General features: G+C 55.3%; 234 protein-coding genes, 4 tRNA genes and 6 pseudogenes (2 of these 244 cut by a window edge). 161 read left to right on the forward strand and 83 right to left on the reverse strand.

Going from position 1 to position 226,147, the window contains the following annotated elements; genetic code table 11:
* The 3 genes from AB1748_RS08290 to AB1748_RS08300 form a co-directional block, all read left to right on the forward strand.
* Positions 1 to 437, forward strand: the 3' portion of a protein-coding gene (locus AB1748_RS08290) for an extensin family protein (RefSeq protein ID WP_111138574.1). It extends 259 nt beyond the left edge of the window; the window shows 437 of its 696 coding nt (coding positions 260-696); the start codon falls outside the window, past its left edge; the stop codon is at positions 435 to 437.
* 1,162 nt (positions 438 to 1,599) lie between these two features.
* Positions 1,600 to 2,322 carry a transcriptional regulator SdiA gene (sdiA, locus tag AB1748_RS08295; protein WP_111138575.1) on the forward strand — a complete coding sequence of 241 codons (723 nt, stop codon included), beginning with the start codon at positions 1,600 to 1,602 and terminating at the stop codon, positions 2,320 to 2,322.
* A 120-nt stretch (positions 2,323 to 2,442) separates the two neighbouring features.
* Positions 2,443 to 3,054 (forward strand): acyl-homoserine-lactone synthase, encoded by a 612-nt coding sequence (locus tag AB1748_RS08300; protein WP_111138576.1) that lies wholly within the window; start codon positions 2,443 to 2,445, stop codon positions 3,052 to 3,054.
* A 38-nt stretch (positions 3,055 to 3,092) separates the two neighbouring features.
* Here the strand turns inward: AB1748_RS08300 and AB1748_RS08305 are convergent, their stop codons facing one another.
* Complete coding sequence (locus AB1748_RS08305; protein WP_111138577.1) at positions 3,093 to 3,317, reverse strand: DUF2594 family protein; 225 nt, start codon at positions 3,315 to 3,317, stop codon at positions 3,093 to 3,095.
* A gap of 431 nt (positions 3,318 to 3,748) precedes the next feature.
* Here AB1748_RS08305 and uvrY point away from each other — a divergent pair, with 431 nt between their 5' ends.
* The 6 genes from uvrY to AB1748_RS08335 all read left to right on the forward strand — a co-directional run bounded on the left by uvrY (position 3,749) and on the right by AB1748_RS08335 (position 7,290).
* A complete protein-coding gene (gene uvrY, locus AB1748_RS08310) occupies positions 3,749 to 4,408 on the forward strand; it encodes a UvrY/SirA/GacA family response regulator transcription factor (protein ID WP_111138578.1) in 660 nt (219 codons plus the stop codon).
* Positions 4,401 to 6,233, forward strand: coding sequence for an excinuclease ABC subunit UvrC (gene uvrC / locus AB1748_RS08315; protein ID WP_111138579.1), 1,833 nt, complete (start codon positions 4,401 to 4,403; stop codon positions 6,231 to 6,233). The genes uvrY and uvrC overlap by 8 nt, the downstream gene beginning before the upstream one ends.
* Positions 6,234 to 6,302: 69 nt before the next feature.
* Entirely contained in the window at positions 6,303 to 6,851 is a 549-nt protein-coding gene (pgsA, locus tag AB1748_RS08320) for a CDP-diacylglycerol--glycerol-3-phosphate 3-phosphatidyltransferase (protein ID WP_111138580.1), read from the forward strand.
* A 152-nt stretch (positions 6,852 to 7,003) separates the two neighbouring features.
* Positions 7,004 to 7,079: transfer RNA gene (locus AB1748_RS08325), tRNA-Gly, on the forward strand.
* Positions 7,080 to 7,119: 40 nt separating this feature from the next.
* Positions 7,120 to 7,193 (forward strand) — tRNA-Cys (locus AB1748_RS08330).
* A 10-nt stretch (positions 7,194 to 7,203) separates the two neighbouring features.
* A tRNA-Leu gene (locus tag AB1748_RS08335) sits at positions 7,204 to 7,290 on the forward strand.
* A gap of 111 nt (positions 7,291 to 7,401) precedes the next feature.
* Here AB1748_RS08335 and AB1748_RS08340 read toward each other — a convergent pair.
* Positions 7,402 to 7,659 (reverse strand): hypothetical protein, encoded by a 258-nt coding sequence (locus tag AB1748_RS08340; RefSeq protein ID WP_111138581.1) that lies wholly within the window; start codon positions 7,657 to 7,659, stop codon positions 7,402 to 7,404.
* Positions 7,660 to 7,867: 208 nt separating this feature from the next.
* Here AB1748_RS08340 and AB1748_RS08345 point away from each other — a divergent pair.
* Together AB1748_RS08345 and AB1748_RS08350 are read left to right on the forward strand one after the other, a co-directional pair.
* A tRNA-Leu gene (locus AB1748_RS08345) sits at positions 7,868 to 7,943 on the forward strand.
* A 594-nt stretch (positions 7,944 to 8,537) separates the two neighbouring features.
* Positions 8,538 to 8,735, forward strand: a complete 198-nt coding sequence (locus AB1748_RS08350; protein ID WP_111138582.1) for a DUF6404 family protein — start codon at positions 8,538 to 8,540, stop codon at positions 8,733 to 8,735.
* Positions 8,736 to 8,773: 38 nt separating this feature from the next.
* On the opposite strand, the gene AB1748_RS08355 is transcribed toward AB1748_RS08350, so the two are convergent.
* The 4 genes from AB1748_RS08355 to AB1748_RS08370 all read right to left on the reverse strand — a co-directional run bounded on the left by AB1748_RS08355 (position 8,774) and on the right by AB1748_RS08370 (position 12,377).
* The gene (locus AB1748_RS08355) at positions 8,774 to 10,279 is read right to left on the reverse strand and encodes a SulP family inorganic anion transporter (RefSeq protein ID WP_199559962.1); all 1,506 of its coding nucleotides are present in this window, start codon (positions 10,277 to 10,279) and stop codon (positions 8,774 to 8,776) included.
* Between the two features lie 141 nt (positions 10,280 to 10,420).
* The gene (locus AB1748_RS08360; protein WP_111138583.1) at positions 10,421 to 10,681 is read right to left on the reverse strand and encodes a biofilm/acid-resistance regulator YmgB/AriR; all 261 of its coding nucleotides are present in this window, start codon (positions 10,679 to 10,681) and stop codon (positions 10,421 to 10,423) included.
* Positions 10,682 to 11,074: 393 nt separating this feature from the next.
* A complete protein-coding gene (locus tag AB1748_RS08365; RefSeq protein ID WP_111138584.1) occupies positions 11,075 to 11,482 on the reverse strand; it encodes a DUF2000 domain-containing protein in 408 nt (135 codons plus the stop codon).
* 46 nt (positions 11,483 to 11,528) lie between these two features.
* Complete coding sequence (locus AB1748_RS08370; protein WP_293773950.1) at positions 11,529 to 12,377, reverse strand: AraC family transcriptional regulator; 849 nt, start codon at positions 12,375 to 12,377, stop codon at positions 11,529 to 11,531.
* A gap of 145 nt (positions 12,378 to 12,522) precedes the next feature.
* Between AB1748_RS08370 and AB1748_RS08375 the strand changes: the two genes are divergently transcribed.
* The 23 genes from AB1748_RS08375 to AB1748_RS08485 all read left to right on the forward strand — a co-directional run bounded on the left by AB1748_RS08375 (position 12,523) and on the right by AB1748_RS08485 (position 31,910).
* On the forward strand, positions 12,523 to 12,954 hold the full coding sequence (locus AB1748_RS08375) for a MarR family winged helix-turn-helix transcriptional regulator (RefSeq protein WP_111138586.1): 432 nt from the start codon (positions 12,523 to 12,525) through the stop codon (positions 12,952 to 12,954).
* 2 nt (positions 12,955 to 12,956) lie between these two features.
* Positions 12,957 to 14,639 (forward strand): MFS transporter, encoded by a 1,683-nt coding sequence (locus AB1748_RS08380; protein WP_111138587.1) that lies wholly within the window; start codon positions 12,957 to 12,959, stop codon positions 14,637 to 14,639.
* The gene (locus tag AB1748_RS08385; protein ID WP_111138588.1) at positions 14,636 to 15,730 is read left to right on the forward strand and encodes an HlyD family secretion protein; all 1,095 of its coding nucleotides are present in this window, start codon (positions 14,636 to 14,638) and stop codon (positions 15,728 to 15,730) included. The genes AB1748_RS08380 and AB1748_RS08385 overlap by 4 nt, the downstream gene beginning before the upstream one ends.
* Entirely contained in the window at positions 15,727 to 17,109 is a 1,383-nt protein-coding gene (locus tag AB1748_RS08390; protein WP_367396234.1) for an efflux transporter outer membrane subunit, read from the forward strand. The genes AB1748_RS08385 and AB1748_RS08390 overlap by 4 nt, the downstream gene beginning before the upstream one ends.
* Before the next feature lie 269 nt (positions 17,110 to 17,378).
* Positions 17,379 to 17,765: a hypothetical protein gene (locus AB1748_RS08395; protein WP_111138590.1), complete on the forward strand. Its 387-nt coding sequence runs from the start codon at positions 17,379 to 17,381 to the stop codon at positions 17,763 to 17,765.
* Positions 17,766 to 17,986: 221 nt separating this feature from the next.
* Entirely contained in the window at positions 17,987 to 18,718 is a 732-nt protein-coding gene (locus AB1748_RS08400) for a beta-ketoacyl synthase chain length factor (RefSeq protein ID WP_111138712.1), read from the forward strand.
* Positions 18,711 to 19,511 (forward strand): 1-acyl-sn-glycerol-3-phosphate acyltransferase, encoded by an 801-nt coding sequence (locus AB1748_RS08405; RefSeq protein ID WP_111138591.1) that lies wholly within the window; start codon positions 18,711 to 18,713, stop codon positions 19,509 to 19,511. Before AB1748_RS08400 ends, AB1748_RS08405 begins: the two co-directional genes overlap by 8 nt.
* Before the next feature lie 13 nt (positions 19,512 to 19,524).
* Positions 19,525 to 19,782, forward strand: coding sequence for a phosphopantetheine-binding protein (locus AB1748_RS08410; RefSeq protein ID WP_111138592.1), 258 nt, complete (start codon positions 19,525 to 19,527; stop codon positions 19,780 to 19,782).
* A 16-nt stretch (positions 19,783 to 19,798) separates the two neighbouring features.
* Positions 19,799 to 20,053, forward strand: coding sequence for an acyl carrier protein (locus tag AB1748_RS08415; protein WP_111138593.1), 255 nt, complete (start codon positions 19,799 to 19,801; stop codon positions 20,051 to 20,053).
* Between the two features lie 7 nt (positions 20,054 to 20,060).
* A complete protein-coding gene (locus tag AB1748_RS08420; protein ID WP_111138594.1) occupies positions 20,061 to 20,624 on the forward strand; it encodes a hypothetical protein in 564 nt (187 codons plus the stop codon).
* Positions 20,621 to 21,940, forward strand: coding sequence for an AMP-binding protein (locus AB1748_RS08425; protein ID WP_367396235.1), 1,320 nt, complete (start codon positions 20,621 to 20,623; stop codon positions 21,938 to 21,940). Before AB1748_RS08420 ends, AB1748_RS08425 begins: the two co-directional genes overlap by 4 nt.
* On the forward strand, positions 21,927 to 22,274 hold the full coding sequence (locus AB1748_RS08430) for a hydroxymyristoyl-ACP dehydratase (RefSeq protein ID WP_111138596.1): 348 nt from the start codon (positions 21,927 to 21,929) through the stop codon (positions 22,272 to 22,274). Before AB1748_RS08425 ends, AB1748_RS08430 begins: the two co-directional genes overlap by 14 nt.
* The gene (locus tag AB1748_RS08435) at positions 22,268 to 23,977 is read left to right on the forward strand and encodes a glycosyltransferase (RefSeq protein WP_111138597.1); all 1,710 of its coding nucleotides are present in this window, start codon (positions 22,268 to 22,270) and stop codon (positions 23,975 to 23,977) included. The genes AB1748_RS08430 and AB1748_RS08435 overlap by 7 nt, the downstream gene beginning before the upstream one ends.
* The gene (locus AB1748_RS08440; protein ID WP_367396236.1) at positions 23,970 to 24,383 is read left to right on the forward strand and encodes an acyl-CoA thioesterase; all 414 of its coding nucleotides are present in this window, start codon (positions 23,970 to 23,972) and stop codon (positions 24,381 to 24,383) included. The genes AB1748_RS08435 and AB1748_RS08440 overlap by 8 nt, the downstream gene beginning before the upstream one ends.
* A complete protein-coding gene (locus AB1748_RS08445) occupies positions 24,377 to 24,985 on the forward strand; it encodes an outer membrane lipoprotein carrier protein LolA (RefSeq protein ID WP_111138599.1) in 609 nt (202 codons plus the stop codon). Before AB1748_RS08440 ends, AB1748_RS08445 begins: the two co-directional genes overlap by 7 nt.
* Positions 24,972 to 27,278, forward strand: coding sequence for an MMPL family transporter (locus AB1748_RS08450; RefSeq protein ID WP_367396237.1), 2,307 nt, complete (start codon positions 24,972 to 24,974; stop codon positions 27,276 to 27,278). The genes AB1748_RS08445 and AB1748_RS08450 overlap by 14 nt, the downstream gene beginning before the upstream one ends.
* On the forward strand, positions 27,275 to 27,847 hold the full coding sequence (locus tag AB1748_RS08455; protein WP_293773970.1) for a DUF3261 domain-containing protein: 573 nt from the start codon (positions 27,275 to 27,277) through the stop codon (positions 27,845 to 27,847). The genes AB1748_RS08450 and AB1748_RS08455 overlap by 4 nt, the downstream gene beginning before the upstream one ends.
* Entirely contained in the window at positions 27,844 to 28,998 is a 1,155-nt protein-coding gene (locus AB1748_RS08460) for a beta-ketoacyl-[acyl-carrier-protein] synthase family protein (RefSeq protein WP_367396238.1), read from the forward strand. Before AB1748_RS08455 ends, AB1748_RS08460 begins: the two co-directional genes overlap by 4 nt.
* Entirely contained in the window at positions 28,995 to 29,471 is a 477-nt protein-coding gene (locus AB1748_RS08465) for a 3-hydroxy-fatty acyl-ACP dehydratase (protein ID WP_111138603.1), read from the forward strand. The genes AB1748_RS08460 and AB1748_RS08465 overlap by 4 nt, the downstream gene beginning before the upstream one ends.
* Positions 29,468 to 30,199, forward strand: coding sequence for a 3-ketoacyl-ACP reductase FabG2 (locus AB1748_RS08470; RefSeq protein WP_367396239.1), 732 nt, complete (start codon positions 29,468 to 29,470; stop codon positions 30,197 to 30,199). The genes AB1748_RS08465 and AB1748_RS08470 overlap by 4 nt, the downstream gene beginning before the upstream one ends.
* On the forward strand, positions 30,199 to 31,431 hold the full coding sequence (locus AB1748_RS08475) for a beta-ketoacyl-ACP synthase (RefSeq protein WP_111138605.1): 1,233 nt from the start codon (positions 30,199 to 30,201) through the stop codon (positions 31,429 to 31,431). The genes AB1748_RS08470 and AB1748_RS08475 overlap by 1 nt, the downstream gene beginning before the upstream one ends.
* A gap of 124 nt (positions 31,432 to 31,555) precedes the next feature.
* Positions 31,556 to 31,699, forward strand: a complete 144-nt coding sequence (locus AB1748_RS08480; protein WP_167498268.1) for a hypothetical protein — start codon at positions 31,556 to 31,558, stop codon at positions 31,697 to 31,699.
* Between the two features lie 37 nt (positions 31,700 to 31,736).
* Positions 31,737 to 31,910, forward strand: coding sequence for a hypothetical protein (locus AB1748_RS08485; protein ID WP_199559963.1), 174 nt, complete (start codon positions 31,737 to 31,739; stop codon positions 31,908 to 31,910).
* On the opposite strand, the gene AB1748_RS08490 is transcribed toward AB1748_RS08485, so the two are convergent.
* Entirely contained in the window at positions 31,898 to 33,061 is a 1,164-nt protein-coding gene (locus tag AB1748_RS08490; RefSeq protein WP_293773976.1) for a beta-glucosidase, read from the reverse strand. The genes AB1748_RS08485 and AB1748_RS08490 overlap by 13 nt on opposite strands.
* A gap of 152 nt (positions 33,062 to 33,213) precedes the next feature.
* Here AB1748_RS08490 and AB1748_RS08495 point away from each other — a divergent pair, with 152 nt between their 5' ends.
* A complete protein-coding gene (locus AB1748_RS08495; protein ID WP_111138607.1) occupies positions 33,214 to 34,674 on the forward strand; it encodes a phospholipase D family protein in 1,461 nt (486 codons plus the stop codon).
* A gap of 174 nt (positions 34,675 to 34,848) precedes the next feature.
* Here the strand turns inward: AB1748_RS08495 and mdoC are convergent, their stop codons facing one another.
* Positions 34,849 to 35,982, reverse strand: a complete 1,134-nt coding sequence (gene mdoC / locus AB1748_RS08500) for a glucans biosynthesis protein MdoC (protein ID WP_111138608.1) — start codon at positions 35,980 to 35,982, stop codon at positions 34,849 to 34,851.
* Between the two features lie 267 nt (positions 35,983 to 36,249).
* On the opposite strand from mdoC, the gene AB1748_RS08505 reads away from it, so the two are divergent.
* The 3 genes from AB1748_RS08505 to AB1748_RS08515 all read left to right on the forward strand — a co-directional run bounded on the left by AB1748_RS08505 (position 36,250) and on the right by AB1748_RS08515 (position 40,694).
* Complete coding sequence (locus tag AB1748_RS08505) at positions 36,250 to 37,785, forward strand: glucan biosynthesis protein G (protein ID WP_199559964.1); 1,536 nt, start codon at positions 36,250 to 36,252, stop codon at positions 37,783 to 37,785.
* Positions 37,778 to 40,327 carry a glucans biosynthesis glucosyltransferase MdoH gene (gene mdoH / locus AB1748_RS08510; RefSeq protein ID WP_111138609.1) on the forward strand — a complete coding sequence of 850 codons (2,550 nt, stop codon included), beginning with the start codon at positions 37,778 to 37,780 and terminating at the stop codon, positions 40,325 to 40,327. The genes AB1748_RS08505 and mdoH overlap by 8 nt, the downstream gene beginning before the upstream one ends.
* A gap of 127 nt (positions 40,328 to 40,454) precedes the next feature.
* On the forward strand, positions 40,455 to 40,694 hold the full coding sequence (locus AB1748_RS08515; protein WP_111138714.1) for a YceK/YidQ family lipoprotein: 240 nt from the start codon (positions 40,455 to 40,457) through the stop codon (positions 40,692 to 40,694).
* Here the strand turns inward: AB1748_RS08515 and AB1748_RS08520 are convergent.
* The 3 genes from AB1748_RS08520 to AB1748_RS08530 form a co-directional block, all read right to left on the reverse strand.
* Entirely contained in the window at positions 40,685 to 41,086 is a 402-nt protein-coding gene (locus AB1748_RS08520) for a MysB family protein (protein ID WP_111138610.1), read from the reverse strand. The two genes, AB1748_RS08515 and AB1748_RS08520, sit on opposite strands and share 10 nt — an antisense overlap.
* A 131-nt stretch (positions 41,087 to 41,217) precedes the next feature.
* On the reverse strand, positions 41,218 to 41,484 hold the full coding sequence (locus tag AB1748_RS08525; protein WP_111138611.1) for a hypothetical protein: 267 nt from the start codon (positions 41,482 to 41,484) through the stop codon (positions 41,218 to 41,220).
* Positions 41,485 to 42,013: 529 nt separating this feature from the next.
* Entirely contained in the window at positions 42,014 to 42,937 is a 924-nt protein-coding gene (locus tag AB1748_RS08530) for a Kdo(2)-lipid IV(A) acyltransferase (protein ID WP_111138612.1), read from the reverse strand.
* Between the two features lie 253 nt (positions 42,938 to 43,190).
* Here AB1748_RS08530 and AB1748_RS08535 point away from each other — a divergent pair, with 253 nt between their 5' ends.
* Positions 43,191 to 44,240, forward strand: a complete 1,050-nt coding sequence (locus tag AB1748_RS08535) for a rhodanese-related sulfurtransferase (RefSeq protein WP_111138613.1) — start codon at positions 43,191 to 43,193, stop codon at positions 44,238 to 44,240.
* A gap of 39 nt (positions 44,241 to 44,279) precedes the next feature.
* Here the strand turns inward: AB1748_RS08535 and AB1748_RS08540 are convergent, their stop codons facing one another.
* The 9 genes from AB1748_RS08540 to grxB all read right to left on the reverse strand — a co-directional run bounded on the left by AB1748_RS08540 (position 44,280) and on the right by grxB (position 50,656).
* On the reverse strand, positions 44,280 to 44,855 hold the full coding sequence (locus AB1748_RS08540) for a YceI family protein (protein WP_111138614.1): 576 nt from the start codon (positions 44,853 to 44,855) through the stop codon (positions 44,280 to 44,282).
* Position 44,856: 1 nt separating this feature from the next.
* Entirely contained in the window at positions 44,857 to 45,432 is a 576-nt protein-coding gene (locus AB1748_RS08545; protein ID WP_367396240.1) for a cytochrome b, read from the reverse strand.
* 296 nt (positions 45,433 to 45,728) lie between these two features.
* Positions 45,729 to 46,841, reverse strand: a complete 1,113-nt coding sequence (gene solA / locus AB1748_RS08550; RefSeq protein WP_293773987.1) for an N-methyl-L-tryptophan oxidase — start codon at positions 46,839 to 46,841, stop codon at positions 45,729 to 45,731.
* A gap of 94 nt (positions 46,842 to 46,935) precedes the next feature.
* Positions 46,936 to 47,187, reverse strand: coding sequence for a biofilm formation regulator BssS (gene bssS, locus AB1748_RS08555; RefSeq protein WP_111138617.1), 252 nt, complete (start codon positions 47,185 to 47,187; stop codon positions 46,936 to 46,938).
* Positions 47,188 to 47,429: 242 nt separating this feature from the next.
* Entirely contained in the window at positions 47,430 to 47,702 is a 273-nt protein-coding gene (locus tag AB1748_RS08560; RefSeq protein WP_111138618.1) for a hypothetical protein, read from the reverse strand.
* 144 nt (positions 47,703 to 47,846) lie between these two features.
* Positions 47,847 to 48,092, reverse strand: a complete 246-nt coding sequence (dinI, locus tag AB1748_RS08565; protein WP_111138619.1) for a DNA damage-inducible protein I — start codon at positions 48,090 to 48,092, stop codon at positions 47,847 to 47,849.
* A gap of 62 nt (positions 48,093 to 48,154) precedes the next feature.
* Complete coding sequence (gene pyrC, locus AB1748_RS08570) at positions 48,155 to 49,198, reverse strand: dihydroorotase (RefSeq protein WP_111138620.1); 1,044 nt, start codon at positions 49,196 to 49,198, stop codon at positions 48,155 to 48,157.
* A 133-nt stretch (positions 49,199 to 49,331) separates the two neighbouring features.
* Positions 49,332 to 49,895 carry a lipoprotein gene (locus tag AB1748_RS08575; protein WP_367396241.1) on the reverse strand — a complete coding sequence of 188 codons (564 nt, stop codon included), beginning with the start codon at positions 49,893 to 49,895 and terminating at the stop codon, positions 49,332 to 49,334.
* A 113-nt stretch (positions 49,896 to 50,008) separates the two neighbouring features.
* The gene (gene grxB / locus AB1748_RS08580; protein ID WP_293773993.1) at positions 50,009 to 50,656 is read right to left on the reverse strand and encodes a glutaredoxin 2; all 648 of its coding nucleotides are present in this window, start codon (positions 50,654 to 50,656) and stop codon (positions 50,009 to 50,011) included.
* A 275-nt stretch (positions 50,657 to 50,931) separates the two neighbouring features.
* On the opposite strand from grxB, the gene rimJ reads away from it, so the two are divergent.
* The 4 genes from rimJ to murJ all read left to right on the forward strand — a co-directional run bounded on the left by rimJ (position 50,932) and on the right by murJ (position 54,759).
* Positions 50,932 to 51,525: a ribosomal protein S5-alanine N-acetyltransferase gene (rimJ, locus tag AB1748_RS08585; protein WP_367396242.1), complete on the forward strand. Its 594-nt coding sequence runs from the start codon at positions 50,932 to 50,934 to the stop codon at positions 51,523 to 51,525.
* 13 nt (positions 51,526 to 51,538) lie between these two features.
* Positions 51,539 to 52,177, forward strand: coding sequence for a DUF480 domain-containing protein (locus AB1748_RS08590; protein WP_111138624.1), 639 nt, complete (start codon positions 51,539 to 51,541; stop codon positions 52,175 to 52,177).
* A gap of 1 nt (position 52,178) precedes the next feature.
* A complete protein-coding gene (locus AB1748_RS08595; protein WP_111138625.1) occupies positions 52,179 to 53,099 on the forward strand; it encodes a Gfo/Idh/MocA family protein in 921 nt (306 codons plus the stop codon).
* A gap of 121 nt (positions 53,100 to 53,220) precedes the next feature.
* Entirely contained in the window at positions 53,221 to 54,759 is a 1,539-nt protein-coding gene (murJ, locus tag AB1748_RS08600; RefSeq protein WP_367396243.1) for a murein biosynthesis integral membrane protein MurJ, read from the forward strand.
* 61 nt (positions 54,760 to 54,820) lie between these two features.
* On the opposite strand, the gene flgN is transcribed toward murJ, so the two are convergent.
* From flgN to flgA, 3 genes are all read right to left on the reverse strand, one after another.
* On the reverse strand, positions 54,821 to 55,252 hold the full coding sequence (flgN, locus tag AB1748_RS08605) for a flagellar export chaperone FlgN (protein ID WP_111138627.1): 432 nt from the start codon (positions 55,250 to 55,252) through the stop codon (positions 54,821 to 54,823).
* A gap of 5 nt (positions 55,253 to 55,257) precedes the next feature.
* Entirely contained in the window at positions 55,258 to 55,560 is a 303-nt protein-coding gene (gene flgM, locus AB1748_RS08610) for a flagellar biosynthesis anti-sigma factor FlgM (protein ID WP_111138628.1), read from the reverse strand.
* Positions 55,561 to 55,664: 104 nt separating this feature from the next.
* Positions 55,665 to 56,324, reverse strand: a complete 660-nt coding sequence (flgA, locus tag AB1748_RS08615; protein WP_111138629.1) for a flagellar basal body P-ring formation chaperone FlgA — start codon at positions 56,322 to 56,324, stop codon at positions 55,665 to 55,667.
* A gap of 154 nt (positions 56,325 to 56,478) precedes the next feature.
* On the opposite strand from flgA, the gene flgB reads away from it, so the two are divergent.
* From flgB to flgL, 11 genes are all read left to right on the forward strand, one after another.
* Entirely contained in the window at positions 56,479 to 56,892 is a 414-nt protein-coding gene (gene flgB / locus AB1748_RS08620; protein ID WP_128085685.1) for a flagellar basal body rod protein FlgB, read from the forward strand.
* A 2-nt stretch (positions 56,893 to 56,894) separates the two neighbouring features.
* A complete protein-coding gene (gene flgC, locus AB1748_RS08625; protein ID WP_111138631.1) occupies positions 56,895 to 57,299 on the forward strand; it encodes a flagellar basal body rod protein FlgC in 405 nt (134 codons plus the stop codon).
* A 12-nt stretch (positions 57,300 to 57,311) separates the two neighbouring features.
* On the forward strand, positions 57,312 to 57,983 hold the full coding sequence (flgD, locus tag AB1748_RS08630) for a flagellar hook assembly protein FlgD (RefSeq protein WP_111138632.1): 672 nt from the start codon (positions 57,312 to 57,314) through the stop codon (positions 57,981 to 57,983).
* A gap of 26 nt (positions 57,984 to 58,009) precedes the next feature.
* Positions 58,010 to 59,266 (forward strand): flagellar hook protein FlgE, encoded by a 1,257-nt coding sequence (gene flgE, locus AB1748_RS08635; RefSeq protein WP_111138633.1) that lies wholly within the window; start codon positions 58,010 to 58,012, stop codon positions 59,264 to 59,266.
* A gap of 20 nt (positions 59,267 to 59,286) precedes the next feature.
* Positions 59,287 to 60,042, forward strand: coding sequence for a flagellar basal body rod protein FlgF (locus AB1748_RS08640; protein ID WP_111138634.1), 756 nt, complete (start codon positions 59,287 to 59,289; stop codon positions 60,040 to 60,042).
* A 17-nt stretch (positions 60,043 to 60,059) separates the two neighbouring features.
* Positions 60,060 to 60,842 carry a flagellar basal-body rod protein FlgG gene (flgG, locus tag AB1748_RS08645; RefSeq protein WP_009090877.1) on the forward strand — a complete coding sequence of 261 codons (783 nt, stop codon included), beginning with the start codon at positions 60,060 to 60,062 and terminating at the stop codon, positions 60,840 to 60,842.
* A 60-nt stretch (positions 60,843 to 60,902) separates the two neighbouring features.
* Positions 60,903 to 61,613, forward strand: a complete 711-nt coding sequence (locus AB1748_RS08650) for a flagellar basal body L-ring protein FlgH (RefSeq protein ID WP_111138635.1) — start codon at positions 60,903 to 60,905, stop codon at positions 61,611 to 61,613.
* A gap of 9 nt (positions 61,614 to 61,622) precedes the next feature.
* A complete protein-coding gene (locus tag AB1748_RS08655; RefSeq protein WP_111138636.1) occupies positions 61,623 to 62,732 on the forward strand; it encodes a flagellar basal body P-ring protein FlgI in 1,110 nt (369 codons plus the stop codon).
* Positions 62,732 to 63,691, forward strand: a complete 960-nt coding sequence (flgJ, locus tag AB1748_RS08660; RefSeq protein WP_111138637.1) for a flagellar assembly peptidoglycan hydrolase FlgJ — start codon at positions 62,732 to 62,734, stop codon at positions 63,689 to 63,691. The genes AB1748_RS08655 and flgJ overlap by 1 nt, the downstream gene beginning before the upstream one ends.
* Positions 63,692 to 63,814: 123 nt before the next feature.
* Positions 63,815 to 65,464 (forward strand): flagellar hook-associated protein FlgK, encoded by a 1,650-nt coding sequence (gene flgK / locus AB1748_RS08665; RefSeq protein WP_111138638.1) that lies wholly within the window; start codon positions 63,815 to 63,817, stop codon positions 65,462 to 65,464.
* Positions 65,465 to 65,478: 14 nt separating this feature from the next.
* A complete protein-coding gene (gene flgL, locus AB1748_RS08670; protein ID WP_367396244.1) occupies positions 65,479 to 66,447 on the forward strand; it encodes a flagellar hook-associated protein FlgL in 969 nt (322 codons plus the stop codon).
* A 302-nt stretch (positions 66,448 to 66,749) separates the two neighbouring features.
* Here flgL and rne read toward each other — a convergent pair whose 3' ends face one another.
* Positions 66,750 to 70,172: a ribonuclease E gene (gene rne / locus AB1748_RS08675; RefSeq protein WP_367396245.1), complete on the reverse strand. Its 3,423-nt coding sequence runs from the start codon at positions 70,170 to 70,172 to the stop codon at positions 66,750 to 66,752.
* A 573-nt stretch (positions 70,173 to 70,745) separates the two neighbouring features.
* On the opposite strand from rne, the gene rluC reads away from it, so the two are divergent.
* Positions 70,746 to 71,702 (forward strand): 23S rRNA pseudouridine(955/2504/2580) synthase RluC, encoded by a 957-nt coding sequence (gene rluC, locus AB1748_RS08680; RefSeq protein WP_367396246.1) that lies wholly within the window; start codon positions 70,746 to 70,748, stop codon positions 71,700 to 71,702.
* An 11-nt stretch (positions 71,703 to 71,713) separates the two neighbouring features.
* On the opposite strand, the gene AB1748_RS08685 is transcribed toward rluC, so the two are convergent.
* The gene (locus AB1748_RS08685; RefSeq protein ID WP_111138643.1) at positions 71,714 to 72,301 is read right to left on the reverse strand and encodes a nucleoside triphosphate pyrophosphatase; all 588 of its coding nucleotides are present in this window, start codon (positions 72,299 to 72,301) and stop codon (positions 71,714 to 71,716) included.
* Positions 72,302 to 72,441: 140 nt separating this feature from the next.
* Between AB1748_RS08685 and yceD the strand changes: the two genes are divergently transcribed.
* The 14 genes from yceD (at position 72,442) to ptsG (ending at position 84,650) form a co-directional block, all read left to right on the forward strand.
* Positions 72,442 to 72,963, forward strand: coding sequence for a 23S rRNA accumulation protein YceD (gene yceD, locus AB1748_RS08690; RefSeq protein WP_111138644.1), 522 nt, complete (start codon positions 72,442 to 72,444; stop codon positions 72,961 to 72,963).
* A 14-nt stretch (positions 72,964 to 72,977) separates the two neighbouring features.
* Entirely contained in the window at positions 72,978 to 73,148 is a 171-nt protein-coding gene (gene rpmF, locus AB1748_RS08695; RefSeq protein ID WP_003849870.1) for a 50S ribosomal protein L32, read from the forward strand.
* A gap of 25 nt (positions 73,149 to 73,173) precedes the next feature.
* Positions 73,174 to 74,214, forward strand: coding sequence for a phosphate acyltransferase PlsX (plsX, locus tag AB1748_RS08700; protein ID WP_367396247.1), 1,041 nt, complete (start codon positions 73,174 to 73,176; stop codon positions 74,212 to 74,214).
* Positions 74,215 to 75,168, forward strand: coding sequence for a beta-ketoacyl-ACP synthase III (locus tag AB1748_RS08705; RefSeq protein WP_098050954.1), 954 nt, complete (start codon positions 74,215 to 74,217; stop codon positions 75,166 to 75,168).
* A 16-nt stretch (positions 75,169 to 75,184) separates the two neighbouring features.
* Positions 75,185 to 76,117, forward strand: a complete 933-nt coding sequence (fabD, locus tag AB1748_RS08710; protein ID WP_111138646.1) for an ACP S-malonyltransferase — start codon at positions 75,185 to 75,187, stop codon at positions 76,115 to 76,117.
* A gap of 10 nt (positions 76,118 to 76,127) precedes the next feature.
* On the forward strand, positions 76,128 to 76,862 hold the full coding sequence (gene fabG / locus AB1748_RS08715; RefSeq protein ID WP_111138647.1) for a 3-oxoacyl-ACP reductase FabG: 735 nt from the start codon (positions 76,128 to 76,130) through the stop codon (positions 76,860 to 76,862).
* Between the two features lie 154 nt (positions 76,863 to 77,016).
* Positions 77,017 to 77,253 (forward strand): acyl carrier protein, encoded by a 237-nt coding sequence (acpP, locus tag AB1748_RS08720; RefSeq protein WP_003849865.1) that lies wholly within the window; start codon positions 77,017 to 77,019, stop codon positions 77,251 to 77,253.
* An 86-nt stretch (positions 77,254 to 77,339) separates the two neighbouring features.
* On the forward strand, positions 77,340 to 78,581 hold the full coding sequence (gene fabF, locus AB1748_RS08725) for a beta-ketoacyl-ACP synthase II (protein WP_111138648.1): 1,242 nt from the start codon (positions 77,340 to 77,342) through the stop codon (positions 78,579 to 78,581).
* Between the two features lie 91 nt (positions 78,582 to 78,672).
* Positions 78,673 to 79,488: an aminodeoxychorismate lyase gene (pabC, locus tag AB1748_RS08730; RefSeq protein ID WP_111138649.1), complete on the forward strand. Its 816-nt coding sequence runs from the start codon at positions 78,673 to 78,675 to the stop codon at positions 79,486 to 79,488.
* Positions 79,485 to 80,504, forward strand: a complete 1,020-nt coding sequence (gene mltG, locus AB1748_RS08735) for an endolytic transglycosylase MltG (protein ID WP_367396248.1) — start codon at positions 79,485 to 79,487, stop codon at positions 80,502 to 80,504. Before pabC ends, mltG begins: the two co-directional genes overlap by 4 nt.
* Complete coding sequence (tmk, locus tag AB1748_RS08740) at positions 80,494 to 81,126, forward strand: dTMP kinase (RefSeq protein ID WP_367396249.1); 633 nt, start codon at positions 80,494 to 80,496, stop codon at positions 81,124 to 81,126. The genes mltG and tmk overlap by 11 nt, the downstream gene beginning before the upstream one ends.
* On the forward strand, positions 81,126 to 82,115 hold the full coding sequence (gene holB / locus AB1748_RS08745; RefSeq protein ID WP_111138652.1) for a DNA polymerase III subunit delta': 990 nt from the start codon (positions 81,126 to 81,128) through the stop codon (positions 82,113 to 82,115). Before tmk ends, holB begins: the two co-directional genes overlap by 1 nt.
* An 18-nt stretch (positions 82,116 to 82,133) precedes the next feature.
* On the forward strand, positions 82,134 to 82,925 hold the full coding sequence (locus tag AB1748_RS08750) for a metal-dependent hydrolase (protein ID WP_111138653.1): 792 nt from the start codon (positions 82,134 to 82,136) through the stop codon (positions 82,923 to 82,925).
* A 291-nt stretch (positions 82,926 to 83,216) separates the two neighbouring features.
* Entirely contained in the window at positions 83,217 to 84,650 is a 1,434-nt protein-coding gene (gene ptsG / locus AB1748_RS08755) for a PTS glucose transporter subunit IIBC (protein WP_367396250.1), read from the forward strand.
* Between the two features lie 54 nt (positions 84,651 to 84,704).
* Here the strand turns inward: ptsG and AB1748_RS08760 are convergent, their stop codons facing one another.
* Complete coding sequence (locus AB1748_RS08760) at positions 84,705 to 85,844, reverse strand: glycoside hydrolase family 105 protein (protein ID WP_367396251.1); 1,140 nt, start codon at positions 85,842 to 85,844, stop codon at positions 84,705 to 84,707.
* Positions 85,841 to 87,442, reverse strand: coding sequence for an MFS transporter (locus tag AB1748_RS08765; RefSeq protein ID WP_111138656.1), 1,602 nt, complete (start codon positions 87,440 to 87,442; stop codon positions 85,841 to 85,843). The genes AB1748_RS08760 and AB1748_RS08765 overlap by 4 nt, the downstream gene beginning before the upstream one ends.
* A gap of 359 nt (positions 87,443 to 87,801) precedes the next feature.
* On the opposite strand from AB1748_RS08765, the gene hinT reads away from it, so the two are divergent.
* From hinT to AB1748_RS08825, 12 genes and pseudogenes are all read left to right on the forward strand, one after another.
* Positions 87,802 to 88,152 carry a purine nucleoside phosphoramidase gene (hinT, locus tag AB1748_RS08770; RefSeq protein ID WP_111138657.1) on the forward strand — a complete coding sequence of 117 codons (351 nt, stop codon included), beginning with the start codon at positions 87,802 to 87,804 and terminating at the stop codon, positions 88,150 to 88,152.
* Positions 88,153 to 88,170: 18 nt separating this feature from the next.
* Positions 88,171 to 88,539 carry a YcfL family protein gene (locus tag AB1748_RS08775; RefSeq protein WP_111138658.1) on the forward strand — a complete coding sequence of 123 codons (369 nt, stop codon included), beginning with the start codon at positions 88,171 to 88,173 and terminating at the stop codon, positions 88,537 to 88,539.
* A gap of 11 nt (positions 88,540 to 88,550) precedes the next feature.
* Positions 88,551 to 89,150: a penicillin-binding protein activator LpoB gene (gene lpoB / locus AB1748_RS08780; protein WP_111138659.1), complete on the forward strand. Its 600-nt coding sequence runs from the start codon at positions 88,551 to 88,553 to the stop codon at positions 89,148 to 89,150.
* A gap of 16 nt (positions 89,151 to 89,166) precedes the next feature.
* Entirely contained in the window at positions 89,167 to 89,949 is a 783-nt protein-coding gene (gene thiK / locus AB1748_RS08785; RefSeq protein ID WP_367396329.1) for a thiamine kinase, read from the forward strand.
* A 39-nt stretch (positions 89,950 to 89,988) separates the two neighbouring features.
* A complete protein-coding gene (gene nagZ, locus AB1748_RS08790) occupies positions 89,989 to 91,029 on the forward strand; it encodes a beta-N-acetylhexosaminidase (RefSeq protein WP_293774036.1) in 1,041 nt (346 codons plus the stop codon).
* A 40-nt stretch (positions 91,030 to 91,069) separates the two neighbouring features.
* Positions 91,070 to 91,612: an alpha/beta hydrolase YcfP gene (ycfP, locus tag AB1748_RS08795; protein WP_111138661.1), complete on the forward strand. Its 543-nt coding sequence runs from the start codon at positions 91,070 to 91,072 to the stop codon at positions 91,610 to 91,612.
* A 212-nt stretch (positions 91,613 to 91,824) separates the two neighbouring features.
* Positions 91,825 to 93,129, forward strand: coding sequence for an NAD(P)/FAD-dependent oxidoreductase (locus AB1748_RS08800; RefSeq protein WP_111138662.1), 1,305 nt, complete (start codon positions 91,825 to 91,827; stop codon positions 93,127 to 93,129).
* A 581-nt stretch (positions 93,130 to 93,710) separates the two neighbouring features.
* A complete protein-coding gene (locus tag AB1748_RS08805; protein WP_367396252.1) occupies positions 93,711 to 95,420 on the forward strand; it encodes a ShlB/FhaC/HecB family hemolysin secretion/activation protein in 1,710 nt (569 codons plus the stop codon).
* A 39-nt stretch (positions 95,421 to 95,459) separates the two neighbouring features.
* On the forward strand, positions 95,460 to 106,046 hold the full coding sequence (locus tag AB1748_RS08810; protein WP_367396253.1) for a hemagglutinin repeat-containing protein: 10,587 nt from the start codon (positions 95,460 to 95,462) through the stop codon (positions 106,044 to 106,046).
* The gene (locus AB1748_RS08815) at positions 106,046 to 106,525 is read left to right on the forward strand and encodes a hypothetical protein (RefSeq protein ID WP_367396254.1); all 480 of its coding nucleotides are present in this window, start codon (positions 106,046 to 106,048) and stop codon (positions 106,523 to 106,525) included. The genes AB1748_RS08810 and AB1748_RS08815 overlap by 1 nt, the downstream gene beginning before the upstream one ends.
* A gap of 238 nt (positions 106,526 to 106,763) precedes the next feature.
* Positions 106,764 to 108,065 (forward strand): annotated as a pseudogene (locus AB1748_RS08820) (VENN motif pre-toxin domain-containing protein); the annotation flags it as partial.
* Positions 108,066 to 108,837: 772 nt separating this feature from the next.
* Entirely contained in the window at positions 108,838 to 109,380 is a 543-nt protein-coding gene (locus AB1748_RS08825) for a hypothetical protein (RefSeq protein ID WP_367396255.1), read from the forward strand.
* A gap of 55 nt (positions 109,381 to 109,435) precedes the next feature.
* Here the strand turns inward: AB1748_RS08825 and AB1748_RS08830 are convergent.
* Positions 109,436 to 109,636 (reverse strand): annotated as a pseudogene (locus tag AB1748_RS08830) (SymE family type I addiction module toxin).
* Here AB1748_RS08830 and AB1748_RS08835 point away from each other — a divergent pair.
* The 7 genes and pseudogenes from AB1748_RS08835 (at position 109,635) to AB1748_RS08865 (ending at position 116,761) form a co-directional block, all read left to right on the forward strand.
* Positions 109,635 to 110,477, forward strand: a complete 843-nt coding sequence (locus AB1748_RS08835) for an HNH/endonuclease VII fold putative polymorphic toxin (protein ID WP_367396330.1) — start codon at positions 109,635 to 109,637, stop codon at positions 110,475 to 110,477. The pseudogene AB1748_RS08830 and the gene AB1748_RS08835 overlap by 2 nt on opposite strands.
* On the forward strand, positions 110,467 to 111,087 hold the full coding sequence (locus AB1748_RS08840) for a hypothetical protein (RefSeq protein ID WP_367396256.1): 621 nt from the start codon (positions 110,467 to 110,469) through the stop codon (positions 111,085 to 111,087). The genes AB1748_RS08835 and AB1748_RS08840 overlap by 11 nt, the downstream gene beginning before the upstream one ends.
* A 212-nt stretch (positions 111,088 to 111,299) precedes the next feature.
* Positions 111,300 to 112,343, forward strand: coding sequence for a VENN motif pre-toxin domain-containing protein (locus tag AB1748_RS08845; RefSeq protein WP_367396257.1), 1,044 nt, complete (start codon positions 111,300 to 111,302; stop codon positions 112,341 to 112,343).
* A gap of 463 nt (positions 112,344 to 112,806) precedes the next feature.
* Positions 112,807 to 113,070 (forward strand): hypothetical protein, encoded by a 264-nt coding sequence (locus AB1748_RS08850; protein WP_128086896.1) that lies wholly within the window; start codon positions 112,807 to 112,809, stop codon positions 113,068 to 113,070.
* A 925-nt stretch (positions 113,071 to 113,995) separates the two neighbouring features.
* Positions 113,996 to 114,343: a hypothetical protein gene (locus AB1748_RS08855; protein WP_367396258.1), complete on the forward strand. Its 348-nt coding sequence runs from the start codon at positions 113,996 to 113,998 to the stop codon at positions 114,341 to 114,343.
* A gap of 58 nt (positions 114,344 to 114,401) precedes the next feature.
* A pseudogene (locus AB1748_RS08860) lies at positions 114,402 to 115,736 on the forward strand (VENN motif pre-toxin domain-containing protein); the annotation flags it as partial.
* Positions 115,737 to 116,395: 659 nt separating this feature from the next.
* On the forward strand, positions 116,396 to 116,761 hold the full coding sequence (locus AB1748_RS08865; protein WP_182505102.1) for a hypothetical protein: 366 nt from the start codon (positions 116,396 to 116,398) through the stop codon (positions 116,759 to 116,761).
* 49 nt (positions 116,762 to 116,810) lie between these two features.
* On the opposite strand, the gene AB1748_RS08870 is transcribed toward AB1748_RS08865, so the two are convergent.
* On the reverse strand, positions 116,811 to 117,044 hold the full coding sequence (locus AB1748_RS08870) for a SymE family type I addiction module toxin (protein ID WP_367396259.1): 234 nt from the start codon (positions 117,042 to 117,044) through the stop codon (positions 116,811 to 116,813).
* A gap of 1,025 nt (positions 117,045 to 118,069) precedes the next feature.
* Between AB1748_RS08870 and AB1748_RS08875 the strand changes: the two genes are divergently transcribed.
* Together AB1748_RS08875 and AB1748_RS08880 are read left to right on the forward strand one after the other, a co-directional pair.
* Complete coding sequence (locus AB1748_RS08875) at positions 118,070 to 118,633, forward strand: Ail/Lom family outer membrane beta-barrel protein (protein WP_293769524.1); 564 nt, start codon at positions 118,070 to 118,072, stop codon at positions 118,631 to 118,633.
* A 282-nt stretch (positions 118,634 to 118,915) separates the two neighbouring features.
* Positions 118,916 to 119,116 (forward strand): hypothetical protein, encoded by a 201-nt coding sequence (locus tag AB1748_RS08880; protein ID WP_293769526.1) that lies wholly within the window; start codon positions 118,916 to 118,918, stop codon positions 119,114 to 119,116.
* Here AB1748_RS08880 and AB1748_RS08885 read toward each other — a convergent pair.
* Positions 119,113 to 119,807 (reverse strand): IS1 family transposase gene (locus AB1748_RS08885; RefSeq protein ID WP_140917190.1). Its coding sequence is split into 2 segments (ribosomal slippage): positions 119,113 to 119,564 and positions 119,564 to 119,807, totalling 696 coding nucleotides; the frame shifts between segments, so codons are not numbered across the junction. The genes AB1748_RS08880 and AB1748_RS08885 overlap by 4 nt on opposite strands.
* Before the next feature lie 199 nt (positions 119,808 to 120,006).
* Between AB1748_RS08885 and AB1748_RS08890 the strand changes: the two genes are divergently transcribed.
* Together AB1748_RS08890 and AB1748_RS08895 are read left to right on the forward strand one after the other, a co-directional pair.
* Entirely contained in the window at positions 120,007 to 120,561 is a 555-nt protein-coding gene (locus AB1748_RS08890) for a hypothetical protein (protein WP_367396260.1), read from the forward strand.
* 33 nt (positions 120,562 to 120,594) lie between these two features.
* Entirely contained in the window at positions 120,595 to 120,960 is a 366-nt protein-coding gene (locus AB1748_RS08895; RefSeq protein WP_128086981.1) for a hypothetical protein, read from the forward strand.
* A gap of 198 nt (positions 120,961 to 121,158) precedes the next feature.
* Here the strand turns inward: AB1748_RS08895 and AB1748_RS08900 are convergent.
* A protein-coding gene (locus AB1748_RS08900; protein WP_140917190.1) for an IS1 family transposase occupies positions 121,159 to 121,853 on the reverse strand; the annotation gives its coding sequence in 2 pieces (ribosomal slippage) (positions 121,159 to 121,610 and positions 121,610 to 121,853; 696 coding nt in all).
* Positions 121,854 to 121,982: 129 nt separating this feature from the next.
* On the opposite strand from AB1748_RS08900, the gene AB1748_RS08905 reads away from it, so the two are divergent.
* Together AB1748_RS08905 and AB1748_RS08910 are read left to right on the forward strand one after the other, a co-directional pair.
* A complete protein-coding gene (locus AB1748_RS08905) occupies positions 121,983 to 122,276 on the forward strand; it encodes a hypothetical protein (protein ID WP_367396261.1) in 294 nt (97 codons plus the stop codon).
* 408 nt (positions 122,277 to 122,684) lie between these two features.
* Entirely contained in the window at positions 122,685 to 123,227 is a 543-nt protein-coding gene (locus AB1748_RS08910) for a glycine zipper 2TM domain-containing protein (RefSeq protein WP_111138716.1), read from the forward strand.
* Positions 123,228 to 123,351: 124 nt separating this feature from the next.
* Here AB1748_RS08910 and mfd read toward each other — a convergent pair whose 3' ends face one another.
* The gene (gene mfd, locus AB1748_RS08915; protein WP_367396262.1) at positions 123,352 to 126,795 is read right to left on the reverse strand and encodes a transcription-repair coupling factor; all 3,444 of its coding nucleotides are present in this window, start codon (positions 126,793 to 126,795) and stop codon (positions 123,352 to 123,354) included.
* A 225-nt stretch (positions 126,796 to 127,020) separates the two neighbouring features.
* Complete coding sequence (locus AB1748_RS08920) at positions 127,021 to 127,230, reverse strand: hypothetical protein (protein WP_111138670.1); 210 nt, start codon at positions 127,228 to 127,230, stop codon at positions 127,021 to 127,023.
* A 249-nt stretch (positions 127,231 to 127,479) separates the two neighbouring features.
* On the opposite strand from AB1748_RS08920, the gene lolC reads away from it, so the two are divergent.
* The 4 genes from lolC (at position 127,480) to cobB (ending at position 131,599) form a co-directional block, all read left to right on the forward strand.
* Positions 127,480 to 128,679 (forward strand): lipoprotein-releasing ABC transporter permease subunit LolC, encoded by a 1,200-nt coding sequence (gene lolC, locus AB1748_RS08925; RefSeq protein WP_111138671.1) that lies wholly within the window; start codon positions 127,480 to 127,482, stop codon positions 128,677 to 128,679.
* Positions 128,672 to 129,376: a lipoprotein-releasing ABC transporter ATP-binding protein LolD gene (lolD, locus tag AB1748_RS08930; protein ID WP_128085105.1), complete on the forward strand. Its 705-nt coding sequence runs from the start codon at positions 128,672 to 128,674 to the stop codon at positions 129,374 to 129,376. The genes lolC and lolD overlap by 8 nt, the downstream gene beginning before the upstream one ends.
* Positions 129,376 to 130,620: a lipoprotein-releasing ABC transporter permease subunit LolE gene (gene lolE / locus AB1748_RS08935; RefSeq protein WP_111138673.1), complete on the forward strand. Its 1,245-nt coding sequence runs from the start codon at positions 129,376 to 129,378 to the stop codon at positions 130,618 to 130,620. The genes lolD and lolE overlap by 1 nt, the downstream gene beginning before the upstream one ends.
* A gap of 145 nt (positions 130,621 to 130,765) precedes the next feature.
* Positions 130,766 to 131,599, forward strand: a complete 834-nt coding sequence (cobB, locus tag AB1748_RS08940; RefSeq protein WP_293769539.1) for a Sir2 family NAD+-dependent deacetylase — start codon at positions 130,766 to 130,768, stop codon at positions 131,597 to 131,599.
* A gap of 136 nt (positions 131,600 to 131,735) precedes the next feature.
* On the opposite strand, the gene potD is transcribed toward cobB, so the two are convergent.
* The 5 genes from potD to AB1748_RS08965 are packed head-to-tail and all read right to left on the reverse strand — an operon-like array spanning position 131,736 to position 135,778.
* Complete coding sequence (gene potD / locus AB1748_RS08945) at positions 131,736 to 132,779, reverse strand: spermidine/putrescine ABC transporter substrate-binding protein PotD (protein ID WP_111138675.1); 1,044 nt, start codon at positions 132,777 to 132,779, stop codon at positions 131,736 to 131,738.
* An 11-nt stretch (positions 132,780 to 132,790) separates the two neighbouring features.
* Entirely contained in the window at positions 132,791 to 133,564 is a 774-nt protein-coding gene (gene potC / locus AB1748_RS08950) for a spermidine/putrescine ABC transporter permease PotC (RefSeq protein WP_367396263.1), read from the reverse strand.
* Positions 133,561 to 134,412: a spermidine/putrescine ABC transporter permease PotB gene (gene potB / locus AB1748_RS08955; RefSeq protein ID WP_111138717.1), complete on the reverse strand. Its 852-nt coding sequence runs from the start codon at positions 134,410 to 134,412 to the stop codon at positions 133,561 to 133,563. Before potB ends, potC begins: the two co-directional genes overlap by 4 nt.
* Complete coding sequence (gene potA, locus AB1748_RS08960) at positions 134,405 to 135,520, reverse strand: spermidine/putrescine ABC transporter ATP-binding protein PotA (RefSeq protein WP_111138677.1); 1,116 nt, start codon at positions 135,518 to 135,520, stop codon at positions 134,405 to 134,407. Before potA ends, potB begins: the two co-directional genes overlap by 8 nt.
* Before the next feature lie 15 nt (positions 135,521 to 135,535).
* Positions 135,536 to 135,778, reverse strand: coding sequence for a hypothetical protein (locus AB1748_RS08965; RefSeq protein WP_367396264.1), 243 nt, complete (start codon positions 135,776 to 135,778; stop codon positions 135,536 to 135,538).
* 53 nt (positions 135,779 to 135,831) lie between these two features.
* On the opposite strand from AB1748_RS08965, the gene pepT reads away from it, so the two are divergent.
* A complete protein-coding gene (gene pepT / locus AB1748_RS08970) occupies positions 135,832 to 137,061 on the forward strand; it encodes a peptidase T (RefSeq protein ID WP_111138678.1) in 1,230 nt (409 codons plus the stop codon).
* A gap of 66 nt (positions 137,062 to 137,127) precedes the next feature.
* Here pepT and AB1748_RS08975 read toward each other — a convergent pair whose 3' ends face one another.
* The 8 genes from AB1748_RS08975 to rluE all read right to left on the reverse strand — a co-directional run bounded on the left by AB1748_RS08975 (position 137,128) and on the right by rluE (position 144,980).
* Positions 137,128 to 138,252, reverse strand: coding sequence for a cupin domain-containing protein (locus AB1748_RS08975; RefSeq protein WP_111138679.1), 1,125 nt, complete (start codon positions 138,250 to 138,252; stop codon positions 137,128 to 137,130).
* A gap of 57 nt (positions 138,253 to 138,309) precedes the next feature.
* Positions 138,310 to 139,770: a two-component system sensor histidine kinase PhoQ gene (gene phoQ, locus AB1748_RS08980; protein WP_111138680.1), complete on the reverse strand. Its 1,461-nt coding sequence runs from the start codon at positions 139,768 to 139,770 to the stop codon at positions 138,310 to 138,312.
* 2 nt (positions 139,771 to 139,772) lie between these two features.
* The gene (gene phoP / locus AB1748_RS08985; RefSeq protein WP_111138681.1) at positions 139,773 to 140,441 is read right to left on the reverse strand and encodes a two-component system response regulator PhoP; all 669 of its coding nucleotides are present in this window, start codon (positions 140,439 to 140,441) and stop codon (positions 139,773 to 139,775) included.
* 104 nt (positions 140,442 to 140,545) lie between these two features.
* Positions 140,546 to 141,916, reverse strand: a complete 1,371-nt coding sequence (gene purB / locus AB1748_RS08990) for an adenylosuccinate lyase (protein ID WP_367396265.1) — start codon at positions 141,914 to 141,916, stop codon at positions 140,546 to 140,548.
* A gap of 44 nt (positions 141,917 to 141,960) precedes the next feature.
* Positions 141,961 to 142,602: a high frequency lysogenization protein HflD gene (gene hflD / locus AB1748_RS08995; protein WP_111138683.1), complete on the reverse strand. Its 642-nt coding sequence runs from the start codon at positions 142,600 to 142,602 to the stop codon at positions 141,961 to 141,963.
* Between the two features lie 42 nt (positions 142,603 to 142,644).
* Positions 142,645 to 143,757 carry a tRNA 2-thiouridine(34) synthase MnmA gene (gene mnmA / locus AB1748_RS09000; protein ID WP_367396266.1) on the reverse strand — a complete coding sequence of 371 codons (1,113 nt, stop codon included), beginning with the start codon at positions 143,755 to 143,757 and terminating at the stop codon, positions 142,645 to 142,647.
* Positions 143,758 to 143,799: 42 nt separating this feature from the next.
* Positions 143,800 to 144,273 carry an NUDIX domain-containing protein gene (locus AB1748_RS09005; RefSeq protein WP_111138685.1) on the reverse strand — a complete coding sequence of 158 codons (474 nt, stop codon included), beginning with the start codon at positions 144,271 to 144,273 and terminating at the stop codon, positions 143,800 to 143,802.
* A 44-nt stretch (positions 144,274 to 144,317) separates the two neighbouring features.
* The gene (gene rluE, locus AB1748_RS09010; RefSeq protein ID WP_111138686.1) at positions 144,318 to 144,980 is read right to left on the reverse strand and encodes a 23S rRNA pseudouridine(2457) synthase RluE; all 663 of its coding nucleotides are present in this window, start codon (positions 144,978 to 144,980) and stop codon (positions 144,318 to 144,320) included.
* A gap of 104 nt (positions 144,981 to 145,084) precedes the next feature.
* On the opposite strand from rluE, the gene icd reads away from it, so the two are divergent.
* Positions 145,085 to 146,335: an NADP-dependent isocitrate dehydrogenase gene (gene icd / locus AB1748_RS09015; RefSeq protein ID WP_367396267.1), complete on the forward strand. Its 1,251-nt coding sequence runs from the start codon at positions 145,085 to 145,087 to the stop codon at positions 146,333 to 146,335.
* Positions 146,336 to 146,458: 123 nt separating this feature from the next.
* Here icd and AB1748_RS09020 read toward each other — a convergent pair whose 3' ends face one another.
* The 10 genes from AB1748_RS09020 to AB1748_RS09065 form a co-directional block, all read right to left on the reverse strand.
* A complete protein-coding gene (locus AB1748_RS09020) occupies positions 146,459 to 147,583 on the reverse strand; it encodes a phage integrase Arm DNA-binding domain-containing protein (RefSeq protein ID WP_367396268.1) in 1,125 nt (374 codons plus the stop codon).
* Positions 147,567 to 147,836: an excisionase gene (locus AB1748_RS09025; protein ID WP_367396269.1), complete on the reverse strand. Its 270-nt coding sequence runs from the start codon at positions 147,834 to 147,836 to the stop codon at positions 147,567 to 147,569. Before AB1748_RS09025 ends, AB1748_RS09020 begins: the two co-directional genes overlap by 17 nt.
* 23 nt (positions 147,837 to 147,859) lie before the next feature.
* Positions 147,860 to 148,207 carry a hypothetical protein gene (locus tag AB1748_RS09030; protein ID WP_367396270.1) on the reverse strand — a complete coding sequence of 116 codons (348 nt, stop codon included), beginning with the start codon at positions 148,205 to 148,207 and terminating at the stop codon, positions 147,860 to 147,862.
* The gene (locus AB1748_RS09035; protein ID WP_367396271.1) at positions 148,207 to 148,629 is read right to left on the reverse strand and encodes a hypothetical protein; all 423 of its coding nucleotides are present in this window, start codon (positions 148,627 to 148,629) and stop codon (positions 148,207 to 148,209) included. The genes AB1748_RS09030 and AB1748_RS09035 overlap by 1 nt, the downstream gene beginning before the upstream one ends.
* A complete protein-coding gene (locus AB1748_RS09040) occupies positions 148,629 to 148,973 on the reverse strand; it encodes a hypothetical protein (RefSeq protein WP_367396272.1) in 345 nt (114 codons plus the stop codon). Before AB1748_RS09040 ends, AB1748_RS09035 begins: the two co-directional genes overlap by 1 nt.
* A gap of 9 nt (positions 148,974 to 148,982) precedes the next feature.
* On the reverse strand, positions 148,983 to 149,387 hold the full coding sequence (locus AB1748_RS09045) for a hypothetical protein (RefSeq protein WP_367396273.1): 405 nt from the start codon (positions 149,385 to 149,387) through the stop codon (positions 148,983 to 148,985).
* Complete coding sequence (locus tag AB1748_RS09050) at positions 149,384 to 149,827, reverse strand: hypothetical protein (RefSeq protein WP_367396274.1); 444 nt, start codon at positions 149,825 to 149,827, stop codon at positions 149,384 to 149,386. Before AB1748_RS09050 ends, AB1748_RS09045 begins: the two co-directional genes overlap by 4 nt.
* 10 nt (positions 149,828 to 149,837) lie before the next feature.
* A complete protein-coding gene (locus AB1748_RS09055) occupies positions 149,838 to 149,996 on the reverse strand; it encodes a DUF1317 family protein (RefSeq protein ID WP_008925097.1) in 159 nt (52 codons plus the stop codon).
* 416 nt (positions 149,997 to 150,412) lie between these two features.
* A complete protein-coding gene (locus tag AB1748_RS09060) occupies positions 150,413 to 150,568 on the reverse strand; it encodes a hypothetical protein (protein ID WP_176442671.1) in 156 nt (51 codons plus the stop codon).
* Positions 150,569 to 150,698: 130 nt separating this feature from the next.
* The gene (locus tag AB1748_RS09065) at positions 150,699 to 151,343 is read right to left on the reverse strand and encodes a LexA family protein (RefSeq protein WP_367396275.1); all 645 of its coding nucleotides are present in this window, start codon (positions 151,341 to 151,343) and stop codon (positions 150,699 to 150,701) included.
* A gap of 99 nt (positions 151,344 to 151,442) precedes the next feature.
* On the opposite strand from AB1748_RS09065, the gene AB1748_RS09070 reads away from it, so the two are divergent.
* From AB1748_RS09070 to AB1748_RS09105, 8 genes are all read left to right on the forward strand, one after another.
* The gene (locus AB1748_RS09070; RefSeq protein WP_089414382.1) at positions 151,443 to 151,652 is read left to right on the forward strand and encodes a Cro/CI family transcriptional regulator; all 210 of its coding nucleotides are present in this window, start codon (positions 151,443 to 151,445) and stop codon (positions 151,650 to 151,652) included.
* Between the two features lie 28 nt (positions 151,653 to 151,680).
* The gene (locus AB1748_RS09075; protein WP_367396276.1) at positions 151,681 to 152,229 is read left to right on the forward strand and encodes a YmfL family putative regulatory protein; all 549 of its coding nucleotides are present in this window, start codon (positions 151,681 to 151,683) and stop codon (positions 152,227 to 152,229) included.
* Positions 152,230 to 152,415: 186 nt separating this feature from the next.
* Positions 152,416 to 152,583, forward strand: a complete 168-nt coding sequence (locus tag AB1748_RS09080; RefSeq protein ID WP_367396277.1) for a DUF4222 domain-containing protein — start codon at positions 152,416 to 152,418, stop codon at positions 152,581 to 152,583.
* Between the two features lie 3 nt (positions 152,584 to 152,586).
* The gene (locus AB1748_RS09085) at positions 152,587 to 153,480 is read left to right on the forward strand and encodes a conserved phage C-terminal domain-containing protein (protein ID WP_367396278.1); all 894 of its coding nucleotides are present in this window, start codon (positions 152,587 to 152,589) and stop codon (positions 153,478 to 153,480) included.
* A 12-nt stretch (positions 153,481 to 153,492) separates the two neighbouring features.
* Positions 153,493 to 153,927, forward strand: coding sequence for a PerC family transcriptional regulator (locus AB1748_RS09090; RefSeq protein ID WP_367396279.1), 435 nt, complete (start codon positions 153,493 to 153,495; stop codon positions 153,925 to 153,927).
* Positions 153,911 to 154,045, forward strand: a complete 135-nt coding sequence (locus AB1748_RS09095; protein WP_367396280.1) for a hypothetical protein — start codon at positions 153,911 to 153,913, stop codon at positions 154,043 to 154,045. The genes AB1748_RS09090 and AB1748_RS09095 overlap by 17 nt, the downstream gene beginning before the upstream one ends.
* Positions 154,042 to 155,373: a ParB/RepB/Spo0J family partition protein gene (locus tag AB1748_RS09100; protein ID WP_367396281.1), complete on the forward strand. Its 1,332-nt coding sequence runs from the start codon at positions 154,042 to 154,044 to the stop codon at positions 155,371 to 155,373. Before AB1748_RS09095 ends, AB1748_RS09100 begins: the two co-directional genes overlap by 4 nt.
* Before the next feature lie 531 nt (positions 155,374 to 155,904).
* The gene (locus AB1748_RS09105) at positions 155,905 to 157,380 is read left to right on the forward strand and encodes a hypothetical protein (RefSeq protein WP_367396282.1); all 1,476 of its coding nucleotides are present in this window, start codon (positions 155,905 to 155,907) and stop codon (positions 157,378 to 157,380) included.
* 632 nt (positions 157,381 to 158,012) lie between these two features.
* On the opposite strand, the gene AB1748_RS09110 is transcribed toward AB1748_RS09105, so the two are convergent.
* Both AB1748_RS09110 and AB1748_RS09115 read right to left on the reverse strand, forming a co-directional pair.
* Positions 158,013 to 158,243, reverse strand: coding sequence for a hypothetical protein (locus AB1748_RS09110; protein ID WP_367396283.1), 231 nt, complete (start codon positions 158,241 to 158,243; stop codon positions 158,013 to 158,015).
* Positions 158,244 to 158,309: 66 nt separating this feature from the next.
* On the reverse strand, positions 158,310 to 159,323 hold the full coding sequence (locus tag AB1748_RS09115; RefSeq protein WP_367396284.1) for a hypothetical protein: 1,014 nt from the start codon (positions 159,321 to 159,323) through the stop codon (positions 158,310 to 158,312).
* 307 nt (positions 159,324 to 159,630) lie between these two features.
* On the opposite strand from AB1748_RS09115, the gene AB1748_RS09120 reads away from it, so the two are divergent.
* The 7 genes from AB1748_RS09120 to AB1748_RS09150 all read left to right on the forward strand — a co-directional run bounded on the left by AB1748_RS09120 (position 159,631) and on the right by AB1748_RS09150 (position 164,908).
* Positions 159,631 to 160,530 (forward strand): hypothetical protein, encoded by a 900-nt coding sequence (locus tag AB1748_RS09120; protein ID WP_367396285.1) that lies wholly within the window; start codon positions 159,631 to 159,633, stop codon positions 160,528 to 160,530.
* Positions 160,531 to 160,762: 232 nt separating this feature from the next.
* On the forward strand, positions 160,763 to 161,479 hold the full coding sequence (locus tag AB1748_RS09125) for a phage antirepressor KilAC domain-containing protein (RefSeq protein WP_367396286.1): 717 nt from the start codon (positions 160,763 to 160,765) through the stop codon (positions 161,477 to 161,479).
* Positions 161,476 to 162,492 carry a DUF968 domain-containing protein gene (locus tag AB1748_RS09130; protein ID WP_367396287.1) on the forward strand — a complete coding sequence of 339 codons (1,017 nt, stop codon included), beginning with the start codon at positions 161,476 to 161,478 and terminating at the stop codon, positions 162,490 to 162,492. The genes AB1748_RS09125 and AB1748_RS09130 overlap by 4 nt, the downstream gene beginning before the upstream one ends.
* 21 nt (positions 162,493 to 162,513) lie before the next feature.
* A complete protein-coding gene (locus AB1748_RS09135) occupies positions 162,514 to 162,942 on the forward strand; it encodes an antiterminator Q family protein (protein ID WP_367396288.1) in 429 nt (142 codons plus the stop codon).
* A gap of 772 nt (positions 162,943 to 163,714) precedes the next feature.
* Positions 163,715 to 164,068 (forward strand): phage holin, lambda family, encoded by a 354-nt coding sequence (locus tag AB1748_RS09140; protein ID WP_367396289.1) that lies wholly within the window; start codon positions 163,715 to 163,717, stop codon positions 164,066 to 164,068.
* Complete coding sequence (locus AB1748_RS09145; protein WP_367396290.1) at positions 164,052 to 164,477, forward strand: lysozyme; 426 nt, start codon at positions 164,052 to 164,054, stop codon at positions 164,475 to 164,477. Before AB1748_RS09140 ends, AB1748_RS09145 begins: the two co-directional genes overlap by 17 nt.
* A complete protein-coding gene (locus AB1748_RS09150; RefSeq protein ID WP_367396291.1) occupies positions 164,474 to 164,908 on the forward strand; it encodes an Rz lytic protein in 435 nt (144 codons plus the stop codon). The genes AB1748_RS09145 and AB1748_RS09150 overlap by 4 nt, the downstream gene beginning before the upstream one ends.
* 368 nt (positions 164,909 to 165,276) lie before the next feature.
* Here AB1748_RS09150 and AB1748_RS09155 read toward each other — a convergent pair whose 3' ends face one another.
* Together AB1748_RS09155 and AB1748_RS09160 are read right to left on the reverse strand one after the other, a co-directional pair.
* Complete coding sequence (locus AB1748_RS09155) at positions 165,277 to 165,579, reverse strand: hypothetical protein (protein WP_367396292.1); 303 nt, start codon at positions 165,577 to 165,579, stop codon at positions 165,277 to 165,279.
* Positions 165,580 to 165,891: 312 nt separating this feature from the next.
* Positions 165,892 to 166,176 carry a hypothetical protein gene (locus AB1748_RS09160; RefSeq protein WP_367396293.1) on the reverse strand — a complete coding sequence of 95 codons (285 nt, stop codon included), beginning with the start codon at positions 166,174 to 166,176 and terminating at the stop codon, positions 165,892 to 165,894.
* Positions 166,177 to 166,367: 191 nt separating this feature from the next.
* Here AB1748_RS09160 and AB1748_RS09165 point away from each other — a divergent pair, with 191 nt between their 5' ends.
* The 25 genes from AB1748_RS09165 (at position 166,368) to AB1748_RS09285 (ending at position 185,672) form a co-directional block, all read left to right on the forward strand.
* Entirely contained in the window at positions 166,368 to 166,706 is a 339-nt protein-coding gene (locus tag AB1748_RS09165; protein ID WP_367396294.1) for an HNH endonuclease, read from the forward strand.
* A 172-nt stretch (positions 166,707 to 166,878) separates the two neighbouring features.
* Entirely contained in the window at positions 166,879 to 167,343 is a 465-nt protein-coding gene (locus AB1748_RS09170; RefSeq protein ID WP_029519569.1) for a phage terminase small subunit P27 family, read from the forward strand.
* Positions 167,297 to 169,042 carry a terminase large subunit gene (locus AB1748_RS09175; protein WP_367396295.1) on the forward strand — a complete coding sequence of 582 codons (1,746 nt, stop codon included), beginning with the start codon at positions 167,297 to 167,299 and terminating at the stop codon, positions 169,040 to 169,042. Before AB1748_RS09170 ends, AB1748_RS09175 begins: the two co-directional genes overlap by 47 nt.
* Positions 169,042 to 170,373, forward strand: coding sequence for a phage portal protein (locus AB1748_RS09180; RefSeq protein WP_367396296.1), 1,332 nt, complete (start codon positions 169,042 to 169,044; stop codon positions 170,371 to 170,373). The genes AB1748_RS09175 and AB1748_RS09180 overlap by 1 nt, the downstream gene beginning before the upstream one ends.
* A gap of 3 nt (positions 170,374 to 170,376) precedes the next feature.
* A complete protein-coding gene (locus AB1748_RS09185) occupies positions 170,377 to 171,222 on the forward strand; it encodes a head maturation protease, ClpP-related (protein ID WP_367396297.1) in 846 nt (281 codons plus the stop codon).
* A 12-nt stretch (positions 171,223 to 171,234) separates the two neighbouring features.
* Entirely contained in the window at positions 171,235 to 172,446 is a 1,212-nt protein-coding gene (locus AB1748_RS09190; RefSeq protein ID WP_367396298.1) for a phage major capsid protein, read from the forward strand.
* A gap of 42 nt (positions 172,447 to 172,488) precedes the next feature.
* The gene (locus AB1748_RS09195) at positions 172,489 to 172,788 is read left to right on the forward strand and encodes a hypothetical protein (RefSeq protein ID WP_367396299.1); all 300 of its coding nucleotides are present in this window, start codon (positions 172,489 to 172,491) and stop codon (positions 172,786 to 172,788) included.
* A 9-nt stretch (positions 172,789 to 172,797) separates the two neighbouring features.
* Complete coding sequence (locus tag AB1748_RS09200) at positions 172,798 to 173,127, forward strand: head-tail connector protein (RefSeq protein ID WP_367396300.1); 330 nt, start codon at positions 172,798 to 172,800, stop codon at positions 173,125 to 173,127.
* A gap of 1 nt (position 173,128) precedes the next feature.
* The gene (locus AB1748_RS09205; protein ID WP_367396301.1) at positions 173,129 to 173,518 is read left to right on the forward strand and encodes a phage head closure protein; all 390 of its coding nucleotides are present in this window, start codon (positions 173,129 to 173,131) and stop codon (positions 173,516 to 173,518) included.
* Positions 173,511 to 174,017: a hypothetical protein gene (locus tag AB1748_RS09210; protein ID WP_367396302.1), complete on the forward strand. Its 507-nt coding sequence runs from the start codon at positions 173,511 to 173,513 to the stop codon at positions 174,015 to 174,017. Before AB1748_RS09205 ends, AB1748_RS09210 begins: the two co-directional genes overlap by 8 nt.
* Positions 174,014 to 174,574: a hypothetical protein gene (locus AB1748_RS09215; protein WP_367396303.1), complete on the forward strand. Its 561-nt coding sequence runs from the start codon at positions 174,014 to 174,016 to the stop codon at positions 174,572 to 174,574. Before AB1748_RS09210 ends, AB1748_RS09215 begins: the two co-directional genes overlap by 4 nt.
* A 3-nt stretch (positions 174,575 to 174,577) precedes the next feature.
* The gene (locus AB1748_RS09220) at positions 174,578 to 174,766 is read left to right on the forward strand and encodes a DUF2635 domain-containing protein (RefSeq protein WP_346463429.1); all 189 of its coding nucleotides are present in this window, start codon (positions 174,578 to 174,580) and stop codon (positions 174,764 to 174,766) included.
* Positions 174,766 to 176,262: a phage tail sheath subtilisin-like domain-containing protein gene (locus tag AB1748_RS09225; RefSeq protein ID WP_367396304.1), complete on the forward strand. Its 1,497-nt coding sequence runs from the start codon at positions 174,766 to 174,768 to the stop codon at positions 176,260 to 176,262. Before AB1748_RS09220 ends, AB1748_RS09225 begins: the two co-directional genes overlap by 1 nt.
* Entirely contained in the window at positions 176,262 to 176,618 is a 357-nt protein-coding gene (locus tag AB1748_RS09230; protein ID WP_367396305.1) for a phage tail tube protein, read from the forward strand. The genes AB1748_RS09225 and AB1748_RS09230 overlap by 1 nt, the downstream gene beginning before the upstream one ends.
* Complete coding sequence (locus tag AB1748_RS09235) at positions 176,615 to 176,884, forward strand: phage tail assembly protein (protein ID WP_033756071.1); 270 nt, start codon at positions 176,615 to 176,617, stop codon at positions 176,882 to 176,884. The genes AB1748_RS09230 and AB1748_RS09235 overlap by 4 nt, the downstream gene beginning before the upstream one ends.
* Before the next feature lie 141 nt (positions 176,885 to 177,025).
* A complete protein-coding gene (locus AB1748_RS09240; RefSeq protein ID WP_367396306.1) occupies positions 177,026 to 179,044 on the forward strand; it encodes a phage tail tape measure protein in 2,019 nt (672 codons plus the stop codon).
* A 56-nt stretch (positions 179,045 to 179,100) separates the two neighbouring features.
* Positions 179,101 to 179,451 (forward strand): hypothetical protein, encoded by a 351-nt coding sequence (locus AB1748_RS09245; RefSeq protein WP_367396307.1) that lies wholly within the window; start codon positions 179,101 to 179,103, stop codon positions 179,449 to 179,451.
* A gap of 55 nt (positions 179,452 to 179,506) precedes the next feature.
* A complete protein-coding gene (locus tag AB1748_RS09250) occupies positions 179,507 to 180,916 on the forward strand; it encodes a DNA circularization protein (protein WP_367395378.1) in 1,410 nt (469 codons plus the stop codon).
* The gene (locus AB1748_RS09255) at positions 180,913 to 181,983 is read left to right on the forward strand and encodes a phage baseplate assembly protein (protein WP_367395379.1); all 1,071 of its coding nucleotides are present in this window, start codon (positions 180,913 to 180,915) and stop codon (positions 181,981 to 181,983) included. Before AB1748_RS09250 ends, AB1748_RS09255 begins: the two co-directional genes overlap by 4 nt.
* A gap of 20 nt (positions 181,984 to 182,003) precedes the next feature.
* Positions 182,004 to 182,540, forward strand: a complete 537-nt coding sequence (locus AB1748_RS09260; protein ID WP_367396331.1) for a phage baseplate assembly protein V — start codon at positions 182,004 to 182,006, stop codon at positions 182,538 to 182,540.
* Entirely contained in the window at positions 182,537 to 182,950 is a 414-nt protein-coding gene (locus AB1748_RS09265; protein ID WP_367395380.1) for a phage GP46 family protein, read from the forward strand. The genes AB1748_RS09260 and AB1748_RS09265 overlap by 4 nt, the downstream gene beginning before the upstream one ends.
* Positions 182,943 to 184,010: a baseplate J/gp47 family protein gene (locus tag AB1748_RS09270; RefSeq protein WP_367395381.1), complete on the forward strand. Its 1,068-nt coding sequence runs from the start codon at positions 182,943 to 182,945 to the stop codon at positions 184,008 to 184,010. The genes AB1748_RS09265 and AB1748_RS09270 overlap by 8 nt, the downstream gene beginning before the upstream one ends.
* Positions 184,001 to 184,582, forward strand: coding sequence for a YmfQ family protein (locus tag AB1748_RS09275; protein WP_367395382.1), 582 nt, complete (start codon positions 184,001 to 184,003; stop codon positions 184,580 to 184,582). Before AB1748_RS09270 ends, AB1748_RS09275 begins: the two co-directional genes overlap by 10 nt.
* Before the next feature lie 2 nt (positions 184,583 to 184,584).
* Positions 184,585 to 185,421 carry a hypothetical protein gene (locus tag AB1748_RS09280; protein WP_367395383.1) on the forward strand — a complete coding sequence of 279 codons (837 nt, stop codon included), beginning with the start codon at positions 184,585 to 184,587 and terminating at the stop codon, positions 185,419 to 185,421.
* Complete coding sequence (locus AB1748_RS09285; RefSeq protein ID WP_367395384.1) at positions 185,421 to 185,672, forward strand: hypothetical protein; 252 nt, start codon at positions 185,421 to 185,423, stop codon at positions 185,670 to 185,672. Before AB1748_RS09280 ends, AB1748_RS09285 begins: the two co-directional genes overlap by 1 nt.
* Here the strand turns inward: AB1748_RS09285 and AB1748_RS09290 are convergent.
* Entirely contained in the window at positions 185,664 to 186,473 is an 810-nt protein-coding gene (locus AB1748_RS09290) for an FkbM family methyltransferase (protein WP_367395385.1), read from the reverse strand. The two genes, AB1748_RS09285 and AB1748_RS09290, sit on opposite strands and share 9 nt — an antisense overlap.
* A 763-nt stretch (positions 186,474 to 187,236) precedes the next feature.
* Here AB1748_RS09290 and AB1748_RS09295 point away from each other — a divergent pair.
* The 3 genes and pseudogenes from AB1748_RS09295 to AB1748_RS09305 form a co-directional block, all read left to right on the forward strand.
* A pseudogene (locus AB1748_RS09295) lies at positions 187,237 to 187,404 on the forward strand (isocitrate/isopropylmalate family dehydrogenase); the annotation flags it as partial.
* A 1,839-nt stretch (positions 187,405 to 189,243) separates the two neighbouring features.
* The gene (locus AB1748_RS09300) at positions 189,244 to 189,939 is read left to right on the forward strand and encodes a TetR/AcrR family transcriptional regulator (RefSeq protein ID WP_367395386.1); all 696 of its coding nucleotides are present in this window, start codon (positions 189,244 to 189,246) and stop codon (positions 189,937 to 189,939) included.
* 39 nt (positions 189,940 to 189,978) lie between these two features.
* Complete coding sequence (locus AB1748_RS09305; RefSeq protein WP_367395387.1) at positions 189,979 to 191,031, forward strand: LacI family DNA-binding transcriptional regulator; 1,053 nt, start codon at positions 189,979 to 189,981, stop codon at positions 191,029 to 191,031.
* On the opposite strand, the gene AB1748_RS09310 is transcribed toward AB1748_RS09305, so the two are convergent.
* Together AB1748_RS09310 and AB1748_RS09315 are read right to left on the reverse strand one after the other, a co-directional pair.
* Positions 191,021 to 191,365, reverse strand: a complete 345-nt coding sequence (locus tag AB1748_RS09310; protein ID WP_111138690.1) for a helix-turn-helix domain-containing protein — start codon at positions 191,363 to 191,365, stop codon at positions 191,021 to 191,023. The genes AB1748_RS09305 and AB1748_RS09310 overlap by 11 nt on opposite strands.
* A gap of 205 nt (positions 191,366 to 191,570) precedes the next feature.
* Positions 191,571 to 192,167 (reverse strand): hypothetical protein, encoded by a 597-nt coding sequence (locus tag AB1748_RS09315; RefSeq protein ID WP_367395388.1) that lies wholly within the window; start codon positions 192,165 to 192,167, stop codon positions 191,571 to 191,573.
* Between the two features lie 1,285 nt (positions 192,168 to 193,452).
* Between AB1748_RS09315 and AB1748_RS09320 the strand changes: the two genes are divergently transcribed.
* The 3 genes from AB1748_RS09320 (at position 193,453) to AB1748_RS09330 (ending at position 195,372) form a co-directional block, all read left to right on the forward strand.
* On the forward strand, positions 193,453 to 193,650 hold the full coding sequence (locus tag AB1748_RS09320) for a hypothetical protein (protein WP_128085120.1): 198 nt from the start codon (positions 193,453 to 193,455) through the stop codon (positions 193,648 to 193,650).
* A gap of 161 nt (positions 193,651 to 193,811) precedes the next feature.
* Entirely contained in the window at positions 193,812 to 194,009 is a 198-nt protein-coding gene (locus tag AB1748_RS09325; RefSeq protein ID WP_128085132.1) for a hypothetical protein, read from the forward strand.
* Between the two features lie 292 nt (positions 194,010 to 194,301).
* Positions 194,302 to 195,372: a glycosyltransferase family 9 protein gene (locus tag AB1748_RS09330; RefSeq protein WP_367395389.1), complete on the forward strand. Its 1,071-nt coding sequence runs from the start codon at positions 194,302 to 194,304 to the stop codon at positions 195,370 to 195,372.
* Here AB1748_RS09330 and AB1748_RS09335 read toward each other — a convergent pair.
* The 7 genes from AB1748_RS09335 to AB1748_RS09365 form a co-directional block, all read right to left on the reverse strand.
* A complete protein-coding gene (locus AB1748_RS09335; RefSeq protein WP_128085121.1) occupies positions 195,303 to 195,641 on the reverse strand; it encodes a DUF1493 family protein in 339 nt (112 codons plus the stop codon). The two genes, AB1748_RS09330 and AB1748_RS09335, sit on opposite strands and share 70 nt — an antisense overlap.
* Positions 195,641 to 196,702, reverse strand: a complete 1,062-nt coding sequence (locus AB1748_RS09340) for a glycosyltransferase family 9 protein (RefSeq protein WP_367395390.1) — start codon at positions 196,700 to 196,702, stop codon at positions 195,641 to 195,643. The genes AB1748_RS09335 and AB1748_RS09340 overlap by 1 nt, the downstream gene beginning before the upstream one ends.
* 359 nt (positions 196,703 to 197,061) lie before the next feature.
* Positions 197,062 to 197,232 carry a hypothetical protein gene (locus tag AB1748_RS09345; protein ID WP_167498249.1) on the reverse strand — a complete coding sequence of 57 codons (171 nt, stop codon included), beginning with the start codon at positions 197,230 to 197,232 and terminating at the stop codon, positions 197,062 to 197,064.
* A gap of 160 nt (positions 197,233 to 197,392) precedes the next feature.
* The gene (locus tag AB1748_RS09350; RefSeq protein ID WP_111138696.1) at positions 197,393 to 197,641 is read right to left on the reverse strand and encodes a YqjD family protein; all 249 of its coding nucleotides are present in this window, start codon (positions 197,639 to 197,641) and stop codon (positions 197,393 to 197,395) included.
* A gap of 363 nt (positions 197,642 to 198,004) precedes the next feature.
* Positions 198,005 to 199,015, reverse strand: a complete 1,011-nt coding sequence (locus AB1748_RS09355; RefSeq protein ID WP_111138697.1) for a Ppx/GppA phosphatase family protein — start codon at positions 199,013 to 199,015, stop codon at positions 198,005 to 198,007.
* Positions 199,016 to 199,038: 23 nt separating this feature from the next.
* Positions 199,039 to 199,596, reverse strand: a complete 558-nt coding sequence (locus AB1748_RS09360; protein WP_111138698.1) for a hypothetical protein — start codon at positions 199,594 to 199,596, stop codon at positions 199,039 to 199,041.
* A gap of 61 nt (positions 199,597 to 199,657) precedes the next feature.
* Complete coding sequence (locus AB1748_RS09365) at positions 199,658 to 199,987, reverse strand: hypothetical protein (RefSeq protein ID WP_293769578.1); 330 nt, start codon at positions 199,985 to 199,987, stop codon at positions 199,658 to 199,660.
* 213 nt (positions 199,988 to 200,200) lie between these two features.
* On the opposite strand from AB1748_RS09365, the gene AB1748_RS09370 reads away from it, so the two are divergent.
* From AB1748_RS09370 to AB1748_RS09380, 3 genes are all read left to right on the forward strand, one after another.
* The gene (locus tag AB1748_RS09370; protein WP_111138700.1) at positions 200,201 to 200,380 is read left to right on the forward strand and encodes a hypothetical protein; all 180 of its coding nucleotides are present in this window, start codon (positions 200,201 to 200,203) and stop codon (positions 200,378 to 200,380) included.
* 185 nt (positions 200,381 to 200,565) lie between these two features.
* On the forward strand, positions 200,566 to 200,949 hold the full coding sequence (locus AB1748_RS09375; protein WP_367395391.1) for a hypothetical protein: 384 nt from the start codon (positions 200,566 to 200,568) through the stop codon (positions 200,947 to 200,949).
* A gap of 13 nt (positions 200,950 to 200,962) precedes the next feature.
* Positions 200,963 to 201,376, forward strand: coding sequence for a GNAT family N-acetyltransferase (locus tag AB1748_RS09380; protein WP_367395392.1), 414 nt, complete (start codon positions 200,963 to 200,965; stop codon positions 201,374 to 201,376).
* On the opposite strand, the gene AB1748_RS09385 is transcribed toward AB1748_RS09380, so the two are convergent.
* A complete protein-coding gene (locus AB1748_RS09385; RefSeq protein WP_367395393.1) occupies positions 201,377 to 202,039 on the reverse strand; it encodes an MBL fold metallo-hydrolase in 663 nt (220 codons plus the stop codon). It lies immediately after the preceding gene.
* Between the two features lie 22 nt (positions 202,040 to 202,061).
* Positions 202,062 to 202,985, reverse strand: coding sequence for a muramoyltetrapeptide carboxypeptidase (gene ldcA / locus AB1748_RS09390; RefSeq protein ID WP_367396332.1), 924 nt, complete (start codon positions 202,983 to 202,985; stop codon positions 202,062 to 202,064).
* 164 nt (positions 202,986 to 203,149) lie between these two features.
* Here ldcA and emtA point away from each other — a divergent pair, with 164 nt between their 5' ends.
* Positions 203,150 to 203,779 (forward strand): membrane-bound lytic murein transglycosylase EmtA, encoded by a 630-nt coding sequence (gene emtA, locus AB1748_RS09395; protein WP_111138705.1) that lies wholly within the window; start codon positions 203,150 to 203,152, stop codon positions 203,777 to 203,779.
* A gap of 10 nt (positions 203,780 to 203,789) precedes the next feature.
* Here the strand turns inward: emtA and AB1748_RS09400 are convergent, their stop codons facing one another.
* On the reverse strand, positions 203,790 to 204,746 hold the full coding sequence (locus AB1748_RS09400) for a sugar-binding transcriptional regulator (protein ID WP_111138706.1): 957 nt from the start codon (positions 204,744 to 204,746) through the stop codon (positions 203,790 to 203,792).
* A 556-nt stretch (positions 204,747 to 205,302) separates the two neighbouring features.
* Between AB1748_RS09400 and AB1748_RS09405 the strand changes: the two genes are divergently transcribed.
* Genes AB1748_RS09405 through AB1748_RS09415 form a run of 3 tightly spaced genes read left to right on the forward strand, consistent with a single transcriptional unit; the run spans position 205,303 to position 208,623 of the window.
* Positions 205,303 to 206,133, forward strand: a complete 831-nt coding sequence (locus AB1748_RS09405; RefSeq protein WP_111138707.1) for a transketolase — start codon at positions 205,303 to 205,305, stop codon at positions 206,131 to 206,133.
* The gene (locus AB1748_RS09410; protein ID WP_111138708.1) at positions 206,126 to 207,070 is read left to right on the forward strand and encodes a transketolase family protein; all 945 of its coding nucleotides are present in this window, start codon (positions 206,126 to 206,128) and stop codon (positions 207,068 to 207,070) included. Before AB1748_RS09405 ends, AB1748_RS09410 begins: the two co-directional genes overlap by 8 nt.
* A 2-nt stretch (positions 207,071 to 207,072) precedes the next feature.
* On the forward strand, positions 207,073 to 208,623 hold the full coding sequence (locus tag AB1748_RS09415; protein WP_367395394.1) for an FGGY family carbohydrate kinase: 1,551 nt from the start codon (positions 207,073 to 207,075) through the stop codon (positions 208,621 to 208,623).
* 128 nt (positions 208,624 to 208,751) lie between these two features.
* Here AB1748_RS09415 and AB1748_RS09420 read toward each other — a convergent pair whose 3' ends face one another.
* Both AB1748_RS09420 and AB1748_RS09425 read right to left on the reverse strand, forming a co-directional pair.
* A complete protein-coding gene (locus AB1748_RS09420; protein ID WP_367395395.1) occupies positions 208,752 to 209,882 on the reverse strand; it encodes a mechanosensitive ion channel family protein in 1,131 nt (376 codons plus the stop codon).
* 95 nt (positions 209,883 to 209,977) lie between these two features.
* Positions 209,978 to 210,712 (reverse strand): flagellar brake protein, encoded by a 735-nt coding sequence (locus tag AB1748_RS09425; RefSeq protein ID WP_111138718.1) that lies wholly within the window; start codon positions 210,710 to 210,712, stop codon positions 209,978 to 209,980.
* A 208-nt stretch (positions 210,713 to 210,920) separates the two neighbouring features.
* Between AB1748_RS09425 and AB1748_RS09430 the strand changes: the two genes are divergently transcribed.
* Entirely contained in the window at positions 210,921 to 211,169 is a 249-nt protein-coding gene (locus tag AB1748_RS09430; RefSeq protein WP_009090782.1) for a GlsB/YeaQ/YmgE family stress response membrane protein, read from the forward strand.
* Positions 211,170 to 211,236: 67 nt separating this feature from the next.
* Here the strand turns inward: AB1748_RS09430 and AB1748_RS09435 are convergent, their stop codons facing one another.
* Complete coding sequence (locus AB1748_RS09435; protein WP_367395396.1) at positions 211,237 to 213,336, reverse strand: TonB-dependent siderophore receptor; 2,100 nt, start codon at positions 213,334 to 213,336, stop codon at positions 211,237 to 211,239.
* Positions 213,337 to 213,529: 193 nt separating this feature from the next.
* Positions 213,530 to 215,215 carry an alpha,alpha-trehalase TreA gene (gene treA / locus AB1748_RS09440; RefSeq protein WP_367395397.1) on the reverse strand — a complete coding sequence of 562 codons (1,686 nt, stop codon included), beginning with the start codon at positions 215,213 to 215,215 and terminating at the stop codon, positions 213,530 to 213,532.
* A 207-nt stretch (positions 215,216 to 215,422) separates the two neighbouring features.
* Between treA and ghrA the strand changes: the two genes are divergently transcribed.
* The 3 genes from ghrA to AB1748_RS09455 all read left to right on the forward strand — a co-directional run bounded on the left by ghrA (position 215,423) and on the right by AB1748_RS09455 (position 218,127).
* Complete coding sequence (gene ghrA / locus AB1748_RS09445) at positions 215,423 to 216,364, forward strand: glyoxylate/hydroxypyruvate reductase GhrA (RefSeq protein ID WP_367395398.1); 942 nt, start codon at positions 215,423 to 215,425, stop codon at positions 216,362 to 216,364.
* 39 nt (positions 216,365 to 216,403) lie between these two features.
* Complete coding sequence (locus tag AB1748_RS09450; protein ID WP_367395399.1) at positions 216,404 to 217,141, forward strand: phosphatase; 738 nt, start codon at positions 216,404 to 216,406, stop codon at positions 217,139 to 217,141.
* A gap of 821 nt (positions 217,142 to 217,962) precedes the next feature.
* Positions 217,963 to 218,127, forward strand: a complete 165-nt coding sequence (locus tag AB1748_RS09455; protein WP_158527497.1) for a hypothetical protein — start codon at positions 217,963 to 217,965, stop codon at positions 218,125 to 218,127.
* A gap of 503 nt (positions 218,128 to 218,630) precedes the next feature.
* On the opposite strand, the gene AB1748_RS09460 is transcribed toward AB1748_RS09455, so the two are convergent.
* Both AB1748_RS09460 and AB1748_RS09465 read right to left on the reverse strand, forming a co-directional pair.
* A complete protein-coding gene (locus tag AB1748_RS09460; protein WP_111141736.1) occupies positions 218,631 to 219,023 on the reverse strand; it encodes a hypothetical protein in 393 nt (130 codons plus the stop codon).
* Positions 219,024 to 219,027: 4 nt separating this feature from the next.
* On the reverse strand, positions 219,028 to 220,455 hold the full coding sequence (locus tag AB1748_RS09465; RefSeq protein WP_111141726.1) for a PAAR domain-containing protein: 1,428 nt from the start codon (positions 220,453 to 220,455) through the stop codon (positions 219,028 to 219,030).
* 629 nt (positions 220,456 to 221,084) lie between these two features.
* Here AB1748_RS09465 and AB1748_RS09470 point away from each other — a divergent pair.
* Positions 221,085 to 221,416 (forward strand): annotated as a pseudogene (locus AB1748_RS09470) (hypothetical protein); the annotation flags it as partial.
* Between the two features lie 10 nt (positions 221,417 to 221,426).
* Here AB1748_RS09470 and AB1748_RS09475 read toward each other — a convergent pair.
* Complete coding sequence (locus AB1748_RS09475) at positions 221,427 to 221,834, reverse strand: hypothetical protein (RefSeq protein WP_367395400.1); 408 nt, start codon at positions 221,832 to 221,834, stop codon at positions 221,427 to 221,429.
* A 329-nt stretch (positions 221,835 to 222,163) separates the two neighbouring features.
* On the opposite strand from AB1748_RS09475, the pseudogene AB1748_RS09480 reads away from it, so the two are divergent.
* Both AB1748_RS09480 and AB1748_RS09485 read left to right on the forward strand, forming a co-directional pair.
* Positions 222,164 to 222,334 (forward strand): annotated as a pseudogene (locus AB1748_RS09480) (phosphatase); the annotation flags it as partial.
* A gap of 28 nt (positions 222,335 to 222,362) precedes the next feature.
* Positions 222,363 to 222,929 (forward strand): molecular chaperone, encoded by a 567-nt coding sequence (locus tag AB1748_RS09485; protein ID WP_293769632.1) that lies wholly within the window; start codon positions 222,363 to 222,365, stop codon positions 222,927 to 222,929.
* 1 nt (position 222,930) lies between these two features.
* Here the strand turns inward: AB1748_RS09485 and AB1748_RS09490 are convergent, their stop codons facing one another.
* Together AB1748_RS09490 and AB1748_RS09495 are read right to left on the reverse strand one after the other, a co-directional pair.
* Entirely contained in the window at positions 222,931 to 224,310 is a 1,380-nt protein-coding gene (locus tag AB1748_RS09490) for a CoA transferase (protein WP_367395401.1), read from the reverse strand.
* Positions 224,311 to 224,355: 45 nt separating this feature from the next.
* Complete coding sequence (locus AB1748_RS09495; protein ID WP_111141716.1) at positions 224,356 to 225,240, reverse strand: DMT family transporter; 885 nt, start codon at positions 225,238 to 225,240, stop codon at positions 224,356 to 224,358.
* Positions 225,241 to 225,412: 172 nt separating this feature from the next.
* On the opposite strand from AB1748_RS09495, the gene AB1748_RS09500 reads away from it, so the two are divergent.
* Positions 225,413 to 226,141, forward strand: coding sequence for a glutamine amidotransferase (locus AB1748_RS09500; protein ID WP_367395402.1), 729 nt, complete (start codon positions 225,413 to 225,415; stop codon positions 226,139 to 226,141).
* On the opposite strand, the gene AB1748_RS09505 is transcribed toward AB1748_RS09500, so the two are convergent.
* On the reverse strand, positions 226,129 to 226,147 hold the final stretch of the coding sequence (locus tag AB1748_RS09505) for a class I SAM-dependent methyltransferase (protein ID WP_293769644.1). 545 nt of this gene lie beyond the right edge of the window; only the last 19 of its 564 coding nucleotides appear in the window; its start codon lies off the right edge, out of view; the stop codon is at positions 226,129 to 226,131. The two genes, AB1748_RS09500 and AB1748_RS09505, sit on opposite strands and share 13 nt — an antisense overlap.

The raw sequence follows: 226,147 nt of genomic DNA on the forward strand, positions 1-226,147 counted from the left end.
GCCAGCCGCTGCGGATTCAGAAACTGGGCCCGGTCAGCCTGAGCAGCAGTTTTCTGGCGAGCTGCCCGATGGCAGTGGCCAGCACCATGTATGCGCTGCGCAGCCGCCAGCAGACGCTCCGCGATATGCACAGTCCCCTGGTCCGGATCACCCATGTGGGCAGCTATGCCTGCCGTAATATCTACCATCGCGCGCAGGGACGACGCAGCGAACATGCCACCGCCGATGCCGTGGATATCACTGGCTTTCAGCTGGCGGATGGTCAGCGGCTGGAGGTCGGTCGTCACTGGCAGCAGCCGGCAGAGAAAGCGGCGATGCTGCATACGCTCTGGCGCGGAGGCTGTGAGGTCTTTGGTAATGCGCTGGGGCCAGACTATAACTCTGCGCACGCCTCACATTTTCATCTGGGCATGCGTGGTACAGGCTACTGCCGCTGAATCATCAGAAAGGATAAAGAACGGCGCTGATTTAATATTGACCGGACCAGCAGAAATAAAACCTCTGAATGATGGCCGTTCATCCTGCCTGACTTCATTCTCATCGGGGCAATGAGAAGGGGGAGCATGAAGGTGGTTATTTTTAGTGCCAGTTAATTTAACAGGAAAGTGCTGGCGGGCTAAACAAATTGATCAGATTTTCTGCATATTCCGATTGCGCCTGCGGCCAGCCGGATGAAATTATTTCAGAACAGCAGACGCGTGAATTAAGCTAAATTAATTGTTTATTTAAAAGGAATCGCTAAGAAATAAAAGGCGGTGTTTCCTGTGGAAAAATTATTCGCAAATGTGCCCGTAATGTGACTATCTTTAAAGTACTTTCTTTGACCGGAATAGCGCCAGTAAAGGCGTTGCTACCGTCGTGAATTGTGATCTCAGGCACATATTGCGGGCGGCAAGCTGAATTAAGTCAAATCAGGATGGGCGTGGCACTTTTCTGCAAATCAGATTATCCGTAGAGTAAAAAAAAGTATGGGTGCAGCTGGAGAGACAGGATGATACGCACTGGCGCGAAGAATAGCCTGTCACGCAGCCTGATTAAATAGCCAGCGATAACGCCAGCCATTCACTGCGGAAGCTGAGTCACTGGCGTCGTGTAAAACCGCCGGGGGCGCGGGCGGACAGCTATTCTCTCTCTGCCCGACGGAACGCTGCCCCGGCTGCAAAACAGAATGCGCTCACTGTCATCTGACTTAAGTCTTATTTCCTGATAAAAAATAGGTGGGTCATTCCCGTTACCGTTTCGCTTATCACGCCATAATTAACGCTTTGTTTACTCTTTATTTACCCAACAGGCGCATCCTTATACGCTATTTTCACAGGTAGTTTCAGGCTCAGGATTTTTTAAACAGCACTGGCAGGGATTGAAATCCTATCAGAAAAATCTTATTCTTTTAGGGTCATTGAAATTGCTGTGATCGGCCTCACATTGTACTGGCAGGGGCGGGTTTTCACTTCCTTATCACGGTGAAAGGTTAAATGTGCTGCAGAAGCGACGGCTTTGCGCCAGGAATAATTTAATCTTCTTCTGGTCATTTATTTTAACGGATGAATTCAACTGAATAACCCTGTAAGGGCGAGTGAAAAAAAACGCTGAGGCAATATGAGCACTGAAAACTATTTCGCCTGGCGAAGTGAGGTGAAAAAACAATTTCAGGCAGTAACGCTTTCTTCTGAACTGAAAACGTTACTGCAACACTTTACTGAATCTTTAGGCTTCGACTATTTTGCCTTTCTGATTCAGCATCCGGTGCCTTTTACCCGGCCGCGTATTCATTTGCATAGCACCTATCCCCGGCTCTGGGTAAAGCGTTATGAAAAGCAGAATTACTACGCTGTCGACCCGGTGCTCACATTATGTCAGCAGCCGGGCAGGGGGATGGCCTGGTCGAAAGAGCAGTTTGCTGACGCTGGCAACCTGTGGGATGAGGCGAGAGAATATGGGCTGCTGAGCGGTTTTTCGTGCTCTGCAATGGCACCAAATCGCGTCATTGGTATATTATCTATATCATCGAAACAGTCCATTCCTCTCCAGCTCTGTCATGCTGAGCTTGAGGTAAAACTACATCTTTTAGCGGAACTAAGCCTGGATACGCTGGAACGCATCCGCGATGATGCCATGATGGTATTGAAGAACGAGTTTAGTCAGCGTGAGCTGGAAATTCTGAAATGGACAGCCGAAGGGAAAACGGCGGCCGAAATTTCACTGATTTTATCTATCTCCGAACATACCGTTAACTTTCATCAGAAAAATATGCAAAAGCGTTTCAATGTTTCCAATAAAACGCAAATTGCCTGCTATGCAGCGGCAATCGGACTGATTTGAACTTAAACAACTGCCACTTTTAGCAGTTCCTTTGTTTGGATCAGTTGTCTACCCTGCGCCGGGACTTTGCCGGGCTGGCGCAAAGAATTCACAGCAACATGGGGATGTCAGAGGCGCATAATGAAAATAGTGCAAACGCAGTTAAAGGATATGCCATCCTCATTACTGGCCGAACTGGGCAGCTACCGTTACAGCGTCTTTGCGCGCGGCGAGGGGTGGTCTATTCCTCCCCGCCTCAGTACGCCAGGCCAGGAGTATGACCGCTACGATCGTTCAGACGTCACCTGGCTGATCGCCTGGAATGCCCGCTTCGGGATTAGTGGCTGTGCGCGTCTGATGCCGTGGTTCGAACCTGAACAGAGCGAAGGCATCGTATTGCCGTTCAGCCATGAGAAAGTGTGGGAGATGTCGCGCTTCTCAGCCCGGCTGGAAGTGGATGCTGAGCTGCCGCTCAATATTCTCTGGCACGCAGTACAGCTGGCAGAACTGAACGGCATGGAATATATCATCAGTTCGGCCACGCCGATGCTGGAGAAGATGTTTGAGCAGCATCAGGTGGTTTACGAACCGCTGACGCCGGGGCTCATTCTGTCGGAAGATAATCTGTTTGCGATCCGGATTCCGGTGGTCCAGCCTGCGCTGGCCGAGAAGTATCGTGGAACACGGCGTTTCAGCCCGGAAGAGGTGCTGCCGACGCTGGGTGTGTCGGTAAACTGGCAGGCACATAACTGACGAATTTGCCCCCGTCGCGGGGGGCAACATGCTTACTCTTACTGGCGGTAAGCGGTTTTAATCTGTTTGATGGTATTGCTGAACACTTCCGCCTGCGGCTTATCGCCCAGCGTCTGCACATAGCGTTCCATGTTAATAATGACTTTTCCGGCATCAGCCTGACCCATACCTTTGAGGATAAGGGTGATCATCATCTTCAGACCCGCGATTTCATCCGATAATTTCTGGGCTTCCTGCGAAGTGGCAAAATCTTCATCGCTCATGAGTTTCTCCTTGGTGAATGACAACGTAGCGGCTCACTGTCCGTACAGCAAAGCGTGAGTATATCACAGGGGCATGAAGTTGCTGACGCAACGGCTTCGCTTTGCCTTAAATAGCTGGTTTGTCCAGTGCAATTAATCAATCTCTGAAAGTAATTACTGCCGCATCAGGCTGAGTGACTGCACCGACTTATCCGACCAGCGTCCGTTATAGAATATGATTAATCTGCTGATATACAGCAGGTTATCATTTTATTAAGCGGGCTGATTAGTTGTAAGAAAAGTCTGTTCAGGCGCCTGACGCCTGTTCGCCGTTAATCATGTAAAGCGTCCACTGTTTTACTTTGTTGATGTGCTTTTAAGGGAAAAGCGGGTATGATTACCTCTTGCAATCGTGAATTGCTTCCTCTTTTTTGGCCTCTGGAGTTTTCCCGTTGATCAGTGTGCTTCTTGTTGATGACCATGAACTTGTCCGTGCTGGTATCCGTCGCATCCTTGAGGATGTTAAAGGTCTGGCCGTGGTCGGAGAGGTGAATTGTGGCGAGGATGCGGCAAAGTGGTGCCGGACCAACCAGGTCGATGTGATCCTGATGGACATGAACATGCCGGGTATCGGTGGGCTGGAAGCGACGCGCAAAATTGTGCGCTATAACCCCGATATCAAAATCATCATGCTGACCATTCACACGGAAAATCCGCTGCCTGCTAAAGTAATGCAGGCGGGTGCCGCAGGCTACCTGAGTAAAGGGGCCGCGCCGCAGGAGGTGATCAACGCCATCCGCTCAGTGAACGCCGGGCAGCGTTACATCGCATCGGACATCGCTCAGCAGATGGCGCTGAGTCAGATTGAGCCGCAAAAAGCGGAATCCCCCTTCAGCTGTTTGTCGGAAAGGGAATTGCAGATTATGCTGATGATCACCCGTGGACAAAAGGTGACGGAAATTTCCGAGCAGTTAAATCTCAGTCCTAAAACCGTTAACAGTTACCGCTACCGGATGTTCAGTAAGCTGAATATCAGTGGCGACGTCGAGTTAACGCATCTGGCCATTCGACATGGCCTTTTCAATGCGGAGCCGTTAATCAGTAGTGAATGACGTTTTTGATTCTAAAGCCTTTCTGAGTACGGTAACCAGCAAGCCCGGTGTTTACCGCATGTATGACGCCTCAGGCACTGTCATCTATGTGGGTAAAGCCAAAGACCTGAAGAAGCGTCTGACCAGCTACTTCCGCACCCAGGTCGGCAGCCGCAAAACCGAAGCGCTGGTCAGCAATATCCAGCACATCGATGTCACCGTTACCCATACCGAAACCGAAGCGCTGCTGCTTGAGCATAACTACATCAAGCTCTATCAGCCGCGCTATAACGTGCTGCTGCGCGACGATAAATCTTACCCCTACATCTTTCTGAGCAGCGATACCCATCCGCGGCTGGCGATGCACCGTGGCGCAAAACATGCCAAAGGGGAGTACTTTGGTCCGTTTCCCAACGGCTATGCGGTGCGCGAAACCCTGGGGCTGCTGCAAAAAGTCTTTCCTATCCGTCAGTGTGAAAACAGCGTCTACCGCAATCGCTCCCGGCCCTGTCTGCAGTATCAGATAGGCCGCTGTCTGGGGCCTTGTGTGGCGGGTCTGGTCAGCGAAGAGGAGTATGCGCAGCAAACCGATTACGTGCGGCTGTTCCTGGCCGGTAAGGACGATCAGGTCCTGAACCAGCTGGTGAAACGCATGGAAGAGGCCAGCGTTGGCCTGCGCTTTGAAGAGGCGGCGCGACTGCGCGATCAGATTCAGGCGGTGCGCCGCATCACCGAGAAGCAGTTTGTCTCGAATCAGGGCGATGACCTGGATGTGATGGGCGTAGCCTATGAGGCAGGCATGGCCTGTCTGCATGTACTGTTTATCCGTCAGGGCAAGGTGCTGGGCAGCCGCAGTTACTTCCCGAAGGTGCCGGTGGATACCGACCTGGCCGAAGTCGTGCAGACCTTTGTCGGGCAGTTCTACCTGCAGGGCAGCGAGGCACGCACGCTGCCGGGTGATATCCTGCTGGACTTCACGCTGCCGGAGCGCGAGCTGCTGGCCGAGTCGCTCAGTGAACTGGCGGGGCGGCGGGTAAACATTCAGAGCAAGCCGCGCGGCGACCGCGCCCGTTACCTGAAGCTGGCGCGCACCAACGCTGCGACGGCGCTGACTACCCGGCTGTCACAGCACTCGACTATCCATCAGCGGCTGATGGCACTGGCGGAGTTTCTTGAGCTCGACAAAATCAAGCGCATGGAGTGTTTCGATATCAGTCACACCATGGGTGAGCAGACTATCGCCTCCTGTGTGGTGTTTGATCAGAACGGACCGCTGCGCGCCGATTATCGCCGCTACAACATCACCGGTATCACGCCGGGCGATGACTACGCTGCTATGAATCAGGTGCTGCGACGCCGTTATGGTAAGGCGATTGAAGAAGATAAGATCCCGGATGTGATTCTGATCGATGGCGGTAAAGGCCAGCTGGCCCAGGCACTGCAGGTTTTCGCCGAACTGGATGTGCCCTGGGACAAGAGCCGGCCCATTCTGCTGGGCGTTGCCAAAGGCAGCGATCGTAAAGCGGGACTGGAGACGCTGTTCTTCGAAGCGGAAGGTGAGGGCGTTTCCTTGCCGCCTGATGCCCCGGCGCTGCATGTGATTCAGCATATACGTGACGACGCTCACAACCATGCAATTTCGGGCCACCGTAAAAAACGGGCCAAAGTGAAGAACACCAGCGCACTGGAAAGCATCGAAGGGGTGGGGCCAAAACGGCGTCAGCAACTGCTTAAGTACATGGGGGGCCTGCAACCGCTGCTGAATGCGTCGGTGGAGGAGATCGCCAATGTGCCCGGTATCTCGCACGCGCTGGCAGAAAAAATATACTACTCCCTGAAACACTAGCATTGAAACAGGGGGGGCAATGTAGGAACATAGGACAAATTCTACCTATATCCAGACAGTTACCGGCATATGCAATTAAACATCCCGACGTGTCTCACCCTGTTTCGAGTCGTGCTCATTCCGTTCTTTGTGCTGGCTTTCTATCTGCCGTTTTACTGGGCGCCGCTCGCGACCGCCTTAATCTTTGTTTTTGCAGCCATCACTGACTGGTTTGATGGCTTTCTGGCGCGCCGCTGGAAGCAGACGACACGCTTTGGGGCCTTTCTGGATCCGGTTGCCGATAAAGTGATGGTGGCGATTGCGCTGGTGCTGGTGGCCGAATACTTCCACGCCTGGTGGATTACGCTGCCCGCCGCGACCATGATTGCGCGCGAGATTATCATTTCTGCACTGCGTGAGTGGATGGCGGAGATTGGCAAACGCAGCAGCGTATCGGTTTCCTGGATTGGTAAAGTCAAAACCACTGCGCAGATGTTCTCCCTGTTTGCGCTGTTGTGGCGTCCTGATGCCACCGTTGTGGCCGTCGGCGTCGTCGCATTGTACATTGCTGCCGTGCTGACATTCTGGTCGATGTTCCAGTATCTGAGTGCCGCGCGTGGCGATTTGCTCGAACCGTGATCGATACGATTTAAAAAGCAGCAAACGGACGGATTGTGAGGATAATTTTATTGACTCAATCCGTCAGGTCAGTAGAATGCAACGCATCGAAAGGCAGCGAGTCTGCCAGAAGATAAGTAAAATCAGCAGGTTCGAAGAAAGTGCTGAAATTTGCGGGAATAGCTCAGTTGGTAGAGCACGACCTTGCCAAGGTCGGGGTCGCGAGTTCGAGTCTCGTTTCCCGCTCCAGATTCGCAGGTCAGGTTAGCCTGGCGGCACATCAGTTTAAGGCGCGTTGGCAGAGTGGCTATGCAGCGGATTGCAAATCCGTGTACCTCGGTTCGACTCCGGGACGCGCCTCCAGTTACACCCTGCCCGGGTGGTGAAATCGGTAGACACAAGGGATTTAAAATCCCTCGATCGTAAGGTCGTGCGGGTTCAAGTCCCGCCCCGGGCACCATATCGATTTACCTATAAAATCAATGATAAGCAGTGTCGTAAGCCGCCCCATAAGAGGCGGTTTTTTTGTGCCTGTTGTCAGATACCGCAATCCCTCTCAACGGCATTCTGTTCAGCCGCGCGAACTGAATACCAGCTCTTCATCTGTCTCACTCACCAGCACCATCTTTTGCGCCTCGCCGCTGGAGGAGACAAACGTCACTTCATTACCGATGCTGAGCGTATCGAACGCCTCCGTAGACTGTATCTGCTTCTGGATCTCCAGCACCATCCGTGATGTGAAGGGTTTTTCATTTACCTTATCAATATGATAGCTGGCGGTAAAATTGAGCTCAGGCTGATCAACGACGTAAAATTGTCCTGAAGGCATAGTTTGTACCTCGCGATAAAAGTGGCCTGACATTCTGGCCGGAACAGGTTGCCTTAAACGTAAGGTTAGCTGAATTATCACGCTGCACGGCTACCGCATATGATTTTTGCTTCCGGGTGCAGGGGGAAAAATAGCTGCCGCTTGCGCTTGCCTGTCCGGGGAGTAGCGCTACCCTTAACAGTAACGGTTGCCTTTTCAGGCACGCTGACTGGGCATGGTATAAAGGTATTACTGCAACTCAGAATGAGTTGACGATGCGGGTTCAATTCCTGCTGCCCGGTCCACTTCCTGCCTCCGGTCTCGAAGTGCACCCACTGGCATCCGGTTGTGTGTGCATTGCGGTTCAGACCGGCTTCGGCGACCCGAAACAGGGCTGAAAACGGCAACTTTTCCCTGATCGTCAGGCTTTGGGTTGCTGTCATACAGCATGTGAATCTTTATATTCCGATTTATCAGCGGCATTACCCTTCCAGGCCAGCCTGACATGCAGGCTGGCTGAGGTACATCAGGCCTGCGGTTGTCCTGACGGGGTCATGGTGCCGGGTGCGCCAGGCGGTGGTGGTGGTGGTGCGTCTTTACCTGGCGGTGGCGGCGGGGGAGCGTCTCTCCCTGGTGGAGGCGGCGCACAGGCGGTGAGGGTTGCAAGAATAGCCAGTGTGGATAACAGATAAGCCGTACGTTTCATCATATTTCCCTGATCGGTTAAGCGGAGCGTTAAGTATAGATAAGCGCCATAAAATCGCCTGAAACCGATGTGACCGCTGACAATCAGGAAAATCAGTCACGAATATTTTGAAACGCCTCGCAACTCACACACATTACCCATGCGTTTCACGATGGCCCGCGTTAAGGTAGCGCTTCATTTTAGAGGAGACGTTATGAATGGCATGATGAAGTTCGTCCGCGGCTGGCTGGTGTTCTCTGTTCTGTGGGGCGTATTCATGTGGTTTATGTCATGGCAGGCGCAGGGCAAAGAGCCCGGTCTGGCTGTTCTGAGCAGTCTCTACGCCGGCTTAATCTATCAGGCGTTGATCACGATGGTGGGCCGCTACCGGGCACGGCGGCAACAGGCGTAATCTGTTCTGCTGCCGGACCGGCAGCAGAACAGCCTCATTTAACCAAAGTTACCGGTCAGACGCTGATGAAAGTCGGTGCTGCGCGGATCCAGACCCTCAATCACCACTTCTGCACCATAACGCTGATAGCGATACTCAATGCCATCCAGCGCCGCGACACTGGAGGCATCCCAGATCTGCGCATGAGTCAGATCGATCGTCACCTTTTTTGGATCGTGGGCATAATCGAAATGCTCGAACAGATCGTTGCTGCTGGCAAAAAAGAGCGGGCCGCGCACCACATAGCGCACCGATTTGCCATCTGCGCTCAGCTCGCGTTCCGCATGGATAACATGGGCAATGCGGCGGGCAAACAGCAGCATGGCGAGAATCACGCCAGCCAGCACGCCCAGCGCGAGGTTCCCGGTCCAGACCGTCACCGCGACCGTCAGCACCATAATCAGCGTTTCGGACCACGGCATACGCTTCAGGGTAGCGGGCTGCAGGCTGTGCCAGTTTACGGTTTTCACGGCCACAACCATCATAATCCCGGCCAGCACCACCATCGGGATCTGCGCCATAATCTGGCTCAGCCCGGTCACCAGCAGCAGCAGAACCAGGCCAGCCGCAACCGTCGACACCCGACTGCGCGCCCGACCCAGCTCCACATTGACGATGGTCTGACCGATCATCGCGCAGCCGGCGATCCCGCCATAGAAGCCCGCCAGAATATTGGCGATCCCCAGCCCCCAGGATTCGCGACGCTTGCTGGATGGGGTGTCGGTCAGATCGTCCACCAGTTTAGCGGTCAGCAGAGACTCCATCAGGCCGACAAAGGCGATACTCAGCGCGGTGGGCCAGATAATCAGCAGCGTCTGAAGATTCAGGGGCACCAGCAGGCTATTGAAGCCCGGCAGACCCGGACTCATCGATCCCTCATCGCCGACATTCGGCATACGATAGCCCATCAGCAGGGCCACGGCCGTCACCACCACAATAGCGACCAGCGGAGAGGGAATACTCTTTATCAGCCGTGGCAGCAACAGCACGATAGCCAGCGTGACGGCAAAGAAAATCCAGACCAGTGAGGATTGCCCCCAGACGTGCGGCACCTGAGCAAAGAAGATCAGCACGCCGAGCGCATTCACAAACCCCAGCATCACGGAGCGGGGAATATAGCGCATCATGCGCGCCAGGCCTGCCACGCCAAACAGGATCTGAATCACGCCGCCCAGTACCACGGCGGGCAGAATATATTCCACGCCGTGCTGATGCACCATCGGGCCGATAACCAGCGCCACCGATCCGGCGGCCGCCGTCACCATCGCCGGACGGCCACCCAGAATCGACAGTGTCAGGCAGAGCACGACAGAGGCGATCAGGCTGACTTTCGGGTCCACGCCCGCGATGACGGAAAAGGAGATGACTTCAGGGATGAGGGCCAGCGCCGTAATCACCCCGGCCAGGCATTCGCGCGTCAGCAGCGCAGGCGAACGCAGAACGCGCCCCACGCTGATATCACCAGCCACAACCTCAGTTGCGGCCTTATCATTGGATTGAGTCATAAAGATTGCAGGCTCTTGAGTTATTTTGCTCCCGCGCGAGGGGCGGGAAAATAGTAATAGCAGGTGAGAGGCAGATATTACCGGGCGTGCAGGAAAGATACCAGAAAAAGGCGAACGACTCCCTCCGTGGAATCACTGTTATTACAATGAAAAATCGTCCGGCGTTTTGTGAACCACCAGGTCGAGCAGCTGCCGGTAGACATCCAGTAACGCCCGGTCACTTTCCAGCTCCAGCCGGTGAATCAGCTTTGAAATAATGGCTTTGTTATTCACGGGCATGCCGGACTGCAGGATTTCTGCAATCACAATACCCAGGGTTTCCATCTCGCTGGCAGGCCGGCTGGCCGCAGCATTAAAATAATCGGAAATTTCTTTTTCAGTCCGGGGAAGACTATCTTGCATGTGTAATCCCTTCAGAACAGCCCGATTCCGGTTCGGATGTCAGGACAAAAGCGATCAAAAAAACCATCACATGGACAGATGCGATGGTGCCAGCCCGGAAAGCGAGCAGATAAAAATAGCCTCTGAAGGTGGAAATCCACTGACACCTTCAGAGGCGACGCAAGTGCATCATTCGTTACAGAGTCGCATAACAACTCGTGGTAATAAAGTTATACAATGAACCCCAATCTGTACAATCGGATCCTTTGGCTAAACGTGCTATTTTTCACTTTTCAGCAGCTTATAAAGATTATTCCGAAACAAAATCTGTACAAATAACCTATACAAGCGGCCTGGCTGAATGGGCAGACGGGGAAAAAACAGGAAACCCTGTCCTGTTTCCCGCCGGCAATATCAGCTGAAAAGCGCCAGTCTGGCCGTCAGCTTACGCAGGGCTTTTTTCTCACCGACAAGGGCTATACCCAGCAGACGCCATTGCTCCCGCGGCTGCGTCCGCAGCACGTCGCGTAAGGCCTGATAGTCGGTGGTGGTCTGACCCGCTTGCGGAAACAGCACCAGATCATAATCAGCCTGTTCGCAGGCTGCCCGCAGGGCATCCAGCTGCGGGTCGCTGGCGACCAGTACCGGAATACCGGTGGTGATCAGGCCGGGAGAGGAGCGAATCGCCGCATCCTCCAGAGGCTGGCCCACCAGCGACGGGTGTCGCTGTCCCAGGGTTAAGGCCATCACGGCTGCCGCGTTGGCGGCTTTACCGGGTGTCAGTATGCTGTTGAGTATCATCACACATCTGAGGTCCTGCATTACGCATCTCCTGTCCGAAAGGAAAAAACGTAGTGTGTCAGGAGGCTTAACCGGGGTCTGGAAGATTTGTGCAGGCGTGCTGATAACGCGCAGGCGACAGCTGGCAGGCACGCTTAAACCAGCGGCCCAGGTGACTCTGATCGGCAAAGCCCAGCGCGGCGGCTACATCGGCAACGGGCTCGCCCTGTGCCAGCCGACGACGCGCCTGACTCAGCCGCCACTGCACCAGCCAGGCGTGCGGGGGCAGTCCCCAGTGCGCCCGGAACAGGCGTGACAGCCGGAAACGATCCACCTGCAGGTGATGCGCCATCTGCGCCAGACCGGGGTTATCCGCATGATAAGCAATCAGCCAGTCACGCGCCTGCAGCGCCAGCCGGATATCCTGATCCTCAGGCTGGACCGGCCGGAACGCCTGGCGGTGCGGGGAGAGCAGTGCCGCGAGCCGATCGAGCGCCGCCTCTTTGATCAGGGCAGGGTGGTTGTGCCACAGGGCATCGAACGCATGCCAGACCGCATAAGCCAGCGGACGGTCGTCGCGCAATGTAGTGGCAAAATGTAGCTCAGGGTCGGCGACCCCGTCGGACGTGAGCGGAGGCAGGTGCTGCGCGATCTGCTGGGGCGAGAGATAGAGCATCCGGTAGGTGAAACCACTGTCATTGATGGCATCCCCGTCATGCAGCTCTTCCGGCTCCAGCATAAAGACCGTGCCGGGCCGACTCTGATGCTGTTTGCGTCGCGAATGAAACTGCTGTACACCTTGTTCGGTCACGCCAATCAGGTAGCTGTCGTGCCAGTGAGGATCGTAGGCGTGGCCGGTAAAATGGGCACGCAGCGCCTCGATACCGCTCGCGGCATCCCGGCGCAGGTCAACCCAGTTTGCTGATGGCTTTGGCATGGTATCCGGCTCCCGGTTGCGGTCTCTGGACATTCTGCCGCGATACACTAATTTTTAACAGATCGGACGCTTTTCATTCGCGGATCGCTTTGCGTATAATAACGTCCATACTCAATTAGATATCTTACTATTAGGCTGCTAACATTTGTCTCAGCATACACGTACCTTTACCCACTTACTGCATCTGACCGCGCACGCCTGGCGCCTGGCGGTCGATCGTCACCTTAAAGATAGCGGCCTGAGCATGAGCAGCTGGATGGCTATCGGACTGATCGCCAGCGAACCACAACGGATGACCCAGACCGAACTGGCGCAGATGCTGGGGCTGGAAGATGCCAGCATGGTGCCGCTGGTCGATCGGCTGGTGAAACAATCTCTGCTGATGCGGGTCCAGCCGCCAGAGGATCGCCGCAAACGTCATCTGGTGCTGACTGAAAAGGGCAACGAAGCGTTCGCCAGAGTGAAAACAGAGGCTGATGCACTGCGAACCGAAATGCTGGCGGATATCGACCCTGAAGATCTGGCCGTCACCGAGCGCGTTCTGCAACAACTGCTGAGTCGTATGGGAAGCATGTAACAGTGGCAAAGCGAAATCCCTACGCTGCACGCGAGTGGTTGCCGCACGAAAAACCGATGCTGCCAGGTTCACCTTCGACCCCGCTGCATCCGATGCCAAAACGACTGGCATTTGGCCTGATTGGCCTGCTGATTTCGCTGACCGGTGCGCTGAGTAACGCGCTGGTCACGGCCAATCTGGTCAATCTGCAGGGGACGTTCGCGGCCTGGTCAAATGAGATTGCCTGGCTGCCCGCAGTTTACGTGATGGGCAATATCTCCATCAACCTGCTGCTGGTGAAGTTCCGTCAGCAGTTTGGCCTGCGGGTCTTTACCGAAGCGTTTCTGGTGCTCTATGTGCTGGTGGCGTTTTTCCATCTGTTTGCCAACGACCTTAGCTCCGCAATTATCGTGCGCACCGCCCACGGCATGGTGGCGGCGGCGCTCAGTTCGCTGGGGATCTACTATCAGGTGCAGGCGTGGCCCGCGAAACATCGTCTGAAAGCGCTGGTCATTGGCCTGACAGTGTCGCAGCTGGCGATCCCGCTGGCTCGCCTGTTCTCCTCCGAACTGCTGCAGCTCAACGAGTGGCGCGGTCTCTACCTGTTTGAACTCGGTCTGGCGCTGATTGCGCTGGGCGGGGTGCTGCTCGTCAAGCTGCCGCCCGGCGATCGCATCAAAACCTTTGAAAAGATGGATTTCGTCACCTTTGTTCTGCTGGCTCCCGGTATGGCGTTGCTGTGCGGCGTCCTGACGCTGGGGCGTATTGAGTGGTGGTTTACCACGCCGTGGCTGGGGATCTGTACCGCCATCGCCCTGACGCTGATCGTCGCGGCTATCGTCATTGAGCACAACCGGCGCAACCCGCTGATCAACACCCGCTGGCTCAGCAGCGGCATGATGGTGCGGCTCGGCATCGTAATGATTATGATCCGTATCGTACTGGCCGAGCAGAACACCGGCGCGGTCGGTTTTCTGCAGCAGATCGGCCTGCAGAACGATCAGATGCGCGGCCTGGCGCTGGCGATCATTGCCGGGGTGATCGTGGGTATCGCCGCCAGTGCGCTGACCATCAAACCTGACCGCCTTAACTGGCCGATTGTTGTCTCGCTGGTGGTGATGATTATTGCGTCGCTGATGGATGCGCAGTCCAGCCCGCTGACCCGCGCCACTGAGATGTATTTCAGTCAGTTTTTGCTGGGGTTCAGCAGCGCCTTTTTTATGGCGCCCGCCATGCTGATGGGGATCGGCAGCGTGGTGACGCAGCCAAAAAATCTGGTGAGCTTCGTGGTGCTGTTTGGCATGAGCCAGAACCTCGGCGGGCTGATTGGCTCGGCGATCCTCGGCACGTTTCAGGTCTGGCGTGAGAAGTATCACTCCAGCCTGCTGGGCGATCAGCTTTCACTGCTCGACCCCAACGTCACCGAACGCCTCAGCCAGTACAATGCCCTGTTTCATTCGCAGGTGGGCGACGACGTACTGCGCGGCGCGCAGAGCACCAGCCAGTTGCAGACGGTGGCCACGCTGCAGGCCAACGTCCTCGCCTATAACGACACTTACCTGTTAACCGCCGCGCTGGCACTCATTACCCTGATGTGGGTGATCTGGCGTTTAACCCGGCGTCGTTACCTCGACTGGCGTCAGGCACAATTTAACCTGCGTGAGCAGCAGATGGCCGCATTACAGGAATCAACGGAGAAACAATGAGTCAGCAGGATGAGCTTCAGGCGGCCGAACGCGAACGCGCCAATCGCCGCCGTATTCTTTCCATCGCCGCAGGCAGCGGCATCGTCGTCATTGGCGTACTGGTCATTCTCTATGCCTGGCAGCTCTGGCCTTTTACCAGCGCCATACAGAGCACCGAGAACGCCTATGTGCGCGGTCAGGTGACGTTTATCAGTCCGCAGGTCAATGGCTATCTCACGTCGGTAGAGGTGATCGATCTGCAGCCGGTGAAAAAAGGGCAACTGCTGATGACGATTGATGACCGTATCTATCGCCAGCGGGTGCATCAGGCGCAGGCGCAGCTGGCGATGAAGCAGGCGGCACTCAACAATAACCTGCAACAGCGTCGCAGCGCAGAAGCCACTATTCAGAGCAACAAGGCGGCGCTGGAGAATGCCAGAGCGCAGGCGCTGAAGAGCGGCTTTGACCTGAAGCGCGTCGAAAACCTTGCGGCAGATGGCTCGCTGTCGGTGCGCGAGCGCGATGCAGCCCGCGCCGCCAGCGCCCAGGCGCAGGCGCAGGTGCGTCAGGCCGCCGCCCAGATCGCTGTGGCTGAGCAGAACCTGCAAACCGTCATCGTCAACCGTGGTGCGCTGGAAGGTGACGTCGCCAGCGCCCGTGCCGCGCTGGAGCTGGCGGAGATCGATCTGGCGAATACCCGGATCACCGCGCCCGATGACGGTCAGCTCGGCCAGCTGTCGGTGCGCACCGGCGCCTACGTCACCGCCGGAACACGTCTGACCTCCGTGGTGCCGAATAACAAATGGATCATCGCCAATCTGAAAGAGACCCAGCTCGCGCATATTCGCCCCGGCCTGCCGGTAAGCATCCGGGTCGACGCCCTGGATGGCAAACGCTTTAACGGTCAGGTGGAATTTATCTCGCCAGCGGCCGGATCAGAATTCAGCGCCATCTCACCGGACAACGCCACCGGTAACTTCGTCAAAATCGCCCAGCGGATCCCGGTTCGTATCCGCATCCATGATCAGGATATGTCGCAGCTGCGTCCCGGGATGTCGGTGGAAGTGGATATCGACACCGCCGCGCAGCCCGCCGCAGAGGGGGCGCCATGAGGCATCGCACGCTTATCGCCGTGGTTACTCTCCTGCTGTCGGGCTGCGCGACCCAGGTTGAGAAGGCACCCGCCTCGCTGCTGATCCCTGAGGCCTGGCGCGGTCAGGTCGGGCCGTCAGCCGCGCCCGAGGCGGAGTGGTGGCGCGCGTTTCATGATGAGAATCTCAACCGTCTGGTCACTCAGGCGCTGCGCAACAATCCCGATATTCTCACGGCGCGATCGCGGGTGGATCAATACCGCGCCCAGCTGCGCGCAGCAGAGGGCGATAACTTTCCCAGCCTGAGCGCCGGGGTGGCCGCAACCCGTGAGCGCACACTCTCCTCGGTAACAGGCCAGCCGTATGAAACTGATATTTTTCAGGGGCTGCTGAAGGCGAACTACGATGTCGATCTCTGGGGCGCACGCAGCAGCAGCATCACGGCGGCGCAGGCAACCCTGGCGGCACAGCAGGCGGCCGCCTCTGCTGCCGAGCTGACGATCGCCAGTTCGGTGGCGTCCGGCTATTTCAACCTCTGCGCGCTGGATGAGCAGCTGCGGGTCACCGAGGCGACGCTGGCCAGCCGCAGTAATTCACTGAAGCTGGCCCGGCGTCAGTTTGAAACCGGCTACACCTCCCGGCTGGAGTGGATGCAGGCGGCATCGGAGTACCAGTCGGCCAGCGCCCAGCTGCCGCTGCTGCAGCATCAGATCGCCCGGCAGGAGAATGCCCTCAGCATCCTGGCGGGTATGAATCCGCGTAGCATCGCCCGCCGTCAGCAGTTTGACCTGATCTCACCGCAGCCGATGCCGTCGCTGCTGCCCTCTGCGCTGCTTAATCGTCGTCCGGATATCGTTCAGGCGCAGCGCCAGCTGCTGGCGGCTGATGCCAGCCTCGCCTCGTCGCAGGCGAAACTGCTGCCGGGCCTGAATCTCACTGCCACCGGCACCCTGCAGAGTTCAGTGCTGCATCAGCTCGCGGACAATCCGTTCCGGCTCTGGAGCGTGGGGGGAAGCATCCTTGCGCCGCTGCTGAACCGTGAAGCGCTGACGGCGCAGGTCGATGTTTCTATGGCGACGCGAAATCAGGCGCTCTATGGCTATGAAAAAGTGGTGCGAAACGCTTTCTCTGAGGTCAGTGATGCCGTGGACGCCATCAGGCAGCGTGAAGTGCAGCTGAAGGCGTTGCAACAGCAGGAAAGTTATGTGAAGGAGGCGCTGCGCATTGCCCGTAACCGCTATCAGAACGGCTACGCCTCCTACCTGGATGAACTGGACGCGCAGCGCACCCTGTTTTCGACCCAGCTGAACCTTGTGACGGTGAAAAGCGATCTGCTGCTGGCGCAGATTGACCTCTACCGCGCGCTGGGCGGTGGCTGGAAAGCCACGCCAGCGTCATAACCTTTCAGGCCGTTCCAGCCGCAACCAGAGTACCGGAGGCGGGAGCGGCCTCCACGCTGTCGCGACGATGGCGCAGCTTCCCCCGATTCCGATCCCCTGAATAAGCCCCAAAAACCCACGCAGACTTCTGCTTACCTGTCTTTACATTCGATGGTATCATGCGCGGGTTTTTTACCAGCCAGACGGAAAAGCGCACAAAAAGCTAAAGTTGCGCGCGGCGAGATATCCGTTTAACTCACTGATATTTTTGATAAAAGAAGGGAATCACGATGAACAAAAAAATGTTTCTGACGCTGGCAACGGTCGCGGTGTTACTGACTGGCTGTGCGCGTACTGCGCCGATTCATAACGTGAATCAGACCCTGACGCAGCGCTACAGCGACAATCAGATGAAAACGGCCATTATCGAAGCGGGTGTAGGCCGCAAATGGGTGATGACACCGGTTTCACCCGGCGTTATTAATGGCCGACTGGCTCAGCGTGATTTCGTGGCGACAATCCGGGTTTCGTACACCAGCCAGAACTACCGCATCGATTATGTCAGCAGCGAAAACCTGAAAGCCGGACAGGGTCAGATCCACAACAATTACAATCGCTGGATCGCCAATCTGGACCAGGATATTCAGCTGCGTCTGTCCGCACTGGCGGCCCGATAACGGCGTTACCGTCACGCTGTGTTGCCGTCAGGGCCCCGGCGTATAACGTTCGCCGCGCACCGGCCGATAAATCAGATGAGCTGCTATTGCTGAACCTTCAGGTAACCCTCTACCGTGAAGCCCGAGGCGGCCGCCGGTCGGGCAGCGCAGATCTGACGGGCTGAGCCGGGCGATCACCCGATGAACGCCGCCACCACATGCATGACGAAAAGAGTGTTGAGATGAGACTCACTTACTCGCTGGTCGACTGGCAGGCGCTGGCTCCCGGATTACACGGAAGCCAGGCCTGGCAGGACTGGGCGCAACAGGGCGCTGCGATCGATCCCGCAGGGGCGATCGCGAAGCCGCAGTTTTTACCGATGATGACGGCGCGTCGTCTGAGCGGTGGCAGTCGTGCGGCGGTAGAGTGCGGGCTGGCGCTGCTGGCGCGTCAGCAGGTTGACGCGATCGTGTTTACCAGTCGTCACGGTGAACTGGAGCGTAATCTGCGCATCCTCACCAGCCTGGCGGATCAGCAGCCGATGTCACCTACGGATTTCGCGATGTCGGTCCACAATTCTGCGGTCGGCAGCCTCACCATTGCGGCGAAAGCGCCGCTGGTCTCGACCTCCATCGCCGCAGGCATTGATTCCTTTCAGCAGGGGCTGGTTGAAGTCAGCGCCCTGCACCAGGCGGGCTATCAGCAGGTGCTGCTGGTCGATTTTGACGGCATCGTACCTGACTACTATCTGCCGTGGCTGGCGGATCACTCTGTGAACGTTCCCTATGCGGTGGCGCTGCTGCTGCGAGCGGGGGATGAGCTGCACTGCACGGGCCAGGCGGCAGCCGACACGGTGCCGTCGCAGGGATTGCCGCAGAGCCTGGCGTTTCTGCAGCAGTGGCTGGCGGGTTCGCCCGCCTTTTCTCTGTCGGGCGAACGCCTGACCTGGCACTGGAGGAGGCACGATGGCTGACTGTTCATCCTCTGCAGCGGGCAGGGGCAGCCGCCTGAACTACGCCTGGCGACTGGTGATGACGGCGGTAAGTTTTACGCTGTTTGGCCTCGGCGGACTGCTGCTGTCGCTGCTGGGTTTTAACCTGTTGTTGCTGGTTCAGCGCAATTCGCTGCGTCGCCGCCTGCTGGCGCGTCGTGCCATCGCCTTCAGCTTTCGCTGCTTTCTGCGTTTCTGCCGCATGACCGGGGTCTTTGACTACCGCATTGAAGGCGTCGGAGCGTTGCAGCAGGATCGCGGCTGTCTGATCGTCGCCAATCATCCGTCATTGATCGACTATGTGATGATCGCCTCCGTATTGCCGGAGATGGATTGTCTGGTCAAAGCCGATCTGCAAAAGAATCCGTTTGTGCGTGGGGTGATCCGTGCCGCGGACTACCTCATCAACAGTGAGGCTGAGACGCTGCTGCCGGACAGTCAGCGGCGACTGGCGCGCGGCGACACAATCCTGATCTTTCCGGAAGGGACCCGCACCCGCTATGGCCAGCCGCTGACGCTGCAGCGCGGAGCCGCCAATATTGCGGTGCGCGCCGGATGCGATCTGCGCGTGGTACACATTACCTGCAGCCAGCGTATGCTCGACAAACAGAGCCGCTGGTTTCAGATCCCGCCGGTTAAACCGCTGTTTACCGTGCGGGTACAGCATAAGATCGACAGTCAGTCGTTTTTTGAAAGTAACCCCGATGCGCAGCCGCTGGCCGCGCGTCGCCTGACCCGCCATTTACAGCAGGCGCTGGTCCCCGAGAACAGGTAAGACGAAAACCGGTATGGATGTATTAATTAACGATATCAAACAGATGATTATCGACACGCTGAATCTTGAAGATCTCAGCCCCGACGATATTGAAACCGACGCCGCGCTCTTTGGCGACGGGCTGGGGCTCGACTCGATTGATGCCCTGGAACTTGGCCTGGCCGTGAAAAACCGTTACGGCGTGGCGCTGTCTGCGGAGAGTGAAACCCTGCGTGCTCACTTCTTCTCTGTTGCGACGCTGGCCGCGTTCGTCAACCAACAGCGAGGCTGAAAGCGGAGATAACATTATGATGAATAAAGATGAAATCTATCAGGAAGTGGCCTCGCTGCTGACCAGCCTGTTTGAGATCGCGCCCGAGGATATTCAGCCTGAGGCACGTCTCTATGAAGATCTGGAACTCGACAGCATCGATGCCGTCGATATGATCGTTCACCTGCAAAAACGGACCGGCCGCAAAATCAAGCCGGAAACCTTCCGCGCGGTACGTACCGTGCAGGATGTGGTGGATGCGGTTGAACAACTGATGCGCGACGAAGCCTGATCCTGCCGTGCCTGCCGCCATACTTCGCCTGCTGAATCTGCTTACGCTGCTGGTCTGGCCGCTGCTGGTCTGGCTGGCCCTGACGCAGCCGCACTGGCAGGGACTCTTCTGGCTGCTGGCGCTGCTGTTTGGTCTGCGCTGGCTGCAGCTGCGTCGTCAGCACCATGCGATGGGGGCCGTGATGGGCTGGCTGGCGCTGCTTGGCGCGCTGCTCTGCGCCAGCAGCCAGCTACTGCGCGCACAGCATCTGCTGCTCTGGTATCCGGTCGCCGTTAATCTGGCGCTGCTGCTGGTCTCTGGCGGCTCCCTCTGGCGCGGAATGCCGCTGGTGGAGCGCATTGCACGGCTGCGTGAGCCCGATCTGCCTGCGGCGGCCGTGCGCTATACCCGCCGCGTGACACAAATCTGGTGTCTCTTTTTCATGGCCAACGGCAGCATGGCGCTGTTCACCTGCCTGTGGGGCGATCTGCGGCTCTGGACGCTGTGGAACGGCGGCATCAGTTACCTGTTAATCGGCCTGCTGATGGGCGCGGAATGGTGTGTCCGGCAGCGCGTGAGGCGCAAAGAGTGAGGGTAGCGACGTGGCTGACCGGCTCCGATCGCGAGGTCGCCTGGCGCGGCGATCGGCCTCTGATGCTGAGCAGCATGCACCGTCAGGTCGTGGCGCTCAGTCAGCGGCTGGCGGCCCGGCCCGGCACGCACTGGGCGCTCTGTTTTGATGACAGCTACCGCTTCTGCGTGGCGCTGTTAGCCTGCTGGTATGCCGGTAAAACGCCGGTGATGCCGGGCCACTGTCGCGCCGCCCTGCTGGAGGAGATGCAGGAGCAGCTTGATGGGGTGGTGTGCGATATGCCGCTGGCGGTGACCCTGCCGCAACTGGCGTGGGACGACGCCGAAGCGTCGGGGGCGCTGCCGCCGCTGCCTGAACGCGCAGAGCTGGTACTGTTTACCTCGGGATCGACCGGCACGCCGCGGCAGGTGGTCAGAACGCTGGCGGCGATGGAGCAGGAGAGCCACTGGCTCAGCACACTGTGGGGCGCGCGATTACCGGGCTGCCGGGTCATCGCCTCGGTCAGCCATCAGCATCTCTACGGCTTATCCTTCCGGCTGTTTCTGCCCATGATGCTCAGGCTGCCGTTTGCCGCCCAGCCGATCTTCTATGGCGAACAGCTGGCCGAGCTGCCGCGTGACGGGCGTTATCTCTTCGTCAGCAGCCCGGCCTTTTTGTCGCGGCTGGATGATGCGCTCGCCGCGCCCGTCTGTGAACGGATTATCTCTGCCGGCGGTGTGCTGCCCTGCGCCGATGCGCAACAGGTCTGGCAGCGTTTTGGCTGCCCGGTCAGTGAGATCTACGGCAGCACCGAAACCGGCGTGCTGGCCTGGCGTGTCTGCGATCGGCCGGCGCCGTCCTGGCGTGCGTTTCCTGAGGTCAGACTGGCGCAGACCGCCCCCGATCGCTGGCAGGTCTGGTCGCCGCTGATCGGCAAGGCCAGCGGGCTGCCGCTGGATGACCGCATCCAAATGGAGCCGGACGGCGGTTTCCGGCTGGCAGGTCGGCACGATCGCATCGTCAAAATCGGTGATAAGCGCCTCTCACTGAGTGAGATAGAGCGCCGTCTGCTCAGCCTGCCGGAGGTCACCGATGCGGCGGCGCTGGTGGTCACCCGTCATGAACGTCAGGCGATAGGCGTGGTGCTGTCGCTGAACACACCGCTGGATGATGCGGCACTGCACCGGCGCAGGCAGGAGTGGAAGCGGCAGCTTCAGCACTGGCTGGAACCGCTGGCGATGCCGCGTTACTGGCGGGTTGTCCCGGCCATTCCTGTGACGGCGCAGAGCAAACGCGCCTGGCCGCAAATAGAGGAACTTTTTCATGTTACCGATTGAACGCAGCCGACAGCAGCAGGGTGACAGCGTGATGCTGACCCTGCAGGTGGAGGCCGGACTGTTCTGGTTCCAGGGCCACTTCACGGACCTGCCAATTCTGCCTGGCGTGGCCCAGCTCAACTGGGTGATGCACTATGGGGTGTCGCTGCTGGCACCCGGTAAACACTTTTCCGTGATGGATAACATCAAATTTCAGCAGCCGGTGCTGCCCGACTCGCTGCTGCAACTGCGTCTCGACTGGGATGCAGAGAAATCCCGGCTGAGCTTCCGCTACAGCCTGCTGAAGGCGGAGGGCGAGCAGATCGCCAGCAGCGGGAAGATCCAGCTGTGTTAAACACGACCTTCTCGCCCTGCGTGGTGATCCCCTGCTACAACCACGGCGCGATGATGGCGTCGGTGATAGCGCGGCTGGCTCCTTTTAATCTGCCGGTGATCGTCGTGGATGACGGCAGCGATGCGGCCACCCAGCTTCAGCTGGCGACGCTGCACGCGCCGCAGCTCAGCCTGCTGCGGCTGGAACGCAATCAGGGCAAGGGCGCGGCGGTGATCCACGGTCTGCGGGCGGCGGCGGCGCGCGGCTTTACCCATGCGGTGCAGCTGGATGCTGATGGCCAGCATCAGGCAGAGGATCTGCCGCTGATGCTGGCGGAAGCGGCACGCTATCCTGACGCGCTGATCTCCGGCCAGCCGCTCTATGACGACTCGATCCCGAAATCCCGCCTGTATGGTCGCTATATCACTCACTTCTGGGTCTGGATCGAAACCCTGTCGCTGTCGATCCGTGACAGCATGTGCGGCTTCCGGGTCTATCCGCTGGCGGCGACGCTGGCGCTGTGTGACCGCCGGGCCATCGGCCAGCGCATGGATTTCGACACCGAGATCATGGTGCGGCTCTACTGGCAGGGCACCCGCAGCCGCTTTATCCCGACCCGCGTCACCTATCCGGCGACCGGCCTGTCGCACTTCGATGCGCTCTACGACAATCTGCGGATCTCCTGGATGCACACCCGGCTCTTTTTCGGCATGCTGCCACGCCTTCCCCGTCTGCTGGCGATGCGTAAGCCGCCCGCGCACTGGTCGGTGGAAAGTGAACGTCGCGGGCAGGGGGGATTGCGCTTTATGCTGGCGGTCTATCGCTACGGCGGGCGGCTGCCCTTTACGCTGCTGCTCTGGCCGGTGGTGGCGGTCTACTGGCTCAGCGGGCAGCGTGCACGGCGCGCCTCCCGGCAGTGGCTGGCGCAGGTCACCACGGCCGCGCAGCAGCAACAGGTTTCACTGCCGCCCCGGCTCAACAGCTACCGTCATTTTCTGCGCTTCGCCGGGGCGATGCTGGATAAAGTCGCCAGCTGGCGGGGCGATCTGCGCTGGGGCCGGGATATCGACTTTGCACCGGGCGCAGAAGCGGTGATCCGCGCACCCTCGCCACAGGGTAAGCTGATCCTCGCCTCCCATCTCGGCGACATCGAAGCCTGCCGGGCCATGGCGCAGCAGGTCAGCGGGCTGGTGATTAACGCCCTGGTCTTCACCGACAACGCCCGGCGTTTCCGGGAAGTGCTGGAAACGATCGCGCCACAGGCGGGCGTCAATCTGATGCCGGTCAGCGATATCGGGCCGGAAACGGCGATCCTGCTGCAGCAGAAGCTGGAGGCGGGGGAGTGGGTAGCGATCGTCGGCGATCGCACCGCAGTAAATCCGCAGCGGGGCGGTGAACGCCGGGTCATCTGGAGCGAGTTTCTGGGCCGTGCCGCGCCCTTTCCGCAGGGGCCCTTTGTGCTGGCGGCCGCCTTACGCTGTCCGGTGCTGCTGATGTTCGCACTGCGTCAACAGGGTAAACTGCGGGTTCACTGTGAGCCGTTCGCCGACCCGCTGCTGCTGCCCCGCGCGCAGCGTCAGCAGGCGCTGCAGGAGGCGGTCGATCGCTACGCGGCGCGACTGGCCCATTACGCCCTGCTGGCGCCGCTCGACTGGTTTAACTTTTTCGATTTCTGGACGCTGCCTGATCCACAGGCATCTCACAAGGGGACTGACCATGACTGAACATCATGCTGAGGTTGTGCTGACTGTCTCATTCCACGACTGTGATCCCATGGGCGTGGTCTGGCACGGCAACTATTTCCGCTTTTTCGAAGTGGCGCGTGAGGCCCTGCTGCGCAGCATTAACTACAGTTACGGCGAGATGGCCGCCAGCGGCTATGTCTGGCCGGTGGTCGATACCCGGGTAAAATATCGCCAGCCCCTGCGCTGTGAAGAGACCATTCGCGTCAGTGCCCGGATTACAGAGCATGAGAACCGTCTGCGCATCGATTATGAGGTCCGCAACGCAACCGGAGAGGTCACCACCAAAGCTCATACCCTGCAGGTGGCCGTTGAGCAGGCGACGCAGGCGTTGTGCTTCGTGTCGCCCGATATTTTACTGGAACGTTTAGGAGTGAAAGGATGCTGAAAATCGTGCTTACCGGCCTGCTGCTGTGGGCCAGTGCCGCCAGCGCGGTCACGCTGGACCAGCTGCAGCAGCGCTTTGCCAGCCAGCCGGTGATCCGGGCCGACTTTACCCAGACGCGCACCATCGCCGGGATGCGCCAGCCGCTGGTATCGCATGGACAGATGCTGATCGCCCGCGAGCAGGGATTATGGTGGCATCAGCAGACGCCGTTTGTGATGACGCTGCTGCTGGATGATAAACGCATGGTGCAGAGCCTCAGTGGTCAGAAGCCGCAGGTGATCACCGCAGAGAGCAACCCGCAGATGTTCCAGTTCAACCATCTGCTGCGGGCGCTGTTCCAGGCCGATCAAAAAGTCCTCAATGAAAACTTCAGCGTGGCGTTCAGCGATCGCGGCAACGGCGCCTGGACGCTGGATCTGACACCAAAGGCCGCGCCGCTCAACAAAATCTTTAACCGCATCTCGCTGGCGGGCAGCACCTTCCTGGACAGCATTAACCTGGATGACCGGCAGGGGGATAAAACCCGGATTGAGCTGAGTCAGACCCGAACCGAACCGCCGCAGCTGAGCGACGAAGAGAAGGCGCGTTTTGCCGGGCCGTAACGATCGCAGGCTGGCCCTCCTGTGGCTGCTGCTCTGTCTGCTGCTGGCGGCGGCGCTCGCTTTTCTGCTGCCGCGCAGCCAGCTTAACAGCAGCGTGCTGGCGCTGCTGCCGCAGCAGAATCTGGGTGCAGCGCCACCTGCGCTTCAGCAGGGCTTTATGCAGCGGCTGGATCGCCAGCTGGTCTGGCTGGTTTCGCCCGGTGAACAGGACGATCCTCAGATTGCGGCCTGGTGGCTGGCGCAATTGCGCGCGCTGCCTGACCTGAAACAGGTTGAAGGCGATCTCGGTGCACAGCAGCAGCAGCAGTGGGGCCGTTTTGCCTGGCAGCACCGCAATGGATTACTTGATGAGGCGACCCGCAGCCGGTTGCAGAACGGCGGCGAGGCGCAGGCGACGTGGCTGCTGGGGCAGCTCTTTTCGGCCTTCTCTGGCGTCAGCAGCCAGGAGCTGCAGGGTGATCCGCTGATGCTGGTGCGGGGTTCGCAGCTGGCGCTGGCGGGGAATGCCGGCCGTATGTCGCTGCATGACGGCTGGCTGACGGTCAGGGATGCGCAGGGAAAGCAGTGGTATTTTCTGCACGGTGAACTGGCCAGCAACGCTTTCAGCATTGAGCAGAGTCATGCGCTGGTGACCCGGCTCAGCGCGCTGGAGCAGCAGCTGAAACAGCGCTGGCCGCAGGCGTTACTGCTGACGCGCGGCACGGTGCTGTTCAGCGACAGCGCCAGCCAGCGGGCGCAGCATGATGTGAAGACGCTGGGCAGCGTGACGCTGGGCGGCGTGCTGCTGCTGGTGCTGCTGGTCTTCCGCTCGCTGCGGCCGCTGCTGCTGACGGTGACCTCCGTGGCGATCGGCGCGCTGGCGGGTACGGTGGTCACGCTGCTCTGCTTCGGTGAACTGCATCTGATGACGCTGGTGATGAGCCTGAGTATTGTGGGCATCTCGGCGGATTACACGCTCTACTATCTTACCGAGCGGATGGTGCATGGCGATCAGCAGACGCCGTGGCAGAGTCTGCGCAAAGTGCGCGGCACGCTGCTGCTGGCGCTTGCCACTACCGCCATCGCCTGGCTGCTGATGCTGCTGGCACCGTTTCCGGGACTGCGTCAGCTGGCGGTCTTTGCCGCCAGCGGATTAACCGCCTCCTGCCTGACGGTGATCCTGATTTATCCGTGGCTGGTTCGCGGCCTGCCGGTCCGCCCGGTGCCGCTGATGGTGACGCTGGCCCGCTGGCTGGCCGCCTGGCGTCGCCAGCGCGGGCTGCGCGTGGGGCTGCCGCTGGCGATGGCGATCGTTGCCCTGGCCGGGATCGCCCAGCTGAAGGTGGATGATGATATCGCGCATCTGCAAAGTGCCCCGGCCCGCCTGCTGGAGCAGGATCGCCAGCTGGCCAGCCTGACCGGACAGCGCGCCGATCAGACCTGGTTTGTCGTCTGGGGTCAGGATGCGCAGCAGACGCTGCAGCGGCTGGAAACCCTGGCCCCGGATCTGCAGCAGGCTCAGCAGCAGGGCTGGCTGCAGCACTATCGCCTGTTGCCGCTGTCGTCACTCGCCCGGCAGCAGCAGGATCTCCGGCTGCTTAACCAGGCCGCGCCGCACATCCGGGCCCGTCTGCAGCAGGCGGGGATGGCGCTGGCTGAACCGGATCTGAGCCCGATGCCGGTGACGCCAGCGGCCTGGCTGGCGAGCCCCCTGAGCGAAGGCTGGCGGCTGCTCTGGCTGACGCTGCCGGATGGACGCAGCGGGGTGCTGGTGCCCGTCAGCGGTGTCCGGGACAGCGCAGCTCTCGCGGCACTGGCGGCGCAGCATCCGGGCGTCAGCTGGATCGACCGCAAGGCGAGCTACGATGCGCTGTTCAGCTTCTGGCGCACTCTGCTCGGCGGATTACTGGCACTGGCGCTGGCGCTGATAACGCTGAGCTTTGTGCTGCGGCTGGGGCTCAGAGCGGGCCTGCGCAGCGCGCTGCCGTCGGTGCTGTCGCTGGCGATGGCGCTGTCGACCCTGGGCTGGACAGGCGCCTCGCTGAACCTGTTTGCCCTGCTGGCGCTGATTCTGGTGCTGGGCATTGGCATTAACTACACGCTCTTTTTCAGCAATCCGCAGGGCACGCCGCTGACCTCGCTGCTGGCGGTATCGCTGGCGATGATCACTACCTTACTGACGCTGGGAATGCTGGTGTTCAGCAGCACCAGCGCAATTGCCAGTTTCGGCACCGTTTTATGCAGCGGCATCTTCAGCGCGTTCCTGCTGTCGCCGCTGGCGATGCGACCCACCCGATCAAGGAGTAAACGATGATCCGTGCCGCCTCTGTTCTGCTGACGGCGCTGCTGCTCAGCGCCTGTGCCGGACCGGCCCCCGACAGCAGTCGTCCCACCGCCTGGCTGAAGCCGGGCGTGAAAGTGACCCTGCCGTCGCCGGGGATTGAACCCGCTTTTCAGCAGCAGCAGTTACTTACCGGGCAGGTGAAAGGGCGGAGCCAGTCGCTGCTGGTGCTGCTCAGCGCCGATAAGCAGCAGATCGATTTGGCGGGACTCTCCTCGGTGGGCATCCGGCTGTTCAGCCTGCGCTACGACGCCAGCGGTATCCACACAGAGCAGCTGATGCCGCTGCCGCAGATGCCGCCTGCCAGTCAGGTCCTGGCGGATATTATGCTCAGCTACTGGCCAGTGGCTCGCTGGCAGGCCGTGCTGCCGGCAGGCTGGACGCTGCAGGATCAGGGGTTAAAGCGAAAACTGATCGATGCCGATAACCATCTGGTGACCGAAATTGACTATCTGCAACGCGGTCATCAGCGCCAGCCGATCAGCATCCGGCAGCATGCTTTTGGCTATCAGATCCATATTCAACAGCTGGACGCCTCATGATCTATATTGCTGCCACCGGCATGCTGAATGCCCTGGGAAATAACAGCCAGCAGATTGCCGCGCATCTGAAAAAAGGGGAGGCGCCTGGCATGCAGCGCAGCCAGGGCTGGCTGAGCAGCGGCCGTGCCTGCTGGCTTGGCCGGGTCGAAGGGGCGTTACCGCCGATCCCTGCCGCCCTGCGCGCGCACAATACCCGCAACAATCAGCTGCTGCTGGCCGCGCTGGCGCAGATCCGTCCGGCGCTGGACGCGGCGATTGACCGCTATGGTGCCAGCCGGGTCGCGATCGTGCTGGGCACCAGCACCTCGGGCGTGGATGAGGGCGACGAGCAGATCCGCGGCAGGCAGCCCGATTATCACTATCAGATGCAGGAGTTAGGCGATCCTTCCCGCTTTCTGGCGCACTATCTGCGTCTGGATGGCCCGGCTTATACTATTTCGACCGCCTGCTCCTCCAGCGCACGCGCCATCATGAGTGGCGAGCGGCTGATCGCGGCAGGGCTGGCCGATGTGGCGCTGGTGGGCGGGGCAGACTCGCTGAGCCGGATGCCGATCAACGGATTTGACAGCCTGGCTTCGCTCTCTGAACGACGCTGCGCACCCTTCAGCCGCGATCGCGACGGCATCTCGATTGGGGAAGGGGCGGCGCTGATGCTGCTGACGCGTGAGCCGCAGCCGCTGGCGCTGCTGGGCGCGGGGGAATCCTCTGACGCCTGGCATATGTCCGCGCCTCATCCCGAAGGCGAGGGCGCAGAACGGGCGATGCGCATGGCACTGCAGCGGGCCAGCCTGCTGCCGGAACAGATTGGCTATATCAATCTGCACGGCACCGCCACACCGCTCAACGACCAGATGGAAGCCGGGGTGATCCAGCGGCTGTTCGGCAACCGCATACCCTGCAGTTCAACCAAACATCTGACCGGCCATACGCTTGGCGCGGCGGGCGTGTGCGAAGCCGCTCTCAGCGCGCTGATCCTGCAGGAGAACCTGCTGCTGCCTGCGCAGGATTTCAGCGAGGCGGCGCAGGATGAGAGCCTGCCGGATTTCGGCCTGCTGTTACGGCCGCAGACGCTGCAGCGGCCCGTCATCGCCTCTAACTCATTCGCCTTTGGCGGCAACAATACCTGTCTGATTCTGGGACGTGTTTCATGATTTTTCCTTCTCCTGCGGCACACTGGCTGCCGCACGCTGCGCCGATGCTGCTGCTAGACCAGCTGATCGCCGTCGATGATGTGCAGGTTCACTGCCAGGTTTCGACCGCTGCGGATGGCGTACTGGCGCCGTTTCTGACGGCGCAGGGTGAACTGCCTGCGTGGTTTGGCGTTGAGATGATGGCGCAGACCGTGGGCGTCTGGTCGGGCTGGCACGCCCGGCAGGGCGGCGCAACGCTGATCCCGCCCGGTATGCTGCTGGGCGGACGCGGCTGGCGGGCAGAGCAGCCGCTGTTTCCCGCAGCGGTCACACTGGATATCCGCATGACGCTGCTGATGCGCGACGATCGCATGGGCAGTTTTGAAGGTGAGATTCGCGCGGGCACGCAACTGCTTGCCAGCGGCCGCCTGAATACCTATCAACCCAATGAAGCAGAATTACAGCAATTAATGTTACAAGGAAAACAGCCATGACAGAGTCGGTATTAGTCACGGGCGCCAGTAAAGGCATTGGCCGCGCGATTGCGCTGCGTCTTGCTCAGGATGGCTTTCAGATTATCGTGCATTTCAATCGCGATCGCGCCGGAGCTGAGCAGTGCCTGCAGCAGATCGAAGCCGCAGGCGGCAGCGGCCGTCTGCTGGGCTTTGATGTCGCCGATCGGGCCGCAACCCGCGCCGCGCTTGAGGCGGATATCGAAGAGCATGGGGCCTATTACGGTGTGGTCAGCAATGCGGGCATTACCCGCGATGCGGCCTTTCCGGCCCTGACGGATCAGGAGTGGGACAGCGTCATCCACACCAATCTCGACAGCTTCTACAACGTCATTCAGCCCTGCGTGATGCCGATGATCGGCCTGCGACGCGGTGGCCGGATCATTACCCTCTCTTCGGTCTCCGGGATAATGGGAAATCGCGGGCAGGTCAACTACAGCGCAGCCAAAGCGGGCATTATCGGTGCCACTAAGGCGCTGGCGATTGAGCTGGCCAAACGTAAGATCACCGTTAACTGCATCGCGCCCGGCCTGATCGATACCGGCATGGAAGGGCTGGCACCGCAGGTGGTCGACGAGGCGATGAAACTTGTGCCGATGAAACGCATGGGCGCAGCCGAAGAGGTGGCGGGCCTGGCGAGCTATCTGATGTCCGATATCGCAGGCTACGTCACGCGTCAGGTCATTTCGATTAACGGAGGCATGTTGTGATGCAGCGCGTCGTTGTCACCGGAATGGGAGGCGTGACTGCCTTTGGTGAATCCTGGGCTGAGATCGCGGCCCGCATCCGTGCAGGCCGCAACGCGGTGCGCTTTATGCCAGAGTGGCAGGTCTATGACGGGCTGCACACCCTGCTGGGCGCACCGGTGGATGATTTTACGCTGCCCGCTCACTACACCCGCAAGCGCATCCGGGCGATGGGCCGCGTGTCGCTGCTGGCGACCCGTGCAACCGAACTGGCGCTGACCCAGGCGGGCCTGATTGACCACCCGGTGCTGACCAGCGGCGAAACCGGCATCGCCTACGGTTCATCGACCGGCAGTACCGGGCCGGTCAGCGAGTTCGCCACTATGCTGACCGAGAAACACACCAACAATATTACCGGCACCACCTACGTGCAGATGATGCCGCATACCACCGCCGTCAACGCCGGGCTCTTTTTTGGCCTGCGCGGACGGGTCATCCCCACCTCCAGCGCCTGCACCTCCGGCAGCCAGGCGATTGGCTATGCCTGGGAAGCGATCCGTCACGGCTATCAGACGGTGATGGTGGCTGGCGGGGCGGAAGAGCTCTGTCCGTCGGAAGCGGCGGTGTTCGATACCCTGTTTGCCACCAGCCAGCGTAACGACGCGCCGCACACCACGCCAGCGCCGTTCGACCAGCAGCGCGATGGGCTGGTGATTGGCGAGGGGGCGGGTACGCTGATTCTGGAGTCGCTGGAGCATGCACAGGCGCGTGGTGCCACGATCTACGCCGAACTGACCGGCTTCCACACCAACTGCGATGCTGCGCATATTACCCAGCCGCAGCGGGAAACCATGCAGATCTGTATCGAACGGGCGTTGCAGAGCGCCGGGATCACGGCAGCAGAGATCGGTTATGTCAATGCGCACGGCACGGCGACCGAACGGGGTGACATGGCGGAAAGTCTGGCGACGGCTGCCGTGTTCGGTGAATCCACGCCCATCTCCTCGCTGAAATCTTACTTCGGGCATACCCTGGGTGCCTGCGGGGCGCTGGAAGCCTGGATGAGCATCGAGATGATGCGGGAAGGGTGGTTTGCGCCGACGCTTAACCTGACTCAGCCGGCCGCTGACGGCGGCGCGCTCGACTTCATCATGGGTGCGCCTCGCGAGATCGAGACTGACTATATCCAGAGTAACAACTTTGCCTTTGGCGGGATCAACACGTCACTGATCTTCAGACGCTGGCGCGGCAGCTGATCGCAGGCCCGTGCCACCCGGCACGGGCCCGTTTATTTTCATGGCGAAAGAAACAGACGGTTAACGCCCTTTCCTCTACACTGTCTCTCACCGCCCGGCGGACCCTTTTTTTCACAGGACAGTTATGTCGTTACCCTTGCCGCCCGACGATCAGGACGAGCCGATCCGCCAGTCCCTTGATGATGCGCACTTCGCGATTGTGGTGCTTGCGGTGACCTCCGTAACGCTTATAATCTTTGTGCTCATGATTACGCTCTGGATGAGCTGACACGCACAGCTTCAACGGATTGAATGAGGAGAAGGCGATGGACTCCGGAGATGATAAACTGATCGCAATTATTGGTTTACTGGCGGCCTGTCTGATCGGGGTAACGTTCCTGCTGACGATGGTCTGGCTGACCGACATTCGTCATCCTGTCGATCCCTCCCTGGACGTTCACTCCTGTACTCCCAAAACAAACCGGGCTCAGCACGCCTGATTTCGGGTGGTAAATTTAATCTGCTGACTGCGCAGTACCAGCGCTAACGCCTCATGCAGGTTGCGATTGCCGTTGGGATCGGCGAGTCCCAGCAGCGGACCGGGCGAACGCCGATCGTCGGCCCAGGCGGGATACTCCACTACCGGATAGAGCGAAATGCCCTCCACCGCGATGCCCTGATCCAGCGCCACCGTCACATTCTCTGCAACCTCCTGCAGCCAGGGCGCGCGTGCGTCACCCTCTGCGCCGGTTTCGGCGATCAGCATCGGGCGCTGATAACGCTCCCAGCAGCGGGCCAGCAGAATATGCAGCGGCACCCGCTCCGGGTCGGTCAGTGACATCGGCTGATCGGGGAAAAACCAGTGATTATCGGGATAGTAGTTCAGGCCGAGAATATCCAGACACGCTTCACTGCCGCCCAGCTCCTTATCGATCCGGCCCGCCAGCATATCCCAGGCTTCAAACTGCGCCTGATGCTGCGCATCGGCCCGGGGTTTACTGTCCGGGTTGTCAGGATGATGGGCAATCTGCACCAGTGGATCGGTCAGAACAAAGCGCGCATCGGGGTAAACCTCACGGATGGCATGAATCGCGGCCAGTGAGGCGCGGACCAGCTGACGTTTCAGCTCCCTGCCACGCCGGGCGGCATGAGGATTAAACCAGGCGACCTCCGCCCCGGCCCATGACCAGAAGGAGATCTGATTGATTGGGGTAAAGAAGGGGCGCTCAATGCCGCGGTCACGCATCAGCAGGGCCATCGCGCGGGCGAAACGGCAGAAGTGATCAACGAACTCCGCCTTCCAGATGTTCAGGTGGTCGGGGTAGCCGAAGTGGGCCAGCTCCCAGATGATCTCTATCTGCTGACGCTGTGCGGCATCCACCATCGGCAGAAAGCTCTGCCAGTCATACTGACCCGGGATCTTCTCGATCAGATGCCAGCGGGCGCCGTCGCGCGCGGTAAGCAGATGCTGGGTGGCCAGGGCGGCGTAATCTTTTTCCAGCAGCATGTCGTGTCCGCTGCTGATGACCATGTCGAGCCGTTTGCCGGGTGTGCGACAGGCGGCAGAGCAGGGAAAACTGCCCTGAAAAAAGCTGCGGAACAGGCTGGGATGGTAACGCGGGCCGGTATCTGTAAGGGGGTGATGAGACATATTCCTCTCCTGCCGGCCATTGCCGGTCACAGATCGTCCGGTTAAGTCTAGACTAAAAAACGCCCACAACTTTCACGCATTCGGAACAGCGGTATAGCGCCAGCGGTCGGACCGGGGAATAATAAAATAACAGCATCTTACAGGGAATTGTCATGACCGAAGCGTTTGAGCTCTCCCAGTCATCGGAACGTGCCAGCTGGCTGCAAAACCGGCTGGAACCCGTGTGTCAGCGCCATCCTGGGCTGAGCGGCATTCATCAACTCAGCGACGGACTGGATGCGTTTGCCGCCCGCTACCTGCTGATACAGAAAGCAGAGCGATCTCTCGATATTCAGTACTACATCTGGCAGAACGATCTTTCGGGCCGGTTGCTGTTCAGCGCCGTGCTGGAGGCCGCCCGGCGCGGGGTAAAGGTGAGGCTGCTGCTGGATGATAATAATACGCCGGGCCTGGACGACACGCTGGCGCAGCTTAACCGTCATCCCGGTATTGAAGTGCGTCTGTTTAATCCGTTCTCTTTCCGCACCCTGCGCGCGCTGGGTTATCTCACCGACTTCGCCCGGCTGAATCGCCGGATGCACAATAAAAGTTTTACCGTTGATGGGGTGACAACCGTGGTAGGCGGTCGCAACATTGGCGACGAATATTTCGGCACCGGCAATGAACCGCTGTTTGCCGATCTCGACGTGATGGCGATTGGTCCGGTAGTGAACGAAGTGGCCGACGATTTTGAACGCTACTGGCACAGCAAGCCAGTGTCGCCGCTACAGCAGGTGCTGGATGCCGGGGAGCCGGAGGAGGACAGCGTCAGTCTGCCTGCCGCGTGGCGTCACAGTGAACCGGTGCAGCGCTATCTGAAGCGTCTGGAAAACGCGTCGCTTCTGCAGGAGCTGGAGACGGGTACGCTGCCCCTGACCTGGGCCCGCGCACGTCTGCTGAGCGACGATCCGCGCAAGGGGCTGGGCAAGGCGCGCGCGCGGACGCTGCTGCCGCAGCGGATGCTGGAGGTGATCGGCACGCCGCAACAGCAGTTCGACATCATTTCCGCCTATTTTGTGCCGACCCGCGCGGGCGTGGCCCAGCTGCTGGCGCTGAAGCGCAAAGGGGTCAAAATTGCCATTCTGACCAACTCGCTGGCGGCTAACGATGTCTCGATTGTCCACGCCGGATACGCCAAGTGGCGTAAAAAATTGCTGCGTCACGGGATTGCACTGTATGAGCTGAAACCGCAGGCGACCCTGCAGGATGCCCCGCACGACCGGGGATTAACCGGTAATTCCGGCTCCAGCCTGCATGCCAAAACCTTTTCGGTGGATCAGCAGACGCTGTTTATCGGCTCGTTTAACTTCGACCCGCGATCGGCGATGCTGAATACCGAAATGGGGCTGGTAATCGAGAGTGCGGCGCTGGCCGGAGAGACGCATCAGCGTTTCAGTCAGTCGATGCGTGACCGGGCCTGGACGCTGCGGCTGGATAAGTGGGGGCGGGTTAACTGGCTGGAGTATCCGGGCGAAGCGCAGCAGATTGTGCACAAACATGAACCGGGCTGCTCCTGGTGGCAGCGGCTGCAGGTGCGATTAGTGTGGCGGCTGCCGATTGAGTGGCTGCTGTAAGCGCCTCGCGGCCTCAGTGAGCCTGCATCCCGGCAAAAAACGCAGAACCTGCCATCCCGGGCAGGCTCAGTAAGGGCGATTGCGCCCCTCATCCCTGAGAGGCGGCTGGCGCGAGCCCCCGGCACGTTAAGTCTCTGCACGCTTTGCCTTAAGGCCGGAAGTCACGGCTCGCGCTTATTGCGCCTGTTTACGTTCAGATTTCCCCGAGAACAGGAAGCGCAGCAGCGGGATGCGCAGATGGATCTCATAGAGCAGAAACGCGATGCCAAATACCATCAGCAGACCCATGAAAAAGCCCAGCGTGTTATTTTCAATCCGTGGCGTGACATAGATGCCATACAGCAGCGTCAGCGGATGGTGCACCAGATAGATAAACAGCGACGCGTTGACCAGATACAGGATGCGCGGCGAATGGGAATTGAGCAGCTTGTGACCCAGGCAGAAGCAGACGTTCAGCATACAGAGCCCCATCAGCGTCGTGATAATGGCATCCGTCTCATATAACCAGCCGTCGCCGCTGCCCAGACGCTGATTGGTGCAGTAGGCGACAAACAGCAGCAGCGCGCCGAACCACATCACCGGATTAAACCGCACAAACAGCGCCTTCAGCGGTGGATGCTTCCACGCCAGCGCCCCCAGCATAAAGAACGGCAGATAGAAGAGGGTCTGCATCACCACGATGTTGAACAGGCCATCCATCAGCCAGTTGGGCTGGAAGATAAACACCAGACGACGGAACAGACACCACACCAGCGCCCACGCCAGCACGCTGCCCGCCAGGGCACCCCAGCCGACCCGTGAGTAGTCGATTGTACGGTGCTGATCGCGCAGCCAGCGAAACGTCACCATGCCCAGGGTGGTGAGCATCACCAGCACGACCAGGAACCACAGGTGTGAGATCAGCTCCCACATGAGGTTGTTAAACTTCTGATAGGGGGTGAAGCGGGGCCAGTCAGCCAGTTTATCGGTCCAGGCCTTGAGCATGAAAAACTGCGGCAGGGTGATGAGTGGAACCGCCGTCAGCATCGGGATCCCGACCCGCTCCAGCCGCACCTTCAGGAAACGCCGTGGCTGATAGCGCAGATAGAGCATGTAGGAGAAGTAGCCCGAGATGACAAAAAAGACCTGCATGCGGAAGGAATGAATAAAATCATTCAGCAGCGTCAGCCACAGTGACGCCTCCTGGCTGTTCACTGCCCATTTCTGCGCAGAGTAGATGAGGGAAACGTGAAACGGAACCCCCAGTAACATTAGACAGGCGCGAATGGAGTCGAGGAAGTATTCACGTTCAGGTTTTACAGTACTCATAAAGTTCCAGTTCGTTAGTACGGTTGGCCGGTTTCACCCTGAAACCGGATTATCATCGGATGAAATTCTAGCTGCGATAAAGCGGGTATACTATCAGTAGAATCCGGAGTGTCTAATTGTCCTAAACTGGCGTTAAGCCTGCTGAAATGCAGGAACAATCTTGCGCATAAGCTGTCGGAAAACCGAATAATCCTTTAAGATAAACGGGTTTGATTTAAGCACACGAAAGGGGGGGATGTGCTGACTAAAGAAAAAAATAAAGCCGGACTGATGAAGGTACGCTGGATGGGTACTGCGGTTCTGCTGGCGTTGTATGCCAACAACAGTTGGGCGTTTAATATTGATGATGTTGCAGTTCAAGCCAAAGCGTTGGCAGGGAAAAGCTTCGAAGCGCCTAAAAGCAATTTACCCTCTCAGTTTCGTGAAATGAAATTTGCTGACTATCAGCAAATCCAGTTTAACCACGATAAAGCTTACTGGGGCAAACTGCGCACGCCATTCAAGCTGGAGTTCTATCATCAGGGGATGTACTTCGATACCCCGGTGCAGATCAACGAGGTGACCGCCAGCGCGGTGCGCGAGATTAAATACAACCCCGATTATTTCAATTTCGGTAACGTAAAACATGACGCCGATGCGGTGAAAAACCTCGGTTTTGCCGGTTTCAAAGTGCTTTACCCGCTGAACAACAAGGGTAAAAGCGATGAGATCGCCAGCTTCCTGGGTGCCAGCTACTTCCGCGTCATCGGTGCCGGTCAGGTCTATGGCCTGTCTGCGCGTGGACTGGCCATCGACACGGCATTGCCGTCCGGTGAAGAGTTCCCGCGCTTTAAAACGTTCTGGATTGAACGGCCGAAGCCGCAGGATAAACAGCTGGTGATCTATGCGCTGCTCGACTCGCCGCGTGCGACCGGCGCGTATCGCTTTGTGCTGCGTCCGGGTGAGGCGTCAACCGTAGACGTACAGTCGAAGGTTTACCTGCGTGACAACGTTGGCAAGCTGGGGATCGCCCCGCTGACCAGTATGTTCCTGTTTGGTCAGAATCAGCCGTCTGCGGTGAACAATTTCCGTCCGGCGCTGCACGATTCAGACGGTCTCTCCATCCACAACGGCAATGGAGAGTGGATCTGGCGTCCGCTGAACAACCCGCGTCATCTGGCGGTCAGCACCTATACCATCGAAAATCCAAAAGGCTTTGGTCTTCTGCAGCGCGGACGTGACTTCAGCAACTATCAGGATCTGGATGATCGTTACGACCTGCGTCCAAGCGGCTGGGTTGAACCGTTAGGCGACTGGGGTAAAGGCCGGGTGGAACTGGTTGAGATCCCGACGGCGGATGAAACCAACGACAACATCGTTGCATTCTGGACGCCGGAGAAACTGCCAGAGCCTGGCAAAGAGATGAACTTCAAATATCGTCTGCACTTCTCGCGCGACGAAAATCAGCTGCACTCTGACGATATCGCCTGGGTCAAAAATACCCTGCGTTCGGCAGGCGATGTGAAGCAGTCTAATCTGGTGCGTCAGCCGGATGGCACTGTGGCTTTCACCATCGACTTCGTGGGTAAAGACATGAGTAAGATGGCTGAAAACAGTCAGGTTGCGCCACAGGTCAGCGTTGGCAAGAATGCCGATGTGGTTGAGCAGAGCGTACGTTATAACCCGGTCACCAAAGGCTGGCGTCTGGTGTTGCGTCTGCGCGTGAAAGATGCCAAACAGTCCACCGAAATGCGGGCGGCGCTGGTCAGCGGCGACAAGACATTGACGGAAACCTGGAGCTATCAGTTACCTGCCAATGAATAAATCGACTTTTACACCTCAACGTTATGTGGACTCTCTGCCGCTGGATGCGGCAGGGAAGGCACGTCTCAGCGGTTCTTTACAGAATGCCGGGGCGTTCCACTTCATCCATGATGCGCTGGGCAGGGATGTCGCCGCCAGCGATCGCCCCGACGATGCACCGTTAAAATCGGTCTCATCGCGGGTTGAAATGGCCTGGCCGGATTCACTGGCCGACGGCCAGCAGCTGGGCAAGGATGATCTCGATCGCACCACGCTGAAGGCGATGCCGAAAGTCAAACGCTCCCTGATGTTCCCGGAAGCCTGGCGAACCAACCCGGTCGCCCGTGCCTGGGACTCACTGCGTGGACACAAAACGGTACCGCGTTACGCCAATGCGGAAGAGCAGCGTGCAGAAGAGAAGTGGCGTCATGTCGGTTCGATTCGCCGCTATATCCTGCTGATCCTGACCCTTTTCCAGACCGTGGTCGCCACCTGGTACATGAAGAGTATTCTGCCGTACCAGGGCTGGACGCTGCTGGATCCGATGGAGATGATCAACCAGAACTGGCAGCAGTCTGTGATGCAGATTCTGCCGTATGTGTTGCAGACCGGTATTCTGTTCCTGTTTGCGATCCTGTTCTGCTGGGTCTCTGCCGGTTTCTGGACGGCTCTGATGGGCTTCCTGCAGCTGCTGATCGGACGGGATAAATACAGTATCTCCTACTCGACCGTCGGGGATGAGCCGCTGAATCCGGCGCATCGGACCGCGTTGATCATGCCTATCTGTAACGAAGATGTGGAGCGTGTTTACGCGGGTCTGCGTGCGACCTGGGAATCCGTGGTTCGCACCGGTAACGCCGATCACTTCGATGTCTACATCCTGAGCGACAGCTACGATGCGGATATCGCCATCGCCGAACAGAAAGCCTGGATGGAGCTGGTGCGCGATGTCGGTGGCGCAGGCCGGATCTTCTATCGCCGCCGCCGTCGTCGTGTGAAGCGTAAAAGCGGCAACATCGATGACTTCTGCCGTCGCTGGGGCAGCAACTACAGCTATATGGTCGTGCTGGACGCCGACAGCGTCATGAGCGGTGAGTGTCTCACCGGCCTGGTGCGCATGATGGAAGCCAACCCGAACGCCGGGATCATCCAGTCGTCGCCGAAAGCTTCCGGTATGGACACGCTCTATGCGCGCTGTCAGCAGTTTGCGACCCGCGTCTACGGTCCGCTGTTCACCGCCGGTCTGCACTTCTGGCAACTGGGCGAGTCGCACTACTGGGGTCACAACGCCATTATCCGCGTGAAACCCTTTATCGAGCACTGCGCACTGGCGCCGCTGCCGGGTGAAGGCTCGTTTGCCGGTTCCATCATGTCGCATGACTTCGTAGAGGCTGCGCTGATGCGTCGTGCCGGCTGGGGCGTCTGGATTGCCTACGATCTGCCAGGCTCCTATGAGGAGCTGCCGCCGAACCTGCTGGATGAGCTGAAACGTGACCGCCGCTGGTGTCACGGTAACCTGATGAACTTCCGCCTGTTCCTGGTGAAAGGGATGCACCCGGTTCACCGCGCGGTGTTCCTGACCGGTGTGATGTCCTATCTCTCGGCGCCGCTCTGGTTTATGTTCCTGGCGCTGTCTACCGCCCTGCAGGTGGTGCACACGCTGATGGAACCGACCTACTTCCTGCAACCGCGGCAGCTGTTCCCGGTCTGGCCGCAGTGGCGTCCGGAGCTGGCCATCGCGCTCTTCTCGACCACGATGGTGCTGCTGTTCCTGCCGAAGATGCTGAGCGTGGTATTGATCTGGTTTAAAGGATCGAAAGCCTATGGCGGCCCGCTGCGCCTGCTGGCGTCGCTGGTGCTGGAAACGCTGTTCTCGGTGCTGCTGGCACCGGTGCGCATGCTGTTCCATACGGTCTTCGTGGTCAGCGCCTTCCTGGGCTGGGAAGTGGTGTGGAACTCGCCACAGCGTGATGATGATGCGACGCCGTGGAGAGAGGCATTTAAACGTCACGGTTCACAGATGGCACTGGGTCTGGTGTGGGCGATTGGTATGGGCCTGCTGGATCTCAATTTCCTCTGGTGGCTGGCACCGATTGTCTTCTCACTGATCCTGTCGCCGTTTGTTTCGGTGATGTCGAGTCGCGCCACGCTGGGGCTTAAGAGCAAGCGCGCGAAGCTGTTCCTGATCCCGGAAGAGTACGCACCGCCGCAGGAGCTGGTGGACACGGACCGCTATCTGGAGCTGAACCGTGAACGCGCACTGGAAAATGGCTTTATGCACGCTGTGTTCCACCCTGCGTTCAACGCGCTGGCCACGGCGCTGGCGACCTCACGTCACAAGCAGAGTCAGTTACTGGACTATGCCCGTGACCGTCGTGTGGACCAGGCGCTGAGCGATACGCCGGAGAAACTGAGCCGCGACCAGCGTCTGCAGCTGATCAGCGACCCGGTGGTACTGGCCCGCGTTCACACCCGGCTGTGGGAAGAGGCGGACAAGTATCATCAGTGGGTGGAGAGTTATCAGAAACTCTCCCTTAACCCTCACGCGCTGAAAAACGCGTAACCTGAAAAAGCGGCAGCGATGCCGCTTTTTTTTCGGATAAAAACCGGCACACAGTGGTAGATTGAGGTCTTACCGTCACCGCAACGCGTGTGACGACGTTAACGGCTGTCCGGGGCGGGTATCAGTGGTGAAAGGGTTTTTGAAGGCGGGCCTTATCGGTGTAGCCGTGCTGTGCTTAAGCGGCTGCGGCAGTATTATCAGCCGCACTTTTCCGGGGCAGGGGCACGGTAATCAATACTATCCCGGCGTGCAGTGGGATATCCGCGACAGCGGATGGCGGATCCTGACGATCCTCGACCTGCCGCTGTCGCTGGTGGTGGATACCCTGTTGCTACCCGTGGATGCCCGGCACGGGCCTTACGAGTAGCTGCGATCGGAATCGCTGTTGTCGTCTTCCCACTCCTGGGCCGCAGCTTCACCCTCTTCGGTGTCCAGCGGCGGTTCCAGCTGGAATTCTCCATCATCCCACTCATGCAGGGTGTTTTCCGCTAACCACTCCTGACGCAGTTCCACTTCGTCAAAGTCAGCATCAAAAATGGCCTGAGCGGCTTCACCGCTGCGGTATGGCATGCACTCCCCGGTATCCCCTTCATCTTCCAGGAACTCAGCCTGCCACATGATATCGCCATCCTGCATTACATACTTTTGCAGACCAAACTGGCTGATCGATGCATCCTCTTCCTCAAGCTCCGGATGATTCGCGAGGAACTCTTCTCGTGCAGCATCAATGGCTTCCTCTAACGTACTGTACATGCTCATTGCGCTTCTCCTTTACGGGTTCATTGACTGCGGGTTGATTTGATTTCAGTGAAGGATAGACGAAATTCAGGGGAGGGAAAGGCGCGGGCAGTGCAACTGGCGGGAAATAAGTCATTTCTCGCCAGTGAGCATCAGATCATCTTTTGCGGAAAGTGCAGAACCGGCTGAACAGACTCATGGATCACTGGCGCTGAGTAGCGGATACAACATTTTATACAGGGCTTCACCTTCTTAAAATTAATTCTGGCGATGGAAAGCGCCTGACTCAGATTATATAACGTACCGATAAAGATCACCGAATCCTTATCCGGCATCCGTTTGCACCCTTTACGATGGAGGAAGTGATAATTTTCCTGATCGGTGCCGATAGTAACGTAATAGTAGAGACCTTTATTCATATTATCTGTCCCGTTAGAGGTTTGCTGTGTGTGCTTTTTTTATAATTTTGTCAGAACCGTTAAAGGTCTGACGGTTAACCCCGAAATTACCGGGAACGATGAATTTCTTCAAATGCCATAACGGTCTATCGGGCTGTTAAAAAAATGTAAAATGGAATATAAGCCAAATCAGGTCAGCAATTCACTGTAAAATAAGTTAATTTTCATCAATTCATAAGAGGCGGGATACCATTAAGCGCGGCTAAATAGGATTAGGCCTGGCACGGGAAATAATCAGCACCAGAGTAAATTAAATATATTCTGCAGCAGGCGTAATGAATTAAAAGCCGAAAGGCACACATGCCGCCTGCGCTATTCTGAATTGATAAGACGATGTTATTTTAAACCCGCAGTGGGGCGGTTAATTATGCGTATGTGTATTTATGACTGGCTCTGCTGATGAATGAGAAAAAGGGCGGGACTGATTTATCTGGCAGGGAATGGCAACAGAAGCGCGCCAGATGCCTGTCAGACATCTGGCGCGAAAAGACTAATAACGCGAAGGTTCGCCTTCCGGGCGCGTTTTGAAACGGCGATGGAGCCACATGTACTGTTCCGGCGCCAGCAGCACGCCTTCCTCAACCACTTTGTTCATTCTGGCTGCGGTGACTTCGTCGCTTTCCAGGGTAAATTCACCGCTGATATCAGGCAGAATCATCAATTCATAGCCGCGACCGTCAGGCAGACGACGAGGCACGAAAGGAATGACGGCGGGCTTACCGGTACGGATCAGCAGATGCGTACCCACCGTGGTGGCGGCCTTTTCGACGGCAAAGAAGGGCACAAAGACGCTGCTGCGCGGACCATAGTCGTGATCGGGTGCGTACCAGATAATTTCACCCTGCTTCAGAGCGCGGATCATCCCCTTGAGATCTTTACGATCGATCATGCTCTTATTCGACCGCATCCTGCCTTTAACCTGCAGCCAGTCGATCAGCTTATTGTCATTCGGACGGTAAACGCCAATCCCGGGATTGTGGATACCAAACATGCGTGCACCAATTTCCAGCGTCAGAAAGTGCATGCCGATAAGCAGAATGCCGCGCTGGCTGTCGTGAGCCTGCTGAATATGCTCCAGACCTGAAGGCTTGTGCCATTTATTGATCCGCCAGTCGGGCCAGAACCACGCCATACCGGTTTCAATCAGGCCCATGCCGACCGATTCAAAATTGTGCTTGATCATCGCTTCGCGTTCATTCACCGGCATATCCGGGAAGGTTAATTCCAGATTCCGGCGGGCGATGCTGACGCGGCGCTTCATAAAACGCATCCCGATGCGGCCAATATTGCAGCCGAGAACATAGAGCAGGGGATAAGGAAGTAGCACCAAAAGATAAAGAGAAGCGACACCCAGCCAGGCCAGCCAATAGCGCGGGTGAAGCAGTTCTCGTGAAAACTGAGGCAACTGAGTCATATGAAGGTTAATTTTCCTGCGTCGCGCACCGTGCGGTGCTGATATTTCATTAATTTCTGCCATTGTGCCAGTTTTTATCGTGCGCATAAATATCGGTGACAGCACAGCCGACTGCGTAATCAATGCCAACGGCCCGGCTGTGATGATAAAAACAGCAACTGACGATCATTCCCGACACCGGCCTTTGCATCTTAGTGAAATCAGGTATCATGTTGCCGCTAAATTTCACCTATTGATAACAGGAAAGAACACCATGCCAGTGTTACATAACCTCGTTTCCAATAAAGAGCTGAAGGCGCGCATGCTGGCTGAAACGGAGCCGCGCACGACAGTCTCTTTTTATAAGTATTTTCAGATCGCCGATCCTAAAGCCTTTCGCGACGCGCTTTATGTTGGTCTGACCGCGCTCAAAGTTTTTGGCCGAGTCTACGTGGCGCACGAAGGGATCAATGCGCAGATCAGCGTGCCCGCCAGTCAGTACGAAAAGATGAAAGCGTGGCTCTATGCGTTCGACCCGGCGCTGGATAATCTGCGGATGAACATCGCCCTGGATGATGATGGGAAATCGTTCTGGGTACTGCGTCTGAAAGTGCGCGATCGCATCGTTGCCGATGGGATTGAGGATGAGACGTTTGATGCCAGCGATGTGGGCCACTACCTGAAAGCGGCCGACGTTAACGCCATGCTGGACGATCCTGACGCGCTGTTTGTGGATATGCGCAACCACTACGAATATGAAGTGGGCCGCTTCGACAACGCGCTGGAAGTGCCAGCCGATACGTTTCGCGATCAGCTGCCGATGGCGGTTGATATGCTGAAGGATAAGAAAGACAAGAAGATCGTCATGTACTGCACCGGCGGTATCCGCTGTGAAAAGGCGAGTGCCTGGATGCGCCATAACGGCTTTGAGGATGTTTACCACATTGAAGGCGGTATTATCGAGTATGCCCGCCGTGCCCGTGAGCAGGGATTACCGGTTCGCTTCAAAGGCAAAAACTTCGTGTTCGATGAGCGTATGGGTGAGCGGATCTCCGATGATGTGCTGTCGAACTGCCATCAGTGCGGTGAACCCTGCGATACCCACGTTAACTGCGTGAATGACGGCTGTCATCTGCTGTTTATCCAGTGTAAAGCGTGTGCAGAGAAGTTTGAAAACTGCTGTAGCCCGCTCTGTCAGGAAGAGGCAAAACTCTCGCCGGAAGAGCAGCGTGCCCGCCGGGCAGGACGTGAGAATGGTAATAAGATTTTTAACAAGTCCCGTGGCCTGTTAAACATGACGATTCCCGCGCCGCAGAAGAAATAAGCGTGGCCGCCTGAAGTGCGCTTCAGGCGGCTTGCCGTTTTACTGACGAATTCCTTCAACCGAGATCATCAGCTGAACCTTCTGTGAAGCAGGCCCCAGATCTTTGGTGATATTAAAATCCTTCAGGGCAATTTCGCCTTCCGCTTCAAAGCCTGCGCGATAGCCGCCCCACGGATCTTTTCCTTCGCCCAGCATTTTCGCCTCCAGCGTCACCGGTTTCGTCACGCCGTTCAGCGTCAGATCGCCGGTAATCTGCAGTTCATCGCCCTCTTTTTTCACCGCTGTCGATTTGAACGTCGCCTGCGGGTTTTTGCTGCTGTTCAGAAAGTCCGCGCTGCGCAGATGCTTGTCACGCTCGGCGTGATTGGTATCGACGCTGGCAGTATCAATCGTCACCTCGACCTTGTCTGCCGCCGGGTTCTTCTCATCAAAGGTAAAGCGGCCATCAAAGGTTTTAAAGGTGCCATACAGCCAGCTGTAACCCAGGTGCTGAATACGGAACTGGATAAAGGCGTGCTGGCCCTCCTTGTCGATTTTATAGTCTGCCGCATGGGCGCTCAGTGAGCCAAGCAGCAGGCTGGCGCTGGTCATCGCCAGCAACGTTTTCCTGAACATATTATCTATCCTTTTCAAGGGGAGTGGAGAGAGGGTAACCGGACATTCGTTTCAGGGTAATGTCGCGGTCGACGAAATGGTGTTTGAGCGCCGCGAGCCCATGCAGAACCGAAAGAATGATCACTGTCCAGGCGAGCCAGAGGTGAATATCGCCCGCCAGATCGGCCTGTTCACCTGCACCGCTGAACAGGGCGGGCAGAGTAAAGAGGTTAAAGACGGTGATGGGCTTTCCGTCCGCGGTGGAGATCAGATAGCCGCTAATCAGAATCGCCAGCAGCAGGGTGTAGAGCAGCAGGTGCGCCACCACGGCGCTGATGCGCACCAGCGGCGAATATGAGCTGAGCGGTTCTGGCGGCGGAGAAATAACGCGCCACAGCAGGCGAACAATCAGCGTCAGAAACAGGATCACGCCAATGCTTTTATGAATCTCCGGGGCGTCGTGATACCAGCTGTCGTAATAGCCAAGACCGACCATCCATAATCCCAGCGCAAACATGGCATATATCGCCAGCGCCATTGTCCAGTGCAGCAGCACAGCAATCAGTCCGAACTGATGAGAGGTATTCCGTATTAACATAATGAGGCGTTCACAGGGAAATAATATGAAATAAGCATCTACATTATGAAATATAAAAGCAATCGTCCTTACGCTTCTATAAATTCTGGCGTGGCCCAATAAATGACTGAATAAAAGTCGGGATAATGCGCAATATTATTGAATGAGAATTTTCCAGGACAGGACGCGGTCAACGAAATAGCGGGGAAATTAACATTAAGGGCGAAACAGCCGTGCCCTTATCTGTCAGTAATAATCAGGTTTCGTCAATTTTTGTCAGCCGGAGGCGTGCGTGACGATCCCCTCCGGCTGCAATATCAGAAGCGGGAAAGTCGGAAGGGCGTTAAATCAAAGGAGAAGGGTTTTCCCTGAGCAAATTCCGCCGCCAGCTCGCCTAAGACGCTGGCAAATTTAAACCCGTGTCCGCTGAGACCGGTAATCACCAGCCGATCGGGTTCCCCCGGCAGGGTATCAATAATAAAATCTTCATCCGGACTGAAGTCATAGCTGCACGCTTCACCGTGCAGACAGACGCCCACTCCCGGCAAAAACTGACGCAGGAAGCTAAAGGCTTCGCTGCCATCGGAGGCGACAGTGCCAAAGGGTCTGCGATCCTCTGGCTGCTGCATCCGCTGGCCGCCATCATGACGGCCCACTTTCAGGGCGTTGTTATCTGCCGGGAAACCGTAGAACTGGCTGCCGTCGCGCATCTCCACGGTAAAACCGGGGAACTGGTTATTTTCACTGTAGCGGCCATCGGCCTGATACCAGGCAAATACTTTGCGGGTCGGGGCGACCGGCAGATCCGGGACCAGTTTTCCGACCCAGGTGCCCGCGCTGACCAGCATTTTACGCCCCCGGTAGACACCATCCAGCGTAGTCACCTGCTGCAGGTCGCCATCGCGGCCCAGCGCGGAAACCGGGCAGTTGAACAGCTGCGCACAGCCTGCCTGTTCGGCCAGCTGGATCCAGCTGCGAACCGCCTGTTCGCATTTCAGAAAACCGGACTGCGGTTCGAATACGCCCAGATAACCCTCCGGCACGTTAATCTGCGGCCAGCGTTTGCGCACCTCATCGGGCTGCATCACCTGAATATTGAGCTGCCAGCGGGTGGCGCTGTCGATGACGTTGCGGATAAACGGCGACGCCTGCGGGGCCAGGTTTAGCACGCCACTGCGATGCATGATGCGTTCACCAGCCTGCTGCTCCAGCTCATCCCACAGCGTCTGCGCCCGCAGCACCAGCGGAACATAGCGTTCGCCTTCGCCATAAGCGTGACGAATCAGGCGGCTCTCGCCATGATGAGTGCCCTGCTGATGGGGAGGGTGGGCACTGTCGATCATCAGCACCGATAAACCCGCCTGGGTGGCATAGTAGCCTGCCGCCGCGCCCACCGAGCCGCTGCCAACGACAATAAGATCATAAATCATGATAACCACGCTCTAAGAGTCAGATAATCAAAAGCATACCAGAAACAGAAACGAAAAAGGCACCCCTGAGGGTGCCTGTCTGATGTGGCAGAAATTAATGCTTACTGAGGAGTCGCTCTATCTGTTCGGCTGATTCTATCTTGGCAATCCCCGCTTCGAGGATCGAGATAAACTGCCTTGCCACATCCGTTGTCAGCCAGTAGGTAGGGCCAACATCCGCTTCTTCTTCTTTTTGATCCTGCGACGACAACGAGTGCAGGCGGATCATCATGGCGTCATAACTGTCAACGGTACTGATATCCCAGCCCACCAGCGGGTGAGTCTGAATCACATCTTTTCTGTCCATTATAACCTCCTTATTACTCGTTAAACGAAGTGCATGGTGAGGTTCAATGCGGCTTTTTTATTCCAGTCGGAAAACAATTATAACAGTAATCCCGGGTATCACTGTTTAAAAAGTGCCGTGAAACAGCTTCTCACAGAACATTCGTGTTTAACAGGCCGGAGATGAAAAATAAAATGCCTGACGGGCAGGCATTTTTATCATGATTCAATGGACAGGCAAAAAGCGGATAAGGCCAGATCGGATCAAAGCGTCGGCGTTTCCGGCACGATGCCGCCGCCACGTCTCTGAACGCTTTCTGCCAGACGGGCAAAGTGCTGCTGGAGCTGCTCATCGTGATTCTGGTTCTGGGCTTCCAGCGACAGATTATGCGCCAGCAGCTGGCTGGCCCGATCGTCAAGACAGAACATCAGACTGGAAAAGGCATTTTCCAGCACCGTCAAACGACGCTGCTGGTCGCCAATCAGTGCCAGCAACTCACCAAAGGTCATCGCCTCTTCTGGTTTATCAGTAGTCATGGTGTCGCATCTCCTGTTATGCGTGACGAGCGCAAGCATAGGGCATTGATCATTCAGAGTCTAGATGCTGGGCGGGGGAAGCGCGAGAGGGGAGAAAAGATAAAAAAACCGGGTGGCGACACCCGGAAAAAAACACAGTGGCGGTTAATCAGTAATGAACCAGTCGTCAGCGCTTTCCCACGTCTGCTGCAGGATCTCGCTGATCTGGTCGCGCGTCTCTTTTCCACCGCCCAGCACGCTGAGATTGTTGGTACTGGCGTAACGCACCTTGACGTGGTTGGTCGAGTCAGGGAACTGTTCATCGATGCGGCGCGACAGCTCGTCGCTTAATGCTTCGATTGCGCCAGCAGGAAGAGGTCGGGTATTTGATACGGTAATTTCAACGCGCATAACAGCCTCCGGTTAAGATACTGTATATATTTACAGTATCCGCAGGCCGGAGGCAAGCGAAATTATGCGATGCGCCAGTTCAGCGTCTCACCGGCCAGGAACGGCACCAGTGAGTGGCTGCCCAGAGCGATGGTGTCCGGCACCTGCCAGGTTTCACGCACCAGCGTAATTGTGCCTTCATTCAGCGGCAGGCCATAAAAACGCGGGCCATTCTCCGAACAGAACGCCTCAAAGTGCTCCAGCGCCCCCAGCTCTTCAAATACGGTGGCGTAGGCGGGCAGTGACGTCGGCGCATTAAATACCCCGGCACAGCCGCAGCTGGACTCTTTGAGATGGCGCAGATGCGGCGCGGTGTCGGTGCCCAGGAAGAAGCGTGGATGGCCGCTCGCCACCACCTTGCGCAGCGCCTCCTGATGCACGTTGCGCTTGAGGATCGGCAGGCAGTAGAGATGCGGACGGATGCCGCCCACCAGCATGTGGTTACGGTTAAACATCAGATGCTGCGGGGTAATGGTCGCCCCCAGGTTCTCATCGGCAGCGGCAACGTAGTCCGCGGCATCCTGGGTAGTAATATGCTCCATTACCACTTTCAGCGCCGGGAACTGGCGGCGCAGCGGCTCCATCACCGTTTCGATAAAGCGCGCTTCACGATCAAAGATATCGACATGCGCCGCGGTCACCTCACCGTGCACCAGCAGCGGCATGCCCAGCGTCTGCATCCGCTCCAGCACCCGCGCAATCGAGGCGATGTCGGTCACGCCGTGGCTGGAGTTGGTGGTCGCGTGGGCCGGATAGAGTTTGGCGGCAGTGAACAGACCGGCGGTGAAACCGCGCTCAAGCTCATCCGGGTCGAGGGAGTCGGTCAGATAGCAGGTCATCAGCGGGGTAAACTTATGATCGTCGGGCAGTGCCGCCAGAATACGCTCGCGATAGGCTTCCCCCGCCGCAACGCTGGTCACAGGCGGCACCAGGTTTGGCATCACAATGGCACGACCATTTACCGCGCTGGTATAGGGCAGGACCGTTTTGAGCATCTCATCGTCGCGCAGATGAATATGCCAGTCGTCAGGGCGACGCAGGGTAAGTTGCTGAGGGTGTGCTGTCATCAGTGAAGCTCCGGCAGAAGAGAAAACAAAAGGCGTGTTTTGGCCGGGGTCTAAGCATAAGGATTCAGGCAACCGTTTGCACCTGCTTTTTATGCAGAAAAGAAAAACCGCGCCAGAGGCGCGGCATTCGGGCTTACTGCGTAAAAGGGATCACCAGCTCGCCAGGCTTCACTTCCAGCCCTTTCGCGAACCGCTTCGCCAGCGACTCGCCTTTGCTGCGGTCGGCGCTGAGAACGTAGGCGGGCTTCTGATCAAAATAGCTCTTCAGCGACTGATTGAGGTAGGGGGTCAGCGTCTTCATGATCGCGGCCATTTTTTCCGGTGCCACCTGCGCATCGGTAATCTCCAGATCGCGCAGATAGATGGCACCCTGTTGCGGATCGTAGACCGGCTGAGCCCGCATCTTCAGCTGCATATCGGCCTGCTGTGGCCCGAACAGCGAGGTGACGTTGATTTTGGCACTGCCGGAGAGGGTCACTTTGCCCGGCTCTTCGCGACCAATCTGACTGCTGAGATTGTTCAGCACGATGTGCGCGTTAACCAGTCCGGAAACGCCAATATCTTTCTCATAGTTGTTATGCTTCTGCAGCGCCTGGTTAACTTCCTGCTCGCTGATGGTGTATTGCATCAGCTTATTACAGCCGCTCAGCAGCAGGGCGAACAGCAGGGCGGTCAGCACGAAAAAAGCCTTTTTCATCGATCGATATCCTGAATATCAGAGCCAGTAAACAGGCCATAGCCTGCCTGAATGTAGGGCGGGTGTCATCAGGAAAGGGATGAGAAACGCCGCAGCGCCTCTCATCTGGCGGGTCAGTGGGCGATGGAGGAGAGCAGATTGACCTGGGTCTGTTTTGCCATGTTATCGCGATAGTCGGCGACCCGGGCGGGCCAGTCGATACCGGCTACCAGCGTCAGCGAGCGCAGCAGGGGGAAGAGGCTAAAATCGTCTTCCGATAGCTCGCCGTTGACCGCATTGGGCTGGACGATAAGCCTGTCGAGCTTGCGCAGGTCATCGCTGACATTTTTGATCAATCCGGCCGAATGGCTCTTCAGTGCGGCAAAGTCGCCTATGCTCACCTGCTTTTTCGTGCGGAAATAGTTGCGCGCCTCTGGCGTAGCAAACTCGGCAAACGCCGCCTCTGCAATGCGTGGCAGTAGCAGCTTGTTCACATAGCTGTTCATGTGACGCAGCCAGTCGGCGATGGCCGGATTCAGCGCGCCGGTGATCAGCGGCGCGTGATCCTGTTGATCCACGTAGTGGACAATCTCCATGCTCTCCGGCATGGCGCTGCCATCCTGCTTCTGCAGAATTGGCACCATTTTTTTGCCAACCAGACGGACTGGCGTCTCTTCATCATCGTTGAGCATCACCACCAGCTCAACCGGCACATTTTTCAGACCAAAAATCATGCGCGCTTTCACGCAGAAAGGGCAGTGGTCATAGATATAGAGCTTCATCCTGATCTCCCGTATAGCAGGTTTAGGGTTTAACAGCATGAATCAATTCATGCTGTTTTGCGGACCCATAAAAAGTATGGAAGAGATTAGTGGACAGGGCAAACCGGGGTCGCGGGCGGCCAGCAGCGTCACCGTCGCAGGTGGCGATAACCGTGCGAAATCAACCGCTTTATGGCAGAACCGCAGTAACGTTTTACCCTAGCCCGGGTGGCGGTTATAGTGAAGGCCGGGTAATGACGGCTCATCTCTATCAGCCATTGATTTCAGGAGTCAGGATGTTTGGCTATCGTTCTGCCGCGCCCAGGGTGCGCTTAACCACCGACAGGCTGGTGGTTCGTCTGGTTCACGAACGTGATGCCTGGCGAATGGCAGATTACTATGCGGAAAACCGCCTTTTTCTCAAACCGTGGGAGCCGGTGCGCGATGACAGCCACTGCTACCCCTCTGGCTGGCAGGCGCGACTCGGCCTCATTACTGACCTGCATAAACAGGGGTCGGCCTTCTATTTCATTCTGATGGACAGCGAAGAAACCGAAGTGCGGGGCGTGGCGAACTTCAGCAACGTGCTGCGCGGCTCCTTTCACGCCTGTTACCTTGGCTATTCACTGGGTGAAAAGTGGCAGGGCCAGGGACTGATGTTCGAAGCACTGCAGGCGGCTATCCGCTATATGCAGCGCCAGCAGCATATGCATCGCATCATGGCCAACTACATGCCACACAATCAGCGCAGCGGCGATCTGCTGGCGCGGCTCGGGTTTGAAAAAGAGGGCTACGCGAAAGATTATCTTCTGATCGACGGGCGCTGGCAGGATCACGTACTGACGGCGTTAACCCAGCAGGAATGGACGCCTGACCGGCGTGGACACTAATGAGGATGCGAACATGAAGATGGCTTTATCGGCACAGGCGCTGCGGGTGCTGGGCTGCCTGCTGGAGAAGCAGGTCACCACGCCGGAGCAGTATCCGCTGTCACTGAATGGAGTAGTGGTGGCCTGCAACCAGAAATCGAATCGCGAGCCGGTAATGGAGCTAAGCGAGAGTGAGGTGCAGGATCAGCTCGATCAGCTGGAGAAGCGACATCTGATCACCGCCAGCAGTGGCGGCGGGCAGCGGGTCATGAAGTATGGGCAGCGTTTCTGCAACTCCGCCTTTGGCGCGCTGAAGCTGAACAGCGCCGAAGTCGCCATCCTCACGCTGCTTTTGCTGCGCGGGCCGCAGACGCCAGGTGAGCTGCGCACCCGCAGCGGACGGCTGCATGACTTCAGTGATGTCAGCGAAGTTGAACAGACGCTGGAGGCGCTGATGCAGCGCGACGACAGTGCGCAGGTGATGAGGCTGGCGCGCGAGCCGGGCAAGCGCGAAAGCCGCTTTATGCATCTGCTGGGTGACGAGAGTGAGACGCCCCCGTCTGCAGCGTCAGCGGAGATACAGGACGATCTGGCGGCGCGCGTTGCCACGCTGGAAACCCAGGTCGCCCGGCTTCAGGCCCGGCTTGATCAACTGCTGTCACCGGAGAGCTGAGATGAGCGTACGTATTGGCGTAGTGGGACTCGGCGGGATTGCGCAGAAAGCCTGGTTGCCGGTACTGTCGGCGGCAACGGACTGGACGCTGGTGGGTGCCTTTTCCCCGAACCAGACCAAAGCCCGTCCAATCTGCGACAGCTATCGCATGCACTGTTTTGGATCGCTGGATGACTTAGCGGCGGCCTGCGATGCGGTGTTTGTCCACAGCAGCACCGCCACCCATTATGAGGTGGTCAGGACACTGCTGCTGGCCGGAAAGGATGTCTGCGTCGATAAGCCGCTGGCCGACACGCTGGATCAGGCAGAGGCGCTGGTGGCGCTGGCGGAAAAACGGCAGCGTAAACTGATGGTGGGGTTTAACCGCCGGTTCGCGCCGCGCTATCAGCAACTGCGGGCGGAAATGGCAGGCGCGGCGTCGCTGCGGATTGAAAAGCATCGCAGCGACAGCGTCGGGCCGCAGGATCTGCGTTTTACCCTGCTTGACGACTACCTGCATGTGGTGGACACCGCACTCTGGCTGGGCGGCAAACCCTTTCGTGAGGTTCAGGGGCGCATCGATACCAACGAGCAGGGGCAGATGCTCTATGCCGAACATCACTTCTCGCTGGCGGGATTGTCGATCACGACCAGCATGCACCGGCGCGCGGGCAGTCAGCGCGAACGTGTCAGCGTGGTGGGTGCAGGAAAGTGTATCGACATCAGCGAGATGCGTGACTGGCAGGAGGAGCAGGGCGGTCAACTGCTGATCCCGCCGCCCCCTGCCTGGCAGAGCCATCTGGCTCAGCGCGGCTTCAGCGGAGCCGCCCGCCATTTTATCGACTGCGTACAAAATCAGACGAAGCCTGAAACCAGCGGTGAGCAGGCGCTGATGGCGCAGCGCGTGGTGGAAAAACTGTGGCGCGATGCGACCCGTGAATAACGCCTTGTAACACTCCGTGCTGGTCATTTCCGGCTGTGGCAGTAGACTGTCGCCGGGCACCTTTTGGTGTCCGCGCTAATTCTCCTTTTTTGCTGATTCTTTTCAGGATGCGCCGTCAATTATGAATCTGTTGAAATCGCTGGCAGCGGTCAGTTCCATGACCCTGTTTTCCCGCGTTCTGGGCTTTGCCCGTGATGCCATTGTGGCGCGGGTGTTTGGCGCCGGCATGGCGACCGATGCCTTCTTTGTTGCCTTTAAACTGCCCAACCTCCTGCGGCGTATCTTCGCCGAAGGTGCCTTTTCCCAGGCCTTTGTGCCTATTCTGGCTGAATATAAAAGCAAACAGGGTGACGAGGCGACAAAACTGTTTCTGGCCTACGTCTCCGGTCTGCTGACGCTGGTCCTGGCGCTGGTGACCGTGGCGGGCATGATTGCGGCTCCCTGGGTCATCATGGTGACGGCGCCGGGTTTCGCCGACAGCGCAGATAAGTTTGCCCTGACCAGCTCGCTGCTGCGGGTAACCTTTCCTTACATCATGCTGATTTCGCTGGCCTCACTGGCGGGGGCGGTGCTGAACACCTGGAACCGCTTTTCGGTGCCTGCCTTTGCGCCGACCCTGCTGAACGTCAGCATGATCGGGTTTGCCCTGTTTGCCGCGCCGCACTTCCATCCGCCGGTGATGGCGCTGGCCTGGGCGGTGGTCGCGGGCGGGGTGCTGCAGCTCGGCTATCAGCTGCCTCACCTGAAAAAACTCGGTATGCTGGTCCTGCCGCGCCTGAACCTGCGTGACGCGGGCGTCTGGCGGGTAATGCGCCAGATGGGCCCGGCCATTCTGGGCGTCTCGGTCAGCCAGATCTCGCTGATTATCAACACCATCTTCGCCTCGTTTCTGGTGTCGGGATCGGTCTCCTGGATGTACTACGCGGATCGCCTGATGGAGTTTCCGTCGGGGGTGCTGGGCGTGGCGCTGGGCACCATCCTGCTGCCGTCGCTGGCGAAGAGTTTTGCCAGCGGCAATCACGATGAGTATTCACGGCTGATGGACTGGGGCCTGCGCCTCTGCTTCCTGCTGGCGCTGCCCAGCGCGGTGGCGCTGGGCATGCTCTCCGGCCCGCTGACCGTGGCGTTGTTCCAGTACGGTAAATTCACGGCATTTGATGCGGCCATGACGCAGCGCGCCCTGATCGCCTATTCGGTCGGCCTGATGGGCCTGATCGTGGTGAAAGTGCTGGCGCCAGGTTTCTACTCCCGTCAGGACATCAAAACTCCGGTTAAGATCGCCATTATTACGCTGATCATGACGCAGATGATGAACCTGGCGTTTATCGGTCCGTTAAAACATGCGGGCCTGTCGCTGTCGATTGGTCTGGCGGCGTGCCTGAATGCGGCGCTGCTCTACTGGCAGCTGCGCAAGCGGAAGATCTTTATGCCGCAGCCAGGCTGGGGCAGTTTCCTGATTCGTCTGCTGATTGCGGTAGTGGCGATGGCAGGGGCGCTGTTTGCGGTGCTGCAGTGGATGCCGGCCTGGGAGCATGGCTCGATGCTGTGGCGCCTGCTGCGTCTGGCGGCGGTCTGTGCGGTCGGCGGTGGCGCGTACTTCCTCGCGCTGGGGCTGCTGGGCTTCCGGCTGCGCGACTACGCCCGCCGCACGGCGGTGTAACCCGCTGCGAAAGTACATAATAAAAAATCCCGCATCAGGCGGGATTTTTTATGTCCGGATTTCAGGCTTTGCGACTCAGCGTCGCCAGGCCTTTTCCCCGACCATCCGGGCCATAAAAGGCCTGGGTCTGATGCGGCTTCAGCACATTAAGCGCCTCTTCGGTATAGCGGATCTGATGTTGCAGCAGCAGGCCATTATGCACATTGGCATCCTGCAGACGACGGGTATGCTGCTGGATGGTCTCCCAGCGGCGCGCCATGTCGTTCTGACCACGATAAGGTGCGGATGTCGCCTGACTCTGTTCGGCGGTCCGGCGCATCTCATCCAGATAATTCAGCGTAGTGAGCAGCGCACTCTTATCTTCGGTAATACGCTGCAACAGATGGCTGTTAATGCTGCCCGCTGCCAGCTGCTGCTGCTCTTCTTCCAGCACAGCGGAGAGCGACGCCAGCACATCCTGCATCTTATCTAATGTGGTCTGCAAATTACTCATGGGAATTAATTACCCTCTAAATACGCTTTAGTGTCGGCAATCAGCGCATCGGCGATTTTGCCGGTATCCATCTTCAGTTCGCCATTGCGAATGGCGGTTTTCAGTTGTTCAACGCGCTCGACGTTAATGTCTTTGCTGCTCGGCTGCATCAGCTGTGACTGCGCGCTGCTCAGGCTGACCTGGGCTGCCGCAGGCGCGCTCGCGACCGGGCTGGCACTCTGACGCACCTTGCTGCTGCCAGGCTCGCTGTTATCACGGCTCTGTACGGTGCTGGCGGGTTTCAGAGGTTGCGTTCTGTCAATGCTCATATTCGGGCTCCTGTAGGGTCAGGGGAAGTCTGCCACCTGAATCATAATAGCGTAATCGCTTTGTTGATTCTTCTATCGGCAGCATGAGGGGCTTCTTTAACACTTTACAGCGTTATAAGAATATTCCCATCCTCGCGCACCTTACCGCTGACAATCTGGCCATTTCCCATCCTGACCCGCACCCACTGCGATCGGGCGGCATTGTTGAGCGCCTGCCCCTCGCCACTGGCATCAAAACCGTCGCCGCTGGCAATCACAATCACGTTCTGACCGGCCTTGACCCGCCACGGCTGACGCAGCGTGGAGGGGTTAATCGGCTGACCGGGCTGTATATCGCGCAGCACCACGGCATCGGCAACGGCGTCGCTGTTCAGCAGGGCGCGGGCGGGCAGGGTATCCAGGCGGCCTGTCTGCAGCGTGAAGTCGCTCTCGCTGACGCTGCTGCCACGGCTCAGCAGACGGTTTGCCACCAGGTAGGTGCCGGTCACCTGCACCTGTACCTGAAGATAACGACGGTTCTCACCGCAGTTGGCCGCCACGCTCATATTGCCCCAGAGCCGGCTGTTGCCGGGCAGGCTGAACTGCGGTGACTCACAGGCGGGCCACTGCTCCTGCGGCGTGCGAATCACCACCACCATGCCAGCAGCATGCTGCACGTCACGCGCTTTAAAAAACTGATTCAGTTGTGCCGTGAGATCCCCGGCAGAAGCCGGCAGGGCGATTGCGACCAGCAGGCTGGCCAGCAGAGTCAGATATCGACGCATTTTGCATCTCCTCACCGATAATGCCGACGAGTGTACCCCTTCCCGAAAATCCTCAAGAGTTAAAATAGCGGTCATTTGAGGCGTTATTCAGACGATGACCTCTTGCTTTTTCAAATTAAGCTGCCAGCTCGAAATTCTCATTTGCGGAGGAAACATGCTCGACAAACTGGATGCGGCGCTGAAATTTGGAACCGAGGCCCTCAACCTGCGTGCTCAGCGTCAGGAGATCCTGGCGTCAAACATTGCCAACGCCGATACCCCTGGCTATCAGGCCCGGGATATCGACTTTGCCAGCGAGCTGAGTCGGGTGATGTCCAACGGTCGTGCGGAAGGCAGCAGCATGGCGTTAAAAGTCACGTCAGCCCGCCACATTGAAGCGCAGACCAACAGTGCGCCCTCGATGGACATGCTTTATCGGATCCCCGATCAGCCTTCTGCCGACGGCAACACCGTAGATATGGACCGTGAACGTACCCAGTTCGCGGATAACAGCCTGAAATATCAAACCGACCTCACCCTCATCAGCAGCCAGATCAAAGGCATGATGAGCGTGTTACAAGGGCAATAATTATGGCCTTGCTGAACATTTTTGACATTGCCGGCTCAGCGATGACCGCGCAATCACAGCGATTAAACGTCAGTGCCAGTAACCTGGCCAACGCCGACAGCGTCACCGGCCCCGATGGTAAACCCTACGTGGCCAAACAGGTGGTCTTCCAGACCGATGCGGCGCCAGGCGCCGCGACCGGTGGCGTGAAAGTGGCGAAAGTGGTGGATGACCCCACGCCGCCGAAGCTGGTCTACGACCCGGGCAATCCCATGGCGGATGCCAAAGGCTACGTGAAAATGCCCAACGTGGATGTGGTCTCGGAAAGCGTCAACACCATGTCGGCGTCCCGCAGTTACCAGGCCAACGTTGAAGTGCTCAACACCGTGAAGTCGATGATGATGAAAACCCTGACGATCGGGCAATAACGGAGAAAGATAATGGCTATCGCGGTAGGCGTTAACGAAAAGCTGGACCCCACGGTCCTCAGCTCATCCAGCACCGGCACCAGTAACAGTGCGCAGGATCTGCAGAATCAGTTCCTGACCATGCTGGTGACGCAGTTACAAAACCAGGATCCCACCAATCCGATGGATAACAGCCAGCTCACCACACAGCTGGCACAGATCAATACCCTGAGCGGCATTGAAAAACTGAATACCACGCTGGGATCGATCTCCGGACAGATCAACACCAGCCAGTCGCTGCAGAGCTCCACGCTGATTGGTCATGGCGTCATGGTTAACGGCGGGCAGATTCTGGTTGGCAAGGGCACCACCACCCCCTTTGGCGTTGAGCTGACCTCCGCGTCGACGGCAGCCACCGCCACCATTAAGGATGCCAGCGGTTCCGTGGTCAACACCGTGGACCTGGGCGCGCTGAGCGCAGGCGTTCACACCTTCTCCTGGGATGGCAAGCTGAGCGATGGCTCTGTCGCCCCGGATGGGAAATATACCGTTGCTATTGCCGCAAGCAATGGCAGCACACAACTGGTGGCACAACCGCTTAACTACGCCTACGTCAACGGGGTGAGTACGGCCAACGACACCACAAAACTGGATCTCGGCACCATGGGCTCCGCCACCCTTGACGACGTACGTCAGATTCTCTGATTAACCTGTAGACAGGACACACACACATGTCATTTTCCCAAGCGGTCAGCGGCCTTGGTGCTGCTTCAAGTAACCTTGATGTCATCGGTAACAACATCGCCAACTCCGCGACAGCGGGCTTTAAATCCAGCACCATCGCGTTCGCCGATATGTTTGCCGGTTCTAACGTCGGCCTCGGCACCAAAGTCGCGGCGGTCATTCAGAACTTCAACGACGGTGCGACCACCACCACCAGCCGCGGGCTGGATGTGGCGCTGAGCGGTAACGGCTTCTTCCGTATGACCGACAGCAGCGGCGGCGTATTCTATTCCCGTAACGGCCAGTTCACGCTGGATGCCAACCGTAACCTAATCAACACCCAGGGCCTGAACGTGACCGGCTATCCGGCCAGCGGTTCACCGGCCACCATTCAGGCGGGTGCGAACCCGGTGGCGCTGCGTATTCCAACCGAGCAGATGTCCGCGCGTGCCACGACCACCGCCGGTCTGGTTGCTAACCTGAACTCCACGGATACCACGCCTTCCGTCACCACCTTCTCGACGGCGAACGCGGACAGCTACAACAAGAAAACCACCGTGACCGTGTTCGACTCGCAGGGTAATGACCACGCGCTCGACATGTATTTCTCGAAAGATGCCACCAGCAACAGCTGGACCGTGCGCACCATCGATGGCGAAACCGGCAGCTCGGCGGGTGACTTCCGCATGGCGTTTGACACCAGCGGTAAGCTGACCAGCGTTTCTAAGCTGGACGCCAGCGGCGCAGTTGTCAGCACCACCACAGATGGCACCGTCGGCCTGACGCTGAACGCGGGCGGCGCCAATGGTGCGGTCGCAAACCAGCCCATTACCATGAGCATGCTGGGCAGTCTGCAGCAGAACACCGGCGCCACCACTTTTGGCAGCCCGACTCAGGATGGCTATGCGCCAGGCGATCTGACCAGCTACGCGATCAATAACGACGGCACCATCACCGGCACCTACTCAAACCAGAAAACCCAGCTGCTGGGTCAGATTGTGCTGGCGAGCTTCTCTAACCCGGAAGGTCTGCAGTCGAAGGGCGACAACGTCTGGCAGGCTTCGAACGCCTCCGGTCAGGCAGCGGTTGGCCTGGCGAACACCGGCACCTTTGGTTCACTGACGGCGGGCGCGCTGGAATCGTCAAACGTCGATATGAGTAAAGAGCTGGTGAACATGATCGTTGCGCAGCGTAACTATCAGGCGAACGCGCAGACCATCAAAACTCAGGACCAGATTCTCAACACGCTGGTTAACTTACGTTAATTCGCTAACAGGATTGCCTTATGGATCACGCGATATATACCGCGATGGGCGCGGCCAGCCAGACGCTGGATCAGCAGGCGGTGACCGCCAGCAACCTCGCCAACGCCTCAACACCCGGCTTTCGTGCGCAGCTCAACGCGCTGCGCGCCGTGCCGGTGAGTGGCTGGTCTCTGCCAACCCGTACGCTGGTGGCTGCCTCAACGCCGGGTGCAGACATGAGCCAGGGCGCGATGGATTACACCGAGCGTCCGCTGGATGTGGCGGTGCAGCAGGATGGCTGGCTGGCGGTACGTACCGCAGACGGCAGTGAAGCCTATACCCGCAACGGCAATATGCAGATCAGCCCGAACGGCACGCTGACGGTTCAGGGCAATCCTGTGATGGGCGATGGCGGCCCGATTGTGATCCCACAGGGCACGGAGATCACCATCGCGGCAGATGGCTCCATTACCGGGCTGAATGCCGGTGATTCACCTAACGCCACGGTTCAGCTGGGCAAGCTCAAACTGGTGCGGGCGACCGGCCAGGAGTTGCAGCGCAGCGATGATGGCATGTTCCGGCCGACGGCCGCAACGCAGGCCACCCGCGGCGCGGCCCTGCAGGCGGACGCCACCATGCAGGTTATGCCGGGCGTGCTGGAAGGCAGCAACGTCAAACCGGTGGAAACCATGGTCGATATGATCGCCAACGCCCGACGTTTTGAGATGCAGATGAAAGTCATCACCAACGTCGACGAAAATGAACAAAAAGCCAACCAGCTCCTGAACATGAGCTAAGGCGCGAGGATAACAACATGATTCGTTCTTTATGGATCGCTAAGACCGGTCTTGATGCGCAGCAGATGAACATGGACGTCATTGCCAACAACCTGGCAAACGTCAGCACCAACGGTTTTAAACGTTCGCGTGCCGTGTTTGAAGATCTGATGTACCAGACCATGCGTCAGCCGGGCACGCAGTCGTCTGAACAGACGACGCTGCCTTCCGGCCTGCAGATTGGTACTGGTGTGCGTCCGGTGACCACAGAGCGTCTGCACACCCAGGGCAACCTGTCGCAGACCAGTAACTCAAAAGATATCGCCATTAACGGCCAGGGCTATTTTCAGATTCAGATGCCGGATGGCACCTCTGCTTATACCCGTGACGGCGCGTTTCAGGTGGATCAGAACGGCCAGCTGGTGACCAACTCCGGTTTCCCGGTGCAGCCCGGCATTACCATTCCGGCTAACGCCACCAGCATCACGGTTTCCCGTGACGGTGTGGTCAGCGTGACCCAGCAGGGTCAGGCGCAGGCCGCGCAGGTGGGTCAGTTAACCCTGAGCACCTTTATGAACGATGCCGGTCTCGATAGCGTGGGTGAAAACCTCTACAAGGAGACCCAGGCATCGGGTGCGCCGACTGACAGCACGCCAGGCCAGAACGGTGCCGGTCTGCTCTATCAGGGCTACACCGAAACTTCGAACGTTAACGTGGCGGAAGAGCTGGTCACCATGATCCAGACGCAGCGCGCCTACGAAATCAACAGCAAGGCGATCAGCACCTCTGATCAGATGCTGGCGAAATTAACCCAGATTTAATCCCGAACAGGGCCAGCGCCTGCTGGCCTGAAACAGAGACATGAATAAGGTCGTGACACCGTGGCGAAGCAACAGATTCTCAAGCCTGGACATTGGTTAGTCGCCTCACTGCTGCTAACTCTTAACGGATGTGCGCTGGTCCCGCGGACCCCGCTGGTCGAGGGCGCAACCACGGCGCAGCCGCTGCCGTCCGCGCCACCGGTGGTTAACGGATCGATTTTTCAGGGCGTTGCGCCGCTTAACTACGGCTATCAGCCGCTGTTTGAAGATCGCCGTCCACGCAACATTGGCGATACCCTGACCATCACCCTGCAGGAAAACGTCAGCGCCAGCAAAAGCTCGTCGGCGAATGCCAGCCGCGATGGCAAAAACAGCTTTGGCCTGAGCGCCGTTCCAACCGGACTGGCTGGTCTGGTAGGGGCAGGTGGCGAAAAAGCCAACCTCAGTGCCGAAGGCAAAAACGACTTCGCGGGTAAAGGCGGCGCATCCGCTAACAACACCTTTACCGGCACTATTACCGTCACCGTGGATCAGGTGCTGTCGAACGGCAACCTGCACGTAGTCGGTGAAAAACAGATCGCCATTAATCAGGGCACAGAGTTCATCCGCTTCTCGGGCGTGGTCAACCCACGCACCATCAGCGCCAGCAACGCTGTGTTATCTACCGCGGTCGCCGATGCACGTATTGAGTACGTCGGTAATGGCTATATCAATGAGGCGCAGACCATGGGCTGGTTGCAGCGCTTCTTCCTGAACATCTCTCCGATGTAAGAGGCTTCAATGAAAAAGTTAACGCTGTTACGCGCCGGGCTGGCGCTGCTCCTGAGTGTCAGCCTGCTGGCCAGGGCCGATTTGATTCGCGATCTCACCACGGTACAGGGCGTACGTGATAACCAGCTGCTGGGCTATGGCCTGGTGGTGGGCCTCGATGGCACCGGTGACCAGACGACTCAGACACCTTTTACTACTCAGACCGTGAGCAACATGCTGTCACAGCTGGGGATCACCGTACCGGCCGGAACCAACATGCAGCTGAAGAACGTGGCCGCAGTCATGGTGACGGCAAAACTGCCTGCGTTTGCCCGTCAGGGTCAGAATCTGGACGTGGTGGTCTCATCGCTGGGTAACGCCAAGAGCCTGCGCGGCGGCACGCTGTTAATGACGCCGCTGAAAGGGGTCGATAACCAGGTTTACGCCCTGGCGCAGGGCAACATCCTGGTCGGTGGTGCGGGCGCCTCCGCAGGCGGCAGCAGCGTTCAGGTAAACCAGCTTAACGGTGGCCGTATCACGGGCGGGGCGACCGTTGAACGTGAACTGCAGAGCAACTTTGGCTCGCAGAACACCATCAACCTGCAGCTGAACAACGAAGATTTTTCGATGGCGCAGCGTATTGCTGATGCGATTAACGCGCGCGGCGGTTATGGCTCGGCGCAGCCGCTGGATGCCCGTACCGTTCAGATCCGCGTGTCGCCGAACAATGGCGCGCAGGTGCGCCTGCTGGCTGATATCCAGAACATCAACGTCTCGATTCCGGTTGAGGATGCGAAAGTGATCATCAACTCACGCACCGGCTCGGTGGTGATGAACCGCGAAGTGACGCTGAATCAGTGTGCGGTGGCGCAGGGCAACCTGTCGGTCACGGTCAATCAGCAGCAGAACGTCAGCCAGCCTGACACGCCGCTGGCCGGTGGACAGACGGTGGCGACCACGCAGACCCAGATCGATCTGCGCCAGTCCGGTGGTGCGCTGCAGCGTGTCAATGCCAGCGCCAGCCTGAACAACGTGGTACGTGCGCTGAACGCACTGGGTGCATCGCCTATCGAACTGATGTCGATTCTGCAGTCGATGCAGAGTGCCGGCTGTCTGCGTGCCAAACTGGAAATTATCTGATGGCTGATATGCAATCTGTAATGAGTGCGGCTTACGACAGCCGCTCCCTGAATGAACTGAAACACCAGGCCAGCAACGATCCGAAAGGCCATGCGTTGCAGGTGGCGCGTCAGGTCGAAGGGATGTTTGTACAGATGATGCTGAAGAGTATGCGTGAAGCGTTGCCGCAGGACGGGATTATGAGCAACGAACAGACCAAACTCTTTACCTCAATGTATGACCAGCAGATTGCCCAGGAGATGGGGAAGCGCGGTCTTGGCCTGGCGGAAACCATCGTCAAACAGATGCAGCCCGCCACTGCCCCGGATGAAACCGCCGGTACAGTGCCGATGAAGCTGGATAAAAGCTTCATCCTCAGTACCAGTGGGGCAATACCGATGCATGCGCAGCAGCTGGAGCAGATTGTGCGTAAGGCGATGCCGCGTCTGCCCGCCGCGTCCCCGACCGGCCTGCCTGGCGACAGCCGCGAGTTTATCGCCCAGCTGATGCAACCGGCGCAGGCAGCGAGCCAGCAGAGCGGCATCCCTCATCACCTGATTCTGGCGCAGGCCGCGCTGGAGTCGGGCTGGGGACAGCGCCAGATCCTGACCCGCGACGGCAAACCGAGCTATAACGTGTTCGGGATTAAAGCCAGCGGTGACTGGAAAGGGGAGACGACGGATATCATGACCACCGAATATGAGCAGGGCGAAGCGAAAAAAGTCCGCGCCAGCTTCCGGGTCTATAACTCCTATTTTGAGGCGCTGACCGACTACGTCAAACTGCTGACCAAAAACCCGCGCTATGCGGCGGTAACGAACGCCGCCAGCGCAGAGCAGGGTGCGCAGGCACTGCAGGCGGCAGGCTATGCCACCGATCCGAAATATGCGCAAAAGCTGGTGGGAATGATTCAGCAATTCAAAAGCATGGGTGAAAAGGTCGTTAAAGCCTACACCCAGGATGTGGGCGATCTGTTCTGATCATTGAGCCTCAAGTTTCACTTAAGCAAGCCGATAACAGGCCTATAGCCAGATGCGTTTTCGCCTGCTGGCGCCCACTTTGATGTTTGCCAGCCCGGTTGACGGGGAACGTAAGGAACCGAGATGTCCAGCATAATTAACTCCGCCATGAGCGGACTGAGTGCCGCGCAGGCCGCCCTGAGCACCACCAGTAGCAACATTAGCAACTACACCGTGGCGGGCTATTCGCGTCAGACTACGCTGTTAGCGCAGGCCAGCAGCACGCTGCAGGGCAATAGCTATTACGGTAACGGTGTCAACGTGACCGGGGTACAGCGGGAATATGACGCGTTTATCGCCACGCAGCTGCGCGGTGCCAGCGCGAACTACAGTGCAGTGGATACCCAGCACAGCCAGATTTCAAACATTGACGACCTGCTGTCGACTTCCACTACCAGCCTGTCGACCTCGCTGCAGGGCTTTTTCACCAACCTGCAGAACGTGGTCAGCAACGCCAACGATCCCTCAGCACGTCAGTCGATGCTCAGCAATGCGCAGGGACTGGTCAGCCAGTTCCAGAGCACGGCGCAGTATCTGAATAACATGCAGAACAGCGTCAATGCGGATATCAGTTCAGACGTCAAACAGGTGAATACCCTGACCAGCCAGATTGCCGATCTCAACAAGCAGATTGGCAAACTGACCACCGGAAACGGCGCAACGCCCAATGATCTGCTGGATAAACGCGATCAGCTCGTCAGTGACCTGAACAAGATGGTGGGCGTTAACGTCTCTGAGCAGGAGGGGAACTACACCGTCTCGATGGCGAACGGCCTGACGCTGGTCAACGGCTATAAATCGAACGATCTGGTGGCGATGACCTCCAGCAGCGATCCGACCCGGACGACCCTTGGCTATGTCGATAAGCAGGCGGGCAACGTTGAGATCCCGGAAAAACTGATCACCACCGGTTCGCTGGGCGGTCTGCTGTCATTCCGGTCGCAGGATCTGGATCTGGCTCAGAATCAGCTGGGACAGTTAGCCGCCGCCTTTACCACCAGCTTCAATGATGTTCACAAGCAGGGCTTCGACAGCCAGGGCAATCAGGGCGTCGATTTCTTTAAGATTGGCAGCCCGCTGGTCGTCAGTAACAGCAAAAACAGCACTGGCGCGTCCGTTACCGCCGAGTGGACCGACACCAGCGCGCTGAAAGCGTCCAACTACACCGTCAGCTATGACGGCACAAACTGGAGCGCCACCCGCGCGGCAGACGGCACGGCCGTGACGCTGACAAAGGGAACCGATGCCAGCGGCAACACTACGCTGAGCTTCGACGGTCTGAAGCTGACAGTCGGCGCCTCGCCTGCGCCTGCCGCGAAAGACAGTTTCCTGGTGAAGCCGGTGCAGAACGTGATCAACGATATGTCAGTGGCGATTACCAGCGAATCTCAGGTCGCGGCGGCGGCTGCCGTCGGCGGAGAGAGCGATAACCGCAACGCGCAGAAACTGCTGAACCTGCAGGACGTGAAGCTGGTCGGTGGCAACGCCACGCTGTCGCAGGCTTACGCCAGCATCGTCAGCACCGTGGGTAACAAAACCAGTTCGCTGGAAACCACCAGCACCACCCAGAAAAGCGTGGTCAGCCAGCTGACCGAGCGCCAGCAGTCAGTCTCTGGTGTCAACCTCGACGAGGAGTACGCCAACCTGACCAGATATCAGCAATATTACATGGCTAATGCGCAAGTGCTGCAGACGGCCAGCACCGTGTTTAACGCATTGATCAATATTCGCTAAGGGCAGGAGATAACATGCGAATCAGTACAAATATGATTTTTGACCAGCAGGTGCGCGGGATTACCGACTCGCAGGCCTCCTGGCTTAAAGTCGGCGAACAGCTCTCCAGCGGTCGCCGCGTCACCAACCCCTCGGACGACCCGATTGCCGCCTCGCGCGCGGTCGCGTTGTCGCAGACGCAGCAGCAGGGAAAACAGTATGCGCTGGCGCGTACCTTTGCTGAGCAGGGTCTGTCACTGGAAGAGAATGCGCTGAAAGGTGTCACTGAGAGTATCCAGAATGCGCAGACGCTGATCGTTAACGGTTCCACCGGCACGCTGAGTGACGATGACCGGGGATCGATCGCGACCCAGCTGGAGGGGATCCGTGCGCAGTTGCTGAACCAGGCTAACAGTAAAGATGCCAACGGCCGTTACATCTTTGCTGGCTATAAGACGGACAGCGCGCCATTCGCGGATACGGCGGGCACGGGTGTCGCTTACACCGGTGGCACCGAGGCGATTACCCAGAAGGTTGACACCAGCCGGACCATGACGGTGGCACACACCGGCGATGCTATCTTTATGTCGATTACAAGCAATGCCAAAAAAGAGCCGGATGGCAGCGCCAGCGAAACCAACCTGTTTAAGATGCTGGATAGCGCCATCGCTGCGCTGAAAGTCCCGCAGGATAATGCGGATGCCGCGACTAAACAGACGTTCCAGGCGGCGATGGATAAAACCAACCGGGGTCTGGGCAATTCGCTGAACAATGTCTTAGCCGTGCGTTCTGAAATCGGTATCCAGCTGTCAGAGATCACCGATACCCTGAATCCCCAGGGCGATGACCGCAGCGTGATCTATAACTCGCAGATGAGCGATCTGGTTAACGTCGATTACACCGAGGCAGCCTCCAGCTACACCATGCAGCAGACCGCGCTGCAGGCCTCTTATAAGACCTTTACCGACATGTCGAAGATGTCGCTGTTTAAGATGAATTCGTAATCTGACCTGAAAATTTGAGCGTACTTTAACCGGATGCGCTTACTTTTCCCCACCCGCCTGGTAAAGGCGCGTGGGGTTTTTTTTGCCTGGCGTTCAGCCCGTGAAGGGGCGCTGTCGCAGGGAGAACCTCAGCCGGAATCCGTCGGCCGGAAAGCCAGACCTGACGAGCGGCCCCGTCAGCGCCATCAGACTTCAGTATGCGGCCCGGAAACCGGTGTATGTCACGCAGCATTAAGCAGATCCACAACCATAAAAAAACCCCGGCGAATCAGGCCGGGGTTGTGTTTACAACGGCGTCTGCGTTACGGCTTGGTAGCCGGCGCGGTGGCCTGATGGGTGGCGCTGTGACCGCCCGCAGAACCACGACCGTCGAACTGGTACGGGGCACGCACCCAGTCACTGTGCCGCGCAGGCTCGGACTGCCAGGCTGGCGCAGGCGCTTTGGTCATCGGTGCCGATGCGAAGTGCTTCCAGCGGGTGCCATCATTCGCTGGCGCCTCCGCAGCGGGTGCTGGCTGTTCGGTCACGACAACCGGCGCAGCCGGGGCGACATCGCGGGCGGCTACCGGTGCATGCGGCTCGCTGACAGGGGCAGATTCTGCTTCTGCGGCGACCGGAGCATTCAGCACTTCCTCGACTTCTGTGGTGATAGCGTCGCTGACATCGCTGGCGGTCTGCTCTTCCACTTTTGCTGGCACGGCAGCGTCTGCGGGTTCAGCCGGTGCAGCGTCTGCGGGTTCAGACACCTCTGCGGTTTCAGCGGCAGGTTTTGCAACCGGTGACGCTTCAGCGACAGGTTCAGCCGGCACGGCTTCGGCCGCAACGGCTTCCGCTTTCGCCTCTTCGGCGGCCGGAACCACAGAAGGCTGCTCATCAACCGGCGCGTCGATAGCGCGGGTGTCGTCAGTGTTCACAACCGGCACTGGCGTTTCTGCCTGTGGCTCAGCCTGCTGAACAGGTGCATCCTGCGCAACGGCGTCGACAGCGGCGGCAACCGGGGCTGCAGCGACCTCTGCTGGCTCTCCACGGTGGTACGCCGGGGTTTCTGGCGCTGCGTTCTGAACCTGCTCATCGCTGGCCTGGCTTACCGGATAGCGAACCCAGACTTTACCGGATGCCATCTCAGGTGAGGCGGCCGCAGCGGCCAGCGGCATCGCTGACTGCGTCGGGTAACGCTCATCACGGTAACGACGACGACGCTGTCCGCTGACGCGCAGATGACGCGGCGAACGGCGTGAACGGCGCGGCATATTGGCGCTGTCACGGTTGTCGTTATCATCCTGCTCATCGTTCTGCTGTGCTGGCAGCTCAGGCTGAGAAACGTCGCTCTGCTGCGGCTGACGCGCCTCAGCGGGCTGTGCAGCCGCTGAGGCAGTCACAGGTTGACGATTGTCATCCACACGCACTTTCTGGTTAAGCTGACGCGGCTTACGACGCGGCATAACCTGCACGCGCTCGTCATCCTGTGCCTCGCCGACCTCCTGAGACTCAGCCACGACGGCGGACTGCTCCGCCGCTTTGGCGGCCTCTTCACCGGCACGTTTCTCTTCCTGACGACGACGCTGACGCTCAGCACGCTGCTCACGACGCTGCTGTTGCTGCTCATCACGCTGCTGACGCGCTTCTTCGCTCAGCGCCGGACGCTCTTCACGGGTCTCGGCAGACTGAGACTGACGCTTGTTACGACGGTTGTCGTTGCCATCGCGCGGTTCGCGGCTTTCACGCGGTTCACGGCTCTCGCGCGGTTCACGCGGCTCGCGGCTTTCGCGCGGTTCACGGCCTTCACGCGACTGCGTGTTGTCGCCGTTGCGCGGTGTGCGCTCGCGACGATTGTTGTTACGACGGTTGTTATTATTGTTACTGCGGCGCTCGCCACGGCTGTTGTTCTGCTGCTGCTCACTTTCAGCCGCCTTCTGCGGTTCCGCAACCTCAGTCGCCACAGGTGCGGCAGCTGGCGCTTCTTCGCCCGCAAACATCTTCTTCAGACCGCCAATCAGACGACCGAAGAAACCGGTGCTGACGGCAGCCGGTGCGGCCACTTCCGGCGTGGTTTTGGCAGCAGACTGCGTTTTCGCCTGCTTCGCTTCAGGCGCGACCTCGACCGGCGCCGGCGGGGCGTCAGGCATGACGAAGGCGGCCAGAGCCGGCTGCTCAGGACGACGACGCTCAGCGTGCTCCTCGTCGGATGGCATCGCCATTTCCGCTTCGTGCAGCTTCGGCAGGTGATAGCTCAGGGTCTGCGTCTCTTCGCCTTTGCGCACACGCAGTACGGAGTAGTGCGGGGTCTGCATCTTGTCATCCGGTACGATGACCGCGCGCACGCCACCCTGGCGTTTCTCGATGGCGTTGACCGCTTCACGTTTCTCGTTCAGCAGGTAAGAGGCGACCTGAACCGGCACGATCGCGTGCACTTCTTTGGTGTTGTCTTTCAGCGCTTCTTCTTCAATCAGACGCAGAATCGACAGCGCCAGTGACTCGTTATCACGGATGGTGCCGGTGCCGCTACAGCGAGGGCAGACGTGATGACTGGATTCGCCTAATGACGGGCTCAGACGCTGACGGGACATCTCCAGCAGGCCGAAGCGGGAAATATGACTGATCTGGATACGGGCGCGATCCTGACGGACGGCCTCACGCAGACGGTTTTCAACGGCGCGCTGATGGCGAACCGGGGTCATATCGATAAAGTCGATAACGATCAGGCCGCCCAGGTCACGCAGACGCAACTGGCGCGCAATCTCGTCGGCCGCTTCCAGGTTGGTGTTGAACGCGGTCTCTTCGATATCGCCGCCGCGTGTGGCGCGAGCGGAGTTGATATCGATGGCGGTCAGCGCTTCGGTGCTGTCGATGACAATCGAGCCGCCGGAAGGCAGACGGACTTCGCGCTGGAAAGCGGATTCGATCTGCGATTCGATCTGATAGTGGCTGAACAGCGGGATCTCACCGGTGTAGAGCTTGATTTTGCTGCTGAAGTCCGGGCGGCCGAGCGCAGCGATATGCTGACGCGCCAGCTCCAGCACTTTCGGGTTATCGATGAGGATTTCGCCGATATCCTGACGCAGATAGTCGCGGAAGGCGCGCACAATCACGTTACTTTCCTGATGGATCAGGAAAGGTGCAGGGCGGTTTTCAGCGGCTTTCTTGATCGCGTCCCAGTGCTTGAGACGGAAACTTAAGTCCCACTGCAGCGATTCGGCAGATTTACCGACGCCCGCTGTACGGACAATCAGACCCATGCCTTCCGGCAGCTCCAGCGCCGACAGCGCCTCTTTCAGTTCGGTGCGGTCGTCGCCTTCGATGCGACGGGAAATGCCACCCGCGCGCGGGTTATTCGGCATCAGCACCAGGTAGCTGCCTGCCAGCGAGATAAAGGTGGTCAGCGCAGCGCCTTTGTTGCCGCGCTCTTCTTTGTCGATCTGAACAATGACTTCCTGACCTTCACGCAGCACATCTTTAATATTAGGACGACCATGTGCGTTGTAGCTGGCAGGGAAATATTCGCGGGAAATTTCTTTTAACGGGAGGAAACCGTGACGCTCTGCGCCGTAATCGACAAACGCAGCTTCAAGACTGGGTTCAATGCGAGTGATTTTACCTTTGTAAATGTTGGCTTTTTTCTGTTCGTGTCCGGGACTTTCGATATCCAGATCGTACAGGCGCTGACCGTCAACCAGTGCAACGCGCAACTCCTCCTGCTGAGTTGCGTTTATTAACATTCTTTTCATCGTGACTTACTCGTTATTCTTTCATGAGTGATTACAGCTGCGGGCATAGTTACCCTGGACGAGTATCAACCGATGGCCCCGTGACTTAGTGCAGTGTCGTCTGCCTCACGGCTGTCGACCGCGCGAGGGGCGCAAATAACGTCGGTGGCCTGTTTTTCATAAGGGAAAACAGCACCAGATAGGGGAAATGCCTGAGAGAATAAAGAAAACCCGTGCATCCCAACCTGTTGTCCAGGCCGCAACCCGCAGCCCGCTAAGTGCCTGATTTCGCATTACGTCTTACGCCATTGCTGCGTGTCTGCTCAATCCGGCAAAATGACAATTTCGCTCTTTTTCTGCCCTGAAATGCTTCAGGTAAGAAACTCAAGCATTATTCCATTGCTAACCTTCATATAGCAAGGCGACTTTAGCCAGCTTGTGAAGTTTCTTTACATTTAACGCGCTAATGTGTCGGACAAAGCAGCGCATTGCTGAAAAAGCCAGCAGAGAAGCCGCCTGCCGTCACATCAACCCCAGAGTTAAGCACAGAAAAAGGGGTGGCGCTATCAGGGGACACTATTTAGAATCGCCGCCATGAAAACAGAGAATCCCGGCGTACAGTTTGTCGCCATCACGGCTGAAAATGCCGGACAACGCATTGATAACTTTTTGCGCACCCAGCTTAAGGGTGTGCCTAAAAGCATGATTTATCGCATCGTTCGCAAAGGCGAGGTGCGGGTGAATAAAAAGCGCATTAAGCCTGAGTACAAACTGGAGGAGGGCGACGAGGTGCGCATTCCGCCGGTTCGGGTGGCGGAACGCGATGAAGACGCTGTTTCCCCTAAACTGGCGAAGGTCGCGTCGCTGGCAGAGGCGATCCTCTATGAGGATGAGTCACTGCTGGTGATGAACAAGCCTTCCGGCACCGCTGTCCACGGCGGCAGCGGGCTGACCTTCGGCGTCATCGAAGGGCTGCGCGCATTACGGCCTGACGCGCGTTTCCTGGAGCTGGTGCATCGCCTGGACCGGGATACCTCCGGTATTCTGCTGGTCGCCAAAAAGCGGTCGGCGCTGCGTTCCCTGCATGAGCAGCTGCGGGAAAAAGGGATGCAGAAAGATTATCTGGCGCTGGTGCGCGGTAACTGGCCGTCACACCTCAAGGTGGTGCAGGCGCCGCTGCTGAAAAACATTCTGCAGAGCGGCGAGCGCGTGGTGCGCGTCAGCAGTGAAGGCAAGCCCTCGGAAACCCGCTTTAAAGTGGAAGAGCGGTTCGACTTCGCCACGCTGGTTAAGGCAAGCCCGGTGACGGGGCGCACGCATCAGATCCGTGTGCATACGCTGCACGCCGGGCATCCGATTGCCTTTGACGATCGCTATGGCGAACGCGAGTTCGACAGCCAGCTGGCGTCAACCGGCTTAACGCGCCTGTTCCTGCATGCGGCGGCGCTGACCTTTACCCATCCCGGCACGGGAGAAGTGATGCGGGTAGAAGCGCCACTGGATGAGGGCCTGAAGCTGTGCCTGCAGAAGCTGCGCCAGCGGAAAGCGTAATCGCGCTGGCATCACGCCGTTAACGGGTTGATGCCGGCCTGCTGCAACATCGCGCTGAGCGCCATCAGCGGCAGTCCGACCAGCGTATTGGGATCGCGTCCCTCCAGCCGGTCAAACAGACAAATCCCCAGCCCCTCGCTTTTAAAGCTGCCCGCGCACTGCAGCGGCTGCTCCTTTTCCACATAGCCTGCGATTTCCGCGTCGGTCAGCGTGCGGAAATGGACCACAAAAGGTTCACAGCACTGCAGCAGCCTGCCGCTGGCCGGATGAAAAAGGGCCAGCCCGGTATAGAAGGTAATCGCCTTGCCGCTGGCGGCACGCAGCTGTGCCCGGGCATTCTCTGCGGTATGCGGCTTGCCGGTGATCGCCCCCTCCAGCACGCAGACCTGATCGGAGCCGATGATCCAGTGGTCGGGATGGCTTCCGGCCAGTGCCTGCGCTTTCGCTACGGCAAGTCGTGTCACCAGCGCCTCTGCGCTTTCCGCGGGACGAGGCGACTCATCCACCTCTGGCGCGGCCGTGATAAAAGGCAGCCCCAGCTTATGCAGCAATGCCTGCCGGAAGGGAGAGGTGGAAGCTAAAAGAATTGATGGTGTCATTTTTTTTCAATAGTGATAGCGAATTGGTGACAGTCATTTTAAACTGTGCGCCGCACTGGATGCGAATAGTGGTTGAAAGATGCTGTTTAACGGCCTTTTTCTTTGACTCTATGACATTACAAAGTTAATATGCGCGCCCTATGCAAAAGGTAAAATTACCCCTAACGCTGGACCCTGTCCGCACCGCTCAGAAGCGCCTTGATTATCAGGGTGTCTACACATCTGTACAGGTGGAGCGTGTGGCCGAGTCGGTCGTTAGTGTGGACAGTGATGTGGATTGTGCCATGTCGTTTGCGGTTGACAGCCAGCGTCTGGCGGTACTGACGGGTACTGCTGAAGTCAATGTGACGTTGCGCTGCCAGCGCTGCAACCAGACCTTTCCCCATCACGTAAAAGTAAGTTATTGCTTCAGCCCTGTCTCTTCTGAAGAGCAGGCCGAGGCATTGCCGGAAGCGTACGAGCCGGTCGATGTTAATGAGTTTGGTGAGATCGATCTGCTGGCGGTTGTTGAGGATGAACTGATTCTCGCGCTGCCGGTCGTTCCGGTGCACGATTCTGAACACTGTGAAGTGTCCGAGGCGGACATGGTCTTTGGCAAACTGCCTGCAGAGGCGGAGAAACCAAATCCATTTGCCGTATTAGCCAGTTTAAAGCGTAAGTAATAGGAGTAAGGTCCATGGCCGTACAACAGAATAAACCCACCCGTTCTAAGCGTGGTATGCGTCGTTCGCACGATGCGCTGACCACTGCTGCTCTGTCAGTAGATAAAGTTTCTGGCGAAACTCATCTGCGTCACCACATCACTGCGGACGGTTACTACCGCGGTCGCAAGGTTATCGTTAAGTAAGTTTCTTGCTTAGCAAGGCGATACCTTGACACGTTTGACCCTGGCGATTGATGCCATGGGCGGGGATTTCGGTCCCTGCGTGACAGTGCCTGCAGCATTGCAGGCACTGGCCTCTCATTCGGATCTATTCCTTCTTCTGGTCGGACATCCCGACACTCTCATGCCATTGCTTGCCAAAGCGGATTCCTCCCTCACGGGGCGTTTGCAGGTTATCCCTGCCGAATCGGTTATTGCAAGTGATGCGCGGCCCGCTCAGGCCATCCGGAACAGTCGCGGCAGTTCGATGCGCGTCGCTCTGGAGATGGTCAAAGAGGGACGTGCAGCGGCCTGCATCAGCGCCGGAAATACCGGTGCGCTGATGGGGCTGTCGACGCTGTTATTAAAGCCGCTGGATGGCATTAAACGTCCGGCGCTGATGTCCGTTTTACCGCATCAGCAGCAGGGTAAAACCGTGGTGCTGGATCTGGGTGCGAATGTGGGCTCAGACAGTGCGATGCTGGTGCAGTTTGCGGTGATGGGGTCGGTGATGGCTGAGCATGTGCTGGGCATCCCACGGCCCCGCGTGGCCTTGCTCAATATTGGTCATGAAGAGACCAAAGGGCTGGAAACGATCCGCGATGCCGCGGTAATGCTGCGGGAATCACCGCAGATCAACTATATTGGTTACCTCGAAGGTAACGAGTTGCTCACCGGCAAAACGGATGTCATGGTCTGTGACGGTTTTGTCGGAAATGTCACGCTGAAGACGATGGAAGGCGTGGTAAGAATGTTTCTTTCTCTGCTGAAGTCATCAGGGGAAGGCAAAAAACGGTCATGGTGGCTGACGTTGCTGGGACGCTGGATTCAGAAACGTCTGGCGAAGCGATTCGGGCAACTCAACCCTGACCAGTACAATGGCGCTTGTCTGTTAGGATTGCGCGGAACAGTGATCAAGAGTCACGGCGCAGCAAATCAACACGCCTTCGCCGTGGCGATAGAACAGGCAGAGCAGGCGGTGAGGCAGCACATTCCCGAGCGAATTGCTGCGCGCCTTGATGCTGTATTAGCCAGGAGTGACAAAGCCTAGATGTATACCAAAATTATCGGTACGGGCAGTTATCTGCCCAGCCAGGTTCGCACCAATGCCGATCTGGAAAAAATGGTGGAGACGTCGGACGAGTGGATTGTTACCCGTACCGGCATCCGTGAGCGTCGCATTGCCGCGCCAGATGAAACCGTCGCCACCATGGGATTCAGCGCGGCACAACGCGCCCTTGAAATGGCAGGGATCGATGCGAACGACGTTGGGCTGATCATTGTCGCCACAACCTCTTCCAGCCATGCTTTCCCCAGTTCCGCCTGCATGATCCAGCAAATGCTGGAGATTAAAGATTGCGCGGCGTTTGACCTTGCGGCCGCCTGTGCAGGTTTCACCTATGCTCTGAGCGTCGCCGATCAATACATCAAAAATGGCGCGGTTAAGCATGCGCTGGTGATCGGCGCTGACGTGCTGGCGCGCGCGCTGGATCCGGAAGATCGCGGCACGATTATCCTGTTTGGCGATGGGGCCGGAGCCGTTGTGCTGGGTCAGAGCGAAGAGCAGGGGATCATCTCTACTCATCTTCATGCGGATGGCCGCTATGCGCAGCTGCTGACGCTGCCTTATCAGGACCGAGCTCATCAGGATCAGCCCGCCTATGTCACCATGGCCGGCAATGAAGTCTTCAAGGTCGCCGTGACCGAACTGGCGCACATCGTCGATGAAACGCTGCAGGCCAATAACCTCGATCGTGAAATGCTCGACTGGCTGGTGCCTCACCAGGCGAACCTGCGCATCATCAGCGCCACGGCGAAAAAACTTGGCATGACCATGGATAAAGTGGTCGTCACGCTGGATCGTCACGGCAACACCTCTGCCGCCTCAGTGCCAAGCGCACTGGATGAAGCGGTGCGCGATGGCCGCATCAAACCCGGACACCTTATTCTGCTGGAAGCCTTTGGTGGTGGATTCACCTGGGGTTCTGCGCTGGTTCGCTTTTGATTGACAGGAACGAAAGATGACGCAATTTGCATTTGTTTTTCCCGGTCAGGGTTCACAGACCGTGGGCATGCTGACTGAATTAGCAGCAAGCTATCCGCTGGTGGAAGAGACCTTCCGTGAAGCTTCTGACGCACTGGGATATGACCTGTGGCAGTTAGTCAGTCAGGGTCCGGCCGAAGAGCTGAACAAAACCTGGCAGACGCAGCCTGCGCTGCTAGCCGCGTCCGTGGCCATCTACCGGATCTGGCAGCAGCAGGGCGGTGAACAGCCTCGCCTGATGGCCGGTCACAGCCTCGGCGAATATTCGGCGCTGGTCTGTGCGGGCGTGATTAACTTCGCCGATGCCGTGAAGCTGGTTGAACTGCGCGGCAAGCTGATGCAGGAAGCGGTGCCGGAAGGCACGGGCGCAATGCAGGCGATTATCGGCCTGGATGACGCGGCGATCCGCCAGGCGTGTGAAGAGAGCGCGCAGGGTCAGGTCGTTTCACCGGTGAACTTCAACTCGCCGGGTCAGGTGGTCATCGCGGGTAACAAAGAAGCCGTTGAGCGTGCCGGTGCGGCCTGTAAAGCGGCGGGCGCGAAGCGTGCTCTGCCACTGCCGGTCAGCGTGCCGTCTCACTGCGCACTGATGAAGCCGGCTGCGGATAAGCTGGCCGTGGCGCTGGAAAACATCACGTTTAATGCGCCTGCGGTGCCGGTGATCAATAACGTCGATGTGAAAGCCGAAACTGACGCGGCGGCAATCCGTCATGCGCTGGTTCGCCAGCTCTACAGCCCGGTTCGCTGGACCGAAAGCGTGGAAGCGATGGCGGCCCAGGGCGTCTCGCAGCTGCTGGAGATAGGCCCAGGCAAAGTCCTGACCGGACTGACGAAACGCATTGTCGATAGTCTGACCGCGGCTGCCGTAAACGATACGGCCTCCCTGTCAGCGGCACTCGGTAAGGAATAAGAGGAAAATCATGAGCTTTGAAGGTAAAGTTGCGCTGGTAACCGGCGCGAGTCGCGGCATTGGTCGTGCGATTGCAGAAACCCTGGCGGCGCGTGGCGCCAAAGTAGTCGGGACTGCAACCAGCCAGAGTGGCGCCGACGCCATCAGTGCTTACCTTGGCGACAAGGGAAAAGGTCTGTTACTGAATGTGACTGACGCTGGCTCAATCGACAGCGTTTTAGAGAATATTCGCGCGGAATTTGGCGAAGTGGATATCTTAGTCAATAATGCAGGCATTACGCGTGATAATCTTCTCATGCGCATGAAGGACGATGAGTGGCAGGATATCCTGGATACCAACCTCACATCGGTATTCCGCCTTTCTAAGGCGGTTCTGCGTGCCATGATGAAAAAGCGCGTGGGCCGTATCATCACCATTGGTTCCGTTGTCGGCACCATGGGTAATGCGGGCCAGGCAAACTACGCGGCAGCAAAAGCGGGTTTAATTGGCTTTAGCAAATCACTGGCGCGCGAAATCGCGTCACGTGGCATTACCGTCAACGTCGTGGCTCCAGGCTTCATTGAGACTGACATGACGCGGGCACTGAACGAAGATCAGCGTTCCGGTATTTTGGCGGAAGTCCCTGCGGGTCGCTTAGGCGATGCACAGGAAATCGCCAATGCTGTGGCATTTTTAGCCTCTGACGAAGCAGCCTACATCACTGGTGAAACGCTGCACGTCAATGGCGGAATGTACATGGTCTGATAAATCACGAAAACATTTGCTTTATTTGCGGTTAAAACCGCAAAATAACGCAAAATCGTGGTTCGACCAGCCGGGATTTTGTTGCATCTTTTTCACCATTTTATACACTACGAAAACCATCGCGTAAGCGAGTTTTGATAGGAAATTAAATAGTATGAGCGATATCGAACAACGCGTTAAGAAAATCATCAGTGAGCAGCTGGGTGTGAAAGAGGAAGAAGTCACCAACTCTGCATCTTTCGTAGAAGACCTGGGTGCCGATTCTCTTGATACCGTTGAGCTGGTGATGGCTCTGGAAGAAGAGTTTGATACTGAGATTCCAGACGAAGAAGCTGAGAAAATCACTACCGTTCAGGCAGCGATCGACTACATCAATAGCCATAAAGGCTAATGAATACCTTCAGGCGGTCGCTCGACCGCCTGATTTTTTTTATTTGTCCCACATAGTTCCCTATTTTCCCTCCCTGGAGGACGAACGTGTCTAAGCGTCGTGTAGTTGTGACTGGTCTTGGCATGTTGTCTCCTGTCGGCAATACCGTAGAGTCTACCTGGAGTGCTCTCCTTGCCGGTCAGAGCGGCATTAACCTGATCGACCATTTTGATACCAGTGCTTATGCAACGCGTTTTGCAGGTCTGGTAAGAGATTTCAATTGTGATGATTTCATCTCGCGCAAAGATCAGCGCAAGATGGATGAATTCATCCAGTACGGCATTGTGGCCGGTATTCAGGCTATGCAGGATAGCGGTCTGGTTGTGACCGAGGAAAATGCAAGCCGTATGGGTGCAGCAATTGGTTCCGGCATCGGTGGCCTGGGCCTGATTGAAGAGAACCACTCTTCACTGGTCAACGGCGGCCCACGCAAAATCAGTCCGTTCTTTGTGCCTTCAACCATCGTCAACATGGTGGCGGGTCATCTCACCATTATGTATGGCCTGAAAGGTCCAAGCATCTCTATCGCGACAGCCTGTACCTCTGGTGTGCATAACATCGGTCATGCCGCACGTATCATCGCCTATAACGATGCTGACGTGATGCTGGCAGGTGGCACAGAGAAAGCCAGTACGCCATTAGGCGTAGGTGGTTTTGGCGCGGCGCGTGCTCTCTCAACCCGTAACGACAATCCGCAAGCGGCCAGCCGCCCGTGGGATAAAGATCGTGATGGTTTCGTGCTGGGTGACGGCGCGGGCATCGTGGTACTTGAAGAGTACGAACATGCGAAGAAACGTGGTGCGAAAATCTATGCGGAAATCGTCGGTTTTGGCATGAGCAGCGATGCTTACCACATGACATCACCTCCCGAAGATGGCTCAGGCGCTGCGGCGGCGATGGTCAACGCGCTGCGCGATGCGCAGCTCACGCCAGAGCAGATCGGCTATGTCAACGCACACGGCACTTCCACGCCAGCGGGTGATAAGGCCGAAGCCCAGGCGGTGAAATCAGTGTTTGGCGCAGCGGCCAGTAAAGTCATGGTGAGCTCAACCAAATCCATGACCGGGCATCTGCTCGGCGCAGCGGGCGCGGTAGAATCGATCTACTCGATTCTGGCACTGCGCGACCAGGCGGTTCCACCGACCATTAACCTCGACAATCCGGATGAAGGCTGCGATCTCGATTTCGTGCCGCACACCGCGCGTCAGGTTTCTGGCCTGGAGTATACGCTGTGTAACTCCTTTGGCTTCGGCGGTACCAACGGTTCCCTGATCTTCCGCAAGGTGTAATCGTTGCAGATAGCTGACAAGGCCCGCGATGCGGGCCTTTTTTTATCCTGCGGCGGACGCTGACAGGGTGGAACGGGCTCAGGAGAGAACCATGTGGATTAACGGGATCAGAAAACCGACGCTGGCTGCCACTGACCGGGGGCTGCAGTTCGGTGATGGCTGCTTTACCACCGCCGCCGTGCAGCAGGGCAACATTGTGCTGCTGGAAAGCCATCTGCAGCGGCTCAGACAGGGCTGCGAGCGGCTATGGATCGAGGGCGTTGACTGGCATCGGCTCGAAACAGAGATGAGAGCGGCTGCGCACCAGCAGCCTCAGGCGGTGCTGAAGGTCATCATCAGCGCGGGCAGTGGCGGACGCGGCTACAGTCGTCATGGCTGTGGCGAACCGACCCGGATCGTTTCGCTGGCACCCTGGCCGCAGCACTACGCCGGATTACAGCAGCGGGGCGCCTCCCTCCGCATCAGCCCAATCCGCCTGGCGCGAAACGCGCAGTTTGCCGGTATCAAACACCTGAATCGCCTTGAGCAGGTGATGATCAGAGCTCATCTTGACCAGACGGACGCCGACGAGGCGCTGGTGCTTGACACTGAAGGTTGGGTGGTGGAATGCTGTGCGGCCAATTTATTCTGGCGCCAGGGCAGTCAGATTTTCACGCCCGATCTCTCCGCGTCGGGGGTGGATGGCATTATGCGGCGGAGTCTGATGGCGCAACTTGCGGCCACGGGCCAGGCTTGCCATGTCGTACAAAGCGAACCGGCGCAGCTGCTGGCTGCGGATGAAGTCGTCATCTGTAATGCGCTGATGCCGGTTCTGCCGGTCCGACAGATCGAGGCGGTACAGTTTACTGAGCGCCTGCTGTTTACTCAGTTACAGGCAGGCTGTGAAAAGATAATGGAAGCATCATGACTCGAAGCAAAAAAATTCTCGTGACGTTGCTGGCGGCAGCAGGGCTCGCGGCGGGAGTGAGCTACTGGCAGATTAAGCAGTTTGCGGCGACCCCGTTAACGCTGCAGCAGGAGAAGATCTACACACTGCCCGCCGGTACGGGCCGGGTGGCGCTGGAGGCGCAGCTGGAAGATCAGAAGATCATTCCGCGCAGCATCTGGTTTGGCGCGCTGTTGCGTCTGGAGCCGGAACTGGCCACCTTCAAGGCGGGAACCTATCGCCTGGAGCCAAAGATGACGGTACGCGCGCTGTTACAGCTGCTGGCGAGCGGTAAAGAGGCGCAGTTTCCGGTGCGGTTTGTGGAGGGGCAGCGGCTCAAAGAGTGGCTGAGTGAGCTGCGTAAAGCGCCCTATATCCGTCATACGTTGAAAGACGATCAGTTTGCCACCCTGGCCAGCGCCCTCAAAGTTGAGCCTGCGCAGCTGGAGGGGAACTTCTTTCCGGACACCTATCTCTATACGGCGAACACCACGGACATGGCCCTGCTGGAACGCGCCCATGAGCGGATGAAAAAAACCATCGACGAGATCTGGCAGGGACGGGCGGATAATCTGCCCTATAAAACGCCTCAGGATCTGGTCACGATGGCCTCCATCATCGAAAAAGAGACGGGCGTCAGCCAGGAGCGCGCGCGCGTCGCTTCCGTCTTTATCAACCGGCTGCGGACCGGGATGCGCCTGCAGACCGACCCGACCGTGATCTACGGCATGGGCGATCGCTACAATGGGTCACTCACCCGTAAAGATCTTGAGACCGCCAGCGATTACAATACCTATATGATTAACGGCCTGCCGCCTGGCCCGATCGCGATGCCGGGTAAGGCTTCTCTGCTGGCGGCCGCGCATCCCGAGAAAACCAACTATCTCTACTTCGTGGCGGACGGCAAGGGCGGTCATACCTTTACTACCAATCTGGCCAGTCACAACCAGGCGGTGCAGGTGTACCGGCAGTCGCTAAAGGAAAAAAATGAACAGTAAGTTTATCGTCATCGAAGGCCTGGAAGGCGCCGGCAAAACCACCGCGCGCGACGCCATCGTTGCCACGCTGCACGCCCGCGGCATCACCGATCTGGTCTTTACCCGTGAACCTGGCGGCACGCCGCTGGCCGAACAGCTCCGGGTGCTGGTGAAGCAGGGTATTGAGGGCGAGCAGGTCACGGATAAAGCGGAACTGCTGATGCTCTATGCGGCGCGGGTTCAGCTGGTGGAGACCGTGATCAAACCGGCGCTGGCCCGCGGCGCCTGGGTGATCGGCGATCGCCACGATCTCTCCTCTCAGGCCTATCAGGGGGGCGGTCGCGGACTCGACAGCGATCTGATGCAGACGCTGCGCGATGCCGTGCTGGGCGACTTCCGCCCTGATCTGACGCTTTACCTGGATGTCACCCCGGAAATCGGCCTGCAGCGCGCGCGGGCGCGTGGTGAGCTGGACCGCATTGAGCAGGAGTCGCTGCGCTTCTTTGAGCGTACCCGCGTGCGTTACCTGGCGCTGGCGGACAAGGACCCGACGATTCTGACCATTGATGCAACGCAATCGCTGGATGACGTGACAGCGTCACTTCAGTCGGCCCTGGATCAGTGGCTGCTGGAGCAGGCGTAATGAACTGGTATCCGTGGCTGAACCAGCCTTATCGCCACGTGATTGGCCAGCATCAGGAGGATCGGGCGCATCATGCGCTGCTGATCCAGGCAATGTCTGGCATGGGCGATGAGGCGCTGGTCTGGGGGATAAGTCGCTGGCTGATGTGCCAGCAGCCAGACGGCCTGAAAAGTTGCGGCGTGTGTCACGGCTGCCAGCTGATGCAGGCGAATACCCATCCGGACTGGTATCGACTTGAGGCGGAGAAGGGCAAAAGTACCCTGGGCATCGATGCGGTGCGGCAGGTGACGGAAAAGCTTTATCACTTCGGTCAGCAGGGTGGCGCGAAAGTGGTCTGGCTGCCCGATGCCGCGCAGCTCTCGGAGGCGGCCGCCAACGCCCTGCTGAAAACGCTGGAAGAGCCGCCAGCCAACAGCTGGTTCTTCCTCAGCAGTCGCGATCCTTCGCGTCTGCTGGCGACACTGCGCAGTCGCTGTATGACGCTGTCGCTGACGCCACCGGATGAGAGCCAGAGCCTGCTCTGGCTGAAAAAGCACGCTTCGCACGATGAACAGATGCTGCTGGCGGCACTGCGGCTGAGCGCCGGTGCGCCCGGTGCGGCGTTAAATCTGCTGGAAACCGGGCCGTGGCAGGCCCGGCAGAAGCTGTGCGATGCGCTGCCTGCGGCGCTGCAGCACGACATCCTGCAACTGCTGCCGGTGCTGAATGCGGAAGATGCGGCTACCCGCATCGGCTGGCTGCTCTCCCTGCTGCTGGATGCGATGAAGTGGCAGCAGAATGCGACGCAGTGGCTGAGCAACGGCGACCGCCAGGATGTGGTGGCGCTGCTGGCCGCCCACTTCCCGGCCAGCGCACTCGATAACAGCACCCGCGCCTGGATGCGCTGTCGTGAGCAGCTACTGCATGTCGCGTCGGTGAACCGTGAACTCCTGCTGACGGATCAGCTTCTCTGCTGGGCAGAGACCGAAAAGCCCACCCTGATCCGCTAAACCTGTCTGAGACTACTTATGTTTATTGTTGATTCCCATTGCCATCTTGATGGCCTGGATTATGAAAAGAACCACCGCGACCTCGATGATGTGATCGCCAAAGCGGCGGCCCGGGATGTGAAATTCATGCTGGCCATCGCCACCACGCTGCCGGGTTTTCATACCCTGAAAAAGCTGGTCGGCGATCGGCAGAACATTGCGCTCTCCTGCGGTGTTCATCCGCTGAATCAGGAAGAGGCTTATGACGTTGAGGAGTTCCGCCGGCTCTCCGCCGATCCCCGTGTGGTGGCGCTGGGTGAAACCGGGCTGGATTACCACTATCAGCCCGAGACCAGAGAGCAGCAGCAGCGCTCATTCCGGGAACATATCCGTACCGGTATTGCACTGAACAAGCCGATCATCGTCCACACTCGTGATGCGCGTGACGACACGCTGGCCATTCTGCGTGAAGAGCAGGTTGAGCGCTGCGGCGGCGTGCTGCACTGCTTTACCGAGGATCAGCCCACTGCCGCGAAGCTGCTGGATATGGGCTTTTATATCTCCTTCTCCGGGATTGTCACCTTCCGTAATGCCGAACAGTTGCGGGAAGCCGCTCGCTACGTGCCGCTGGATCGGATGCTGGTGGAAACAGATTCGCCTTATCTGGCGCCGGTGCCTTACCGGGGTAAAGAGAATCAGCCTGCCTATACCCGCGACGTGGCCGAATATCTGGCCGTGCTGAAAGGGGTGGATATGGAAACCCTGGCCGCCGCCACCACGCAGAACTTCTCTACACTGTTCCATATTCCGATGAGCCAGCTGGGTGCCTGAACCCGGTTTTTATTTCAGCCTCTGTAATTAATCTGTCATCTGCTCATATGACCCTGTTTTTAAAGACAGGGTCAGCTTTTTATCGCCGGTTTATCGTGCAGGTCAGTGAGAAATTTCGTAAAGTGCGCAGCCGGGATTGTTGAAACGTGATAGCCGTCAAAGTAACAGGGCGGTATTTATTTTACCCTTCGTAATAAATCAAAAGGCGGTTACCGCCACCCCGGCAAAGAATCCTCCCTCTTTGCCACGCGCACTGCGCAAATATGCACTCATACTCAGGAGCTTCACGCTATGTTCAAAAATGCTTTTGCCAACCTTCAAAAGGTCGGTAAATCGCTGATGCTGCCGGTTTCGGTTCTGCCGATCGCCGGTATTTTATTAGGGGTCGGTTCAGCCAATTTCAGCTGGTTGCCTGCAGTGGTTTCGCATGTAATGGCAGAAGCGGGTGGATCGGTGTTTGCCAACATGCCGCTGATCTTCGCGATCGGTGTCGCGCTGGGCTTTACCAATAATGACGGCGTGTCGGCGCTGGCCGCCGTTGTCGCCTATGGCATCATGGTGAAAACCATGGCGGTTGTGGCACCTCTGGTGCTGCATCTCTCTGCGGCGGAGATCGAGGCAAAACACCTCGCCGACACCGGGGTTCTCGGCGGGATTATCGCCGGTTCCATCGCGGCCTACATGTTCAACCGCTTCTACCGTATCAAGCTGCCTGAATATCTGGGCTTCTTCGCCGGTAAACGCTTTGTGCCGATCATCTCTGGTCTGGCAGCGATTGTGCTGGGCGTGCTGCTCTCCTTCATCTGGCCACCTGTCGGTGCGGCGATTCAGGAGTTCTCACAGTGGGCAGCCTACCAGAACCCGGTTGTGGCCTTTGGTATCTATGGCGTCGTTGAGCGTTCGCTGGTGCCATTTGGTCTGCATCACATCTGGAACGTGCCTTTCCAGATGCAGATTGGTGAATACACTAATGCGGCAGGCCAGGTATTCCACGGCGATATCCCACGCTACATGGCGGGTGACCCGACCGCAGGTAAACTCTCTGGCGGCTTCCTGTTCAAAATGTACGGTCTGCCGGCTGCGGCGATTGCTATCTGGCACTCAGCGAAACCGGAAAACCGTGCCAAAGTGGGCGGTATCATGATCTCCGCTGCGCTGACCTCATTCCTGACCGGTATCACCGAACCGATTGAATTCTCATTCATGTTCGTGGCGCCGATCCTGTATGTGATTCATGCGCTGCTGGCCGGTCTGGCATTCCCAATCTGTATCCTGCTTGGCATGCGTGATGGCACCAGCTTCTCACACGGTCTGATCGACTTTATCGTTCTGAGCGGTAACAGTAGCAAAATCTGGCTGTTCCCGATTATCGGTATCATCTACGGCCTGGTTTACTACACCATCTTCCGTGTTCTGATTGCGAAGCTGGACCTGAAAACCCCAGGCCGCGAAGAGAGCAGCAGTGAGCAGTCTGCTGCGACCGGTTCTGAGATGGCGGGCAAACTGGTGGCTGCGTTTGGTGGTAAAGAGAATATCACTAACCTGGACGCCTGTATCACACGTCTGCGCGTCAGCGTTGCCGATGTGGGTAAAGTTGACCAGACCGAACTGAAAAACCTCGGCGCCCGTGGCGTGGTGGTGGCTGGTTCCGGTGTACAGGCTATCTTCGGTACCAAATCGGATAACCTGAAAACAGATATGGATGATTACATCCGCAGCATGTGATGATTCACCGCTGTGAAAAAGCCCCGCTGTGCGGGGCTTTTTTTTGGGCGCGATTCAGAGATAGACGCGCAGATACTCTGTCAGGCAGAGCAGGGCCATCGCCTGACCGTAAGGCATGGAGGTCAGGGGAACTCCGCGGTAGTAATCCAGGTCGCTGCCCATTGCGGTACCAAATGAGACCTGCTTCAGCTCGCCATCCTCATCAATATGGGCGATCACGCCGCGCAGCGCCTTTTCGGCCACCTCGCGATACGCCGCGGGCAGATAACGTTTGCGGACGGCTTTCAGAATGCCATATGCAAACCCGGCGGTAGCCGATGCCTCAAGATAACTGTCGGGATCGTCGAGCAGGGTGTGCCACAAGCCGCTGGGGTGCTGGCAGGCGCGGAGTGCGTTAGCCTGCGTCTCCAGCACCTGCTGCAGAAAACGGCGTGTGGCGTGCTGCTCAGGCCAGTTCATCATCTCCAGGAAGTCGGGTATCACGATCGTTACCCAGCTGTTGCCGCGCGCCCAGCGCGCCCTGGCGAAATTATGGCGGCCGTCGAAGTTCCAGCCGTGAAACCACAGGCCGGTTTCGCGATCCATCAGATACTGCGTGTGCAGCAGGAACTGATAGCTTGCTTCCTCGACCCACGCATCGCGCTTCAACAGCTGTCCGATTTTAGCCAGCGCCATCACGCTCATCATCAGCGTGTCATCCCAGAGCTGCTGGCTGTTTTCGTTGTTGTAGACGATGTGCTGCAGGCCGCCCTGTTCGGTGCGCGGCATCTCATACATGACCCATTCTGCCCAGCGCTCCAGCACCGGCACCCAGGCCGGGTTACGGGTCTCTTCGTAACGATAAGCCAGCGTCAGAAAAGGGCAGACGGTATTCACATTTTTGGTCGGTGTTCCCTCCGCCAGACGCTGCGCGAACCATGTATCGATGAGTGCCAGCGTCTCCGCGTCACCGGTCTGCTGATAGTAGTGCAGCATGCCATACAGACCAATACCGTGCGTCCATTCCCAGCCCGCCCAGCCTTTGGTATCGATCACCCGGCCATCGTCCAGCCGCAGCAGAAACTCGCCGGTTTCGTCGGTGATATTAATCAGATTTTGCGTCAGCTTCTGAATCAGCTGAACCAGTTCGCTGCGCGGCAGCAGCCAGGTCGGCTGGCGCAGGAGGAGGCTCTGTTTAACGGGGTAGAGTGTCATGATTTATTCCTGTTCAGGGTCGGGTTCAGAGAAGGGGAGACCGGAGAGCGGGCCGGGTATTTTGCCGCTGCAGGCTTGTGACGATTCAGAAAACCGATGTTGTTGTTGCCCCACAGATTTTCATAGGGCATGCCTGCCAGAGTCTCCACGATATCGCGCGCCGCTGGCGTGAGATTTTCCGGCACGGTGCGGTTCGCTTCACGCATCTTCAGCGTCTCCTGACGCAGCACGGTGTGGGTCTGCAGGTTGAGCCTGAAGCGCAGTGACACCAAAAAGCCGCAGGCCAGCACGGATAAGGTGCCGAGGCTCAGGATCGCCAGTATGGTGTGGCTGACGGAGGGGGTCTGTGTCGCCTGACCTGAGACAAAGCCGGAGAGTTGCAATACGATTCCGACCAGCATGACGGCACCGGCCTGAGAGGCTTTGCGGGTCAGGGTCATGATGCCGGCAAAGATCCCCTCGCGACGCTGACCGGTGATCACCTCATCCACATCGGCGATATAGGTATAGGTGTTCCACGGCACATAGTTGATGCCGCCGCGTCCCAGTCCGGCCAGGGCGGAGATCGCTAACAGCAGCGAAAGATTGTCGTTCATGCCGGCATACCACAATCCGGCGTAAGAGAGCGCCGCCAGGCCGAACAGAATGGCTACCAGACGGTAGGCGGGGGCAGGCCCGATACGGATGCAGAGCGGGATCATCGCCATGACGGCAATAAACTGCAGCACCGCCATGGTGCCCATCATGCTGGAGGCCACCTGTGCGCTCTGCATCAGCACAAACACGACATACCAGGTGAAGACGGCGTTGAACACATCCTGGGCGATATAGCCGCCGAGATACATCCCGAGGTGCTGGCGAAAAATGCGGATGCGCAGCGTTGAAGCCAGTTCAACATAGAGTCGTCTGAGGTTCTGCGTCAGCGTCAGCTGCTGCTTTTCCAGCTCTGCCCGGCGTGACTCGGCAGAAAAGTCATCGGGATGGCGCTCCCAGGTAAAATACCAGACCAGTGCCAGAACCAGGGCGCAGATCACCGAGAACACCAGGCTGGCATAGAAAAAGGAGAGAGGGTTATCTTTGCCCAGCATTCCCAGCAGAATGCCAGGCAGAAAGGCAGCCAGAATCGCTGAGAGCTGCGCCAGGCCGATGCGGGCACCGGAGAAACGGGTTTTCTGCTTGAAGTCGTCAGTCATTTCCGGCACCAGCGTTTCATAGGGCACCAGAATCATGGTGTAGACGATATCAAACAGCAGGTAAGTGGTGAGATACCACCAGAAACTCATGTCGCTGACCCACATCAGGCTGTAACTGAAAACGCAGGGGATGCCGAGCAGAATAAAGAATCTGCGGCGGCCAAAGCGTTTTCCCAGCCAGGTCGATCCGAAATTGTCGGTCAGAAAGCCCATCAAAGGGCTGACCACGGCATCCAGCACGCGCGCTGCCGCAAATATCAGCGTGGCCTGTATCGGGGTTAAGCCACAAAAAGTGGTGTAGAAATAGAGCAGCCAGGCGGCGGTGAGCGCCGTGGTGCCTGCTCCCAGAAAGTCTCCGGAACCATAGGCCAGATAGTGGCCAAGACCAATTTTACGTGAGCGCATGTCGGATGCTCCTTGAGGTTGTATGGCGATTTATCCCTGGTGATGCCGGCCATCTCACCCGGTCTGGTTAGAAAAGTAGAGCTGACGGCGGCGCTAAACCTTCGCAATCTGGCTACGACTGGCAAATAAGTGGCAATCAGATAAAGAAAAGGGGGGCGAAAATCTAATTTATAAAACAGTGTTTCATTTTTAAAGGTTTCCGGCGGGTAGCTGTTCAGGTGGACCCTGTATCAGCGGAGGCGAAGTGTCGCTGCTGCAAAGGCAGGCGAACAATGCAAGAAAAGTGGTCCTGAGGTTGAAAGAAAACAAATTTCTCCCGCATACTCATTGATTACGACTCAGGCTACAGGAATTGCACCATGGCTGAAGAAACCATTTTTAGTAAAATTATTCGCCGCGAAATCCCCGCTGATGTGGTTTATCAGGATGAGCTAGTCACTGCCTTCCGCGATATCTCCCCCAAAGCACCGACCCATATTTTAATCGTGCCGAATGTGCTGATTCCGACGGTCAACGAGGTGGAAGCGGCGCATGAACATGCGCTGGGACGGATGTTCACCACCGCAGCGAAAATTGCCCGGCAGGAAGGGATCGACCAGGATGGTTACCGTCTGATTGTGAACTGCAATCAACATGGGGGTCAGGAGGTTTATCACATCCATATGCATCTGGTGGGTGGCGAACCGCTGGGCCCGATGCTCTCAAACTGACCATAACGGAAGCGTGCTATGCGATCCTGGCTGACCGGCCTGCCGATCCTGCTCTGCCTGACGGGCTGCAGCAGTGATAAACCGATGATCAATACCTCACAGTCACTGGTGATGGAATCCTCTGTGCTGTCGGCAGGGATCATTACCGACGAGCCCGCGCTGGATGAGCACGATGGACTGAAACGTGCCACCAGCGTGCTCTATAATCAGCGCGAAGCCCCGGTCGTTGTTCACTATCGTTACTACTGGTATGACGATAAAGGACTGGAAATTACGCCGCAGGAACCGGCGCAGACCGTGACTGTTCCGGCGCAGGGAAGCATTGTCGCCGCCTCGCAACTGGGTAACCTGACAGCCAGCAAGGTTCGTCTTTATCTCTATCTTTAAGGATCTTCTACGTGATACGCAGTGTGAATCGTACCGGAGCGCTTCTGATGGCGCTCATCCTGACCGGCTGTGTGGTGAAACAGCAGCAGCCTGCACCGGTTGAACCGACCCAGCCTGTGGAGCCGGTCCAGCCCGTTCCGCAACCTGAACCGCAGCCCGTTCCGCAGCCGCAGCCGGTGCCCCAGCCGCCGAAACTGGTCACCATTAACTGGGATGCCAGCGTTCAGCCGCTGGTGGCGAAGATGTTGCAGGCCGCCAGCGCCGAGCCGGGCAGCGTGCTGCTGGTCGATCGGATTAAAAACAGCACCAACGGTGCGCTGCAGAGCGAGAAAGCCACCGCGGCTATCCAGAATGCGCTGAACAACAACGGCAAATTTACCCTGGTTTCCGCCGATCAGCTGGCGCAGGCCAAGCAGGCGCTGGGCTTATCGCCGGATGACAGCCTTAATTCTCGCAGCAAAGCGATTGGTCTGGCGCGCAACGTCAATGCGCAGTATGTGCTGTACAGTAACGCCAGCGGTGATGTCAAAGCACCCACCCTGCAGATGCAACTGATGCTGGTGCAGACCGGCGAGATCGTCTGGTCCGGCAACGGCATTGCCCAAAATTAATGCCGCGCTGCAGCGGATGATTCAGCAGGTCGCCGGCGACTCTGATAAGGCGTCCATTATCCCGCTCGCGGGTCTGACCGGACACAGCCAGAAAATTGTCACCCCGCGCGCCACCTTTATCGCGCGGGCGGCCCCGCAGCCGGTTATTCCGTTTGTGGAGCGGCAGCGCGAATTCCGGCTGTTACGAAAATTGCGTGCCAGCGGTGTCACGCCGCAGCCCGTGGCGGGCAACCGGCAGGGAATTATCCTGAGCTGGTGTCCTGGCGAGACGCTGGATGAATCGCGTTTCAGTCAGCAGCGTCCGCAGATTCTGGCGCTGCTGCAACGGCTGCATCAGCAGCCGCTGACCGGCTATCGCCTGCTGCTGCTGCCGCTGTTATGGCGCTACTGGCAACTTACGCCGCAGCGCAATCCCCGCTGGCTGCGGTCGCTCAGACGCCTGACACAGCAGGGGGAACCGCAGCCGCTGCGGCTGGCACCGCTGCATATGGATCTGCACGCCGGGAATGTTATACAGAGCCCGGCGGGACTGCAGCTGATCGACTGGGAGTATGCCGCCGATGGCGACGTTGCGCTGGAACTGGCGGCGATCTGTGCCTGCGATCCGCAGCATCAGCACGACTGGCTGGCTGGCTATGCCGCCGCGATGCAGCTGCCGCTCACCGCGCTGGCGCAGCAGGTCAGACGCTGGCAGCCCTGGCTGCGTCTGCTGATGGCCAGCTGGTATCAGCTCCGCGCCGATCAGTGTGACGACGCCACATTACAACAGCTGGCTCGACAGAGCTGGGAACAGATTTAACCGCGTGACGCCCCTGCGTTGCGCTACAGGATTCAGGTTATGAAATCACATTTGCCCGGCCCGCTGATGCTTGACGTCGGCGGCTATGAACTGGATGGCGAAGATCGCGAGATCCTGCAACATCCGCTGGTCGGCGGGTTAATTTTGTTTGCCCGCAACTATCACGATCCCGCCCAGCTTGCCGAGCTGGTGCGTCAGATCCGCGCCGCGTCGCACACCCGGCTGGTGGTGGCGGTGGATCAGGAGGGGGGACGCGTGCAGCGTTTCCGCGACGGTTTCACCCAGCTGCCCGCCATGCAATCTTTTGCGGCGCTGCACGACGCAGAGAGCGCCGGCGAGCTGGCACAGCAGGCGGGCTGGCAGATGGCAGCTGAGATGATCGCGATGGATATCGATATCAGCTTCGCGCCGGTGCTCGACGTGGGCCATATCAGCGCCGCAATTGGCGATCGATCCTTCCATGCCGATCCGGCGATCGCGCTGGCCGTGGCGCGCCGCTTTATTGCGGGGATGCATGAGGCAGGCATGAAAACCACCGGCAAACATTTTCCGGGGCATGGCGCGGTCAGCGCCGATTCGCATAAAGAGACGCCGCGCGATCCACGCGATGAGAAGACGCTGCGTGAGCATGACATGGCGATCTTCAGCAGCCTGATTACGGAGCAGGCCCTGGATGCCATCATGCCTGCCCACGTCATCTATACCGACGTTGATCCCCTGCCTGCCAGCGGTTCGCCCTACTGGCTCAAAACCGTGCTGCGCGAGGAGCTGCGCTTTGACGGCGTGATTTTCTCCGACGATCTGTCGATGGAGGGGGCCGCCGTGATGGGCAGTTATGCGGAGCGGGCGCAGCAGTCTCTTAATGCGGGATGTGACATGGTGCTGGTCTGCAATCAGCGTCAGGGGGCGATCAGTGTGCTGGATAACCTGATCCCGGTCGGGTCAGAGCGGGTCACGCGGTTGTATCATCAGGGCAGATTTACCCGCGATGAACTGCAGGCAACGCATCGCTGGAAAAACAATGCCCAGCAACTGAGCGCGCTTCAGGAACGCTGGCTGGCTCATAAGGCGTCGTGGTAAACAGTGACTGCCCGGCGCTATCACTACCTTGAGGATTATCATGATCATCTATCTGCACGGTTTTGATTCCAACAGTCCGGGTAATCACGAAAAAGTGCTGCAACTGCAGTTTATTGACTCTGACGTCAGGTTACTCAGTTACAGCACCCGCCATCCGAAACATGATATGCAGTTTCTGCTGAAAGAGACGGATAAGATGCTGACGCAGTCTGGCGACGATCATCCACTGATCTGCGGCGTCGGGCTTGGCGGTTTCTGGTCAGAGCGCATCGGCTTCCTGTGCGGCATCCGGCAGGCGATTTTTAATCCCAACCTCTTTCCGCATGAGAATATGGAAGGGAAGATTGATCGGCCGGAAGAGTATCTGGATATCGCCACTAAATGCGTCAGCGATTTCCGCGAACGCAACCGTGGCCGCTGTCTCACCTTTCTCTCACGTCAGGATGAGGTGCTCGACAGCCAGCGCAGCGCCGATCATCTCCGGCCTTTTTATGAGATCGTCTGGGATGAGACGGAAGGGCACAAATTTAAAAACCTCTCTTCCCATCTTCAGCGGATAAAAGCATTCAAAACAGCAGGTTAAACAGAACAGGCACCGCAGGGTGCCTGATTTCGTTACGTAATTATCTGACTTTTATTTTCCTGTTTTGATCTATATCAATATTCTTATGTTCTCCTCTTCCCGCCATGCTATTCTGCCAGCAGATTGCGATTTTAACTTCGCCAACCCTATGTTTCTTAAGGTTTAATTTAACCTTTGGTTAACTTTTGGTTCACAATTTGAGGGGGTCTTTGTTGACTACGTCAGTTAAGAAAATTGTTATTGTCGGAGGGGGAGCCGGCGGTCTTGAGATGGCTACGCAACTGGGCCATAAACTGGGGCGCAAAAAAAAGGCCGAGATTATTCTGGTCGACCGTAACCACAGCCATCTGTGGAAGCCGCTGCTGCATGAAGTCGCGACCGGCTCCATGGATGAGGGCATTGATGCACTGAGCTATCTGGCGCATGCCCGCAATCACGGGTTTGAGTTTCAGCTGGGTTCCCTCACCGACATCGACCGCAGCCGGAAAGTCATCCGTCTGGCTGAAGTGGTGAACGCGCAGGGCGAAGTGCTGGTGCCGCAGCGGGAAGTCGCCTATGACCAGCTGGTGATGGCGCTGGGCAGTACCTCAAATGATTTCGGCACCCCGGGTGTCAAAGATCACTGCATCTTCCTGGACAACCCGCATCAGGCGCGCCGCTTCCACAATGAGATGCTCAATCTGTTCCTGAAATTCTCCGCCAGCGAAGGCAGGCAGGAGAAAGTGAACATCGCCATCGTCGGTGGCGGCGCGACCGGCGTTGAACTCTCTGCTGAACTGCATAATGCGGTGAAGCAGCTGCACAGCTATGGATTCAAAGGCCTGGGGCGTGAAGCGCTGAATGTGACGCTGGTCGAGGCGGGCGAACGTATTCTGCCTGCGCTGCCACCGCGCATCTCCGCCGCGGCGCATCAGGAGCTGACCAAACTGGGCGTGCGTGTTCTGACACAGACCATGGTCACCAGCGCTGAGCACAACGGCCTGAACACCAAAGGCGGCGAGTTTATCGAAGCCGACCTGATGGTCTGGGCCGCCGGGATCAAGGCGCCTGACTTTATGAAAGAGATTGGCGGACTGGAAACCAACCGTATCAATCAGCTGGTGGTTAAAGAGACGCTGCAGACCACGCTGGACGATGACATCTACGCGATTGGTGACTGCGCCTCCTGCGCACTACCGGGCGGCGGTTTCGTGCCGCCTCGCGCCCAGTCTGCGCATCAGATGGCCTCACGCGCGATGGATAATATTCTGGCGCAGCGTGCCGGTAAGCCGCTGAAAGCCTATGTCTATAAAGATCACGGCTCGCTGGTGTCGCTCTCGCGCTTCAGCACGGTCGGCAGCCTGATGGGTAACCTGATGCGCGGCTCGATGATGGTGGAAGGGCGGATTGCGCGCTTTGTCTATATCTCGCTCTATCGTATGCACCAGATCGCGCTGCACGGTTACTTTAAAACCGGCCTGATGATGCTGGTCGGCAGCCTCAACCGGGTGATCCGCCCGCGGCTTAAGCTGCACTAAGCTTCCGCGCTGAACCGGGTTAAAAACGAGCCTCCTCTATGCTGAGGGGGCTTTTTTATGGCCGTAACAGGCGCTTAACAACAATAGCCGCTCAGGAACCGCCTCCGCTTTTACAGACTGCATTGCTTAACTTTATTTGATGATTTCTGAATGTGGTGAGAAAGGCCCTTTCAGAAAAACTGCAAAATACAGCTCCATAGAAAAATAGAGATTGACAGCGAGGTACTGTGTAGTAAGTGACGTCTTATTCAGTCAACATCTGCATTCTGAAATAAGATTAACCCTCCGAAAACCCATTTTCTTTTAAGGTAATGAATATATTGCTATTTAAATGGGGCTGTCCCTTTCCCCTGCATTTCAGCAGCCTGTTGAAACCGCCTGATGAAATGAGACCGGGCACCATGAAACAGCTTTATTTAGGATAAAATGGCCCGATTTGAAGTGTCTGTATCGCACTGGTGTGTAAGGTTATTGTAAATTTTTCTACATTTTTTCTTGAGGTTTTCAGTTCCAGCGCCATAATGTGCGCATAAAAAATACCAGATATACATTTTGTAACACATTTGCTACATGGACAGGTTATGCAGCTCGAAACAAAAGGACTTATTAAAGCGCTGGCATTTCTGCCTTGCGCCCTCCTGATTAATGCGCAGGTAGTGCAGGCTGCACCGGGTGATGAGCAGTTGCAGCATCAGCAGGAGCAACAGAAAGCGCGTCAGCAGCGGCTGATGCCGCAGGTACCTGATATTCGTCTTTCGGAGAAGGTTCCTTCACCTTCTCATCTGAATTTTCCGCAGGAAACACCCTGTTTTGTTATCCAGCAGGTCAGCCTGTCCGGGCTGGAGGCGATGCCGCACTGGGTGCCACTACGGCGCCTGGCCAGTCAGGCAAATGGCCACTGTCTCGGTGTAAAAGGGATTAGCCAGTTGATGGGCACGCTGCAAAACCGGCTGATTAATCACGGCTGGGTAACGACGCGCGTACTGGCACCGCAGCAGGATTTGCGTCAGGGTGTACTGCACCTGCTGATCGTGCCTGGCAAAATCCGCAAGGTAGAGCTTTCATCATCTTCCTCCCGTTACGTCAGCCTGTGGCCAGCATTGCCAGCCCATGCCGGTAATCTCCTGGATTTGCGCGATATCGAGCAGGGGCTGGAAAATCTGCAGCGCCTGCCGACTGTGGAAGCGCGTATGGCGCTGCGTCCAGGACTCAATCCGGGTGAGAGCGACATTGTGATTGAACGCACTCAGCATCGCTTATGGCGCCTCGGCGTGTGGCTCGATGACTCGGGTACTGAAAGTACCGGCCGCTATCAGAGCGGAATTATGCTGGCGCTTGATAATCCGACTTCACTGAGCGATCTCTTCTATCTGACCGCCAGCCGCGACCTGGGATTTGCGGGCAGAAAAAGCAGCAAAAGCCTGTCGGGGCATTATTCGGTGCCTTTTGGCTACTGGTTATTTGGTCTTACCGCCAGTGATTACGACTATCACCAGACTGTCGCAGGTTACAGCCGCGATTTTCTCTATGCCGGGAAGAGCCGAACGCTGGATGCGCAGGTCAGCCGGGTGATCTATCGTAACGCCGCCGCTAAAACCAGCGTCAGTGCCGACGTACTGGTTAAAGCGTCGCGTAACTTCATCAATGATACGGAAATTACCAGCCAGGAGCGTCGAACCAGCGCATGGCGGCTTGGTCTGTCTCACCGGCATTATATCGGCCCGGCCACGCTGGACGCCGGTGTCAGTTATCAGCGTGGTACCCGCTGGTTCGGGGCACTGCCTGCGTGGGAGGAGTCATATCACGACTCCACCTACGCTACCGCGCTATCTAAAATTCTCACCTGGCAGGCGGGCCTCACTACGCCGTTTTCGCTGGGAAATCAGCGTTTAAGTTACAACATCCAATACCGACGCCAGATGAGTAACACCCCGCTGACACCGCAGGATGAGTTCGCGATTGGCAATCGCTGGACAGTGCGTGGTTTCGATGGGGAACGCACCCTCAGTGCCAGCCGGGGCTGGACTGTACAGAACACGCTGGCCTGGCAGACGCCGCTGCCTGCTCAGGAACTTTATCTGGGTGCTGACTATGGCGAGGTGGGAGGCAACAGTGCCTCTCAGGGCGGGCCGCTGGGACGTCATCTGGCGGGTGGTGTTGTCGGATTACGCGGCGGCATCATACCTGCCGGGGTCAGTTACGACTTTTTTGCGGGAATTCCGCTGTCGAAACCGGACGGCTTCAAAACCGATCCTGTGACTTTTGGTTTCAGCGTGAACTGGAATTACTGAATCCTTCATCAATATTGCTGACAATGGACTGTGCGCATTATGAATAAACTTTGCTATCGCCTTATTTTCAATCGGGTTCGCGGCATGTTAGTGGTGGTATCTGACATCACCCGCAGCGGCTATTCGCGCGTTGCCCGATGCCGTCAGCGCACCTCTCATTCAGAGACGCAGGTACGGATTTCACCGCTCAGCTTTGTACTCTGGCTGGCGGCAGGGGTGGTCAGCCTGCCGGCGCAGGCCAATATTGTGGCCGACAGCAGTGCGCCAGGCAGCCAGCAGCCCACCGTCATGGCCACTGCTAACGGTCTGCCGCAAATCAACATTCAGACGCCAAACAGTCAGGGCGTCTCACGCAATCAGTACAGTCAGCTCGACGTCGATGCGCGTGGCGCAATCCTGAACAACAGTCATCAGAACAGCGCCACTCAACTTGGCGGCATGGTGGCGGCTAACCCATGGCTTTCAAAGCAGGAAGCGACGGTCATACTCAACGAAGTGAATAGCCGTAATCCCAGCCAGCTGAACGGGTTTATTGAAGTGGCGGGTAAACGGGCTGCCGTAGTTATCGCTAACCCCTCAGGCATTACCTGTAACGGCTGTGGATTTATTAACGCCAGCCGCAATACGCTTACCACCGGCCAGGCACTGATCGAAAACGGTCAGCTCAAGGGGTTTGATGTGAATGGCGGCCGCATCAATATTGAAGGTAAGGGCCTGAATGACAGCGATGCGGACTATACCCAGATCATCGCGCAGTCGGTGGCGGTTAACGCGAAAGTCCATGCCCGTGAACTTAATGTGGTTACGGGCAGGAATCAGGTTACGGCTGAAGGCAACGTCACCACAGTAAAAACGGATGATGGGGCAACACGCCCTGAGTTTGCACTGGACGTCGCGGCAATCGGTGGTATGTATGCCCATAAAATCACCCTGACCGGTACCGAGAAAGGTGTGGGTGTGCGCAATGCTGGCGAGCTGGGGGCCAGCGCAGGTGAACTGCATCTGACGGCAGATGGCAGGCTGGAAAACAGTGGTACCTTGCAAAGTCAGGCTGCACTGCAGATAGCCAGCACTGGCGATCTACAGAATAAGGGAAATATCGTCTCACAGCAGGATGTGACGCTGACCTCCGGCGGCACGTTGCGCAACAGCGGACTGGTAAGCGCTGGCAGTAACACAACGCTTACTGCCAGCACGCTTGAGAATACCGCTGACAGCACCCTGGTGGCAGGCGTTGACAGCAATGGCACATTGAGTCAGCCCGGCAATTTACTGCTGACCAGTCAGGGTAACCTTACAGCACAGGGCAAAAATCTGGCGCATAACCAGATTCAGGCGCGGGGAGCCCAGGTCGATATGACCGGCAGCCAGACTTCGGCTGATGCTATTGTGCTGACGTCTACCCAGACAAACATCAGCACCCAGGGGGCAACCATAGCGGGCAGCACGCTCGAAGTTCAGTCTGCAACGAACCTTAATAATGATGATGGCAAGCTGGCTGCTGGCAGACTGACTGTTTCAGCGCAAAACATCAGTAACAATCGTGGTCTGCTACGCCAGCAAAACCGTGAAACCCTGGCTATTTCCACTGGTTCATTGTTTAACAATCAGGGCACGCTGAGCAATGAGGGCGATACCCGGCTGCGGGCTCAGCACATTGAAAACCGGGGCGGACTCATTTCAGGTAACGGCGATTCACTGTGGCTTGAAACGCCATCGCTTGATAATCAGGGCGGCACGGTGCAACTGGCAGGCAGCGGCGCGCTGAATCTAAATGCGACTCGCCTCGATGGAAATAAGGGCAATCTGTTATCAGCGGGTGCGCTAACACTCAGCGGTGAAAGGATTGATCTTTCAGAGGGACATACCCAGGCAGAGGCGCTGACACTGACAGCGGGCACGCTGGATAACCATCAGGGTCTGCTGTCGCAGCGTGGCACAGGCGAGATGGCGATCATGGCTTCAGGCGGCGCAGACAACCGCGATGGACGGATTGAGAGCGGCGGTAACCTGCATCTCACTTCAGGCAGCCTGGATAACAGTAGCGGCACGTTGCTGGCTGCTGGCAGTGGCAATCTGCAACTGCAGGTTCAGGAGACCCTGACAAACGCTCAGGGGGCGATACAGGCCAGCCGCAATCTGCAACTTACGGGTGGGCATCTGAATAATCAGCAGGGCCTTATTGCCTCAACTGGCGGTGATGCTACGCTGAAAACCCGCGAGGCTATTGATAACACGCAGGGCCGTATCGAAGCGAGTCGGCAGGTGACTCTGCGCAGTCAGGCGCTGAATAATCAGCGTGGAACCGTGCTCGGTCACGATGTAGATATCGATACGCAGCGGGGCGAACTGAACAATGTCAGCGGCAATCTGGTCGCGCGTACCGCTCTCAGCATTTCCAGTGGAAAAACGGACAATCAAACCGGGCTGATCCAGTCAGGCGACGCTCTTACGCTCGATACACATGGGCAGGTGCTGAATAACCGCAACAGTGGCAAAGCAGGACTCATCAGCGGTGGCGCGTTACTTCTGTACAGTGGCGACCTTGATAACCAGAACGGCGTCATCGCCGCTGCGCAGCCTGCCCATATCAGCAGTGACCTGCTGACTAACATTGACGGCATCCTGATGTCGGACGGCGCAATGACGCTCAAGACAGGCAGGCTCGACAATCAGCGAGGCTTATTACAATCAGGTCAGGCGCTTTCTCTGGATACGCAGGGCGCGCAGCTGAACAATAGCGACAGCGGCGATCGTGGCGGCATTGTTGCGCGTGGCGATCTGCAACTCGTCACCGGAACGATACTGAGCGACCGGGGTGTTATTCAGGGGCAGAACCTGCTGATCGATACTCAGGGGCAGGCTGCTGATTTCAGGTCTGGCCTGATGAGTGCCAGAGGTGCGCTGGAGCTGAACAGTGGTGCGCTGGATAATCGTGGCGGTCGATTGCAGTCTGCCGGGGATATGCAGCTGAATACGCACGGAAAGGCCCTGAACAACGCGATGTCGGGGGGCATTGTTGCGGGAGCTAATCTTCAGGTCAGCAGTGGCGATCTCGACAACAGCAGCGGCACGCTGGTCTCGGCAGGTTCTGTACAACTGAATAGCGGCGTGCTGAACAACGCGGATGGAATAATCAATGCCGATCGTGGACTGACGATTGAAAGCAGCCGCATTGATAATCAGCATGGTCTGCTTCAGGCGGGCCAGGCGTTATCAGTTAACACTCAGGGTGGAGAACTGCTTAACCGCGACAGCGGCGAGCGCGGTGGGCTGATTGCAGGAGGCGATCTGCTTCTGTTGAGCGGCCAGATCGATGGCCGTAATGGTGTAATGCTGGGCCAGAATGTCCGCATCGACACCCATCAGCAGACCTTCGATCATCAGCAGGGGCAACTGGGCGCTAAAGGCACGCTGCAACTGGATAGCGGATTGCTCAACAACCGTGCAGGCAGGATGGAGTCGGGTGGCGATCTCAATCTGGATACCCATGGCAACGAGCTCATTAACCGTGACAGTGGCGCGGCAGGCGGCCTGTTCAGTGCGGGTATCCTGAAGCTCTACAGCGGCACGCTGGATAACCTGCGTGGTTTTATCACCGGCAGCAAAGGGGCACAGATTGCGGCAGGCGACATTCACAACCAGTCCGGCACGCTGACGGGCGGTAAAGGACGGCTTAATCTCACCAGTGGCGAGCTGCAGAACCAGGGCGGCCTGTTACAGGCCGGCAGCGACATGACGCTGGACACCCAGGGCCACGCCCTGATCAATCGCGACAGTGGCAGCCAGCGCGGCATCGTTGCCCTGAACAGTCTGGATCTGCGCAGTGGTGCGATTGATAACCAGACGGGCTTTATTGCCGCCGGAAACCAGGCCACGATCGGTGCCTCTGAGCTGAACAACAGTCAGGGACAAATCGCAGGTAATGGCGGCCTGTTGTTCAGCGGTCAGGCACTGAACAACAGTGACGGTAAACTGCAGTCGGCGGGGGATATCACCCTTAACACGTCCGGCCAGAAGCTGGCCAACCAGCGCGGACTGATTGCCAGTGGCGGTAACCTTCACATCGACAGTGGCGCGCTGGATAACCAGCAGGGGCAGATACAGGGCGGCACCGATCTGACGCTCAATGCGGGACAAAATGCGCTGCTTAATCAGACAGGCAAACTCCTCTCGGCAGGCACGCTATCACTGACGGCAGGTCAGCTCACCAACAGCGACGGGCTGGTGCAAAGCGTCGGTGATGGCTTACTGTCGCTGAGCCAGCAACTCGATAACCGCAGCGGGCTGATTCAGGGCGGCCAGCAGATGACGATTATCACGCCATCGCTGATCAACCGCGATACCCGACAGAGCGGCAAAGGGATCGAAGCGGGCAGCTTAACCCTCGAAGCCGATACCCTGGATAACAGCCAGGGTGCGTTACGTGCAAACCAGCGGCTGGCATTAATCGTGAAGCAGGCGCTGGACAACGTCAGCGGGCTGATCTCCTCCGCCGATACCCTGACCATCCAGCAGAGTGCGCCAGCCCGGTCTGTGGCCTCTAAAACCCAGCAGCGTCGGACACTGGCCATCAATAATGCGCCGGGTCAGACGCTGACTATCAACAACCAGCAGGGCACCCTGATCGCCGATCACGACGTACAGATCAATGCGGCTGCGCTGAGCGGCGACGGGCAGGTGCTATCGCAGGGTGATCTTGGCATCGCCCTGGCGGGTGATTTCCATAATACCTCAGCGGTCAAAGCCAACGGCACACTGCGCCTGACGACAGGGGGCGACGTCACCAACGACGGCACCCTCGCGGCCCAGCAGGCGCTCTACCTGACTGCACAGAACGTCAATAATCAGGCAGGTGGTGAGATCAGTGGCGGACAGACCGACATCACGGCAGCGGACACCCTGAATAATCGCGGTCTGATTGATGGTGGCCTGACGCATCTGGTGGCGGGCGTGCTGAATAACAGCGGCACCGGTCGCATCTTTGGAGATCACATTGCCATTGCGGCTTCGCTGCTCAATAACCTCAGTGAAGAGGGCAAAGCGGCGGTGATTGCTGCCCGACAGCGACTGGATATCGGGGCGGGCACCCTGAACAATCGCGACCATGCGCTGATCTACAGTGATGGCGATCTGCATATTGGCGGCCAGCTGGATGCGAACTATCAGGCCATCGGACAGGGGCAGCGGCTCAACAATGACGGAGCAACCATTGAGGCCGGACAGGATGCCACGATAGGTATGGCGGAAATCAACAACACCAACCGCCATCTGACTACTCAGATCGTTACGACTGAAGATAGTCAGCACCATGACGCGGTGCTCAAAGGCCATACTGACCGCTTCGACTGGGCCAAAGTGGACACCAGCAAAAAAAATAAATATGGCGTGCACACGGCAAAAATGCCGGACGGCACCAGCGGCAGCGAGTTTTATGAGTATGACTACCGAAGAGTAGTGAAAGAAACCCAGATCCAGGAGAGCGATCCAGGCAAAATCCTGTCGGGCGGTAACATGACCTTTAGCGCTGACCGTCTCAACAATCACGACAGCCAGATCGTCGCAGGGGCCGTGCTGGGCGGGCAGATAGGCGAGCTGAATAATCAGGCGACGAAAGGAACGCGCGTCACCACGGACGACGGGAAATCGGTACGCTGGTACGCGAAGAAGAAGAAAAAGAAATTTGGCGGGACCAAAACCTCGCAGGGCAAGGATCGGAAAACCTATCGCCCGGCCCCCGTAACGGAAACCATCGATCTGCAGACGCTGAGCTGGCAGGCGAATGCCGCGCCGCAGGGCAATGGCTACCAGATCGGCAACCGGCAGCAGCAGGGCGTTACTGCGCAGGCCGACAGTATTGGCTCGCCTTCTCTTCAGCAGGCGGTTACCGCCGTGGCGCTGAGTGCAACGGATAGCGGCAGTACCTTACTGCCCGCCGGATTGCGCTATGACAGCGCACTGACGCTGGACAAACTCGGCAGCCTCAAAGACCGGCCGCTGCTGTTACCAGCCGGTCAGCAGTTCTCGCTGACGCTGCCCGCAACAGTGGTCGACGGACAGACCATTACGCCGGTGATCCGCGCTGTCTCACCGGACATCCGTCTGCCGGATAACAGCCTCTACCAGTTGCAACCCGGCAGTGACAGCCACTACCTGGTGGAAACCGATCCGCGCTTTGTGAATCAGAAGCAGTGGCTCAGCAGCGACTACATGCAGAATGCCCTGACCACCGACAGCAGCCTGATTCTGAAGCGGCTGGGTGATGGTTATTACGAGCAGCGGCTGGTGCGCGATCAGATTATTCAGCTGACCGGCAGCCGCTACATCAGCGGATATGGCAGCGATGAAGATCAGTATCGCGGGCTGATGAATAATGGGGTAGCCTTTGGCAAAGCCTACAACCTGGAACCCGGCGTGGCGCTGACCCCGGCGCAGATGGCACTGCTCACCAGCGACATCGTCTGGCTGGTGAACCAGACCGTGACGCTGCCGGATGGCACACAGCAGACCGTGCTGGTGCCGCAGGTTTATGCGAAGGTAAAACAGGGTGACTTAACCGGCGACGGCGCGTTGATCGGGGGCGGTAGCGTGGCGCTGAACGCCCGCAACGACATCACCAACAGCGGGACCATTCAGGGCCGCGACGTGACGCAGCTGACGGCGCAGTCGCTGACTAACAGCGGTTACATCAGCGGCAACACGGTTAATCTTACCGCCCGTCAGGATATCACTAACCTCGGCGGCACCCTGCGTGGCGACAGTCAGCTTACGCTGCTGGCGGGGCGCGACATCACCAGCCAGTCCACGCTGCGCGGCGACGGCACCGACCGCTGGATCGATCGTCCGGCCGGTATCTACGTGCAGGGCAGTGACGGTGCGCTGACGCTGAGTGCGCTGAACAATATCACTCTGGCCGCCAGCGATATCGGCAACGCCGGAGAGAAGAGCACCACGAAGATTCAGGCGGGCAATGACCTGACGCTCGGCACCCTCAGCACGCAGCACAGTGAAGACGACAGCTGGAACAGCAGCAACTACCGTCGCCTGTCACAGCAGAGCGACGCCGGGACACGCATCACCGCCGGTGGTGCGCTGGAACTGAGTGCCGGACAGGACATCCGCGCCACCGCTGCGGACGTCACGGCGGGCGGTGCACTGACCGCCCGTGCCGGACGCGATATCGTACTCAGCGCGGGCAACAGCCGCACCGATCTCACCGAACACAGTAAACAGACCAGCAAAGGACTGCTGTCGGGCAGCAGCCTGGAGACCCACGACGAGCTGCACAGCAGCGAGGCGCTCGGCACCACCCTGAGCGGCGACAGCGTCCGGCTTCAGGCGGGCCGCGACATTGGCGTGACCGGCAGCAACGTCGCCGGTACGCAGGATGTGGCGCTGACGGCGGGCCGCGATCTCAGCATCACGACTGCGACAGAAACGAATAATGAAGTGCATCAGCGCGAGGAGAAAAAATCGGGCCTGATGGGCACCGGCGGCATCGGTTTCACCGTGGGTCAGGCCATGCAGAAGAGCAGCACCGACGCCAGCGGCACGCTTAACCGGGGCAGCACGGTGGGCAGCAGCGACGGCAGCGTGACCCTCAGCGCCGGTAATCAGCTTACCGTGCACGGCAGCGACGTGATCGCCGGTCAGGATCTCTCCCTGAGCGGCAGCGACGTGACCGTCAGCGCAGCCGAAAACAGCCACACCGCGCTGACGAAGACCGAGCAGAAACAGAGCGGCCTGACGCTGGCGCTGTCCGGGACGGTGGGTGCGGCGCTGAACACGGCGGTGCAGACCGCCCGCACCGCCGATGAGAGCGATGATGGCCGGCTGAAGGCGCTGCAGGGCACCAAAGCGGCGCTGACGGCGGCGCAGGCCGCGCAGGCTTATCAGATGGACGGCGCGCAGACCGGTGCGGCGAACGCCAGAAACACTGCTTCGGGCTTCAAACCGGGTGATAAAGGTTATGACGAAGGCTCCACCAGCTCGGTCGGGATCAGCCTCTCGTACGGCAGCCAGTCGTCGAAAAGCGAGACCCGCTCCGAAAGCCGCGAGGCGCAGGGCAGTACGCTGGGTGCGGGCGGTAACCTGAACATCACCGCCACCGGCGCGCAGCCGGGCAGCGCGGGCGATATCCTCGTGCAGGGCAGTCAGCTGCAGGCGGGCGGCGACCTCGGGCTGACGGCGAAAAACGACATCAGCCTGCTCTCTGCGCAGAACAGCGAGCGCACCGACAGCACCAACAGCAGCAGGGGCGGCAGCGCCGGCATCGGGCTGACTGCCGGATCGGGCGGCTACGGCATCAGCGTGTCGGCCAGCGTCAACGCGGGTAAAGGCCGCGCAAACGGCAACGGGCTGACCCACACAGAGACCACACTCACGGCGGGCAACGGGCTGAGCCTGAACGCCGGGCGCGACACCACGCTTACGGGCGCTCAGGTGCGCGGCGAGAGCGTGAAGGTCGGCACCGGCCGCAACCTGACGCTGACCTCGGAGCAGGACAGCGACCGCTACGACAGCAAGCAGCAGAACGCCAGCGCGGGCGGCAGCTTTACCTTCGGCTCGATGACCGGGTCGGCGAACGTGAACGTGAGCCGGGATAAGATGCACAGCAACTGGCAGAGCGTGGCGGAGCAGACCGGGATTTTTGCCGGTCAGGGCGGCTTTGACGTGACCGCCGGTGAGCACACGCAGCTGAACGGTGCGGTTATCGCGAGTACGGCAGATGCCAGCCTGAACAGGCTCGACACCGGCACGCTGGGGTTCAGCGACATTGAGAACCACGCGGACTACAAGGTGGAGCACCAGAGCGCGGGGATAAGCACCGGCGGCAGCATCGGCAGCCAGTTTGAGGGCAACATGGCGAACGGCCTGCTGGCGGGGCTGAACGGCAGCGGGAGCGCCTCGTCGGTGACGAAGGCGGCGGTGAGCGACGGCACGATTGTTATCCGTGATAAGGCGAAGCAGACGCAGGACGTGTCGGCGCTGAGCCGCGACGCAGAGGGGGCGAATCCGGGGCTGGATAAAATCTTCGATAAGGATAAAGAGCAGCGGCGGATGGAGACGGCGCAGCTGCTGGCGGAAATCGGCAGCCAGGCGGGCGACATCGCGCGGACGCAGGGTGAGATAGCGGCGACAAAGGCCGCTACTGAGAAGATGAAAAACATCTCGCCGGACCAGAGGAAGGACGCCGAAGCGCAGTGGCGGAAGGCGAATCCGGGTCATGAACCCACCACGGCCGACATCACCGGTCAGGTGTACCAGACGCTGTACAACCGGGCGATGCCGGACAGCGGAATGGGAACCGGCGGGGCAGTGCAGCAGGGCATCAGCGCGGCGACGGCGGCGATACAGGGCCTGGCGGGGGGCAGCGTGGCGCAGGCGCTGAGCGGCGCGGCGAGTCCGTATGTGGCGCAGAAGATACACGATCTGACCGAAAACGATCCGGAAGCGCAGGCGATGGCGCATGCGGTACTGGGTGCGGTAACCTCGTATGCTGCGGGCAACAGCGCACTTGCGGGTGCGGCGGGTGGTGTCAGCGGCGAACTGATGGCGAAGCTGGTGATGAACCAGCTGTACCCGGATAAAACGGTCGGTGACCTGTCGGAAACTGAGAAGCAGACCATCAGCGCGCTGGGCACGCTTGCAGCAGGGCTTGCGGGCGGTGTGACCGGAGACAGCACGGCTAATGTTTTGGCGGGTGCGCAGGCGGGACAGAACGCGGTTAACAACAACCTGTTTGGCGGAACAGAAGACGGTCAGGAGAAATTCGTGCGGGAGCATGGCAAAGACGTCATGTCCTGTGCCGATGATCCGACGTCAGCCAGTTGTCAGCGTGGCCAGGCGATGAAGGATGCATTGACGGTAGCACTTCCTGTAGGGCTTGGTGGCGGTGTACTGATTGCGGCTACTCCTGAAATTGCCGCTATTCTGAAGGCTGGAATTGAATCCTGTTCCGGAGCACTGGCGTTATGTATTAATAATCTTGGGCTTCAGGCTTCAGAGATTATCGTCCCGGGCGGAGTGGGAGCCGGTGGGGCAGTTGGGATAGGGAAGACAGCGGCGGAAGCTGCTGCTGCGAAAGCAGAAACTGTGGCGACTCATACGGCGAAGAATAATCCATCATTGAAACCAGGTGATTATCTTAATGACTTTAAACCCTCCCCTACACCTCTGGAACTGATTAAAGAGCAGGCTGGAAAAGGTTCACAAACTGCATATATCAGGATGGATCATATCCTTAACGGGGAAGTGAAAACGCTTAAGGATGGGACAAAAGTTGGGTCTGGTGGTCACTATATTCGTGATTCAAATATTAAAATAGATAAGGTAACGGGTAAACCTGATACCAATGGTGTTTCGACAGGATATATATCAGTGAGAGATCCAGCTACAGGACAATGGATAAATAAGAAAGCTGAAACTACATTCTTCCCTGAGCACTGGTCAAAAAGACAGACGGCTCATGAGATTGAGAGTGCGTTCAAAAATTCTGAAAGAATACCGAATACAGAAATGTGGAGCGGGAAATCATCTAGCGGTGTGAAGATTCAAGGCTATTATGGCAAACCCGATGGAACAGGCGCGACTGCATGGCCGGTTTATACAGGAAGGGATAAGTAATGCTGAATGATAAAATTATTTTCTGGTGGGATGAAAATAGTGATTTATTTGTTCCTGTAGGGGGGGCGATACGTAAATCCACTGATGGAGCGGTATTGGGATATGGAGCACGAGAGATTTCAGGATGGTTATCCAATGACATTCAATATGGTATTCGTTCTGTTGATATCTGGGTAAAAAACCTTACTGATATTGCATCAGGCACAACAACTGAAGGCAACTTCGGCATAGGTAATGCCCATTGGGTGATGGTTACGCATGATAAGGTATTTATTGGGTGTGAGTACGTGGAAGAGCAACAGGTGCTTTTAACCATAGAACAAACATTATACGTACTGGAGCAGTATCGTTTATTCCTGGAAGGATCTTATACAAAAGACTTTCCGCCAGAACCGATCGATGTTGAGTATTTAGCAGAGGGTAGAGATGCTATAACACAGTATGAATCTTTAGACGGGGCATATTGTTTACCTTATTAATGAAAAATCCCGCCATGAGCTGACGGGGTTTTTCACAAACAGAAAGTTGTGAATAGCTTCATTGGGGCCACATCCTCCGACGGAAACGTTGATTTAACCCCAATGCCATAGCACATGCGTTGTGGGATCCAGTTTCCACTCAGATGTCTGGCGAAAATGGCGCTGCGGGTGCTTTCAGTGGAGAACTGACCACCACTATAGCATCAACGCGGGTAAAGGCCGCGCAAACGGCAACGGGCTGACCCTGAACGCCGGCCGTGACACCATGCTGATCGGGGCACAGGTGCGCGGCGAGAGCGTGAAGGTCGGCACCGGCCGCAACCTGACGCTGACCTCGGAGCAGGACAGCGACCGCTACGACAGCAAGCAGCAGAACGCCAGTGCGGGCGGCAGCTTCACCTTCGGCTCGATGACCGGGTCGGCGAGCGTGAACCTCAGCCAGGACAAAATGCACAGCAACTGGCAGAGCGTGGCCGAACAGACGGGCATCTTTGCCGGTCAGGGCGGCTTTGACGTGACGGCCGGTGAGCACACCCAGCTTAACGGTGCGGTCATCAGCTCCACCGCCAGCGCGGATAAAAACCGGCTCGACACCGGCACGCTGGGCTTCAGCAACATTGAGAACCACGCGGACTACAGAACCGAGCACCAGAGCGCGGGGATGAGCACCGGCGGCAGCATCGGCAGCCAGTTCGGGGGCAACATGGCGAACGGCCTGCTGGCGGGGCTGAACGGCAGCGGGAGCGCCTCGTCGGTGACGAAGGCGGCGGTGAGCGACGGCACGATTGTTATCCGTGATAAGGCGAAGCAGACGCAGGACGTGTCGGCGCTGAGCCGCGACGCAGAGGGGGCGAATCCGGGGCTGGATAAAATCTTCGATAAGGATAAAGAGCAGCGGCGGATGGAGACGGCGCAGCTGCTGGCGGAAACCGGCAGCCAGGCGGGGGACATCGCGCGGACGCAGGGTGAGATAGCGGGCCTGAAGGCGCAGACTGACCCGGCGGCGCTGGCCGCTGCGAGGGAAGAGCTGGCCGGAAAAGGGAAGCTGAACCCGACGTCAGATGAGATAGCGAAGCAGGCTTACAACATGGCGCAGAAGCCGTTCGGTACAGGTTCGTCGCTGCAGCAGGGTATCAGCGCGGCGACGGCGGCGATACAGGGACTGGCGGGCGGAAACGTAGCGCAGGCGCTGAGCGGTGCGGCGAGTCCGTATGTGGCGCAGAAGATACACGATCTGACCGAAAACGATCCGGAAGCGCAGGCGATGGCGCACGCGGTACTGGGTGCGGTAACCTCGTATGCTGCGGGCAACAGCGCACTTGCGGGTGCGGCGGGTGGTGTCAGCGGCGAACTGATGGCGAAGCTGGTGATGAACCAGCTGTATCCGGATAAAACGGTCAGTGACCTGTCGGAAACTGAGAAGCAGACAATCAGCGCGCTGGGCACGCTTGCAGCAGGGCTTGCGGGCAGTGTGACCGGAGACAGCACGGCTAATGTTTTGGCGGGTGCGCAGGCGGGACAGAACGCGGTTAACAACAACCTGTTTGGCGGAACGGAAGACGGTCAGGAGAAATTCGTGCGGGAGCATGGCAAAGACGTCATGTCCTGTGCCGATGATCCGACGTCAGTCAGTTGTCAGCGTGGTGAGGCGGTGAATAAAGCAATAGCGGTCGCTTTTGGGGCCGGAGCCGCAGGCGGTGCGGTTGTGGCGGCCACGCCGGAGCTGATAGCAGCGGCTCAGGCCGCAGCCAGCGGATGTGGCTTGAATCCGGTACTTTGTGCCAATGAGATCAGTATCTGGGTGGCCGAGATGGCCGCCGGAGATGCGCTACCGGCGGGACTGACGGCCGCTACAGTCAGCAAAATGCCTGCTGAAACGCTGTCAGAACTGAAAGCACTGATGACCGTTGAGAAGCAGACTGGAAGCAAGGTGACGAAGGAATCGCTGGTAAGCGTAGTAACAACTAGTCACCTATCAACGGGGACGGTTTTCGATTCAATTAAAGCAACTCAACCTGCAATACCTGGAACGTCCATTCCAAAATCTTTTGAATTGAATGTTAATGGGCAACTTTTTGGGTGAACCCAAATGCGACTAAACATATGGGTGAATATTTAACAAGAAATGGATTATCTCATAGCACAACCGAAGGAAGTCAGGCTATGCTTACCAGTCTTCAGATCGCTATTAAATATGCATCTGTTCAGGGACTTCATTTTAACGAAAAAATGCAGGTTGGACGTTGGGAGTTAATATTCAGTCAACGCCCCACAGACCCTTATCCAGTATTAAAACATGCGTTGTATAAATAATGAGACTAACTATAGATACTGTTGTTAATGAACCTGTAAATGTAGCTATCACTATAGATGGTTATGTTCCTGTTGATATCAAGATCATTGATTCTAAAAGGTATTTTTCTCCTTTATATTGGCGGGTCGGAAATGGCAGGAAAAGTCTACTTGAGCTAGCGGTGTTACCAGAGGATGGATTTATATCGTCTATAACGTTAGTAATGATAGAACCAGATGCGATCCATAAAGCCGATGTTCTACCAATTCGTGTTTCAGAGAGTGAGTATGGACTTCCAGTTGTTAATACAGACTTATGGAAATATGCAGAAAGTGATGATTTTAGTCAGCGTTTTATTGATGATTTTAGTCTTGGCATTCAAGCGACTATATCCTCTAAGTCTATGTTGCTGGTAATCGGTGAGAATAAAGATGTTGCTGGCTGGATAAGGTGTAGTGATAATTTTTATCTGGGAATAGATGATAGAAGAAATATCGTTAATTTATTTTTGGACAAGTTAACTCACGAAGAAATAGAAAGATTTTTTGAATCAGTAAGTTAGTTAAAGATCCCGCCTTTGTCGGCGGAATTTTACTATGTAGCTTGGTCAGTTACCCTTAAGTCGCCAGCCGAATGATCAACTGTCCCGGCCCGGCGATCACCTCGATCTTCTGCCCGGTCGTAAAGACCAGCGCTTCCAGCCAGCGGCCTTTAATGGTCAGCTATGGCAGTGGGTTCGGCTGGCCTTTATTAGGCCGGTATCCCACTTTGTAATAATGCGACTGCGATCCGCTGGCGGCGGGCCTGGCGGGCGGCATTGCCGGAGACAGCGCGGGTAGTACGGTGGCGGGCGCGCAGGCGGGTAAAAATGCGCTGGAAAACAATAGTCTTCTCCTGCCAAGGCCTGTGCCGGTACCCGTTCCGGGACTACCATTGAGCCCGGGTGATAAGGCAGTTCTGAATGCGAATAACAAAATTGCATCGGAACTGGATAAGACTCTGAAAGGGTCAGGAACTGAGACGGATACGCCACCGATTACGGATGGTCGTGCAATCGTTGAAGCGCGTGATGAGGCTGCCAAATTGCGCGATCCAAATGTGGCGAAGAATCAGCAGCATCAGGATGGCGCTGGTAACAGAACTGAAACGTTGCCGGTTAATGATGACCTGACGGGTGGTAAGCTGGTCAACCCGGCGCACGATCAAAATAAAGGAACTTCACTGGTCACGCCGGATCGGTCTGGTGAGCAGGGACCAAGCAATACCGGGAATACGGATGGTCTGCCGGATACGGGAGGCAATACCACGGTAACGCCGATTCCCACACAGAATAAGGATGATTTGGCTTATCTGGCTGAAGGGGATAAGCCTGCAAATCTTTCTCCTGAAGGGGCTGGTCGCTCAGGTGCTTTCAATGAGGCGAAGAGACAATCTGGTATACCAGTGAGTCAAAGCCCCAATAAGGTATCCCCGAATATAGACAAGCGTGGTAATCCTCAACCAGGTTTTATCTATGAATTTATAGTTCAAAAACCGGGAGGAGGTACGCAAAAAGTTTATATAAGAGATGATGCAGGAGGCCATTTCTTTGGAGTCGATGATCCTCAAAATCGAGGTTCACATTTTAACGATCCTGCAGGTAACCACTATGACTACTGATGTTTTTATTAGATATGCTGAAGATATAAATGAAAAAAATGAAATCACCGATTTCAATTTATTTTCAATAAGCGGAAAAGATATCTCGGCAGTGAGCTGGGAATTACCCAATGCGCCACTAAAAAATTTTGGTGAGGGTTTATTGAGGGGAATGTTAAAAAATTATTCTTCAGGTCTTAGCGATGAAGCTATATACACATTTGTCGTTTTATCAGCAGAGCAACCTGATAACGCAATTGTTAACCACAGAAAAACTTGGGGTTTACTTAATGTTAGAGGCGTTAAAGTTAATGGGGTTTGTGAAAGAAAAGATTTGATAGTTAAAGGAAATGAAGGCTTGATTCTTTCCGGCCTAGGTTCTGTCAAATTAAATAGCGTGGGAGTAATTGAAAGCTTAATTAATAGCGGTGAGAAGGTGTTTTTTTCAACCATCCAATCAACTAATGTGAATATGACTGATTCCATACCGAGGCAGATAACAGAATGGATGAGTAATATCTGGATAAATAATGGTGTGGTTTTTTTTGCATTGGGGCGTTATGACGAACCGGATTGTGAAATCGTTGCTTTAGGCCAAAAAAGAAACCTGCAAAAACTTAAGTATACCTAGCGTTAAGGCGGTGGACATCGACAGGACACAAGGGCAGACTGCGGCGACGAAAACAGCCATTAATAAGCTGAAGATGATAATGCCAGAGCAGAAGAAGGATGCACACGTGAAGTGGCAGTATACCGGGCGCGGGCGGTAACCTGAACACCACCGCCATCAGCGCGGCGACGGCGGCGATACAGGGGCTGGCGGGCGGAAACGTAGCGCAGGCCTTGAGCGGCGCGGCGGCGCCGTACCTGGCGGAACAGATACATAAGCTGACGGAAGGCAACCCGCAAGCCAACCTGATGGCGCATGCTGTAGTTGGCGCAGTAGTGGCGCAGGCATCTGGTAACTCAGCGCTGGGCGGAGCGGCAGGTGCCGCGACCGCCTCCGCCGCAACTTCCGTGATAGCGAAAACGCTGTACGGTACGGATGACTATAGCAAACTGGATGAGGCGCAAAAGCAGACCATATCAACTCTGAGTACGCTGGCAAGTGGGCTGGCGGGCGGGCTTGCCGGAGACAGTGGAGCTTCAGCTGTTGCAGGGGCTCAGGCAGGAAAAAATACTTCTGAGAACAACGACATGTTCAATCTACCGTCAGGGTTGAACAGTTATGGTAGTGCAGCCTCAACGCTTGGGACGTCAATGGAAGGTGCAGGAGCGACACCGAAAGAGATCAACGCGGCAATGAGTAAAAATGTTAAAGGTGATATGCCTGAAGGGGCAAATATAACCAAAGTTATCGTAAACGGTTATAAAGATGGTGTGTTGATTGCGGGTGCGTGGTATTTAGGCCCGGCGGCGTCGATAGGTAAGGTCGTGGGTGGTGCAGTAATCGCAGAAATAGCGAACGGGACATATCAGTGGTTTGATATAAACAGTGTCAAGAACCAGAGCTTGCCTGAAAACCAGCAAAAAACCTGGGATTACTGGGGCAGTGCTTCTGCGGCAGTAACGGGGGGATTGGCTCCGGGGCGCGGGGTATGGCAGAACGTGGGTATAGCCGCAGGTGGTACAATATTCACAGATGGAGCAGATGCGGTTGCCGTTAGTGGCTCAGTAGTCGGAGCTGCAGCCGGTGGCTTTTTTGGAAAATATGCTCCTATTGGAGTAGACAAAGTAATTGGTGGGAATAATATCCCTGACTTTATATATGATGTGATCGGATCTGGCGGCTCTGAAGTTATCAATGGTTTTACTAAAGAAGCATTAAAAACGCCGGTAGATAGCCAGGGTAAACAAGGGGCTGAGAAAAATGAAAAGTTACATTAAACTATTAATTTACTCATGTATTTTTTGCTGTGTTGTCTACTTTATTTTAACCGGAGGGATGGCATTATTTATATACCTGACAAAGAATTATTTTTTCTACCCACTGGAACAAATAAAAAGAACATTTTTTTTTGGTACAATATCAGGAGTAACCATAACAGTCGCTGCTTTTGTATTTAATAAAATTGGTGAGCATAAAACCCGTAAATCTCCCCCATCCAATCCTGATTGATCCTGATAAAATCCTGACCGGTATCACACTGAGTCGGGATTTTTACTTTATAACTAGTTTGTTACCTTAAGGCGTCTGCCACTCAATTATCCCTTCCGGGATCTCCAGTGGTCGCTTCTGCAACGTGGCAAGAATATAGTCCTGTATTAGGCCCACATTCAGTTCCAGTTGGTGATATTATCGGGGCTGCAGGAGGAGGATTTATTAGCAATGCTGTTAAGGATAGAGTTAATGAGAAGAAAAAATAAGCCGACAGTAGGCTTACTAATTTTAAGCATTTCATACATGGTTTTTTGCTGTTTGATCTTTTTCTCTCTGGCTCAGGTAATGGTAGAACTCATAATGACCGATAAGGTAAGTTTTGAGCGATCAGATATTGAGCATGTTGTGGTCGTAAGTGTTATTGCAGGAACAGCAGCGGCTCTTAGATCATGGATCTTCGCTAAAATAGATGAGCGAAAAGCCAGAAAATCCCACCTATCAGATTCAGAATAAACAAAAAAACTGGTCGAATTTAGCCGGAATTTTTTTACAGCAGTTAAGGAAGGACTTGATTCGTTCTGTCGGCCAAATCCCAGCAGCGTGCTGATGGCAATCGTTTCGGCGCAGAGCCAGCAGCATACAAATGGAGCAGGCAGTAAAAGGAAACCGTGCCGGTTAATGATGACCTGACGGGTGGTAAGCTGGTCAATCCGGCTTAGGATGAAAAGAAAGGAGCGTCGCTGGTTACGCTGGATCGGTCTGTTGAGAAGGGAGCAGGCCATACCGGATATACCGGAGGTGCGCCGGGTACGGCGGGCAATACCACGGTTACGCCGCTTCCTGAGCAGAATAAGGACGATCTGGCTTATCTGGCTGAAGGGGACAAGCCTGCAAATCTTTCTCCTCAAGGGGCTGGTCGCTCAGGTGCTTTTAATGAGGCGAAGAGGCAGTCAGGTATACCTGTATCAAAACATCCGGATAGAGTAACTCCTAATTATGATCGCCGTGGTAAGTTACAGCCAGGTAAAAAACATGAGTTTGATACACGAGATGAAAATGGAAATATCAAAACTATAATTATTAGAGATGATGCTAAAGGCCATTTTTTGGTGATAATGACCCCCAAAATAGAGGTCCGCATTTTAATGACGATTTAGGTAACCATTATGACTATTAAATACAAGGTAAGAGCTTCAGATAGCATCAAGAAAGGTAATGATGTTATCTGCTTTGATTAAATCAATGAATTAACTAATGACTATAAGGCTACCAGTCTTGAAATAAATGCCAGTGATAGAAATGATGGCTATTTTCAGATTTTTAGTGACATGCTGAAGTGGTTGGGTTACTCATCTGAAAAAAATTACTCTATTTTTATGGTGAATTAGCGCCCTGGTTAGATGATACTAAAATAAATCGGCATAAAGGGTTTTGGGGTTTGAAACCATATGGTTGTAAGAATTATAGCTTCCTTAAGGAAAGAAAAAATGTCTTTTTAATCAGAGATAAAAAAATAAAGCTGTGCGGATTTGTTAAGTTGGAGTTTGAAAATTTATCTGACATGATTATGACGACATCGTACAAGGATAAAAGTTTTTATTTTCTTGTTGCTGACTCATGTTTTGATGAGGATTGTTTTGTTTCGGCTATACAAAAAAACTCGTTTGGGAAAGTTATGGATTATATTCTATCACAAGGTTCAGTAGTATTTATTCTCTTAGGTGGTGAGGATTTTAAGTCTTCCGAAATTGTTATGATTGGTGACGTAGATAAAATTATTCCATAAAGGCCGTGGTGGTAATTTTTCAGTTTTAACATGAATTTGAACGTATATCGGGGACTGCAACCTGACGCTGACCTCGGAGCAGGACAGCGACCGCTACGACAGCAAGCAGCAGAACGCCAGTGCGGGCGGCAGCTTTACCTTCGGCTCGATGACCGGGTCGGCAAGCGTGAACCTCAGCCAGGACAAAATGCACAGCAACTGGCAGAGCGTGGCCGAACAGACGGGCATCTTTGCCGGTCAGGGCGGCTTTGACGTGACGGCCGGTGAGCACACCCAGCTTAACGGTGCGGTCATCAGCTCCACCGCCAGCGCGGATAAAAACCGGCTCGACACCGGCACGCTGGGCTTCAGCAACATTGAGAACCACGCGGACTACAAAACCGAACACCAGAGCGCGGGGATGAGCACCGGCGGCAGCATCGGCAGCCAGTTTGAGGGCAACATGGCGAACGGCCTGCTGGCGGGGCTGAGCGGCAGCGGGAGCGCCTCGTCGGTGACGAAGGCGGCGGTAAGCGACGGTACGATGGTTATCCGGGATAAGGCGAAGCAGACGCAAGACGTGTCGGCGCTGAGCCGGGATGCAGAGGGTGCGAATCCGGGGCTGGAAAAAATCTTCGATAAGGATAAAGAGCAGCGCCGGATGGAGACGGCGCAGCTCATCGGGGAAACCGGCAGCCAGGCGGGGGACATCGCGCGGACGCAGGGCGGGATAGCGGCGACAAAGGCCGCTACTGAGAAGATGAAAAACATCTCGCCGGAGCAGAAGACGGAAGCCGAGGCGCAGTGGCGGAAGGCGAATCCGGGCCTGGAGCCTACAACTGCCGACATCACGGGTCAGGTGTATCAGACGCTGTACAACCGGGCGATGCCGGACAGCGGAATGGGAACCGGCGGGGCAGTGCAGCAGGGCATCAGCGCGGCGACGGCGGCGATACAGGGCCTGGCGGGGGGCAACATCGCCCAGGCCGTGAGCGGGGCGGCGGCGCCGTACCTGGCGGAACAGATACACACGCTGACGACCACGAAAGGCCCGGACGGCAGGGACGTGGTGAACGTTCAGGCAAACCTGATGGCGCACGCGGTGGTGGGCGCGGTGACCGCATACGCATCGGGCAACGCGGCACTGGCGGGTGCTTCGGGCGCGGCGATGGGCGAGTACATCGCGCAGCAGATGTATCCGGGGGTCAGGCGCGAGGACCTGAGTGAGGAGCAGCGGCAGACCATAAGCGCGCTGGGGACGCTGGCGGCGGGCCTGGCGGGCGGCATTGCCGGAGACAGCGCGGGCGGTGCGGTGGCGGGTGCGCAGGCAGGACAGAATGCGCTCGAGTTCAACTCGCTGAGCGGTGACCAGGCGCGGGCAACGGCGAAACAGGCCGCTGAATCCCTGAAGAATCAGGTCAGGGAAAAGCTGGGTGAGGGTACAACGTCTTCCATCGCCAACGGCATTATCAATGCTCTTGCCGATACCGGTGATGCGGCATTAGGTGGAGCGGATTACGCTGCTGACGCAGCAATGGCGCTGGCCTCATGTGCTACCGGAGACAGTTACTGCGGTACGGCGCTTAATGACCTGGCCGGTAAAAATCAGGCGGTGGCAGACAGCGTTAAGGCGCTGATGAGCAGTGATACCTGGTCTGCGGTAAAAGACACGGTTGTGCAGGCATCGGAAGGTAATCAGGCGGCGCTGGAAGCGACTGGCGGGATGCTGGCCGGGATTATATTGCCGGGTAAAAAAGCCCCACATGTGCCTAATGCTGGAGCCGTAGGAAATATCGGCGAGTTTTTTAAACAGTCTGGCTTTGGCAGCGAAATTAAAGAATTATCTAAGAAAACTAGTAAGCAATATCAGGGGCAAGCTGTCTATAAAGCAAATAAATCGGTCGGTGATTATATTAAAAAGGGTGATCAATTTTACCTAGATGCTAAACATAAAGATCATATTGAGGTTTTTGATAGTACAGGGACAAAAGTAAAAGCAGTCCTTAATCTTGATGGTTCGTTTAATGATGCAAAAACTAAGGCAGCAAGAGCTGAAGGACGGAGGTTACCCAAATGATTGATATTAGTATGCTGGATAAATTCAAAGATGCTTATCTGGAGTTATTAAAACAGAGATCATCAGAAGAGCTTGATGCAGACGATATTTACTTATCAGAAGATTATTCAATTGTTGAAAGTATTCAGAGAGATATAAATAATCTTAACTTGACAATTGAACTTTTTTTTAATGCGAAAGAAAATAATGACGAGTTAGCAATACAGGCAGCGTTGCTACGTATATCAACTTTCTTATCAGGAATATATGGCGTTTTTTATCAGGCAGGGGAGGATGTTGATAGATTTACCCTGCTTCCAAACACAGAAGATTTTCCTGAAAACTATAAGATCCCAGAGCATTACAACTATCCTGTTAAATAGTAAAAACCCCAGCCAACTGGTTGGGGTTTTTACTTTATAAGTCAGCCAGTTATCCTTCAGTCGCCAGTCGGATGATCAGCTGCCCCGGCCCGGTGATCACTTCTATCTTTTGCCCGGTCGTAAAGCCCAGCGCTTCCAGCCAGCGGCCTTTAATGGTGAGCTGTGGCAGCGGGTTCGGCTGGCCTTTATTAGGCCGGTATCCCACTTTGTAATAATGCGGCTGCGATCCGCTGGCGGCGGTTGTGGGTGTGCGGGTATCTGGCTTATGATGCGTGTCAGCCATAATCAACTCCTCATCAGTTGGTTGTGGTCAGCGGGCTGTTGGTGGTGACACACCTTCAGTCCGCGCTAAAAAATCTCTGGTTGCGCTCTTCCTTTTCCGTTTTATCCTGTTTAAATATACACCTTCCGCCGGGTAAACTCGCTGAAAGCGAAGTAGTAAACTGCGAGCCGTCTCTGAAAACGGATTCTTTTTTTCCGGTCTGCATTTTGCTTATCCCTTCTTCATATCGCCTTACGGAATATTCTTTCCCGGCGGAATGTCACACTATGATTCCGCATTAACCAGCCTTCATTCTGTCTTACTGATTACGCCTTGCCTCCACTAAAGTCGGTAATAAAGATTGCGACGTGACGCAGCTGTAACATGACTGCCCATAAGCACATCCGGCAGAAGGGAGCATTGACAGCCTCCATTGGCAGTCAGTTTCAGGTCAGCATTTTTGAATAAGTGCAGGTGTAACTCTCCAATTGCTATTTCCCATACAGGTCAATTTAAATAGATCTGTAACTCAGAGTCTGAATAAAGGGGAACCTTGCGGTCAGATTGAGAATCCGTGTTAATAGACGGTATAAAACTGTGTGGTTTTCTGGATGTATTAGCGATAATATTTTCGGTGGTTTTATTTTTTTTTTTTTTTTTTTTTTGTGTGGCGATGTGGTCTTGATACCTCTGATTATTTTTGCTCTAATAGTGCCATGGGTATTGATTAATAAATAAAGTACATCAGTAATTTAAGTGGAAGAATTTCTTACCTAACTCAAATTAAATTGCTGTAATAAATTTTAAAGAGTGGAGTTCAAACGCCACATTTTCCACAGGTCAGCCTGTTTTAAAACATCCGGGTATAAACAGATGCACTCCGATCCTGTCTGAGCATAAGGCGCGGAGCGCTACAGGAAATTCCTGGCCGCTACAGGCGGATTGATAAAACGATAACCAGTCCGTCGGGTATGGGTGATTCAGGGAACGAAGTCCTGCGATAAGCGCAGGGAAATAATGTTAAATTATGAAAAGGAATTAACCACATGACCTCTAAATTAACGATGCTGGCATTACTGTGTGGCGGTATGTTCGTGGGCAGCAATGCGCTGGCTGATAATCACACTGTCTCGATCGGCTATGCTCAAAGCAAAGTTGATGACTTCAAAAACATTCGCGGTGTCAATGTTCAGTATCGCTATGAGTGGGACTCTCCTCTCAGCGTGATTGGTTCGTTCAGCTATCTGAAAGGCGATCAAAGTTTTTCTGAGCGCGAAGATTTTTATGGCGATGTCAGCGGGTATGACGGTAAAACTAAAGTGAAATATTATTCACTGATGGCTGGTCCGGCATATCGTATCAATGACTATGTCAGCTTCTATGGATTGATCGGTGTTGCTCATACCAAAGTGGATGAGAACGTGACTTATCTCGGAGCGTATTCCGAAGATTATAGCGAAAATAAATCCTCTTTTGCCTATGGCGCAGGTATTGTCGTGAATCCAGTCAGTAACCTCTCTGTGAGTGTTGGCTATGAAGGTACTCGCGTGAAATATAACGAAGAGGTTGCTATAAATGGTTTCAACATCGGTATCGGCTACCGTTTCTGATTTAACGCTAAAATCTGCAACCCTGATCATCTGGTCAGGGTTGTTTTTTTCGGCCTGTGAAGGGTAATGTTTAATGAATCTCAGTTCTTAGTTAGTTGTCAGATAGATACCTTATTCTATTTTTCCCGCAGGATTAATAAAGTTTTTGCACAATGATTTGGTCAGCCATTTTGTTTAATAGTTGCATCGCTCCATAAACGCTGTGCAACGCAACAGGTACCCGGCTCTGACATCATTAAAATAATCCCATTTTTATTAAAGTTTAATCAAGGAAGATAAAAAGTGGCGGAAAAAATCATCATTTCCGGATTGATAGCACTATTATTAAGTGGTTGCACTGCAGGTTTCAGACCTTCTCTGAATGATTATAAAGGACAGGATGCGGCCCGGATTCGTGTCGGTTCAGAGGGTAATACGGCTCTTCAGTTCTTTGAGAAGCAGGATTCAGGTTGCTATAAAAAAGTAGGTAATGCTTCCAATTAGTAGAACATATACTTTTCGATGAATGAGCCGATGACTTTTTCGTGGATTTCGATGGAGCGTGAGAAGCAAATCGTTTTGCGGGCCAGACGCTTAATCCGGGTGCGGAGTGCCAGGTTGTTACGCTCAATGCGTTGCGTAAAAATCTTGCCCGTCAGGTGCTTCTCCTTCGGGACTTCTCTGGCATAGCTTCCCCAGTTGTCACTGGTTATCATACCAATGCTGAACGGTGTTAACAGAGCCAATAGCTCCCTGCAGGTCTCATTTGTACGCGGACCGAAGGTGTAGGCCAGTACGCCGCCTGTTTTGGTGTTGTAAGCGTACCATAGCCAGTGTTGTAGGGCTTTACTGCCAACAAAGGCCCACTGCTCATCGAGTTCACAGATAAGCGCTACGTCGGCATGAGCGACCGGAGAAGAGGTAATCCGGCGGGGTGTCAGTTTTTTAAAGCCCGAATGACTGTGTTGATACCGATTTTTAGTGTTCTGGCGGTATCTCGGATACCTGACCCGTTATGAGTCATATCAATGATTTGCTCTTTGACTCCCGGTTTTCTGGCTTCATAGCGATAAGAAAGCTGGAATACACGGTGACAACACTGGCAGCGGAATCTCTCACGTTTAGTCGGGCTGAGTCCATGTCGGTAAACTTCATCTGAATTACAGCGGGGGCAGTGGACTGTTACGGTAGCCATGAAAACACCTCAAATAACGGCAGGATATCATAAGATCCAACCATTCAGAGGCATTACCGAAAAAACCATACCCGTTGTTATAAAAAGTATTTTTAAAAAATAAGATTTACAATATAATGTTACCTACTTGCGTCATGGACTCCCAAGGCAATCAAGCGAAATATTAAATATCATCTTTATTAACTCAGGAGGAGTTACAGTGTCTTTTAAAAAATTTAAATTAACCCTTGTTATATGCATCCTTGCGTCATTAATTTCTGGTTGTAGTTTACTAAAAGGCTTTAAGGTTCGACAACCAACAACCTATAAAGAGCCAACTGTTTTATCAGATGTTTCCAGAGTTCGATTTATTGGTAATGTTACCGGAACAGGCGTCAGACCTTTCGGATCTGAATATTATGACGGACTCGTTTACCATGGCGTCTGGGGGCATTATAACTCAACAAAAGACATTGGCATGCCGAAAATATCATATAGAAAATCGGATTATGAAGGGTATTATTACGAAGTTTATGTGAAATCGGGCAGAGCCAGATTCCTCATCAAAACAGATGCAACCTTAATGGGTACTTGCATGGCGATGTTCGAAGTTAAATTAGAAGCAGGAAAAGACTATGAATTTAATTACGATCCACACGCAAGTCGCGACTCCTGCATTCTTCATGCAAATGAAATAGTTAAAGATGAGAAGATGGGAGCTTACACGCTGAAAAAGATAGAGACGAAAGATGTTTATGGAAAGGGTGATTGGTAAGCCATAACTAACCTGAAAGGAAGCGCGATAAAAATGAAGACCAGACAGCTCATTAAAAAACTATTTATCTTTATTTTCGTTATCTTTTTAACGGGGTGCATAAGTGATGGTAGTTCATCTTATGAGAAATCTCTTTCGGAAATAACACTGAAAAATCACCGCCAATATTTTGTGATTGGAAAAACCACAAAGAGGGATGCATTTCAAGTTTTAGGCCCTCCACAGCAAGAAACAAATAAGGAAAATGGAGAGACAGAGTGGCACTATTTTTATAATAAAGAATCCGTTTATGTTCCAGTCATTGCACCGCTCCCTATTAATTTGAGCGAGTCAAAAAGAATATCATTACTATTTAATAGTAAAGAGGTTTTAAAAGATGTGAGTTTTGTAGAAAAGTAATTCTCAGAGTGTATCCTTATTCAGGCGAGTCCTATCTTCGCCTGAACATTCTTACGAATGTCCAGGCGAGAAATTTTTATGTCATTCCGAAACTGGTCATATTATCATCAGCACGGAAAAAGTATTTTATAATGAGAAGAAACAGTAGTCTGGAGCCAAAGTCCCACTTTAAACTATAACTCTCGGTAATGCTTCCAATTAGTAGAACATATACTTTTCGATGAATGAGCCGATGACTTTTTCGTGGATTTCGATGGAGCGTGAGAAGCAAATCGTTTTGCGGGCCAGACGCTTAATCCGGGTGCGGAGTGCCAGGTTGTTACGCTCAATGCGTTGCGTAAAAATCTTGCCCGTCAGGTGCTTCTCCTTCGGGACTTCTCTGGCATAGCTTCCCCAGTTGTCACTGGTTATCATACCAATGCTGAACGGTGTTAACAGAGCCAATAGCTCCCTGCAGGTCTCATTTGTACGCGGACCGAAGGTGTAGGCCAGTACGCCGCCTGTTTTGGTGTTGTAAGCGTACCATAGCCAGTGTTGTAGGGCTTTACTGCCAACAAAGGCCCACTGCTCATCGAGTTCACAGATAAGCGCTACGTCGGCATGAGCGACCGGAGAAGAGGTAATCCGGCGGGGTGTCAGTTTTTTAAAGCCCGAATGACTGTGTTGATACCGATTTTTAGTGTTCTGGCGGTATCTCGGATACCTGACCCGTTATGAGTCATATCAATGATTTGCTCTTTGACTCCCGGTTTTCTGGCTTCATAGCGATAAGAAAGCTGGAATACACGGTGACAACACTGGCAGCGGAATCTCTCACGTTTAGTCGGGCTGAGTCCATGTCGGTAAACTTCATCTGAATTACAGCGGGGGCAGTGGACTGTTACGGTAGCCATGAAAACACCTCAAATAACGGCAGGATATCATAAGATCCAACCATTCAGAGGCATTACCAAAAAGTACTGGAACGCCGTATTACTTCTGGCTTTGCCATTCTGGGTATCCCTCTCACAGGGAATAAAAGAATGGGTATGCCAGCCTCATCTGATAATAATGGTGCTTTCATCAATGAGTTCACCCTGAAACCGGGACAAATGATTCGGGTCTTCCACTACTGGACTGAGACTGGGTACTATCAGAACACTCAAAAATCTGCCACTGCTGAATTTATTCCTCAGGCCAACCATGACTACGATATTGTGGTCAGAGGCTCTGAATATGCAGGCGATAGCGTGTCCATCAAAAATCTCACCCCGGATGGCGCCGTAGTGGGCTGGGGCGACGTGAAGGAATGCCCGTCAAAGAGTATTTTTGATTAGTTTCCTCTTCCTTCATTCCTGAAGCCTGGTTGCTTCAGGAATGAATCTTCACTTTTACGGCATAGTCAGTAACCTGGTTATACAGGTAGCGATGGAAATGCGGTTGCCAGAACAGGCAGTCAGCTTCTTTATAGCACTTAAAAAAGATTTATAATATTGATTTTATTGGTTAAATTTCTGGCTTAAATCGATAACAGTAAAAACTTTCTGCACCTCAGAACTCTCCTAAAAACTGGTCCTGAAAGCAAAGTGACCAATTTCTTCCATTTATCTGATGTTGCAATTTCGGTCCATCTGTAAAACTTCATCCCAACAAACACGGCGCGTCGCGCACGCCGGTTAGACCTCCGTCAACGAGGATGCTTTATGGCAGGAATGCGCGGTAACACTTTTCAGGAGGAACTTCCTGTGAATAAATCAATGTTAGCGGGTATCGGTATTGGTGTGGCAGCAGCGCTGGGTGTTGCCGCCGTGGCAGGCATGAACGTGTTTGATCGCGGCCCGCAATACGCTCAGGTACTCTCTGCAACGCCTATCAAAGAGAGCATCAGGCAGCCACGCCAGGAGTGTCGTAATGTCACCCTGACGCATCGCCGGGCCGTACAGGACGAAAACCGTCTTGCCGGTTCTGTATTAGGTGCAGTGGCAGGGGGGGTGCTGGGTCACCAGTTTGGTGGCGGTCGCGGCAGGGATGTGGCGACGGTAGCGGGTGCGGTAGCGGGCGGTTATGCCGGTAATCAGGTCCAGGCCGGACTGCAGGATCGGGATACCTACACCACCACCGAACAGCGCTGCAAAACAGTTTATGATAAACAAGAGAAAAAACTGGGATATGACGTGACCTATAAAATAGGCGACCAGCAGGGCAAAATCCGTATGGAGAACGATCCCGGCACGCGTATTCCACTGGATCGCAACGGTCAGCTGATTCTTAACGGCGACCAGGCGTAATTGGGCAAAGCTTTGCCGCCTTCGCGGCCACACAGCACGACGTAATGAAAAAGGCGCATCTTCCGGATGCGCCTTTTTCATGGTGTTCCGCCCGCCCGGCGCTCAGTACCAGGCGGGCAGGGTGTCAGACCTGATGCTCAGCCAGTTGTGAAACAAAGCCCTGCACCCACTCCATCCGCAGCTTTCTTTCTGACAGTTCACGGGTGAAACGCAGTCGCGTCGGGCCATCCAGCTTCCACTGCTGCGGTTCCTTCTGCAGCAGGCCGATCAGCCAGGCCGGATCCACCTTGTTCTGCGGCGCAAAATCGAAATAACCGCCTTTGTCGCTGGCTTCGATCTTACGCAGCCCCACGGTTTGCGCCTGCAGGCGGATAATTGCCACATCCAGCAGGTTGCGCGCCGCGTCCGGCAGCAGGCCGAAGCGGTCGATCATCTCGACCTTCAGCTCCTGCAGCTCCTCTTCACTCTCCGCGCTGGCGATGCGTTTGTAGAGTGACAGGCGGGTACTGACATCGGGGATAAAGCTCTCCGGCAGCAGCGCAGGCATGCGCAGCTCCACCTCGGTCTGATTGCTGGTGAGATCTTCCAGCGACGGCTCGCGTCCCGCTTTCAGCGCCTCGACCGCATTCTCCAGCAGCTCCATATAGAGCGTGAAGCCCAGCGTCTCCATCTGGCCGCTCTGCTCATCACCCAGCAGCTCGCCCGCGCCGCGAATCTCCAGGTCATGGGTCGCCAGCGCAAACCCGGCCCCCAGATCTTCCAGCGAGGCGATCGCCTCCAGACGTTTATGCGCATCGGCGGTCATCGCCTTCGGATGCGGCGTTAACAGCCAGGCATAGGCCTGATGATGCGAACGCCCGACGCGCCCGCGCAGCTGGTGCAGCTGAGCCAGACCAAAGTGGTCGGCGCGTTCGATGATGATGGTGTTGGCGGTCGGAATGTCGATCCCGGTTTCGATAATGGTGGTACAGACCAGCACGTTGAAACGCTGATGATGGAAATCGTTCATCACCCGCTCCAGCTCACGCTCACGCATCTGGCCGTGACCGATCGCCACCCGCGCTTCCGGCACCAGCTCGCTCAGGCGCTGCGCCGCTTTCTCAATATTTTCAACGTCGTTATAGAGGTAGTAAACCTGACCGCCACGCAGCACTTCACGCAGGATCGCCTCACGGATCACCAGGTCATCATATTCCCGGACAAAGGTTTTCACCGCCAAACGACGGGCAGGCGGCGTGGCGATAATGGAGAGATCGCGCATGCCGCTCATCGCCATATTCAGGGTACGCGGAATCGGCGTGGCGGTGAGCGTCAGAATATCCACATCGGCCCGCATTGCCTTGATCCGCTCTTTATGGCGGACCCCAAAACGGTGCTCCTCATCGACAATCAGCAGACCGAGATCGTGCCATTTCAGGTCGCTCATCAGCAGCTTGTGGGTGCCGATCAGGATGTCGATCTTGCCCTCGCTGGCCTGTTCCAGCACCTGCGCCTGCTCTTTGGCGGTGCGGAAACGGGACAGCATCTCAATGCGAACCGGCCAGTTGGCAAAGCGATCGCGGAAGTTATCGTAATGCTGCTGAGCCAGCAGGGTGGTTGGCACCAGCACGGCCACCTGTTTATGGTTTTCGATCGCCAGAAATGCCGCGCGCATCGCCACTTCGGTTTTACCGAAACCGACGTCGCCGCATACCAGACGGTCCATCGCCAGCGGCTGGCACATATCGCTCAGTACCGCATTGATCGCCTGCGCCTGGTCTGGAGTCGTCTCAAACGGGAAACTTTCACAGAACAGCTGATACTGCTCACGGTCGTGCTTAAAGGCAAAGCCCGCTTTGGCGGCGCGCTGGGCGTAGATATCCAGCAGCTCAGCCGCGACATCGCGCACTTTCTCCGCCGCTTTCTGCCGTGCGCGTGACCAGGCGTCGCTGCCCAGCTTGTGCAGGGGCGCGTTATCGTCAGCCCCGCCCGCATAGCGGCTGATCAGGTGCAGCGAGGAAACCGGCACATAAAGTTTGGCGTCATTGGCGTAAGAGAGCATCAGGTATTCCGCCTCAATGCCGCCCGCCTCCAGCGTGGTCAGGCCGATGTAGCGTCCTACGCCGTGCTCCAGGTGCACCACCGGCTGGCCGGGGTGCAGTTCCGCCAGGTTGCGGATCAGAATGTCCGGATTGATGGTATGGCGGGTATCCTGACGGCGACGGCTGACACGCTCGCCCAGCAGATCGCTCTCGCAAATCAGCGCCCGGTTGCCCTGGGTGTCAATAAAACCGCGTTCGCTGGCCCCGATCATCAGCGTGAAACGATCGTCGCCGTTTTCATCAAAGCGATGCACTGGCTGAGGACGCAGCTTGATCCGTGCCAGCAGCTCCTGCAGGCTCTCACGGCGGCCTTCGCTCTCTACCGAGAAGACGACGGCGCCGCTGAAGGTTTCGATAAACTGACGCAGATGATCGAGCGGCGCTTTGGCCTGCGCCTGAATGGCCAGATCCGGCAGCGGGGTGTAGCCGAGGTTGGTATTGGCCGCCTTCGCCGGCAGCACCTCGCTGGTCATCTGAATGCGCGGCCAGGCTTTCAGCTCGCCCATTAACGCATCCGGGCGCAGCCACAGGGTCACCGGCTCCAGCAGCGGGCGCATCGGGTCGACGCGCCGATTCTCATAGCGCGCTTCGGCATCCTGCCAGAAGCGGCTGGCACTGCCTTCGAGATCGCCACAGTTCACAATCAGGGTGTTGTCGGGCAGGTAGCTGAACAGGCTGGGCAACGGCTGCTCGAAAAAGAGCGGCTGCCAGTATTCGATGCCTGCGGGCAGCGTGCCTTTACTGACCTGCTGATAGACATGCTCCGATTCGCGGCGCACATCGAACATTTCACGCCAGCGGCTGCGGAACAGCTCGATGGCCGCTTTGTCGCTGGGAAACTCATGCGCGGGCAGCAGGTTGATTTCGGCGACCGCCTCCAGCGTGCGCTGGGTGTCAACGTCAAACAGGCGCAGGCTGTCGATCTCATCATCAAAGAAGTCGATACGGTAGGGCTGATCGCTGCCCATCGGGAAGAGGTCGAGCAGGGCGCCGCGGGTGGCATATTCCCCGTGCTCCATCACCTGATCCACATGGCGATAGCCCGCCTGCTCCAGCTGGTCGCGCAGCCGATCGCGTGACAGTTTCTGCCCCTGCTTCATAACCAGCGCATGGCCATGCAGGAAACTGTGCGGGCAGACGCGCTGCATCAGCGTATTAACCGGCATGATCAGCATACCGTGCTGCATCACGGGCAGCTGGTAGAGGGTCGACAGACGGGCCGAGATAATATCCTGATGCGGAGAAAAACTGTCATACGGCAGCGTTTCCCAGTCGGCGAGGTAGGCTACCGGCAGATCAGTAAACTGGCGGATCTCATCCAGCAGTCGCAGCGCAGTCTGGGTATCGGGGGTAATCATCAGGACCGGACCGGCGTGGCGTTCGGTAATGCTGGCACACTCTACCGCATGTGCAGCGCCTGTGAGCTGGCCGAGCTGGCGGAGATCGCCGGATTTAACGGGCAGGGTATAACGAGTCTGTTCGGACATGGGATCTCGGGGTTGCTCCATTTTTCCAGGACGTAATCATTCCATATTATGTCAGGGGGATCACCTTTGCGGCACAATTTTCCTGCCGCACCGCGCTGAAGCCGGGCGTTCAGCCCTTACCGGGTGTCGGCGGTAACGAAGCGGATAAGAAGAGGATAGACGCAGACTGGAAAGGAAACAGAGAAAACCACCGTCGCCAGGCAGCGACGGGGTTAAACGGGCAGATTATTTTATGGATTGCTGTGTGTAATGCATGCGTGGCCGGTCGATATTGGCCCAGGATAACTCCTGCTCGGGATGATAGCTGAGATTGCCGTCGTCCCACTTTACGTAATACCCGACGGGGGCGTCCTGCAACTCAAAGACGTTGATGACCTCGCCTCTGATCTCGCCGGACTGATGTTTTACGATGCTGCCTCTGGAAAATGTCGACATGATCGTACCCCTCCCCATCCCGGTGATCGCTCACCCTTTTACGCTGTAACTGAGTGTAGTCTACCCGCAGGGGCGGAGAATAATCCGCCAATAAGCGACGGCTTTATCGGCTATTCCGCTGCTTTGAAGTTGAAGGTGACGCATTCTGATGCAACTTTGCTGCCGACTCAGAGGGTTAGAGGTTTCATAAAGCCAGCCGCTCCTTTATCATCCCACTACCTATTTTCAGGCAACGGCTTACTGAATTCCATGTATCAACCTGTCGCGCTATTTATCGGTCTGCGTTACATGCGCGGACGAGCATCGGATCGCTTCGGTCGCTTTGTCTCCTGGCTCTCAACGATTGGCATTACGCTCGGCGTGCTGGCGATGGTGACCGTCCTCTCAGTGATGAACGGTTTTGAGCGTGAACTCGAAGGCAACATTCTTGGCCTGATGCCTCAGGCGCTGATCACCAGCGACAAAGGCAGCCTCAATCCGCAGCAGCAACCCGCCGCCTCGCTGAATCTGCAGGGCGTCAGCCGCACTGCACCGCTGACGACCGCCAGCGTGGTGCTGCAAAGTCCGCACAGCGTCGCCGTGGGCGTGATGCTGGGAATTAATCCTGATGAAAAAGATCCGCTGACGCCATTCCTGGTGAACACCCGGCAGAGCGTGCTGCAGCCCGGACAGTACAACGTGATCCTCGGCGAACAGCTCGCGTCGCAGCTGGGCGTAAAACGGGGCGATCAGCTGCGTCTGATGGTGCCGTCGGTCAGCCAGTTTACGCCGATGGGGCGCGTGCCGAGCCAGCGTCTGTTTACCGTGGCGGGCACCTACGCGGCGAACAGCGAAGTCGATGGTTATCAGATCCTGGTCAATCTTCAGGATGCGTCACGCGTGATGCGCTATCCGGCCGGAAACATCACCGGCTGGCGTCTCTGGCTCGACAAGCCGCTGTCGGTGGACAGCCTGAGTCAGCAGAGCCTGCCTGCGGGGCTGGTCTGGAAAGACTGGCGTGAGCGCAAAGGCGATCTCTTCCAGGCGGTGCGCATGGAGAAAAATATGATGGGCCTGCTGCTGAGCCTGATCATCGCGGTGGCGGCGTTTAACATCATCACGTCGCTGGGCCTGCTGATCATGGAGAAGCAGGGCGAAGTGGCGATCCTGCAGACGCAGGGCCTGACGCGCCGCCAGATTGTCGCCGTCTTTATGGTGCAGGGCGCCAGCGCCGGGATTATCGGCACGCTGCTCGGCGCACTGCTGGGCGTGCTGCTGGCCAGCCAGCTCAACAACCTGATGCCGGTGATTGGCCTGTTCCTTGATGGTGCCGCGCTGCCGGTGGATATTAACCTGTGGCAGGTGATTACCATCGCCCTTAGCGCGATGATCGTTGCGCTGTTGTCTACGCTCTATCCTTCGTGGCGCGCTGCCGCCGTTCAACCTGCTGAGGCTTTACGTTATGAGTAACTCTCCTTTGTTGCAGTGCCGCGACCTGTGCAAACGCTATCAGGAAGGCAGCGTGCAGACCGATGTGCTGCGCAATGTGGCTTTCAGCCTCCAGCCCGGCGAACTGACGGCGATCGTCGGCAGCTCCGGCTCCGGTAAAAGTACGCTGCTGCATCTGCTCGGCGGCCTGGATGCGCCGACCTCGGGCGATGTGGTGTTTGATGGTCAGTCACTGAATGCCATGTCCTCCTCGGCTAAAGCGGAGCTGCGCAACCGTGAGCTGGGCTTTATCTACCAGTTTCACCATCTTCTGCCAGACTTCAGCGCGCTGGAGAACGTGGCGATGCCGCTGCTGATTGGCAAAATTGCGAAAGCGGAAGCGCAGGCGCGGGCGCGGGAGATGCTGGCTGCGGTCGGGCTGGATCATCGCGCCGCCCACCGGCCGTCTGAACTGTCGGGCGGAGAGCGTCAGCGTGTCGCGATTGCCCGCGCGCTGGTGAATCGTCCGCGGCTGGTGATGGCGGATGAGCCTACCGGTAACCTGGATGCGCGCAACGCCGATGCCATCTTTGAACTGCTGGGCGAACTGAACGTCCGTCAGGGCACCGCGTTTCTGGTGGTGACCCACGATCTGATGCTGGCAAAACGGATGACGCGTCAGATGGAGATGCGTGACGGCCAGTTAAGCGACCAGCTCACTCTGGCAGGAGCGGTGTAATGGGTTCATCGTTATCCCTGTTGCTGGGCCTGCGCTTCAGCCGCGGGCGCCGCCGTGGCGGCATGGTGTCGCTGATTTCGGTCATCTCCACCGTGGGTATCGCGCTGGGCGTGGCGGTGCTGATTATCGGCCTGAGCGCCATGAATGGGTTTGAGCGCGAGCTGAACAACCGTATTCTGGCGGTCGTGCCGCACGGTGAAATAGAGGCGGTCAACCAGCCGTTCCGCCAGTGGCAATCCCTGATCGCACCGATAGAGAAGGTGCCCGGTATTGCGGCGGCCGCGCCCTATGTGAACTTCACCGGCCTGATTGAGAGCGGCGCCCGGCTGGAGGCGCTGCAGGTGAAGGGCGTCGATCCGGCTCAGGAGCCGCGCCTCAGCGCGCTGCCGCAGTTCGTGGCCGATAACGCCTGGTCCTCTTTTGCCGCGGGTAAGCAGCAGATCATCCTTGGCGGTGGCATTGCGAAATCGCTGAATGTGAAGCAGGGCGACTGGATCACCATCATGATCCCCAACAACGATGGCGACAACAAACTGCTGCAGCCCAAACGCATCCGGTTGCAGGTCAGCGGCATCCTGCAACTCAGCGGTATGCTCGATCACAGCCTGGCGCTGGTGCCGCTGGCGGACGCGCAGCACTATCTGGAGATGGGTGACAGCGTTTCCGGCATCGCTCTGAAAATGAGCGATCCCTTCCAGGCGGTTAAGCTGGTGCGGGATGCCGGGGAAGCGACCCGTTCTTACGTCTATATAAAGAGCTGGATTGGCACCTACGGCTACATGTACCGGGATATTCAGATGATCCGCGCCATCATGTATCTGGCGATGGTGCTGGTGATCGGCGTGGCCTGCTTTAACATCGTCTCTACGCTGGTCATGGCGGTGAAGGATAAGAGCAGTGACATCGCGGTGCTGCGCACGCTCGGCGCGAAAGACCGGCTGATCCGCGCCATCTTCATCTGGTACGGTCTGCTGGCGGGGCTGCTGGGCAGCGTCAGCGGTGTGATCGCGGGCGTGCTGGTGGCGCTGAATCTGACCTCGCTGGTGCGCGGGCTGGAGTCGTTGACCGGCCATCATCTGCTGGCAGGCGATATCTACTTTATCGATTTCCTGCCGTCGGAACTGCACTGGATTGATGTGTTCTCAGTACTGATCACCGCGATTCTGCTGAGTCTGTTAGCGAGCTGGTATCCCGCGAGGCGCGCCAGCCGCATCGACCCGGCTCGGGTATTAAGCGGTCAGTAATAAAAGGCGGCGCGAGTGATTTCGCGCCGTCTCTGTTTTAAGACCTTTGCTGTAGGGCCAGGCCCGCAGCAACCGTTACTATCGGGTGAAGTTACCCGGAAACTGTTTATAGCGGCTCGCCGCAGCCGCTACGCCAGGAGATTTTATGCGTACACCACGTCGCCGCCTGCGACTTGCCCGCCTGAAGAAAACCCGGAGAAAGGTGCATCAGCGCTTCCGTCAGCGCATTTTTGAGCGCGACCGTCAGGCCGAACTGGCCGCCCATCCTCTGCCGCATGTGGTCGTGCTGACCGGCGCGGGCATCTCTGCGGAGTCCGGCATCCGCACCTTCCGCGCCGCTGACGGCCTGTGGGAAGAGCATCACGTTGAAGATGTGGCGACACCGGAGGGCTTTCAGCGCGATCCGGCGCTGGTGCAGCGCTTCTACAACGCGCGCCGCCAGCAGCTTCAGCAGCCAGAGATCCAGCCCAACGCGGCGCATGTGGCCCTGGCGGAGCTGGAGCAGGTGTTAGGCGACAATTTCCTGCTGGTGACGCAGAACATCGATAACCTGCATGAACGGGCCGGCAACAGCCGGGTGCTGCATATGCACGGCGAGCTGTTAAAAGTGCGCTGCGTCTCCAGCGGTCAGGTGATCGAGTGGAGCGGCGATATCACCCCGGACGACCGCTGCACCTGCTGCCAGTTCCCCTCGGCGCTGCGGCCGCATGTGGTGTGGTTCGGTGAGATGCCGCTGGGTATGGAGGAGATTTATCAGGCGCTGGAGCAGGCCGATTACTTTATTGCGATTGGCACCTCAGGCCACGTCTACCCGGCGGCGGGATTCGTGCATGAGGCTAAACTTCAGGGCGCGCATACGGTTGAACTCAATCTTGAACCGAGCCAGGTCGGCAACGAGTTTGCCGAACGGCACTATGGCCTGGCGAGCGAAGTCGTCCCGGAGTTTGTTCACAAACTGCTGCGTGGTTGCTTCCGGTAAGCGGGGCGGGTGAGTGACGCTGACCCGGCGCAGAGCGTCTGTGCCGGATCGTAAAACCGCCCCTGAGACGCCACAACGCGGAGCTGAGCTGGGGCACGCGGCGCTTTTGCTCCGCGCCCCCTCTCAGCCTGCTGCTTTAGCGCCCGGCTTTCAGCTGCTGGAACAGCGTTTCGTACTGAACGCTGGCCTCACCCACGTCATCCTGCCATTCACCCTTTTTAATCACGTCGGCGGGGGGATAGAGCGAAGGATCGTTCGCCACGGCCGGTGGCAGCAGGGCTTTGGCGGCCAGGTTCGGCGTGGGATAACCGATGGTTTCCGCGACTCTGGCGGCGACGTCCGGGCGCAGCAGGAAGTTGATCAGCTTCAGCGCGCCGGCTCTGTTTTTCGCATTGGCCGGGATTGCCAGGTTATCCATCCAGAAGATGCCGCCCTCTTCAGGCCAGACCACCGCTAACGGCGTGCCCGCCTGACGCGCGACATAAGCCGACCCATTCCAGAGCATCCCCAGATTCACCTCACCTTCCATATAAGGATTCCCCGGATTATCGGAGTTGAAAGCCAGCACGTTGGGCATCAGTTTTTTCAGCTCCAGATACGCCGCTTTGATCTGCGCCGGGTCGCGGGTATTGCCGGAGTAGCCCAGCTTGCGCAGCGCCATCTGGAACACCTCGCGCGCATCGTCGGTCAGCAGCAGGCTCTGCTTATATTCCGGCTTCCAGAGGTCGGCCCAGCGGGTCACCTTGCTGGCATCGATCTCATCGGTGTTCACGCCGATCGCCGTGGCGCCCCAAATATAGGGGATCGAGTAGTCATTGTTGGGATCGAACGGCTTATTCAGCAGATCGGGATCGAGGTTACTGAAGTTACTGAGCTGGCTTTTATCGATCTTCTGCAGCATCCCTTCATTACGCATCTTTGCCACGAAATAGGTCGAGGGCACCACCAGATCGTATGCGCCATCCTTCCAGGTTTTCAGCTTGGCGTACATGCTCTCGTTGGATTCATAGGTGGAGTAGATCACCTTAATCCCGGTCTCTTTGGTGAACTGCTCCAGCAGCCCCGGCGGCACATACTCCGTCCAGTTATAGAAGTAGAGCGTGTTGCTGTCGTCGGCCTGAGCCACATTCATGCCCAGCAGCAGCGCACCTGCCGCCAGCCAGTGAGATCGCTTTTTCATCCTCTTTCCTCTTATCGATTTCTGTCGCGCAGTAACCACTGGCTGGCCGCAACCAGCAGCAACGACAGCAGCAGTAAAATGGTGGCCAGCGCATTCACCTCGGGTGAGACGCCAACCTTTACCATGGAGTAGATCTTCAGCGGTAAGATCTCAAACGTCGGGCCGGAGACGAACGACGAGACCACCACATCATCCATTGACAGGGTGAAGCTCAGCAGCCAGCCCGCCGCGACAGCGGGCATCGCCAGCGGCAGGAGGATCCTGCGCAGGATGGTCGTTTCGCTGGCACCGAGATCTTTGGCCGCCTCCAGCATCCGCACATCAAACCCTTTCAGTCGCGAGTAGACCGTAATCACCACAAACGGCAGGCAGAAAGTGATATGGGAGATCAGCAGCGACCAGAAGCCCAGCGAAATGCCCAGCAGCATAAACAGCACCAGCAGGGAGATGGCCATCACAATGTCGGGCGACATCATCACCACAAACAGCATGCCGCTGACAAACGGCTTGCCGCGGAAACGGTAGCGATAGAGCGCCACGGCGGTCAGCGCACCGATCAGCGTGGCGCAGCTGGCAGAGAGCACGCCCATGATCAACGAATGCTGCGCCGCCTGAAGCAGGCTGTCGTTGTTCAGCAGCAGGCTGTACCACGTCGTCGTGAAACCCTGCCAGTTGATACCAAACCGGGACGCGTTAAACGAATTGACGATCAGAATCATGATCGGTATGTAGAACCAGGCGTAAATCAGCGCCATGAAAGAGCCGCGTAACAGGCGAGCCATCATCCTAAATCCATCCTGTTATTCAGCAGTCGTGCGACGCGCCAGTAGATCAGCAGCAGCAACCCCATTATCAAAGTCATGACGACGCTGGTGGCAGCCCCCAGTGGCCAGTCCCGGATATTCAGGAACTGGCTCTTGATAATATTGCCAATCAGCAGGTTCCTGGCGCCGCCCATCAGGTCGGCAACATAGAACAGCCCCATCGCCGGGATAAACACCAGCAGGCAGCCCGCGATAATGCCGGGCATGGTCAGCGGCAGAATCACCCGGAAAAAGGTCTGCAGCTTACCGGCACCCAGGTCGCGCGCCGCTTCCAGCAGCGGCTTATCCAGCTTCTCCAGGCTGGAGTAGAGTGGCAGCACCATAAACGGCAGCAGGATATAGATCAGACCGAGGATCACCGCTTCCGGGGTATAGATGAGGCGAAACGGCTTGTCGATCACCCCCAGCGACAGCAGGCCATCGTTCAGCCAGCCACGGGTGCTGAGAAAGATTTTCAGGCCATAGATACGGATCAGCGAGTTGGTCCAGAACGGCACAATCAACAGGAACAGCATCAGCGGACGCAGGCGCGGCGGCAGTTTCGTCAGACACCAGGCGAAGGGATAGCCCAGCAGCAGGCAGCCGAGTGTGGCGATCAGCGCCATATTCAGAGAGTGCAGCAGCACCTCTGCATAGAGCGGATCGAGCAGGCGACCATAGTTGCTGAGCGTCGGCGTCGTGCTGACAAAACGGGCTTCATCACGCGTCAGAAAGCTGGTGATGAAGATCATCAGATCAGGGATAAAGACGAAGAGCGTCAGCCAGCCGACAATCAGCGCGATAACGCACTTCTGAAAACCATTACGCATCAGCTTCATAGGGCAGCACCACCTCCCAGCCTGGCACCCAGTTCACCACCATCTTCTGATTCAGCGAGTGGTCGAAGTCTGGATCGTCTTCATTAAAGAATTCGCTGACCGTAATCAGCTTGCCATTCTCCAGCGCGACCACGGACTCCAGCGTCATGCCTTTATAGTTTCGTTCGCGTACATAGCCAATCAGGCCATCTGCCGGGCGCTCATCATGGATCTCATCGACCCGCAGATCTTCCGGTCGCAGCATCACATGGAGCCGGTCACCGGCACTCACCGGGAAGGGACAGTGGATCTGGCATTCGCGCCCCTCGACCCGCGCACGCACCGCAGGCGCGTCATCGGCGGCGATAACTTCTGCATCAAACAGATTAATTTCGCCGATGAAGCGGGCGACAAACAGATTTTCAGGCTCTTCGTAGACTTCGCGTGGCGTACCATCCTGTACTACCTTGCCGTCACGCATCACCACGATACGGTCGGACATGGTCAGCGCCTCTTCCTGATCGTGCGTGACAAAGATGAAGGTGATGCCGAGCTTACGCTGCAGCGCCTTCAGCTCATTCTGCATCTGACGGCGCAGCTTGTAGTCCAGCGCCGAGAGTGACTCATCCAGCAGCAGCACTTTGGGCCGGTTGACCACAGCGCGGGCGATCGCCACCCGCTGCTGCTGGCCGCCAGAGAGCTGATGCGGACGCCGATCGGCGAAGCTCTCCAGCTGCACCATCGCCAGCGCCTCGTTAACCCGTTCGTTAATCTGCGCTGCCGGCGTTTTCTGCATCCGCAGGCCAAACGCCACGTTCTCAAACACCGTCATATGCGGAAACAGCGCATAGCTCTGAAACACGGTATTGACGTGACGATGCTCGGCGGGCGTGCTGGTAATCTCCTGGTCGTCGAGCAAAATCCGGCCACGGTCGGCATCTTCCAGACCGGCGATCAGGCGCAGGATCGTCGTTTTGCCGCAGCCCGACGGGCCGAGCAGGGTGATGAACTCACCGTGATGAATGGTCAGGTTAAAATCATCAATGATGGTTTTACCGTCGAAAGCTTTACTGATGCCAGAAAGCGTAACCAGCGCCTGCTGTGCGCGTGTTTGCGTCATTTTAGTCTCAGTCTGTTAGAGGTCGGACAGTTTCAGCGTAGCCGCATCATACGGCCAGCCAGCAAAGAGGGCGGATGATACCTGAAAAATGCGGTAATGCCATGATTTGGCCGCCCGATCGGCGCTAATGGGGGCCGTTACAGGAAATAGTGCGGGATTGGCCGCAACATTCACCGGTGTGTCGCTTTTTTCAGGCTTATTGCTTTCCCAAAGGTTCCCGACCGCGCTAACCTGTCTGCGAATGATTTTACGCAACATTGCGTTCGGCGGGTCTGTGAATAATAGCGGACGGCACTTTTAAAGGATGGGATATGGAACAGTTACTTGAGCGCTTTTTGAGTTATGTGGCAGTTGAGACCCAGGCTAAGCCGCAGGCGCGCCAGGTGCCCAGCAGTGAAGGGCAGTGGACGCTGGCGCGTCAGCTGCAGGAGGAGCTGCTGGCGCTGGGCTTTGTCGATGTCACCTTAAGCGATCACTGCTGCGTCATGGGCACGCTGCCCGCCAACGTTGACTGGCCGACGCCGGTCATCGGTTTCATCTCCCACATGGATACCTCTCCCGATTTTACGGCGAAGCATGTGAATCCGCAGATCATCGAGAATTATCGCGGCGGCGATATTGCGCTGGGTAACGGCAATGAGATTCTGTCGCCGGTGATGTTCCCGGTGCTGCACAAGCTGATCGGCCACACGCTGATCACCACCGATGGTAAAACCCTGCTGGGCGCGGACGATAAAGCGGGTATTGCCGAGATCATGACGGCGATGGCGGAACTGGCCGCCAGCGACAGGCCGCACGGCGCTATTCGCGTGGCCTTTACGCCCGATGAGGAGATTGGCCGCGGCACCTCGCACTTTGACGTAGAAGCTTTTGCCGCAGACTGGGCCTACACCATCGACGGCAGCGATCTGGGCGAGTTCGAGTATGAAAACTTCAACGCCGCCTCGGCCACCGTGAAAATCGTCGGCAACAATGTGCATCCTGGTTCGGCTAAAGGGGTGATGGTGAATGCGCTGGATCTGGCTAACCAGTTCCACGCGGCGGTTCCGGCCAGCGAAAAACCGCAGTTCACCGACGGCTATCAGGGTTTCTATCATCTGCATCAGATCAAGGGCACGGTCGAACACGCCGAAATGCTCTACATCATCCGTGATTTTGAGACTGAACGTTTTGAGCAGCGTAAAGCAACGCTGCTGCAGATTGCTGCGGAGATTAACAGGAGCCTGCATGCGGACTGCTCAGTGACGGTCGACATCACCAACAGCTACCGTAATATGCGTGAAAAGGTTGAGCCGTTCCCGCACATCATCGAGCTGGCGTTGCAGGCGATGCGCGACTGCGGCATTGAGCCGGTAGTGAAGCCGATCCGCGGCGGAACCGATGGGTCGGCACTTTCATGGAAAGGCCTGCCGTGCCCGAACATCTTTACCGGTGGCTACAACTACCATGGTAAACATGAGTTTGCCTCACTGAATATCATGGCGAAATCGGTCGAGGTGATTGTGCGCCTGTCAGAGCTGGCGGCACAGAAGAAGGATTAAAAAAGGCGCTCTGTCACCGTGACAGAGCGCCTGATTCAGCCGCCGCGCAGGGATGCGCCGCGCGGCTTATTCGTCGCCGAAGTACCAGTAACCAGCATTCACCAGACCAGCGATCTGCGCCAGCACAGCCGGATCGTCCAGCGCATCACCCAGATCGTCCAGCGTGATGCGACTGTGATGGGCCAGAACCGCCATCACCTCAGGACGCGAACACTCAACCTGCTCGCCGTTCACATAGACCGCCTCGCCAATCGTCAGCACTCGCAGGCCACCTAACCGGCTCAGGGCGTCACCCTGCTGCAGCGCATCGTAGATCTCGTCAGGCTGATAAGGCGGTTCCGGCGGCGCGACATCCAGTTCATGGCGTGACTGTGAAATAAATTCGCCGAACCAGCGTTCGAAATGTTCAGGCTGATTGACCACATCCAGCATCAGCTGACGCACCCCTTCAATTTCCTGCGGCAGGATCTGCGACGGGCAGTCACGCGCGGGTACATCCGGATCGCTGAAGCGCAGGCTGCCCAGTTCATTGGCCAGCGCATAGTCGGCGAATCCGCTGATCAGCTCGCGGCCGCTGGGGGCGCGGAAGCCGACAGAGTAGTTCAGCGCGTTCTCCAGCGAGTAGCCTTCATGCGGGAATCCTGGCGGAATATAGAGAATATCGCCCGGCTCCATCTCCTCATCGATGATGGCGTCAAAGGGTTCGACCTGCAGCAGATCCGGGTGCGGGCAGTGCTGCTTCAGCGGCACCTTTTCCCCGACGCGCCAGCGACGGCGGCCCATCCCCTGAATAATAAAGACATCATACTGATCGAAATGGGGGCCGACACCGCCGCCAGGCACGGCAAATGAGACCATCAGGTCGTCAACGCGCCAGTCGGGCAGGAAACGGAAAGGACGCATCAGCGCCGCCGAAGGCTCATGCCAGTGGTTAACCGCCTGAACCAGCAGCGACCAGTTGTTCTCGCCCAGGTGATCGTAGCTCTCAAACGGGCCGTGGCTGACCTGCCATTTACCGTCCTGATGGCTGACCAGGCGGCTGTCCACCTCGTTTTCCATCGCCAGTCCGGCCAGTTCATCCGGGGAAAGAGGATCCACAAAGTTTTTAAAACCACGCTTCAGCACAACCGGGCGTTTCTGCCAGTAGCGCTGAATAAAATCGGGCCAGTTAAGATCGAGCTGATAGTCCATACAAGGGTTCCGCTTAGGGCTGCAAATGCCAGCAAGTATAACAGCCCCGGACGGTTTCTACTCGCGGCGATGTTCGACTTCCTGGCGCTTAAAGATCACTTCCATCCGCGCGCCACCCAGCGCGCTGCTGGAGGCGATGACGTTACCCTCATACTGTTCGAGAATATCGCGCACCACCGCCAGGCCTAATCCCTGGCCGGGTCGCAGGGTGTCCACCCGCTGGCCACGGACAAACACCAGATCGCGCTTGCTTTCAGGGATGCCGGGGCCATCATCGTCGATGTAGAGGTGCAGCACGTTTTCACTCTGAAACGCGCTGACTTCGATAAATTCCAGGCAATATTTGCAGGCGTTATCGAGCACGTTGCCCAGCACTTCCATAAAGTCGTTCTGATCGCCGACGAAGGTCAGCTCCGGCGAGATATCAAGCGTAATCGCCACGCCTTTGCGCTGATAGACTTTGTTCAGGGCCGAACAGAGGCTGTCGAGCAGGCCGGAAACGGAGTGCAGGTCGCGCTGCAGCGGATTGTGGTCGGCCTGCATACTGGCGCGATGCAGATAGTATCCCACCTGCTGCGAGATGCGGCTGATCTGCTCCAGCATCACCGGTTCAGCCTGTTCCACCGTCAGCTCTTTCCCGTTGCGCAGCGACCGCAGGGTACTCTGCAACACGGCCAGCGGCGTTTTCAGGCTGTGGGTCAGGTCAGACAGGGTAGTGCGATAACGGGTGTAGCGCTGCCGCTCATTCGTCAGCAGCAGATTGAGGTTACGCACCAGGCTGCGCAGCTCCTGCGGCGGATTGTCCGCCAGATTTTCGCGCTGGCTGGTCTCCAGTTCACGCACCTGCTGGGTCAGGGTGCCGATAGGCCGCAGGCTCCAGTGCGCCGCCAGCCACAGCAGCGGCACTATCAGGATCAGGTTCGCCGCCAGCACATAGCTGAACCACGACCAGACGACGTCCGAGTGCTGGAGCTCCTGTGGGATCGAGTCCACCACGACGATGGTGAGCGCAGGCAGATTGGTGGTGGCATCGTAACGGTTCACAGCAACCGAGTGCGTGAAAGTGTCGTTGCTGTCTGTATCCCAGTCATTAAGCCGCTGCTGTGCGTTCAGGTTATTACCCATCGCCATCATACTGGTATGGTTGCTGGTATCAATTTCGTAGAAGTCAGGCTTCAGCAACCACTCCCGGCGGATCTTTTTACGGATATCCGGCACGTCGCGCTGCTGCCACAGCAGTTTGCCGTGCTCATCGTAGATAAACACCAGTGTCGGGAAGTTAAGCGTCATCCGTTCCGGCTGAGCGATGGTGAGCTTGTTGTCATGCCATTGCGCCAGCGTAAAGAACAGGTTGCTCTCGCCCCGCATCACACGATAGGTATTTTTGTCGAAACTCACCACATAGCCAATGACCGCGACCATGCCATAAGAGAGGGAGAGGAACAGAACGATAGCTGCGGAGGCCAGCAGAAAGCGGGCCCGCAGCGAAATCGGGCGATAGCGATTAAACCAGGACATGGTCAGAGATCAAAGCGGTAACCCTGGCCACGCACGGTGGCGATCACGTCGGTCGGGTGCAGCGCCAGGATCTTTTTGCGCAGACGGCCCATCAGCACGTCGATGGTGTGGCTCTCACGCAGTTCTGCATCCGGATAGAGCTGCAGCATCAGCGAATCTTTGCTGACAACTTTTCCTGCATTACGGATCAGCGTCTCGACAATGGTGTACTCAAAGGCGGTGAGTTTCACCGGCTCCTCATTAACCGTCAGTTCGCGACGGGAGAGATCCACCTGGAAGGGCGGCATATCAATGATCTGCGAGGCGTGTCCGCTGTTGCGGCGCATCAGTGCCTGCAGACGTGCGGCCACTTCTTCAATGTGGAACGGCTTGGTCACATAGTCATCCGCACCGGCTTCCAGCGCCTCGACTTTTGCCTGCCAGCCTTCACGGGCGGTCAGCACCAGGATCGGCTGACGCACGGCATCACTGCGCCAGCGGCGAATCAGCGACATGCCATCTTCATCCGGCAGCCCGAGGTCTACCAGCGCGATATCCGGCAGATGTTCCCGCAGAAAATAGTCGGCTTCTTTGGCGTCTTCGGCGGCATCGACCTGATGGCCCATGTCACGTAACTGGACGGCGAGATGATGGCGCAGCAGGGCATTGTCTTCAACAACCAGAACACGCATAGAAATTCCTTACACTCTGTTTGAGTCAACCTGCAGAAAGTATACGCGAAATGTATTAAACAAGATGTTAACGCAGACCGGAGAGAACCGGTCTGCGGCGGGCATTATTTCAGATCGTCAACCATCCGGATAGCACGGCCAAGATAGTTTGCCGGCGTCATCTGCTTCAGACGCACTTTCTCCTCTTCCGGCAGCGCCAGGCTGTCGATAAAGGCCTGCATACCGGCGGCATCCACGCGCTTGCCGCGCGTCAGCTCTTTCAGCTTCTCATACGGCTTTTCGATGCCGTAACGGCGCATCACAGTCTGGATCGGCTCGGCCAGCACTTCCCAGTTGTGATCCAGCTCGTCCAGCAGGCGGTCGCGGTTCACTTCCAGCTTGGAGATGCCTTTCAGCGTGGCCTGATAGGCGATCAGCGCATAACCCACGCCCACGCCGAGGTTACGCAGCACGGTGGAGTCGGTCAGGTCACGCTGCCAGCGGGAAACCGGCAGTTTGCTGGCCAGGTGCTGCAGCACGGCGTTCGCCAGGCCCAGGTTGCCTTCGGAGTTTTCGAAGTCGATCGGGTTGACCTTGTGTGGCATGGTCGAGGAGCCAATCTCACCGGCGATGGTTTTCTGTTTGAAGTGGTTCAGTGCCACGTAGCCCCAGATATCACGATCGAAATCGATCAGGATGGTGTTGAAACGGGCGATGCAGTCAAACAGCTCGGCGATGTAGTCGTGCGGCTCGATCTGGGTGGTGTAGGGGTTCCAGGTCACGCCCAGCGAGGTGACAAATTCTTCGCTCAGCGTGTGCCAGTCCACTTCAGGATAGGCGGCAATGTGGGCGTTGTAGTTGCCGACCGCGCCGTTGATTTTACCCAGCACTTCGACCTGGTTCAGCTGACGCAGCTGACGCTCCATGCGGTAAGCGACGTTCGCCATCTCTTTACCCATGGTGGAAGGGGTCGCGGGCTGGCCGTGGGTACGGGAGAGCAGCGGAATATCGCGGTATTCGCTGGCCAGCCCTTTCACGGCGCCAATCAGCTGCTGCCAGTAAGGCAGGATCACGTCACGGCGCGCCGTTTCCAGCATCAGCGCATGCGACAGGTTGTTGATATCTTCGGAGGTGCAGGCAAAGTGGATGAATTCCGAGACGGCGTGCAGGGCAGGGAGATCGGCGACTTTCTCTTTCAGGAAATACTCTACCGCCTTCACATCGTGGTTGGTGGTGCGCTCAATGGTTTTGATACGCGCGGCATCTTCTTCTGAGAAACCGGCGACAATCGCATCGAGGAAAGCGTTTGCGTCAGCGTCAAATGCAGGAACTTCCTTGATCTCTGCGGTCGCGGCCAGTTTTTGTAACCAGCGAACTTCAACCTCAACGCGGAATTTCAGCAAACCAAATTCGCTGAAAATCGCACGCAGCGGGCTGACTTTATCGCCGTAACGACCATCGACAGGTGAGACGGCGGTCAGAGAGGATAATTCCATCAGTGCAACTCCTGAATCATTTAGCAGTGTTTTGCCGCACCGACTTAGTAAGTCAGTGGCAGCCGGGATAAGAGGGTTTTCGCTTCACGCAGCAAACGCTGACGCGAGAACATCAGTTGCAGTCGGCCACCACCGACCTGCTGCCACAGTACGGCAGCACGGATACCGGCTAACAGGGTGGCGCGAACCTTGCTCTGAACCTGGGTATTCTGCAGAACCGCCGGAGAGCCGGTGACCTGGATGCGCGGGCCCAGCGGGCTGATCACATCTACGTAGATGGCCGCCATCGCGCTGAGAATAGTATCCGACTCCAGTTCATAGTGGGCAAGCTGACGATCCAGCTGGCTGATACGCTGCGCCAGCGTGTTCATGGCAGACTGGCTGCCGCTGAGCTTGCGCTCCAGCACCATCATGCTCAGCGTATAACGGGTCAGTTCAGCCCCGGCGCCCTGGCGACTGGTGCTGTTCAGCATCGCCATCAGGGTTTCGAGTCCGAGGCGCAGGTTAGCTTCACTGTTGCCGAACACCGCCAGCGTGGAGCCAGGATTGAGATCCAGCACGCTGCGCAGCGAGACGGTCAGCGCCTCCGGCTGGCAGTGTCCCTGCTGAGCCAGCTGCTGCACCAGATGCGCGGACTGACAGATCCCCGCCAGCGCCAGCGTGATGTCCCGATAATTTTTCGCCACGGTTACTCCTGTTTACGCGTCATCAATGCGGGCCAGGCCCGCTTACTCTGTCACCAGCGGCAGGCGCTGTTCGATAATACCGCCACCCAGGCAGATGTCGCCAAGATAAAATACTGCAGACTGGCCCGGCGTGACGGCGGCTACCGGCTCGTCGAAACGCACTTCAATCCGATCATCGCCCTGCGGAATAATCTCACAGGGAATGTCGGTCTGACGATAGCGGGTTTTCACGGTGCAGCGAAGCGGGGCGGTGATCGGATTGCGATCGACCCAGTGCAGCTGCTGCGCAATCAGGCCAACGGACATCAGGCGCGGATGATCGCCACCCTGGGCGACAATCAGGCGGTTACGCGCCACATCCTTATCGACCACATACCACGGGTCATCTTTGCTCTCTTTCAGGCCGCCAATGCCCAGACCTTTACGCTGCCCCAGCGTATGGTACATCAGCCCCTGATGCTCGCCGACGATCTGGCCGTGGGTCGTTTCGATTTCGCCAGGCTGCGCCGGAAGATAGCGCGCCAGGAAGTCGCGGAACTTGCGCTCGCCGATAAAGCAGATGCCGGTCGAGTCTTTCTTCTTCGCGGTGATCAGATCCAGCTGCTCCGCGATGCGGCGCACTTCCGGTTTTTCCAGCTCACCCACCGGGAACAGGCTCTGGGCGATCTGCTGGTGGCTCAGCGTGTAGAGGAAGTAGCTCTGATCTTTGTTGCCATCCAGCCCGCGTAACAGCTGGCTCTGACCCGCTACATCCTTGCGACGCACGTAGTGACCGGTCGCGATGAAATCGGCACCGAGATCTTCTGCGGCGAACTCCAGGAACGCTTTGAATTTGATCTCTTTGTTACAGAGAATATCGGGGTTAGGCGTGCGACCCGCCTTATACTCTTCGAGGAAGTGCTCAAAGACGTTATCCCAGTATTCCGCCGCAAAGTTAACCTTGTGCAGCTTAATCCCGAGCTTGTCACAGACCGCTTGCGCATCCGCCAGATCGTCCGCGGCGGTACAATACTCCTCGCCATCGTCCTCCTCCCAGTTCTTCATGAACAGGCCTTCAACCTGATAACCCTGCTGCTGCAGTAACCAGGCGGAAACGGAAGAATCGACGCCGCCGGACATACCGACGATCACTTTTTTCTGGCTGTTGTCAGACATGACACGCTCGCATTACGATAAAAAAACAGGCGGCGCATTCTATCATGCTGAAGGCAGGCGCGCACCCTCATGAAACGGCCACTGGAACGGGCTGACCAGATGTAACGGATAACGGATGCCCTGTTGCCACAGGCGCACGCTCTCCGCCACCAGCGGCGAACGCAGGTTAGAGGCAGTGAGAATCTGCGCTGGCGGCAGCCACCAGCAGCAATCGATGTCACTGTCATGCGGCTGAGCAGGCGCCTTTTCCGCCAGATCGACACCAAACAGAAAACGCACAAAAGGTGTACTGTCCGGGGCGATCCACTGATGGATCCCGATGAAATAGTGCATCTGCGCGGCGATGCCGGTCTCTTCATAGAGTTCGCGCGCGGCGGCCTCCTGCACCGTTTCATCGGCTTCGAGATGCCCGGCAGGCTGGTTCCAGGTGGCGCGACCGTTAATCGTCTCCTCCACCACCAGCAGTTCACCCTCAGCCTGAACCAGGCAGGCGACAGTAACATGAGGTTTAAACATCCTTTCTCCGCGTTTGTTAACCTGAGGTTATAAAAAAAGGGTTTTCAGCGCGGGCTGTCGCTGATGTCACGCCACGCGCCCGGTGCCAGATCGTCGAGCGTATAACTCCCCATGGCATAGCGGATCAACCGTAGCGTGGGAAAGCCAATATGGGCGGTCATCCGGCGAACCTGACGATTCCGGCCCTCATAAAGCGTGACCTTCAGCCACTGGGTCGGGATGCTTTTGCGCTCGCGAATCGGCGGCTGACGCGGCCAGATCCACGCCGGTTCGGCCACTTTTTCGATGCCAGCGGGAAGCGTCGGGCCATCTTTCAGATTAACCCCATCCCGCAGCGGCTGCAGATCCGCCTCATGTGGCTCGCCCTCTACCTGCACATAATAGACCTTACCCGTGCGTTTACCGGGCTGGGTCAGCGCGGCCTGCAGGGCGCCGTCATTGGTCAGGACCATCAATCCTTCGCTGTCGCGGTCGAGGCGACCGGCGGCATAGACCTCTGCGACGCTGACAAAATCCTTCAGCGTGCGGCGGCCCGCTTCATCGGTAAACTGCGGCAGAACGTCGAAGGGTTTGTTAAACAGAATGACACGGCGCGGGGCTGCGGGGCGGGCAGGGGCGCGCCGCGTATCACGCGTCGGGCGGCTGAATCGTTTATCCTGGTGAATTCGTTGAGAAGTTTTTCGCATGGGCTTTGCAGTCAGAAACATTCGGCGCATTATAACGTGAAATTGCGGTGATTGGCGTGGCGTAAATATTCAAGTAGTATTGACCCGCATCTTACAAATCATTAACAAACGCCCAGGAGAGGTTAATGGAAAGCAAAGTAGTTGTTCCGGCGGAAGGTCAAAAAATCACCCTGAATCAGGGCAAGCTGACAGTGCCACACAATCCGATCATTCCTTACATCGAGGGTGACGGTATCGGTGTTGACGTTTCCCCGGTAATGCTGAAAGTGGTCGACGCGGCGGTGAAGAAAGCCTATAACGGCGAGCGTAAGATCTCCTGGATGGAGATTTACACCGGTGAGAAATCAGTAGAACTCTACGGCCAGGACGTCTGGCTGCCACAGGAAACGCTGGATTTAATCAAAGAATATCGCGTGGCGATCAAAGGCCCACTGACGACCCCGGTCGGCGGCGGTATTCGTTCACTGAACGTGGCCCTGCGTCAGGAGCTTGACCTCTACGTCTGCCTGCGTCCGGTACGTTACTACAAAGGCACGCCAAGCCCGGTAAAACGTCCTGAAGAGACCGACATGGTGATCTTCCGTGAGAACTCCGAAGATATCTATGCGGGTATCGAGTGGAAAGCGGGCTCTGCTGAAGCGGACAAAGTGATCAAGTTCCTGCGCGAAGAGATGGGCGTGAAGAAAATCCGCTTCCCTGAGCAGTGTGGTATCGGCGTTAAGCCCTGCTCAGAAGAGGGCACCAAGCGTCTGGTGCGCGCAGCAGTGGAATACACCATCACCAACGATCGTGATTCACTGACGCTGGTTCATAAAGGCAACATCATGAAGTTCACCGAAGGCTCTTTCAAAGACTGGGGATACCAGTTAGTGAAAGAAGAGTTCGGCGGCGAACTGATCGACGGCGGCCCGTGGATGAAGTTCAAAAACCCGAACACCGGCAAAGAGATCATCGTTAAAGATGTGATCGCGGATGCGTTCCTGCAGCAGATCCTGCTGCGTCCGGCTGAATATGACGTTATCGCCTGTATGAACCTGAACGGTGACTACATCTCTGACGCCCTGGCTGCGCAGGTTGGCGGTATCGGTATCGCACCAGGCGCAAACATCGGTGATGAATGTGCGCTGTTCGAAGCAACCCACGGCACGGCACCGAAGTATGCCGGTCAGGATAAAGTGAACCCAGGTTCCGTGATCCTCTCCGCAGAGATGATGCTGCGTCATCTGGAGTGGTTCGAAGCGGCTGACCTGATTGTTAAAGGTGTTGAAGGCGCTATCGCTAACAAGACCGTGACTTACGATTTCGAACGCCTGATGGATGGCGCTAAACTGCTGAAATGTTCAGAGTTTGGTGAAGCGATCATCGAAAATATGTAATCCGCATTGTTAAATTCACTCCGGTTTCCTTCGTGGAGACCGGGGTGAAATTCCCTTCATTAAAATCCTTCTGCAAAACTCCAGCAAAACTCTTCTGCAAAACCGAACAGAAAACGAACCATTTTATACAGCAACAACCAGCCAATCCTTACCCCTGTCATCGTTGTATTTATCCGTCTGCGTCTGGTTTTTATGACCAAGAAGGCGCTGCGTATCCATGCCCTGTTCACGATACAGGCGCTCAGCGAGTGACCGCTGCTCATGGAATGTTGGAGGGCTTCCGGCATCCCATTTTAGGCTGGTCAGTTTGCGTGCCTTACTGAATCCGGTAGTGATAGAGCTGATGGTCAACGCTTCACCACGCTTTGCCTGTGCTGTCGTGTGATGGTGATGGATTACAAATTTGCTCACAATCCTGTCCCTGCAGCGAGATATGACATCCTCCAGAGAGAGATTTAAAGCGTCGCAGCGAAGAGACAATGGGATTGCCAGCTTTGTGCCAGTTTTCTCTTGCTGAATATGCAAATGACCATCCCATATATCGGCGAACTTCATTTTTGCGATGTCACCTAAGCGCTGACCGGTCACCAGAGCGAGGAGCATGGAGTTCTGAACGTAGTTAGGAAGCTCTACTGCTGCATCGAATATTGACGACCATTCTTCAAAATTAAGGCGCTCACGCTGCACTTTGTTACGAGGCATTTTTGTTGCCAGTGCAGGGTTATACCCTGGCGGAACTTCACCTGCGTGCTGGGCCTCCTTATAGAGGTCAATCAATACCATGCGCACAATCTGAGCCATTCGATTTTGTCCGCGCTCTTTGTACTGGTCGAGCAGCTCAGCAATATCCCGAACTGTTATGCTGTCGAGACTTTTCATCCCTGCTTCAGAGACAAATGCCTTGAGGGGTGCCAGCTTCTGTTTGTGAGTGTTATGCCGGATTTCGCCGGCATGTAACCTTTCAGACTGGATTACCAAATATTTTTCTACCCATGACGCCACAGAAATGCCTTTATTCTGCTCGCGGCTAATCTCATCCCTGACTCTCAAAAGCTGAGCCATCTGCTGTTCTGCGAGCCTTGAATTAGCCTCAACAGCAATTTCTTTTGCAGCCACTTCATCCGTTCCCAAGCCATGAAACTTTCCCGTCACAGGATGTTTATACCTCCAGTACACCCGCTTAGTGCGGGCGTCTGTAAAGCAAGATAGTCCAGGGATCGTCACGTTATACTTACGAGGACGTGCCATCTTCGAGAATCCTTCTTAGTCTCTCATCATCAGTACTTTTGGTAACGGGCTTTGCAGAAAGCCCAATAAAACGGGCCGTTCTTTCTACACGCCAACAGCGTCCAGCCTTGACTGGCTGAGGAGCTATCATGCCATTCTTTGCGTATTTTAAAAGCGTGGGGGTGCTGGGTATTGGCTCATCAAACTCTCTCTCAGCCCAAGCTGACAAAGTTATTAAACGTGACATTTTTTTCTCCACACATTCCTGCTGCATCAGGTTTGTTTAGCCGTGACAGGTCACGGCGTCTCGATATTAAGTCTCAATTCATGCCAGCCGCTGGTGGCCCAGCACGCTGCTTCACCCTGGCAAGGGCAGGACTGCACTGGCAGCTGCTCTTTGCACTTACTGCACTGCTGCATGCCCAGCACCTCAATCTGCTGCGCCAGCTCAGAGGCATCCTTCCGGATTAACAGCGCGATGTACTCGTTCAGCTCATACGGCTCACGACCGGGGCGGCGTGCGGCGCAGTTCTGCGCCAGCATCTCAAGTTCCTGACTATCCAGCGCCAGCTCCAGCTTTTTACCACCGGCAGCGGCCTGTCTGGCACGCTGCGCGGCTTTGCGTTCGGCGGGGGATTTAGGCATCAGCCCGCCTCCTCAATATTGCGCAGCATGGCGTATAAGTTAGCTTCTAAGCACTCATGTTCAGGCGTTGCTAATAGGCCGGTGTCAATGACTCTACGGGTTACGTCTGCCAGCTCCGTCAGGTTGATAGCTGGCGCGGGGCGTGTGAATAATGGCTCAACATCTTTCCCAGCCAATTTATAAGACGCGTAACGTTTTCCGGTTGTTCTTTCCCAGCGGTACGCCACAGGTTCCTGCTTCTCAAGCTCTGCCAGCTTCGCCTCTGCTGCTTCTGCGCGTTGCTCCAGTGCCCGAAATGCTTCGGCAATAGCTGCAGCAGACTCGTCGATTGCTTTCCGCCGAGCGGTGACATCAACGTCACGCGACCCTGGCGCACCATACTGCGGATACAGCGCTTCAACTAACTCATTCAGCTTTTCCATCACTCACCATCCTTACTGGCGCGGCGTTGCTCTCCTAACGCGTAACGGGCATCAATAGGGTCTTCACCATCTTCCGTTTCGAGATAGTCACCATTAACGCTTTGAACCATTGCCAGACAGCAGGCATTGCAGCAGCGATATGACATCAACTCACCATCGAATTTCCATTTCGCGCTGCGGTGGATTTCCCCTGGCTGTATTTCCCCATTACAAATGAAGCAGACGTATTTTTTGCGACCCAGAACTATTTCATTTGAAAGCTCGGTATCACCTTGCTCCCCGAAATCACCTAGGAAGAGATCGAAATCCAGAGCATCCTGTAGTTCGTCTTTACTCATCATCATTCGCCATCCTTAACCCATGCATTCCAGATACAGCCCGCTGGCAATCAGACGGGCGCGGCGTTTGGCTGCTTCACAGTTGCGCTTCTTTGCCTCTTCAGAGCAGTCATTCCTGTAGTTGATCACCATTGGCTTGCGTGGTGGTCGAGCAACACGGCGCGGATTTCTGACCAGGGTGTAAGTGCGGTCAATAGAGCCGCCACCCAGACAGACCTGATTCGTGCCTTCAACCTGCAGCGTTTCGCCACCTCTGCGCATAATGTGGAGAACTAAACGGTTGAACTCACTCAGGGTCATACCGAGGCGTTCTGCTAGCTCACGGCCCGTTGCCGGGCCTTTTGATAACTGCCAGGCTAACTTTTCACTGAATCCGGCATTTGCTCCGTTGCTGCGCCGGAATTGGGCGACCTTTTTCATGACACCACCTTCAGTGTTACCGTGCGGGTACGGAGCAAATCCATTTCCATCTGAGAGATGATGTTGATCGCATGAGAGATACCTAGCTGGTGGTGATTACCCAGCGTTGTTACCGCCTGTCGCGCTTCACCGAGGGCTTCACCGCGCAGTGTGCGAATCCACTGATCACAAGCTGGAGTGGCCAGCGCTGCGTTCAGGTCATCGATCAGGGTCATGTCAGCACCGGCAAGCTGGAGCGCGGTAATGGTGTCAGGCAGCACGCTATTGATGCGCAGAACTTCTGCAGCCATCAGATTGGCGCGAACGGTGGCAACGTCGAGACGCGATGATAGCTCGATAACCAACTTCGCTATGTCCATCAGAGAGGTTTCTTTGCCAATGTTCTTAGCGAACTGGTGGCCGGCAGCGACGACTTCTTTATTCGATTTGAAGTGATGCATGTCATCGCCCTCAGTGAATGGTGATGGTGCTATTAAGGCGCTCAGCTTCGTTCTGCGCCTTAATAGGATTAGTGATTACTGAACCGTCAGGCATGACCCAGCCGTTGAGGATATGGCTGTAGGGCAGGGTAATAATGCCTACGGTTATATGGTCATTTGGCTTTTCCATGAAACTCTCCACACACGATTTTTGGTTGCATGAATCCCTTGCCAGTGACGGCAATAAAAAACTTTTGGGATTCGTTTAATTTGGCTGGTGGGTCACTGCAATAACCCACAGCCCGATCACTCCACACACTTGAAAGGTTGCTGCGGTGCCGGGTGCCTCCCGGTGCTCTGGTCAGACTGACAGACACCAGAGCGGAACTCTTAGACTGTGTGCAATCTTTGTCAGTCTTCCGCGCGCGCTGGCCGCATTCACCACAACGGTGAGAGCACTGCTTAATTCCAGCTATCAGGTAAAAAGGTTCTCACGCCCGCCTGATAACTGCCCATGCTCCAGCTCTTGCAATGCTCTCACCGTTATGAAAAAAGGCGGTTATACAAACCCTCATGAGTAACCGCCAACACAGCAATTTCGCACTCTTAAAACGCTGGTCCGCGGACCACGTTTTCAACATCACACTGCACACTCACCACACCGGCATCACCACAACAGACAACATCAGCATCTGGGAAGAGCCTCAAAAAGGTAATCAGGTCCCTGACCGTTGTGTTCGACATGTTCTTGATCATTTTCATTGCCTCTCCACACACTTTTAAAAACGGCGCCTGCAAGCGCGGCTAAGTAAGCTACAATTAATCTAAGATAACTTAGATTTAAGGTCAAGAAAAAGCCTAAATAAATTTAGGCTCCAAATTTTTTATATGTTTAACGCCTCATAAGGCGACGATGTTCGACGAGAACGCCAATGATATTAAATTTTTCTTTGGCTGAACTGCGTACAGCAAAGTCTTCATTTAGAGGAACAAGCTCAAAAATTTCTTTGCCGTCTTCAGTTACACCTCTGGCTCGGTACTTTTTAAAGGTCGCTTCGTCTTCGCCATTTTTAGCCACAACATAATCGCCAGGCTGAGGGCTAAGTTCTGGATCGATAAGAATAAGGTCACCTTCAACAAAATCTGGCTCCATCGACTTGCCCTTGATTTTTAAGGCAAACGTTCCCTGTGAGAAGTTACCAGTGCTAAACACGTAATCAATATTCCCTTCTAAATTGCGCGCATCACATTCAGGGCTCCAGACTCCAGCTTGCACATAGCTTATTACCGGAACCTTCATGCTGCCGATAGGCGCAGGCGCAATGTTTGATTTATCTTCCTTACCGTACAATAAATACGTTTCGCTTACACCTAACGCAGAAGCTAACTTAGAAAGCTTCAAACCTCCGGGTGTGTTCTGATCGCGCTCCCAATAGCCTACGGTCACGTCCGAAACGCCTACTGCCTTACCGAGCTGACCCTGCGTCAGCCTTTTTTCCATGCGTAGCGCCCTAACGCGCCCCCCAAGAGAGCTCACAGTAAATCCCCTAAATGAAAAGTAACTAAGTTATCTTAGTTTTTATTGACCAAAGTTAAATTAGAAAATACTATCTAAGAATTCTTAGGGGAGGCCATTATGACTACCAGTGATTTAGAGAAGTTTTTCGGTACGCCAAACAAGGCGGCAGCCTTTTTCAATGTTTCACCAGAAGCCTTTTATCAGTGGCGAAAGCGTCCGGGCGGTTTAATTCCAAAAGGCCGTGCCGCCGAAGCTGCCTTCCGCACTAAAGGCAAGCTCAAATTCCAACCGTCCCTTTACGACAAGCCTACTTCAAACGCTTCGTAAAGATAACCACAGAAAGCAGAGGACTACCGTGGATCAAAAGCATTGGCAAGTAGAGAAACAACCGGCATGGCTGGTGGCAGCAATCAAGAAGACTATTTCAAATCTTCCGGGTGGGTATGCAGAAGCTGCTGAATGGCTGGGCGTGACTGAGGATGCACTGTTCAACCGCCTGCGTACTAATGGCGATCAGATTTTCCCAATGGGCTGGGCGATGGTCCTGCAGCAGGCAAGCGGCACCAAGTACATCGCTAACGCCGTATCCCGTCAGTCAAACAGCGTCAATGTTCCACTGGTGGACATTGAAGATGTTGATAACGCGGATATCAATCAGCGAATGATGGAGTCAGTTGAGTGGATTGGCAAGCACTCAGCCTACATTCGCAAAGCAACAGCTGATGGAGTGATTGATGCAAATGAGCGTGAGCAGATTGAAGAGAACAGCTATCAGGTTATGGCTAAATGGCAGGAGCATCTGACGCTGCTGTATCGCGTGTTTTGCCCGCCAGAAAAGGTGAACGCCGCAGGATTGCAGCCCGCGACGTTCGATGCGACTAAATCAACGTGTGTGGAGAACTAATCGCGTGATCAATTTAATCAGATTATCAGGATTACCGCAATTCCGTTGCCTTCCTTCAGCTGGTGGACGTCTCAGCAGTGAGCCGCTGCGGTATGTGCTCAATGTACCAGGCGTCAGCGAAGAAGTTAACCACAGCTCTGTTGACTGGGCTGTGGGCAATGCTAACCAGCGAATGAAGGCGACCAAATGCGAGAGCTCGACCGAATCTTCCGCGACAAGCGCGGCATCCCTGTGCGGGTCATTCGCTGGGAGCCAGAGAACGACAGGGTTATCTACCTGCATGACAACTACGAACATGGCGAGTGCTTCAGTTCTCTCGAACGGTTCAAGCAATATTTCAGAGAGTTGAGGTAAATAATGAGCGTTAAATTATCTGCATTCGTCTGGGACGGCTGCGCATCATCCGGCATGAAGATCACAATGGTAGCCATAATGGCACGCCTGGCTGACTTCTCAAGCGATGAGGGTGTTTGCTGGCCGTCAATCGCTACCATTGCCCGTCAGATTGGCGCTGGTCCGAGTACCGTTCGTACCTCGATCCGCAAGCTGGAAAGTGAAGGCTGGCTGACCAGCACGTCACGCCGCAAAGGTAACCGCAACAACTCCAACATGTATCAGTTGAACGTCAAAAAGCTCCGCGAATCGGCTGCCGCTCATCTGTCAGAATCTGAGGCATCAGAATCTGACACATCAAAATATGACGCATCAAAATCTGATGCACCGAATTTTGAGACATCAAATTTTCACCCGTCAGAATCCAGCAAAAATAACAGTTTTGACCCGCCAGAATCTGGCGACGATCCGTCAGTAAATTCAAAACATGATCCATCAGATAAAAAACCCTTTTGTCAGGTTGCGTCGCAACCAGACGATGAGTGGTCAATTATCAATCGCTCCCGTCAGGTTTTACGCCACCTGAACAAAGTTACTGGCGCTAAGCACACAGAGGCGCAGTCGTCGATGGGTCACATCAAATCCCGGCTGAAAGATGCATTTACGGTGGAAGAGCTTTGCCTGGTGGTGGATTACAAACACACCCACTGGGAAGGGACTGAGGAATACCAGTACATGCGTCCAAAAACGCTGTTCATACCTGGCAACCTCCCTGGGTATCTCCAGTCAGCAACCAAGTGGGATAAGCATGGTCGCCCGCCACGCTCTGAGTGGAATGCTCTGAAGCGCAACATGCAGCGGGATATCACTGTCATTCCACAGCCTGACAGCTCTGTGCCTCACGGCTTTCGCGGTTAACGGGAGAAAATCATGATCAACCACGAATCAAAAATTCTTGAACTGATTACCCGCAATGGCCCGCTGAAGGTGCGTGAACTTTGCAAGCTTACCGGCCTGCATGAGACCTCAGTGAAGCGCTTTATCAAACCGCTTTTCACCAGAGGGACTCTCAAGCGTGCCAGCGACTGGAGTTATTCGATCAACACCGCCCCGTTACCGGTTGAGAGCGAGAAATACACCCACCTGGCGAAACAGGCTACAGAACTGGAGAGCAAAGGGTTCTGGCTGCGTGCAGCACGGGTATGGCGTGAAGCAATGCTGGCGGCCAAGTTCGATGCATCACGCAACGAAGCCAAAGAGAACTGCGACCGCTGTGCAGCAGAGGGTTCCCTGAACTGCGGCAGCTATGGCGGGCTTGATACAGGCCGTATTGGCGAAAGCTTCCTGAGTGAGGATCGCCAATAAAGCGCACCTGAAGAGCCACTACCAACGCAATGAGATTTTCTACCAGGCCATCCGCACCGTAGCGGTGATGATCGCCGCCCTGATTATTGTCCTGACATGGGAGCTGACCAAAGCATGAGCACATTAGCGCGCATTTACGACGACAAGAAAAATAGCGATACCGACATCACCACCCGCAAAACCTACCTGCTGGGTGTTGATGAGCTGTATGTTGAAACTAATTACAACATTCGTGATATAGATCAGACCCATGTTGAGGAGTTCCGCGACGCCTTTATCGCTGGTGAGCATGTGCCTCCGTTAGCTGTAAAGGTCACGGAGAAGGGCATTAAGATCATCGACGGCCATCACCGCTATTACGGTGCGAAACTGGCACAGGAAGCAGGCTACACGCTGCGCCTTGAGTGTAAGGACTTCGTGGGTAGTGAAGCTGACAGCGTGGCGTTCATGGTCACAAGCAGCCAGGGCCGTGCTCTGTTGCCGCTGGAACGTGCAGCAGCCTATCAGCGCCTCGTTAACCAGGGCTTAGAGCCAGCCGAGATTGCCGCTAAGGTGAAACGTTCGATCACCGACGTTGAACAGCACCTGCAGCTGCTGACCGTTGGCGAACCTCTGATTGAAATGGTGAAGTCCGGTGAAGTGGCCGCAACCACAGCAGTAGCTCTGCAGCGCGAACATGGCGTTAAGGCCTCATCCGTTGCTCAGGAGCAGATGCAGAAAGCGAAAGCGGCAGGGAAGAAGAAGCTGACAAAGACCGATGCTATGCCGCAGTTCAGTGCGGCTCAGGCACGCAAGCTTGCAGAGCTGATTGCTAAACACTCTCAGACAGAACAGAGCGATGAGGGCGCCCGCATTACGCTGACGTTTGAGTCTGACCTGCAGGCGGCTGAGCTAATGGATATTATCCTGATCGCCAAAGAGCATTACGGCGTGACTCAATCAGTAAGCGAACAACCGGCCCCGGCTAAGGCAGAGAACGGTGATGACCTGCCGCTTCTAAAACACGAAATCCTTGAGCAAAGCGGAGTAGAGGCTTGGGCGTGCGTTATTGCCGCGTTCAAAATGAAAGAAGGGTACACCTACAGCGAATCAAAATACGCGCACACCTGGGCGGCAGATTCTGTTGAGAACCCTACCTGTGTGACAGTGCCAGCAGAGACGATAGCTAAAGCGGTGCGTCTCATCAAACAGCATCAGGACGATCTTGAACTGAAACTGTGGCTTTCAGAGCAGCACGATGATTCAGAGCTGGCAAGTGAGCAGTTGCAGCGCTTCTCTGCGGTGTTATCAGAAATCCGCCAGGACAGGCTATGCACGGTTCAGGAGTTTATCGCGCTGGTGGAGCAGACTAACCGAGATTGCTGGACTAACATCCGCATGCTGCGTCAGGCCATACGCGAAGTAGTCAGTCAGATGACAATTCCAGACTTGGGAGCGACAGGATGATATTGATGTTGCCGTTTCTACTTGGCTTCATGGGATACGAATAAATCCTTTAGGTAAGGTATGAAAGAAGCGCCTGAGGGCGCTTTTTCGGCAAGATTGGTATCACGCTAAAGGTCCGCTATGAGCGAGGAGCGGAAAATGCTAAAGCATTCTGTGTTAACAAACAGAGAGTTGGTCAGCTTGGTTACAGAGATGTTCCTCTCTTTAGATAGGTTTTAAAACCACAAATTAGTGACTATCTTCAAATTAGCCGCCTATTAAAATGGTGGCTTGTTATGTACTTACTGTTCAAAAAAGCAAAATTGTTGAATGTGATGGAGTGCTTAGTACAGTTTTTATTCAAATCAGAACAGGGTCCAATCCTTCATTTGTTGAGGTGCATACGAGAACTCTCAATGACAAAACAGAAATTCCAAAGACATATCATCAACGACATAAAGAGGGTTTTTTGATCTTCCAAGCCAATTGTTAATGTTGTAATGTATTGCGATAAATCCCAAAACGCTACTTTTTTATATATTTGGTGAAACTATGGAAGACATCATCCAGAAAATAATTGATTTAAAAGATAATGTTCAGAGTGGGCTAATTAAATGTGGTTTTGATATTGATAAAGAGATAGCTGAATATTCTATAAAGATGACCTTGCAAGAAACTCAAGTCATACTGAGGTCAACTTTTTTAGCATTTAATAGACGTAGTTTTGTACTTAGCTCTTTCTTTACTCCTGAAGAAATTTCTCTTATCGAATTGACTTTGAAAAATATAGAAGGCTTATATCAGCAATCCGAAAATATTTTAGCTGAAGAAGAGTATGATCCTATCTGGAAATTAGGTGAGCTGCAGACTACTTCGATACTAAGTTATCCGAATCCTACAAGTAATGTCAGGGAGAAACAAGTAAGGCCATTCGTCGATTTGCCAATTATTGATGTGCCTGATCAGTTAGATATACTCAAACCATTATTCCGGCCTTTTGCTTATAGAGGTTCAGAGGCTAGAGGGGATACATATAAAAAATTAAATGAAAATTTGTTAGTCGTCGAAAAATTACAATCGGATTTCATTAGTAACTTGGATAAATCTGAAGTTAATAAAAATCTAGTTATAGCCATGAGAGAATCTGCTGAGGATGTTCTGGGCGAAATAAATAAGCTTAAAGAGGAAGTGAAAAAAAATAAGAAGGAACTTGAGGATGAAGTAGCGGCGGTTGTTCTTGAAATTGAGAAGGTTCAGGAGAAAGCAGAAGAGTGGGAAACTCGAATTCTGGAAATGCATACCAACGAAACAAAAGTGTCAATGGCAGCGGCCAAGGCTGAAGAAGAAGCCAAAGAGGCTGAGTTGAGTAAGAAACAATTAGATAGACTGTTGAAAATAGCCGAAGAAAATAATGATGAAGCAACTAATGCTAAAGAGTTCTTGGATTCAAAATTGAGTGAGGCTGAAAAGTTAATTACTCAGGCAAAGGCTGTTTTAAATTTATCAGGTACCGTTTCTTTAGGTAAATTTTATGATGATCAATACATCGCCTCAAAGAGTTCCGTTAAAGGTTGGTTAATTTCGTGTGGTGTTCTTTTATCGGCAGCTGTTATTGTTTGCATGTGGGCTCTATTGGGTTATGGCTCAAACAGAGAAGCTCTGTACTTGATTTCGAGAGTTAGCGTTGTTCCGCTTTTATTAGGCGGTTTGTGGTTTTGTGCGACTCAATATATTAAACAGAAACATATCATTGAGGACTATGCATATAAGCGGGTTTTGGCACTTTCTATGGTCAGTTTCAGAAATGAAATAAAAGATAGTTCACCTAGCGGCGTTGATGCTTTTGTTTCTGCGGTACTTCAAGAGCTGCATAAGCCTCCATTGGATTCACTTGAACGTAAAAATCTCAATGAAGAAGTAAAACTGCTTAAAGGAGTCCAAACAGAAATGCTCAAAGAGATGCTGGATGCGATGAAATCGAATATGAAAGATAAAGTTTCAAGTGAAAATGAAAAACAATCAACTTGAATTGATAAATTGAACTATCTAAATCAGTGCAAATAGTTGCCTTTATTTACACAAGTTTTTGATATTCAGTTTTACGCGGCACAGCCAGTGCTGGAGGGGCTTCAAATTTACTGAAAAAGTGCAAAAAGGCATTTTTTTACGCGGGCGAGGCAGAGGAGCATTCGCGCTCTTTAGCGTTCAGGCATGCTGCCTAGCGTGACGGGGTGACCTGCTCACCGCAGATTAGTAAATCCCGATGTCAGCAATGTCCGCTTCTGGCACAAAGCGGACGTTAGTATGAAAAACCTCATGGCCCCCCCTCCGGCTCCTCGGCGTTGCCGAATCGTCAGCTCCACTGCGCTAACCGGCCAAGCCGAACCGCAAAAGAATGCGTTTCAGGCCTGTCGGCTGGAGTCTGATGGCAAAAGCGTTAATCAGACGGGAAATTACCGGATCAGTCAGCTCAACTGCAGCAAAGGAACCAAAAGATAAGAGAAAATTTCACATGTAGAAGATTACGGGAGAAATAACTTCGAAATTGACCATGGATGAGTTTTACTAACGATCGGTCAGCATGATTTTCTCACCAAACCGAATGGCTAGGTTGAAATAACAGACGAGCCGAATTTCCTGGCTCGTCATATTTAAAAAATCTAATTTTTACTAACAGTGGTAAGGATTTTCTCCAGCGCATCCTCAGAAAGCATCATATCCTGACGGCCCCTTTTAGTACCGGAGCGGAGTTGCTGGCCGGTTGTCATTTGGTTCATCTTACGGATCACGTGTGTTGCCGTGGCCTGGGTCACTTTCGTCGCAATTTCAAGGTCATGATCACGCAGCATTTCAGCTGTGAAACAGTAAATTTGGCCGGGGTTGTTGCTCATGTTTTCACCTATTAATTGAAATGTAATTATGGGGGATCAAATCAACTTGCACACTGAAAATGCCTGTTATAAAGCATCGTTTAGGGCAGAAGATTTAACACAATTGCATGAAATAGGGACATCTTCATGCCCCGGCGTTTTGTCAATAAATAGCATCTGACAATTACGGCAGGCGTGAATTCGTGGAAGTGACCTCAGTCCTTCAGGCAGAAGCTCCTCCAATCGGTATTCAGACCACGGGGCACCGACACGAATATCAGAATGGATGATGTTTCCCAGAGCCCATCCATAATCGCGGCTACGTAAATGCCATATAGGGGTATAAAGACTGTATTGCTGGTAGATCTCTTCATTACTTCTGGATCTTAGAGGATGTACGTTGCGAGCAAATGGTGACTGAATGATGCAGAACCCCATGCCCATTTCTGCACTCTCTCTTTTCTGAGATTTGTTATAGCTATCCAGCGATGCCATACAGGTGGCTTTGTAATCTGCAGGAGGAAAAGCCCAGAGATAACTTTCTGTCGTATTGATGCTTTCAACTAGCGGATTTTTCCCCCGAGGAATCTGGGGATTCTTCGAACGGTGTGGGTACGATGCTATCATTGAAAATCTGCCGCGCCAGGTGATGTCAGGACTCGGTATGATTTTCGAATCAATGGCCAATGTTGCAGTAACAGGGATTTGCTGAACTCCTTCTTCGTTAAGCAGGAGATTCTTGCGAAGCGCCTTGAAGGCCTCTTTCTTGGTTTTTCTAAAAAAAGGATCCAGAAACAGTTGCACCTGATTTATACCTACTCCGGCGCGTTCCATTTCAGCGATAACTTCTGAGGTGGTAACGGAAGCAAGCAAATCGCTTTGCTTTAGTATGGTTTTAACGCGTTCAATTGCATCAAGGCGATTGTATTGACGTGAGCTGAACCCTCGACCGATAGGCAGTAAAGTTTTTGAGTATATTTCGGGAGAAATAGTACCAAGCGCAGCGTGAGCTATCTGGTGGTAATCCAATGGCTTAAGGTCAAGCTGAGAATCTGACCACAAATCATGAACAACACTTTTCGGGCGGCTTTTTTTGGGCATGACTAGACTCCTGAAGAATCGATGTCATGAGCTGCGCTTGTAGGGGCCGTTAGTCGCGTAGCTTTTGATCGATTCAGAGTTAATCATTCACAGGATTGCCAGTTTAAATGCATGCACGGCCACCATGCTCAAATCTGACACTGTTATAAAATCATAGTATGATAGAAAACACAAGAAATTTTCATCGCGGATGTTCACGTGCGCTAGGTTTGAGTAAGCACACTTAGATGTTGCTCGAAAAGATAGGATTTGAACAAGTTATGTCTGCGCTCTCTGAGCTCGAATCTGTACTTAAAGAGGTTTTAAAATGACAGCAATAGCCTGCTGGTTAAACAGGGAAGAAGGGGAAGGTATCTGGGCAGTAAGCGACTCAAGGATTACCCAGCATGAAAGTGTAATGACAAATCACTGTCCTAAACTGTTCTCGATTCCAGTATCAGCTTTCCGGTCTAACGACACTTACCGATTATTCCCGGAAGGAATCATGGAATTTGGTTTCGGCTTTGCCGGAGGTACAATGATTGGTATAAATGTCAAGGAGTTGCTTGCCGTATCATTATCTCAATTGCATGAAATTAATTTTTGCGATGTTCAACAGCAGCAACGCCTACCTTATAGCAGTTACCCGAGCCTTTATGAGATTGCAATTTTAACAAAGGAAATCGCGGAAAAATTAATAATGGATGTTGGTCAATCTTTTCCTGGTTCGGTAGGCACGGAAATGATTATCTATGGGTTTTGCACCAGAAATCAGGTACATAAGATTATTAAGATTTACAATACTCCCTCAAACCCCATTAATCTTGTTATCGAAGATTGTATTAACCTGACATCAGGCACCCCGGTAGTTTTGGGTGACAGAAAACAGCAGTTTCAGGACTATATCGAGATGACAAGGCGGCATTTTGATACTGGCACACTAAACTGGTGGCGGGCTCCCTTTATTGCATTGAACAACTGGATACGTCAGGACACCGTAAATACGATTGGTGGGCATATACAGTTCGCGATGGCAAACAGGTTTGGAACAAAGAATCTTTTTATGTCTCATGTAGATGCTAACACCGTCGACATGACCTATGCCGGAATTAATACAACAAGCGATCAGAGATTTACCATTGGGAAACTTATCATCATGCCAACGATAGGAATGACTCTTCCAGAAGAGAATGGCTGGCCTAATGGAAATCAAATACTGTCTAATTGACCTGCTCCCCATAAACCAATACAAACTGTTGTCAGCAACGTCTGAGTTTGGCACAAAGAAGACATTATTTAAGCAGAAAATAATGAATAAACTTAAGTTATGAAATTTTTTTCTTGAGTCGTTATTATGGTTTTTAAGGTCAGCGTATGCAGACGCTGTCCGCAAAGGTTGGTCCCGTTCATTTGCAGATGATGGGGCGGGCCGGTTAAAGAGAGTGTGTGGAGAAGATAGAATGCTAAATCAATCAGCGGGCGTCGTTACGTCTGCCGCCAGTGCCATTCATGCCCCAATCATGACCAGCCGTGAGATTGCCGAACTGACCGGCAAAGAACATAAAAATGTCACTGTAGATATTCGCCGTATGCTAGATGACTTGGGAGAAGATGCGCTGAAATTCCAGCGTATCTATCTCGACACCATGAATCGGCAGCGAACTGAGTATCACCTCGATCGTGAACACACCGAATGCCTCATTACTGGTTACAGTGCCATTCTCCGAATGAAAGTGATTAAGCGGCTGCATGAGTTAGAAGAAAGCCAGCCAGCAAAAATCCCGCAGACGTTTGCTGAGGCACTCCGCCTGGCCGCCGAAATGGAAGAGGAGAAGGAGCGCCTGCAGCTGCAGCTTATTGAAGCTGCGCCAAAGGTTGCGTTCGTGGATCGCTACGTCACGGCCACCAGTTCAATGACATTCCGCCAGGTAGCAAAACTTCTTGTAGCTAAAGAGCCAGAGCTTCGCCTGTTCCTGATTGAAAGCCGGGTTATGTACCGCCTCAATGGCATCCTGGCTCCTTACAGCCAGCACATCGAAGCCGGTCGGTTTGAGGTCAGAACCGGAACCACTACCGAATCTAATTACATGTTAAGTCAGTCCCGCTTTACCGCAGAGGGCGTTCAGTGGATTGGCGGGCTATGGACGGCGCATAAGGCTGCAGGAGGTGCTGAGTGAGGGCATTGCTTACACCTGAAATAGCGCCACGCACAGGGATTGTTCTGTTCAGGCCGGGGCCAGAGCTGCTGAAGCTGTTTAAAACCCGCGTTGTGATCAGCACACCGACAATGGACATGGCAGACCTGCCATCAGGGCGACTGAATGACGGCACACAGCCGCTGCTTGATGAACCCTCACTGATTCCCTTCTTCAGCCACGAACGTGTTATAGAGGCTGCTGGTGGCCCGAGTGCGCTGGGATCGTTCGTTCAGTCATTCAATTGCTGTCAGTGGGAGCAGTCAGGTGTGTGGCACCACCACGATTTCACAGTGTCAGAAATCGAAAGCGGCCTGGTATCTCTCTGCTACAGCCATGATAATGAGTTCAGGGAAAACGGCGTGCCCGGCAGCCTGGAGAATGTCGCTAAAGGCAATACCGCTCTCTGGATCATCAGGGCTGCATGCAGCCAGATGGCATTACCACTTGACCACCATCTGACTATGCCGGAATTGTGCTGGTGGGCCTCACTGAATGACCTGATTGATTTAATACCGGAGGCATCGGCCCGGCGCGTTCTGCGCATGCCGAAAGAGCCAGTCCAGTCAGGTGAAATCAAAGAGGCCAGAATCATTCCGACACGTCCGGCCCGTGAAGTTATTCAGGCCGCTGCTCAGATCGTCAAAAAGATAATCAGCCTTCAGGCCGATCCGGAGTCGCCGGAGTCATTCATGAAGCGCCCGAAGCGTAAGCGCTGGGAGAATGAGAAATACACACGATGGGTTAAGTCACAGAGCTGCGCATGCTGTGGCAGCCAGGCGGACGATCCTCATCACATCATCGGACACGGTCAGGGGAGAATGGGTACAAAGGCGCATGATTTATTCGTGATACCGCTATGCAGAGCGCATCACGATGAACTGCACCGGGATATGAAATCGTTTGAAGCGAAGTACGGCAGTCAGATTGAGCTGCTGTTCAGGTTCCTCGATCACGCGATTGCAGTCGGAGTGATTGGGACAGACAAAAAATAAAGTGTGTGGAGAGGAATAACTATGCGTGACATGTCACAGGTATTAGAGCGCTGGGCGGGATGGGCTAAATCAGACAGCAGCGGTGTCGATTACTCTGCAATCGCAGCTGGATTTAAAGGGCTGCTTCCGCAGGAATCAAAATTGACACTTACATGTAGTGATGGGGACGGGCTGATTATTGAAGGTTGCCTGTCACGGCTCAAAGCTAAGCGCCCGGATGAGCATGCGATCATTGTGCTTCATTACTTTTTCAATATCTCAAAGCGCACCCTAGCTAAGCAGGCAAAGCGTGATGAAAAGATAGTCAGAATTGAAATTCAAATGGCCGAAGGCTTTATTGAGGGATGCCTGTCAATGCTCGATGTGCGGCTTGATATGGACGACGAACTGACGCCGAAAAAAAATATTAAAAAACCTCTAACGCGGTCCGCATTTTCCTTAGTAATCTGATAAGGTCGATTACCAAGCAGTGCAGCTTATCTGCTAAAAGTCAGTTCCAAATGTGGATGTCAAAGCGCCTCGGGCCTCACCAGCCTGGAGGCGTTTTTTATTTAAAATATCCTCTGCAAGGGATAGACATATTTTTATCCCCTATAGGGTATAGGCAGATTAACCCTGTTGCCGACGGGCAAGGCAGTTACCGCTGTAGCGTCAGGGTCCTATTCTAAAAGAAAAAGCATATCGCTGTAGAATGCATTTCATCGTGTGTGTTATGAAGCTTAAATCTTATGCAATTAGCTAAGGCGTGTTAAGCAAAGCTCGTGTATCTCTGCGCTTCTGAATTTGAGACCATCAGGGCTCTCTCATAGAGAGCCCTTAAGAAATGCAGAGTTTATGGAGTTTTAAGCCGTTATAAAAGCAAATGAGATGATAAATGAAACCAATGCTACTGCAAGCAGCAGGCACTTGCTTGGGGTAATTAGTTTCTTGTTGGCGTTCTTTCGATGGATGGTGGTTAGAAACCAAAGCATTATCACACCAATGATAAAGAAGACTGAAAATCCCACCATTCCTGAATGTAAATACATAAGTTATCTCTCAATGGATTTAGAGCCTGAAGTATATACCGTATAAATAAATTATCCTAAAGCTGCTAATTTGGCGGTTTTATCCGTTATCGTTCCTATCAATCACCACCGGCTCTCCCCTCCTTCCTGAGTGATAGCGGGCGTACTTCTCTTCAAACAATAAGCCGCCAACATCCCGGTGGCGGGAATAGAGCATGCCTCCAGAAAAAGACCCGGGCTTTTGGGCCACAGTGCTGCTGTGGCTGTATGCCCATAAAACAGAATGGGGATATGCCGGGGTAGCAGGCATGTTTTCACTATTACGTAGTGCCTATGCAAAAAGCTCCTGGAGTAAGCGGGTCTTGGACGCAGTTTCATGCAGCGCCCTGGCGTTCTTCGCCGCGCCCACACTTCAGGTATTCGGTGCTCTATTCAACTGGAACATTCCTGACGCAGCCGCACAGGTTTTCGCGGTCTATATCGGGTATGTCGGCAATGACTACATCAGCGCCAGACTGCGCGGGTGGATAGACAGAAAAGCAGGGGATATGAATGAAGGTCAGCAATAACGGCATCAACCTCATCAAGCGCTTCGAAGGTCTGGAGCTTAAGGCTTACAGAGACAGCGTTGGCATTCTAACTATCGGCTACGGACATACCCATGCAGTTAAAGCAGGTGACGTGATCACTGGCGAACAGGCCGATGCTTTTCTTCGTGAAGATTTACAGGTTGCAGAGCTGACCATAAATTCCAGCGTGAAGGTAAAGCTCACTCAGGGGCAATTCGATGCGCTAGCGTCATTCGTGTTTAACCTCGGGTCGGGCAACTTCGTTAAATCGACTCTTATCAGAAAACTTAATGCAGGCGACTACGCTAGCGCAGCTGATGAGTTCGGCAAGTGGGTTAACGCCGGTGGCAAGAAGCTGCCCGGACTCGTTAAGCGTCGTGCCGCTGAAAGAGGGGTATTTCTGACATGAACCCATTAAATCTCATCAAAACTTTTTCACCCGTTATCGTCATCGGCCTTATCTGTCTGGCACTCTGGATGCTGAATGCCAGAAGCTCACAGCTTGAGGCGACCAACCAGCGCCTTGAGAAGCTGGCAAACAGCAAAGATGATCAGATTAACGACCTGCGGTCAAAAAACGATGGCCTGGCATCGAGCGTCACTGAGCTGGTAACAGCCGTTAAGCAGCAAAACGAAGTGATGAGTCAGGTTACAGAGCAGCGCGCCGTAACGGCCCAGCAGAACCGGAAACTACAGAATGAAATTAAGCGTTACCTTGCGGCGGACAAATGTGCTGTTGCTCCTGTTCCCCCTGATGCTGCTGACAGGCTGCGCGATGCAGCAAAAGCCGCTGGTGGAGTACCGGACAGTAAAGCAGCCACAACTAAGCCTTCCGGCTGAGCTTACCAGCCAGATTGACGTTCCAGCGCCATCACAGGATATGACGTTCGGCAATAGTGTTGCGCTTAACGCAGAGTTATATGGTTTGCTGGGGCAATGCAACATCGACAGGGCTGGCATCCGGAAAATTGAGCAGAACAGAAAAGGTAGTGACTGAAATGTATGACATCACCGGAGCAGTAATTGTTTTGTGCATTTTAGCGCCGATGTAGGCTGTGGAGCTATTAAGTCCGTAATTTGGCCTTTCGGTCACATCACTCTCAGTTGAAATTAATGACCATCATAAGGCACAGTCGCGAGAGCGCCTGATGAGCATACGTTGAGAGAGCAGTTAGCTGCAGACAGACTGAGCCTGCAGCGAGTTTAGCTTAGTCGTGAGAAACGCAAATGAACTCTGGATCGTACTCAACGATAATTGCTTCCGATATACCTGTAACGCCATTGCAGCTCACATCATGCTCAATGGTAAAGCCGACCTCCACGTAAACTTCCCACTTAGCAATACTGCCGTCTGCAAGTTCAGCTTCAAATTCAAAGATCATTGTTTGAGTATCTTCTTTGAAGCTAGGCGAACCGACTTTGTAAGACTTAACAAAGCATGGTTCTGCTGTGTACGAATCTTCTTCGAAAAGATATTCAAAATCACCACGTGGTTCGATTGTAAATGCCACACTTAACTCCTTAAGGTGAGTAAGCATACAAATTTATGCTCAACTTCGATATTATTCAGATTGGCTTGATTTTCAATCAGTCGGGGTAAAAATTATTACCGATCCCTTTAACATGCTATTGGTACTTGAATTAATCCAATCCCTCAAAATACGTCAAAATGCTGAGGCGCATATGGATGGTTGCGCTAAGCACATAAGGTTGTGCAACGCGCCTGTATGGTGGCTTATCATACTGTAGCCCGTCCATACTTATACTGTTGAATTCATCACTAAGAGTTCCCACATATGCCCTTGTGATGCTTCAGCTTACTTCTAAGGCTCTGGGAAAAATACAGTGAAAGAATAAGAAGGTTTAGAGCTACTAATCGTTAGCGTCTTATTTACATCATCCCATTCCATGGCTTGCCAGTCGGTATTGTAAGCTTGATAATTTCCAACCTTAACATCGAAGTAAAACTCAATTTTGTTACTATCAATCGAGATGGAAACAGTGTGTTTCTTGCCTTCTATGTAACCTTCAACGGTTTTGTAAAGGTCAGAAGATATGCCTAAGTGCTCACGGCAAGCTTGAGCTGCCTCTACTGAATCAATACTCATAAAATCTCCTATAAATAATTCGATTTATATATCGGCAACGATACGAGTAAACTTTAGTATCTCTGATATTAAATTGTTACATGACGAAAAATGCAATCTCTGAGTTAAATTTTAACCCAAAAAATTAAGTTATCGGCTGGTGGTTTCACCACTGCTGAGGGTTAACTACATTCAGCCAGCAGGAAATTCTGATGTCAGAGCCACTCATCTATAACAGCCGCTGGGATAAAGCCAGGCTCTCATTCCTCAAATCGCACCCTCTCTGCGTCATGTGCCATCGGCAGGGCAGAGCAGTGGCCGCTGCTGTCGTTGACCACATCAAGCCACACAGGCTGAAAGAGGCCATCAACGGCGGAAAACAGGACGAGATAGCAAAGGCTCAGAAGCTATTCTGGGACAAGACCAACTGGCAGCCTCTCTGTAAGCAGCATCACGACTCGACAAAGCAACGTGAAGAGAAGCGCGGACACGTCATAGGATGCGATGAGAACGGCATGCCACTCGATCCGTCATCACATTGGCGTAAATGATAATGAATATCATTTATTATTGAGGGTGATAGGGGTAACGGACAGATGAGAACTATTATCATCACCATCGGGGAGGGTGGGTGCAGAGTTCAGGGGCTAACGACCTCCTGACCGCCCGCCCCCCTTTTTATGCACAACCGCGAAATGAAAAGTTTTTTTCTGGGAGGTTTTTATGGCCGGAAGACGACCAAAACCGACCCACCTTAAGGTCGTTACCGGTAATCCGGGCAAGCGAAAACTCAACGACAAAGAGCCTGCGCCCGCGAGAGAAATCCCCAGCCCGCCGTCACACCTCACCGATTGGGGAAAGGTTGCGTGGGGAAAGCTGACCGTTCTGCTTGATGGAATGGGAGTGCTGACCGTAGCCGATGTTCTTGCGCTGGAAAGGCTCTGTGATATTTACGCCGATATTCTTCAGCTGAGGATCACGATTGCTGAAGAGGGCAGAACCTATACGGTTCAGACCGAAGGCGGATTTCTGATTAAAGCCAACCCGGCTGTTTCAATGCTGGCTGATGCAGACCGGCGATTTAAAAGCTACCTGGTAGAGTTCGGCCTGACACCGGCTGCCCGGTCAAAGGTGAACGTGAATGGTGGAGAAAAAGAAGAAGACCCGCTCAACCAGTTCTTCGGTTGATCCGGCGACACAGTATGCAATGGATGTTACCAGCGGCACGGTTATTGCCGGGCCAGACATCCGCGCGGCATGCGACCGCCATCTGCGGGATTTAAAAGAGGGGCCGAAACGCGGCCTGTTCTGGGATGTTGAAGCCGTCACACGCGTTGTTAACTTTTTTGCTCAGGTTCTGAAGCTGAACGGCGGGGAGCATGAGGGGAAGCCTTTCATCCTGCTGCCGTGGCAGTGTTTCATCGTTGGTTCCCTGTTCGGCTGGAAGGCGGAGGACGGCACACGTCGCTTTCGCATGAGTTACATTGAGTCCGGTAAGGGGTCGGGTAAATCGCCACTGGCGGGCGGTGTTGGTCTTTACCTGCTGATGGCGGATAAAGAGCCACGCGCTGAAGTGTACGCTGCGGCCACGAAAAAAGACCAGGCGATGATCCTGTTCCGCGATGCGGTAACGATGGTCGATCAGTCGCCCGCGCTTGCGCAGCGCATCACCAAATCCGGCACAGGGCTGAACGTATGGAACCTCGCGTTCCTCCAGACGGGCTCTTTCTTTAAGCCGATCAGCTCCGATGACGGTCAGTCAGGCCCGCGCCCGCATGGCGCACTGATTGACGAAGTGCATGAGCACAAAACGAATGCCGTTGTTGAGATGATGCGTGCCGGTACTAAAGGGCGCCGTCAGGCGCTGATGTTCCTCATCACCAACAGCGGCCATGATAAAACCAGCGTCTGTTATGAGTACCATGAGTACGGGCGCAAGGTTGCTGCCGGTGATCTGGAGGATGACAGCTTTTTCAGCTTCATCTGTTCACTGGATGAGGGCGATGACCCATTTAAGGACGAATCCTGCTGGGGTAAGGCTAATCCGTCACTGGGTCAGACCTTCACGGATAAATATCTGCGGGAGCAGGTGACGCAGGCGCGCGGCATGCCGTCGAAAGAAAGCATCGTCCGCCGCCTGAACTTCTGCCAGTGGGTGGAGGCGTCCGATCCGTGGATTGATAGCGACACCTGGATGAACTGCGAACAGGACTTCGATCCCGAGGATTTGGCGGGTGAAGAGTGCTATGGCGGTCTGGACCTGTCCGGCTCACGCGACCTTACGGCGCTGGCACTTTACTTCCCGAAATCCAAAAAGCTTCTGGTTGAGTTCTGGACGCCGAAAGATTCCCTGCTGGAGAGAGCCAAAACTGACCATGTTCCCTATGACGCCTGGCTGCGTAATGGCTTTATTCACGCGCCGCCGGGCAAGGCGGTCAACTATGGTTTCGTGGCATTGCGCATCGGTGAGCTGGCGGCCAGATACGATATTAAGTGCATCGCGTTTGATCAGTACCGCATTAAGTACCTGGAGCCAGAGCTGGAAAGCGAGTCTGTAAGCGTTGACCTCGTTCCGCACGGTCAGGGCTTTTACAAGGCGCAGGAGTCCGGGCTTTGGATGCCGCGCTCTATCGAGCTGTTTGAAGAGCACTTGAATAACCGAGTGCTCGCTATCCGACCCAATCCCTGCCTGCGCTGGAATGCCGCCTGTGCGGTGCTCGAAGCTGACCAGAAGGACAACCGCATATTTGCCAAAAAGAAAAGTACCGGCCGTATCGATGGCGTGGTGGCTTCGGCTATGGCAATCGGCGCGGCAGAGGATGCGGTGCTGGTGGACAGCGGTAATCCTGATGACTTTTTTGATGACCCGATCATGGTAGGTATCTGATGAAGGAAAATAAGCAGCCTGGCCGGGTGAAAAGCGCATTACTCAACTGGCTGGGCGTACCGATAAGCCTCACAACCGGAGAGTTTTTCGCTGACTGGCTTGGTAAAAGTAGCAGCGGGCAGACTGTGTCTGCTGAGAAAGCAATTGGCCTGTCTGCAGCATGGGCGTGTGTTCGCCTGCTAAGTGAATCAGTTTCAACGTTGCCGATGAAGGTTTATCTGCGTCAGGCAGATGGATCACGAAAGCTGGCTAAGGATCACCCCGCCTATCAGGTTTTATGCCGCCGACCGAACAGTGAAATGACGCCTTCGCGCTTCATGCTGATGGTGGTTGCCAGTATCTGCCTTCGCGGCAATGCGTTCGTCGAAAAGAAATTGATAGGGAATAAGCTGGTTTCCCTCATCCCACTTCTGCCTCAGTGCATGGTGGTTAAGCGTCTGGACAGTGGTGAACTTCAGTACACCTACACCGAGAATGGCGTTAAACGCATCATCCCGGTCAAAAGCATGATGCACATACGTGGCTTCGGGCTTGATGGTGTCTGTGGTCTGATGCCAGTCATGACCGGTCGTGAGGTTTTCGGTTCGGCGATGGCGGTAGAGCAGGCAGCCGGGAAAATTTTTGACAACGGCATTCAGTCCGCTGGCTTCTTTTCAACTGACAAAACACTTACGCCTGAGCAGCGTAAACGCCTGCGCGATAATCTGACGATGTTTCAGGGCTCAAAAAACGCCGGAAAGATGATGATCCTTGAAAACGATCTGAAGTTTAACGGCATCACCATGGACCCTGAAGCGGCTCAGATGCTTGAGTCACGCTCGTTTAGTATTGAAGAAATCTGTCGCTGGTTTCGCGTGCCGCCTTTCATGGTCGGACATACGACAAAGCAGAGCAGCTGGTCGTCAAGCGTTGAGGGGATGAATATGCAGTTCCTCACCAACACCCTGCGTCCTCAGCTGATAAATATCGAGCAGGAAATCTCACGCTGTCTTCTTAATGGCGATGAGGATTACTTTGCTGAATTTGCTGTTGAAGGCCTGCTACGTGCTGACAGTGCCGGGCGCTCAGCTTATTACACCACCGCGCTGCAGAACGGCTGGATGTCGCGCAATGACGTGCGCCGCTTGGAGAATCTTCCTCCTATTGATGGCGGTGATATCTATACCGTTCAGCTTAACCTTACGCCGCTTGAAATGTTGGGTAAAGATGGCGATGCAGGCGGAGAGAAGGCGAGGGCAGCGCTTGAAAGCTGGCTTTTCCCTGATCGATCAGTGACGCCGCAAAACACTTCCGGCACTCAGGTGCCATCACCCTCCGACACACAGGATTAATCAATGACCCTGAAAAGCCTTCCGCGAGCGCCGGAGGGGCGGCCTTCTGCGCGCGAAAAACGCGATATGCCGTCATCTGCCATGGAGCGCTGGAACGGCGGCATTAAAGCCGCAAAAAGTGATGACAACAGCATCTCAGTTTTCGATGTAATTGGCGCTGACTGGTACGGCGATGGCGTTACCGCCAGCCGCATAGCGGTAGCGTTGCGTGCCATCGGCGGTGCTGACGTGACGGTGAACATCAATTCACCGGGCGGTGACATGTTTGAAGGCCTGGCGATTTACAACCTGCTGCGTGAATACGAAGGGAAAGTCACCGTTAAGGTGCTGGGTCTGGCTGCTTCTGCAGCCTCCATTATCGCGATGGCAGGGGACGAGGTTCAGATTGGCCGCGGCGCTTTCATCATGATCCATAACTGCTGGGTGTACGCGGTAGGAAACCGACACGATCTCGCACAGGTGGCTGCTGACATGGAGCCCTTCGATAAGGCCATGAACGATATTTATGGCGCGCGAACAGGTCTGGACGCCGAGGCCATTGAGGCAATGATGAATGCGGAAACCTATATCGGCGGCAGTGATGCGGTTGATAAAGGTTTCGCTGATCGACTGCTGGCAGCAGATGAAATTACTGATGACGATGACAGCCCAGCAGCTGCGCTGCGCAAGCTGGATGCCATGCTGGCAAAAACGGATGCACCTCGTTCTGAACGTCGAAAACTTCTCAAAGCATTAACCGGCAGCAAGCCAGGCGCTGCTGCCAACCCTGAAGGTATGCCGGGCGCTACCGACGAAATCAACCCCGAAAATATTGCTCAACTTAAAAACGCGCTGGCCGCGTTCGGCTAATAAGGAATCACCATGTCAGATGTAAATGAGTTACTGAAAAAAGTATCTGCGAAGCTGGAAGAGGTGTCCGGCACCTTCAGTCAGAAAGCTGAAGACGCACTGAAAGAAGCTAAAAATTCTGGTCAGCTGTCAGCGCAGACTAAAGAAGCGGTGGACAAAATCGCAACTGAGTTCAATGCCCTGAATGAAGCAAACAAAGCTCTGAAAGCATCAGTGGGCGAGCTGGAGCAGCACGTTGCGCAGATGCCCCTGGCTAACGCGAAGAAGACCATCGAAACCGTGGGTCAGACCGTTATCAGCAGCGAAGCGCTTAAAGCGTTTTCGGCCAGTGTTGAAGGTGGCAAGCGTGTCAGCGTTCCTGTTAATGCAGCGCTTCTTTCAACTGACGTTGCGACCGGTGTGGTTGAACCTCAGCGCCTTCCCGGTATTGATACTGCTCCTAAACAGCGCCTGTTCATCCGCGATCTGATTGCGCCGGGCCGCACATCTTCACCTGCGATTTTCTGGGTTCAGCAGACCGGATTCACCAATGCGGCTAGGGCTGTAGCAGAAGGCACTGCGAAGCCTTACAGCAACATCACGTTTGCGACTCAGATTACCCCGGTCACTACGATTGCGCACATGTTCAAAGCGTCCAAGCAGATTCTGGATGATTTCGCTCAGCTGCAGTCGACCATTGATGCAGAGATGCGCTACGGCCTGAAGTATGTCGAGGAGCAGGAAATTCTGTTCGGCGATGGTACTGGTGCGCATCTGAAAGGCATCGTGCCGCAGGCATCCAAGTTCACCGCTGCATTCGCAGTTGAAAAGCAGAACGGTATTGACGATTTGCGCCTGGCAATGCTGCAGGCGCAGCTGGCACGTTTCCCGGCTTCCGGTCACGTTCTTCACTTCATTGACTGGGCGAAGATCGAGCTGACCAAAGACACGCTGGGTCGTTACATCTTGGCTAACCCTTCCGCTCTGACCGGTCCGACGCTGTGGGGTCTGCCGGTAGTTGCAACTGAAACTGCAGCATTCCAGGGTAAATTCCTGACCGGTGCATTCAATGCAGCTGCGCAGTTGTTTGATCGTGAGGATGCCAATGTGGTCATCTCCACCGAGAACTCAGATGATTTTGAGAAAAACATGATCTCAATCCGCTGTGAAGAGCGACTGGCGCTGGCCGTTAAACGTCCTGAAGCGTTCATCTACGGCAGCTTCACTGTTCCGGCTGCCAGCTAAACGTCAACAGGCGGCCTTCGGGCCGCTTTGAAGGAGAAAAGCATGAAACTGCTTCTGATTAAACCGAACTATTTCGGCGGAACGGTCGTGTCCGAAGGCAACACCATTGAGACCACCGAGCAGCACGGTCGTGAGCTGATTAAGCTGGGCTATGCCAGTGAGGTGGATGACATCGCAGCTGAGAAAGCGGCAGCTGAGGCGAAGGAAAAAGCCGAAGCCGAGGCGCTTGCAAAGGCTGAAGAAGAGGCCAAAGCAAAGGCCGCTGCTGAAGCGCAGGAAAAAGCGGACGCTGAAGCCAATGCGAAAGCGGCAGCTGAGGCGAAGGAAAAAGCCAAAAAATAAGGCGTTGCCATGCTGCTGACACTTGAAGAAATCCGGCTGCAGTGCCGCCTTGAGAGCGACTTCACGGAAGAGGATCGGCTGCTTGAGCTTTTCGCTCTGGCCGCGGAGGCCAAGGCGGTGACCTACCTCAACCGTAATCTGTATAAAACGGTGGCAGACGTTGCACCGCTTGATACCGATGGCATGGTGATTACCGAAGATATCCGGCTTGCGCTGCTGATGCTGGTCAGTCACTGGTATGAACACCGCAGCTCAGTGTCAGAGCTGGAGATGACGGAGACGCCGCAGGCGTTTGAGTTCCTGCTCTATTCGCGGCGTCTGCCGGTGTCGGGGTATTAGCATGCAGCGACGCTCATCAAATACCAGCGCCGTATTCACGTTGCCCGATCCCGGGGAGCTGAATAAGCGCATCCATCTGCGCCAGCGCATCGACCAGGCAGCAGCGGACTACGGCACTGAGCCGGTCTATCAGAATGAAAAGGACGTCTGGGCGAAGGTCCGGCAGGTGGGTGCCACCACCTATCATGAGTCCGTTCAGGCTGATGACACCATCACCCATTACATGACGATCCGTTATCGCCCGGGAATCACTTCAGATTTTGAGGTGGTTTACGGCGGCTTTGTGTATCGAGTTAAACGCCTGCGCGACCTCAACTCAGCCGGTCGTTACCTGCTGCTGGAGTGTGAGGAGCTGAGGGCCGTTGACAGCAATGAGGTGATGTATGGCTAAGCCGCTTCTGCACGTTGATTTTCAGCAGCCCAAAGACCTCGTTTTTAACCGGGCAAAAATGCGCCGCGCCTTTATTCAGATTGGTCAGGTGCATATGCGTGATGCCAGGCGTCTGGTCATGCGTCGCGGTCGCTCTGCTCCGGGCGAGTATCCGGGATTCAGAACCGGCAGGCTGGCGCGGTCTATCGGTTATTACGTTCCCCGCGCATCAAAAAGCCGTCCGGGCCTGATGGTACGCATCGCGCCAAACCAGAAGCGGGGTGAAGGCAACCGCCTTATTGATAGCGACTTTTACCCGGCGTTCCTGTTCTACGGCGTGAAGCGTGGTGCTAAGCGCAAAAAGGGCCACCACAAAGGCAAGTCCGGCGGTAATGGCTGGCGTGTTGCCCCGCGCAAAAACTACATGACCGAAGTACTGGAGGCGGGCAAAACGTGGACACGCTATGTGCTGACCCGCGCGCTGCGTACTTCCCTGCGTCCTGAAAGGAAAAAGAAATGAAGCTATCACTGGTAATTGCCGCACTCCGGGCGCGATGTCCGATGTTCGCGGGTAACGTGGCCGGGGCGGCTGAGTTCAAGTCAATCCCTGAGACCGGCAAAATGAAGCTGCCGGCAGCGTACGTTGTGCCGACAGAAGACGTCACCGCTGAGCAGAAGTCTTTAACCGACTACTGGCAGAACGTGACCGAAGGCTTTGCGGTGGTCGTGGTGCTGGACAATACGCGTGATGAGCGCGGTCAGGCGGCAGGGTACGACGCCGTGCACGACGTCCGGCAGCAAATCTGGAAGGCATTGCTGGGCTGGGAACCTGATTCAGACGCAGGCCCGGTGGCGTATTCCGGCGGTCAGCTTCTGGATATGGACAGAGGCCGACTCTACTACCAGCTTGAATTCATGCTGACGCGGGAAATCACCGAAGAGGACACGCGCCAGCAGGATGATCTCGACGCTCTGGACGAGCTTAAAACGGTCGAAATCGACGTTGACTATATCGATCCGGGTAATGGCCCTGACGGCATCATTGAGCACCACACCAAAATCAACCTCAGCGAGTAAATCATGCAACTCAGACCCAAGCGCGGGCGGTCAGTTCCTGACCCTGTCCGGGGCGATCTGCTGCCTTCAGAAGGCCGGAACGTCGAAGAGAGCAGCTACTGGCACCGCCGCATTGCGGATGGTGATGTCGAAGAAGTCAGCGCGGAAGAAGAAAAGCCCGCTGCTGACACCAAGAAAAAGGGCGGTGAATAATGTCAGTCTCGTTCCCCACTATTCCGTCAGACCTCCGCGTGCCGCTGTTCTGGGCCGAAATGGACAACAGCGAAGCGAATACCACGCAGAGCAGCGGGCCGTCACTGCTGATTGGCCTCGCCTCAGCTGACAGCACCATCGTGAAAAACAAACTCACCATCATGCCGTCAGCGGCACTGGCGGGTAAGGTTGCAGGCCGTGGCAGCCAGCTTGCTCGCATGGTGGCGCGGTATCGCGCTGTTGATCCGTTCGGTGAACTATGGATTATCGCCGTGACCGAACCTGAAGGCGAGACTGCCAAGGGGACAGTAACGCTGACCGGCAATGCGCAGGCATCAGGTTCGCTAAGCCTGTATATCGGTGCGAAGCGTGTGCAGGCCGCAGTGGTAATCGGCGATGCGCCGACAGCTGTGGCAGCGACGCTGGCCGCCGCCATTAACGCTGACGCCGACCTGCCGGTTACTGCCGCTGCAGCAGTTGGCGTCGTCACTCTTACTGCCCGCCACAAAGGCCTGACAGGAAATGATATCCCGCTGGCGCTGAATTACTACGGCACCGTGGGAAGTGAAACCACCCCTGACGGCGTTAACGTTGCGATTGCTGCAATGGCGGGCGGCACGGGTTCACCGTCACTGGCTGCGACCGTGGCCGCGATGGGCGATGAGCCGTTTGACTTCATCGGCACGCCGTTCAGTGATTCCGCCTCTCTGGCGACGCTGGCGCTGGAAATGAACGACTCTTCCGGACGCTGGGGCTATGCGCGCCAGCTTTACGGCCACGTCTACACGGCGAAAATCGACACGCTCTCCGACCTGGTGGCCTTTGGCGACACCATGAACAACCAGCACATTACCGTAGCCGGTTATGAGCCAGCTGTTCAGACCACCGCTGATGAGCTGGTCGCGCTACGCACCGCACGTAACGCGGTGTTCATCCGCACTGACTCGGCCCGCCCGACGCAGACCGGTGAGCTGACAGGCGCACTGCCGGCACCGGCAGGCAGTCGTTTTACGCTGACCGAGCAGCAGTCTCTGCTGAAGCATGGCATCGCTACAGCTTACGCTGAAAGCGGTGTTCTGCGGATTCAGCGCGATATCACGACCTATCAGAAAAACGCCTATGGCGTGGCTGACAACAGCTACCTGGACAGCGAAACGCTGCATACCAGTGCCTACGTCATCCGGCAGCTTAAGAGCATCATTACCAGCAAATACCCGCGTCATAAGCTGGCAGATGACGGCACTCGCTTCGGTCCGGGTCAGGCCATCGTGACGCCTGCCGTGCTCAAAGGTGAGATGTGCGCCAGCTATCGCACCATGGAGCGGGCAGGCATTGTGGAGAACTTCGATCTCTTCAAGCAGCACTTGGTGGTAGAGCGCAACGTCAGCGACCCGACCCGCGTGGATGTCCTGTTCCCGCCGGATTACGTCAACCAGCTGCGCGTCTTTGCGCTGCTTAATCAATTCCGTCTGCAATACAGCGAGGAGACCGCGTAATGGCAAAGATTGCGGGTACAGCATACGTCAAGGTGGACGGCCAGCAGCTGTCGCTGACCGGCGGCATTGAGGTGCCGATGAACACCAAAGTGCGTGATGACGTTATCGGCCTTGCCGGTGACGTCGATTACAAAGAAACGCACCGTGCGCCTTATGTCAAAGGCACCTTCAAGGTGCCTAAGGCGTTTCCGGTCACAAAGCTGATGGACTCAGACCAGATGACCATCACCGCCGAACTGGCCAACGGCATGGTTTACGTGCTGTCTGAAGCTTTCCAGTTCGGTGAGGCAAACCACAATGCGGAAGAGGGTACTGTTGACCTCGAATTCCACGGCACAGAAGGATTCTATCAGTGAGTGAACTTCAGCTTTCTAAACCCATTACGGCACATGGTGAGACTATTCATGTGCTGGAATTGCGTGAGCCAACGGGCAAGGATGTCCGTGAGCTGGGCTATCCCTACCAGATGAATCAGGATGAGTCAGTAAAGCTGCTGGCGCATGTCGTGGCTAAATATATCAGCCAGCTGGGCGGCATCCCGCCGAGTTCGGTCGATGATATGTCTCCATCGGACCTGAATGCTGCTGGCTGGGTAGTTGCCGGTTTTTTCCTTCAGGCCTGACAGCTAAAGAGCTGCTCAATCTGTACTTCGATTGCGCCAGTTACTGGCGCATAAATCCTCTGGAAGTCCTGAGTGAGGACTTAAAAAGCCTGCAGTTGCTTATAGACCAGGCGAACCGGATAGAACGGGAGCGAAAAGCCAATGGCTGAATTTGAACTGAAGGCGCTTATCACTGGCGTTGACAGGCTTTCACCTGCACTTGGCCGCATGCAAAAGAACCTCCGCCGGTTCCGTAAGGATGCAGATGAAGCGGGCAGGGGTGGCATGGCTATGGCCGGTGGTCTTGCTGTCGGTCTGACAGGCTCGCTGGTTGCTTTTGCCAAACAGGAAGATGCCGCCACTGGCCTGAAAGTTGCCATGATGGATGCCAGCGGCGCGGTTGGCTCTGATTTCGAAAAAATCAATAAGCTCGCCATCGGTCTGGGTAATAAACTGCCTGGCACCACTGCTGACTTTCAGAACATGATGCAGATGCTTGTCAGGCAGGGTATTCCAGCTCAGAACATCCTGAGTGGCGTTGGTGAGGCTTCCGCTTATCTGGCGGTTCAGCTTAAGAAGACACCTGAGGCTGCTGCAGAGTTTGCTGCAAAAATGCAGGATGCCACCGGCACGGCTTCTGAAGATATGATGGGGTTATTCGACACCATCCAGAAAGCTTTTTATCTGGGGGTTGATGACACTAACATGCTGTCATTCTTTTCTAAGACCAGCTCGATTCTTAAGATGGTCAGCAAAGATGGCTTGACGGCGGCCCGTGCTCTGGCACCAATTTCCGTGATGATGGACCAGATGGGGATGGAGGGAGAGGCTTCAGGTAACGCCCTCCGAAAAGTTTTTCAGGCTGGCTTTGACGGTAAGAAGATGAAGGCAGCCAATAAGCTGCTAAGCCGTAAAGGTATTCATTTAGATTTTACCGATGGTAAGGGTGAATTCGGCGGCATTGATAATCTCTTCAAGCAGCTGAACAAGCTTCAATTATTAACCACCAAGCAAAAAACCACCATCATTAAGCAGATATTTGGTGATGATGCCGAAACACTGCAGGTGTTGAATGCCCTGATTGATAAAGGTAAAACCGGCTATGAACAGATTCAGGAGAAAATGGGAAAGCAGGCGGACCTTAACAAGCGTGTTAATGCGCAGCTCAGTACGCTTTCGAATATCTGGGAGTCATTGACCGGTACAGCGGTAAACGGTCTTGCGGCAATCGGCGGCGCTTTTGCCGGTGATGCAAAACGGCTAGTTAGCTGGCTGGGTGATATGTCGGAGCGGTTTACTGAGTTTGCTGACAAAAACCCGAACGTCATCCGTGGTGCATTTGGTATCGCAGCAGGTTTTGTTGGAATGAAGCTGGGCCTGCTGGGTATTAATTTTGCCCTTGGGATTCTGGGACAGGGGCTTAAGCTCTCTCCAATGGGCGTGTTTCTTCGATTGGCCGCCCTGGGAATCGGGATTTTAATTTCTGACTGGGATAAGTTCGGCCCGGTAGTTGAAAGGGTCTGGACAAAAATAGACGGCCTGACGGAATCTCTGGGCGGTATGAATGGCATCATTACCGGAATTGGTGGGGTGATGGCAGGAGCCTTCACTCTTCAGGTAATTGGATCACTTACGACCGCTACAGCGAAGGCAAGCGGTTTACTCGCTGTCCTGAGCAAAATAAGCAAACTTAGCGCCTTAACAGTTTCTATAGCTGTTGCGCTCTACATGTTTAAGAAGCTGGAAGAGATATCTGATGCAGTAACTAAAAAAGATGGCACCGAATCATTTTGGGAGTCATTTAAGAAGAGGCTGAAAGCTGGCGGATGGTATAACAACCAGAGAGATTTAGACGCTGGAAATCTCAAATTACCGGGTAAAATCCCTTCCGCTCCATCTCAGGTGGTTGACAATAGAGGTGAAACAAAGCCGTTTTGGGAATCGCTCAAAGAGGACTGGGGAGCTGGCGACTGGTTTAAACTTCAAAGGCAGAATTCAACAGGCAATCCTCAGATGGCAAACCCAAATCTATCTATGCCGTCCTTGCTTAAGGAGCCAGCAAGACAGGGAGAGCTTAAAGTAAGTTTTGAGGATGCTCCGCAAGGAATGCGAGTAACTCCGGTAGGTGGAAATCTGCCTTGGCTTGATTTGGATGTTGGCTACAATAGATTTTCTCAATAGATGTTAAAGTAAACTTATTTTCATCCGATATATATTTTCTAGCAAAAGGAGGATGTATGACGGATCTGATATTTACAAAGGTTTTAGCTAAAGATTTAACCGAATCAGCGTTAAAAGAATTTATCGAAAAAAAAGCTTCATTTCAGGTCATAGATGTTGACGAGATTTCATTAGGCGTGAATCGCATTGAGCGAGAGATTGAGCGCCAGCAAATGACTTGCAGGGTTTACACTGAGTACCGGACAGCGGCAATTGCTGGAATTGCAGTCCCTACAGGATTCACCCAGCTTTTTGGCATTGCGACTGCAATTGGCGTCGGTATACATAATGCGGTGACATACAATCCTGACTATGAAATCGGAAAGAATAAATTAGGAAGTCACATCAGTGTTTTCTATAAGAAATAATATTGAATCTTAAAAAAACCCGCTACGGCGGGTTTTTTTTCGTCTGGAGTATGCAATGAGCTGGATAGACAATCTGCAGGATGCCTCGCTGCGGGGCGTTCGGTTTAAGGTAGAGGAAGATGAGGCAACCTTTGGGCGCCGTGTGCAGGTGCATGAATACCCCAACAGGGACAAGCCGTGGGCTGAAGATTTAGGCCGGGCGACGCGCCGCTTCAGCGTTCAGGCTTATCTCATTGGGGACGATATCTTTGAGCAGCGTAACCGGCTGATTGAGGCAATTGAGAAGCCGGGGGCATGTACGCTTGTTCATCCCTACTACGGCGAGATGACAGTAGTTGTGGATGATACGGTTCGCGTCAGCCACTCGCAGAGCGAAGGCCGCATGTGTCGGGTGAACTTCAGCTTTATTGAGTCGGGCGAGCTGTCGTTTCCGACTGCAGGGCTGGCGACAGGACAGAAACTGTCGTCGTCGGTGTCTTTTCTGGACGACGCTATATCTTCAGCTTTCGGTGCCTTTGGCATGGATGGCATGCCGGACTTCCTGCAGGACGGTGTGCTGGATGAGGCAACTGGCATGTTCAGCAACGTAACCAGCGCTTTTCAGTACGTTGATTCGGGTATAAGCGCGGCATCACGCCTGATGCAGGGAGACCTGTCGGTGCTACTAAATCCGCCTTCCAGCGGCATGAGTTTTGTTAACCGTCTTCAGACCATGTGGCGTGCAGGCTCGCGCCTTACCGGCAACGCTTCTGACCTGATGGCGATGATTAAGGGACTGACTGGCGTCACCTTAGACTCCGGACTGGCCCCGCGAGGCATCTGGAATACTGACAGCAAAACGGCACAAACGCAGACTATACAGCGTAACTATGTGGCGCAGGCTGTGCGCACTACGGCAATCAGTGAAGCAGCCACGGCGGTAACAAGCCTGCCTCAAACTGCAAACCGAACAGTCACGCGCCAGCAGGACACGCTGCAGCCGGTCAGGGTATCGCACCCGGCCGTCAGCAACATTCAGCCGGTAGCCGCTGACACTACAGCAACATCTGTATTGACCGCATCCACCACGACTACAGCCACATCACGGGCATCCGTTACCACTGCCTCAGCTTCATCAGGGGGCACATCATCGACCGATAGCGGTATGGTCATCACATGGGATGACCTCGCTCAGGTGCGTGATAGCCTCAATGAAGCCATTGATCGTGAGATGGAGCGGGTTTCTGATGACGGGCTGTATCAGGCGCTGGTTACCGTGCGCACTGACCTGAATCGCGATATTTCAGCACGGATTGAGCAGGTTGAACGCATGACGGAGCGCACACCTTCGCAGGTAATGCCCGCGCTTGTGCTGGCCGCAGACTGGTACGACTCTGCATCGCGGGCCGGTGACATCACCGCACGCAACGGCATTCGCCACCCCGGCTTCGTGCCGGTTCAGACACTGAGGGTGCCGGTTAGATGAACAACACAGTTATTCTCCGGGTGAACGGGCAGGAGTGGGGCGGCTGGACTTCGGTCCGGATCGCCGCCGGTATTGAGCGCATTGCCCGTGATTTCACCGTTGAGATTACCCGTAGCTGGCCCGGCGATACTGGCCAGGCCAACCGCAGCAGCCGGATTAATAACGGTGACCTTGTTGAAGTGTTGATAGGCACTGACAAAGTGCTGACGGGCTTTATCGAAGCAACGCCGGTCCGGTATGACGCACGTAGTATTAGCGTCGGGATATCCGGTCGTAGCAAGACCGCCGACCTCATCGACTGCTCGGCCACGCCATCGCAGTATGCCGGACGATCACTGGAACAAGTTGCCGCTGAGCTGGCAAAGCCGTTCAGCATCAAGGTAGTGGATGCGGGCGGTGCTTCAGGTGCGCTTCAGGGTGTTCAGGCCGATCAGGGTGAAACAGTCATGGACGTGCTGAACAAAATGCTCGGTCTGCAACAGGCGCTGGCGTATGACGACGCGCAGGGCAATCTGGTGATAGGCGGCATCGGCAGTCAGCAGGCGCATACCGCGCTGGTGCTGGGTGAAAATATTCTTTCCTGCGACACAGAAAAGAGCATCCGCGACCGTTTCAGCGACTATCAGGTGTCCGGTCAGCGAAAGGGTAATGACGATGACTTTGGCGAGGCCACGACTACGGCCATTCGCTCAAAGACTATTGATGGCGGACTGAATCGCTACCGTCCGATGATTATTCGTCAGACCGGCAACGCCACCACGGCAACCTGCAGCGCTCGCGCGGAATTTGAGATGCGCCAGCGTGCTGCACGTACCGATGAAGTGACCTACACAGTACAGGGCTGGCGGCAGGGCGACGGATCACTCTGGCTGCCTAACCTGCAGGTGGTCGTGTTCGACTCCATCCTCGGCTTTAACAATCGTCAGATGGTCATCGCTGAGGTGACTTACCAGCAGGACGAGAAAGGTACCGTTTCCGAAATACGGGTCGGTCCGGCTGATGCTTATCTTCCTGAACCGGCTAAGCCAGGGAAACGAAGGAAAAAGAAAGAAGAGGATGATTTCTGATGGCTAACCCGATGTCAGGCATGGGTCGTGCGCTTTCAAACCTGCTGGCCCGCGCGGTAGTTCGTGGTCTTAATACAGCCACAAAGTGCCAGATGCTTCAGGTTGAAATGGCCGGAGGCGAGGGCAAAGGCGATATTGAGCATATGGAGCCTTACGGCTTTACTGCCGCGCCGCTGACCGGTGCAGAGGCGGTGGCCGCCTACTTTGACGGTGACAGGTCACACGGGGTGGTGCTGGTTGTCTCTGACCGTCGCTTCCGCGTCAGGGGCCTTACGCCCGGCGAGGTGGCGGTGTATGACGATCAGGGGCAGTCGGTCACGCTCACCCGGAATGGAATCATTGTTAACGGTGCAGGCAAGCCGATCACCTTCACCAATGCGCCGAAAGCCCGATTCGAAATGGATATCGAGGCAACCGGTGAAATTAAAGACAAGTGCGACTCATCCGGCCTGACTATGTCAGCAATGCGTGTTGCTTACAACGGTCATAAGCATAGAGAAAACGGCGATGGCGGTGGCATCACAGATGTGACAACGCAGAAAATGGAGGCGCCATGATAGTGATGATTAATGGCATCCAGCGTGATGTGACGTGGCCGCCTGACTCTCTGACCCGCGCCGTCATTATCTCATTGTTCTCCTGGCGAAAGGCTGAGCCTGACGATAATCCGGAGCAGGATAATGGCTGGTGGGGTGACAGCTTCCCGACTGTGCAGAATGACCGCATCGGGTCACGCCTTTATCTTCTCAGTCGCGAAAAGCTGACCAATAAAACACCCCTGAAAGTTCGTGAATATATCAGCCAGGCACTTCAGTGGCTGGTGGATGATGGCGTGGCGGTCAGTGTGGACGTCAGGGCCGAGAGAACCGGAATCAGTATCCTTAGTGCCTCAGTGGTTATCAGCCAGAAAGACGGTAACCAGGCTGCATTTTCCTTTGACGATTTATGGAGTGAACTTAATGGCTGACAGCGGATTTACCCGCCCGACACTCCCCCAGTTAATCACCACCGTCCGCAACGATATCCTTACCCGTCTCTCGGCAGATTCTGCACTGGCAGCACTGCGCCGTACTGACGCCGAAGTCTATGGACGGGTTCAGGCGGCAGCGGTTCACACCGTCTATGGCTATATCGACTACCTTGCCCGAAACCTTCTGCCAGATCTCGCTGATGAGGACTGGCTCAGGCGACATGCCAACATGAAGCGCTGCCCGCGCAAAGCGGCTACAGAAGCAGCGGGCTACGTGCGCTGGGACATTACTGCGAAAGATATAACCGTCCCGGCAGGCGTGATTATCCAGCGCGATGATCTGACAGCCTACACCACAACAGCGGCGGCCACGTCAGCGGGAGGCACACTGCGCGTGCCGGTCATCTGCGATGTGGCTGGAAAGTCTGGCAACACCGATGACGGGCTGGCGATGCGACTGGTGAGCCCCATCAACGGCCTGACGTCCGCGGGAGTGGCCGACAGCATTCAGGGCGGCGCGGATATTGAAGATTTGGAAGTCTGGCGGGCACGCATCATCGAGCGATGGTACTGGACTCCGCAGGGTGGCGCCGATGGAGATTATGAGGTATGGGCTAAAGAGGTGCCTGGCATCACCCGCGCTTGGACTTACCGGCACTGGAGCGGCCGGGGCACGGTTGGCGTAATGGTGGCCAGCAGCGATCTGATAAATCCTGTTCCGGATGCGGCCACAGTGGCAACCGTACAGGCCTATATCGAACCGCGTGCGCCCGTAGCCGGCGCAGACATATACGCTTTCGCCGCCTCTACTCATGTAGTCAATTTCCAGATTCGGCTCAACCCGGACACGCCGGAAGTCCGGTATGCCGTTGAGGCAGAGTTGCGTTCGATGATGCTGCGCGACGGGGTCCCGGAGGGAGTGCTTAAGCCGTCTCGTATTAGTGAGGCAATCAGCATCGCAGCGGGTGAATACAGTCATACATTGGTCAGCCCAACTGCGGACATCCCGATTGCAAAGGGTGAAGTAGGAGTGGTGGGGAGTATTTCATGGACCTGACAGCTCAGTATCACCAGATGCTAGGGGCGCTTCTTCCGCGAGGCCCCGCATGGGATGCAGACGATCTGCTGCTGGCGGGTTTTGCACCGTCGCTGGCTGCGGTCCATGGTCGTGTTGATGCGCTGATGCAGGAGACCGATCCACGCTCAGTTACTGAGCTGATCGATCGCTATGAGCAGATTAGCGGATTTCCTGACAGCTGCGCACCGCCAGGCGTTCAGACCCTTCAGCAAAGGCGCCAGCGGCTGGATGCAAAGTTAAACCTGCCAGGTGGTATCAATGAAGCTTTCTATCTGGGACAGCTGAGTGCGCTTGGCTATACCGATGTGATCATCACCCGGTACAGCAGGAGCCAGTTTACCTGCATGTCTGACTGCACTGATTCGCTTTACAGCGATGAGTGGCGTTACTACTGGCAGGTGAACATGCCAGTGACGACTCAGATAGCTCCAATGACAACCATCAGTAACTGCACTGACAGCCTCAGAACATGGGGAGATACCGTTGCAGAGTGCGTGCTTAATAAGCTGGCTCCCTCCCATACTTACTTAATTTTCAGATATCCGGAGTAAAAATGCATCGTATTAGTACATCTACTGCCCAGAAAGATAAATTCGGCGTGGGTAAAAATGGATTCACTGGCGGTAATCCGCAGACAGGTGAATTGCCCACAGCACTTGACGCTGATTTTTTTGATTCGGTGCAGGAAGAGATTGCCAGAGTTATTGAATCAGCGGGGTTATCTTTAGATAAAAGTAACAATTCTCAACTACTGGCGGCCATAAAAGCCTTATTAAGCAATGGAAGGCTGCTAGGAGTTAAACCAATTCTCACATCAACCAACTACACGCCGAGCCCGGGAACCAAGTTTCTGCGCATTAAAGCAGTGGCGGGCGGTGGCGCCAGCGGTAGTGAACCAGCCACTACTTCTGGCAGCGGAGGAATGTCACAGGGAGGATATTATGGTCAGTATATTGATATTTGGATTCCTGTATCTGCGTTCACTGCTCCAGTTTCGATTGTGATTGGATCGGGCGGAAGCCCTGCGGCGGCCGGGCAGAATACAGGCGGGACGGGAGGTGCAACTTCTTTCGGATCTGTTTTCACACTTCCCGGCGGCCCAGGAGGCGTATCAATGCCACTTTCTACAGGGGCAAATGCGGCTGGAGCCAGTATATCCAGTAGGCCAATCACCTCAACAATCACACCTATTAACTCATCAGGTGGAATCACCAAGGCAAGCACAGTCATTCAAGTAGTGCCTGGAACTAACCTTGGTCAGATGCCATTACCTTCTCCAATTGAAGGGGGCTATTACGGGTCTGGGGGAATTGGCCTGCCTGCTACAACTACGGCCGTGCAGGGAAATCCGGGGGTGTCAGGATTAATGATTATTGAGGAGTATGCGTAATGACAGTTGACCTAGCTATGATTGCAGATGGCGATATTGAAGTGCTTAACACCATTGTTGCAGAAAACGATGACTTCAAAATATCCGGTTATTATTTTGTTCCAATTGCAGATAAGCCGTGCCAGATAGGTATGTTTTACAACAAAAAGAATGGTCTTTTTTATTTTGATAAAGGGTTCAAGCTGACGTCAAACCCTATTGAAGATCCATCCCAAGTCCCAGCTGAAGCAGACACTAAAGAATCAGACTGACCCTGCGTGCGGTTCCTGGAGAAAGACAAAGGTCGGAGAAATGGAGTGATAATCGCTCTCGGCGTCCTGAAACTGTGCAGGCTCTATAAGCCTTAGATTATATCCATCCTTTGAAATCACTGCTCTATAAGCGTATTGGTGTGTGTGCCTGATAATTTCATAGAACTCTTCAAACTTATCTCCCCACAGTTCAGAGAATATTACTCTAGGGGGATTGGTCTCCAGTGTTCTGCAGGCGCCCATCAATGCGTCCTTTTCCGCCCCCTCTATATCCATTTTCCAGACGTCAAAATTTCCGTTGATTCCATCAATGGTTATTTTAGGTACACATATTTTCTTAGGTTCTTCACTGAAGATGTGCCTGAACATATTTACGCTTTCAAGGTCATATGTAGAGCCTTGGTTGTGCGCCTCGGAAACATATATGTCAATCAAACCTTCCTTGTTGGACAAGGCAGCCTTTAGCGGCTTAATCTGAGAGCAACCAATGCTTTTAATTCTGCTGTAAATCTCAGGTATAGGCTCAATTGCAGTTACCGAAGATGCCCCACTAGCAAGGAAAAGCAACGCGGTCAGACCAATATTTGCGCCGGCATCTAAAACACAATCGCCTTCACGAACAAATTTGCTGATAAGCATCCTGTCTATGTCATATTGCGGATACTGCACATCCAGAATGGCGCAAGCCGCATAGCGTCTCTCATGCGGATTTGAAAGGTCAAGCTTTACCGGGAAGTCATTTATGCTTATAAAGGCACTTCCTGTATTTTTAATATTCCCTTCAATTTCAGTATAATACATAAAAAACCCTCTAGTTTATTTTGCTCCATTAGCCTTTTAGCGGTAGCTTTTTAAAGATTACCTTATCTTAACTCACAAGCCCAATTGTAGTTTTGCTTGAAACTTAGAAAGTAAATTTCTGAGCGACATAAAAAAGCGCCGGCTACGGGGCAGGGGTATACCGCGCCTCTCTGAGCAGACTGCAGGATGGTAAATCTTAGGGTATACCTTTGCATGAAAGGTAACCAAGAGGCAGGCATAAAAAAGCCCGCGTTACACGGGCGTAAAGTAAGACCAACCAGGAAATCCATATCATCAGCTAAAGCTGACATAGGAAGCTTAGAGCGTATTTGGATTTCGAGTGTGACGCCTGTGCAAGAAATGATTCAACCGGTCATAAACGGCAGAGGGAAATGCGCGGTTAAAAAAATACCTGCTCCGAGGTGGGTAGCAGGCATAAGTTGTGGTGAAACCAGTGATACTCTTACGAGGCGTCTCAGGTTGTGACGAGGCGTCAGGCGAGCCAGCCCGGCGTCTCATTATCAAGCGGTAGGAGCGCATGCCGCTCACAACAAATTGAGCTTAGAGTCGGGCCGTCAGATGACAAGCGTAAGCGGCAAGCTTTTTAACTTCCCATAAAAAAGCCGGTGTTTAATCTTTCTGCAAAACAATAATTAATCCATTGATCTTAATAAATTAAATTTTCTTTCAAAAAGCATAATACAAACTAGTATTTAATTATTTTTTTCTTTTCTTATCAGTGCCTTAATCCCCTTATGTTAATGTAATGCTGCGTCATCTGGAGTGGTTCGAAGCGGCTGACCTGATTGTTAAAGGTGTTGAAGGCGCTATCGCTAACAAGACTGTGACTTACGATTTCGAACGCCTGATGGATGGCGCTAAACTGCTGAAATGCTCAGAGTTTGGTGACGCAATCATCGAAAATATGTAATAGTGTGTGCTAAGTCCACTCCGATTTGCTTCAAAGGGATCGGAGTGGACTCCTTTCAGTTAAATCCTTTTGCAAAACTCCCCGAAAAAGAGCGTTTTAACCTGTCACCTGCAATCAACCTTTTTCCCTGTCGTCATTACAGGATTCGCCTGCGTCTGTTTTTTGATGACCTGACAGGTGCTGTGAATCCACGCTTACAGACGCTATAGCCGTCAGACAAAAATCTCTCTTTTCTTAACTGGCGCGACTGCCTGTCCAATAACACGCGCTGTTCTATTGATACGCCAGCCGCAGCGAGCCTGGGCAGGCTGTGACGGATCATGCCATTTTTGCTGTCTCGATCGGGCTGGCAGAGTTGGGACTGGCTCCCTGAATAGGTCGTTGTCTTTTAATTTGCGTATACCCATCGGCAGAGTCTGCAGAACAATCAGTTCACGCCGTAATGCCACTGGACACCATTAAGAACGTTCTGCGACTCATTCATAAGCACCATGAGCAGGAGGCTATCAGGCACTGGGTGATAGAGCAGCATGATGTCCCGCAGAGTGTCTTCAGGAGCTGATTTGTTTCACCAGTACGCGATCAGCCTTGCGCCTGAGCAGGTCATGCACTGCTGAGAAATCAATCACGCTGGCAGCCGACTGTCTCTGACACTGCTGAGGAGAACGCACTTACACAAACAGGTAGGGACAATATCGTTGACCAGCTCTTATCGTAATCTTAAAAAGAAAAAATCGTATAAAAGCATCCCAATCCATTTTGATGTTTGGTGAAGCATTATGGATGCAATGCCGGAAGGGCCTGAAAATCCATCTCAGACCGTCTCATCCTGTGAATCAGGTAAATTCACCGTCACTCCCTTAATCAGAATCAGGTCTGGTTATCTTAAGTAACCGTTAACCCAGAGCCTGGCTGGATGAAGTGTATAAGCCACATGTCTTGTGATTTTTAGCATCAAAGATCAGAAATATTGCGGGTGTGGTCAGTTTAGGTCCTCAATGAGTAAAACACATCGCAAAAAAAAAAGCCCCCGGATAAGGGGCCACCTTTAGTGACAAAGGAAAAGAAATGCCAGGATCAAGGATCGACAGTGATTATGTTCAAGGGTTTTATAATTTCAACCCATTCAACGGAATTAAAAAAAGTACGTAAAATGCGAAAAGCGGGCAGGTGAGAAAAAGTCTCTATTAATCAAAGCTTTTAAAGTTGTATTAAAAATGCTTTATTTATTTAAGTTTTAGTGCAATCGCACTATAAGCAAAAAACATCAGAGACTGCTATTTCCTTTTGTGTTAAATATTTTGTGATAAAGAAATTTTACATAGCGGAGCTTTCCATTTTATATGATTGGCTACAGGTGAAGGCAGACTCTCGCCATCGTTTCCAGAGGTCGCTTGCAGACTAAACGGGTATGGTTACTGTGAGAAGGCACGCTATATATCTGGTCTTTATCAGATGCACGCTGACATTTAAAGCATGTATCATTTAACTCTTTGATATCGATGCAATAGAGTGGAGTAGTAACATTGGTTGCGTCTGTTCTTCGGCATAAATCATCTGCGCCATCAGCACGGATTACACTCACAACTGGTGTGGAATAGGAAGCGTAAGCGCTGTTTATACTTACAAAGAATAATGCAGGCAGCATTAAATCTGATTTTTTAAATCGAAAAAAAATCGACATCTGTTATGCCCCCTTTATGCATGAGCGGTGGAATTTTTGAAAAAAGCGGCGATTTAAATCTGCACTGGCAGTCACTTGATATAATTTATATCAAGTGATAGAATTTTCAAATGACGTTCTTTTACGAACATAAGTCAATGATAATAAGGGCTTTTATGGCAAGCGAGGAAAGTGGGGTTGTCAGGTATCGTCCCGAAAGGTCATATGCCGGAAGCAAGAAAACCCGAAAAGAGATTCTTAACGCTGCGACCGATGTATTTGGCGAGATGGGATTTGATGGTGCTACAACACGCATCATAGCGTCAAGAGCAGGTGTTACGACGCCCGTTCTTCAATATTATTTCGGCAGCAAGGAGGGAATATTCAATGAATGCACACAGGAGATAGTCGATTTTTGTCTGAACCGATACGATCCTATCATTGCCGACATTGAGCAGGCTGTTCTGGTGAATGATAAAGAGTCTGCTCATGATTCAGTTTGTGCACTGATGGAAAAAATTGTTGAAACTATTTTTTCTGAAATCAGTAGTCCTGGGACTGCTAATTTAATAACGAAGATCCAAACTACAAACACTCCGGACAGATCTCGTAAAATATTTTCTGTGCTGGAAAGTAAACTCCATAGCGCCGTGTTTCTGACAATAAGGTTACTTTCAGATCCTTCTGTAACCTATGAAGAAATAGCCTTGAGGACACACTATACATTGGGGCTTGCATTGCCATTCCAGTTCATGAGAAACGCTTTTCTGCCATTTGGGCAATACTATACGGCTGATGATGAAAAGCTAATAGTGTTAAAGGTTTCTGTTAGAACACATTGCAGTACTCTTTTAAATAGCTATAAATCTTAACTGCTTTCAATATAAATAAAATACCTCATAGGATATCTGATGGCTAGTGTCAGGATCATCGCTCAGGCTGCAGGTGTTTCTCCTGCTACGGTATCTAACTTTATTAATAATCGACCAGAAAAAATGCGAACAGAAACCTGGGTCAGAATAAAATCTGTAATCGAGGAAATGGGTTGCTCTCATCTTATTCCTCAGCAAAAATTTAAACAGAGTAAAAATATCATTGCGCTACTGCTGCCGTCAGCTGCCAGTGAAAGATATACGTTAATAATAAAAAGCTTAGAACAGGCCGCAGCTAAATTTGATTACAGCGTCATATCAGGGAGTGGCTATGAGGAGTCAGTTCGAGAAACATTATTCATAGATGATATGCTTAAAATTGGCGTAACAATGCTCGTTGTGGTTAAAAGCAATGTTTTCAAAACACACTTTATAAAGGCTTCAGAGCGCGGTATGAAAGTGATTAGTTACGACAGCTATAATCCTAATCGCCTGTTAAGCGAGAATAAGTTTTTTGACCGCTTTAGCATGGACAATTATGAAGCTGCGAGGCTTGCAACCAAAACCTTAATCGAACGCAATCACAAAGATATCATTATGGTCACCGAAGACTATATCAATGAGGAGCTTAGTCAAAAAATACATGGGTTCTACTCTATGCAGGATGCAAGGGGTTCTAAAAGAAGCGATATAGTGAGATCGATTAAAGGCTCTTTGAACCATATTGAGTTAGATCAGTTTCAGGTTGGCAGGAATCTGGCTAATGTCCTTGTGAGAGAAAACGTTTTTCCGGATGGCATTGTTGCCACAAATGATATCTTAGCGTATGGAATTCTTTACCAGTTATATACTATCGGCTATATATTAAGGAAAAAGCTAGCCGTGATTGCTCTTGACAGTAGCGCTAATAATTATTTTCCTGAGAAGTTCTTGAGCACTGTATCACCACCGATAAAAAAAATAAGCGAGGACATCATTCTGAGATTAATTGGTGTAAACGAGCAGGATGATTTGAAAAAAGACTTTATTTATGCTCCGGTTTGCAACCTGAGCAGATCGCTTGGCATCAAAAAGGGCCAGTTTATTTTTTGAGTTGATGGCTTTTCTTCCACTGAACGGGTGGGATACCAAACTGATTTTTAAAAGAACGAGTAAAGGTTTGTTGACTATCCCACTTGTATAACAAGGCAATATCCAACGTGCTCATATCAGAATTTCTCAGCTTAATCGCAGCTTCATCAAGCCTTCTTTTACGAATGTAACCTCCCAGAGAGACGCCATAATACTCTGTGAAACTCCGTTGTAAATACCATTTACTGTAACCCGCCTTTCTTGCAATTTCATCAATGCTAATTTTTTTTTCAAGGTTGCCATCGATCCATTCCAGCAAAGCTAAAAAAAAATTCTCATTATGCTTAAGGTACATAGGTTTATCCTGGTGTGAAATGTTATCGGTTGATAGGATTTGTCAGATAAAAGTATAGTAGCGACTGCTTTTTTTCAACTTCAAACGCAGGTGAACGTCTGAAATTTCTGCCTGTGTGATTTCCCGCAAAAAAATAACCTGCTGTTTACTAAACAGGAGGTCATAAGGATTATTTATAATAAGCGGCCTGTATCTGACTGGAGAATCAGGCATTGATTCCCGAAAAAGAGAAATGATGCAGTGTGCTGAAAAATAAAAGATTATATCCAAAAAGGGCGCTCATCTCTGTCATCAGGTTTACAGCATCCTGTTGATGTGCATTGTCGAGAGCGAATTCCCACAACATGGGCAAGCCAGAAAAATTAGAAAAAACAAATATTGTGTATATTCCAGCCAGCATTAATCCCCATGATGAAGTTTTCATATAATTGTGAAGGCTTCGAACAAGGTGCTGTCTGTTTTTTACCAGGAAAGGAACTGTGATGATTATTATTAGCGTATCCAGCCACACCCAGATGTCGCTATCGCTAATCATTGGGTTTATTCTTTTGACAAAAAGGCAAAGAAATAAAGAAGAAAATAAAAGATATAAGCTCTGCATTTGCGTCTTTTTTCTGGCGTTCAAGCTATAGATGAAAAGTATAACTCCAGTTATGAATGCCTGAAGGAGTTTTGTCAGGCAAAATGAAGATATTACGTCATTCATCCAGAAAACATCAATACAGGTTGCGCCTATTGAGATAAGCGTAAGTTGCAAGAAGATATAGTATAAGGCAGTTCTTCTGATCATGGTCACAACCATTATTAATGCTCTCCATTTTTTTTATAGAGATTAGTTTATGCTGATTTATTTTTTTTGCTATTTATGCCCTTCAGGTTTACCGTGCGGGTTTGCGTCTGTCAGTCACGGCGTTCCTGAACCTGGCGTGCGGAAAGTCTCTTTAGTCTGACTGAGTCTAAAAATGCTTGCGATAAATCATTACTGAAAAATGGGGATGTTTCTGGAATAACTGCCGACAAAGTTCATTCGAACGATGACTATAAACAGATTTCTGATAGTTAAACTCTGATGATTTGCTTTCATAGATTACCCACTATTGAGTATTGCATATGCAGTTGAAAGATGGCTGGATATGGACGCAAATACTTAATTATTCTTTATGTTACAGGCTGATTTTTTTCTGCAGATTATGTAGCTGAAATTGCATAGACTCTTTTTGAATTATTGTAATGGAAAGGATTGTGAGCAAATGCAGGCGCTACTGACAGGGTGATTCTGTTGATTAGCCGATTATGAGGCAGGACGTTAAAAGCAGGTTTCCTGGTGTGTAAAGAGAACAAATGCATAATCCCGCTTCGGGTAGCCTGGTGTCATTGGACTCTTTCACCGTAATGCTGGTGATAACCCAATCCAGATTGCCGGGCTCGTTGACTCTCGCCATGATTAAGTAAAGCAGTCAATTAAGAGTCTTTCAGCGTGCTGATAGGCCACTGAAGCTTACCGTCAGCATATACCTTATTCCGAAGTGATCGCGGTAAGCGTGACAGCATCACTGGATGTGTCAGGCTCTCATCCGGATTAATAGCGTGTGTGACAGACCGCTGACAGAATAAGGAGAGCAGCCAGCCTGCCAGAATTCCACAGCTATCTGTCAGAGCACTTCTGCTGGCTTTCATAATTGAAGTGAAAGAGCGTCTGCTGTTGCAGTGACTGCAGCTGCGTCGGCAGTTACCTTCATTAAACGCTATGCCACGGCTACAGGTTCGATGCTTCGCTGGCAATCAGCAAACAGTTCTGAGGAGAAAAGTCAGAGCTTTGAAGCTGTTCAGAGGTCAAAGTGATGAGCACTCCTTTGGTCGATATGGCCTGCCACCCTTCAGGCTGGCTCAATGACAGGTCATCGACGGCGATCCAAAATCTTCTTATGTCCGTTCCTCAGCCATGCTCATGTAATCGTTATTGCGGGTTGACCAAACACACTGGCATCTTTCGTCAAGGCTTTCAGCTGTTGCTGGCAGGCGCTGCCCGCGCGTCTCTGTCTGCGCCGCTATAGCGTTACTGTAAATGCTCACGCTATGGAGGATGTATGGATACGAAATATACAAAAGACGCGATTCATCTCTGCCGCCTGATGTTTGGTCAGGCGGTACTGGAATTATTAGCCGAAGATCAGCCGGTGACCAATTACGCGCTGGAAGCAAAGATAAAGGGCATGTTGCCCGATGCGCAGCCTGCGCTGGTTTACAGTGTGGCACTTGAGCTGTTAAACGATACGCTCTGCTAATGCCTGCCCGCTGAAGGACGCGCCCGGCATGAACTCTGCCGGGCCAGGCTGGCATAAAGCGGGTCAGGGGGTTTATGGAATCCGACACGCAAAAAGCGCCGTTGAGCATGATCGCGATGCCGCCGCGGTGTAGTCTGCAGCGGAAATACAGGGAGGATAGGATGGACGATGAGTCAGTCGATGATGCTATTGCGGCATGCCGCCTGCTGTTTGGCCAGGCTGTGCTGGAGATCCTGGCCGAGGATAAGCCACTTACGCGCGACGCGATTTCAGAAAACATTGAGAGGATGTTTAACGGCATCCCTTCAGAACCCGTTATGAAGCTGGCTATCAGCCTGCTGACAAAAAGCAGCGACTGACAATCTGCACTCTGCCAGGCACCGGTTGCCGACACCGGTGGCTATGTCGCGCCTGACATCCCTTGCTGGCACTATCACAGCCGGAATCCCATCCTGGCTCTTATCGGAGAGAATCCTTACTGTAAGGTGCCGCGCCGGTACTTAGCAAAAAACTAACTATGGAACCAATCTGACACTGCGCTGACTAATTTGCTGACTATTACCGTTACGTTATTGTTTCCAGAGCGTTAACCGGGCGAGTCTCACCTTATTCAGCCGGAATGGCTTAGCCTGTGCGCAGAGGATGTCAGATATGCGGGTTTTAATTATTTGTCGGGATAACATTGGCGACACCTTACTGACCACACCGTTAATCAGTGCGCTCGCGCAGTCGGGTCAGCATCAGGTGGATGTACTGACCAACCACTACGCCGCACCTGTGTTAGCGCATAATCCCGATATCCGGCAGCTCTTCTGTTACACCAAACTGCATCACCGGGAGGCCGGGCAGGGGCGGCTCGCCTGTCTGCTGCAGCGGCTGACGCTGATACGAACCCTGAAAAAGCAGCGTTACGATGTGGTCATTCTGGCAAAAAGTCGCTGGGATCGGCATGGCCTGAAATGGGTGAAAATGGTGCGTCCCGGTCGGGTGATCGCGCTGGGCCAGCAACCGCACCCGCTGATTACCGATCTGTTACCGCCCGATCCGTCGCCTGCTCACATCAGTGAAATTCTGTTCCGCCTGGGCCGGCCGCTACAGCCGGACGCCACCACGCCTGGCCGGCTGACGCTGCGGCCGGATGCGACCCTGGCGGCCCGCCTGCGGGAGAAATACGCTATCGATCCCGCCATCCCGGTTTATGCCTTGCAGATCAGCGCCCGTAAGCCGAGTCAGCAGTGGGAAGTCACCCGCTTTGCCGGGCTGGCGGAGAAAATCGCCGCACGTCATCGCTGCCAGATTATGCTGCTCTGGTCACCCGGCAGCCGCGATAATCCGCGTCATCCCGGCGATGATGAGAAGGCGCGCGACATCATGGCGCGCTGTCCCCATCTTCCGGTCAAAGCGGTGCCGACCAGCAGTCTGTCGGAGCTGATTGCGGCAATGTCGTTGTGTCAGGGGCTGGTCAGCAGTGATGGCGGGGCAATGCATGTGGGCGCCGCGCTGGGATTACCGGTCGTTGCGCTGTTTGGTGACAGCGATCCGGCCTGCTGGCATCCGTGGCAGGTGGCGTATCAGGTGCTGCAACCCGCCTCGCGAGAGGTTAATGCGCTGACCAGTTGTGAGGTCTATGACGCATTCATCCACACCATTATTCAGGCGTCCGCGGCGGGCCAGACGCCCGAGCGGGCCGCTTCACACAGCAGGGCGACGGTCAGCGGATAGCCGGCTTTTGCGGCACCGGCTCTGAACCCGCGAGCCGGTGCGAAACGCCGCGCTTTATGCGCCGGAAAATAACGCGCTTCATCGTAGTGTTCTGAACTGACGCCAAAGGTGACAAAGAAGTCACTCATCAGAATCGCAAACTCCACCTCGTTCAGCGGGAGTTGCTGCAGATAAAATCCGGCCCGGTCAGCTCTGCGGAAGTGCCCCAGGGCGGTGGGCCGATTGTGATATTCGATCAGCGTGATGATGGCCTGAGAAAGTTCGCTCATTATCCCACCAGTTTCGCCACGGCCTGTTCCACCTCTTCGGCTTTGATTGCCGCCATCGGATGCTGCGCCGCGGTGTCAGCCGGACGATGAATAATGATGTGACGCTCGCTGTCCTGGCAGGGGCCGGTGTAGCGTGGATTGGCGGTGGCGAAGAGGCTGACGGTCGGCGTCTGTGCTGCCACAGCGATGTGCAGCGGCCCGGTATCGCCGGTAACCAGCAGATCCAGCGTGCGAATCAGGCCAATCAGCCCGCTCAGGTTGGTTTTTCCCGCCATCGGCGTGATGTTGCTGCGGCAGTGGGGAGGCAGGCCTTCGATAAATGTCCGCTCAAGAGGCTGCTCAGCGGCGGTTCCGGTCACGATAATCTCTGCATCGGGCCAGCGTGCAAGCAGTGCGGTGGCGAGCTGGCAGAAAGATTCCAGCGGCCAGCGGCGAATATCTTTAGAGGCCCCAAGCTGGAACCCGATGCGGCGATGACCCGGCGCGGCGGTGGCAGGAAGATCCAGTTCGGGCAGATGCATACGGGTCTGCCCGCTCTCTGCGCCCAGCGCCTCAATCAGTTTCAGCTTACGTTTAATCGTGTGGTCGTCGAAATAGCCGGAATAGTGATCGAGATATTTATTCAGCAGCGGCGACTCGCTGCCGTAATGGTCGCGCACGATTGCCTTACTGCCGCTGAGTACCGAACTCATAATATCGTAAGGAAAATGGGCGTGTAATATCACCGACAGATCGGGTTTATGACGACGCAATTTGAAAAACAGCGGCAGGTAGTTGGCAATTTTATTATCCCAGATATAAATCTTATCGAACCAGTTATAGCGGCTGACCAGATCCTTATTTTTCTCACTGGAAACCAGAACAAATTTGCTGGTGGGGAAACGATTTTTCAGGCTCCAGATAGCCGGTGTATTCATCAGGAAATCGCCCAGTGCAGTCGTAGAGTAGACCACCACCGTCTGCGGCGTCAGGGCCTGAAGACCCGGTGAGGGCTTTCTGCCGGACAAACGGGTATAGGCCGTTAACAGCCGATCGATCAGATAAATCTTTTTTTTCTTCACGCCTGAATTCTCTTCGCGGTGCCGTAACAGTAAACAAAAAGAGGTTGTGCGTGATTAGAGATTATTACGGCGATTTAAGTTCATTGCGGAAGACTATTTTTTTAGCTTCTAAAGGGATCGTTTAAAGTGTTCCCATAATTTAAGGGTTGTTCATTTCTGGTATATATACAGGAACGTGTAAAAAGAGTAAGGCGATTTCGAAAAGAACTTAGATAATTCTGACTTTTCAGGGGGGATTACCCTTTTTTTAATTCCCGTCATAACTAATAGCAGGTTAATTATTAGTGAGAATATTTTAATCAGCAGACAGAAATATTATGGCGGTGATAAACCCCGGCAGGCCTGCCGGGGCAGGAGAATTACGATTGTGGCTGACCAACCGGGCCGGAACCCAGTGTACCGCCAGGTGAAGACTGACCACTTGGCGCATGCGGACGGCCATCGGCTTTAATCGCGTCACTTCTCTGCGAACAGCCCGCAAGCGAGGCGAAGGTCGCTGCAACCAGCAGCAGGGCAGGAATCGTTTTCATAGTGTCACCTTGATGTTGTCAGAAAGAGCACAGCAGTGCGTTTAAAAATCGCTTTTATTCTGCCCCTCGGCGCGTCTCTTTCAGTGACCGCTTAATGGCAGGAATAAAAGCCAAAAAAAACGAGAGCCGCCGGCTCCCGTTCCGTTGACGTCAGGTCGTATTACTTGCGGCCCAGCAGGAAGCCGATAAATACGCCTACGCCTGCCGCGATAGCCAGACCGGCAGCAGGATTAGACTGAACCTGATCCTTGATGCACTCAGCCGCATCGCGTGCTGCATAGCTTGCCTGGTTGGTGTAACGGCGTGCTGCGCCTTTAACCTGATGCTCAGATGAACCGGTTGCTGCACCCCATTGTTCCTGAACTGCGCCAGCCGCTTCTTTTACTTTATCTTCGATTTTTCCTGACATTTATTGCTCCTTGGTTTTGAGTGAGACCTTAAAAGCGTAGCAAAGATAGTGAGTTCTGCTCTGACTGAGAGGATCATCAGCCTGAAAAATCATTTCTGACTGTGAATAACGACGCGTTTGCGGGCCACCCATTTCTGTCTGAACGGCGGATTCAGGCGGTACCGGGGCGCTGAAGGGGGAGAGAGTGAGGCAGTGATGATGGCGGAATCGGACCGGTGACGGACGAGGCTGACGAGTGGGGAACGGCGCGCAATGCCGCTTGCCCGCGCAGCAATAGCTGAACGGAACCGCCAGCGGCGCAGGGGGCGAACGGAACAGGTCACCTGCGCCCGCCGGATATGTCGCGCGGCGGGCGACAGAGCGTTACTGCAGCAGAACCCCCTGAATCAGACTGGCCTCAACAACGGTGACCTCATTGATCTTCAGCGCCTGCATATAACCTTCAACCAGCAGCAGATTGCTGACGTCAGTGGCCCGGTAGTCGCCCGAAAGTTCACTGTCGCCTTTCCAGACCTGCTGCTGCGACAGCTGCCGGAGCGCCGCCAGTGTATAGTGACGGGGTTTTCCCGGTAACTGGTTACGGATGGAGAAGCCATGAACGCCGCCGATGCCGATCACCCGCCGGCCCGGCAGATCCTGTCTGATCTGCGGACTGACATCATTCGCTGCATAAAACTCTACAAAGCGCAGCACCGAGGGTCGCCAGGAGCCGATTGGATTGGGCGACGGGGCAGCCGGTGTATTCTTCAGCACCGTCAGAATAAAATTTTTCAGCGTCACAGAGGCCAGTCTGCCCTGATAGATATCGGCAACGGGCTGGCCCGCCGCCTGACGCCATGCAGTCATCTGCATCGAGCCGCCGCCAATATCCCAGACCAGTAACTGCTCATCCCGGATACCGGGATCGCCCAGCGCCGCTTTAGCGGAGAGGAAACCGAGCTTTGCTTCCTGTTGCTGCGAGATGATGCTGATCGCCGCCCCGGTCTGGCGCTGCAGCTGCGCGATGACGGCTTCTCCGTTAGTGGCGTTACGGAATACGGCGGTAGCAACGCCGCTGATCCGATCGGGGTGAAAACGCTGTGCGCGGGCCAGAAGCGGGCGGATCGCCGTCACCCCATCCTGCACGATCGCCGGGCTGAGCTGATGATCAGGCGAATGGGCCAGGGCGTCGTTCCAGGCGACAGCGCGCTGATCCTGATAGAGCATTTTTTCGATACGTTGCTGGCAGACATTGACGCGTGCGACCGCGATTTTGGTGGTGCCGGAACCGATATCCAGAGCGGCGCGGACTTGCCGGCAGCCATCGGCTTCGGCAGCCGTGGCAAACAGCAGTGAGCAGAAGAGGATGACAGCAGACAGCGCAGCAGATCGCATAGCAACTCCAGGAGCAAAGAGACTCAGCGTGGCCGTGCTGCGATGCAGGCCGGATAGACGCTGACCAGAAAATGACGCAGATGATCGAAGCACCATTCGGCATCGTCAGCCTGCGGACAGTAGAACTGGATAGTGATCTTCTCATAGTCACGCTGACGCTGGCGCAGTGGTGACCAGCTCCAGTCCAGAACCGAACGGGCATAGTTAACCAGCGCGTCGGCGGGCATCTGATGCTGTTTCTCCTGTCCGGCCAGGTAGCGGTTAAACTCCGCCTCCAGCTGCAACGCCTCGTCGTGACCGTGTTGCGGCAAATCCGGCCGGAAGGCGACATCAATAAAGCCGCAGACCGCATCGGCCTGCTGCTGCCAGTCGCAGGCCAGCGTCATAAACAGCCCCTCCTGCAGGTTGATCTCCTCAACCAGTCGCCGGAGATTCACCGAACGGTTCAGCACCGCGATCTCCTCAAGACGGCCCGTTTCCAGCGTCAGATCAAAACCACAGGGATTTACAGAGCCATCCGCATTACGGGTGGCGGGGAAGGGGAAGTCAATATAACCGTTGTTATCGAGACGCTTTTCCATCGGGGAGACCTGCTGCTTGACGTTTCCTGACAATAAACGATCTGGCAGCAGGATTCATCCCTTATGGGCAGGTCCAGGTGATCTGGGTGTCCTGATAAGGATTGATCAGGCGGAACTGTTTGTCAGACAGACGCTGAGCATAATAGCCTTCGCGCGTAACGGCAGAGGGAACATATTTAAATCGATCCAGCGACTGCAGCGGGCCGCTCTCCACGCTGACGCTGTCGCGGCTGACGGTAAAGGCGTTGACCAGGTCAAAAATCACCGCGTCGGTCTGCCCCATCGGCTGACCATAAATCGTGGAAACCTCACCCGGACATTCCACCCCTTTCGGACCAGATGAACATCCAGTCAGCATCGCGATGAGGATTAACATGCTGAGTCGCATCATGATTTTCTACCTGCTTCAATCCCTGGGAGTCGGCTGGCGCAATAACACTCTCCTGCGCCCCTTATCGCTCAATTATAGCATTTTCCGTTGTGCTTCCTGTTTGTAATTTGTTTAATCGTTAAGCAGCAGGAATGTAAAGGGGTGACTTTGCCTGGTAATAAACGGTATTCTTAGCTTCTTTGCGCACCGCTTAGGCAAATCCAGGGATAAATGATGAAAGAAGAAGAAGCAAGTCTAATGATTATTCGCCAGGCGATTGATCAGTTAGAGGCTGACAAGAAGCAACAGGTGATGGCATGTTCTGCCGAGATTCGTGCAGCGATGCAGGCTTACGATGGCGAGAATGCCGGGCTGGCCCTGATGTTAGTGGCCGCCGAGGTGGCCGCTGAATAATCTTTATCCGGCCTGTGTGACAGCCTGTTACGCTGGCTGGCTATACTTTACCCTTTCTCAACTTTCAGCTTTTTCGCAGGCTGAGTCCAGCTTTATCTGGTCTTAATGATCGCTGCCCCGCCGCTCGCCCTTGTTTTCTGATGTGTTAAGCTAAAAATTCTCAGTAAAATCAGCGGAGACACAGCATGAAGGCAGCATTCATTGCCCTGGGCCTGCTGGCCTGTCACATCGCCCCCGCCCGGAGCGAAACCGAATTTCAGCTTAACTGCCCTGGCCGGGCGACCATGATCGTTTCACGCGCCGAATATGGCTTAACCACGCTGATGTGGCCGGACAACCATTTCCAGATTGCCGCCGGTCAGCAGCGCACAAAGCTGGAGGCGGGCGACCCGGTCGCGATTACCCGTTTTCGCAATGGCGATCAGCTGATCGTCAATCAGCGCAGTCAGCAAGCCTTTTTTGTCTATCACGACAGCGATAAACTTCTGCCCTGCAGCCGCAGCGAAAAACGTGATGTGGATGCGCTGAGCCTGGAGCGTTACGACGACCGTCAGCGTTCCGATTCTTAACCGGGAGCCTGTTATGCAACCTGAGATTACCGATAATGTCACCACGCAGGATCTGGATGAGGTCAGGCTGGGCCTCAAGGCGCATAACAGCCACTTCTTCGACGTTGATGAAATCCGCGCGATCGGCGTCTTTATCCGGGACGAGCAGGGCCGGAAGCTGGCCGGGCTGACCGGTTCCACCACCGGTAGCTGGCTGCGGATTGATATGCTCTGGGTCAGTGAAACGTTACGCGGTCAGGGGGTAGGCAGTCAGCTGATGCAGGCGGCGGAGCAGGAGGCGCAGCGGCGGGGATGCCGCTATGCGCAGGTGGATACCGCCAGTTTTCAGGCGCGCCCTTTTTATGAAAAGCTCGGCTACACCCTGCGGCTCACGCTGGGAAACTATATCCTGCATCATCAGCGTCACTATCTGACCAAAGAGCTGTGATCAGAACAGCGGCTGCTGGCGCAGATCCAGCGGGTGCTGCTCGGCTTCATCGATCGCCGCCAGCCAGCTCTGCAGCGTGACCGTTTTCCAGGAGAGATGCCCGCGCGTGGTGCTCATCAGCACGACGTCAGGCCGCAGCGAGCGGTAGAACTCCAGCGTCTGGCTCAGTTCAGCCGGATTGCTGTCCGGCACCAGTACGGTGATCCACTGATCATGTGAGCGCGTCACCGTATCGCCCACAAACAGGTAGGTCATGCCCAGCGGCGACGTATAGAGATAGCTGGCGCTGCCCGGCGTGTGGCCGGGTGTCGGCAGCAGATGAAAATCCCCGAAGTGTGTCTCCGGCTGGGTGAAGGTGTCGTCCGGCTCAGCAAAACGGCTGATCGGGCCCAGCGACCGGCTGTGGCAGTAAAGCGCGCTGCTGAAGCGCTGCTGGATCACCGCTGTTCCCGGCGCCGACTCGTGCCAGTGGGTCAGATAGTGACGGATTACGCCGCCGCTATCGGCCAGCACCTCGTGATCGAGCAGGTTTTCAACCCGACCAATCAGCAGGTTGCCGCGTGGATGACGCAGCATAAATCCATGCATCATCAGGTCGTTAACGGCATCTTCCACCGGAAACTCCGGGGTTGAGATCCACAAATCGTCATACAACGGCTTCAATGTCGATCTCCTGAAACGTGCGCTATTCCCGCAGGACGGGGTGCCCGGTTACCTGAATCTGCGCCTGCCCGTGACGGACGGCTAACTCTGCGCGTGCGCCCAGCGGCAGCGTTACGGTATCCGCGTCATGACCGAAAGCCAGATCGGAGATGACCGGCAGACCGGTGGTGTCGCGCAGCCGCTGCCAGACGGTGCTGAAGTCAAAGCCATTGTCATAGTCTGACAGCGCCGTGCTGGTAAAACTGCCGGTGACGATCGCCCGCTGACGCGCCAGAATGCCGCTCTGCTCCAGCTGGATCAGCATACGTTCGATGCGGAACGGATGCTCATTCACATCTTCGATCACCAGAATGCCATTATCGAACTGTGGCATCCAGGGGGTGCCGATCAGGGAGCAGATCATCGCCAGATTGCCGCCCCACAGCGTGCCCTGCCATTCACCTTCATCCGGCGTTTCGCTTTGCCATTTCACCTCAAATGTCGGGGATGTCAATGCCTGCCAGAAGTGATGAAGGGTAAATTCGGATAAGGTCGCGGCACCGAAATTACCGGCCAGCATCGGGGCGCTGAAGGTGATCAGGCCCACCTGCGCCAGCAGCGCCAGCTGAATTGCGGTGAAGTCGCTGTGACCGCACAGCGCCAGCGGCTGATTCAGCAGACGGCGTTGCAAACCCGTGTAGTCAATCGAGGCCAGCAGCCGGCTGGCGCCATAGCCGCCGCGCACGGCCAGCACCACGTCGGGCAGCGTCGCGAGGCTGGCAAGCTGGTTAATATCTGCCAGTCTCTCCGCATCCGTACCGGCAAAGCGCTGAAAGCGGCGGGTAATCACCTGCTCGTTCTCAACCTGATGGCCGGCCGCGCGCAGTCGCGCGATGCCCTGCAGCGCCGCAGGCTGATTGTGGCAGTAACCGGAGGGGGAGATCAGACGGATTGAACGTGAAATCATCATACTTTCCTGCTGTTAGCACCTGATTTATCGCGATGATGACGAAAAGCGCCGCTGAAGTCACGGTACGCGCCGGATTTTACTGCATTTAGGATAAACGGTAATTTTGCTCACGCCCTGTCTGGGTATGATAGCATTCGCCACCACAGCGAAGAGACGAAAAATTGCTGAAAATCCGACACCTTATACTCTCAGCGTTACTCCTGACAGGCTGTTCCAGCGAGCCTCCGCATCAGATTGTTAAGCAGCGCAATACGCCGTTAACTCAGGCACCGCCGTCCAGCGTTAACGGAACCTGGGCCATGTTTACCGAAGATGCCGCCAGTCATTATGGCGTTGATGAAAAGTTGATCAGCGCCATTATCAGTGTCGAATCAGGTGGAAATCCGGGCGTTGTCAGCCGCTCCAACGCGGTAGGGCTGATGCAGATCAAAGCCTCCACCGCCGGGCGCGAGGTCTATCGCACGCTGGGCCGTCGCGGTCAGCCCTCCAATGCCGAGCTGCGCGATCCGGCAAAAAATATCGATATCGGCACCGCCTATATCCGTATCCTGCAGGACTCTGCGCTGTCGGGCATCCGCGATCCCCTGACGCTGCGCTACGCCACCATCGTCTCCTACGCCAATGGGGCCGGTGCGCTGCTGCGAACCTTTTCCCGCGATCGCGATCGGGCGATTGCGATGATCAATGCCATGTCCCCCGATGAGTTCTATCAGCATGTGCAGAACAAGCATCCGGCGGCGCAGGCACCGCGCTATCTGTGGAAAGTCACGACGGCGTACCGCACCATCTGAGCGGTCACAATCAGACCTGCGGCGTGAGCAGCAGTCGCGCCGTAGGATAGTCGACGATCAGCACGTTGATGTAACCGCCCAGCAGCGCCCCGCGGATGGCCTGGGCTTTTTCCCGTCCGCCCGCCAGCCCGACAACCTGTGGACAGCGTTTCACCTGCGCCAGCTCCATCCCGATCACCGGATCCTCTTCATCTTTCAGCACCGGCTGCCCGCAGGCGTCGAAATAGTGCAGGCAGATATCGCCCACCGCGCCGCGCGCCGCCAGCGTCTGCAACATTTCGCCGTCATAATAGTTGCCTGAATTTCGCAGCAGGGCCGAGGGCTCCAGATCGCCAATGCCGACAATTGCCAGATCGACCTGATCAAACTTACTCAGCACCTCAGCCACCTCTGCATTGGCCGACAGCCGCTGGCGATCGCTGACTGAATGCTCGATTGACTGCGACGGCAGCAGCCAGGCGGGGCAGTTGAGCAGCGCCGCCAGATTCTGCGTCAGGATCGTCGCCTGGACGTTGCCGTTTGCGCCAACGCCGCCCAGCAGCTGGATCACCCCTTTGCAGGCGCTGTTCAGCGGGTGCAGCGCATCCACCATCGCCCGGATTGTGCCGCTCCACGAGGAGATGCCAATCAGCTCGTCGTTGCGCAGCCGGGTTTCCAGATAGTGGGCGGCAGCCGACCCAATCGCCTGCTTGATCTGCAGGGAAGAGGCCTGATCCGGCACATCCACCACAATCGCCTGTGGCAGGTTGTAGGTCTGCTCAATCGCTTTTTCCAGCTCCGGGTAGACATTGGCCGGGGGCATCACGCTGATCTTGACCACCCCCTCTTTCACGCTGCGATTAAGCGTGCGTGAGACAAACGACTGCGAAAGGGTGAGCGACTGGGCAATCTCCGACTGCTTTAACCCTTCGACATAGTAAAGGGTGGCAATTTTTACCATCAGTCGCTGTTCGTCCTGTTTTGCCATCGGTTTTTCCCTCTATGACTCTGCCCGGTATTGTTAACCAGGATGATCAAAATCACAACGCAGGCTAATTTGTGATCGTTTTCGCTTTTTGACGATCGCGCATTGGACGCCGCCGCTGCGCGGGCGCATAGTCATTATGCATATAAAATCATAAATGAATATATATTCAAGCGAAGAAAATCAGCCCTTCGCTGCCTTAACTGCGCTGGCTGGGGCAACGGCCTGCTTAACCGCAACGATGCTGACGGCAGAGCAGGTTTCGCTGACGATAACCCGCTATTGGGTGTAACGGCATCTGGCAGAGGGGCATGACGGAATCGACACGATGACCGATCCTGCGGGATGCCGCAGGAGGCGATGGCAGTGAAATGAAAGCATTCAATGAGGAGGCAACAGCGGCAACATGCTGAGCGGAGCAGGTGGCAGAAGGCTCCGCAGCAGACCCGCCTGAAGACGAAGAGAAGAGGTAAGGTCACCAGGCCTGTTTTTCGCGACGGATTTTTTTTAACCATGCTGAATATATATTCACATCCGACTTAAAATTCAGAGGTAGTGTATGAATCCTTTCAATCTCCCGGTCGCGGAACTTGAGCGCCGGGCACGCGCCATCCGCCGCCGTATCATCCAGCTGAATGCGGGCAGCCCGGCGGGCGGCCATACCGGTGCCGATCTCTCTCAGGTTGAGATCCTCACCGCACTCTATTTCCGTATCCTGAACTGTGCAGCGGACCGTACCGATGATGACCAGCGCGATATCTACATCCAGTCAAAAGGGCATGCGGTTGGCGGCTATTACTGCGTACTGGCTGAAGCCGGTTACTTTCCCGCTGACTGGCTGGCCACTTATCAGCACGCCGACTCGGCTCTGCCAGGCCATCCCGTCCGGCAGAAAACGCCCGGCGTTGAACTGAACACCGGCGCGCTGGGACACGGCCTGCCAGTGGCGGTAGGCATCGCGATTGCGGCAAAAAAAGATAACAGTTCCCGTCGCATCTTTGTCGTCACCGGCGACGGTGAGCTGGCTGAGGGCAGCAACTGGGAAGCGGCGCTGGTGGCTGCCCATTACGGCCTCGACAACCTGATTATCATCAACGACAAAAACAAGCTGCAGCTGGCCGGGGCCACCCGCGACATCATGAATACCGACCCGCTGCCGGAAAAATGGCGCGCCTTCGGTCTGGACGTAACGGAGTGCAACGGCAACAACATGGCCGATGTGGTCAGTACCCTTGAAAACCTGCCGCAGAACGGTAAACCCCAGGTGATCGTCGCGCACACCGAAAAGGGATTTGGCATCTCCTTTATCCAGAGTAAAGCCGAATGGCATCACCGGGTGCCGAAAGGCGAAGAGATTGCACTGGCACTGGAGGAACTGAAAGATGAGTAATGCACAGCATTTAGCCAGCGTCATGGTTACCGCATTTATCGACGCCGTAAATCGGGGCGTGGATCTGGTGCCCGTGGTGGCGGACTCCACCTCAACCGCTAAAATCGCGCCCTTTATCAAAGCCTTTCCCGACCGGCTGGTTAACGTCGGCATCGCCGAGCAGACGCTGGTCGGCACCGCGGCGGGTCTGGCATTGGGCGGTAAGGTTGCGGTGACCTGTAACGCCGCGCCTTTTCTGGTTTCACGCGCCAATGAGCAGGTGAAAGTGGATGTCTGCTACAACAACACCAACGTCAAGCTGTTCGGGCTTAATGCCGGTGCCAGCTATGGCCCGCTGGCCAGTACTCACCACAGCCTTGATGATATCGCGGTAATGCGCGGCTTTGGCAACATTGAAATCTATGCGCCCTCCTGCCCGCTGGAGTGTCGTCAGATTATCGATTACGCCCTGGATCACGTTGGCCCGGTCTATATCCGTCTGGATGGGAAAGATCTGCCGCAGCTGCATGATGAAAACTACCGCTTCAGGCCGGGTGCCATCGACGAACTGCGCGAAGGTCGCGATATTGCGCTGGTGGCAATGGGCTCGACGGTTCACGAGGTGGTTCACGCCGCAGAGCAACTGGCTGAACAGGGGATTTCAGCGGGTGTGATCGCGGTTCCATCCATCCGACCCTGCGATACCCAACAGTTACGCAACCTGTTAAATCACTATCCAGCGGTGATCACCGTGGAAGAGCATAACGTCAATGGCGGCGTCGGCAGCCTGGTGGCCGAAGTGCTGGCAGAGGGCGGCTGCGGCATCCGGCTGTTACGGCTGGGCATCGCGGATGGCGAGTATGCAATTGCCGGCGATCGCGCCTCTACCCGCGCCCGTCATGGCATTGATGCCAGCAGCGTGGTGAATCATGCAGCGCGCATCTGCGCAGGAGAATAGTTATGGCGGGACCTCTGATTCTGGCAATAGACGAAGGCACCACCAACGCCAAAGCGATTGCGGTTGATCGCGAGGGGCGCGTAGTGGCACGGGGCAGCCAGAGTTTAACCCTGCAACATCCGCAGCCGGGACTGGCTGAGCAGGATCCGCTGGCGATCTGGCAGGCGGTCAGGGAGGCGATGACCCAATGCCTGGCGGCCTGTGGCGGCGCGCCGGTGGGCGCGGTGGCGATCAGCAATCAGCGCGAATCGGTCCTGATCTGGCAGCGGCGCGATGGCCAGCCGCTGACGCCGCTGGTGAGCTGGCAGGATCGGCGCTCTGAGGCACGCTGTCGTGAGCTGCGTCAGGCCGGTAAAGCGCCGCGTATCACCGGTCTGACCGGGCTGGCGGTTGACCCGATGTTTCCGGCGGCCAAGCTGGGCGACATGCTGGCCGCCATCCCAGATGGTCCGGCGCGGGCGGCAGCCGGTGAACTCTGCATCGGCACGGTTGACTGCTGGCTCAGCTGGCAACTCAGCGCAGGCGAGGTTTTCGTCACCGATCACGCCAACGCCTCACGCACCCAGCTCTACAGCCTGCACCTGAACGACTGGGATGACGAACTGCTGGCGCTGTTTCATCTGCCGCGTGCTGCGCTGCCGCGTATTGTCGCGTCCGCCAGCGAACAGGGCGCAGTAGCGTTAACGGATATTCCGGGTCTGGCACCGGGAACACCGATACTGGCACGCATCGGCGACTCCCATGCCGCACTGCAGGCGCAGCGGCGGGGAGAGGCTGAAGTGGTCAAGGCCACTTACGGCACCGGATCCTCACTGATGATGTCGATGGCGACGCCGCTGCTGACGGAAAACGGCCTCAGCACTACGGTAGCCTGGCACGATGGCACGCTGCGCTACGCCTTCGAAGGCAACATCACCCATACCGGTTCCGGCGCGGCCTGGCTGGGCAGGCTGCTGGGCGTGCAGGACCCGCGTGAACTGACCGCGATGGCGCAACGCTGTGACGACAATCAGGGCATCTACTTTGTGCCGGCGCTGTCCGGGCTGGGCGCGCCCTGGTGGGATTTACAGGCGCGCGGTATGGTGTGCGGTCTGACAGATGCCGCCACACCAGCGGTGCTGGCGCGGGTGGCGCTGGAGTCCATCGTCTGGCAAATCGCCGACGTCTTTTTCGCTATGGAGCAGGCCAGCGGCCAGCATCTTCCCGCGCTCTGCGTGGATGGCAGCGCCACCGAAAATCAGTGGCTGATGCAGCTGCAGGCCGACGTGTTGCAGCGGCCGCTGCAGCGGGTGCCGACCGCCGAGGTTTCTGCGCTGGGGGCGGCGCTGCTGGCCGGTAAAGTGCTGGGGTGGTGGCAGCAGGGCAGTGATATGCAGGCGCTGCAGGGCGGCAATGTGATTATGCCGCGTGAGGCGTATGCGCAGCCGATGCAGGAGGCGTATAAGGGCTGGATCGACGCCGTTGCGCGCTGTCGTTATCAGCCCCATGAGTCTCACGCCGCGCCGGGCCGTGGTAACACCTCTGCAGCCGTCAGCCTGCGGGCGTATCAGTGACCCCTGTGGTTTTTCCCGGCTGTCGTGCGGGTGAAGCGAGACGGCAGGCGCACAGCCGATGCGGACACAGGCTGTGCCGCATCGGCTTGACGACCGGCTTCGCCGGAGAGAGGTGCAGCAGAGGGGGATTAGCGCGCCATTCTGCGCACGTCGCCCTCATCATTCTCCACCGCCACCAGATCCACCGGTGGCAGATTACCGCCGCTGAACTCCACCTGGCGAATCGGGAAGGCGAAGCGAATATCGCGTTCTTCCAGGGCTGCCATCAGCTGCAGGTTAATCTCCTGCTGTATATCCATATATTTGTTGTAATCGGCATCCAGCACGTAGTAGACCACTTCAAAGGTCAGCTTCGAGTCCTCGAAAGCCAGGAAGTGGGCGCGGTCAAAACGGGTAGTGTCCACGCCCTGAATAATCGATTTCACCAGCGGGCTAATCTCACGCACCCGCTCTGACGGCGTCGCGTAGCTGATGCCAAACTTAAAGACGATGCGGCGCTGCTGCATACGCTTGTAGTTGTGGATCGTCTGCTGCAGCAGGATGGTATTTGAACAGACGATCTGCTCACCACTCAGGCTGCGCAGCCGGGTGGTTTTCAGCCCGATATGCTCAATCGACCCGGCAATGTCACCGAATACAATAAAGTCGCCATGCTCAAACGGCTTATCAAAGCCTATCGCCAGTGAGGCAAAGACATCGCTCAGCACGGTCTGAATCGCCAGCGCAATCGCGATACCGCCCACGCCCAGACTGGCGACCAGCGCGGTAATGTCGATACCCATATTCGACAGAATGGCGAGCAGCATCATGACCCAGACCACCACCCGCAGCAGAATACCCAGAATCACCGTGGTGACCGGGTTACGCACATGCAGCGGATCGCGCAGCAGGCTCTTCAGCCAGAGCCGGATGCCGCCGTCAATCCATAACGCAAGCTGCACGATCAGCGCCAGGAACCAGCCATGCGAGATGGCTGCGCGCCAGGAGGCGGGCAGATCGACGAACTTCAGGGCGATGAGCAGTGAAAAAATCAGCAGCAGGGTCTGGCTGGTGCTGCGCAGTATCTCCACCAGAATCGCAGTGGCGCGGACGTGACGATGTTCGCTGTAGAGAGCAATCCGGTTGGAGATAAAGCGAATCAGGGTACGCAGTACCCAGTAGATCACCAGGGTCGACACCACCACAATGGCGCTGTTAATCCAGAGGTCCTGATTGAAAAAGAGGGAGTGAAAACGACGTGATGCGAGCCAGTTTTCCATTGGGGAGAATCTCCTTGCTGGGTTCCGGTTTAAAAGAAACGAGCAAGAAGCATAGCCTGGATGCGCGCCGTTCGCGGGGCGCATCCCTGAAACGGTTACTGAAAACGGGTCGATTTATCGCGAGCCAGTCGCTCAAGCGCAAAGATAATCTGCTGCAGCTGCCGCTCCTGCGCGGGATTCAGCGTGTCAAAGCGGAAGCTAAGCCGGGGCGTGGTGCGGGTTTCATTTTTGCGGGTCACAACGCTGCGTTCGCCAATGTGCAGCAGCCTGACCGGCACTTCAAAATGGCCATACTCGCCCAGTTCAACCCGGAACTGGCTGAAGCTGTCGCCGTTCTGCAACGTTTCCGGCAGCGCCTCATCCACCAGCACGCCGATGCCGCCCAGCGACAGATCCTGCAATCGCAGCCGCGTTTTTGTGCCATCCGGCCAGACGGTATGGCACCAGAACTGCGGTTCAAGCGGGGCGGTCACGCGGAAAAATTCCCGGCGCTGAATCTGCCAGAGCAGCTCAGGCAGCGGCGCGCTGAAAGCGGGCAGGCCCTCGAACTCCACCTTTTGCAGCGCGGCAAGGCTGAACTCCACCTTCGCACCACAGGTTTCGGCGACGATGCTGAGATCTTCGCTGTGAAGAGCGTAATCGTTATCCAGATTGTTACTGCCGAGATCAAATACCAGGCGCGTTTCATCGGCCGCCAGCATCCGGCTGATGATCTGCCCGCGCGGAAAACTGACCAGAAGTGGCGTCTGCGCCCGAAGCAGATCTTTCATCACGCCCAGAACCGCCAGCGTGCCACGTTTGAGATATTGTTCCTGGTCGGTTTCTTTCACATCCTGCTCCACAAGAGGGTCACTGTTCTGCGCTGTTTTTCTGCCTCGTCACGGTTATCGGCGCAGGTAAAAAAAGCTTTAGCCAGGGCAGCCTGAAAAAAGGTGTGCAGAGACAGGCATATCCTGAAAAGCTGTCTATACTTATCGCAGTAAACCGCTTGATTAATCAGGCGTTCACGATTTAATCATAAAAAGGAAGGAGCAACAGATGGGTATTATTTCCTGGATCGTCTTTGGCTTAATCGCGGGTATTCTGGCGAAGTGGATTATGCCGGGTAAAGACGGTGGCGGTTTCATTCTGACGGTCGTTCTGGGTATCATCGGTGCCGTAGTGGGTGGCTGGATCAGTACACTGTTTGGCTTCGGCCGCGTTGACGGGTTTAACTTCGGCAGCTTTGTCGTGGCTGTGATCGGTGCCATCGTGGTGCTGTTTATCTACCGCAAAGTACGCAGTTAACCGGTACAGTTTCAATAAAAAAGGGGACGAAGCGATTCGTCCCCTTTTTTTATCTGTTACATGCTCATCAGAAGTCGTAACCCACGGTCGCCATCACGCTGCGTTCCGCACCCCGGTAGCAGTAGCCCGTGCCGTAGCAGCCCGCCACGTAGTTGCGGTCGGTCAGGTTATTGGCATTCACCTGCAGCCAGGCACCTTTCAGGCTGTTGTTCCAGACGCCCAGATCGGCCTTCACGGAGGCATCGAACAGCGTGACAGAAGGAACACGGGTGGTATTTTCGTTGTCCGCCCACTGTTTGCCGATGTAGCGCACACCCGCGCCGGCACTCAGGCCGTAATCAAACTGATAGTGACCCCAGAGCGCCGCCATGCTATTGGGTGTTACGTAAGGCGTGTGACCGTCGTTGCCATCCACCGAATCTTTGTAGCGCAGATGATTCAGCGTGTAGCTCGCGACGGTGCTGAGGCGCGGCGTCAGCTGATTGTGTGCTTCCAGTTCAATCCCCTGCGAATGGACTTTGCCCGATGGCGAGTAGGTCGCCGTCTGAACATTCCGGTTTGCCACATCTTTCTGCGTCAGATCATAAACCGCCACGCTGTAGAGATCGCGGCTGCCCACCGGCTGATATTTCACCCCGGCTTCATACTGCTCAGCGGTGGTCGGCTTCAGCAGATTATTGTTGGGATCGGTGAGGGCGGTCGGGGTGATCGACTGGCTCCAGCTGACATAAGGCGAAATGCCGTTGTCGAAGGCGTAGAGCAACGCAGCGCGACCGCTGACGTGATCATCCTGACGACGGGCGCTGCCGCTGTTGTTCGCCACGATACGGTCATAGCGGCCGGAGAGATCCAGATGCCAGCGATTCAGCTTCATCTCATCCTGCAGGTAGAGCCCGGTCTGATAGTAGCGACGGGTTTTACTGGTCCAGAGGTAGTCAGGCATCTCGCCCACCTGCTCGCCGGTCAGGGCATTCAGCTGCGAGGCTGAGCCGCTGGCGGCCACGATATCATTCTTATAACGGTGGTACTCGCCACCCACCGAGACGCGATGCTCCAGCTCACCGGTGCTGAACTCTGCCGTCAGGCGGTTATCGGTAGACCAGGCGGCCAGCGAGGATCGTTCGCCGGAGTAGTAGCGGTTCAGCAGGTCGGGATTAGTGCGATCCCAGCCAATCTGATAGACCTGATCGAGATCGACATTCGAGTGGCTGTAGCTGCCGGTAGAGGCGAATGACCAGACGTCGTTGAAGCGGTGACCAAAATCGAAACTGTAGATCTGTTCGCGACGTTTAAACTGGTCGAGGTCGCTGTTGCCTTCATAGAAGTCGTTGTTCAGCTTGTAGCCGTTGTGTTCGTTAAGGCTGCCGTCGCCGGGAACGGAACCGTGATAGCCACCAGAGGGATCCTTCTGCAGGTAGGCTTTCAGGATCAGGTGGGTATCCTCATCCGGCTGCCACATCAGCTGCGGCATCAGCGCATATTTCTCTTCGCGCGTATGCGCGTACTGGGTATCGCCGTTGCGCGTAATACCGGTCAGCCGGAAGGCCCACTGATCGTTAATGGCGTTGGTGTAGTCAAACATCGTGCCGGTGGTGGCATTACTGCCGGCCTGCAGCTGGATGTGACCCTCTTCGCTGAACTGAGGACGTTTGGTCACCATATTGACCAGCCCGCCCGGCACGGTCTGCCCATAGAGTGCAGAAGAGGGACCTTTGATCACGTCGACACGCTCCAGGAAGGCGTTATCAACCTGCAGAACGTTGAAACTGCCGCCGTCGCTCATCAGCCGCATGCCATCAAGGAAGGTGTTATCGACATCGCCGCCGTGGAAACCGCGCAGTGCGATGGTGTCATAACGGGTGGCGGCACCGCCGAAATTGGTGAAGACCCCCGAACTGTAACCCAGCGCCTGATTCAGGGTCAGCGCGCCCTGATCCTGCATCTGCTGGCGGGTCACCACCGAGATGGACTGCGGCGTAGTGATCAGCGAACGGTCGTTTTTGGTGGCGCCCTCGCTGGTGGTCGCCAGATAACCCCGGGTAGGGGAGGCGGAATCTTCCAGCGGTTGCGCGGTCACCACCATATCGGCAGCAAAACTCAGAGCGGGCGTGGTCAGCGCCAGAGTGCAGAGGGGAACATAACCTTTCAGCGGCAATGACAGTTTCATCAACATTCCTTTCTTAGCAAAGCGGTCAGGCAGGTGGATAATATTCTTGATAGGCAATCTCATTATCATAATGAGAATTATTACCTTTTATAAATTCGCTGCAATTTTGCCTGCGGATGAAAAAAGTTCAAGTAAAATTCGCTGAAAGGGGGGAGAGGATACCTCCGGCAGGGCCAGAGGTATCCGGAGAGCATTAAGGTTGTGAAGCTGACGCCTGAGGAATATCGTGGGCGCTGTTACAGGTTTTCTCTTTCGGACAATATTTATCAAGCAGCTTCAGCGTAACGCCATTGGTCCAGCCGAAACCATCCTGCAGCGGATATTCGCCGCCACCGCCACCGCCGAGGTTTTTACCCTCGACGACATATTTTTCAACCAGCTTATGCTCCCGGTCATAGGTGTTCTGAACGTTCTGCAGGAAGCGGACGCCCACCTCTTTTGCCAGTTTCGGCTGGTTGTAGTGTTCCAGACCCTCGACGGCGACCCACTGCAGCGGTGCCCAGCCATTCGGCGCATCCCATTGCTGGCCGTTGTTGACGGTCGTAGTCACCAGACCGCCCGGCTTCAGCAGCTGTTTTTCCACCGCGCGGGCGGTGCTTTCAGCCTGCTTATCGCTGGCGACCTGCAGATAGAGCGGGAACAGCGTCGCAGCGGTCAGCTGCGGATGGACCTGCTTTTTCTGCCAGTCATAATCGGCATACCAGTTCTGTTTACTGTCCCAGAGATAGCGGTTGATAGCCGCCTGGCGCTTCTCTGCCCGGTCTGCGAACTGCTTCGCCAGATCGGTCTGCTTGTTCATCTGATAGGCTTTTGACAGCGTCTGCTCCAGATGGAACAGCAGGCTGTTGAGATCGACCGGCGCCAGCTGCGTGGTCCGGATGGTCGAGAGATTATGCGCGTCGGTAAACCAGCGTGAACTGAAATCCCAGCCCGAGGCCGCACCGGAGCGCAGCTCGCGATAGAGTTCCGCCTTATTGCGCTGAGGCGCTTTCTGCGCGGTGGCGATGTCATCCATCCAGGACTCGGTGCGCGGCACGTCACGCGCATCCCAGTAGCGGTTGAGCAGCGTGCCGTCTGCCAGCTTAATCACCCACTTGCTGGCTGCACCCGCCGCGACGTTGTCGCTGTCCGCCATCCAGTAGTCATACTCTTTCTGCAACTGCGGCAGATAGCGGGTGTAGGCCTGGCCGTTATCGTGGGTTGCCAGCAGATCGACCATCAGGCTGAAGAACGGCGGTTGTGAACGGCTCAGGTAGTAGCTGCGGTTACCGTTGGGGATGTGGCCATAGCGGTCGAGCAGGGAGGCGAAGTTATCCGTCATATCCTGCACCTTATCCCAGTGGCCGCTTTCGGCCAGGCCCAGCATGGTGAAGTAGCTATCCCAGTAATAAATTTCGCGGAAGCGTCCGCCCGGCACTACATAAGGTTTGGGCAGCGGCAGCAGCGAATCATACTGACCGGCGCTGCTGGCCGTGCGAGTCAGCACCGGCCACAGACCATCGATGTGCTCACGCAGATTCTGTCCGGCGGGCGGCACATATTTGTCGCCCGCGGCGGGCAGCGTAAAGTTGGCATCGACAAAATGTTTCAGGTCGAAATTGCGCTGTTTCTTCTGCATCTGCCAGTCAGCCAGAATTGAAGAGGGGTCAAATTTCGGCACCGCATCAGCAAAGGTTTTTTGATCCGGATAGAATTTCGCCTGCTGCACGGCATTGAACAGCGGGCCTAAGCGGATATCCGGCGGCTGCGGCTGATTATTCAGCATGCGGCTGCTGTCATCGGCCTGGGCAGTAAAAGCGGGTACGCTCAGCAGCAACGTGAGCAGAAAAGGTGCATAACGCTGACGCCGTTCGGCGGCGTTTACCTCAATTTTTATCATCGGTTTTTCTCCTTGTCCGAAATGCGGCCGCGCGTAACGCATTGACCACAGGACCAACTTTAGACCTTATCTGACCATTTCACCCTGAAGCGAGCCGGAAATGTGAAGCCACAGGAATTATTGACCGGGAAAAAATCGCTTTTCTGACGGCTTTTTCTTGCTCTCACGCCGCTTTTCCTGGACGCTGAAAGAAAAAAGGAGAGCAGGATGGAGATCATCTGGTATCACCCGTCGCAGTCTGCCGCGGCCTGGATTAAGGGTTTACAACAGCGCCTGCCTGAGGCAACGGTTCGTGCCTGGCAGCCCGGCGACAATCGGCCAGCCGATTACGCGCTGGTCCGTTCCCCGCCCGCTGAGATGCTGCAGGGCCGCGCCACGCTGCGCGGGGTCTTTGCGCTGGGCGCGGGCGTGGACGAGATCCTGAAACAGCTGCAGCAGCATCCGGACATGCTGCCCGACAGCGTACCGCTTTACCGGCTGGAGGATACCGGGATGGCGCGACAGATGCAGGAGTACGCGGTTCACAGCGTGCTGACCTGGTTTCGTCGGTTTGACGACTACCGCCTCCAGCAGCAGCAGGCGTGCTGGCAGCCGCTGCCGCCTTACACGCGCGAAACGTTCACCGTCGGCATCCTCGGTGCGGGCGTGCTGGGGCAGAGCGTGGCAGAGAGCCTGAAACCCTGGGGATTCCCGCTGCGCGTCTGGAGTCGATCGCCTAAAACGATCGACGGAGTGACCAGCTTTGCCGGCCGCGAGATGCTGCCCGCGTTCCTGCGCGAGACGCGGGTGCTCATCAACCTGCTGCCGAGCACGCCGGAAACCGTGAACCTGGTCGATCACACCTTTTTGCAGCAGCTCCCGCATGGCGCCTTCTTCCTCAATATCGCGCGTGGTGCGCAGGTGGTGGAAGCCGACCTGCTGGCCGCGCTCGATAGTGGACAGCTGAAAGCGGCGGCGCTGGATGTCTTTCAGGTTGAACCTCTGCCCGAGGCGCATCCGCTCTGGTCCCATCCGCGCGTCACGATCACGCCCCATAATGCGGCGGTAACCTTGATCGACGAAGCTATCGACTTTATCGCCCGCGCAATTCTGCAGGATCAGGCAGGTGAGCAGCCAAAAGGCAGAGTGGACCGTCAGCGTGGCTATTAATCAATCGGCCCTGTCAGGGGCAATCAGCAGGAGAAGAGGATGTATCCGGTAGATCTGCATATGCACACCATCGCGAGTACGCATGCTTACAGCACGCTGCATGACTATGTGGCTCAGGCGAAGCAAACCGGCCTGAAACTGTTTGCCATTACCGATCACGGTCCGGACATGGCCGACGCACCGCATTACTGGCACTTTATTAATATGCGCATCTGGCCGCGGGTGATTGACGGCGTGGCAATCCTGCGGGGTATTGAGGCCAATATTAAAAATCAGCAGGGCGAGATCGACTGTTCCGGCCCGATGCTCGATGCGCTGGATTTGGTCGTCGCCGGTTTTCACGAGCCGGTCTATGCACCGCGCGACAGAAAGCATCACACCGACGCTATGATCGCGGCGATGGCGAGCGGGCTGGTTCATATCATCAGCCATCCGGGCAATCCGAAGTTCCCGGTCGATATCCCGGCTATCGCTGAAGCCGCCGCCTGTTACGATGTGGCGCTGGAGCTGAATAACTCCTCCTTTACCCATTCGCGGCCGGGCAGCGAACCCAACTGCCGGGCTATTGCCGCCGCGGTACGCGATGCCGGTGGACGGCTGGCATTTGGCTCCGATTCTCACACCGCCTTTACGCTCGGGCATTTCGACCATTGCCTTCGTATCGCCCGCGAAGTGGATTTTCCGGAGGATCGGGTGCTGAATGTCACGCCTCGTCGCCTGCTCGATTTTCTGGAAATGCGTAGCGGCAGACGGATTGCTGAACTGGCTGACTTTTAGCGCCAGGTTACGTCATCAATACGCTCGTCATGATGAGAATCCCCGCTTTAATCTGCGGGGATATGAGGGGTAAAGGGGGTGTTTTAACCTAATTTTCTCTGGTCAAGCCAGCGACACAACGATAGAGCGGCAGACCGAAGCAGCTCGGCTTTACGCAGTAGAAAACAATCCTGAATATCATTAGATGCGTGATGAAGATGTTTCAGCGTTTAAGGGCAAAAACAGCGGATGTGCTGATTTATCGATGATGTCAAAGAGAGGCGATCCCTTCGGATAGCGCGTTGTATGTTGAGAACCTCTGCCGCCTCAGCCGCGCTGACGCTACTACTGCAAACGAATAATCTGTTTGTCTGTTACATCCTGGCCTGACCATGATTACCGGGATGGAAGGCAAGAAATCTATCCGTGAAAGTGTGAACCCAAATCCTATTGATTTATTGGTTTCGATCTTACTGTTCATAAGAGCCAATAAGGAGTCGTTGACTAAACAAAAGCGTGTTTTTGGCAACGTTGCCGCCCTGGTGGAACGTTGAAAACAAGGCCAGGCCGTTAACATTAAAAGCGCGGATAGCTCTCCTTGAAGAATATACGACACCGAATCATAGTATGAGGGTGTAAAACCTCCCCCGTCTACCGGGAACCGAAAAGAAGGCCATAAAGCCATTTTTACAAGGGTGGGGGGGCCAGTCGTGGGCGGTCGCCAACCTTAAAAAGATGCAGGTTAACCATGTGTTGATTGACGAAAAGATGTTCGCGCCATCATCTATGATCACACCGCTAAAGTTCTTTCTGGCGGTGCAGAAGTTGAATTCCATGAAACGATGCTCAAGGACAAGAAAACGGCGCTTGCCGCCGTTCAGCAGAAGGTAACAAACATCACTACGGCGATCGCGATGGGGGGGAATATTGCCAGCTTGGTTGAAACACTCACCACACTGGAAGCAGGAAAACCTCACTTCCTGACTGAGATTGATAAACTTCAATAGCGCGATGCGTTAAGGGGCAGTGATAGCGATTCAGACGAGGCTATCAAGCAGGTGAATGGCCTGGTTACTCCTGATCTGCTGTGCTGAAAGATATAACGATCCCTGATCGTATTACGCTTCGGGAAATTGTCCGGTCCGCGTTACCTGTGGTCACTTTTTCCAGACGAGCAGATAAGGTGCTGAAGATCGATTTTAAATTTCCTGAGAACAACCATCTTGTTTACCAAGGGATGATGAACGGGAAGGAAAACCTGCACCCAACTCAGAACAGCGGCAGAGGGGCAAAAAGTAAATGACATCTACAGCAAGATCGGTAATACATTTTCCGTGGCTATGGGGGAATCAATAACGTTAACAGATCCATACGTCGCAGCTGATCGGCGAATCGTGGCAGTGCCTGGACTCCCTGAGCTTAGCGGCAAGGACTTCTTTGAGAAAAGATAAGATTCAACGCCATTAATGAAAGTAGCTCACCAGGTGGCGTTAAGGTGATGACAGGCTTGCTAGTGTCTGCCGTGTGTTATCACCAGAATCAAAATCATCGCGATGACAAAGAACATAAGACTCGCAAGTGCAAGGTATAGCTCCAGATAAAATGGCCCGATCAGACGTTTGGGTAATCCACGGATGAAATCTTTGTCATCATTCTTTGTAAAGTTTGAACTTTTATTCCAGAGCAGCGGCTTGAAAATAAACTGCATTTTTACACTGTAAGCGAAGTTCACATAGAGAGTGTTAACGTGCTCAAAAACTTTCACCATTTCCGGCAAATCGCCGTATTTATCCTTATATAATAAGCATATTTCTGTGAAGCGCTTTCGATTTAACACAGACATCATGATACTTGCAGCCCCAAGTAGCATTGCTACTACCCATACGATAGCTTCGGCAATCATGAAGTTAATCATTGTTCATGATCTCATACAGTGTATTTATAATTTCGCCTGTTTTTTCACCTGCCCAACTAAAAGTACTTTCACTCCCGTATGAGATGCCTCCTGCAACACCAAGCGTACAAAGTAAAGCACCTGCGCCGCCAGCCTCAAAAGTCGCGGCCCCCAGGACTACGGCACAGACTGCATCCGTTGCAGTACCTGCCAGGATTTTTGTGGCAATCCTTCCTCCAATCAAACTCCCAGAAAATTCACCGATGGAAGTAAACGAGGTTTTGGCGCAATCCCTGCCAACGGTGCAGGCTTCGGTGATCTTCGCTGCGGTATCAAAGGCAGACAGGCAAACGCCGATTTTTCCGGCTGTTTCCATCCACTTGACGTACTTCGCCAGTTTTTCGATGTGCGTCGCGTAACCTTCAATATCGCTAACACCTGTTTCATTCCAACGGTGAGTGATTGAACGGCTTGAGAGGCCAAGGGCACTTTTCAGATCGGCATACTCATTGAACATGAAGCGATGTTTCATAAACATCTTGAGAACACTATCAAGCTGACCAAACAAGCGGCGGCGCTCAACAAAAAATTGTTCGCCAATTAGTGTGCCGCTGGTGATGTACTGTTTTTTATATGTCTTCTCGATCTCGACGAGAATTTTTTCCACTCTCCTGAAATATTCCTTCGCTGCTTCCGTCGCTCTTCCCACATCTCCGGCAGTATCATTTGCAATAGTGGCAGCGGCTGCAAACATCTCAATGGTGTCTTTGTGTTTGAAAAGAAAGTTGGCCTGCTGGATTGAGAGCGGCGCTAATGCTGCATCAATCCGCTGTTTTGCGGCCTGCATATGAGCGATTTGCTTTTCATCCTGCTTTTTGGGGTCAACCACCAGCATGATAGAGCCTGCTTTGTATCTTTCATCCGGGCCGTTAAGTGTAGCGAATAGATCCTTTACCCCTGCTGGCGGATTCTCAGTGAAAAGCAGGCGTTGCCAGGCTTCTGTAGTACCACCGTAAGGGATAATGGCAAAACCTGCGTCAATGCCTGTTTTCTTTTTCGCGGTTTGGGCCTGTTCTTTTGGCTCGGGTGAATCGATTGGCCTTGGAAGTACAGGCATCTTAACAAGGTGAGATAGGTCTATGTGCGTTACTGTTGGTTCTCCACTCAGTTCGTAATCATCATCCCAGTTTGAATTCAGGAATTTGGATTTACAGGGGCAGGAGCTATAGCTGTGCAGTGTTCCGGCAATCCTTTTGCCGTGTATGTCATCATCAAGTCCACCGCAGATACGGTAAAACCCTGGATGTTTACCACAAGTGACTTTATGCCCTTCGCAGGATATATCTCTGTCAAAATGCTGGTGATCGCTCCATCCTTCAATGATAACGCCACCACATCGAGTTTTATCTCCCCTGAATAAATAATATCCCTTAACCCCCATCAGTGCTTACCCCCCCACAACGGGTCCGACTCCCGACGTCTGCAAACCGTAAAATGTGCGCTAACGGGCGGCTTAAATACTTTTCGTTATTTTCTTTGAGTTCTTTCCGGATTATGTTGTCACAGAGAGACAAAAGTTCTTCATCATATGGAAGCCGTGCATGGGCTTCGCGGATTTCGGGCGTTATTTCGTAAGTGTATTGCTGCATAAATCCCTTTACTGATTGCAAATCCATCTTAATATGCAACGGATTGTACAAATGATAATCACAGGAAGGAAGTGGTTTTTTCTTAAAGTAAAACTGCGTTCCATATTATATTTCTGTTGAATGATTTACGGGTTTTCATTCGGCTTGTTAAATATCGAAGGTTTTGATCGCTGCACGTTTCTTCGACTTCGTTATGTAAGTGAATGTGCCTGCAGCACTGTTTGTGCAGATGCAAAGAAGCTCACCTTTGGGCAAAGGTTGCGATTCAGAATTATTAAGAGTGATCCATCCTGCGTCGGCACACAAGGCCATCATAAGCCTGTAAGGTACTGATACATAAATTTTTATCGTGCAGTCCTTCATTGTGTTTATGGTGACTCACATAGGCATTCCAGCAAGATAATCAAAAAATTATCGATAGGAGGTAGTTAAGTCTGGCCAGGAATTCGGACCGCATTTTGTCGGTTCGGATCTGGGATTCTTATTCCCCCCCTTCATTGAAATTGTGTTGACCTGCTCCTCCATCACCGTAGTTTGGGATGATGGCGAAGCACCAAAGACGAACGCGTGTGAAATTGCGACTTCGATATTTAAAGACAAGAGGAGTGATGTGAAGTGTCTGGTTGAGGAGGACGTGAAGAAGGATTCAGACAAAAATTATCAAGCGAAGCGGCGTTGAGTAACGGCATTGATATTCCCATCACCGTTGAAGAGCGAGACGACAGTTATATTTACATGACGTTGGCACCGCTCGGGGGATGGTTCAGAGGAGCATTTTCCCTGCTTTCAGCAGGATTGAATTTGAGAAATCCAGTTGATGCTGCCACATCAAACCTTTGTGTACCGCTGGCTGGTATGGTTCACTAGTGAGAATGCCCGCTTGAATTTTTATGTGTGTATTAGCGCGCGCTGTGCTGTAGTGAAAGGTGGCCATGTTAAGTAAATATGCCACCAGCATCAGAAAGCGACGTGGCGCTTCAGAAATTGCACATGCGGCTACGCCTGGCCTCCGTGCCATACTGACGTGCGTCACAGTAACTACGCTGTAGAGCGGTGTCCGTCGGTAGACTAGTTCTTCCAGACTGCGCTTAACCTTATCAGGGCTTTCATGGAATACGCTTTTCAGCATATCCATTTTGAAAACTTTGTTGGATTCCAGCCATTCGGTCAACCTAATATCCAGCATCGATCGGGATTACTGAATCATGCTGGTTTACGTCGCTGTATATTCGCAGCGATTCAGGTTTAAGCCAGCCAGATCATATTGCCGGAACCAGAAGTAAAGCGCATCAATATTCCCTTCCTTCTGCAACCATTTATCCGAGCAATCAAAAAATTGCGTGGTATTTTCACGATCCTGTTGGTGCTCAAGGTAGCTACAGCGTATGGATTGCTGTTCGCTTTTTTATGGATCATCTTCATCATTTAATTTTGTGCAAAGTATTTTCGATTTTACTAATGGCTGATAAGCGCGACGAAGCAGTCAGATGGCGGGTTTCTGGCTCCGATTCTCACACTGCCTTTACGCCCGGCCATTTCGACCACTGTCTGCGTATCGCCCGCGAGGTGGATTTTCAGGAGGATCGGGTGTTAAATGTCACGCCTCGTCGCCTGCTCGATTTTCTGGAAATGCGTAGCGGTAAACGCATTGCGGAACTGGCTGACTTTTAATTTACTTTGCCTCAAGGAAATCTGACTCATGAATGAGTTTTCCATTCTCTGCCGCATCATCGGCTCACTGTTTAACCGTCAGCCGCAGGATCCATTGCTGGTGCCGCTGTTCACGCTGTTGCGTGAAGGCAAACTGCAGTCGCAGTGGCCGCTGGAGCAGGATGAGCTGCTGACGCGTCTGCAGCAGAACAGCGATCCTCAGGCGCTGGCCGCCGATTACAATGCACTGTTTATTGGCAGCGACTGCAACGTGCCGCCTTACGCCTCACAGTGGCCGGAAGGGAAAACCGAGCCGGAAGTGCGTGCATTCTTAACCTCGCGCGGTATGCCTCTGAGCGATGCGCCTGCTGACCATTTTGGTGTGATGCTGCTGGCGGCGTCCTGGCTGGAAGACCAGTCCGCAGAGGATGAGAGCGCCGCGCAACTGGCGCTGTTCGAAGAGTATCTGCTGCCGTGGTGCGGCGCGTTCCTGGGCAAAGTGGAGGCACACGCCAGCACCGCCTTTTACCGTACGCTGGCGATGCTGAGCCGCGAAGCGATTCAGGCGATGTACAACGAACTGCTGGAAAGCCGCGAATCGGGCGACGACGCCTGATTTACCATTCTGCCGGGTGGGTGCCCGGCGGCGATCCGGCGGTAGCACAGAGCTGCGGCGTGCCGGGCAGTCGGGCAGCGGCCTTAAGCCTGACCCCGAACCCCCACGGCGTTAATTCATAACAGGGCAGGTTATCGTTCACCTGCGGCACAATGCCGGTGCCCGCGATATGATCCGCGGGATGCTGCTGCAACAGCCAGGCGGTGCGCGCCAGCGACAGCCGTACCTGGCTGCCGTGTCCGGCTGTCAGACGTCGCCGTAATCCCTCCAGCACCGCCGCCGCCAGCAGATAGCCGGTGGCATGATCCAGCGCCTGAACCGGCAGCGGGACCGGCTTATCGCTCTGCTGCCACTGCATTCCCCGTTCGGCAATCCCGCAGCCCATCTGGACCAGACTGTCAAAGCCGCGACGATTGCGCCACGGCCCCTGCCAGCCCCAGGCATTAAGACCCGCATCGACCAGACCCGGTGAGAGGGAGTGCAGCGTTTCTGCATCAAACCCGAGCCGCTCAAGTGCATCGGCCCGATAGCCATGCACCAGCACGTCGGCTTCGCGCAGCAGGCGAACAAACTGCGCACGATCGGCAGGCTGGGTCAGATCGAGCACCGCGCGGCGTTTGCCACAGCTCATCTCCTCATCCAGCGTCGGCTCCTGCCAGCCGGGCGGATCGATGCGCAGCACGCGGGCGCCCAGACTGGCAAGAAAGCGGGTCGCAACCGGCCCGGCTATTATCCGCGTCAGATCCAGAACTCTGATGCCCAGCAGTGGTCGGGCGCGGGGCAGCAGCCACGCAGGTGCCGGAGCCGGAAGCGTGCTCTGCCAGCTGAACAGCGGTTCACGCTGCACCGCCAGGCCCTGCGGATGTTGCTGCCAGGCGGCGGCGCTGCGCATCTCAGCCGCGCAGCCCCCTGCGTCGATAATCGCCTGCTCCAGTTCGCTGGCCTGCCACTGCCGGACCTGACGCGCCAGTGTCGGGCGATCGGCATGACGGCCCAGCACCCGCTCCATCGCCTGGCGATGATGCGCCGCGTTCGTGTGCAGACGGATCCAGCCATCCCGGCTCTGATAGTCGCCCGCAAAGAGGTCCCACAGGGCGGGTGCTGCACGGTTCAGGGGACAGAAGCTCTGCTGAAACCAGCGTGAAGCGAGCCGGACGTTCACGCTAACGGGCGGTGAAAACACCTCAGGGCTGGAGGCAGCGAGCAGGTCGGCGACGGCCTGCGTCGCGAGTCCGGTGCTGGTGGCCGCCAGCTCGCTGACGGCAAAGGCGGAAGAGAAAGTGGCGCGATCGGTAAAGACGGGAAGCGGCCTGATAGCGTCGTGGCCCCGCAATCCCTGCTGCATCTGCTGCCACAGCGAGCCAGCGAGCGATAAGTCCATGCTGAATTTCCTTACGGCGGTTTTATCTAAGCATAGCAGGCGGTATCAGCGCCGCCGCAGGCGGGGAAAGCGGGCGTGCATCCGCAGATTACGCAGGTTCAGAACTGCGATAGCGGTGCCCAGCACCACCAGAGAAGCGCCGATAATTTTGAAGCTGTTAAGGCTGTCGCCCAGTACCACAATTCCCATCAGCACGGAGAGCACCGGCGTCAGCAGCGAATAGGGCATGATCAGGTTGACGTTGTACTTCTTCAGCAGCATATACCACAGCGTATAGGCGACAATCGAAGACGCGATGGCGCTGTAGAGGATGGCGAACCAGCCGCGCCAGCCCGCATGTTGCAGGGCATAGAGCTGATGGGACTCCATCACCAGACTGGATCCGCCGACGATCGGTATCGCCAGAAACGCAATCCATCCGGTCATGGTCAGCGGTTTAATCGGCGGCGACTTCTTGACGATCAGATTACTCACCGCCCAGCCGGTGGCGCTGCACAGCAGCAGACAGAGCACCCACCATGAAGGAATGGTCGGGCTGCCGGATAGCACCACCACGCCGCTCAGCGAAATCATGATGCCCATCAACTGCACCAGTTTCAGATTCTCTTTGAGCACCGCCATCGCCAGCAGCATCGCAATCGGCGTGCCCAGCTGCACGACAATCGCGCCGGTGCCGGCATCGGTATAGCGCAGGCCGACGAACAGCAGCGAGAAGTGCATAAAGCCGAACGTGAAGGCCAGCAGCAGCAGCCAGGGCAATTGCTGACGGGTAATGCGACAGAAGGGCACCAGCACTATCGCCACCACGACAAAACGCATAAACGTCAGAAACAGCGGCGGCAGCTCCAGCAGACCCCATTTCACCGCGACGTTATTAAAGGCCCAGATAGAGACCACCATCAGAATCAGAAAAAAATGCCGCACAGCCACGATAATATCCTTTCGATGTTTTTTGCATAGCCTGCTAATGATGGCACGAACTCCGGCAATCCAGCCAATCGCTGGCAGAAATTTTCTGCGACAGCCCCGCCGCCTGGTGAGACTTTTTATGGCATTGATGGCAGACTGATTTGAAACGACTTCTGAGAGGATCTGATTCGGTATGACCCCTGCATCCGCCTTACCCCTTGCGTTAATTCAGCTTGAAGTCCCGCCCGCAAACGTCGTCGCGCAGATTGGTGAACAGCCACGCTGGTTCATCGATGCACTGGATCTGCAGCCTGATGATTACCTGATTGTCCGGCCCCATCTGGGCGAGGCGTTGCCCGATTTTGACCAGATCTCCGGCGCGATCCTCAGCGGCTCCTGGGCGATGGTGACCGATCACGCCGACTGGAGTGAACGCAGCGCCGCCTGGGTGCGGGCAGCGATTGACCATCGTCTGCCGCTGCTGGGCGTCTGTTACGGCCATCAGCTGATGGCCTATGCGCTGGGCGGTGTGGTGGCGGACAATCCTCAGGGCTGGGAGCGTGGCCTGTTACCGATTCGCTGCACGGAACAGGCGCAGCGCGATCCGCTTCTGCAGAGGCTGCCCGCCTCGTTCAGCGTCTGGCTGTCGCATCGTCAGTCGGTGATCACCGCGCCGCCTCACGCGCAGGTGCTGGCGTCGTCTGGGCGCGATGGCTGTCAGATCGTGCGCTATTCGCCGCAGGCGTTATCGGTGCAGTTTCATCCCGAATTTTCCCGGCCGATTATGAACGCCTGTCTGCCGCCGGACACGATCGAAGAGTGTGCCGGGCGCGACATTGAGGGCAAAGACTGGGCGCGTGAACTGCTGGTCTCATTCTGGCAACAGACGTGCCCGGTCGTCAGACAGGCTCAGGGCGCGTAGTGACGG

This window comes from Pantoea sp. Ep11b, from assembly GCF_040783975.1.
Taxonomy (GTDB): domain Bacteria; phylum Pseudomonadota; class Gammaproteobacteria; order Enterobacterales; family Enterobacteriaceae; genus Pantoea.

Bases quoted from the DNA above. Each gene is read 5' to 3' on its own strand.
- AB1748_RS09190 (WP_367396298.1), top strand. From the start codon at position 171,235: ATGTCAGATGTAAATGAGTTACTGAAAAAAGTATCTGCGAAGCTGGAA.
- AB1748_RS08475 (WP_111138605.1), top strand. From the start codon at position 30,199: ATGCAGCGCGTCGTTGTCACCGGAATGGGAGGCGTGACTGCCTTTGGT.
- AB1748_RS08395 (WP_111138590.1), top strand. From the start codon at position 17,379: ATGAACAAAAAAATGTTTCTGACGCTGGCAACGGTCGCGGTGTTACTG.
- pabC (WP_111138649.1), top strand. From the start codon at position 78,673: ATGTGGATTAACGGGATCAGAAAACCGACGCTGGCTGCCACTGACCGG.
- AB1748_RS09365 (WP_293769578.1), bottom strand. From the start codon at position 199,987: ATGATGCGACTCAGCATGTTAATCCTCATCGCGATGCTGACTGGATGT.
- sdiA (WP_111138575.1), top strand. From the start codon at position 1,600: ATGAGCACTGAAAACTATTTCGCCTGGCGAAGTGAGGTGAAAAAACAA.
- hinT (WP_111138657.1), top strand. From the start codon at position 87,802: ATGGCTGAAGAAACCATTTTTAGTAAAATTATTCGCCGCGAAATCCCC.
- AB1748_RS09250 (WP_367395378.1), top strand. From the start codon at position 179,507: ATGAGCTGGATAGACAATCTGCAGGATGCCTCGCTGCGGGGCGTTCGG.
- AB1748_RS09125 (WP_367396286.1), top strand. From the start codon at position 160,763: ATGCTAAATCAATCAGCGGGCGTCGTTACGTCTGCCGCCAGTGCCATT.
- AB1748_RS09345 (WP_167498249.1), bottom strand. From the start codon at position 197,232: ATGAAAACGATTCCTGCCCTGCTGCTGGTTGCAGCGACCTTCGCCTCG.
- AB1748_RS09270 (WP_367395381.1), top strand. From the start codon at position 182,943: ATGGCTGACAGCGGATTTACCCGCCCGACACTCCCCCAGTTAATCACC.
- fabD (WP_111138646.1), top strand. From the start codon at position 75,185: ATGACGCAATTTGCATTTGTTTTTCCCGGTCAGGGTTCACAGACCGTG.
- AB1748_RS08495 (WP_111138607.1), top strand. From the start codon at position 33,214: ATGACCGAAGCGTTTGAGCTCTCCCAGTCATCGGAACGTGCCAGCTGG.
- AB1748_RS09265 (WP_367395380.1), top strand. From the start codon at position 182,537: ATGATAGTGATGATTAATGGCATCCAGCGTGATGTGACGTGGCCGCCT.
- AB1748_RS09170 (WP_029519569.1), top strand. From the start codon at position 166,879: ATGGCCGGAAGACGACCAAAACCGACCCACCTTAAGGTCGTTACCGGT.
- AB1748_RS09330 (WP_367395389.1), top strand. From the start codon at position 194,302: ATGCGGGTTTTAATTATTTGTCGGGATAACATTGGCGACACCTTACTG.
- AB1748_RS09325 (WP_128085132.1), top strand. From the start codon at position 193,812: ATGGACGATGAGTCAGTCGATGATGCTATTGCGGCATGCCGCCTGCTG.
- AB1748_RS09290 (WP_367395385.1), bottom strand. From the start codon at position 186,473: ATGTATTATACTGAAATTGAAGGGAATATTAAAAATACAGGAAGTGCC.
- mdoH (WP_111138609.1), top strand. From the start codon at position 37,778: ATGAATAAATCGACTTTTACACCTCAACGTTATGTGGACTCTCTGCCG.
- AB1748_RS08815 (WP_367396254.1), top strand. From the start codon at position 106,046: ATGCTGAATGATAAAATTATTTTCTGGTGGGATGAAAATAGTGATTTA.
- AB1748_RS08350 (WP_111138582.1), top strand. From the start codon at position 8,538: ATGAATGGCATGATGAAGTTCGTCCGCGGCTGGCTGGTGTTCTCTGTT.
- AB1748_RS09070 (WP_089414382.1), top strand. From the start codon at position 151,443: ATGACTACCAGTGATTTAGAGAAGTTTTTCGGTACGCCAAACAAGGCG.
- AB1748_RS09245 (WP_367396307.1), top strand. From the start codon at position 179,101: ATGACGGATCTGATATTTACAAAGGTTTTAGCTAAAGATTTAACCGAA.
- ldcA (WP_367396332.1), bottom strand. From the start codon at position 202,985: ATGATTTCACGTTCAATCCGTCTGATCTCCCCCTCCGGTTACTGCCAC.
- AB1748_RS09275 (WP_367395382.1), top strand. From the start codon at position 184,001: ATGGACCTGACAGCTCAGTATCACCAGATGCTAGGGGCGCTTCTTCCG.
- potB (WP_111138717.1), bottom strand. From the start codon at position 134,412: ATGCGTAATGGTTTTCAGAAGTGCGTTATCGCGCTGATTGTCGGCTGG.
- AB1748_RS09255 (WP_367395379.1), top strand. From the start codon at position 180,913: ATGAACAACACAGTTATTCTCCGGGTGAACGGGCAGGAGTGGGGCGGC.
- flgE (WP_111138633.1), top strand. From the start codon at position 58,010: ATGTCATTTTCCCAAGCGGTCAGCGGCCTTGGTGCTGCTTCAAGTAAC.
- AB1748_RS09360 (WP_111138698.1), bottom strand. From the start codon at position 199,596: ATGGAAAAGCGTCTCGATAACAACGGTTATATTGACTTCCCCTTCCCC.
- rne (WP_367396245.1), bottom strand. From the start codon at position 70,172: ATGAAAAGAATGTTAATAAACGCAACTCAGCAGGAGGAGTTGCGCGTT.
- AB1748_RS08870 (WP_367396259.1), bottom strand. From the start codon at position 117,044: ATGGCTGACACGCATCATAAGCCAGATACCCGCACACCCACAACCGCC.
- AB1748_RS09305 (WP_367395387.1), top strand. From the start codon at position 189,979: ATGGCTAGTGTCAGGATCATCGCTCAGGCTGCAGGTGTTTCTCCTGCT.
- AB1748_RS09195 (WP_367396299.1), top strand. From the start codon at position 172,489: ATGAAACTGCTTCTGATTAAACCGAACTATTTCGGCGGAACGGTCGTG.
- purB (WP_367396265.1), bottom strand. From the start codon at position 141,916: ATGGAATTATCCTCTCTGACCGCCGTCTCACCTGTCGATGGTCGTTAC.
- AB1748_RS08875 (WP_293769524.1), top strand. From the start codon at position 118,070: ATGACCTCTAAATTAACGATGCTGGCATTACTGTGTGGCGGTATGTTC.
- AB1748_RS08965 (WP_367396264.1), bottom strand. From the start codon at position 135,778: ATGTTGCGTAAAATCATTCGCAGACAGGTTAGCGCGGTCGGGAACCTT.
- AB1748_RS08405 (WP_111138591.1), top strand. From the start codon at position 18,711: ATGGCTGACTGTTCATCCTCTGCAGCGGGCAGGGGCAGCCGCCTGAAC.
- AB1748_RS09105 (WP_367396282.1), top strand. From the start codon at position 155,905: ATGGAAGACATCATCCAGAAAATAATTGATTTAAAAGATAATGTTCAG.
- AB1748_RS08850 (WP_128086896.1), top strand. From the start codon at position 112,807: ATGAGAAGAAAAAATAAGCCGACAGTAGGCTTACTAATTTTAAGCATT.
- rluE (WP_111138686.1), bottom strand. From the start codon at position 144,980: ATGTTTCTGACTGCAAAGCCCATGCGAAAAACTTCTCAACGAATTCAC.
- murJ (WP_367396243.1), top strand. From the start codon at position 53,221: ATGAATCTGTTGAAATCGCTGGCAGCGGTCAGTTCCATGACCCTGTTT.
- AB1748_RS08455 (WP_293773970.1), top strand. From the start codon at position 27,275: ATGATCCGTGCCGCCTCTGTTCTGCTGACGGCGCTGCTGCTCAGCGCC.
- AB1748_RS08655 (WP_111138636.1), top strand. From the start codon at position 61,623: ATGAAAAAGTTAACGCTGTTACGCGCCGGGCTGGCGCTGCTCCTGAGT.
- AB1748_RS09410 (WP_111138708.1), top strand. From the start codon at position 206,126: ATGAGTAATGCACAGCATTTAGCCAGCGTCATGGTTACCGCATTTATC.
- AB1748_RS08430 (WP_111138596.1), top strand. From the start codon at position 21,927: ATGTTACCGATTGAACGCAGCCGACAGCAGCAGGGTGACAGCGTGATG.
- flgJ (WP_111138637.1), top strand. From the start codon at position 62,732: ATGGCTGATATGCAATCTGTAATGAGTGCGGCTTACGACAGCCGCTCC.
- nagZ (WP_293774036.1), top strand. From the start codon at position 89,989: ATGAAATCACATTTGCCCGGCCCGCTGATGCTTGACGTCGGCGGCTAT.
- rimJ (WP_367396242.1), top strand. From the start codon at position 50,932: ATGTTTGGCTATCGTTCTGCCGCGCCCAGGGTGCGCTTAACCACCGAC.
- AB1748_RS09210 (WP_367396302.1), top strand. From the start codon at position 173,511: ATGGCTAAGCCGCTTCTGCACGTTGATTTTCAGCAGCCCAAAGACCTC.
- pyrC (WP_111138620.1), bottom strand. From the start codon at position 49,198: ATGACAGCACACCCTCAGCAACTTACCCTGCGTCGCCCTGACGACTGG.
- AB1748_RS09285 (WP_367395384.1), top strand. From the start codon at position 185,421: ATGACAGTTGACCTAGCTATGATTGCAGATGGCGATATTGAAGTGCTT.
- AB1748_RS08440 (WP_367396236.1), top strand. From the start codon at position 23,970: ATGACTGAACATCATGCTGAGGTTGTGCTGACTGTCTCATTCCACGAC.
- AB1748_RS08840 (WP_367396256.1), top strand. From the start codon at position 110,467: ATGACTACTGATGTTTTTATTAGATATGCTGAAGATATAAATGAAAAA.
- bssS (WP_111138617.1), bottom strand. From the start codon at position 47,187: ATGGACAGAAAAGATGTGATTCAGACTCACCCGCTGGTGGGCTGGGAT.
- AB1748_RS08460 (WP_367396238.1), top strand. From the start codon at position 27,844: ATGATCTATATTGCTGCCACCGGCATGCTGAATGCCCTGGGAAATAAC.
- grxB (WP_293773993.1), bottom strand. From the start codon at position 50,656: ATGAAGCTCTATATCTATGACCACTGCCCTTTCTGCGTGAAAGCGCGC.
- AB1748_RS08810 (WP_367396253.1), top strand. From the start codon at position 95,460: ATGAATAAACTTTGCTATCGCCTTATTTTCAATCGGGTTCGCGGCATG.
- AB1748_RS08705 (WP_098050954.1), top strand. From the start codon at position 74,215: ATGTATACCAAAATTATCGGTACGGGCAGTTATCTGCCCAGCCAGGTT.
- AB1748_RS09430 (WP_009090782.1), top strand. From the start codon at position 210,921: ATGGGTATTATTTCCTGGATCGTCTTTGGCTTAATCGCGGGTATTCTG.
- AB1748_RS09205 (WP_367396301.1), top strand. From the start codon at position 173,129: ATGCAGCGACGCTCATCAAATACCAGCGCCGTATTCACGTTGCCCGAT.
- AB1748_RS09460 (WP_111141736.1), bottom strand. From the start codon at position 219,023: ATGATTGCCGAAGCTATCGTATGGGTAGTAGCAATGCTACTTGGGGCT.
- AB1748_RS08485 (WP_199559963.1), top strand. From the start codon at position 31,737: ATGGACTCCGGAGATGATAAACTGATCGCAATTATTGGTTTACTGGCG.
- mltG (WP_367396248.1), top strand. From the start codon at position 79,485: ATGACTCGAAGCAAAAAAATTCTCGTGACGTTGCTGGCGGCAGCAGGG.
- AB1748_RS09500 (WP_367395402.1), top strand. From the start codon at position 225,413: ATGACCCCTGCATCCGCCTTACCCCTTGCGTTAATTCAGCTTGAAGTC.
- ycfP (WP_111138661.1), top strand. From the start codon at position 91,070: ATGATCATCTATCTGCACGGTTTTGATTCCAACAGTCCGGGTAATCAC.
- AB1748_RS08760 (WP_367396251.1), bottom strand. From the start codon at position 85,844: ATGACACTCTACCCCGTTAAACAGAGCCTCCTCCTGCGCCAGCCGACC.
- pepT (WP_111138678.1), top strand. From the start codon at position 135,832: ATGGAACAGTTACTTGAGCGCTTTTTGAGTTATGTGGCAGTTGAGACC.
- AB1748_RS09230 (WP_367396305.1), top strand. From the start codon at position 176,262: ATGGCAAAGATTGCGGGTACAGCATACGTCAAGGTGGACGGCCAGCAG.
- treA (WP_367395397.1), bottom strand. From the start codon at position 215,215: ATGATAAAAATTGAGGTAAACGCCGCCGAACGGCGTCAGCGTTATGCA.
- lolE (WP_111138673.1), top strand. From the start codon at position 129,376: ATGGGTTCATCGTTATCCCTGTTGCTGGGCCTGCGCTTCAGCCGCGGG.
- mfd (WP_367396262.1), bottom strand. From the start codon at position 126,795: ATGTCCGAACAGACTCGTTATACCCTGCCCGTTAAATCCGGCGATCTC.
- AB1748_RS08520 (WP_111138610.1), bottom strand. From the start codon at position 41,086: ATGAGCATGTACAGTACGTTAGAGGAAGCCATTGATGCTGCACGAGAA.
- AB1748_RS09050 (WP_367396274.1), bottom strand. From the start codon at position 149,827: ATGCATCACTTCAAATCGAATAAAGAAGTCGTCGCTGCCGGCCACCAG.
- AB1748_RS09450 (WP_367395399.1), top strand. From the start codon at position 216,404: ATGTATCCGGTAGATCTGCATATGCACACCATCGCGAGTACGCATGCT.
- flgL (WP_367396244.1), top strand. From the start codon at position 65,479: ATGCGAATCAGTACAAATATGATTTTTGACCAGCAGGTGCGCGGGATT.
- AB1748_RS08365 (WP_111138584.1), bottom strand. From the start codon at position 11,482: ATGCAGGACCTCAGATGTGTGATGATACTCAACAGCATACTGACACCC.
- AB1748_RS08470 (WP_367396239.1), top strand. From the start codon at position 29,468: ATGACAGAGTCGGTATTAGTCACGGGCGCCAGTAAAGGCATTGGCCGC.
- lolC (WP_111138671.1), top strand. From the start codon at position 127,480: ATGTATCAACCTGTCGCGCTATTTATCGGTCTGCGTTACATGCGCGGA.
- ghrA (WP_367395398.1), top strand. From the start codon at position 215,423: ATGGAGATCATCTGGTATCACCCGTCGCAGTCTGCCGCGGCCTGGATT.
- AB1748_RS09150 (WP_367396291.1), top strand. From the start codon at position 164,474: ATGAACCCATTAAATCTCATCAAAACTTTTTCACCCGTTATCGTCATC.
- AB1748_RS08825 (WP_367396255.1), top strand. From the start codon at position 108,838: ATGAGACTAACTATAGATACTGTTGTTAATGAACCTGTAAATGTAGCT.
- AB1748_RS09120 (WP_367396285.1), top strand. From the start codon at position 159,631: ATGACAGCAATAGCCTGCTGGTTAAACAGGGAAGAAGGGGAAGGTATC.
- AB1748_RS08590 (WP_111138624.1), top strand. From the start codon at position 51,539: ATGAAGATGGCTTTATCGGCACAGGCGCTGCGGGTGCTGGGCTGCCTG.
- AB1748_RS09415 (WP_367395394.1), top strand. From the start codon at position 207,073: ATGGCGGGACCTCTGATTCTGGCAATAGACGAAGGCACCACCAACGCC.
- AB1748_RS09465 (WP_111141726.1), bottom strand. From the start codon at position 220,455: ATGGGGGTTAAGGGATATTATTTATTCAGGGGAGATAAAACTCGATGT.
- acpP (WP_003849865.1), top strand. From the start codon at position 77,017: ATGAGCGATATCGAACAACGCGTTAAGAAAATCATCAGTGAGCAGCTG.
- dinI (WP_111138619.1), bottom strand. From the start codon at position 48,092: ATGCGCGTTGAAATTACCGTATCAAATACCCGACCTCTTCCTGCTGGC.
- AB1748_RS08355 (WP_199559962.1), bottom strand. From the start codon at position 10,279: ATGACTCAATCCAATGATAAGGCCGCAACTGAGGTTGTGGCTGGTGAT.
- AB1748_RS08895 (WP_128086981.1), top strand. From the start codon at position 120,595: ATGAAGACCAGACAGCTCATTAAAAAACTATTTATCTTTATTTTCGTT.
- flgG (WP_009090877.1), top strand. From the start codon at position 60,060: ATGATTCGTTCTTTATGGATCGCTAAGACCGGTCTTGATGCGCAGCAG.
- AB1748_RS09135 (WP_367396288.1), top strand. From the start codon at position 162,514: ATGCGTGACATGTCACAGGTATTAGAGCGCTGGGCGGGATGGGCTAAA.
- AB1748_RS08805 (WP_367396252.1), top strand. From the start codon at position 93,711: ATGCAGCTCGAAACAAAAGGACTTATTAAAGCGCTGGCATTTCTGCCT.
- mnmA (WP_367396266.1), bottom strand. From the start codon at position 143,757: ATGTCTGACAACAGCCAGAAAAAAGTGATCGTCGGTATGTCCGGCGGC.
- AB1748_RS09335 (WP_128085121.1), bottom strand. From the start codon at position 195,641: ATGAGCGAACTTTCTCAGGCCATCATCACGCTGATCGAATATCACAAT.
- AB1748_RS09240 (WP_367396306.1), top strand. From the start codon at position 177,026: ATGGCTGAATTTGAACTGAAGGCGCTTATCACTGGCGTTGACAGGCTT.
- holB (WP_111138652.1), top strand. From the start codon at position 81,126: ATGAACTGGTATCCGTGGCTGAACCAGCCTTATCGCCACGTGATTGGC.
- AB1748_RS09485 (WP_293769632.1), top strand. From the start codon at position 222,363: ATGAATGAGTTTTCCATTCTCTGCCGCATCATCGGCTCACTGTTTAAC.
- AB1748_RS08865 (WP_182505102.1), top strand. From the start codon at position 116,396: ATGATTGATATTAGTATGCTGGATAAATTCAAAGATGCTTATCTGGAG.
- AB1748_RS09055 (WP_008925097.1), bottom strand. From the start codon at position 149,996: ATGGAAAAGCCAAATGACCATATAACCGTAGGCATTATTACCCTGCCC.
- ptsG (WP_367396250.1), top strand. From the start codon at position 83,217: ATGTTCAAAAATGCTTTTGCCAACCTTCAAAAGGTCGGTAAATCGCTG.
- potC (WP_367396263.1), bottom strand. From the start codon at position 133,564: ATGATGGCTCGCCTGTTACGCGGCTCTTTCATGGCGCTGATTTACGCC.
- AB1748_RS09380 (WP_367395392.1), top strand. From the start codon at position 200,963: ATGCAACCTGAGATTACCGATAATGTCACCACGCAGGATCTGGATGAG.
- AB1748_RS08465 (WP_111138603.1), top strand. From the start codon at position 28,995: ATGATTTTTCCTTCTCCTGCGGCACACTGGCTGCCGCACGCTGCGCCG.
- potD (WP_111138675.1), bottom strand. From the start codon at position 132,779: ATGAAAAAGCGATCTCACTGGCTGGCGGCAGGTGCGCTGCTGCTGGGC.
- AB1748_RS09455 (WP_158527497.1), top strand. From the start codon at position 217,963: ATGCTCAAGGACAAGAAAACGGCGCTTGCCGCCGTTCAGCAGAAGGTA.
- pgsA (WP_111138580.1), top strand. From the start codon at position 6,303: ATGCAATTAAACATCCCGACGTGTCTCACCCTGTTTCGAGTCGTGCTC.
- AB1748_RS08905 (WP_367396261.1), top strand. From the start codon at position 121,983: ATGGGTATGCCAGCCTCATCTGATAATAATGGTGCTTTCATCAATGAG.
- AB1748_RS08535 (WP_111138613.1), top strand. From the start codon at position 43,191: ATGCCAGTGTTACATAACCTCGTTTCCAATAAAGAGCTGAAGGCGCGC.
- AB1748_RS09375 (WP_367395391.1), top strand. From the start codon at position 200,566: ATGAAGGCAGCATTCATTGCCCTGGGCCTGCTGGCCTGTCACATCGCC.
- AB1748_RS09020 (WP_367396268.1), bottom strand. From the start codon at position 147,583: ATGGCACGTCCTCGTAAGTATAACGTGACGATCCCTGGACTATCTTGC.
- AB1748_RS09200 (WP_367396300.1), top strand. From the start codon at position 172,798: ATGCTGCTGACACTTGAAGAAATCCGGCTGCAGTGCCGCCTTGAGAGC.
- AB1748_RS08490 (WP_293773976.1), bottom strand. From the start codon at position 33,061: ATGTCTCATCACCCCCTTACAGATACCGGCCCGCGTTACCATCCCAGC.
- AB1748_RS08575 (WP_367396241.1), bottom strand. From the start codon at position 49,895: ATGAAAAAGGCTTTTTTCGTGCTGACCGCCCTGCTGTTCGCCCTGCTG.
- AB1748_RS09405 (WP_111138707.1), top strand. From the start codon at position 205,303: ATGAATCCTTTCAATCTCCCGGTCGCGGAACTTGAGCGCCGGGCACGC.
- AB1748_RS09080 (WP_367396277.1), top strand. From the start codon at position 152,416: ATGCGAGAGCTCGACCGAATCTTCCGCGACAAGCGCGGCATCCCTGTG.
- AB1748_RS09040 (WP_367396272.1), bottom strand. From the start codon at position 148,973: ATGATGATGAGTAAAGACGAACTACAGGATGCTCTGGATTTCGATCTC.
- AB1748_RS09300 (WP_367395386.1), top strand. From the start codon at position 189,244: ATGGCAAGCGAGGAAAGTGGGGTTGTCAGGTATCGTCCCGAAAGGTCA.
- AB1748_RS08540 (WP_111138614.1), bottom strand. From the start codon at position 44,855: ATGTTCAGGAAAACGTTGCTGGCGATGACCAGCGCCAGCCTGCTGCTT.
- AB1748_RS09085 (WP_367396278.1), top strand. From the start codon at position 152,587: ATGAGCGTTAAATTATCTGCATTCGTCTGGGACGGCTGCGCATCATCC.
- AB1748_RS08480 (WP_167498268.1), top strand. From the start codon at position 31,556: ATGTCGTTACCCTTGCCGCCCGACGATCAGGACGAGCCGATCCGCCAG.
- flgD (WP_111138632.1), top strand. From the start codon at position 57,312: ATGGCTATCGCGGTAGGCGTTAACGAAAAGCTGGACCCCACGGTCCTC.
- potA (WP_111138677.1), bottom strand. From the start codon at position 135,520: ATGACGCAAACACGCGCACAGCAGGCGCTGGTTACGCTTTCTGGCATC.
- phoQ (WP_111138680.1), bottom strand. From the start codon at position 139,770: ATGTCCTGGTTTAATCGCTATCGCCCGATTTCGCTGCGGGCCCGCTTT.
- AB1748_RS09225 (WP_367396304.1), top strand. From the start codon at position 174,766: ATGTCAGTCTCGTTCCCCACTATTCCGTCAGACCTCCGCGTGCCGCTG.
- AB1748_RS09315 (WP_367395388.1), bottom strand. From the start codon at position 192,167: ATGGTTGTGACCATGATCAGAAGAACTGCCTTATACTATATCTTCTTG.
- cobB (WP_293769539.1), top strand. From the start codon at position 130,766: ATGCGTACACCACGTCGCCGCCTGCGACTTGCCCGCCTGAAGAAAACC.
- AB1748_RS09005 (WP_111138685.1), bottom strand. From the start codon at position 144,273: ATGTTTAAACCTCATGTTACTGTCGCCTGCCTGGTTCAGGCTGAGGGT.
- thiK (WP_367396329.1), top strand. From the start codon at position 89,167: ATGATTCAGCAGGTCGCCGGCGACTCTGATAAGGCGTCCATTATCCCG.
- flgN (WP_111138627.1), bottom strand. From the start codon at position 55,252: ATGAGTAATTTGCAGACCACATTAGATAAGATGCAGGATGTGCTGGCG.
- AB1748_RS09160 (WP_367396293.1), bottom strand. From the start codon at position 166,176: ATGAGTATTGATTCAGTAGAGGCAGCTCAAGCTTGCCGTGAGCACTTA.
- AB1748_RS08530 (WP_111138612.1), bottom strand. From the start codon at position 42,937: ATGACTCAGTTGCCTCAGTTTTCACGAGAACTGCTTCACCCGCGCTAT.
- AB1748_RS09355 (WP_111138697.1), bottom strand. From the start codon at position 199,015: ATGCGATCTGCTGCGCTGTCTGCTGTCATCCTCTTCTGCTCACTGCTG.
- AB1748_RS09145 (WP_367396290.1), top strand. From the start codon at position 164,052: ATGAAGGTCAGCAATAACGGCATCAACCTCATCAAGCGCTTCGAAGGT.
- AB1748_RS09215 (WP_367396303.1), top strand. From the start codon at position 174,014: ATGAAGCTATCACTGGTAATTGCCGCACTCCGGGCGCGATGTCCGATG.
- AB1748_RS08390 (WP_367396234.1), top strand. From the start codon at position 15,727: ATGAGGCATCGCACGCTTATCGCCGTGGTTACTCTCCTGCTGTCGGGC.
- AB1748_RS08340 (WP_111138581.1), bottom strand. From the start codon at position 7,659: ATGCCTTCAGGACAATTTTACGTCGTTGATCAGCCTGAGCTCAATTTT.
- rluC (WP_367396246.1), top strand. From the start codon at position 70,746: ATGAAAACAGAGAATCCCGGCGTACAGTTTGTCGCCATCACGGCTGAA.
- AB1748_RS08360 (WP_111138583.1), bottom strand. From the start codon at position 10,681: ATGCAAGATAGTCTTCCCCGGACTGAAAAAGAAATTTCCGATTATTTT.
- AB1748_RS09045 (WP_367396273.1), bottom strand. From the start codon at position 149,387: ATGAAAAAGGTCGCCCAATTCCGGCGCAGCAACGGAGCAAATGCCGGA.
- AB1748_RS08370 (WP_293773950.1), bottom strand. From the start codon at position 12,377: ATGCCAAAGCCATCAGCAAACTGGGTTGACCTGCGCCGGGATGCCGCG.
- tmk (WP_367396249.1), top strand. From the start codon at position 80,494: ATGAACAGTAAGTTTATCGTCATCGAAGGCCTGGAAGGCGCCGGCAAA.
- yceD (WP_111138644.1), top strand. From the start codon at position 72,442: ATGCAAAAGGTAAAATTACCCCTAACGCTGGACCCTGTCCGCACCGCT.
- AB1748_RS09110 (WP_367396283.1), bottom strand. From the start codon at position 158,243: ATGAGCAACAACCCCGGCCAAATTTACTGTTTCACAGCTGAAATGCTG.
- AB1748_RS09220 (WP_346463429.1), top strand. From the start codon at position 174,578: ATGCAACTCAGACCCAAGCGCGGGCGGTCAGTTCCTGACCCTGTCCGG.
- rpmF (WP_003849870.1), top strand. From the start codon at position 72,978: ATGGCCGTACAACAGAATAAACCCACCCGTTCTAAGCGTGGTATGCGT.
- solA (WP_293773987.1), bottom strand. From the start codon at position 46,841: ATGATTTATGATCTTATTGTCGTTGGCAGCGGCTCGGTGGGCGCGGCG.
- AB1748_RS09180 (WP_367396296.1), top strand. From the start codon at position 169,042: ATGAAGGAAAATAAGCAGCCTGGCCGGGTGAAAAGCGCATTACTCAAC.
- AB1748_RS09060 (WP_176442671.1), bottom strand. From the start codon at position 150,568: ATGAAAATGATCAAGAACATGTCGAACACAACGGTCAGGGACCTGATT.
- AB1748_RS08640 (WP_111138634.1), top strand. From the start codon at position 59,287: ATGGATCACGCGATATATACCGCGATGGGCGCGGCCAGCCAGACGCTG.
- flgA (WP_111138629.1), bottom strand. From the start codon at position 56,324: ATGCGTCGATATCTGACTCTGCTGGCCAGCCTGCTGGTCGCAATCGCC.
- fabG (WP_111138647.1), top strand. From the start codon at position 76,128: ATGAGCTTTGAAGGTAAAGTTGCGCTGGTAACCGGCGCGAGTCGCGGC.
- phoP (WP_111138681.1), bottom strand. From the start codon at position 140,441: ATGCGTGTTCTGGTTGTTGAAGACAATGCCCTGCTGCGCCATCATCTC.
- AB1748_RS08765 (WP_111138656.1), bottom strand. From the start codon at position 87,442: ATGCGCTCACGTAAAATTGGTCTTGGCCACTATCTGGCCTATGGTTCC.
- AB1748_RS08595 (WP_111138625.1), top strand. From the start codon at position 52,179: ATGAGCGTACGTATTGGCGTAGTGGGACTCGGCGGGATTGCGCAGAAA.
- mdoC (WP_111138608.1), bottom strand. From the start codon at position 35,982: ATGAGTACTGTAAAACCTGAACGTGAATACTTCCTCGACTCCATTCGC.
- AB1748_RS08400 (WP_111138712.1), top strand. From the start codon at position 17,987: ATGAGACTCACTTACTCGCTGGTCGACTGGCAGGCGCTGGCTCCCGGA.
- AB1748_RS09185 (WP_367396297.1), top strand. From the start codon at position 170,377: ATGACCCTGAAAAGCCTTCCGCGAGCGCCGGAGGGGCGGCCTTCTGCG.
- AB1748_RS09280 (WP_367395383.1), top strand. From the start codon at position 184,585: ATGCATCGTATTAGTACATCTACTGCCCAGAAAGATAAATTCGGCGTG.
- AB1748_RS09035 (WP_367396271.1), bottom strand. From the start codon at position 148,629: ATGGAAAAGCTGAATGAGTTAGTTGAAGCGCTGTATCCGCAGTATGGT.
- AB1748_RS08685 (WP_111138643.1), bottom strand. From the start codon at position 72,301: ATGACACCATCAATTCTTTTAGCTTCCACCTCTCCCTTCCGGCAGGCA.
- AB1748_RS08445 (WP_111138599.1), top strand. From the start codon at position 24,377: ATGCTGAAAATCGTGCTTACCGGCCTGCTGCTGTGGGCCAGTGCCGCC.
- AB1748_RS08525 (WP_111138611.1), bottom strand. From the start codon at position 41,484: ATGAATAAAGGTCTCTACTATTACGTTACTATCGGCACCGATCAGGAA.
- flgB (WP_128085685.1), top strand. From the start codon at position 56,479: ATGCTCGACAAACTGGATGCGGCGCTGAAATTTGGAACCGAGGCCCTC.
- AB1748_RS09030 (WP_367396270.1), bottom strand. From the start codon at position 148,207: ATGCCTAAATCCCCCGCCGAACGCAAAGCCGCGCAGCGTGCCAGACAG.
- AB1748_RS08305 (WP_111138577.1), bottom strand. From the start codon at position 3,317: ATGAGCGATGAAGATTTTGCCACTTCGCAGGAAGCCCAGAAATTATCG.
- flgK (WP_111138638.1), top strand. From the start codon at position 63,815: ATGTCCAGCATAATTAACTCCGCCATGAGCGGACTGAGTGCCGCGCAG.
- AB1748_RS09090 (WP_367396279.1), top strand. From the start codon at position 153,493: ATGATCAACCACGAATCAAAAATTCTTGAACTGATTACCCGCAATGGC.
- AB1748_RS09370 (WP_111138700.1), top strand. From the start codon at position 200,201: ATGAAAGAAGAAGAAGCAAGTCTAATGATTATTCGCCAGGCGATTGAT.
- AB1748_RS08775 (WP_111138658.1), top strand. From the start codon at position 88,171: ATGCGATCCTGGCTGACCGGCCTGCCGATCCTGCTCTGCCTGACGGGC.
- AB1748_RS08750 (WP_111138653.1), top strand. From the start codon at position 82,134: ATGTTTATTGTTGATTCCCATTGCCATCTTGATGGCCTGGATTATGAA.
- AB1748_RS09115 (WP_367396284.1), bottom strand. From the start codon at position 159,323: ATGCCCAAAAAAAGCCGCCCGAAAAGTGTTGTTCATGATTTGTGGTCA.
- AB1748_RS09140 (WP_367396289.1), top strand. From the start codon at position 163,715: ATGCCTCCAGAAAAAGACCCGGGCTTTTGGGCCACAGTGCTGCTGTGG.
- AB1748_RS08975 (WP_111138679.1), bottom strand. From the start codon at position 138,252: ATGGACTATCAGCTCGATCTTAACTGGCCCGATTTTATTCAGCGCTAC.
- AB1748_RS09165 (WP_367396294.1), top strand. From the start codon at position 166,368: ATGTCAGAGCCACTCATCTATAACAGCCGCTGGGATAAAGCCAGGCTC.
- AB1748_RS09320 (WP_128085120.1), top strand. From the start codon at position 193,453: ATGGATACGAAATATACAAAAGACGCGATTCATCTCTGCCGCCTGATG.
- AB1748_RS08920 (WP_111138670.1), bottom strand. From the start codon at position 127,230: ATGTCGACATTTTCCAGAGGCAGCATCGTAAAACATCAGTCCGGCGAG.
- AB1748_RS08410 (WP_111138592.1), top strand. From the start codon at position 19,525: ATGGATGTATTAATTAACGATATCAAACAGATGATTATCGACACGCTG.
- AB1748_RS09260 (WP_367396331.1), top strand. From the start codon at position 182,004: ATGGGTCGTGCGCTTTCAAACCTGCTGGCCCGCGCGGTAGTTCGTGGT.
- AB1748_RS09025 (WP_367396269.1), bottom strand. From the start codon at position 147,836: ATGCAGCAGGAATGTGTGGAGAAAAAAATGTCACGTTTAATAACTTTG.
- flgM (WP_111138628.1), bottom strand. From the start codon at position 55,560: ATGAGCATTGACAGAACGCAACCTCTGAAACCCGCCAGCACCGTACAG.
- AB1748_RS09350 (WP_111138696.1), bottom strand. From the start codon at position 197,641: ATGTCAGGAAAAATCGAAGATAAAGTAAAAGAAGCGGCTGGCGCAGTT.
- lolD (WP_128085105.1), top strand. From the start codon at position 128,672: ATGAGTAACTCTCCTTTGTTGCAGTGCCGCGACCTGTGCAAACGCTAT.
- AB1748_RS09435 (WP_367395396.1), bottom strand. From the start codon at position 213,336: ATGAAACTGTCATTGCCGCTGAAAGGTTATGTTCCCCTCTGCACTCTG.
- AB1748_RS08560 (WP_111138618.1), bottom strand. From the start codon at position 47,702: ATGACTACTGATAAACCAGAAGAGGCGATGACCTTTGGTGAGTTGCTG.
- icd (WP_367396267.1), top strand. From the start codon at position 145,085: ATGGAAAGCAAAGTAGTTGTTCCGGCGGAAGGTCAAAAAATCACCCTG.
- AB1748_RS08415 (WP_111138593.1), top strand. From the start codon at position 19,799: ATGATGAATAAAGATGAAATCTATCAGGAAGTGGCCTCGCTGCTGACC.
- AB1748_RS09490 (WP_367395401.1), bottom strand. From the start codon at position 224,310: ATGGACTTATCGCTCGCTGGCTCGCTGTGGCAGCAGATGCAGCAGGGA.
- AB1748_RS08545 (WP_367396240.1), bottom strand. From the start codon at position 45,432: ATGTTAATACGGAATACCTCTCATCAGTTCGGACTGATTGCTGTGCTG.
- AB1748_RS09310 (WP_111138690.1), bottom strand. From the start codon at position 191,365: ATGTACCTTAAGCATAATGAGAATTTTTTTTTAGCTTTGCTGGAATGG.
- AB1748_RS09420 (WP_367395395.1), bottom strand. From the start codon at position 209,882: ATGGAAAACTGGCTCGCATCACGTCGTTTTCACTCCCTCTTTTTCAAT.
- AB1748_RS08300 (WP_111138576.1), top strand. From the start codon at position 2,443: ATGAAAATAGTGCAAACGCAGTTAAAGGATATGCCATCCTCATTACTG.
- AB1748_RS09400 (WP_111138706.1), bottom strand. From the start codon at position 204,746: ATGGCAAAACAGGACGAACAGCGACTGATGGTAAAAATTGCCACCCTT.
- flgC (WP_111138631.1), top strand. From the start codon at position 56,895: ATGGCCTTGCTGAACATTTTTGACATTGCCGGCTCAGCGATGACCGCG.
- AB1748_RS09100 (WP_367396281.1), top strand. From the start codon at position 154,042: ATGAGCACATTAGCGCGCATTTACGACGACAAGAAAAATAGCGATACC.
- AB1748_RS09175 (WP_367396295.1), top strand. From the start codon at position 167,297: ATGGTGGAGAAAAAGAAGAAGACCCGCTCAACCAGTTCTTCGGTTGAT.
- AB1748_RS08385 (WP_111138588.1), top strand. From the start codon at position 14,636: ATGAGTCAGCAGGATGAGCTTCAGGCGGCCGAACGCGAACGCGCCAAT.